Annotated in this window: 204 protein-coding genes, 2 tRNA genes and 8 pseudogenes (2 of these 214 only partly in view); 49 read left to right on the top strand and 165 right to left on the bottom strand. The window is 43.9% G+C overall.

The window, feature by feature from the left end:
• The 29 genes from rpsM to DWW60_RS05495 form a co-directional block, all read right to left on the bottom strand.
• On the bottom strand, positions 1 to 270 hold the 5' portion of the coding sequence (gene rpsM, locus DWW60_RS05635; RefSeq protein ID WP_015533798.1) for a 30S ribosomal protein S13. The gene continues 99 nt to the left of window position 1, outside the view; only the first 270 of its 369 coding nucleotides appear in the window; the start codon lies at positions 268 to 270; the stop codon falls past the left edge of the window.
• Between the two features lie 248 nt (positions 271 to 518).
• Positions 519 to 632, bottom strand: a complete 114-nt coding sequence (gene rpmJ / locus DWW60_RS05630) for a 50S ribosomal protein L36 (RefSeq protein ID WP_015533797.1) — start codon at positions 630 to 632, stop codon at positions 519 to 521.
• 89 nt (positions 633 to 721) lie between these two features.
• The gene (gene infA / locus DWW60_RS05625) at positions 722 to 940 is read right to left on the bottom strand and encodes a translation initiation factor IF-1 (RefSeq protein WP_004850160.1); all 219 of its coding nucleotides are present in this window, start codon (positions 938 to 940) and stop codon (positions 722 to 724) included.
• A gap of 99 nt (positions 941 to 1,039) precedes the next feature.
• Complete coding sequence (map, locus tag DWW60_RS05620; RefSeq protein WP_015533796.1) at positions 1,040 to 1,810, bottom strand: type I methionyl aminopeptidase; 771 nt, start codon at positions 1,808 to 1,810, stop codon at positions 1,040 to 1,042.
• A gap of 2 nt (positions 1,811 to 1,812) precedes the next feature.
• Positions 1,813 to 2,457: an adenylate kinase gene (locus DWW60_RS05615; protein WP_022216653.1), complete on the bottom strand. Its 645-nt coding sequence runs from the start codon at positions 2,455 to 2,457 to the stop codon at positions 1,813 to 1,815.
• A gap of 123 nt (positions 2,458 to 2,580) precedes the next feature.
• Entirely contained in the window at positions 2,581 to 3,894 is a 1,314-nt protein-coding gene (gene secY, locus DWW60_RS05610; protein WP_022216652.1) for a preprotein translocase subunit SecY, read from the bottom strand.
• A 1-nt stretch (position 3,895) separates the two neighbouring features.
• The gene (rplO, locus tag DWW60_RS05605) at positions 3,896 to 4,336 is read right to left on the bottom strand and encodes a 50S ribosomal protein L15 (protein WP_004850150.1); all 441 of its coding nucleotides are present in this window, start codon (positions 4,334 to 4,336) and stop codon (positions 3,896 to 3,898) included.
• A gap of 21 nt (positions 4,337 to 4,357) precedes the next feature.
• Entirely contained in the window at positions 4,358 to 4,540 is a 183-nt protein-coding gene (gene rpmD, locus DWW60_RS05600) for a 50S ribosomal protein L30 (protein WP_004850147.1), read from the bottom strand.
• A 14-nt stretch (positions 4,541 to 4,554) separates the two neighbouring features.
• Complete coding sequence (gene rpsE / locus DWW60_RS05595) at positions 4,555 to 5,064, bottom strand: 30S ribosomal protein S5 (RefSeq protein ID WP_015533792.1); 510 nt, start codon at positions 5,062 to 5,064, stop codon at positions 4,555 to 4,557.
• 19 nt (positions 5,065 to 5,083) lie between these two features.
• Positions 5,084 to 5,452 (bottom strand): 50S ribosomal protein L18, encoded by a 369-nt coding sequence (gene rplR, locus DWW60_RS05590; protein ID WP_022216651.1) that lies wholly within the window; start codon positions 5,450 to 5,452, stop codon positions 5,084 to 5,086.
• Positions 5,453 to 5,469: 17 nt separating this feature from the next.
• Complete coding sequence (rplF, locus tag DWW60_RS05585; RefSeq protein WP_022216650.1) at positions 5,470 to 6,009, bottom strand: 50S ribosomal protein L6; 540 nt, start codon at positions 6,007 to 6,009, stop codon at positions 5,470 to 5,472.
• A 15-nt stretch (positions 6,010 to 6,024) separates the two neighbouring features.
• The gene (rpsH, locus tag DWW60_RS05580; RefSeq protein ID WP_022216649.1) at positions 6,025 to 6,426 is read right to left on the bottom strand and encodes a 30S ribosomal protein S8; all 402 of its coding nucleotides are present in this window, start codon (positions 6,424 to 6,426) and stop codon (positions 6,025 to 6,027) included.
• 23 nt (positions 6,427 to 6,449) lie between these two features.
• On the bottom strand, positions 6,450 to 6,635 hold the full coding sequence (locus tag DWW60_RS05575) for a type Z 30S ribosomal protein S14 (RefSeq protein WP_004850137.1): 186 nt from the start codon (positions 6,633 to 6,635) through the stop codon (positions 6,450 to 6,452).
• A 20-nt stretch (positions 6,636 to 6,655) separates the two neighbouring features.
• Entirely contained in the window at positions 6,656 to 7,195 is a 540-nt protein-coding gene (gene rplE, locus DWW60_RS05570) for a 50S ribosomal protein L5 (RefSeq protein WP_004850134.1), read from the bottom strand.
• A gap of 20 nt (positions 7,196 to 7,215) precedes the next feature.
• Positions 7,216 to 7,533 (bottom strand): 50S ribosomal protein L24, encoded by a 318-nt coding sequence (gene rplX, locus DWW60_RS05565; RefSeq protein ID WP_004850132.1) that lies wholly within the window; start codon positions 7,531 to 7,533, stop codon positions 7,216 to 7,218.
• Between the two features lie 12 nt (positions 7,534 to 7,545).
• Positions 7,546 to 7,914, bottom strand: coding sequence for a 50S ribosomal protein L14 (rplN, locus tag DWW60_RS05560; protein ID WP_022216648.1), 369 nt, complete (start codon positions 7,912 to 7,914; stop codon positions 7,546 to 7,548).
• 13 nt (positions 7,915 to 7,927) lie between these two features.
• The gene (gene rpsQ / locus DWW60_RS05555) at positions 7,928 to 8,182 is read right to left on the bottom strand and encodes a 30S ribosomal protein S17 (protein ID WP_022058713.1); all 255 of its coding nucleotides are present in this window, start codon (positions 8,180 to 8,182) and stop codon (positions 7,928 to 7,930) included.
• A 23-nt stretch (positions 8,183 to 8,205) separates the two neighbouring features.
• On the bottom strand, positions 8,206 to 8,409 hold the full coding sequence (rpmC, locus tag DWW60_RS05550) for a 50S ribosomal protein L29 (RefSeq protein WP_004850126.1): 204 nt from the start codon (positions 8,407 to 8,409) through the stop codon (positions 8,206 to 8,208).
• Positions 8,399 to 8,836, bottom strand: a complete 438-nt coding sequence (gene rplP / locus DWW60_RS05545) for a 50S ribosomal protein L16 (protein WP_022216647.1) — start codon at positions 8,834 to 8,836, stop codon at positions 8,399 to 8,401. The genes rpmC and rplP overlap by 11 nt, the downstream gene beginning before the upstream one ends.
• Positions 8,836 to 9,501, bottom strand: coding sequence for a 30S ribosomal protein S3 (gene rpsC, locus DWW60_RS05540; RefSeq protein WP_022216646.1), 666 nt, complete (start codon positions 9,499 to 9,501; stop codon positions 8,836 to 8,838). The genes rplP and rpsC overlap by 1 nt, the downstream gene beginning before the upstream one ends.
• A gap of 10 nt (positions 9,502 to 9,511) precedes the next feature.
• Complete coding sequence (rplV, locus tag DWW60_RS05535; RefSeq protein ID WP_004850120.1) at positions 9,512 to 9,898, bottom strand: 50S ribosomal protein L22; 387 nt, start codon at positions 9,896 to 9,898, stop codon at positions 9,512 to 9,514.
• Between the two features lie 33 nt (positions 9,899 to 9,931).
• Complete coding sequence (gene rpsS / locus DWW60_RS05530; protein ID WP_022216645.1) at positions 9,932 to 10,210, bottom strand: 30S ribosomal protein S19; 279 nt, start codon at positions 10,208 to 10,210, stop codon at positions 9,932 to 9,934.
• Between the two features lie 16 nt (positions 10,211 to 10,226).
• Positions 10,227 to 11,072, bottom strand: a complete 846-nt coding sequence (gene rplB, locus DWW60_RS05525; protein ID WP_022216644.1) for a 50S ribosomal protein L2 — start codon at positions 11,070 to 11,072, stop codon at positions 10,227 to 10,229.
• Positions 11,073 to 11,170: 98 nt separating this feature from the next.
• Positions 11,171 to 11,470 (bottom strand): 50S ribosomal protein L23, encoded by a 300-nt coding sequence (rplW, locus tag DWW60_RS05520; RefSeq protein ID WP_004850114.1) that lies wholly within the window; start codon positions 11,468 to 11,470, stop codon positions 11,171 to 11,173.
• On the bottom strand, positions 11,470 to 12,090 hold the full coding sequence (gene rplD / locus DWW60_RS05515; protein WP_015533790.1) for a 50S ribosomal protein L4: 621 nt from the start codon (positions 12,088 to 12,090) through the stop codon (positions 11,470 to 11,472). Before rplD ends, rplW begins: the two co-directional genes overlap by 1 nt.
• 23 nt (positions 12,091 to 12,113) lie before the next feature.
• The gene (gene rplC, locus DWW60_RS05510) at positions 12,114 to 12,797 is read right to left on the bottom strand and encodes a 50S ribosomal protein L3 (protein WP_015533789.1); all 684 of its coding nucleotides are present in this window, start codon (positions 12,795 to 12,797) and stop codon (positions 12,114 to 12,116) included.
• Between the two features lie 160 nt (positions 12,798 to 12,957).
• Entirely contained in the window at positions 12,958 to 13,269 is a 312-nt protein-coding gene (gene rpsJ, locus DWW60_RS05505; RefSeq protein ID WP_004850108.1) for a 30S ribosomal protein S10, read from the bottom strand.
• Positions 13,270 to 13,600: 331 nt separating this feature from the next.
• A complete protein-coding gene (locus tag DWW60_RS05500) occupies positions 13,601 to 14,500 on the bottom strand; it encodes an OST-HTH/LOTUS domain-containing protein (RefSeq protein ID WP_015533788.1) in 900 nt (299 codons plus the stop codon).
• A gap of 63 nt (positions 14,501 to 14,563) precedes the next feature.
• Complete coding sequence (locus tag DWW60_RS05495) at positions 14,564 to 15,724, bottom strand: class I SAM-dependent methyltransferase (RefSeq protein ID WP_117874573.1); 1,161 nt, start codon at positions 15,722 to 15,724, stop codon at positions 14,564 to 14,566.
• Between the two features lie 151 nt (positions 15,725 to 15,875).
• Here DWW60_RS05495 and DWW60_RS05490 point away from each other — a divergent pair, with 151 nt between their 5' ends.
• On the top strand, positions 15,876 to 16,739 hold the full coding sequence (locus DWW60_RS05490; protein WP_022216641.1) for a class I SAM-dependent methyltransferase: 864 nt from the start codon (positions 15,876 to 15,878) through the stop codon (positions 16,737 to 16,739).
• Between the two features lie 150 nt (positions 16,740 to 16,889).
• On the opposite strand, the gene ybaK is transcribed toward DWW60_RS05490, so the two are convergent.
• From ybaK to DWW60_RS05425, 13 genes are all read right to left on the bottom strand, one after another.
• Positions 16,890 to 17,387, bottom strand: coding sequence for a Cys-tRNA(Pro) deacylase (ybaK, locus tag DWW60_RS05485; protein ID WP_055146749.1), 498 nt, complete (start codon positions 17,385 to 17,387; stop codon positions 16,890 to 16,892).
• 123 nt (positions 17,388 to 17,510) lie between these two features.
• On the bottom strand, positions 17,511 to 18,869 hold the full coding sequence (locus tag DWW60_RS05480) for a citrate/2-methylcitrate synthase (RefSeq protein WP_055146513.1): 1,359 nt from the start codon (positions 18,867 to 18,869) through the stop codon (positions 17,511 to 17,513).
• A 186-nt stretch (positions 18,870 to 19,055) separates the two neighbouring features.
• A complete protein-coding gene (locus tag DWW60_RS05475) occupies positions 19,056 to 19,652 on the bottom strand; it encodes a metallophosphoesterase family protein (protein ID WP_055223143.1) in 597 nt (198 codons plus the stop codon).
• A gap of 49 nt (positions 19,653 to 19,701) precedes the next feature.
• A complete protein-coding gene (locus tag DWW60_RS05470; protein ID WP_117874572.1) occupies positions 19,702 to 21,660 on the bottom strand; it encodes a BMP family ABC transporter substrate-binding protein in 1,959 nt (652 codons plus the stop codon).
• 355 nt (positions 21,661 to 22,015) lie between these two features.
• Entirely contained in the window at positions 22,016 to 23,380 is a 1,365-nt protein-coding gene (locus DWW60_RS05465) for a sensor histidine kinase (RefSeq protein WP_015533782.1), read from the bottom strand.
• 3 nt (positions 23,381 to 23,383) lie between these two features.
• Positions 23,384 to 24,058 (bottom strand): response regulator transcription factor, encoded by a 675-nt coding sequence (locus DWW60_RS05460; protein ID WP_055223141.1) that lies wholly within the window; start codon positions 24,056 to 24,058, stop codon positions 23,384 to 23,386.
• A 93-nt stretch (positions 24,059 to 24,151) separates the two neighbouring features.
• Positions 24,152 to 25,924 (bottom strand): Na/Pi cotransporter family protein, encoded by a 1,773-nt coding sequence (locus tag DWW60_RS05455; RefSeq protein ID WP_055223140.1) that lies wholly within the window; start codon positions 25,922 to 25,924, stop codon positions 24,152 to 24,154.
• A 227-nt stretch (positions 25,925 to 26,151) separates the two neighbouring features.
• A complete protein-coding gene (locus DWW60_RS05450) occupies positions 26,152 to 26,412 on the bottom strand; it encodes a hypothetical protein (protein WP_055223139.1) in 261 nt (86 codons plus the stop codon).
• A gap of 33 nt (positions 26,413 to 26,445) precedes the next feature.
• Positions 26,446 to 27,090, bottom strand: a complete 645-nt coding sequence (gene phoU / locus DWW60_RS05445; RefSeq protein ID WP_022216632.1) for a phosphate signaling complex protein PhoU — start codon at positions 27,088 to 27,090, stop codon at positions 26,446 to 26,448.
• Between the two features lie 10 nt (positions 27,091 to 27,100).
• Positions 27,101 to 27,859, bottom strand: coding sequence for a phosphate ABC transporter ATP-binding protein PstB (gene pstB, locus DWW60_RS05440; RefSeq protein WP_015533778.1), 759 nt, complete (start codon positions 27,857 to 27,859; stop codon positions 27,101 to 27,103).
• A gap of 16 nt (positions 27,860 to 27,875) precedes the next feature.
• On the bottom strand, positions 27,876 to 28,880 hold the full coding sequence (gene pstA / locus DWW60_RS05435; protein WP_243002922.1) for a phosphate ABC transporter permease PstA: 1,005 nt from the start codon (positions 28,878 to 28,880) through the stop codon (positions 27,876 to 27,878).
• A complete protein-coding gene (gene pstC, locus DWW60_RS05430; protein ID WP_015533776.1) occupies positions 28,881 to 29,732 on the bottom strand; it encodes a phosphate ABC transporter permease subunit PstC in 852 nt (283 codons plus the stop codon). It lies immediately after the preceding gene.
• A gap of 7 nt (positions 29,733 to 29,739) precedes the next feature.
• Entirely contained in the window at positions 29,740 to 30,633 is an 894-nt protein-coding gene (locus DWW60_RS05425) for a substrate-binding domain-containing protein (protein ID WP_117874571.1), read from the bottom strand.
• A 333-nt stretch (positions 30,634 to 30,966) separates the two neighbouring features.
• Between DWW60_RS05425 and tsaA the strand changes: the two genes are divergently transcribed.
• Entirely contained in the window at positions 30,967 to 31,680 is a 714-nt protein-coding gene (gene tsaA / locus DWW60_RS05420; RefSeq protein WP_117874570.1) for a tRNA (N6-threonylcarbamoyladenosine(37)-N6)-methyltransferase TrmO, read from the top strand.
• A gap of 14 nt (positions 31,681 to 31,694) precedes the next feature.
• Here the strand turns inward: tsaA and DWW60_RS14020 are convergent, their stop codons facing one another.
• From DWW60_RS14020 to dinD, 14 genes are all read right to left on the bottom strand, one after another.
• On the bottom strand, positions 31,695 to 31,958 hold the full coding sequence (locus DWW60_RS14020) for an aminotransferase class IV (protein ID WP_334294835.1): 264 nt from the start codon (positions 31,956 to 31,958) through the stop codon (positions 31,695 to 31,697).
• Positions 31,882 to 32,469, bottom strand: a complete 588-nt coding sequence (locus tag DWW60_RS05415) for an aminotransferase class IV (protein WP_330417747.1) — start codon at positions 32,467 to 32,469, stop codon at positions 31,882 to 31,884. The genes DWW60_RS14020 and DWW60_RS05415 overlap by 77 nt, the downstream gene beginning before the upstream one ends.
• A gap of 34 nt (positions 32,470 to 32,503) precedes the next feature.
• Positions 32,504 to 33,907: an aminodeoxychorismate synthase component I gene (gene pabB / locus DWW60_RS05410; RefSeq protein ID WP_117874569.1), complete on the bottom strand. Its 1,404-nt coding sequence runs from the start codon at positions 33,905 to 33,907 to the stop codon at positions 32,504 to 32,506.
• Positions 33,908 to 33,917: 10 nt separating this feature from the next.
• Positions 33,918 to 34,502: an anthranilate synthase component II gene (locus DWW60_RS05405; protein ID WP_117874568.1), complete on the bottom strand. Its 585-nt coding sequence runs from the start codon at positions 34,500 to 34,502 to the stop codon at positions 33,918 to 33,920.
• A 189-nt stretch (positions 34,503 to 34,691) separates the two neighbouring features.
• Entirely contained in the window at positions 34,692 to 35,429 is a 738-nt protein-coding gene (locus tag DWW60_RS05400) for an EAL domain-containing protein (RefSeq protein WP_055273762.1), read from the bottom strand.
• Between the two features lie 25 nt (positions 35,430 to 35,454).
• Entirely contained in the window at positions 35,455 to 37,524 is a 2,070-nt protein-coding gene (gene ppk1, locus DWW60_RS05395; RefSeq protein ID WP_117874636.1) for a polyphosphate kinase 1, read from the bottom strand.
• A gap of 188 nt (positions 37,525 to 37,712) precedes the next feature.
• Entirely contained in the window at positions 37,713 to 38,621 is a 909-nt protein-coding gene (locus tag DWW60_RS05390) for a substrate-binding domain-containing protein (protein ID WP_055273765.1), read from the bottom strand.
• Positions 38,618 to 40,351 (bottom strand): Na/Pi cotransporter family protein, encoded by a 1,734-nt coding sequence (locus DWW60_RS05385; protein WP_117874567.1) that lies wholly within the window; start codon positions 40,349 to 40,351, stop codon positions 38,618 to 38,620. Before DWW60_RS05385 ends, DWW60_RS05390 begins: the two co-directional genes overlap by 4 nt.
• A 600-nt stretch (positions 40,352 to 40,951) precedes the next feature.
• Positions 40,952 to 41,284, bottom strand: a complete 333-nt coding sequence (locus tag DWW60_RS05380) for a cupin domain-containing protein (RefSeq protein WP_004850052.1) — start codon at positions 41,282 to 41,284, stop codon at positions 40,952 to 40,954.
• Between the two features lie 65 nt (positions 41,285 to 41,349).
• A complete protein-coding gene (pdxR, locus tag DWW60_RS05375; RefSeq protein WP_117874566.1) occupies positions 41,350 to 42,813 on the bottom strand; it encodes a MocR-like pyridoxine biosynthesis transcription factor PdxR in 1,464 nt (487 codons plus the stop codon).
• A gap of 3 nt (positions 42,814 to 42,816) precedes the next feature.
• Complete coding sequence (locus tag DWW60_RS05370; protein WP_330417746.1) at positions 42,817 to 43,470, bottom strand: HAD family hydrolase; 654 nt, start codon at positions 43,468 to 43,470, stop codon at positions 42,817 to 42,819.
• Between the two features lie 161 nt (positions 43,471 to 43,631).
• Entirely contained in the window at positions 43,632 to 44,066 is a 435-nt protein-coding gene (locus DWW60_RS05365; protein WP_022215836.1) for an Hsp20/alpha crystallin family protein, read from the bottom strand.
• Between the two features lie 237 nt (positions 44,067 to 44,303).
• The gene (locus tag DWW60_RS05360) at positions 44,304 to 45,095 is read right to left on the bottom strand and encodes a metallophosphoesterase (RefSeq protein WP_117874564.1); all 792 of its coding nucleotides are present in this window, start codon (positions 45,093 to 45,095) and stop codon (positions 44,304 to 44,306) included.
• Between the two features lie 337 nt (positions 45,096 to 45,432).
• Entirely contained in the window at positions 45,433 to 46,062 is a 630-nt protein-coding gene (gene dinD / locus DWW60_RS05355) for a DNA damage-inducible protein D (protein WP_330417751.1), read from the bottom strand.
• Between the two features lie 162 nt (positions 46,063 to 46,224).
• Between dinD and DWW60_RS05350 the strand changes: the two genes are divergently transcribed.
• The gene (locus tag DWW60_RS05350) at positions 46,225 to 47,145 is read left to right on the top strand and encodes a tyrosine-type recombinase/integrase (RefSeq protein ID WP_117874563.1); all 921 of its coding nucleotides are present in this window, start codon (positions 46,225 to 46,227) and stop codon (positions 47,143 to 47,145) included.
• Between the two features lie 177 nt (positions 47,146 to 47,322).
• On the top strand, positions 47,323 to 48,408 hold the full coding sequence (locus DWW60_RS05345; RefSeq protein WP_117874562.1) for a glycosyltransferase family 2 protein: 1,086 nt from the start codon (positions 47,323 to 47,325) through the stop codon (positions 48,406 to 48,408).
• Positions 48,409 to 48,419: 11 nt separating this feature from the next.
• On the opposite strand, the gene DWW60_RS05340 is transcribed toward DWW60_RS05345, so the two are convergent.
• Positions 48,420 to 51,512 carry an ATP-binding cassette domain-containing protein gene (locus DWW60_RS05340; protein WP_055223123.1) on the bottom strand — a complete coding sequence of 1,031 codons (3,093 nt, stop codon included), beginning with the start codon at positions 51,510 to 51,512 and terminating at the stop codon, positions 48,420 to 48,422.
• A gap of 372 nt (positions 51,513 to 51,884) precedes the next feature.
• On the opposite strand from DWW60_RS05340, the gene DWW60_RS05335 reads away from it, so the two are divergent.
• On the top strand, positions 51,885 to 52,547 hold the full coding sequence (locus DWW60_RS05335; RefSeq protein WP_055223120.1) for an L-2-amino-thiazoline-4-carboxylic acid hydrolase: 663 nt from the start codon (positions 51,885 to 51,887) through the stop codon (positions 52,545 to 52,547).
• Positions 52,548 to 52,610: 63 nt separating this feature from the next.
• On the opposite strand, the gene fliB is transcribed toward DWW60_RS05335, so the two are convergent.
• From fliB to DWW60_RS05280, 11 genes are all read right to left on the bottom strand, one after another.
• Entirely contained in the window at positions 52,611 to 53,711 is a 1,101-nt protein-coding gene (gene fliB / locus DWW60_RS05330) for a flagellin lysine-N-methylase (protein ID WP_117874561.1), read from the bottom strand.
• A 37-nt stretch (positions 53,712 to 53,748) separates the two neighbouring features.
• Positions 53,749 to 54,786, bottom strand: coding sequence for a sensor histidine kinase (locus DWW60_RS05325; RefSeq protein WP_117874560.1), 1,038 nt, complete (start codon positions 54,784 to 54,786; stop codon positions 53,749 to 53,751).
• Positions 54,787 to 54,810: 24 nt separating this feature from the next.
• Complete coding sequence (locus tag DWW60_RS05320; RefSeq protein ID WP_015533759.1) at positions 54,811 to 55,497, bottom strand: response regulator transcription factor; 687 nt, start codon at positions 55,495 to 55,497, stop codon at positions 54,811 to 54,813.
• A gap of 64 nt (positions 55,498 to 55,561) precedes the next feature.
• Positions 55,562 to 58,045: an ABC transporter permease gene (locus tag DWW60_RS05315; protein WP_243002921.1), complete on the bottom strand. Its 2,484-nt coding sequence runs from the start codon at positions 58,043 to 58,045 to the stop codon at positions 55,562 to 55,564.
• A complete protein-coding gene (locus tag DWW60_RS05310) occupies positions 58,038 to 58,745 on the bottom strand; it encodes an ABC transporter ATP-binding protein (protein ID WP_117874559.1) in 708 nt (235 codons plus the stop codon). Before DWW60_RS05310 ends, DWW60_RS05315 begins: the two co-directional genes overlap by 8 nt.
• Positions 58,746 to 58,969: 224 nt before the next feature.
• Positions 58,970 to 59,773, bottom strand: coding sequence for an HAD family hydrolase (locus DWW60_RS05305; protein ID WP_117874558.1), 804 nt, complete (start codon positions 59,771 to 59,773; stop codon positions 58,970 to 58,972).
• Between the two features lie 104 nt (positions 59,774 to 59,877).
• Entirely contained in the window at positions 59,878 to 61,866 is a 1,989-nt protein-coding gene (locus DWW60_RS05300) for a glycoside hydrolase family 31 protein (protein ID WP_117874632.1), read from the bottom strand.
• Between the two features lie 10 nt (positions 61,867 to 61,876).
• A complete protein-coding gene (locus DWW60_RS05295) occupies positions 61,877 to 62,602 on the bottom strand; it encodes a sce7726 family protein (protein ID WP_117874557.1) in 726 nt (241 codons plus the stop codon).
• 148 nt (positions 62,603 to 62,750) lie between these two features.
• Entirely contained in the window at positions 62,751 to 63,674 is a 924-nt protein-coding gene (locus tag DWW60_RS05290; protein ID WP_015533746.1) for a DnaJ C-terminal domain-containing protein, read from the bottom strand.
• Between the two features lie 193 nt (positions 63,675 to 63,867).
• Entirely contained in the window at positions 63,868 to 65,169 is a 1,302-nt protein-coding gene (gene eno / locus DWW60_RS05285; RefSeq protein WP_055146761.1) for a phosphopyruvate hydratase, read from the bottom strand.
• A 173-nt stretch (positions 65,170 to 65,342) separates the two neighbouring features.
• Positions 65,343 to 66,119 carry a ZIP family metal transporter gene (locus tag DWW60_RS05280; protein ID WP_117874556.1) on the bottom strand — a complete coding sequence of 259 codons (777 nt, stop codon included), beginning with the start codon at positions 66,117 to 66,119 and terminating at the stop codon, positions 65,343 to 65,345.
• Positions 66,120 to 66,522: 403 nt separating this feature from the next.
• Between DWW60_RS05280 and DWW60_RS05275 the strand changes: the two genes are divergently transcribed.
• Positions 66,523 to 68,046, top strand: coding sequence for a Mur ligase family protein (locus DWW60_RS05275; RefSeq protein ID WP_055146592.1), 1,524 nt, complete (start codon positions 66,523 to 66,525; stop codon positions 68,044 to 68,046).
• A gap of 661 nt (positions 68,047 to 68,707) precedes the next feature.
• Here the strand turns inward: DWW60_RS05275 and DWW60_RS05270 are convergent.
• On the bottom strand, positions 68,708 to 69,610 hold the full coding sequence (locus tag DWW60_RS05270) for a deoxyribonuclease IV (protein WP_117874630.1): 903 nt from the start codon (positions 69,608 to 69,610) through the stop codon (positions 68,708 to 68,710).
• Between the two features lie 192 nt (positions 69,611 to 69,802).
• On the opposite strand from DWW60_RS05270, the gene DWW60_RS05265 reads away from it, so the two are divergent.
• The 3 genes from DWW60_RS05265 (at position 69,803) to DWW60_RS05255 (ending at position 71,446) form a co-directional block, all read left to right on the top strand.
• Entirely contained in the window at positions 69,803 to 70,162 is a 360-nt protein-coding gene (locus tag DWW60_RS05265; protein ID WP_117874555.1) for a VOC family protein, read from the top strand.
• Between the two features lie 73 nt (positions 70,163 to 70,235).
• On the top strand, positions 70,236 to 70,661 hold the full coding sequence (locus DWW60_RS05260; RefSeq protein ID WP_004850005.1) for an FKBP-type peptidyl-prolyl cis-trans isomerase: 426 nt from the start codon (positions 70,236 to 70,238) through the stop codon (positions 70,659 to 70,661).
• Positions 70,662 to 70,735: 74 nt separating this feature from the next.
• Positions 70,736 to 71,446, top strand: coding sequence for a DUF3800 domain-containing protein (locus DWW60_RS05255; RefSeq protein WP_022217312.1), 711 nt, complete (start codon positions 70,736 to 70,738; stop codon positions 71,444 to 71,446).
• A 699-nt stretch (positions 71,447 to 72,145) separates the two neighbouring features.
• Here the strand turns inward: DWW60_RS05255 and DWW60_RS05250 are convergent.
• Positions 72,146 to 73,648: a sodium-dependent transporter gene (locus tag DWW60_RS05250; protein ID WP_117874554.1), complete on the bottom strand. Its 1,503-nt coding sequence runs from the start codon at positions 73,646 to 73,648 to the stop codon at positions 72,146 to 72,148.
• Positions 73,649 to 74,235: 587 nt separating this feature from the next.
• Between DWW60_RS05250 and DWW60_RS05245 the strand changes: the two genes are divergently transcribed.
• The 5 genes from DWW60_RS05245 to DWW60_RS05225 all read left to right on the top strand — a co-directional run bounded on the left by DWW60_RS05245 (position 74,236) and on the right by DWW60_RS05225 (position 82,340).
• A complete protein-coding gene (locus DWW60_RS05245; protein ID WP_117874553.1) occupies positions 74,236 to 75,828 on the top strand; it encodes an alpha-amylase family glycosyl hydrolase in 1,593 nt (530 codons plus the stop codon).
• 241 nt (positions 75,829 to 76,069) lie between these two features.
• A complete protein-coding gene (locus tag DWW60_RS05240; RefSeq protein ID WP_117874552.1) occupies positions 76,070 to 77,380 on the top strand; it encodes a glutamate-5-semialdehyde dehydrogenase in 1,311 nt (436 codons plus the stop codon).
• 86 nt (positions 77,381 to 77,466) lie between these two features.
• Positions 77,467 to 79,608 (top strand): YhgE/Pip domain-containing protein, encoded by a 2,142-nt coding sequence (locus DWW60_RS05235; RefSeq protein WP_117874551.1) that lies wholly within the window; start codon positions 77,467 to 77,469, stop codon positions 79,606 to 79,608.
• A 21-nt stretch (positions 79,609 to 79,629) separates the two neighbouring features.
• Positions 79,630 to 80,226: a hypothetical protein gene (locus DWW60_RS05230; RefSeq protein ID WP_117874550.1), complete on the top strand. Its 597-nt coding sequence runs from the start codon at positions 79,630 to 79,632 to the stop codon at positions 80,224 to 80,226.
• Positions 80,223 to 82,340 carry a YhgE/Pip domain-containing protein gene (locus DWW60_RS05225; protein ID WP_117874549.1) on the top strand — a complete coding sequence of 706 codons (2,118 nt, stop codon included), beginning with the start codon at positions 80,223 to 80,225 and terminating at the stop codon, positions 82,338 to 82,340. Before DWW60_RS05230 ends, DWW60_RS05225 begins: the two co-directional genes overlap by 4 nt.
• Positions 82,341 to 82,686: 346 nt before the next feature.
• On the opposite strand, the gene trpS is transcribed toward DWW60_RS05225, so the two are convergent.
• The 5 genes from trpS to DWW60_RS05200 form a co-directional block, all read right to left on the bottom strand.
• Positions 82,687 to 83,748: a tryptophan--tRNA ligase gene (trpS, locus tag DWW60_RS05220; protein ID WP_015533736.1), complete on the bottom strand. Its 1,062-nt coding sequence runs from the start codon at positions 83,746 to 83,748 to the stop codon at positions 82,687 to 82,689.
• Positions 83,749 to 83,843: 95 nt separating this feature from the next.
• Positions 83,844 to 84,818, bottom strand: coding sequence for an ATP-dependent 6-phosphofructokinase (locus DWW60_RS05215; protein ID WP_022217306.1), 975 nt, complete (start codon positions 84,816 to 84,818; stop codon positions 83,844 to 83,846).
• An 11-nt stretch (positions 84,819 to 84,829) separates the two neighbouring features.
• The gene (locus DWW60_RS05210; RefSeq protein WP_004849988.1) at positions 84,830 to 85,729 is read right to left on the bottom strand and encodes a serine O-acetyltransferase; all 900 of its coding nucleotides are present in this window, start codon (positions 85,727 to 85,729) and stop codon (positions 84,830 to 84,832) included.
• A 221-nt stretch (positions 85,730 to 85,950) separates the two neighbouring features.
• Complete coding sequence (locus DWW60_RS05205) at positions 85,951 to 86,274, bottom strand: branched-chain amino acid transporter permease (protein WP_117874548.1); 324 nt, start codon at positions 86,272 to 86,274, stop codon at positions 85,951 to 85,953.
• Between the two features lie 9 nt (positions 86,275 to 86,283).
• Positions 86,284 to 86,955, bottom strand: a complete 672-nt coding sequence (locus tag DWW60_RS05200) for an AzlC family ABC transporter permease (RefSeq protein WP_243002920.1) — start codon at positions 86,953 to 86,955, stop codon at positions 86,284 to 86,286.
• 423 nt (positions 86,956 to 87,378) lie between these two features.
• On the opposite strand from DWW60_RS05200, the gene DWW60_RS05195 reads away from it, so the two are divergent.
• Positions 87,379 to 87,927 (top strand): type III toxin-antitoxin system ToxN/AbiQ family toxin, encoded by a 549-nt coding sequence (locus DWW60_RS05195; protein WP_015533732.1) that lies wholly within the window; start codon positions 87,379 to 87,381, stop codon positions 87,925 to 87,927.
• A gap of 84 nt (positions 87,928 to 88,011) precedes the next feature.
• Here the strand turns inward: DWW60_RS05195 and DWW60_RS05190 are convergent, their stop codons facing one another.
• From DWW60_RS05190 to DWW60_RS05180, 3 genes are all read right to left on the bottom strand, one after another.
• Complete coding sequence (locus DWW60_RS05190; RefSeq protein WP_117874547.1) at positions 88,012 to 89,361, bottom strand: MATE family efflux transporter; 1,350 nt, start codon at positions 89,359 to 89,361, stop codon at positions 88,012 to 88,014.
• 128 nt (positions 89,362 to 89,489) lie between these two features.
• Positions 89,490 to 91,154 carry a GGDEF domain-containing protein gene (locus DWW60_RS05185; protein ID WP_117874546.1) on the bottom strand — a complete coding sequence of 555 codons (1,665 nt, stop codon included), beginning with the start codon at positions 91,152 to 91,154 and terminating at the stop codon, positions 89,490 to 89,492.
• 126 nt (positions 91,155 to 91,280) lie between these two features.
• Complete coding sequence (locus DWW60_RS05180; protein WP_117874545.1) at positions 91,281 to 92,156, bottom strand: LysR family transcriptional regulator; 876 nt, start codon at positions 92,154 to 92,156, stop codon at positions 91,281 to 91,283.
• A gap of 254 nt (positions 92,157 to 92,410) precedes the next feature.
• Between DWW60_RS05180 and DWW60_RS05175 the strand changes: the two are divergent.
• The 14 genes and pseudogenes from DWW60_RS05175 to DWW60_RS05105 form a co-directional block, all read left to right on the top strand.
• Positions 92,411 to 92,821 (top strand): annotated as a pseudogene (locus DWW60_RS05175) (DUF6198 family protein); the annotation flags it as partial.
• Positions 92,822 to 92,874: 53 nt separating this feature from the next.
• Positions 92,875 to 93,249 carry a TnpV protein gene (locus DWW60_RS05170; protein WP_001129922.1) on the top strand — a complete coding sequence of 125 codons (375 nt, stop codon included), beginning with the start codon at positions 92,875 to 92,877 and terminating at the stop codon, positions 93,247 to 93,249.
• Positions 93,250 to 93,615: 366 nt separating this feature from the next.
• Positions 93,616 to 95,535: a tetracycline resistance ribosomal protection protein Tet(O) gene (gene tet(O) / locus DWW60_RS05165; protein ID WP_117874544.1), complete on the top strand. Its 1,920-nt coding sequence runs from the start codon at positions 93,616 to 93,618 to the stop codon at positions 95,533 to 95,535.
• 50 nt (positions 95,536 to 95,585) lie between these two features.
• Entirely contained in the window at positions 95,586 to 96,806 is a 1,221-nt protein-coding gene (gene tet(40) / locus DWW60_RS05160) for a tetracycline efflux MFS transporter Tet(40) (protein ID WP_109215034.1), read from the top strand.
• Between the two features lie 599 nt (positions 96,807 to 97,405).
• Complete coding sequence (locus DWW60_RS05150) at positions 97,406 to 97,915, top strand: sigma-70 family RNA polymerase sigma factor (RefSeq protein WP_442871947.1); 510 nt, start codon at positions 97,406 to 97,408, stop codon at positions 97,913 to 97,915.
• 94 nt (positions 97,916 to 98,009) lie between these two features.
• The gene (locus DWW60_RS05145; RefSeq protein WP_000323895.1) at positions 98,010 to 98,435 is read left to right on the top strand and encodes a sigma-70 family RNA polymerase sigma factor; all 426 of its coding nucleotides are present in this window, start codon (positions 98,010 to 98,012) and stop codon (positions 98,433 to 98,435) included.
• 83 nt (positions 98,436 to 98,518) lie between these two features.
• Positions 98,519 to 98,993: pseudogene (locus DWW60_RS05140) on the top strand (RNA polymerase sigma factor).
• Between the two features lie 154 nt (positions 98,994 to 99,147).
• Positions 99,148 to 100,180: pseudogene (locus DWW60_RS05135) on the top strand (AAA family ATPase).
• 517 nt (positions 100,181 to 100,697) lie between these two features.
• Complete coding sequence (gene mobV / locus DWW60_RS05130) at positions 100,698 to 101,663, top strand: MobV family relaxase (protein WP_001820668.1); 966 nt, start codon at positions 100,698 to 100,700, stop codon at positions 101,661 to 101,663.
• Between the two features lie 8 nt (positions 101,664 to 101,671).
• On the top strand, positions 101,672 to 102,526 hold the full coding sequence (locus tag DWW60_RS05125; protein ID WP_000743700.1) for a ParB/RepB/Spo0J family partition protein: 855 nt from the start codon (positions 101,672 to 101,674) through the stop codon (positions 102,524 to 102,526).
• Positions 102,527 to 102,571: 45 nt separating this feature from the next.
• On the top strand, positions 102,572 to 102,802 hold the full coding sequence (locus DWW60_RS05120) for a YdbC family protein (protein ID WP_001206986.1): 231 nt from the start codon (positions 102,572 to 102,574) through the stop codon (positions 102,800 to 102,802).
• 71 nt (positions 102,803 to 102,873) lie between these two features.
• A complete protein-coding gene (locus DWW60_RS05115) occupies positions 102,874 to 103,065 on the top strand; it encodes a hypothetical protein (RefSeq protein ID WP_001820669.1) in 192 nt (63 codons plus the stop codon).
• A 54-nt stretch (positions 103,066 to 103,119) separates the two neighbouring features.
• Positions 103,120 to 105,027 (top strand): recombinase family protein, encoded by a 1,908-nt coding sequence (locus DWW60_RS05110; protein ID WP_199414448.1) that lies wholly within the window; start codon positions 103,120 to 103,122, stop codon positions 105,025 to 105,027.
• Positions 104,978 to 105,283: pseudogene (locus DWW60_RS05105) on the top strand (DUF6198 family protein); the annotation flags it as partial. The gene DWW60_RS05110 and the pseudogene DWW60_RS05105, both read left to right, overlap by 50 nt.
• A 291-nt stretch (positions 105,284 to 105,574) precedes the next feature.
• Here the strand turns inward: DWW60_RS05105 and DWW60_RS05100 are convergent.
• The 7 genes from DWW60_RS05100 to DWW60_RS05070 form a co-directional block, all read right to left on the bottom strand.
• Positions 105,575 to 106,006: a flavodoxin gene (locus DWW60_RS05100; RefSeq protein ID WP_055146627.1), complete on the bottom strand. Its 432-nt coding sequence runs from the start codon at positions 106,004 to 106,006 to the stop codon at positions 105,575 to 105,577.
• Between the two features lie 89 nt (positions 106,007 to 106,095).
• Positions 106,096 to 106,770: a DUF3793 family protein gene (locus DWW60_RS05095; RefSeq protein ID WP_117874541.1), complete on the bottom strand. Its 675-nt coding sequence runs from the start codon at positions 106,768 to 106,770 to the stop codon at positions 106,096 to 106,098.
• A 142-nt stretch (positions 106,771 to 106,912) separates the two neighbouring features.
• Positions 106,913 to 107,113: a hypothetical protein gene (locus tag DWW60_RS05090; RefSeq protein ID WP_015533727.1), complete on the bottom strand. Its 201-nt coding sequence runs from the start codon at positions 107,111 to 107,113 to the stop codon at positions 106,913 to 106,915.
• Between the two features lie 23 nt (positions 107,114 to 107,136).
• Positions 107,137 to 107,907, bottom strand: a complete 771-nt coding sequence (locus tag DWW60_RS05085; protein WP_117874540.1) for an ABC transporter permease — start codon at positions 107,905 to 107,907, stop codon at positions 107,137 to 107,139.
• Positions 107,908 to 107,931: 24 nt separating this feature from the next.
• Positions 107,932 to 108,618 carry an ABC transporter ATP-binding protein gene (locus DWW60_RS05080; protein WP_117874539.1) on the bottom strand — a complete coding sequence of 229 codons (687 nt, stop codon included), beginning with the start codon at positions 108,616 to 108,618 and terminating at the stop codon, positions 107,932 to 107,934.
• A gap of 30 nt (positions 108,619 to 108,648) precedes the next feature.
• The gene (locus DWW60_RS05075) at positions 108,649 to 109,005 is read right to left on the bottom strand and encodes a GntR family transcriptional regulator (protein WP_055273124.1); all 357 of its coding nucleotides are present in this window, start codon (positions 109,003 to 109,005) and stop codon (positions 108,649 to 108,651) included.
• A 369-nt stretch (positions 109,006 to 109,374) separates the two neighbouring features.
• Entirely contained in the window at positions 109,375 to 110,547 is a 1,173-nt protein-coding gene (locus DWW60_RS05070; RefSeq protein ID WP_117874538.1) for a glycosyltransferase family 4 protein, read from the bottom strand.
• Between the two features lie 339 nt (positions 110,548 to 110,886).
• Between DWW60_RS05070 and DWW60_RS05065 the strand changes: the two genes are divergently transcribed.
• Positions 110,887 to 110,960: transfer RNA gene (locus DWW60_RS05065), tRNA-Pro, on the top strand.
• Between the two features lie 33 nt (positions 110,961 to 110,993).
• Here DWW60_RS05065 and DWW60_RS05060 read toward each other — a convergent pair.
• Positions 110,994 to 111,554: a LemA family protein gene (locus tag DWW60_RS05060; RefSeq protein WP_055146645.1), complete on the bottom strand. Its 561-nt coding sequence runs from the start codon at positions 111,552 to 111,554 to the stop codon at positions 110,994 to 110,996.
• A gap of 44 nt (positions 111,555 to 111,598) precedes the next feature.
• The gene (locus DWW60_RS05055) at positions 111,599 to 113,035 is read right to left on the bottom strand and encodes a DUF3137 domain-containing protein (protein ID WP_117874537.1); all 1,437 of its coding nucleotides are present in this window, start codon (positions 113,033 to 113,035) and stop codon (positions 111,599 to 111,601) included.
• A gap of 417 nt (positions 113,036 to 113,452) precedes the next feature.
• Here DWW60_RS05055 and hcp point away from each other — a divergent pair, with 417 nt between their 5' ends.
• On the top strand, positions 113,453 to 115,021 hold the full coding sequence (hcp, locus tag DWW60_RS05050; protein ID WP_334294837.1) for a hydroxylamine reductase: 1,569 nt from the start codon (positions 113,453 to 113,455) through the stop codon (positions 115,019 to 115,021).
• On the opposite strand, the gene DWW60_RS05045 is transcribed toward hcp, so the two are convergent.
• From DWW60_RS05045 to DWW60_RS05025, 5 genes are all read right to left on the bottom strand, one after another.
• Positions 114,978 to 115,313 (bottom strand): hypothetical protein, encoded by a 336-nt coding sequence (locus DWW60_RS05045; protein ID WP_147341849.1) that lies wholly within the window; start codon positions 115,311 to 115,313, stop codon positions 114,978 to 114,980. The two genes, hcp and DWW60_RS05045, sit on opposite strands and share 44 nt — an antisense overlap.
• Before the next feature lie 145 nt (positions 115,314 to 115,458).
• A complete protein-coding gene (locus DWW60_RS13780; RefSeq protein WP_255415657.1) occupies positions 115,459 to 115,593 on the bottom strand; it encodes a hypothetical protein in 135 nt (44 codons plus the stop codon).
• Positions 115,556 to 116,041, bottom strand: a complete 486-nt coding sequence (locus tag DWW60_RS05035; RefSeq protein WP_117874534.1) for a hypothetical protein — start codon at positions 116,039 to 116,041, stop codon at positions 115,556 to 115,558. The genes DWW60_RS13780 and DWW60_RS05035 overlap by 38 nt, the downstream gene beginning before the upstream one ends.
• A gap of 15 nt (positions 116,042 to 116,056) precedes the next feature.
• On the bottom strand, positions 116,057 to 117,763 hold the full coding sequence (locus DWW60_RS05030; RefSeq protein WP_158565879.1) for a sensor histidine kinase: 1,707 nt from the start codon (positions 117,761 to 117,763) through the stop codon (positions 116,057 to 116,059).
• A gap of 102 nt (positions 117,764 to 117,865) precedes the next feature.
• The gene (locus DWW60_RS05025) at positions 117,866 to 118,546 is read right to left on the bottom strand and encodes a response regulator transcription factor (RefSeq protein WP_117874532.1); all 681 of its coding nucleotides are present in this window, start codon (positions 118,544 to 118,546) and stop codon (positions 117,866 to 117,868) included.
• A 251-nt stretch (positions 118,547 to 118,797) separates the two neighbouring features.
• On the opposite strand from DWW60_RS05025, the gene DWW60_RS05020 reads away from it, so the two are divergent.
• Positions 118,798 to 118,998 carry a hypothetical protein gene (locus DWW60_RS05020; protein ID WP_199414447.1) on the top strand — a complete coding sequence of 67 codons (201 nt, stop codon included), beginning with the start codon at positions 118,798 to 118,800 and terminating at the stop codon, positions 118,996 to 118,998.
• Between the two features lie 52 nt (positions 118,999 to 119,050).
• Here the strand turns inward: DWW60_RS05020 and DWW60_RS05015 are convergent, their stop codons facing one another.
• The 10 genes and pseudogenes from DWW60_RS05015 to DWW60_RS14085 form a co-directional block, all read right to left on the bottom strand.
• Entirely contained in the window at positions 119,051 to 120,067 is a 1,017-nt protein-coding gene (locus tag DWW60_RS05015) for an SGNH/GDSL hydrolase family protein (protein WP_117874530.1), read from the bottom strand.
• Between the two features lie 13 nt (positions 120,068 to 120,080).
• Positions 120,081 to 121,670, bottom strand: a complete 1,590-nt coding sequence (locus DWW60_RS05010) for an MBOAT family O-acyltransferase (protein WP_117874529.1) — start codon at positions 121,668 to 121,670, stop codon at positions 120,081 to 120,083.
• Positions 121,671 to 121,739: 69 nt separating this feature from the next.
• Entirely contained in the window at positions 121,740 to 121,967 is a 228-nt protein-coding gene (locus tag DWW60_RS05005; RefSeq protein ID WP_117874528.1) for an acyl carrier protein, read from the bottom strand.
• A 118-nt stretch (positions 121,968 to 122,085) separates the two neighbouring features.
• On the bottom strand, positions 122,086 to 123,678 hold the full coding sequence (locus DWW60_RS05000; RefSeq protein WP_117874527.1) for an AMP-binding protein: 1,593 nt from the start codon (positions 123,676 to 123,678) through the stop codon (positions 122,086 to 122,088).
• Between the two features lie 457 nt (positions 123,679 to 124,135).
• Entirely contained in the window at positions 124,136 to 124,387 is a 252-nt protein-coding gene (locus DWW60_RS04995) for a hypothetical protein (protein ID WP_117874526.1), read from the bottom strand.
• Between the two features lie 66 nt (positions 124,388 to 124,453).
• On the bottom strand, positions 124,454 to 124,579 hold the full coding sequence (locus DWW60_RS13775; protein WP_255415656.1) for a hypothetical protein: 126 nt from the start codon (positions 124,577 to 124,579) through the stop codon (positions 124,454 to 124,456).
• A gap of 167 nt (positions 124,580 to 124,746) precedes the next feature.
• Positions 124,747 to 125,016 carry a hypothetical protein gene (locus tag DWW60_RS04990; protein ID WP_015533718.1) on the bottom strand — a complete coding sequence of 90 codons (270 nt, stop codon included), beginning with the start codon at positions 125,014 to 125,016 and terminating at the stop codon, positions 124,747 to 124,749.
• Positions 125,017 to 125,048: 32 nt separating this feature from the next.
• Positions 125,049 to 125,957, bottom strand: coding sequence for a hypothetical protein (locus tag DWW60_RS04985; RefSeq protein ID WP_117874525.1), 909 nt, complete (start codon positions 125,955 to 125,957; stop codon positions 125,049 to 125,051).
• A 169-nt stretch (positions 125,958 to 126,126) separates the two neighbouring features.
• Positions 126,127 to 126,492, bottom strand: a complete 366-nt coding sequence (locus tag DWW60_RS04980; RefSeq protein WP_147341848.1) for a hypothetical protein — start codon at positions 126,490 to 126,492, stop codon at positions 126,127 to 126,129.
• Between the two features lie 58 nt (positions 126,493 to 126,550).
• A pseudogene (locus DWW60_RS14085) lies at positions 126,551 to 126,715 on the bottom strand (hypothetical protein); the annotation flags it as partial.
• Here DWW60_RS14085 and DWW60_RS04970 point away from each other — a divergent pair.
• Positions 126,716 to 127,018, top strand: coding sequence for a hypothetical protein (locus DWW60_RS04970; protein WP_055223081.1), 303 nt, complete (start codon positions 126,716 to 126,718; stop codon positions 127,016 to 127,018). It begins immediately after the preceding pseudogene.
• Between the two features lie 352 nt (positions 127,019 to 127,370).
• Here the strand turns inward: DWW60_RS04970 and DWW60_RS04960 are convergent, their stop codons facing one another.
• The 4 genes from DWW60_RS04960 to DWW60_RS04945 all read right to left on the bottom strand — a co-directional run bounded on the left by DWW60_RS04960 (position 127,371) and on the right by DWW60_RS04945 (position 134,094).
• Entirely contained in the window at positions 127,371 to 128,267 is an 897-nt protein-coding gene (locus DWW60_RS04960) for a helix-turn-helix domain-containing protein (protein ID WP_015533714.1), read from the bottom strand.
• 140 nt (positions 128,268 to 128,407) lie between these two features.
• The gene (locus DWW60_RS04955) at positions 128,408 to 129,208 is read right to left on the bottom strand and encodes an AraC family transcriptional regulator (protein WP_117874523.1); all 801 of its coding nucleotides are present in this window, start codon (positions 129,206 to 129,208) and stop codon (positions 128,408 to 128,410) included.
• Between the two features lie 293 nt (positions 129,209 to 129,501).
• A complete protein-coding gene (locus tag DWW60_RS04950; protein ID WP_015533711.1) occupies positions 129,502 to 130,896 on the bottom strand; it encodes an MFS transporter in 1,395 nt (464 codons plus the stop codon).
• A 156-nt stretch (positions 130,897 to 131,052) separates the two neighbouring features.
• Positions 131,053 to 134,094, bottom strand: a complete 3,042-nt coding sequence (locus DWW60_RS04945; protein ID WP_117874522.1) for a glycoside hydrolase family 2 TIM barrel-domain containing protein — start codon at positions 134,092 to 134,094, stop codon at positions 131,053 to 131,055.
• 361 nt (positions 134,095 to 134,455) lie between these two features.
• Between DWW60_RS04945 and DWW60_RS04940 the strand changes: the two genes are divergently transcribed.
• Positions 134,456 to 135,322 carry a helix-turn-helix domain-containing protein gene (locus DWW60_RS04940; protein WP_117874521.1) on the top strand — a complete coding sequence of 289 codons (867 nt, stop codon included), beginning with the start codon at positions 134,456 to 134,458 and terminating at the stop codon, positions 135,320 to 135,322.
• Positions 135,277 to 135,552 (top strand): MATE family efflux transporter, encoded by a 276-nt coding sequence (locus DWW60_RS14015; protein ID WP_334294836.1) that lies wholly within the window; start codon positions 135,277 to 135,279, stop codon positions 135,550 to 135,552. Before DWW60_RS04940 ends, DWW60_RS14015 begins: the two co-directional genes overlap by 46 nt.
• A gap of 53 nt (positions 135,553 to 135,605) precedes the next feature.
• On the opposite strand, the gene DWW60_RS04930 is transcribed toward DWW60_RS14015, so the two are convergent.
• Complete coding sequence (locus DWW60_RS04930; RefSeq protein WP_117874519.1) at positions 135,606 to 137,417, bottom strand: ABC transporter ATP-binding protein; 1,812 nt, start codon at positions 137,415 to 137,417, stop codon at positions 135,606 to 135,608.
• A complete protein-coding gene (locus DWW60_RS04925; protein WP_117874518.1) occupies positions 137,395 to 138,351 on the bottom strand; it encodes a glycoside hydrolase family 113 in 957 nt (318 codons plus the stop codon). The genes DWW60_RS04930 and DWW60_RS04925 overlap by 23 nt, the downstream gene beginning before the upstream one ends.
• 129 nt (positions 138,352 to 138,480) lie before the next feature.
• On the opposite strand from DWW60_RS04925, the gene DWW60_RS04920 reads away from it, so the two are divergent.
• Complete coding sequence (locus DWW60_RS04920; RefSeq protein WP_055223067.1) at positions 138,481 to 139,377, top strand: AraC family transcriptional regulator; 897 nt, start codon at positions 138,481 to 138,483, stop codon at positions 139,375 to 139,377.
• Positions 139,378 to 139,695: 318 nt separating this feature from the next.
• Here the strand turns inward: DWW60_RS04920 and lysS are convergent, their stop codons facing one another.
• The 7 genes from lysS to tig form a co-directional block, all read right to left on the bottom strand.
• Positions 139,696 to 141,744 carry a lysine--tRNA ligase gene (gene lysS / locus DWW60_RS04915; protein WP_117874517.1) on the bottom strand — a complete coding sequence of 683 codons (2,049 nt, stop codon included), beginning with the start codon at positions 141,742 to 141,744 and terminating at the stop codon, positions 139,696 to 139,698.
• Positions 141,745 to 141,750: 6 nt separating this feature from the next.
• Entirely contained in the window at positions 141,751 to 142,236 is a 486-nt protein-coding gene (greA, locus tag DWW60_RS04910; RefSeq protein ID WP_015533707.1) for a transcription elongation factor GreA, read from the bottom strand.
• Between the two features lie 77 nt (positions 142,237 to 142,313).
• Positions 142,314 to 142,397, bottom strand: a tRNA-Leu gene (locus DWW60_RS04905).
• A gap of 178 nt (positions 142,398 to 142,575) precedes the next feature.
• Positions 142,576 to 144,771 carry a hypothetical protein gene (locus DWW60_RS04900; protein ID WP_117874516.1) on the bottom strand — a complete coding sequence of 732 codons (2,196 nt, stop codon included), beginning with the start codon at positions 144,769 to 144,771 and terminating at the stop codon, positions 142,576 to 142,578.
• Between the two features lie 17 nt (positions 144,772 to 144,788).
• Positions 144,789 to 146,996 (bottom strand): fibronectin type III domain-containing protein, encoded by a 2,208-nt coding sequence (locus tag DWW60_RS04895; RefSeq protein ID WP_117874515.1) that lies wholly within the window; start codon positions 146,994 to 146,996, stop codon positions 144,789 to 144,791.
• A 182-nt stretch (positions 146,997 to 147,178) separates the two neighbouring features.
• Positions 147,179 to 148,285: an FKBP-type peptidyl-prolyl cis-trans isomerase gene (locus tag DWW60_RS04890; RefSeq protein WP_117874514.1), complete on the bottom strand. Its 1,107-nt coding sequence runs from the start codon at positions 148,283 to 148,285 to the stop codon at positions 147,179 to 147,181.
• 22 nt (positions 148,286 to 148,307) lie between these two features.
• Positions 148,308 to 149,537, bottom strand: coding sequence for a trigger factor (gene tig, locus DWW60_RS04885; RefSeq protein WP_015533703.1), 1,230 nt, complete (start codon positions 149,535 to 149,537; stop codon positions 148,308 to 148,310).
• Between the two features lie 482 nt (positions 149,538 to 150,019).
• Here tig and nrdD point away from each other — a divergent pair, with 482 nt between their 5' ends.
• Positions 150,020 to 152,146, top strand: coding sequence for an anaerobic ribonucleoside-triphosphate reductase (gene nrdD / locus DWW60_RS04880; RefSeq protein WP_117874513.1), 2,127 nt, complete (start codon positions 150,020 to 150,022; stop codon positions 152,144 to 152,146).
• Between the two features lie 147 nt (positions 152,147 to 152,293).
• Positions 152,294 to 152,833 (top strand): anaerobic ribonucleoside-triphosphate reductase activating protein, encoded by a 540-nt coding sequence (nrdG, locus tag DWW60_RS04875; protein WP_055146690.1) that lies wholly within the window; start codon positions 152,294 to 152,296, stop codon positions 152,831 to 152,833.
• A gap of 53 nt (positions 152,834 to 152,886) precedes the next feature.
• On the opposite strand, the gene dut is transcribed toward nrdG, so the two are convergent.
• From dut to DWW60_RS04835, 8 genes are all read right to left on the bottom strand, one after another.
• Positions 152,887 to 153,333, bottom strand: a complete 447-nt coding sequence (dut, locus tag DWW60_RS04870; RefSeq protein ID WP_055146693.1) for a dUTP diphosphatase — start codon at positions 153,331 to 153,333, stop codon at positions 152,887 to 152,889.
• Between the two features lie 13 nt (positions 153,334 to 153,346).
• Complete coding sequence (locus tag DWW60_RS04865) at positions 153,347 to 154,375, bottom strand: SurA N-terminal domain-containing protein (protein ID WP_242849707.1); 1,029 nt, start codon at positions 154,373 to 154,375, stop codon at positions 153,347 to 153,349.
• A 57-nt stretch (positions 154,376 to 154,432) separates the two neighbouring features.
• Entirely contained in the window at positions 154,433 to 157,999 is a 3,567-nt protein-coding gene (mfd, locus tag DWW60_RS04860; protein WP_117874512.1) for a transcription-repair coupling factor, read from the bottom strand.
• Positions 158,000 to 158,011: 12 nt separating this feature from the next.
• On the bottom strand, positions 158,012 to 158,569 hold the full coding sequence (gene pth, locus DWW60_RS04855) for an aminoacyl-tRNA hydrolase (RefSeq protein ID WP_117874511.1): 558 nt from the start codon (positions 158,567 to 158,569) through the stop codon (positions 158,012 to 158,014).
• A 43-nt stretch (positions 158,570 to 158,612) separates the two neighbouring features.
• On the bottom strand, positions 158,613 to 159,347 hold the full coding sequence (locus DWW60_RS04850; RefSeq protein ID WP_022217273.1) for a sugar phosphate nucleotidyltransferase: 735 nt from the start codon (positions 159,345 to 159,347) through the stop codon (positions 158,613 to 158,615).
• 151 nt (positions 159,348 to 159,498) lie between these two features.
• Positions 159,499 to 159,759, bottom strand: coding sequence for a septation regulator SpoVG (gene spoVG / locus DWW60_RS04845; RefSeq protein WP_015533695.1), 261 nt, complete (start codon positions 159,757 to 159,759; stop codon positions 159,499 to 159,501).
• Positions 159,760 to 159,838: 79 nt separating this feature from the next.
• Entirely contained in the window at positions 159,839 to 160,963 is a 1,125-nt protein-coding gene (glgD, locus tag DWW60_RS04840) for a glucose-1-phosphate adenylyltransferase subunit GlgD (RefSeq protein ID WP_022217271.1), read from the bottom strand.
• Positions 160,964 to 160,965: 2 nt separating this feature from the next.
• A complete protein-coding gene (locus DWW60_RS04835; protein WP_022217270.1) occupies positions 160,966 to 162,234 on the bottom strand; it encodes a glucose-1-phosphate adenylyltransferase in 1,269 nt (422 codons plus the stop codon).
• Between the two features lie 319 nt (positions 162,235 to 162,553).
• Here DWW60_RS04835 and DWW60_RS04830 point away from each other — a divergent pair, with 319 nt between their 5' ends.
• Entirely contained in the window at positions 162,554 to 164,110 is a 1,557-nt protein-coding gene (locus DWW60_RS04830) for an asparaginase (RefSeq protein ID WP_055146703.1), read from the top strand.
• A gap of 111 nt (positions 164,111 to 164,221) precedes the next feature.
• Here the strand turns inward: DWW60_RS04830 and DWW60_RS04825 are convergent, their stop codons facing one another.
• From DWW60_RS04825 to DWW60_RS04790, 8 genes and pseudogenes are all read right to left on the bottom strand, one after another.
• The gene (locus DWW60_RS04825) at positions 164,222 to 164,623 is read right to left on the bottom strand and encodes a Fur family transcriptional regulator (protein ID WP_015533691.1); all 402 of its coding nucleotides are present in this window, start codon (positions 164,621 to 164,623) and stop codon (positions 164,222 to 164,224) included.
• Positions 164,624 to 164,822: 199 nt separating this feature from the next.
• On the bottom strand, positions 164,823 to 167,312 hold the full coding sequence (locus DWW60_RS04820) for an alpha-galactosidase (protein WP_117874510.1): 2,490 nt from the start codon (positions 167,310 to 167,312) through the stop codon (positions 164,823 to 164,825).
• Positions 167,313 to 167,506: 194 nt separating this feature from the next.
• On the bottom strand, positions 167,507 to 168,958 hold the full coding sequence (locus tag DWW60_RS04815) for a glycoside-pentoside-hexuronide (GPH):cation symporter (protein WP_117874509.1): 1,452 nt from the start codon (positions 168,956 to 168,958) through the stop codon (positions 167,507 to 167,509).
• Positions 168,959 to 168,977: 19 nt separating this feature from the next.
• Positions 168,978 to 169,991, bottom strand: a complete 1,014-nt coding sequence (locus tag DWW60_RS04810; RefSeq protein ID WP_055223047.1) for an alpha/beta fold hydrolase — start codon at positions 169,989 to 169,991, stop codon at positions 168,978 to 168,980.
• Between the two features lie 17 nt (positions 169,992 to 170,008).
• Positions 170,009 to 171,493, bottom strand: a pseudogene (locus tag DWW60_RS14010) (DUF6937 domain-containing protein).
• Positions 171,494 to 171,595: 102 nt separating this feature from the next.
• A complete protein-coding gene (locus tag DWW60_RS04800) occupies positions 171,596 to 172,177 on the bottom strand; it encodes a TetR/AcrR family transcriptional regulator (protein WP_070099096.1) in 582 nt (193 codons plus the stop codon).
• 383 nt (positions 172,178 to 172,560) lie between these two features.
• A complete protein-coding gene (locus DWW60_RS04795; protein WP_117874508.1) occupies positions 172,561 to 174,690 on the bottom strand; it encodes a HelD family protein in 2,130 nt (709 codons plus the stop codon).
• Between the two features lie 15 nt (positions 174,691 to 174,705).
• Positions 174,706 to 176,991: a S8 family serine peptidase gene (locus DWW60_RS04790; protein ID WP_117874507.1), complete on the bottom strand. Its 2,286-nt coding sequence runs from the start codon at positions 176,989 to 176,991 to the stop codon at positions 174,706 to 174,708.
• Between the two features lie 170 nt (positions 176,992 to 177,161).
• Between DWW60_RS04790 and DWW60_RS04785 the strand changes: the two genes are divergently transcribed.
• Entirely contained in the window at positions 177,162 to 178,016 is an 855-nt protein-coding gene (locus tag DWW60_RS04785; protein ID WP_117874506.1) for a hypothetical protein, read from the top strand.
• Positions 178,017 to 178,227: 211 nt separating this feature from the next.
• On the opposite strand, the gene DWW60_RS04780 is transcribed toward DWW60_RS04785, so the two are convergent.
• The 10 genes and pseudogenes from DWW60_RS04780 to ftsE form a co-directional block, all read right to left on the bottom strand.
• The gene (locus tag DWW60_RS04780; RefSeq protein ID WP_117874505.1) at positions 178,228 to 180,585 is read right to left on the bottom strand and encodes an ABC transporter permease; all 2,358 of its coding nucleotides are present in this window, start codon (positions 180,583 to 180,585) and stop codon (positions 178,228 to 178,230) included.
• A gap of 43 nt (positions 180,586 to 180,628) precedes the next feature.
• Positions 180,629 to 181,339: an ABC transporter ATP-binding protein gene (locus DWW60_RS04775; protein WP_055280474.1), complete on the bottom strand. Its 711-nt coding sequence runs from the start codon at positions 181,337 to 181,339 to the stop codon at positions 180,629 to 180,631.
• Between the two features lie 282 nt (positions 181,340 to 181,621).
• On the bottom strand, positions 181,622 to 182,185 hold the full coding sequence (locus DWW60_RS14005) for a histidine phosphatase family protein (RefSeq protein WP_334290611.1): 564 nt from the start codon (positions 182,183 to 182,185) through the stop codon (positions 181,622 to 181,624).
• Between the two features lie 201 nt (positions 182,186 to 182,386).
• Positions 182,387 to 183,070 (bottom strand): annotated as a pseudogene (locus tag DWW60_RS14000) (patatin-like phospholipase family protein); the annotation flags it as partial.
• A 651-nt stretch (positions 183,071 to 183,721) separates the two neighbouring features.
• Positions 183,722 to 184,600 (bottom strand): DMT family transporter, encoded by an 879-nt coding sequence (locus tag DWW60_RS04765; RefSeq protein ID WP_117874504.1) that lies wholly within the window; start codon positions 184,598 to 184,600, stop codon positions 183,722 to 183,724.
• A 52-nt stretch (positions 184,601 to 184,652) separates the two neighbouring features.
• On the bottom strand, positions 184,653 to 185,747 hold the full coding sequence (locus DWW60_RS04760) for a GDSL-type esterase/lipase family protein (RefSeq protein ID WP_117550909.1): 1,095 nt from the start codon (positions 185,745 to 185,747) through the stop codon (positions 184,653 to 184,655).
• A gap of 11 nt (positions 185,748 to 185,758) precedes the next feature.
• Positions 185,759 to 187,183: an MBOAT family O-acyltransferase gene (locus DWW60_RS04755; RefSeq protein WP_117550911.1), complete on the bottom strand. Its 1,425-nt coding sequence runs from the start codon at positions 187,181 to 187,183 to the stop codon at positions 185,759 to 185,761.
• A gap of 282 nt (positions 187,184 to 187,465) precedes the next feature.
• A complete protein-coding gene (locus tag DWW60_RS04750; RefSeq protein ID WP_022217255.1) occupies positions 187,466 to 188,758 on the bottom strand; it encodes a murein hydrolase activator EnvC family protein in 1,293 nt (430 codons plus the stop codon).
• A gap of 133 nt (positions 188,759 to 188,891) precedes the next feature.
• Entirely contained in the window at positions 188,892 to 189,800 is a 909-nt protein-coding gene (gene ftsX, locus DWW60_RS04745) for a permease-like cell division protein FtsX (RefSeq protein WP_015533677.1), read from the bottom strand.
• Positions 189,790 to 190,476 (bottom strand): cell division ATP-binding protein FtsE, encoded by a 687-nt coding sequence (ftsE, locus tag DWW60_RS04740; RefSeq protein ID WP_022216898.1) that lies wholly within the window; start codon positions 190,474 to 190,476, stop codon positions 189,790 to 189,792. Before ftsE ends, ftsX begins: the two co-directional genes overlap by 11 nt.
• A 211-nt stretch (positions 190,477 to 190,687) precedes the next feature.
• On the opposite strand from ftsE, the gene DWW60_RS04735 reads away from it, so the two are divergent.
• The 4 genes from DWW60_RS04735 (at position 190,688) to DWW60_RS04720 (ending at position 194,963) form a co-directional block, all read left to right on the top strand.
• Positions 190,688 to 192,076, top strand: a complete 1,389-nt coding sequence (locus tag DWW60_RS04735) for a uracil-xanthine permease family protein (RefSeq protein ID WP_015533676.1) — start codon at positions 190,688 to 190,690, stop codon at positions 192,074 to 192,076.
• Positions 192,077 to 192,114: 38 nt separating this feature from the next.
• A complete protein-coding gene (upp, locus tag DWW60_RS04730; protein WP_117874503.1) occupies positions 192,115 to 192,744 on the top strand; it encodes a uracil phosphoribosyltransferase in 630 nt (209 codons plus the stop codon).
• 181 nt (positions 192,745 to 192,925) lie between these two features.
• Positions 192,926 to 193,576, top strand: coding sequence for an endonuclease III domain-containing protein (locus tag DWW60_RS04725; protein ID WP_015533674.1), 651 nt, complete (start codon positions 192,926 to 192,928; stop codon positions 193,574 to 193,576).
• 40 nt (positions 193,577 to 193,616) lie between these two features.
• Entirely contained in the window at positions 193,617 to 194,963 is a 1,347-nt protein-coding gene (locus DWW60_RS04720; protein WP_055146778.1) for a citrate/2-methylcitrate synthase, read from the top strand.
• Between the two features lie 178 nt (positions 194,964 to 195,141).
• Here DWW60_RS04720 and trxA read toward each other — a convergent pair whose 3' ends face one another.
• From trxA to DWW60_RS04705, 3 genes are all read right to left on the bottom strand, one after another.
• Positions 195,142 to 195,453, bottom strand: coding sequence for a thioredoxin (gene trxA / locus DWW60_RS04715; protein WP_022217252.1), 312 nt, complete (start codon positions 195,451 to 195,453; stop codon positions 195,142 to 195,144).
• A gap of 349 nt (positions 195,454 to 195,802) precedes the next feature.
• Positions 195,803 to 197,878 carry a heavy metal translocating P-type ATPase gene (locus DWW60_RS04710; protein WP_055280450.1) on the bottom strand — a complete coding sequence of 692 codons (2,076 nt, stop codon included), beginning with the start codon at positions 197,876 to 197,878 and terminating at the stop codon, positions 195,803 to 195,805.
• Positions 197,879 to 197,915: 37 nt separating this feature from the next.
• On the bottom strand, positions 197,916 to 198,236 hold the full coding sequence (locus DWW60_RS04705; RefSeq protein WP_022217250.1) for a DUF6110 family protein: 321 nt from the start codon (positions 198,234 to 198,236) through the stop codon (positions 197,916 to 197,918).
• Positions 198,237 to 198,623: 387 nt separating this feature from the next.
• Between DWW60_RS04705 and DWW60_RS04700 the strand changes: the two genes are divergently transcribed.
• Positions 198,624 to 199,598, top strand: coding sequence for a putative ABC transporter permease (locus tag DWW60_RS04700; protein WP_055273183.1), 975 nt, complete (start codon positions 198,624 to 198,626; stop codon positions 199,596 to 199,598).
• A gap of 87 nt (positions 199,599 to 199,685) precedes the next feature.
• On the opposite strand, the gene DWW60_RS04695 is transcribed toward DWW60_RS04700, so the two are convergent.
• Both DWW60_RS04695 and DWW60_RS04690 read right to left on the bottom strand, forming a co-directional pair.
• Positions 199,686 to 201,776, bottom strand: coding sequence for a fibronectin type III domain-containing protein (locus DWW60_RS04695; protein WP_117874502.1), 2,091 nt, complete (start codon positions 201,774 to 201,776; stop codon positions 199,686 to 199,688).
• A 33-nt stretch (positions 201,777 to 201,809) separates the two neighbouring features.
• On the bottom strand, positions 201,810 to 204,959 hold the full coding sequence (locus DWW60_RS04690; RefSeq protein ID WP_117874501.1) for a transglutaminase domain-containing protein: 3,150 nt from the start codon (positions 204,957 to 204,959) through the stop codon (positions 201,810 to 201,812).
• A gap of 415 nt (positions 204,960 to 205,374) precedes the next feature.
• Between DWW60_RS04690 and DWW60_RS04685 the strand changes: the two genes are divergently transcribed.
• A complete protein-coding gene (locus DWW60_RS04685) occupies positions 205,375 to 207,411 on the top strand; it encodes a beta-galactosidase (protein WP_117874500.1) in 2,037 nt (678 codons plus the stop codon).
• A 119-nt stretch (positions 207,412 to 207,530) separates the two neighbouring features.
• Here the strand turns inward: DWW60_RS04685 and pap are convergent, their stop codons facing one another.
• The 4 genes from pap to DWW60_RS04665 all read right to left on the bottom strand — a co-directional run bounded on the left by pap (position 207,531) and on the right by DWW60_RS04665 (position 212,553).
• The gene (pap, locus tag DWW60_RS04680; RefSeq protein ID WP_117874499.1) at positions 207,531 to 209,015 is read right to left on the bottom strand and encodes a polyphosphate:AMP phosphotransferase; all 1,485 of its coding nucleotides are present in this window, start codon (positions 209,013 to 209,015) and stop codon (positions 207,531 to 207,533) included.
• Between the two features lie 598 nt (positions 209,016 to 209,613).
• A complete protein-coding gene (locus tag DWW60_RS04675) occupies positions 209,614 to 210,330 on the bottom strand; it encodes a glutamine amidotransferase (protein WP_022215872.1) in 717 nt (238 codons plus the stop codon).
• Positions 210,330 to 211,700, bottom strand: coding sequence for a Mur ligase family protein (locus tag DWW60_RS04670; RefSeq protein ID WP_117874498.1), 1,371 nt, complete (start codon positions 211,698 to 211,700; stop codon positions 210,330 to 210,332). Before DWW60_RS04670 ends, DWW60_RS04675 begins: the two co-directional genes overlap by 1 nt.
• A 91-nt stretch (positions 211,701 to 211,791) precedes the next feature.
• Entirely contained in the window at positions 211,792 to 212,553 is a 762-nt protein-coding gene (locus tag DWW60_RS04665) for a helix-turn-helix transcriptional regulator (RefSeq protein WP_015533664.1), read from the bottom strand.
• Between the two features lie 245 nt (positions 212,554 to 212,798).
• On the opposite strand from DWW60_RS04665, the gene DWW60_RS04660 reads away from it, so the two are divergent.
• Positions 212,799 to 213,830: a glycoside hydrolase family 5 protein gene (locus DWW60_RS04660; RefSeq protein ID WP_117874497.1), complete on the top strand. Its 1,032-nt coding sequence runs from the start codon at positions 212,799 to 212,801 to the stop codon at positions 213,828 to 213,830.
• An 83-nt stretch (positions 213,831 to 213,913) separates the two neighbouring features.
• Here DWW60_RS04660 and rlmD read toward each other — a convergent pair whose 3' ends face one another.
• The 5 genes and pseudogenes from rlmD to DWW60_RS13995 all read right to left on the bottom strand — a co-directional run.
• Positions 213,914 to 215,278, bottom strand: a complete 1,365-nt coding sequence (rlmD, locus tag DWW60_RS04655; protein ID WP_117874496.1) for a 23S rRNA (uracil(1939)-C(5))-methyltransferase RlmD — start codon at positions 215,276 to 215,278, stop codon at positions 213,914 to 213,916.
• 11 nt (positions 215,279 to 215,289) lie between these two features.
• The gene (locus tag DWW60_RS04650) at positions 215,290 to 215,832 is read right to left on the bottom strand and encodes a prolyl-tRNA synthetase associated domain-containing protein (protein ID WP_055147481.1); all 543 of its coding nucleotides are present in this window, start codon (positions 215,830 to 215,832) and stop codon (positions 215,290 to 215,292) included.
• A 143-nt stretch (positions 215,833 to 215,975) separates the two neighbouring features.
• A complete protein-coding gene (locus DWW60_RS04645) occupies positions 215,976 to 216,473 on the bottom strand; it encodes a low molecular weight protein-tyrosine-phosphatase (RefSeq protein ID WP_117874495.1) in 498 nt (165 codons plus the stop codon).
• A 178-nt stretch (positions 216,474 to 216,651) separates the two neighbouring features.
• Complete coding sequence (locus DWW60_RS04640; RefSeq protein WP_117874494.1) at positions 216,652 to 218,022, bottom strand: YecA family protein; 1,371 nt, start codon at positions 218,020 to 218,022, stop codon at positions 216,652 to 216,654.
• Positions 218,023 to 218,155: 133 nt separating this feature from the next.
• A pseudogene (locus tag DWW60_RS13995) lies at positions 218,156 to 218,477 on the bottom strand (tyrosine-type recombinase/integrase); the annotation flags it as partial.
• A 978-nt stretch (positions 218,478 to 219,455) separates the two neighbouring features.
• Between DWW60_RS13995 and DWW60_RS04630 the strand changes: the two are divergent.
• Complete coding sequence (locus DWW60_RS04630) at positions 219,456 to 221,621, top strand: TaqI-like C-terminal specificity domain-containing protein (RefSeq protein ID WP_117874493.1); 2,166 nt, start codon at positions 219,456 to 219,458, stop codon at positions 221,619 to 221,621.
• A 45-nt stretch (positions 221,622 to 221,666) separates the two neighbouring features.
• On the opposite strand, the gene DWW60_RS04625 is transcribed toward DWW60_RS04630, so the two are convergent.
• From DWW60_RS04625 to DWW60_RS13385, 3 genes are all read right to left on the bottom strand, one after another.
• The gene (locus DWW60_RS04625) at positions 221,667 to 222,230 is read right to left on the bottom strand and encodes a hypothetical protein (RefSeq protein ID WP_117874492.1); all 564 of its coding nucleotides are present in this window, start codon (positions 222,228 to 222,230) and stop codon (positions 221,667 to 221,669) included.
• A gap of 85 nt (positions 222,231 to 222,315) precedes the next feature.
• The gene (locus DWW60_RS04620) at positions 222,316 to 222,552 is read right to left on the bottom strand and encodes a hypothetical protein (RefSeq protein WP_117874491.1); all 237 of its coding nucleotides are present in this window, start codon (positions 222,550 to 222,552) and stop codon (positions 222,316 to 222,318) included.
• The gene (locus DWW60_RS13385) at positions 222,549 to 222,686 is read right to left on the bottom strand and encodes a hypothetical protein (protein ID WP_158565877.1); all 138 of its coding nucleotides are present in this window, start codon (positions 222,684 to 222,686) and stop codon (positions 222,549 to 222,551) included. The genes DWW60_RS04620 and DWW60_RS13385 overlap by 4 nt, the downstream gene beginning before the upstream one ends.
• A 119-nt stretch (positions 222,687 to 222,805) precedes the next feature.
• On the opposite strand from DWW60_RS13385, the gene DWW60_RS04615 reads away from it, so the two are divergent.
• Positions 222,806 to 223,642, top strand: a complete 837-nt coding sequence (locus DWW60_RS04615; protein WP_117874490.1) for a phage major capsid protein — start codon at positions 222,806 to 222,808, stop codon at positions 223,640 to 223,642.
• Positions 223,643 to 224,091: 449 nt separating this feature from the next.
• Here DWW60_RS04615 and DWW60_RS13990 read toward each other — a convergent pair whose 3' ends face one another.
• From DWW60_RS13990 to DWW60_RS04580, 7 genes are all read right to left on the bottom strand, one after another.
• Complete coding sequence (locus DWW60_RS13990) at positions 224,092 to 224,205, bottom strand: DUF6440 family protein (protein WP_243002919.1); 114 nt, start codon at positions 224,203 to 224,205, stop codon at positions 224,092 to 224,094.
• 108 nt (positions 224,206 to 224,313) lie between these two features.
• The gene (locus DWW60_RS04605; RefSeq protein ID WP_243002925.1) at positions 224,314 to 225,078 is read right to left on the bottom strand and encodes an endo alpha-1,4 polygalactosaminidase; all 765 of its coding nucleotides are present in this window, start codon (positions 225,076 to 225,078) and stop codon (positions 224,314 to 224,316) included.
• 405 nt (positions 225,079 to 225,483) lie between these two features.
• A complete protein-coding gene (locus tag DWW60_RS04600; protein WP_117874488.1) occupies positions 225,484 to 226,821 on the bottom strand; it encodes an aspartate kinase in 1,338 nt (445 codons plus the stop codon).
• A gap of 317 nt (positions 226,822 to 227,138) precedes the next feature.
• Complete coding sequence (locus DWW60_RS04595; protein ID WP_117874487.1) at positions 227,139 to 227,480, bottom strand: hypothetical protein; 342 nt, start codon at positions 227,478 to 227,480, stop codon at positions 227,139 to 227,141.
• Between the two features lie 117 nt (positions 227,481 to 227,597).
• Positions 227,598 to 228,749, bottom strand: a complete 1,152-nt coding sequence (locus DWW60_RS04590) for a sensor histidine kinase (protein ID WP_199414446.1) — start codon at positions 228,747 to 228,749, stop codon at positions 227,598 to 227,600.
• Positions 228,750 to 228,865: 116 nt separating this feature from the next.
• Positions 228,866 to 229,648 carry a LytR/AlgR family response regulator transcription factor gene (locus tag DWW60_RS04585; RefSeq protein ID WP_243002918.1) on the bottom strand — a complete coding sequence of 261 codons (783 nt, stop codon included), beginning with the start codon at positions 229,646 to 229,648 and terminating at the stop codon, positions 228,866 to 228,868.
• 67 nt (positions 229,649 to 229,715) lie between these two features.
• A protein-coding gene (locus DWW60_RS04580) for an InlB B-repeat-containing protein (RefSeq protein ID WP_243002917.1) crosses the window boundary here: on the bottom strand, positions 229,716 to 230,686 show its 3' portion. It continues 673 nt past the right edge of the window; only the last 971 of its 1,644 coding nucleotides appear in the window; the start codon falls outside the window, past its right edge — the gene reads right to left on this strand; it ends in the stop codon at positions 229,716 to 229,718.

Here is a 230,686-nt window from a genome sequence, read left to right as displayed (position 1 = left end):
CTTACCACGATAGCAAGCAATCTCCTGTAAACGCTTAATATTGAAGCCTATCTCTCTACGTAAATCTCCCTCTACTACCTGAGTTGCCTTGATAACCTCGCTGAGTCTTCTAACCTCATCGTCAGTCAGATCTGCGCAACGTGTATCAGGATTAACGTTTGCTTCCTTAAGAATACGCTGTGATGAAGGAAGTCCGATACCATAGATATAAGTAAGACCAATTTCAACACGTTTCTCTCTTGGTAAATCAACACCTGAAATACGAGCCATTATAATAACCTCCGTAAAATCTTCTTTTAAGCTGAATCCACAAATGTATCCCATAGCACACGCTATGGGGTGAAATGCATACACCGCAAACTTCAACTAAGTTGTATATTTCTATAATTGTATTGGCATATCTACGTATGCCACAGCCGCTTTTAAATAATACAGTACATTAGATATATGTACTGACGCACGAAAATAAGTATACTTCCGGATGGGCTATCATCCATATACTTCTTTTCCTTTTTTGATTAACCCTGACGCTGCTTGTGCTTTGGATTCTCGCAGATAACTCTAACGATTCCCTTTCTCTTGATAACTTTGCACTTATCGCAGATAGGTTTTACTGATGCTCTAACCTTCATTAGAAACTCTCCTTTCAAAAAAAGTCCGCTACGAATTAGCATTCTATCATTTTCATTGATAAAATGCAATAGGGAAATTCATTTTTTTATTATTTATCTCTCCAAACGATTCTTCCCTTGGTAAGATCGTATGGTGATAACTCTATTGTAACTTTGTCGCCAGGAAGAATCTTTATATAATTCATTCTCAGCTTTCCACTTATATGAGCAAGAACCTTGTGTCCATTCTCAAGTTCTACCTGAAACATGGCATTTGGAAGTTTCTCAACTACTGTTCCTTCTACTTCAATTACATCTGCTTTTGACATTTTCAAAAATCCTCCTATATATATAAATCAACTTATGAGTTCTCCATGATATAATGAATATGTCATCGTGCTTACGAACGACGACATATGATATCACATCTACAGCTCAATTCCATCGGCCCTTGAAAGTATCTCAGGCTCTCCATCTGTTATAAGTATTGTATTCTCATAATGTGCCGCCAGTGATTTGTCTGCGGTGACGACCGTCCATCCATCCGGCATCCACTTCACTTCATAATCGCCAAGTGTGATCATCGGTTCTATCGCTATCGTCATTCCTGCTTTCAGCTTCGGTCCTCTTCTTCTTGTTGCGAAGTTTGGGACCTCCGGCTCTTCATGAAGATTTTTTCCAACTCCATGTCCCACCAGATCGACAACAACTCCAAGTCCACACTCATCGGCATAGGACTCGACCGCTATTCCTATATCCCGCACATGATTTCCCGCACGGGCCGCTGACAGTCCTTCAAAGAAGCTTTGCTTCGTTGCCTCTATGAGATACTTTGCCATATCAGATATCTCGCCAACTCCATATGTTCTGGCTGAGTCTGAATGGTAACCCTTATAGATAACACCGGCATCAAGACTTACTATATCTCCATCCTGAAGCACTCTGTTCTTTGATGGAATTCCGTGTACCACCTCATCATTTACAGATACACACACCGACGCCGGATATCCCTGATAGTTCAGAAATGATGGTTCACAGTGATAACTTCTGATAACCTCTTCACCGAGCTTATCTATATCATATGTGGTCATTCCCGGCTTCAATGCTTTTCTCATCTCCTCATGAGTTATCGCCAGAATTCTTCCAGCCTCTCTCATAAGCTCAATCTCTTCCTGGGATTTTATGGAAATACCCTTCATATTTACTCACCTAATATATCAGTGATAGCAGCGAATACATCCTTCATATCTACGGTTCCGTCAACCTCTTTCAGGATGCCCTTTGCCTTGTAGTAATCGATGAGAGGCTGTGTCTGCTCATGATATACATTAAGTCTCTTCTCTACTGTCTCTGGCTTATCATCGTCTCTAAGGATGAGATCAGCTCCACATGCATCACACTTGCCCTCAACTTTTGTTGGGTTGTATACGATATGGTATGTTGCTCCACAACCTACACATGCACGTCTGCCTGACATTCTCTCGATGATATTCTCATCAGGTACCTCAACATTGATAGCGTAATCAACTGAATCGCCGATTGCTGAGAGTGCCTTGTCAAGTGCCTCTGCCTGTGGGATAGTTCTTGGGAATCCGTCAAGGATATATCCCTTTGCACAGTCATCAGCCTTGAATCTATCTATTACCAAGTCGACAACGAGCTCATCTGGTACAAGAAGTCCCTTATCCATGTACTCCTTTGCCTTTGCACCAAGCTCTGTGCCGTTCTTTATGTTCGCTCTGAATATATCTCCTGTTGAGATATGTGGTACGCCGTACTTTGCAGCGATCATCTTTGCCTGTGTTCCCTTGCCTGCGCCCGGTGCGCCTAACATGATTATCTTCATATATTCAACCTCCATTTTTTTGAACGTTTCCCATTCTTATCAAATACTATTCTCTCTATAATACACGAATAGGAAGTGTACTATACGGCACACTCCCATTCGTGTTTATTGCCACGTCATATTTTAGTCTAAAAGGAATCCCTGATAGTTCCTTACCAGCATACGTGACTCAATATTCTTAATTGTCTCTATAACAACACCTACAACGATGATAAGTGATGTTCCTCCAAATGAAACATTTGCTCCAAAGAAACCACTGAAGAACATTGGTATACATGCTACTATGATAAGTCCTACAGCACCTATAAATATGATGTAGTTTAAAATCTTATTAAGGTAATCCTGTGTTGACTGTCCAGGTCTTATACCAGGGACAAAACCGCCACTCTTCTTCATATTGTTGGCAATCTCCATTGGATTGAATGTGATCGCTGTGTAGAAATATGCGAAGAAGAACACAAGTAAAATATATACGATCAAACCGATCGATGCCCAAGGATAAGATCTGTTAAACCAGTAGCCCTGACTCATACCCTGGATTATCTTTGCTCCTACACCAGATGTCTTGATGTTGAACAGATTCACTACGATCTGTGGAACAGACAGTATGGATGATGCAAAGATGACCGGAATAACACCTGCAGTATTGACCTTAAGTGGAATATGAGAGGACTGTCCTCCCATCGTCTTTCTTCCTCTTACTGTCTTGGCATACTGTACAGGAATTCTTCTCTCTGCGCCCTGAAGTGCACATACAAATACTACTGTAATAACTACAACTGCAAGGATAATGAGCCCTACAAGTGTAAATCTTACAAAGTCTCTGCCCTTCATGAACTGTGTGTATAAATTCTTGAAGTCATTTGGCATTGTTGAAACGATGTTTATCAGAAGGATTACTGATATACCATTGCCAACACCCTTCTCTGTTGCTCTCTCGCCAAGCCACATTACTATAGCACTTCCTGCCGTAAGAATGACTACGATGCAAAGAACTGTCCAGAAGTTATAATTCTCAATGACTCCCTTGTTTCCAAATCCTACTACAAGACCAGCACTCTCAAGAATAGCAAGACCTACTGTCATATATCTTGTGATAGCGGTGATCTTCTTTCTACCATCTTCTCCGTCTTTCTGCAGTTCTTCCAAAGCCGGTATAGCAATGGTGAGAAGCTGTATGATGATGGAAGCTGTAATGTAAGGTGTTACCGACAATGCAAAGATCGACATCTGCTCGAACGATCCTCCGGTGAATGAACTGAAGATGTTCAGTGAATCACCGAGTGCATTCTGCATGTACTCTCTTATTGCATCCGCACTTATTCCCGGAACGGTAATCAGACTACCAAGTCTGACTACCACGAGAATGAAGAACGTATATAAAAGTCTTCTTCGTATATCCTGTACCTTAAATGCATTGATTAAGGTTTTGAACATATTACATCACCTCTGCTTTTCCGCCAAGAGCTTCAATTTTCTCAGCTGCTGACTTTGAAAAAGCATTAGCCTTAACATTGAGCTTTTTAGTTAACTCTCCATTTCCAAGAATCTTAACTCCATCACGAGGATTCTTAATGATACCTGCCTCTACTAATGTCTCAACAGTTACGTCTGAGCCATCCTCGAATCTCTCAAGAGCTGATACATTGATTGCAACGATCTCTTTGTGATTGATGCAATTAAAGCCTCTCTTAGGAAGACGTCTATATAATGGCATCTGTCCACCTTCGAAACCTGGTCTAGGTGATCCAGAACGTGCCTTCTGACCCTTATGTCCCTTACCTGCAGTCTTGCCATTTCCTGAACCATGTCCACGGCCTACACGGAAATTAGCACTGTGCTTTGAGCCTTCAGCCGGCTTTAATGTAGATAAATCCATGATCTGCGTATCCTCCTTCTCTTATACTTCCTCAACCTTTACCATATAACTTACCTGCTTAACCATTCCAAGTGTTGCAGCGTTATTTGGGAGCTCTACTGACTTATTAACCTTCTTAAGTCCAAGAGCCTCTACTGTCTTTCTATGCTTTGGTACAGCACCGATAGGGGACTTTACCAAAGTTACCTTTAACTTATCTGCCATCTTCTAATACCTCCTTAGTTAAGTATCTCATCAACAGATTTTCCACGAAGTCTTGCGATATCCTCTGGGTTCTTGATCTCTGTAAGGCCCTTGATTGTTGCAAGAACTACGTTCTGCTTGTTGTTTGATCCTAAGGACTTTGTACGGATGTTCTTATATCCTGCAAGCTCAAGTACGCTACGAGCAGGACCACCAGCGATGATACCAGTACCTTCTGGAGCTGTCTTCAGAAGAACTGAAGCACTGCCGAACTGTCCATTCCAGTCGTAAGGGATACTACCAACTTCATTTACAGGAACTGTAACTAAATGCTTTGCAGCATCCTCCTTACCCTTACGGATAGCTTCTGGAGTCTCAACTGCCTTGCCAACACCAACGCCAACGTGGCCATTTCTATCACCAACAACTACGAGAGCTGCAACTCTAGAATTACGTCCACCCTTAACAACCTTTGTTACACGCTTGATGGCAACAACTTTATCTTCTAACTCTAACTTACTTGCATCAATTATTTCACGCTTCATACGTTGTTCTTCCTCCTTACTAGAATTCCAGACCAGCTTCTCTCGCTGCATCTGCTAATGCCTGAACCTTACCGTGGTATACGAAACCGCCTCTATCATAGATAACAGTCTTGATACCCTTCTCAAGTGCTCTCTCAGCAATAACCTTACCAACGTAAGCTGCTGCATCAACATCATTTGTCTTCTCAAGCTCATCCTTAATAGCCTTCTCTGTTGTAGATGCTGCTACTAATGTCTTACCAACTGAATCATCAATAATCTGAGCGTACATATGATTATTACTTCTGAATACAGCTAAACGTGGTCTCTCTGTTGTTCCAGCTAAACGATTACGAACACGCATATGCTTCTTTACACGAATTGCGCTTCTTGATTCTTTATTAATCATCTTATCTCACTCCTTTATTATTTCTTACCAGTCTTACCAACTTTACGTCTGATAGTCTCATCCACATACTTGATACCCTTGCCCTTGTATGGCTCTGGTGCTCTCTTCTCTCTGATCTCAGCAGCGTACTGACCAACCTTTTCCTTGCTGATTCCGCTTACTATGATCTTGTTTCCATCAACTGATGTTTCGATACCATCTGGATCAACCATCTCAACTGGGTGTGAATAACCAAGAGCAAGAACAAGCTTATTACCCTGCTTCTGAGCTCTGTAACCTACACCGTTAACCTCAAGCTCCTTCTTGTAACCCTCTGTAACACCTACTACCATGTTGTGGATAAGTGTTCTTGTGAGTCCGTGAAGTGATTTCATCTTCTTTAAGTCGTTAGGTCTTGATACTGTGATTGTATCGCCGTCTAACTTTATATCCATTTCCGCAGGGAGAACTCTCTCAAGAGTTCCCTTTGGTCCTTTAACAGTCACTTTATTATTTTCTGCTATATCTACAGTTACGCCTGCAGGTACAGCGATAGGCATTCTTCCGATACGTGACATTTTGCCGTCCTCCTTTTACCAAATAAACGCAAGTACTTCTCCACCTACGTTCTGTTTTCTAGCTTCCTTATCTGTTAATACACCCTTGTTTGTGGAGATAATAGCAGTTCCAAGTCCACCAAGTACTCTTGGAAGCTCATCCTTGCTTGCGTATACTCGAAGACCAGGCTTTGAAATTCTCTTAAGACCTGTGATGATCTTCTCGTTCTTATCTGCACCATACTTCAATGTGATCTTGATTGTCTCGAACTTACCGTCCTCAACGATATCTACAGCCTTAACATATCCTTCTGATAAAAGTATGTCGGCAATAGCTTTCTTCATCTTTGAAGCAGGGATTTCTACTGTATCATGCTTTGCTGTATTAGCATTACGAATTCTTGTAAGCATATCTGCAATTGGATCGCTCATTGACATAATAAATTTCCTCCTTCTTACTCTTACCAGCTTGATTTCTTAACGCCAGGAATCTGTCCCTTATATGCTAACTCACGGAAGCAGATTCTACAAATTCCGTACTTCTTTAAAACTGAGTGTGGACGTCCACAAATGCTGCAACGTGTGTACTCTCTTGTTGAGAACTTCTGCTTGCGCTGCTGCTTAACTTTCATTGATGTCTTAGCCATTTCTCGAATCTCCTCCTTTATTATTTGCTATAAGGCATGCCGAACAGTGTAAGTAACTCACGAGCTTCCTCGTCAGTCTGTGCTGTTGTTACGCAAATTATATCCATACCTCTAACCTTATCTACCTTATCGTACTCGATCTCAGGGAAGATAAGCTGCTCCTTAATACCGAATGCGTAGTTACCTCTTCCATCAAATCCGTTTGGATTGATACCTCTGAAGTCACGTACACGTGGGAGTGCAAGATTTACAAGACGATCAAGGAACTCATACATCTTCTCGCCACGAAGAGTTACCTTACATCCGATAGGCATTCCCTCTCTCAGCTTGAAGTTAGCTACTGACTTCTTTGCTCTTGTTACAACTGCCTTCTGACCTGTGATTGTCTCAAGATCCTTGATAGCAGCGTCGAGAACCTTAGCGTTCTCTCTAGCTTCACCAACGCCCATATTGATAACGATCTTATCGAGCTTTGGTATCTGCATTACATTCTTATATCCAAATTTCTCAACCATGGCGCTCTTAATTTCAGCGTCATACTTTTCTTTAAGTCTACTCACCTAAGACGACCTCCTTCCAATTAATCTATCTTCTCTGTCTTGCCATCAACTTTGGCTACACGAACCTTATCCTTACCAGTTCCTTCAAAACCAACTCTAACTGGCTTGCCCTTGTAAAGATACATTACATTAGAGATGTCAAGTGGGGCTTCCATCTCGATGATTCCGCCCTGCTGGTTAGCCATGCTTGGCTTGCTATGCTTAAATACTTTGTTGATTCCTTCAACTACTACGGTACCATTCTTCTTATCTACTGAAACGACCTTTCCGCTCTTGCCCTTGTCCTTACCAGCGATAACCTGTACCATATCATCTTTCTTAATCTTCATTGTTGCCATAGTCACACCTCCTTATAATACTTCAGGTGCAAGTGATACGATCTTCATGAATTTCTTATCACGGAGCTCTCTTGCAACTGGTCCAAAGATACGTGTACCTCTTGGATTCATATCGTCTTTTATAATTACAGCAGCGTTCTCGTCAAACTTGATGTATGAACCATCCTTACGACGAGCGCCATGCTTTGTTCTAACTACAACGGCCTTAACTACATCGCCCTTCTTTACAACTCCGCCTGGTGTTGCATCCTTAACAGAGGCAACGATGATATCGCCGATATTCGCATATCTTCTAACTGATCCGCCTAACACTCTGATACAAAGTAACTCTTTTGCACCTGTGTTATCAGCAACTTTAAGTCTTGTTTCCTGCTGAACCATTTAATTTGCCTCCTTACTTTGCCTTCTCGATGATCTCAACAAGTCTCCATCTCTTATCCTTTGATAATGGTCTTGTCTCCATAACCTTTACTCTATCGCCAATCTTGCACTCGTTATTCTCGTCATGAGCCTTCAGCTTTACTGTTCTCTTTACAATCTTACCATAAAGAGGATGCTTAACATTATCTACGATAGAAACAACGATTGTCTTATCCATCTTGTCACTTGTAACTATACCAACACGTGTTTTTCTCAGATTTCTTTCCACAATAATTCCTCCTTCCAAGATAATTAAGCATTAGCCTTCTGGGCTATAACTGTCTGTATTCTTGCTATATTCTTTCTAACGTCCTTGATTCTGCTTGTGTTGTCAAGCTGATTTGTAGCATTCTGGAATCTCAGGTTGAATAATTCCTTCTTTGCAGCTACTAAATCTTTCTGGAGATCGTCAACGGACTTGCTATTTAATTCGTTCATAAAATCCTTAGTTTTCACTGCCTGCTACCTCCTCTAACTCTTCCTTTGATGCGATCTTACACTTAAGTGGAAGCTTGTGCATAGCGAGTCTGAGAGCCTCTTTAGCTACCTCCTCAGGTACGCCCTGAACCTCAAACATAACTCTGCCTGGCTTAACTACTGCTACCCAATACTCAAGTGCTCCCTTTCCAGAACCCATTCGAGTCTCAGCTGGCTTTGCTGTAACTGGCTTGTCAGGGAAAATCTTGATAAATACCTTACCACTACGCTTCATATATCTTGTCATTGCAATTCTGGCTGCCTCGATCTGGTTTGACTTGATCCAAGCTGGCTCTAATGCTACGAGACCATACTCACCGTTTGTAATCTTATTGCCTCTAAGTGCCTTACCAGCCATTGTTCCTCTGAACTGCTTACGACGCTTTACTCTCTTTGGCATTAACATTATTTATTTCCCCCTTCCTTTACTGTCTTTGTTGGAAGTACTTCACCATGGTAGATCCATGTCTTTACGCCAACCTTACCATATGTTGTATCTGCTTCAGCAAATCCGTAATCGATATCAGCACGGAGTGTCTGAAGAGGAATTGTTCCCTCGCTGTAGAACTCTGTTCTAGCCATATCAGCACCGCCAAGACGACCTGAACATGCACACTTGATACCCTGTGCGCCTGACTTCATTGTTCTACCCATGCAAGACTTCATAGCCTTTCTGAATGCGATACGATTCTCAAGCTGTGCTGCGATGTTCTCTGCAACGAGCTGAGCGTCAGCATCCGGCTTCTTGATCTCCTTAACGTCGATAAAGAGCTTCTTATCTGTTAACTTCTGAGCGTCAGCCTTGATCTTCTCGATTCCGGCTCCACCCTTTCCGATTACTACTCCAGGCTTAGCTGTGTATAATACGATCTTTACATTCTTTGCTGATCTCTCGATCTCGATCTTTGAGATGTTTGACTTGTAAAGAGTTGTCTTTAAGTATTTTCTAAGGATCTGATCTTCTGCTAAGTTCTTAGCAAACTCGTCATTTCTCTTGTCAGCATACCAGTTTGAATCCCAATCTTTGATAATGCCGACTCTTAAACCATGAGGATTAACTTTCTGTCCCATATTTTACCTCCTATTTCTCGTCAAGCACGATTGTGATGTGGCTTGTTCTCTTCTCGATTCTATATGCTCTACCCTGTGCTCTTGGATGAACTCTCTTCATTGTAGGTCCCTTGTTAGCGTAACACTCTGCTACGTAAAGGTCCTCCTTCTTCATGCCATTGTTGTTCTCAGCGTTAGCAATAGCAGACTTCAAAAGCTTCTCTATAACGCTTGAGCCATATCTTGGGTTGTATTCTACGATAGCAAGTGCTGTCTGAACATCCTTACCTCTGATAGCGTCAAGCACAAAACATGCCTTGGTTACTGATACTCTTGCGTATGAAACCTTAGCTGATGGTCTTGTATCTTTGTTCTCATTTCTGAGTCTCTTGTCATGGGATCTATGTCCTTTAGCCATTTTGAAAAGTCCTCCTTTCAAATATTCCTAATATTATCTTCTACCCTTCTTTTCGTCCTTACCATGACCTCTGTATGTTCTGGTAACTACGAACTCACCGAGCTTATGTCCTACCATATCTTCTGTTACATATACTGGTACGTGCTTTCTTCCATCATGAACGGCAAATGTGTGGCCAACGAATGATGGGAAGATTGTTGAACGTCTTGACCAGGTCTTTATAACTTCTGTCTTATTAGCAGCGTTTAAAGCATCTACCTTCTTAAGCAGATGTGCATCTGCGAATGGTCCTTTTTTTAATGAACGAGCCATATTTCTTCCTCCTTAACTATTTAACATTCTTACCGTCTCTACGTCTTACGATCAACTTATTAGACTGCTTGTTCTTCTTTCTTGTCTTGAGACCCATTGCTGGCTTGCCCCATGGAGTAGAAGGACCTGGACGACCGATAGGTGCTCTACCTTCTCCACCACCATGTGGATGGTCATTAGGGTTCATGACAGAACCACGAACTGTTGGTCTAACGCCCATATGACGCTTACGACCGGCTTTACCAATGTTAACAAGGCCATGCTCGATGTTTCCTACCTGTCCAACTGTTGCTCTACAGATAATCGGAACCATTCTCATCTCGCCTGATGGAAGTCTAAGTGTTGCATACTTTCCTTCCTTAGCCATGAGCTGTGCAGCGTTTCCTGCTGAACGAACTAACTGTCCGCCCTTACCTGGATAAAGCTCGATGTTGTGTACCTGAGTACCAACTGGAATATTCTGAAGTGGAAGACAGTTACCAACCTTGATCTCTGCCTCTGCGCCATTCATCAGCACATCGCCAACTGCAAGCTTGAAAGGAGCAAGGATGTATCTCTTCTCTCCATCTGCATAGAACAGAAGTGCAATATTTGCTGATCTGTTTGGATCATACTCGATTGCAGCTACTGTTGCTGGAATACCATCTTTGTCATTTCTCTTGAAATCTATTATTCTATACTTTCTCTTAGCACCACCACCGTGATGTCTTACTGTTATCTTACCCTGATTGTTACGACCGGCTGTCTTGCTTGTTGAAACAACGAGTGACTTCTCTGGAGTTGTCTTTGTGATCTCTGAGAAATCAAGGCCAGTCATATTTCTTCTGGAAGGTGTATATGGGTTATATGTCTTAATTCCCATTGTTGTTCTCCTTTCGGTTCAATTTATTCTCACGCTTTGATTGCGTATACAACTAATGTGATGAGCGGCTATACTGTGCAGCCACCCACGGCTATATCTTAAAGTCCCTCGAAGATCTCGATGTCCTTGCTGTCAGCTGTAAGCTGAACGATAGCCTTCTTGTACTTTGCTGTGTTACCAAGTGTCATACCACGTCTCTTGACCTTACCGTCATTGTTCATTGTGTTGACCTTTGCAACCTTTGTTCCCTCGAACATCTTCTCTACAGCTTCCTTAACCTGTGACTTGTTTGCTTCTGGATGAACAAGGAATGTATATTTCTTCTCAGCCATAGCGTTCATGCTCTTCTCTGTGATCACCGGCTTAAGTATAACGTCATAATATTTGATATCTGCCATTATGCGTACACCTCCTCAATTGCTGCAACTGCTTCCTTAGTAAGAACAAGCTTCTCATACTTGAGAATATCGTATACGCTAAGTGAATTAGCTACTGTTGTCTTAACTGTTGGAATGTTGTTTGCTGAAAGAACAACGTTATTGTTCTTATCCTTTGTTACTACAAGAGCCTTAGGAGCTGAAAGCTTTGCAAGGATCTTTGCAAATACGCTTGTCTTAGCCTCCTGAAGATCAAGCTTGTCAACTACTACCAGCTTGTTCTCAGCAACCTTTGATGAAAGTGCTGACTTCATAGCAAGCTGCTTCTCTTTCTTATTCATCTTAACTGAATAATCTCTTGGCTTTGGTGCGAATACAACTCCGCCGCCCGTCCACTGTGGAGATCTTGTTGAACCCTGTCTAGCATGACCAGTTCCCTTCTGTCTCCAAGGCTTTCTTCCACCACCAGAAACTTCTGAACGTGTCTTAGCGCTCTGTGTTCCCTGACGGTTGTTGGCTAACTGACCAACTACAGCCTTATGCATTATATGCTCATTTATTTCTACACCGAAAACTGCATCATTGAGCTCTAATGTCTCAACTTCTTTGCCTTCAATGTCATAAACCTTAACTGATGCCATTGTTGTCTCTCCTTTCCAAAGCCCTACTTACCAGACTTTACTGTATCTTTAATCATAACCAATGACTTCTTTGGTCCTGGAACAGCGCCCTTAACCAAGATTACATTGTTCTCAACATCTATTTTAACTACCTCAAGGTTCTGGATTGTAACTCTTACGCTACCCATATGTCCAGGCATCTTCTTGCCCTTGAATACTCTACCTGGAGTAGTTGCAGAACCGTTTGAACCTGCATGTCTGTGATACTTTGAACCATGTCCTGAAGGACCTGACTTAAGGCCGTGTCTCTTAAGACCGCCTGCGTATCCCTTACCCTTTGACTTAGCAGTAACATCAATCTTGTCGCCAGCAGCAAATACGTCTGCCTTGATCTCTGCGCCAAGCTCGTACTCAGCAGTGTTCTCAAGTCTGAACTCTCTATAGAAAGCCTTTGGAGTTGTTCCTGCCTTCTTAGCATGACCAACCTCTGCCTTACCAGCACCATGTGGATTTCTGATAACTTTCTTTCCTGATACGTCCTTTGTTGTTACTCTTTCCTTCTTCTCGCCGAATCCTACCTGAATTGCATCGTAACCGTCATTCTCAACTGTTTTGATCTGGGTTACAACACATGGACCAGCCTGCAATACTGTAACTGGTGTTAATACACCGTTCTCGTCGAAAATCTGTGTCATTCCGACTTTTGTAGCTAATATAGCCTTCTTCATTTCTGTTTCCTCCTAATTTAATTCACAGCGGATTGCATCTGCAATCATACTAAATTACATCCGAAAATGCATTAGGTACTGTTATTTAATTGTTTCTGCGGTTTGTTTTAAATTAGTCCGCATCTAATTGGGTTTCTTTTGAATTGCTGTCTGACTTTGATTATTTCATCTTAACATCGATGAACACGCCAGCGGACAGATCGATCTTCTGTAATGCATCAATTGTCTTCTGAGTTGGTGCTACAACATCGATAAGTCTCTTATGAGTTCTCTGCTCAAACTGCTCTCTTGAGTCCTTGTACTTATGAACTGCTCTTAAGATTGTGATCTTCTCAATCTTAGTAGGCATTGGAACTGGTCCGCTTACCTTTGCGCCAGTCTTCTTAACTGTATCAACAATCTGTGCTGCTGCCTTGTCGATAAGTTTGTGGTCATAAGCCTTAAGTGTAATTCTCATAATCTGATTTGCCATAAAAAAAGCCGCCTCCTTTTCGCACTTAATCTTAGTACAACAAGCGGTGACTGTACACTCTCCCGTGTGTGTCCTAAGTTAAAACCCAGAACCATCACGTCGTTTCTGTCCTCTTGACAGACGGTTATATTGTACAGTGACTTGTCGCCAGTTTTGTAAATTGACATTCGCTCCACGAAAAACCTGCGTCATATATGTACGCAGCAACCTCCGCTTCTCAGCTATCATGCCACAGCACGTTTGATTATATACTAGGGATTTCTTTAAATCAAGAGGTTTTTTTAATTTTTTTATGTTTTTTTGAATTTTTTTAACGGGTATTTACAGGGTATCACTCGCCAGATTCACTCAGCTTGAATGTCCTCTTCATCTTGATCCCCTTGTTCTCCCATATCTCAAACTTCGAAAAGCTTAAGATGAACCCGTAATCTGTATGGTAACCATAATTCTCCATTGCAAACCCAGGGAATCTGCTTCGAATCGCATCGAGCAGCTCTGCCATATCATCTATCTTATATCCCCTGCCTGTCATATACTCATATGCAAATGTGTCTATCTCCTCCCTGTCATCGACCAACGTCAGCTTTGTCACGCCATTCTCATCGGTATAAACCTTCACTCCACTCACATTATTCTCCACAAATGTATCAAGATGAGTATAGCCATAATTTCTGACATCAAAATCCGGGTATCTTCTCACAACGCCTTCATACACCTGTTCCATGACAGCATCTCTTCCCTGTCCTTTATAATAGGAAGAAACCGAATATATCTCCTTTGCTATATCACCTATATCCGGTATATCAGCAGTGCATTTTTCTCCGGCAAGAACATCTATATACATATATCTCTGGGCGCTGTTCACAAGGATTTTGTCTGCGTCACATGGACCGGCAACCACAACCTCTATATCCGTGAGCCTCAGCTTGTTGAGAAGCGGTACTGTCAGACTGTCCCCCGTTGCTATATATATGCGCTCTGGCTTTGAAAGCGCAGCATCCGCCATAACCTCCACGGCCAGCGCAACCATCGCCGATGACACCTTATACTCTCCGTGCATGCAGTCCTGTATTCTGAACCTCCCTGCACTCTCCATAAAGCTGTCATCGTCTTTGTCGGAATTAAACATCTTGCAGATCACAAGCTTGTCCGTTCTGATTATATCCTCATATATAACAGGCACAGCCTTTGCCTCTATGCTATCACAATCTATATACAGCGCAGCCCTCATGATATCCTCCTTAATAATATTCCACAACCATCACACACACAACAAACCACAGGTTTAATCCAATTATATCCTGCCATCCGCCTTAATCATCTCCATCAGAGTCTGTCTGAATCCAAACTCCTCACAAAGTGCTTCCGCATCCTTAAGAGCCTTCTTTCTCCTGTCCGGAGATACATTTTTCTTCACAGCTCTTATGAGCAGATTTTTAGGCGAATGTGCAATGTCTATAAATTCCATTATATCAGTCTTATATCCACACGCCTCAAGCATATGTCCACGGATGGAATCTGTTGCCAGCGCAGCTATCCTCTCCTTTATGATACCGTATCTTGTCAGCGCAGCCAGTTTATCAGAATGCATCTGTTTATTCAGCTCATGCTGGCAGCAAGGCACGGACAATATATACTGTGCGTTCCAGCAAATGGCATTGTACAGCGCATAGTCCGTGGCAACATCACACGCATGCAGCGTCATGACCATATCCACATCCACATCCGTCTTATACCCATTTATATCCCCAAGTTCGAATTTTAGTCCGGTATATCCAAACTGTTCCGCCAGCGCATTGCAGTCTTTTATCACCTGCTCCTTGAGATCCAGGCCGGTTATATGGACATCAAGCCCCTTAACCTCATGCAGATAATAATAAACTATAAATGTCAGATACGATTTGCCGCATCCAAAATCTACTATATTAATAGAAGGTTTGTTGTAGCTCTTCATGACATTGTCCACGATCTCCGCAAATCTGTTGATCTGCTTAAACTTGTCATACATGGAGTGCACGACCTTGCCATCCTTTGTAAATATGCCCAGATGGGTAAATACAGGGATATCCATTCCCTCTTCAAGTATGTATTTCTTTCTTCGGTTGTTCCCCTGAACAGTTATGAGTTTATTCTCCGTGTGCCTCTTATTCACAGCTACTTTGCCCTTCTTTGAGATCTTCACATCCCACTCCTCCCGGGCCGAGAACATGTTTATCTGTCTGAATCCATCCTGCAGATCTCCGGTCAGTGCTTCTTCAAGCTCGTCCTCATCTATATTCTGGTGGAACACCTGCTTCTCCGTATACCTTTCTATCTGAAAGCACCTTTTACCGCCTATGATTTTTCTCTCAAATACCATTTTTCTATATTCACCGCGTCCGCCACTGAGGATAATCTTGTGGGGATCACTCTGTACCATCTCTTCTATTAATTCTTTTATACTTATATCTGCCATTATTCCAACTTCTCCATTACCAACAATCTGTATCGTCATTAATCTCTGTCATCAATCTATGCACACAGCAGCCTTGACGCAGTGCTTTGATACAAGTATAATCTATAGGATATATTTTTTGAAGTTATTTTTATAAGGAAGGATTACATATATGTGGATAGCAGATGGATGGAAGGATTATGAAGTTATTGACTGCTCTGACGGAGAAAAGCTTGAGCGTTGGGACAAATACACTCTACTCAGACCAGATCCCCAGGTTCTGTGGAGCACTCCAAAGAAAAATCCTGCATGGAATAAACTGAACGGACATTATCATAGAAGCAACAAAGGCGGCGGAGAATGGGAGTTTTTCAGCCTGCCTAAGCAGTGGACGATAAATTACAGGGATCTGACTTTCAATCTGAAGCCATTCAGCTTCAAGCACACTGGTCTGTTCCCTGAGCAGGCTGCCAACTGGGACTGGTTCAGCGAACTGATAAAGAACTCACCTAAAAAGGATATTAAGGTGTTGAACCTGTTCGCATACACAGGGGGCGCAACATGCGCAGCCGCCAAAGCCGGAGCTGCAGTCACCCATGTTGATGCATCCAAGGGAATGGTTACCTGGGCAAAGGAAAACGCAGCATCATCAGGGCTCGCCGACGCACCGATCAGATGGATAGTTGACGACTGTGTGAAATTTGTCGAAAGAGAGATCAGACGAGGCAACAAATATGACGCGATCATCATGGATCCTCCTTCATACGGCAGAGGACCAAAGGGTGAGATATGGAAGATCGAAGAGAAGATCCATCCTTTCATCAAGCTCTGCAGCCAGCTTCTCTGTGACAAGCCGCTTTTCTTCCTTGTAAATTCATATACAACAGGTCTCGCGCCTGCGGTGCTCACATATATGATATCCACAGAGGTAAAGAGCAGATTTGGCGGACATGTTGTGGCAGATGAGATCGGACTTCCTGTCACAGAGACAGGTCTTGTTCTTCCTTGCGGTGCCGCCGGAAGATGGCAGAGATAACAACGGATCGGTCGAGGCAGATACATTTTGCAGATAAACTAAAAGCAGGAATATGAAACCCAGCAAACTTCGTTATAGGGGCTCATATTCCTGCTTTTTTTAATTTTTCAGCTTCTTAATTTCAGCTTTTTTGTGACGTAATTTAGTCCTTTACACAGTCACATCCACATACTCCAGACGTATGACCTTCTCCAGATCCGCAGGGGCTATCTCTATCTGATACCCAACCTTACCCGCACTCACATACATCTTATCAAGATCTTCAGCACTTGCATCTATCGTGGTCCTGAAAAACTTCTTCATACCGATAGGTGAGCAGCCGCCATGTATATATCCGGTAAGAGGGAGGAGTTCCTTTGCCTTGAGCATATCTATCGACTTCTCTCCCACAGCCTTCGCAGCTTTCTTGAGATCAAGTTCCTCCTTGACAGGAATTACAAACACGTAATTTGCGCCGGACTTCGCAACGGTCACCAGGGTCTTATACACATACGCAGGATCCTGTCCAAGTATGGCAGCAACCTTCTCTCCATTCGTCTCGCCCGTCTCCACATAACAATAATGGTTGTACTTTATCTTCTTGCTGTCAAGTATGCGCATGACATTTGTCTTTTCCTCAGTCTTTGCGTTCTTATTCTTATCTTTCATGTTCCAGGTCATCTCCTTGTCATCAAATGCACTAAGCGCCCCAACCTTGTCTATTGAAGATTGAAGCGCTGTATGCATGTCTATTGTATTCTCCGGCTTTATCTTAATCTGCCGTACATAACTTTATCTGTCTTCCATCGGCAGATACTCTCTGTGTGTTCCCACATACTTGTATGCAGGTCTGATGATCTTGCCGGCATTGACAAGCTCCTCTATTCTATGCGCTGACCATCCCGCAATACGTGCAATGGCAAATATAGGAGTAAACAGCTCGATAGGGATACCGAGCATCGTATATACAAATCCACTGTAGAAATCTACATTTGCCGATATAGGCTTGCCGCTGCGTCTTCTGGCCGCAAGCAGTCTTCCTGATATCTCCTCAACCTTCTTGTACAGCTCAAATTCCTTTGTCCTGCCCTTCTCCTGGGCAAGTCTCTCTGCATATCCCTTGAGTATCCTAGCTCTAGGATCTGAGTTGGTGTATACCGCATGCCCCATTCCATATATAAGGCCTGAATGGTCAAAGCCCTTCTTGTCAAGAAGTCCTGTGAGATATTTCTCCAGTGCAGCCTCATCATCCCAGTTCTTGACATTGCTCTTGAGGTCATCAAACATCTGCTGAACCTTGAGGTTCGCACCACCATGCTTAGGTCCCTTCAGTGATCCAAGTGAACTTGCAACTGCAGAATATGTGTCTGTTCCTGTCGACGATACTACATGAGTTGTAAATGTGGAGTTATTACCACCACCATGCTCAGCGTGTATAACCAGACATATGTCAAGCACCTGCGCCTCAAGCTCTGTATATTTCTTATCTGATCTGATAAGCCTCAGGAAATTCTCCGCAGTGGAAAGCCCCGGCTTCGGATTGTGTATTACAAGACTCATGTCGTGGAAATAGTGCTTGTAGCCCTGATAACCATATGCGGCGATCACAGGGAACTGTGCTATCAATTCCATACACTGTCTGAGAACATTCTCTATGCTTATATCATCCGGATTATCATCATATGAATAGAGTGTGAGAACACATCTCTGCAGAACGTTCATCATATTCTTGCTTGGTGCTTTGAGGATAACATCTCTTGTAAACTTTCTAGGAAGCTCCCTATAGCACTCCATCATCTCAACAAATCTCTTAAACTGCTGCTCATTTGGAAGCTTTCCAAACAACAGAAGATACATAGTCTCCTCAAATCCGAATTTACTTCCGTGAAAACCTCTCTCAAGATCCTCAACATTGTACCCCTGATAATACAGACGACCATCAGTCGGCACTCTCTCTCCATCTATTACATCATATCCTATGACATCAGATATCTCTGTGAGTCCCGTGAGTACACCTTTTCCTGTGGAATCTCTGAGGCCTCTCTTGACATCATAATTGACATAGAGGTTCTGGTCTATCTTGCCAGATTCTGTACAATAACCTGTAAGCTCATCCAGTATTCTGTTATATTCCTCGCTGTTTCTTTCCAAACCTCATGTCTCCTTCCTTTATCCAATCCCTGTTCATCATCCCGGAGCTTCTCCGGATCTTATCAATAAACTATATCAACTCACCACAGTTTATCAAAAAAACTCCATTTTCGCAAGAAAGACAGCAATAAATTTGATTTATTCCTGTCTTTTCGCCGAAATTATTTAATTTCAAAATATTTCTGCCTAAATTTCAATAATATATCTCTCATAGGCATTTATGATCGTCGTGTCCTCGTATTTTGATTCGCGGACAAAATCTCTTCCATAATTTATATGCACATGGCCATGGACAAAATACTTAGGTCTGTACTCCTCCATAAGTGTTCTGAAACACTTAAAACCTGTATGTGGGAGATCCTCGGAATCATTTATCCTGTATGCAGGCGAATGGGCAACAAGTATGTCAAAGCCCTTGTTCCTCATGATCTTAAACCTGAGTTTCCGTACTCTTCTGGCCATCGCACGCTCGGAATACTGATGATCCGCACCACCAAACTTGTATTCCATCGAACCGCCAAGTCCCAGAATTCTGACACCCTTATACACATAAAGCTTGTCGTCTATGCACTCGCAGCCCCCCGGCGGTGTATCCTTGTAGCACACGTCGTGATTGCCATGGACATAGAGAACGGGCGCATGACTGAATGTCGCAAGGAACGACAAATACTGTGGCGATAAATCGCCACAGGATATTATCAGATCTATTCCCTCGACCTTACTCTTATCAAAATAATCCCACAAATACTTGGATTCTTCATCCGCCAACAACAAAATCTTCACGTATCTATTCCCCTGTACTACAGTATACCTTCTCCGTAGGAGATTTATCTTATTTCACTTCCGGAACCGACTTGAGCTCCAGACTCTCCGGTGTGTCTATACCCTGAAGTGCAACTACCGTCTTTGCCTCATCGACAAGATCGTCCTCTGTAGGGAGCATGCCCACTACATTCTCAGCAAGCCAATCCATCTTGAGTATATCTTCATGGAGCATCGCTCCGTCATCTTCATTTCTCACTATTCCGTTCTGGGATGTAAGCTTTCCGCTGAACGGTGTGATAGCGCCCTCTCTTATGAGGTTTGTCATAACCGATATGAGCTTCTGTGTTCCGGCCGGAAGGTGCTTTGAGCATATGACGTCAACTATTCCCGCTGACATACCCCACCAGTAGCTTATCGCATTGCTGGTCTCGTTCTTCTCCTCCTGCTTCCAGTTGCCCTCCAGTATGGATCTAAGGATCCTCTCATAGAATGCACCCCAGTTGTAGAAAGGCATGGCAAGGTTGACGACCTCTCCATTCTGATCATAGTGATAAAGTCCGAAGTTTCGTGACGCATCATCCGGCATGATCATGTCTCTATCGGATATATATGTTATTCCATTTCTCTCGAAGAACTTCTGTGGATCAGCATTCTTAACCTTCGTCCACTGCAGATATATCTTTGCCCTAGGGTTGACCATCCTTGCTCCGATGGCAAATGCATTGATGTTCGCTGTTGTTCCGAATATCGGATAATCAGCTACATATCCTATCTGTCCGTCAGCACAAAGGCTTCCCGCTATCATACCGGTGAGGAACTTCACCTCGTACATTCTTGCATAATAGGTACGCACATGGCTGTTCGCAAGGCTGAGGGAACAGTTAAGTATCTTTATCTCCGGGTGGAGCACTGCAGTCTTAAGAGCCTCAGGAAGCATCTCAGGCCCTGTCGTAAATATCACATCATACTTCTCATCCACAAGTCTTCCAAGGCACTCTGTCAGCTTGGCAGGTGTATCCACATTACAGAAGGTTCTGCTGTCGACAGAATCTCCGAGTTTATTCTCCATGTCCATTCTACCCAGTTCATGGCTGTATGTCCAGACCGAGTTGGCTGGCGACTTATCATACACAAATGCCACCTTCAGGTTCGAAGGGCCTGATGGCTTTATAACCCTGTCGAGTATGGACTTCTTAGGCTCCACAGGATCGAGCTTTGGAAGAACCGTCTTATCCTTCTTCTCATTTGTGAGGACTATCTCATTCCATACCTTGTCAACACTGTCCTTCACCTGGGATGTAGTCATGTTCTTAAGAGCTTCATAGCCATACACATTGAGAAATACAAGCATGGCATCGTCCACTGTTATAGTGAGCTCCTCATTGCCCTTCTTAGCAAGATAAGCCTTCTCAAATGCGAGATGTGCCGAGTTGAAATCCAGTCTCTCATCCTCTGTGAAAACCGCATCCTTAGTGATCCCTATGAACTCCCTGAGCTTATCATATCCACCGAGCTGTGAGAAATATACATAGTTGATCCCCGTCTGCTTGTGGAAATCTATAAATTCAAAATATATCTTATTCTCAAGTGAGTCTGTCCTTCTAGGTATCTTTCTTGTAACCATGGCAGGAACTGAGTCCGCACCAAAGTATTTGAGCACACTCACTCTCTTATTTCCTTCTACTACATAGAATTTGTTCATATACTCATATACCTTTATCGGGTCATGTATACCTTCCTCTATGTGGGAATCACACAATGCGGCCCATTTCATTCCAAATTCAGTATGATAATCCAATATAGGCATAAAATTACTAGCAAACGCCGTCGTCCTTGCAGCGGTAGCGGTTCCAACCACGCGGTCAAGCGATATGGTCTGGAGACCAAGATTCACCTCACCCACAGTGTCGGATGGTGATATTATTTCATCCAAAACCGGAAGATATGGATATTCATTTTTTGCTACGGCTGCCTGATATCTCTTCTCACCAAGCTTCTGAGCCCTTAAATATTCGTTTGCTGACATACTATCACTCTCCTTATTCAAGACCATATAGTAATACTATAAAATTCAATAATCAAGAATTTGTTTCCTTCCGATCCGCCAAAATTATCTGCCTTTCAACTGCATGTTTTGTGAATTATGTATAAACCGCATTGTATGTTATGCATAATTACCACTTGATTTTTTCCGTAACATGCTGTATTATATTATTAAATTCAGAAGATTTCACATATTTTCGAACTTAATGTCGGTGTGTGTGAATACCAATATACTTAAGGAGTCTGGCTAATACACTTCCACCAGGCTCCTTTTTATTGTAGCATCTATTCTGTTCTTTTACAGCATTCCCCATCAAAATTCATTGATTTCGACTGCATCATTGTTCATCTTCCCTGTATGCGTCAAATGTAACCTTTATGTCAGTTCCCTTACCTGGTTCACTGTCCATATCAAGCTGTGCATTGTTGCGGGCAACTATATGCTTTACTATGGCCAGGCCAAGTCCTGTGCCACCTGTGGACTTCGATCTGCTCTTGTCCACCCTGTAGAATCGTTCAAATATCCTCTCCTGATGCTCCTTCGGGATTCCTATTCCCGTATCCTTCACCCTGAGTATAACCTTGCCATCCTCTGCCTTTACAGATACATCCACACTTCCATTCTTATTGTTATATCTGATGGCGTTGTCTGTGAGGTTATACACAAGCTCCTCCATCATCATCTTGTTCGCATATATATATCCGTGACTGCCATCATAGCTGAGTGTCACACTGTTCTTCTCTGCGTTTATCGCCAGCATATCCGTGGCTGTTCTGGCTATGACCGCCAGATCGATCTTCTCCATCAGTGGCGCATCCTCAGATACATCCAGCTCTGACAGTCTGATTATGTCATTGATGAGGGTGAGAAGTCTGTTGGAGTTCTTGTGGATCTCAGTTGCAAAATGATGTACATCCGCCTCGGTGGCCATACCTGTCTCGATAAGCTCCGAATACCCCGATATGGATGTGAGCGGCGTCTTGAGCTCATGTGATACATTTGCCGTGAACTCCTGTCTCATCTGTGAGCTCTTCACTATATCCGCATGCTGCTTCTGTATCATATCTATAAATGGCCGCATCTCCTTGTACGCAACTATGTGGGTATCGTCGTCCAGACTGTTTGCCATCTGCTCTATTGGTTTCAATATGTTTCTGGTCAGATAGTGTGTCACTATGATGGTGACACAGACCAGGATCGCCATCACCACCAGCATGACCGGCACAGCCGCAAGGAACATACTGATTACATTGTTGGTCTCCCTCGCTATTCTCAGCACCCTTCCAGACTTGAGCAGTATCGCATAGTAATATGTGCTCTTATTGAGGGTTTCCGACTTTCTTATAACCTGTCCATCACCATTTTCAAATGCCTCTGCTATCTCTGGTCTGTCAAGGTGGTTCTGCATGGAAGTCTCATCGGCCTGATTGTCATACAGAACACTGCCGTCAGGCGCTATAAGCGTCAGTCTGAGGTCATTGGTATCCACGCTTGCATACACACCGGTGTCATCCGCGTCGAAATCTCCGGTATTCTTAAACACCTCAGCATAGCCCTTCAGATCCCTTATGATCTCTGCCTTGTACACCTCATAGAATATGAATGTCGACAGAACCATGGTCACCGCTATGGCCACCAGTGAAAAGATGATAAACTCCAGATTGATAACCTTTTTCAGTCTTTTATCGTCTCTCTTACCCATATGCTACTCCATCTTATACCCTACATTTCTAACTGTCTTTATCATATTACCTGCTTCGCCAAGCTTCTGTCTCAAAGTCTTGATATGCATATCAAGGGTTCTGGATTCGCCCTCGTAATCCGTTCCCCACACATCCGACATGATCGTGTCTCTGTGAAGAACTATTCCTGCATTCACCATGAGAAGCTTTAAGAGTTCAAACTCCTTGAAGGTAAGCTCACACAACTCGCCGCCCACATGCACCTCGCGTCTCTCTGAATCAAGGGTTATATCCCCGAGTACCAGCTGCTTGTCATCCTGCAGCGCCCTGCTTCTTCTGAGCAGCGCCTTGACCCTGGATATGAGCTCCATCACGCCAAATGGCTTGGTGAGGTAATCATCCGCTCCTATATCCAGTCCCTTGACCTTGTCAAGCTCTGTAGTCTTGGCTGTCACAAGGATAATCGGAACTCTGACAGTATCAGGTCTGCTCCTGAGCTTCTTCACAATCTCAAGACCATCCATGTCAGGGAGCATGATATCCAAGAGTACCAGATCAGGGACCTTCTCCACAGACCTTGAGAAGAAGGATTTCGCATTCTCAAACTCCTCCACCACATATCCGCTGTTTTTCAAAGCAAACATCTCTATCTCTCTTATATTCTTATCGTCTTCTACAATATAAATATGTACTGCCATTTTGTCTCCTTTCCCTATACAATACCACTTTCATTTACATGCATATTGCATTTTATTTTTATCATTATTTTTTATATAAATGCACGCCAGATATCACTTCAGCTTGTATATCTCTCTGTAATATGTGTACATGCTCTGGAAATCTATGTTGGAATCTTTCTTCATGTTGTCCAGATATTCATGTGTATCAAAGTTGTCTGATTTTAACTGGAGCATTGCCACCGCCACGTTGGAACAGTGGTCTGCAACTCTCTCATAGTTGTTGATAAGATTCTCCAGTGATATTCCGAGCTCAATGGTACATTTGCCCTTCTGAAGTCTCTTGATATGCTGCTTCTTAACCGCGCTGTTGAGCTCATTGATGGCTTCCTCAAGCGGCTCCACATGGGATGCCTCCTGAAGGTCTTCTTTGTCGTAAGCCTCCACAGTCATGCTGACTATGTTCTGAACTGCATCCTTGTATACACCCAGCTCTGACTTTGCCTTTTCTGAGAAGGACGCGCCCGCCTCATTCATCTTCCTGCATATATCCGCTATGGTTATGGCGTGATCCGACATTCTCTCAAGATCACCTATGACATGAAGTCCGATCGATACCTTCTGGCTATCCTCATGGGAGAGCTCCTTGCTGCTGAGCTTTACCATATAAGAACCGACCTCATCCTCATAGGTATCTATGATGCCCTCAAGATCCTCAACCTTATCCCTGACCGCTTCATCATAATTATCAACCAGTGACAGTGCCATATCAACACTGTTCTTTGAAAGCTGAGCCATGTATTTTACAACCTCTATACAGTGTCCAACAGCAAATGCTGGTTTCTCAAGGAATCTGGCATCCAGACGCTTGAGCATCTCCAGCTCTGCAGGAGTATTTTTCTCCACCTCATCCTTATCTCTGACAGTGAGCGTTGCAAGCTTCTCAAGTCCGCCTGAGAACGGAAGCAGAAGAAGTGTCGCTGCAACGTTGAACACACTGTGTACAACAGCTATACCAGCTGCATTCGCTGAATCATTCAGGAACTGGAAGTGTACAAATGAATTGACCGTGTAGAACACCACCATGAACACGACTGTTCCTATGATGTTGAAGTACAGATGCACAAACGCAGCTCTCTTGGCATTCTTCTTGGTTCCTATACATGATATCAGTGCCGTTACACAGGTTCCTATGTTCTGACCCATGATGATTGGGATCGCCGTCCCAAATGACACAGCCCCGGTTGCACACAGCGCCTGGAGTATACCTACAGATGCCGAAGAACTCTGTATGATAGCTGTTATCAACATTCCCACAAGCATTCCAAGGAATGGATTGGAGAACATGGTGAGTATATTCGTAAATTCCGGTACATCCTTAAGCGGAGCAACCGCACCGCTCATCATCTCCATACCAAACATGAGCACTGTAAATCCAAGAAGGATTCCACCTATATCGTGCTTCTTCTCAGACTTGGTGAACATGAGGAATATTATTCCTGTTACTGCGAGTATAGGTGAAAAGGATGAGGGTTTCAACATATTAATAAATATATTGTCACTCTGTATTCCTGTAAGGCTGAGTATCCATGATGTTACTGTTGTTCCTATATTTGCACCCATGATGATACCCACTGCCTGTCTCAGCTTCATGATGCCTGAGTTTACAAGTCCAACCACCATAACTGTGGTCGCCGATGATGACTGGATCACTCCTGTCACCGCAGCGCCCAGCAGAACACCCTTTATAGGTGTTGATGTGAGCTTTTCCAGTATCTTCTCCAGCTTACCGCCAGCCGTCTTGGCAAGGCCATCTCCCATCACGTTCATTCCATACAGGAACATTGCAAGTCCGCCCAGAAGGGATAACACATTGAAAATATCCATATCTTTTGTCTCCTTATTACATTTCCAATTACTTCTGTATAAGGACTTGTATACACAATATCCCTTTTACAGCGTCTGTTTTATCAGAGTCTATTGTAAAAGGGATATGTAAAATGTGAGATATGTGTATGTAAAATCTGTGTAAATTTAAAATCTATGTAAAATCCTGCAAAATATTTGGCACAGTTTTGTGGTATCACATAGACCTTTTTTCTGTTTTCATCTGTTTATTTGCTTCCGAGAGGCTCATTTATGAGCAGATACACCGCACTTCCAAGCATTCCTACCAGGAACATGCCATAACCGCCACATATGAACATCAGCTTTGCGAATGATACATCTCCCAGCACAGGGAGCATGTGGAGCAGCAATGCTGCAGCACATCCCGCAAGTCCGCACACCACCATGCTGACTGTTATGAAAAGTTTCATATTGCCTATACCTGTTCTGTGTGACAGTTCATTTATCTTCGTACATACCCACTTCATAGAAATCACCTCTTTTCGTCCATGACTCAATCATCAGTCTATATGTTCTCCTGTTATCGAGAAGAGTACCCACTCTGATATATTCGTTGCGTGATCGCCAATCCTCTCAAGATACTTGGCAACCATAAGAAGGTCACAAGCCTGCTCTCCATCATCCGAATTCTCATGTATCATTGTGATGAGTTCATTCTTGACCTTGTCAAAAAGATCATCGACGACATCGTCATGCTCTATTACACTCTTTGCCTTTTTCTCATCTGCGTTGACATATGCCTCTATGCTTGATACCAGCATGACGATCGTCTCTTTTGCCATCTGCTGTATGTGCTCAAGCTTCTTTATATATGGTGTGCCAGCCATGCACAGTGTGAGTTCTGATATATCTGAGGCGTGATCTCCAATCCTCTCCATATCCGTTATCATCTTGAGTGCTGCGGATATATTTCTCATATCCCCGGCAACCGGCTGCTGGGTAAGGAACAGCTTGAGGCACAGATTCTCAATCTCTCTCTCCTGATGGTCGATGGCGTCATCCGCCTCGATCGCCTTCTTTGCGAGCTCTGTGTCCTGGGCCACGAGAGCCTTGATCGCTGTCTCGATCGCCTGCTCAATCATAGTTCCCATCTCTATCATCTCTGCGTGAAGCTTTCTAAGCTGCATCTCATATTTGTCTCTCATCGTGTCCCTCCTAACCAAATCTACCGGTGATGTAATCCTCTGTACGCTTGTCAGCCGGCTTGCTGAACATCTTTTCTGTCTCTGCGTACTCAACGACCTCTCCGAGAAGGAAGAACGCTGTGTTGTCCGCAACTCTGGTTGCCTGCTGCATGTTATGCGTAACCATGATAATGGTGTAATTGTCCTTCAGTTCAAGTACCAGGTCCTCTATCTTGGATGTCGATATAGGATCAAGGGCCGATGTAGGCTCATCCATGAGAAGTACCTCAGGCTCCACTGCCAGTGCTCTGGCTATACAGAGCCTCTGCTGCTGTCCTCCTGAAAGGCCAAGTGCTGACTTCTTCAGTCTGTCCTTAAGCTCATCCCATATGGCTGCCTGTCTGAGAGATCTCTCAACTATCTCATCAAGCTTTGCACGGTTTCTTATTCCATGGGTTCTTGGGCCATATGCTATATTGTCATACACGCTCATCGGAAATGGATTTGGCTGCTGGAATACCATTCCAACTCTTTTTCTCAAAAGGTTAATATCCATTCCGCTGTATATGTCCTCTCCATCAAGCCTCACATCACCTGTTATCTTACAGCCCTCTACCAGATCATTCATTCTGTTGAGTGACTTGAGAAATGTTGACTTTCCACAACCTGATGGTCCAATAAATGCTGTAACCTCATTTGACGGAATATCCATATCAATACCCTTAAGGGCATGGAACTTTCCATAATAGAGGTTAAGATTTTTAACGCTGAACTTAACGTTATTATTCATCTATTTTTCTCCATTCTTAATTTGCTTTATCTGCTGCAACCCTGCCTGCAATCTTGTCGGACGCAAAGTTGATAAGCACTACAAGTACAAGAAGCACTACCGCTGTTGCATAACCCTGATCCGTGTGAAGTCCTTCTTTTGACAGAAGGTACATATGAACCGCCAGAGTCCTTGTTGAATCGGTAAGCTTTGTCGCCATCTTTGCAACCGATCCTGCTGTGTATATGAGTGCTGCCGTTTCGCCCACGATACGTCCTGTCGCAAGTATGATTCCTGACAGTATTCCAGGAACGGCACTTGGAAGCACTACTTTGAATACTGTTCTGAGCTTTCCGGCTCCCAGTCCAAAACTTCCTTCTCTATAAGACTTAGGCACTGCCATAAGTGCCTCCTCTGTGGTTCTCATTATGACCGGAAGAACCATTATCGCCAGGGTTAACGCACCTGATATGAGTGATAATCTAAGTCCACACGCATTTGTGAAAAACAGCATTCCAAATAGTCCGTATACGATCGAAGGTATTCCTGTAAGTGTCTCCGCTGTGATCCTCACTACCCCCACCAGCTTATTGCCAGTCTTTGCATATTCGACAAGATATATCGCTGCAAATATTCCTATCGGACCTGCTATCAGGAGGGACAGCAGCGTCATGTAAACCGTATTTATAAGTGCCGGTACCAGCGAACAGTTGTCCGATGTATATTCCCAGCTGAATATGTCCGCATTAAGATTTGGGATTCCCTTTACCAGTACATACACCAACAGAAATCCTATGGAGAGCACAGTTATGAGCGTTGCCAGATGTACAAAGATAAACATTATGAATGATCCCGGTCTCTTTCTGTACTCAGCCCATTTCTCAGACCATGTGCTCTTGTTTATAGCCTCTATGCTGTCCACATCAACTATGGATGAAGGATCGTCCTCAGGTGCCGTCTTTTTCGTGCTGATTATTGTATTTTTTGTTCTGTCATCGCCACATGCGACAACTGTCTTTATTCCTTCTACTCTCTCTGTCATCTATGCCACCGTCTTTCTCTTTATGATGGAGAACAGGAGGTTGATAATGAGTATGAATACGAACAGTACAACGCCCGTCGCTATCAGAGCCTGTCTGTGCAGGTCCGTCGCATATCCCATCTCCATTACTATATTTGTGGTGAGTGTTCTGACACCTCTCAGTATTCCGTCAGGCATATGGACCTGATTTCCAGCAACCATGATGACCGCCATAGTCTCTCCAACTGCACGGCCAACACCAAGGATAATCGCTGCCATAACTCCTGACTTTGCTGCAGGGACAACAGTCTTGAACACGCTTCGCTCATGTGTTGCTCCAAGTGCCAGGGCTCCCTGATAATATTTGTCAGGTACCGCTCTTATTGAGGTCTCTGATACACTGATGATAGTTGGAAGTATCATCATTCCAAGAAGTACTGATGCCGTGAGCATCGTATTTCCATTTACTCCAAATATGCTTCTCACCATCGGTACAAGCACACACATTCCAAAGAATCCATATACTACCGAAGGTATTCCGGCCATCAGATTGATAAATGGCTTTATAACTTTATATAATCTGTCGGGACAAAACTTTGCCAGATATATCGCTGTCAGAAGTCCTATCGGAACTCCAATTATCAGTGCTCCGGCTGTCACATATATACTTCCTAATATGAAAGGAAGAATGCCGTAGTACCCATTTGTAGGCTTCCAGACCTCACCAAGGGTGAAATCCCCGAAGCCTATCTCTTTAATGGCCGGTATTCCATTCACAAACAGGAACACACATATGAGTGCTACTGCTGCGATGGATACCAGTGCCGCTATCAGGAATACTACATGCATAATTGTTTCTTTAAGTTTATGCATAAGCTGATTACTTTACGTCCTCCCACTTTGCTGCTGAACCTGTGAATATGTCCTTGACCTGATCTACTGTGTAGTCCTCAGCAGGGTTGTTGTTATTTACTATAACTGCAATTCCGTCCATTGCTATTACTGTTGCCTTGAGACCAAGTGCTGTCTCTGTATCCTTGAGTTCACGTGATGCCATACCTATGTCGCATGTTCCATCTGATGTTGATGTGATACCTGTTGTTGAATCGCTCTCCTGAAGCTCGATGTCAGCGTTTGTGTTGATTGCCTTGTATGCCTCGATAAGTTTTTCCATAACAGGTGTTACTGAAGATGATCCTGCAACAACAATCTTGCCCTTTGGATTTGTTGAAGTAAATGCTCCGCTGTTTGCAACCTCGATGTACTTATTTGCTGAGATGATCTTCTGTCCATCCTCGCTCATGATGTAGTTGATGAAATCCTGTGCAACATCGCTGATGCCATCCTTTGTAACGATGTTGAAAGGTCTTGAAAGTGTGTATGAACCATTGTTGATGTTCTCCTCACTTGCCTCAACTCCACCGATCTTGAGTGCCTTTACTGTATCGTTGAGTGCTCCGAGTGATATGTAACCGATTGCATAATCATCTCCTGCTACTGTTGTGAGTACGACCTCTGTGCTGTTGCATGTGATGGCATTTGTTGTTGTGTTGTCGACCTTATTGCCATCTGCATCCTTCTCCTCAACTCCTGTGAGCTCTACGAATGCTCCTCTTGTTCCTGAGCCTTCCTCTCTTGATACTACTGATATATCCTGTGCTGCATCGAATCCGCCATCTGCGCTCTTTGATGAATTATTTCCACAGCCTGCAAGACTTCCTACCATAAGTGCTGCTCCAAGTGTAACTGCTAATACTTTCTTTAATTTAATCATTTTTCTTATCTCCTTACTTTGTCCATATTCTTTTATGGCTTGTAATGCATAACAAGTTTTCTTCAAAAACTTGCTACATGTGCCGGTTATCTCTTGAACCGGTCTTTACAAATATTGTATTATTGGGACATATCATTCTTTGCTTATGTCCCGGAAAAGAACTCGCGCGCCTTTTGTTCTTTTCTTTGAACTATAATAAATGGCATAAGTAAAATACATAACCAACGCTATGTAAATTGAATGTAAAGTCGGCGTTAATCAATGCATGCTGAATGTACAGCAAATAATCTGCCATAACTTATAAATTGCAACCAGAAAGTGGGATAAATATACATGACAAATACCAGTTTAGAAGTGATAGGATATGTGAGATGCGACTACAAAGAGAAGTTCGGGATTCCAAGGCAAAGCGGTCTGACAGACTGCGCCACCGCTTTTATAGAGATGCTTCCACCGTACAATCAGGCAGAGGCGTTCAGAGGACTTGACGGATTCTCCCACATATGGCTGCTGTGGGACTTCTCCAGGGCTCACAAGAACGGTTTTACCGCAACAGTAAAACCCCCAAAGCTGGGCGGTAACCAGCGGATGGGGGTTTTTGCCACCAGATCACCATTCAGGCCGAACAACATCGGTCTGTCATCGGTGAGACTTTTGGACATTATATATAATGAAGAAAACGGCTGTGTACACGGACTTGTGGTGTCAGGAGCCGATATACTGGACGGAACACCGGTGTACGACATCAAGCCTTATCTACCATACACCGACAGCCATCCGGATGCGACCGGGGGCTGGACAGACTCCCTTGATATTCCGGAGCTGTATGTGTGTTTCTCTGACGATATCACTGCCAAACTTGAAACGATATTTTCAAATACACAGATCGAGGCCCTGAAAGAGATACTTGCGCAGGATCCAAGGCCGGGCTATCAGGATGAACCGAATAGACGCTATGGAATGCTGTACGGCGGATACGATATAAGGTTTACCATATCTGGTGACACTCTTACCATATGCGAAGTGGCTGAGCCCGGACCACAATGATACAAAAAGGCATTTTACCGGCATGAAGCTGAAAAATCATGATATTTTCTCATCATCCTGGCAGTGACACTCCTCTCCTCAAAGCTGATATTTCCCAGTAGTTTCACCGGCATGACCCCCATCAAGGAATTGGTCACAAAGCATTCCTGATATGATGACAGTTCATCAGGGAATATCACCGTCTGCGTGACCGCCTCTGATTCACAGATATACCCCCTTACTGTTCCAGGCAGAAGACCTGAGTCTATCGCGGGTGTGTATATCCTGCCATCTCTCACAAAAAAATATATTGCTCATCGTACCCTCGCATATCTGTCCCTTTGTATTCAGGAAGATCCGTTCATCCATTCCAGCTTTCCTAGACCGCCTTTTTTCAAGAATGCAGTCTCCGTAATTCATGGTTTTATGATATACGAACGGCGACGTCTCATTTCTTCTAACATTACTTATGTCCATTGCAAACCCCCGTTCGTATATATCCGTGGTGTATGGATTATCTCTCATTGAAAAAACCACATTTTTCTGAGTCAGCATGATCTTTAACGCACATCTCCTCATACGACCTGATCGATCTCTGTAATCATGCTCACTCATCCACTTTCTCAGATATTCCAGCACAGCTATCCTGTCTATGCCCCGTTCTGCTGGCATGCCAAGATCCAGGAATCTTGCAGCATCTTCCAGGCGTCTCAGATGCCTGTCAAGAAATATCAGCCTGCCGTCAACCACACTTATAGTTTCAAATGCTCCAAGACCAAATTGAAAGCAATCATCCATTTTTACATTCATTTTACATTTCTCCCATTTTCATCATTTTCAAATGCTACTGCAATGCACTGAGTATTGCTTTTGCCTTATCCCGTGTCTCTTCATACTCTGCACCAGGATCTGAATCGGCAGTAATACCGCCTCCAACGCCAAGATAATACCTGCCATTTCTGTACAATACAGTTCTTATCACTATATTAAAATCGCATTTTCCATCCAATGTAATATAACCAATAGAGCCGGTGTAAATATTTCTCTTCCCGCATTCAAGTTCATCTGTAATCTCCATAGCCCTGCGTTTCGGCGCCCCCGTAACAGAACCACCCGGAAATGCCGCAGTAAGAAGAGACATCACATCTTCCCCATCCTGCAGCATACCTTCAACATTTGCCACCTGATGGAAAACAGTCGCATACTCTTCTATCGAAAACAGTTCAGTCACTTTTACGCTTCCCGGTCTGCACACATGGTTCAGGTCATTCCTCTCAAGATCTACAATCATCAGGAGTTCACTCTTTTCCTTCTGTGATTTCTCAAGCTCCCTCCTGAGTGCCTCATCCTCCCTGTCAGTCTCTCCCCGTCTCCTCGTCCCCTTTATCGGCCGGGTGTACACACGACGATCCTTTATCTGCATAAACCGTTCAGGAGAGGCGCTCACTATCTGATAATCTCCCAGATCAAGATATCCACCAAATGGCGACGGATTGCTAACTCTCAGGTCATGGAACACGTCCAGAGGCTTTTTATCGCTGTCGACAATTATATGCCTTGTCATATTTGCAACATATACATCCCCCTCGGTTATATAATCCTTCAGTCTTCTTATAGAGTGCTCATACTCTTCCCTGCTGCATTCTTCGTACACATTCAAGTTATACTTCTTCCTCTTTTGTACATCTTCACTCGTCCTGTCAATTATATTGCCATTTTCCCGATCATCCCTGCCACAATACTTCTCTATATCATTCTCCATTACATCAATATTTGACTGTGCATCACCTGTCATCCCATTTGCCACAAGATATGTCTCTTTTTTTAGACAATCTTCAACAACGAAACAGTCATAGAAGATCATGACTGCCTCTGGAACAGACACAAGATCTTCATTGATGGAATCAAGCCCCATCCTATCCATTCCATAATCGTAGGATACATACCCTATCGCTCCTGATACGATCGGCAAATCCTCCGAACTCTTATCCATATGCTGTACAAGATACTGTCTCATATATTCTTCAAATGTTATATTCTTTTCAGAATCTCCATTAACCTCAAATGCATCCCCATTCTTAACAAGCCTGAGATACGGGCATCTCCCGATAATCGAATAGTGTCCCAGATTATTCACAAGGGATGAGTCAAGAAATGCTATTCCTGTCTCATCCTCATATATTTCAAAAACATCAGCTGCACACACATATCTGTCAAGTTTTTTTAGCACTCGCCTCATACCGCTCATATATGACTCCTTATCTGCAATTAAACTTCTCCGCCGCTATACAAAAATTATACAATACATCATGACCATACTCCGTAAGTACCGCTTCCGGGTGAAACTGCACCCCGTACAACGGCAGCCTTCTGTGTGATATTCCCATAACTGCACCATCCTCGGATATAGCATCCACCTGGTAATCATCCGGCAGACTGCTGCCATTTATTACCAATGAGTGGTACCTTGTGACATGAAAGCTTTCCGGCAGCCGCGCGAACAGACCTGTTCCACAGTTATGTATCTCTGTCACCTTTCCATGCATTGGCATCTTTCCTTTTTCAACAATGGCGCCCGCACAATACCCAAGTATCTGATGTCCAAGGCAGACTCCAAGTATCGGAATCTTTCCCTTATACATGTTCACAACATCCACACACATTTTTGCCTCCCATGGCCGCCCAGGTCCCGGTGAAAGTATTATGCCCTCCGGCTCCAGATCTTCCACATCCTGCAGAGATATCCGATCGCACCTCTTCACGGTCACACATCTTCCCATTTCCTCAAAATACGCCTTCAGGTTATATACAAACGAATCAAAATTGTCTATCATCAGATACATGCACTTCTCCTTATCCGCAATCACCATAAAACACAAAAAGGATAACAGCCGGCATGCCAAAGCATGCACAGTCGTTATCCTTTTCGGTCCGTAATCTGCACGTTATTTTTATCTTTGATTTTTACAGATTCTATCATATCTGTCCTCAGAAAGCAAATGTCCATATATATTCACTCTGAATCGTTATGATTACTCAGCAAAATGTACTCCCGGCGCATACAGATAGTAGCCCTGACCATATGCCACACCTATTCGTGCCGCGGTCTCAAGCTCTGCTTTAGTCTCTATGCCCTCTGCAACCAGCTTGATCCCTTTCTCCTCACAGAAATCTGCGAAATGTTTCACAAAGCTTCTCTGATACTCATTTGAATCTATATCCTTTATAAGTTCAATATCAAGCTTGATGTACTCCGGATGCAGCATACACACTCTGTTCATCCCTGCAAACTCAGCTCCGAAATCATCTATGGCTATATGAAATTCTTCATCCCGATAATGATTGACCGTCTCAGTGAATGTTGTCTCCTTCTTTATCCTGGTCCTCTCAGTCACCTCAAACACCACATCGTCAGGTGTCAGACCATACTTTTTCATCATATATCTTGTGGTTCCACTGCGGAACTTCGGATCAAGTATGACATTTGGATCAACATTTAAAAACAGCTTTTTCCCAGCCGGCATATACACCGCCTGCTTCAGAGCATTGCGGCGGCATACCGCCTCGAGTTCCCAGACCTTTCTGCACCTGCATGCCAGCTCAAACAGTTCACCTATTTCCATGCTGGAACCACCCAGTACTCTGGACAATGCTTCATAAGCAAATATATGTCCACTTCTAAGATCTACTATAGGCTGAAACACCGGGTATATCCGTTTATTTTTTATTATATCCTCAAGCTCCCTGATCTTTATCTTCTTATTTTTCATCATCATCCCTCACTATGTAATACATCTACTGACGTGCCCTCTCATAGGCATCTGCATACTGTATTTCCTGTGAGTTTATCTCTTCCACATCACGGTTCTGTTTCAAGTAGGTGCCATCAGGCTGCTGTATGCGTGCCTGCATGTTATCCTTCATCATAAGTCCAAACATATCTCTGATACGCTGCTTGATCTTATCATCATATATAGGTGTAGCAACCTCCACACGGCGGAGAGTGTTACGTGTCATAAAATCTGCTGAAGCTATATATATCTTGTCTCTGTCAGGGGTTCCGAACATATATATTCTTGAATGCTCAAGGAAACGTCCAACAATACTTCTTATATGTATATTCTCCGTTTCTCCGGGGATTCCCGCCAGCAGACAGCATATTCCTCTTACTATAAGTTCAACCTTAACTCCCGCCTTCGATGCCTCAACCAGCTTGTCGATGATCTTCTTGTCAGTGAGAGAATTGATCTTAACACCGATATACGCAGGCTGACCATCCTTTGCTATGGCTATCTCATCATCTATCATCTTGATGACCGGAGCCTGCAGGCATTCAGGAGCCACAAGCAGGTGATCAGCATGGCTGACTGTATTGCCGATGAGGATTGACTGGAACACTTTCATGGCATCCTTACCAATATCCTCATTTGCAGTCATAAGTGACAGATCTGTGTAGAGTCTCGATGTCTTCTCATTGTAATTGCCCGTTCCTATCTGTGTTATGTATTGGATCCTGCCTCCATCCTTTCTGGTTATAAGACAAAGCTTTGAGTGTACCTTGAGACCATCCACACCATACACAACATGACAGCCCGCGTCCTCGAGGGTACGGCTCCACTCTATGTTATTTTCCTCATCAAATCTTGCCTTGAGTTCCACAAGTACCTCAACCTGCTTACCGTTCTCAGCAGCTTCAACAAGAGCCTCCACCACCTTGGAGTTCTTTGCCAGACGGTAAAGTGTCATCCTGATTGCATTTACCTTTGGATCTCTTGCTGCCTCCTGAAGGAGATTCAGGAACGGTCTGATGCTCTCATACGGATATGAGAGAAGCACATCCTTCTCAAGTATCTGAGGTATAAGTGGCTTCATCACATCAAGATCCGGTGACTGCTGTGACACTCTCTTCTCAAAGAACAGCTCCTGTCTGTCCCTGAGCTTATCCTGTATCTGGAATACAAATGACAGATCCAGCGGAGATTTTGAATAAAATACATGTTTTTCGTCAAGCTCACAGTAATCACACACCTCGCCCACCATCTTCTGTGATATATCTCTTGTAAATTCTATTCTGACCGGAGCAAGTTTCTTTCTAAGCTTAACAACCTGCTCCATCTGATCTCTATAGTTGAGGTCTTCATCATACACCTTGCTCACGTCGATATCGGCATTTCTGGTGATCCTCATGAGGGTCTTCTCCTGAACCTTGTAGCCCTTGAAAAGCCCTGGAGCATAGTGAAGGATAAGCTCCTCCAAAAGTATATAGGTTCCCGGCACACCCGGAAGTGCGACAAGTCTTGGAAGCATTCCGCTCTCGCAAGGTATGATACCGAGTTTCTTCTTGCCCTTTCTCTCAAGTATGGCAAGGGCATATATCTCTCTGTTCTTGAGGAATGGGAATGGCTGTTTTCTTCCAACGATCATCACTGATAGCAGCGGAAGTATCTCCTGCGCAAAATAACTGTCAAGATACTTTGCGTCAGCCTTTGACAGGTCTGCATATCGTACCAGTCTAAAGCCCTCCGGCTCAACATCTTTCATGAGATTCTCATATATGTTGTCTTTGATCGCATTGAGCTTTGTGACATTCTCAAGGATCGCATCAATCTGTTCCTGTGGGCTGAGCTTTGTCTTATTCTCCCTCTGATCTCCGGTCAAAAGTTTCTGATCCTCCAGAGACCCAACTCTCACCATGAAGAATTCATCAAGATTTGACTGATATATTGCCAGAAATGACAATTTCTCGCAAAGCGGTGAATTCTCATTCTGTGCCTCCTCCAGCACACGCTCATTAAACTTGAGCCATGAAATCTCTCTGTTGACGTATACGCCCTTTATTGTACTTATATTTGTCTCCTGTGCCATCTCTTCATATTCTCCTTTTCTGTTCTTTATTATTTTTATTAATCTGATCAGCCAGTTTACCAATTGCCTGTCCTCTTTCTATCTATTTTATTCTTTACATATATAACAAGATGGATAGCCAGCATGACTATCCTCCTGTTTAAAGGAGCAGCCGCATTATATTTTCACGCAAAGCTCTCCTCATGAAATTATTTTAAATCTCCCCACTCTGTATACTTCTTGTCATATATCTTCTTCAGCATATCCACCGATATGTCAGATAGCGGATTCTCACTGTTTACGATCACAGCAATCGCATCACGTCCAAATACATATGACGTGAGCAGCTCGCTCTCGTATGGTTGAAGGCTTCTGGATGACATTCCAAGGTCACATCTGCCCTGAAGTGCATCATTGAGTCCCTGTGTCGAATCCGACTCTGTGACTACAATCTTCGCTGCCTGATTGATCTTCATATATTCCTCTGCCAGCTTAGATACAATCGGAGCTGCCGATGTGGAACCATGTATCTCCACCGTACCACCAGACTTGTCTGACAGAAATGTCTCGCTTTTCTTTACAGGAACACAATAATCCGCAACCACAGCCTGCCCTGCAGACTTCACATAAGCCATAAAGTCCTTTGCCACGGCTGACAGTTCCCCACTGTATACCAATATATAATCCCTGCACAGAGAATATTTATCCTTTTCTACGGATGCCGTATCCGGAGCTGTCCCATCGACATCCAGCACCTTTACGCCGCTGTTATTTTCTGCACTATATGCTATATAACCTATCGCATTTTTGTCAGAGGCTACTTGCGATATAACATTGTCTGTGGAATCTGCAACAGTGTTGGTTCCCGTCGCATCGGTGTCTACAAGATTGTCAAATTCCGTCTTAGTACCGGAACCTTCCTCTCTGGAAACCACGTTTATTGTACCCATGGATGACATATCCGGAACGTCCACTTTGGTGCCACATCCTGTAAGCAGCAGAGAACCCAGTGCAGCCATTGCAAGAAATCTGCCCACCATTTTCCAGTATCCAGCCCTTTTGCAGTTTCTGTCTATATGCCTGTCAATATACGTTCTTTCACATTTGTATTTTGTCATGCCTGAGCACCTGCCTTCTCAAGAGCTCCACTGTCACTATCCATATTCTCTATATCAAGTTTGTCAAATGTGAAATCGTCGATTGCCTCTTCCGCAATGGATATGCAGTTGTCCGCCATACGGTCCATGCTGTAAAGGAGTGCTGAATAATCCGCTGTCAGGCTTCTCACACATGTGTTTTTCTTGACTCTTGCGAGATGAGCCTTACCTGCCTGTCTCTGGAGCTTTCTTATCTTCTTCTTGTCTGCGGCAACCTTATCAGGAGTTTCGCTGTCCCCAGTAATTATTGCATTCATTGACTCACCGAAAAGTTTCTCTGTCATATCCATACATGCTGTCAGGTCAGCTATCGCAGCATCCGACAGCAGTTGTCCATTGTCCAGGATCTTTTTATACAGGCCATCCACCTCATCGCACCTGTCTGCTATACGCTCTATATTGTTGCTGACCACCATGAGGCCTGCCGCCTGCTCTGCCTGTTTCTCGGTAAGGTTACCACTTGATATCAGCTTTGTGATGAAATCAACTATTATATTCTGAAGCTCCTTGACCTTGTCATGCTCATCCACATATTTGTCACGGATATCTGTAATATTTCTCTTCTCTATAGCATTTTTCATAGCACCTATCATCTTACCCGCATGAACAGACAATCTTGATATTTCTTTTGCGGCCATGTAGATAGCTGCCGCCGGCTGTGACATAGCTTTATCATCGAGGTATTTGGCTACAAAGCCCTCTGAATTTTTCTTGTCCTCACCCCTGATGATGAACTTAACTATCTTCACCATAACAGGTATCAGAGGCAGCCAGATAAGTGTACATGCCACATTGAACGTGGTATGCGCATTTGCTATCTGTCTTGATATGATGTCAAGTTCATCGCCCTTCGGTGATATCCACTGCACAAATGCAGCCAGCGGTCTTATAAGGAACATGAAAAGTATGGTTCCTGTGATATTGAATGTACTGTGCGCGATGGCTGTTCTCTTGGCATTCTTGGACTGTCCTATGGATGCCAGAAGCGCTGTGATGGTTGTTCCAATGTTATCTCCAAAAAGGATAGGTATCGCCCCTGCCAGACCTATGACACTGTGTATTCCGTCAGGTCCAGGCTGTGACGCAAAGTTCTGAAGTACCGCAATGGTCGCCGAACGACTCTGTACAACCAAGGTCATGACTGCACCAAGTACAACTCCGAGAACCGGTATCTCTGACACCTTGCCCATCAGATCCACAAATATCGCACTGCTGGCAAGTGGTTTCATAACACCACCCATGACCTCAATACCTTCAAAGAGAAGTCCAAATGAGAATATGACCATACCAACATTTCTGATCTTTTCCTTCTTGAACACAAAGTTCATAATGAAGCCTATGAATATGATCGGATATATGTAATTACTGATCTTGAACGCCATAAGCTGTGCCGTCATGGTCGTTCCTATATTTGCTCCAAATATTACTGATATAGCCTGTGGCAGACTCATGAGTCCTGCACTTACAAATCCGATGACCATGACCGTGGTCGCCGAACTGCTCTGGAGAACTGCGGTTACAAGTGCCCCCGCCAAAGCTCCCATCAAAGGATTCTTGGTAAGGAATCCCAATATCCTCTTCATCTTTTCTCCTGCTGCCTTCTGGAGTGCATCGCTCATGCTGTTCATTCCATATAGGAACATGGCAAGTCCTCCCAGCAATCCAAACACTATCTTAACTCTTTCGTCCACTGTGTTTCTTTCCTCCTTATGTAAATCTCATCTTAAACAAGCATATCCACATAAGGAAAGGGCCGCTATCCACATGCAGTAAACGAAATGTAAAATCTATGTAAAAAGCAAGAAAAGCCAGCAGACACATTTCTTGTGTATCTACTGGCTTAAATTTCATCACCATAAATTTGCTATTATACTAGCATTTTGTATCGTATTTTTCAATATGCAGGCACGTAAAATTTATGTAAACTGCGATAAAACAGTCTATCCAGTGATAGTATTATAAAGTTAATACCTTTCTCCCATTTTGCTACAGCCTGACGCGAAACACCACATTTTTCCTCCAACTATATAATTCTATCGCCTACTTTTACATGATAAAACCAATTTTACTCATATTCAACCAACTTCTGGTTGCCTTGATTGCAACTCCAGGTTACATTTATCTGCAACTTTTCTAGATGTGACATGAATTAACGCATATATATCAAGTTAATCACTTGATAACAAATAAAAAAGAGGTCTCCACGTTCTGATGCGCACCCGGAATTCCAGATGTATTCCAGTTACATTGATTGGGAGAACCTCTTTTTTATTTTCTTATATTATTCTCTTCTAATTGTGCTCTGGCACTACAGCATAGAACACCAGATCCTCATCGCCGTTGTTCTTCAGACTATGGCTGTGTCCCGGTGGGCAATAATGGCAGTCGCCCGGATTGAGTATCTCCATGGTATCGTCATACTCCATGGTCCCAACTCCTGAGATGATAAATATGATCTCGCTGTTGGTGTCATGTGTGTGAAGTCCTATAGAACTTCCGGCTGGAAGTGTTGCCCTCATGATCTTGTTGTAATTGCCTACGTGCATGCGTGGCTTGAATACGCCTTCGCCGCCCTTAAAGTTCTGAATATTCTGCTCCTCAAGTGAATCAAATGATATCTTCATCCGTTGTCCTCCTTACGAAAAATTCCTGCAAACGCATGAAATGCGCTCCGCGCGGCGTCTGCATGCTATGTCGTCAAGCACACCACACTCTCAAGAAGTCTGTCACAGGCTTCCTCTATTATGTCTTCTTCTATGCCCGAATAATTGATAACCAGTGTGTGGCTGTCCTCCTGCTCTTTTCCGTGGCAGTACTGGCTGAGGCTGGATATGTTGATTCCTGCCGCGGCAGCCCTGTCCACCATCTCTCTGTCCGTGTATGACGTGTCGATCTCCATAAGGAAATGAAGACCTGCATTCTCTTCCTTTATCGTTACCTGTGGATACAGCCTGTGACTCCTGATACAACCGAGTATCCTGTCCCTGCTGTTCCTGTAAAACTTTCTCATCCTGTTGATGTGCTTTTCCAGATACCCCTCCTGGATAAACCTTGTGAGTGTATACTGATCAAAATTCGACACCGTACACGCATAAAAGCTTAGTACATGATTATACCTTACCATGAGCGGTATTGGCAATACCATGTAGCTTATTCGTATGGTTGATGACAAACTTTTTGAAAATGTATTCATGTAAATGACTTTATCAGATGCGTCTATACTCTGAAGCGCCGGGATTGGATTTCCAACCAGACGGAATTCACTGTCATATTCATCCTCTATGATATATCTGCCCTCCTGCTTTGCCGCCCAGCCCAGCAGTTCATATCTCCTGCTCGCCGGAGTGACAGTTCCCGTAGGGAAATGGTGTGACGGTGATATATGCACCACATCAGCCCCGGACCGCTCTAGCGAATCTATGTTGACACCGCTCTCATCCATGTCTATATAACAGCATTTCACTTGATATGCATCGTATATGTGCTGTATCTTCTGATATCCCGGATTCTCCACACCGTATACGCTGTCCCTGCCGAGAAGCTGTATGATAAGACCATACAGATATTCCGTTCCCGCGCCGACTATGATCTGGTTCGGGCTTACAGACATCCCCCTGAACTGATAGAGATAATCCGCAATGGCCTTTCTGAGTTCAAATATACCACCAGACGGTGATCTCTTCATAAGCTTTTCCCGGTCATCCATCATCGTCTCCCTCATGAGCTTCGTCCATGTCGAAAATGGGAAGTTCTCACTGAGGGTGGAATTGTTTACAAAGTCGGCAAAGAACCTGTTCTGGCCAGGGGATTCTGCGTGTTCCCTGATCACATGAGAATGCTCTGTCACATGGTCTTCCGATCGACTGGTATAGCAGGCATTGCGCACTCCCACAACATCCGCATCCTCGGCCTTCACGTCACACACATAGAACCCGCTCTTCGGCTTGGAATAAATATACCCCTCCGCAAGAAGCTGGCTGTAGGCATTCTCCACAGTGACCACGCTCACATTCAGATGAGCTGCAAGTGCCCTCTTTGACGGCAGCTTCTCATGGGCTTTAAGATTTCCTATCAATATGTCATTTTTTATCTCTTTGTACAAATGCTCATAGAGGAAATCCATCCCTCTGTCGTCAAATGAATATGTAAGCATCCACTACTCTCCCAATACTATATCAACGATCTTCTGTGTGTCATGTATGACAAATGGTGCGCCAAGGCTCATGATAAACTCCTCGTCTCTGAATCCCCAGCCGACCATGATGACATCCGTTCCAGAATTTCTTGCTGTGGCAAGATCCACATCAGAGTCACCTATATATACGACATCCTTCTTCTCAAGACCAAGCGTTCTGAGGCACTCCTCCACCATGTCAGGTGCCGGTTTCTTGGCTATGCCAGACTTCTCACCAAGTGCGAAATCAAACATTCCTGGGAAATAGTCAACGCACAGATCCTGAACAGCGAAATCTGCCTTGTTGGACACAACCGCAGTCTTCACACCTGCTGCCCTGAGCTTTGCTATAGCATCATGTATTCCGTCATATGGTCTGGTCTTGATTGCACTGTGCTCCTTATAATAAGAAGCAAATGTATCAAACACCTTATCTATCGTTGCCACATCAGTTCCCGCCGACACAGCTCTCTCAATGAGCTTTCGTATGCCATTCCCAACAAATCTTCTAACCTCATCTATAGTTCTCTCAGGGAATCCATGATGAGCAAGTGCATAGTTTGTACTGTCTGTCAGGTCCTCAAGAGTATTGAGTATTGTTCCATCCATATCAAATATCGCTGCCTTGTATCTCATGTCATACATCTCCTTGTCTTATTTGTAATTATGCTTATTCCCATTATAATCTGTGAGTTAAGGTTGTCAATCAACAATGACGCCACAAAAAATCCGGCACAGGAGGGAGGTTCCTGTGCCGGACTTTTATATACAAATGAAAGTAATCATCTATCGTATATTTATTCAATTGTTATATACTTTGACTTTGGCTCTTCCGGTTTCTTCTCAATCTTTGGAACTGTGAGCTTAAGCACTCCGTCCTCAAACTTGGCCTTGATATCTTCCTGAGTCAGATCCTTGCCAACATAGAAAGTTCTGCTACCTGAGCCACTGTAACGCTCCTTGCGGATATACTTTGTCTTCTTATCTTCCTCTGTGGTCTCACTCTTTGTAGAAGCGTTCACGATCAGATATCCATCCTTGAGCTCAATCTTCACATTCTCTTTCTTAACTCCTGGAAGATTCATCTCAACTGTGTAGGCATCCTCGCTCTCGGCTACATCAGCCTGCATAAATCCATTCATCTGCGTCTGCTTTGGTGCTGTATAAGTCCTCTCAGGATATCCAAAGAAATCATCTAAAAAGCTATCTCCAATAATACTAGGCATTAACATAAGTCATCTCTCCTTCCAATATCTATCCCCTCTGCCTTTATCGCATCAGGTATATACATGTTAATAATTTCGTTTCCTTTTCAAAGGATCGCTTCAAGGCTTATCGTTAATTTCTATTTAGAAGCTCTTTCCTTTGACTGATTATGTTATACCACTTCTGTTAGCACTCGTCAACACAGAGTGCTAATAAATTTTGTGAAAAATTTGTGAAGTCCACTAATTCAGGACTTCACAACCTCACACATAAAACACCTTTTCATCCTCAAGCCTGAGGCATGCCAGCCTAGCGTTCTCTTTTCCTATATATCTCATCCAGCATCCACAGTCTATGTCATAGAACAAAAAATCTCTCTCCTCATCATACTTACGAAATACCCATCCATCATTATATGCAAACTCCTCCTCTTTGATCGTTGGAGTATGCCCCGCCACTACCATGCCGTGCATGATGCCGCCATTTGTAAATCCATCACCCCTGGCATTCATATAGAACTCTTCCCTTGAGCTATACATGGCCTTAAGTTCCGGCGTATCAAGTCTCCTGATGTATCCGGCATGGACTATTATGCATGTTCTGCCAGACACTTTCGTTTCATACAGATACGGCATGTTCTTTATCCGGTCCGCCCATGCACATAACTGCGAGAAAGTATATCCGGATTCTATCAGCTCATATACCGTCTCACAGCGGTCAAACTTTACGCTGGCATCTTTTTTCGCAAGCTTTTTCATCGACTGGTACAAAGTTTTCGTGTCCTGCAGGCTATCCCTGTCAAGATCCATTTTGTAGCTGATGATCCTCATCGCCTCTATATTCTGTGCAAAGTCCTCATCATGATTGCCTCGTAGCAGAATGACATTTGGCGGAACATTCATTATCCATTCCAGCACCTCAGCGTTCTTTGGTCCCTTATCCACATAATCCCCGGCACATATCAGAGTGTCACTGTCTTCTAAATTTATCTTCTCAAGCATCCGGATCAGCTCGTCATAGCATCCGTGAATGTCCGATATTACATAACTGCCCATATTTGTCCTCCCATATCATACTTCATATCGAACATATACTAGTCTTATTTCTGTAAATGTCAACACCATCTGAAAGTAAATTCTGAGTAAATGTCTGGTCAGGACATATAATGCTTGTGCTTTCCAATATCGCCAAATAGTCCAGCGCTCATTCATCAAGCATTAGTTTTCCTTTCTTCGCCTTCAACTTTAATCGTTCCATTTGTTCTTTCTCGATCTGTTGAATACTTTTTTCTGGCGTTGGAAGATCTTCAGGCATCGTGCCACCAATCTTTTCTATTGCAGTGCGCACTTCTTTTCCAACATTATAATGAACTGATGTTGCCTTATCAGCGCCTTATATTTTGTCTTTCCTCAACTTTTCTTCTGTCTGAGATATACGAAACAAGTTGGCGATCAACTCCGTACTTCTCATATAGTCAAGTATTTTTTGCCCAACTTCTAACTGTTTTCTTGAATGGATATCGTCTACATCAAGTCCTCCATACAGACCCATATAACCTGCATTTTGGAAAAAAGCAAATTCTTCATTTGTTATTACTCCAGCATTATGAGCAGTCTCTGCCAACATCTGATTCCACTGCTTGATATCGCCCCGAACCACCAGTCTCCTATTATCCTCATCCAACTCATTAAAATGATCAGCGACTTCCTGTCTGTATGTCTGTATTGCAAAATATGTCTGACCTAAAGCTATGACTTCCTTACGTGGATCTCCATTCTGTACTACCAAATAACATGCATATCGGGATAATTCGTAATCTCTTGTTGGTTTCGACGTAACTCCTGCTTCAACGATTTTGCTGACCTCAGCAAAATCGTCAGAAACCCTATGTCCACTATTCTCACATGCAATCATCGCTCTTTTTATTACCTTTTCAAAATTTCTCCACTGTACATAATCAAGTGCCGGGCCAAGTTCTCTCGCACTCCAATATTCACTTCCATCTTCACGAACATGTTTGATATCTTCACAATTACCATAATAATTTTATCATAGTTACACCTTAAGTACTACTTGATTCCCGTATTTTTTATTATTTACGCCATATTTAGCAGTCACAATTACTTTCCTACGTTTTTTCCTGTACCATATAATTCTGACAAATACATACAAAGGAGATCAACTATGGACAACATGCAAACATTGATAAAAAATTATTTGGAATACTGTGGTAAACAGAAATGCCTTGATGAAAAAACTCTGAAAGCGTATAAGATTGATCTAAAGCAATTCTCAGACTATCTTTGCTCATCTGACTTCACCGACGTTTCCACCAGTATATTGGAGGATTACATCGGTGAACTTCATAATAAATACAAGCCCAAGACCGTAAAACGTAAAATTGCATCTGCAAAAGCATTTTTTCACTATCTTGAATACAAAGAATTACTGGATATAAATCCATTTAATAAAATGAACCTTAAGTTTCGTGAACCCGTAATATTGCCCAAAACTATACCTCTTCGCAATGTTGAATCAATTTTGTCTACCATTTATGAACAGCTTAATTGTGCAAAAACCACCTACCAGAGAAGGAATTCTCTGAGAGACGCAGCCGTTATTGAACTTTTATTTGCAACCGGCATGCGAATTTCTGAGCTTTGTTCACTGAAAATCAATGATATCAACCTATACGATGGTTGCATCCTTATATATGGCAAGGGCAATAAGGAACGGCGAATCCAGATAGGAAATACTTCAGTTATAAGTATACTGAGCAAATACAAAGATGATTTTTATTCGGAGATAGCCAATTGCAACCACTTTTTTGCTAACCAATGTGGCCGTCCCCTGACAGATCAGACTGTCCGCAGAATGATAAATAAATATACTTCCATTGCAGCAATTACTCAGCACATTACCCCCCATATGTTCAGACATACTTTTGCAACAAGTCTGCTGGAAGCTGATGTAGATATCCGCTATATTCAGGAAATGCTGGGGCACAGCTCTATCAACATCACCGAGATTTATACTCACGTTGCGCTTGCTAAACAACGAAGTATTTTGGCAACTAAACATCCGAGAAATAATTTTAATATTTAGTTATGGGAGCAAAGCATATTATCCTTCGGGGGATATGCTTTGTTTTCATTTTGCGCCTTTAATCAACCTCGGCGGAGGTGGTATTTATACGGATAATCAAGTATTATCAATATATTCTTGTATATTTCCCTTTATCTTCATTATGAAAATAAATTTTATTTAAAGGAGAAAATTTATATGAAAACGGATGTTAGTTTTATTATTTCAATAGATTCTTCTTTTGAAATGTTAAATAATTTTTTTGAACACTTATTACAAGATGAATTTGCTCTAAATTCAGAAATAATAGTTATTTTAGATGCTATTACAAACTGCAATATTATTACCTATATAAAAAATTTGAGTAAACAACCCCCTAATATAAAGGTATATATTTCTGACAAAAAATTGGGATATGGAAAAGCAAATAATTATGCAGTTAAACAAGCTCAAAACAATATCTTATACTTTATTAATACTGATGTTTTTGCTGAAAAGGAATGTTTTAGTAAAATGCTTGATGCATTAATGCTTGAAAATGTTGCTTGCGTACAACCTTTATTAATTTGGCCTCAAAATAACAGAATACAGTGTGCAGGAAGTACTTTTGGTCCTTTTTACAAGAAGCATCTTTTTGCAGGTCGCTTGTTAAATACTATAGATCTTTCTAATTACCCTCAAGAAAGGCAAGCATTAACATCAGCTTTATATGCTATGAGAAAAGCGGATTTTTATAATTACGGAATGTTTGACGAATTTTATTACAACAAATTAGAGTCCTTTGAATTATCATTAAAGTTGAGTCTGGGTGGAAAACGTTGCTTATGTGTACATGATGCAATTGCGTTTCATTCACAGGGAACTGGTAGAAATCAATATTTTTTTGATTTCTACCAGCAAGAAGCCTATTTCTGGGTAAAAATGGGTAAGGATTTCAAACCCGATATATATAAACATTATAAAAGACAAATTACAAGCAAAATGCTCAATAATACATACTATGTAGTATCAATATGCCAAATTCGAACTGTGAAGAATATTATTGAGCAGTTAGGAATTACCTATTTAGATATATATGAAATAAATGGAATATCCCCTAACAAAATAAATTTATATGAATTGTTACCATATTCATTACATCAACTTGATATACCATTGCTTTTTTTTGTGGAAAATATATTGGATTTAGGAAAAAATAAGCACTGGTTTGAAACAAGGAACCATAACTCTTCTGATCTAGTTATAGATACATATGGAAATTTGGTAAATGTATTAAAGATTTAACGGTGACACATTTACCAAATACGTGTATCTAAAATGAAGTTATCAGAGTCAAATAAAGGATTTTCACAAGCTAATATTATCTTTCCTTTTCTTTTAATTTCTGCATTATGAAATTGTATTTTCTTATAGTCCTCGCCCAATTCAGAAAATAATTGCAAGCATTTTTCTGAATATTTATTTGCTTGAATTATGTCATTATAAAAATAATATATTGCAGCTAAAACATGATATGCTATAGCCTGGTGGCGTTTTCCACTTGCTATAGCTGTGTTTTTCATAAGCATTTTATTCATTAAATTCAAAAGTTCAGTCTGTGTATATTTTTGTGATAGTAACATTATGACTATGATTTTTAAACAGTTTCTTGTATATGAATGTATATACTTTTGTTCTTTCATTTTATCACCAATATTTTGTAGCATAATTATTGAATAGTCTTTTTCCAATAGAGCTTTGGTAAAAGCTATCTCACTTAATGAATCTAATAAACGACGTGGCTCATTACTTTTTTCAAAAATGTCTTTTGCCATATTCAATAAACCAAATGCTCTATACATATCTATATTGTAAATGGATTTAGCATAATCCATATGTGCAAATCCTTCATATTCTATTAAACCAAGTTCATTTGATTTTAAAAGTGCCATTTTGTAGTCATCCTCTGTTCCTCTTCCTTGCATAAAATTACAGAACATTCTACGATTATAATAATTTAGATAACCATATTTATATGATTTAGTATTATTCTGTATATTATTGAAATTCCATAATTCAAACATTCGTTTCAATTCTTTATCTGCGTTATTTACATTTAGCATCCATATATTATTATTTATTTTTTCTGAAATTGTTTCTAGTAAAATATCATTAGGTATAGATGATGTAGATAATTGATATATCTCTATGATTTTATCAAAAATATTATTTGCAGATTCGTAGGATGTTGTGTATTTGTAACAATTACCTAATATAAACATATTTTTAATATCTGAGTAATCATAATCACGTAAATTCTTATGATTTTCCTTTTGTATTGTCTTTGCAATTTTTTCTGCCTCATAGTAATTTGCATTTCCATGTAGTTCATCCCTGAATTTTGCACAAATAGCACGATACTTCCAGAAATATTTTCCACCTAATGATACCAATTGATAATAACATTCACTATCGGTAAGATGTCCTTTGTTTTGACAAAAGAGAATAAATTCTCCAATTTTTTCTTTGTAAATATTTTTCTTCTCAAATTTAAATTCTTCCAGAAGAGTATCATGAAATGGGTATAATTTACCTGAAATTTCTTTTATTACATTTTTTTGGCATAATATAAAAATATCCTCATATATTTTTTCACCAAAAAAATCAACAAGAGCCTTAATATCAACACCACTTTCAAGTGTATAAACGAAATCAAAAATTATATTAGAATAATAATTCACAAATAAATCGTGTCTTATAAAGTTACTTTGAACTGATATTAAATCATCCATAATTTGAGATATTTTTAATGAGGTCTCAATAATATCCTGACAATTAATCTGTATAATTTTTTCTTTTAATCTACATAACAAATCATATAAATATAAAGCTGAAACATCCACATTTGTACTCTTAATTAATGAGACGACAGCTGGATAATTACCAATATTACTTTTAATAGAATATTCTACATCACTTATAGATGGCTGTTGAACTTCTTTATAATAACACGCATTTAACTTTAAAAAATCATTTAATTTCTCATTTTTAGATAATATCGGACGTGAAAAAAGAAAAAATCTTTTGCGCATGCGTTGTCCATACACCCATGCCATTATAGATTGGAATAATTCAAGGACACTTTTGGATGCCTTTTGAATATCATCTATATAAATATTTTGTTGAAGGAAATTTGCTTCTTTAGTTTCTGTTAAATTTCTATTACAGTAATCAACAATTTTATTGTAGGTTATTGGGGAACTTATCCCATTATTTATTTCATTTAGTACTTCTTTGATAGTCAAATCTAAATTTAAATATTGCAAGTCTTCTATCTTAAGTTCCCATATATTCCCAAATTGGCAGAAAATAAATAATTTGTAGCACAATAAAAAATCTTTTTCCTCGTTTCCAGAAAAATTTAAAAGAATTGAAGAAAATGGCTGTGTTACATTGTTACGAATTTGGTTTAATAAATATGTTTTTCCACTACCTGCATTACCAACAATCAAAAAGAATAAATTATTCGATGTATTTGAATTAATAAATAAATTTATATCATTTAATATTGCCATTTGAGATGAGATGAATAGTTGTGGAGTATATAGGTCTAATGTTTTTATATCTTTTATTATATAGTTTTTTACTTCTGAACAGATCTTTATTTTTATTACATATTCAGGTTTAGATATGATGACTTTAACTGGTAAAAACAATGAATTATCACCTTTTTTTACATTCCAATCAGATAGTTCTTTATATATATTCATATAACATGACGTAGATTCAAAAGCATCATCAAGTACAATACCAACATTTTGGTCTTTAGAAGATTTAAACCTAACATATATAAGATATTCATTTCGCAATTTTATAGTAGATAGTTTTAAAAATCTGTTATCTCCACAATCATATTTATCTAAGAAACATACAGTTTCTATTTTGTCTTCAATGTAATATTTCTGGGCACAATTTGTATGAAAATATTTATCTTCGATTGTAGGGTTATCTGATAACCAACTTTCTATTTCTTCCCCATTTATATAATAGATTTTTAGGTTATCTCTATTACTAGCAAAGATGTCCGCACGTCTTTTATAATCATCGCTAATATATGCATTAGTGATAAACGCAATTACAACTACATGCCCATCCAACAAACTAGAAACTAACGTTGAATCTAAATGACTCTTTGGTATACTTTTATTAGTGTTTACGGAGTATTTTGCCTCATACCAATATTTTATAGTTGTATTAAAAGGTAAATAGGAAATTACACTTTCTCCGTCTTTATTACCGTCATTTGTCATTTTTGTTTTTTCCCATCTTAAATTTGGATAATTACTTACCATATATTCAAATGCCAAATTTTCAAATTCTTTATTATTTATATTTTCCCATGTTATCATATTTGCACCTCTAATTTAGTAAAGGAATTATAAAAAATGATCGATAATACTTGATTATCCATCATTTTTTGTCTTTATCTCAATATCCACGACTACTTAATAATATAATAACAAACTATATCATATTTGCCATTAAATGTCATCACTATATTATTTGTTTTCACTATATGCAAATGTTTTTATATTGTTTTTCTATAGATATATATTTTCCCCAACTTAACAAAAATTTTCAATACATTATTGTTTGTTATCCTGAACTTTATATGATAAAATTTATCCAGTTAGTATATTCTAACCCAATAGTTAAATTAAATTTGTCAGCCACACCACTGCAGATTCTAGGCTGGCATCAGGTTATGGGAGATAAATGAGATGAAATGGGCATATTCAGTATCGAGCTATGCAAAGCTCTATGAAAAATACTGCAAAGAAAATCTTCCGTCCGAGGCGGATGATATATTCAAAAAGGCTGATGAATATTACAGGGAATTTATGCGCAGGGACATGCCGGATCTCGGCAAAAATATGATGGCGGCCAATATGTATGACTGGTTCACCATCATATCATTTTATGAGGCAAGCGATCACAGGCTTGACGGCGAGGTTCTTCTCACGATCAAACGGGAATCTACTGAGAAGATGAAATTCCTTGGAAAAATTGTCAATGGCAACAAGAGCAACTGGCCATACAAAGTATTTGAAAAAACCTATGTGAAGTTCAACAAAATGCAACAGGAACACCAGGCTAAAGGAGAATGGATGGATAGCTGGAAAGTTGAGATCAACCCAGATGGCAGGACTGAAGGGTTCTGCTTCCATCTGATCGGCTGCCCTATAGCCAAGCATGCGAAGGAGCACGGCTATGCAGATCTGCTCCCTTATCTGTGCAGAACTGACCACTACCTTGCGGAGGTCATGCACGCCCGCCTGATCCGTACACAGACCGAGGCTCTTGGCGGTGATTGCTGCGACTACTGGTATGTCGGCGACGAAAGTCCTGCACTGGAGCAGTATAAGGATCTTGAGAAAATATAACTATTCCCACACATGACAAAAAGCAAGCACCTGTTTCTGATATAACGATGCTTGCTTTTTTATTTACAGACCAAACCAATCTAGAACCTCAACCTGTTCAAGATTCTCGTCCGAATGCTCTATCTCCCTGGAATATCTGTAAGAGAGCTCTATGAGATCATCCACCGACAGAGTCTCACCATTTCTGAGCCATCTCGCCATGAGTAGCATATAGAGTTCAACCGCATGTCCGACGCATGCGTTCACCTTGCCGGATATATTGTCGTCATACACTGCGCCGAGAAGGTAGATCGATATGAAGTAGACTATGATCTGTTCAAGGAATATGTCCAATGTCATATGAGGGGCACACCCACCGTGATTTCTCCACCATGCATCAAACCTCTTCCTGTTGCCGGCAAAAGCTTCCTCACCCTGTCCAAACAAAAGCTCCTGCGACTCAATGAGCACATCCTCCCAGTCATCGTATAGAAGCTCAAGCTCTTCTATAAGGAACATGGCCTGCTTCTGAAGAAGGATATGCTCCTCATGCTCTCCATGGATCTCCGGCTTATCCCGCTCCTCACACTCATTCCACATGACAAGGTCGCCCTCATCATAGTGTCTCTGAGCCGACGCACCGATCTGAATCACCCGCTCTATTCTGCTCCGGATGTCCACGCTTCTGTCCTGAATGACATTCAGTATCTCCTCCCGTATGTCTTCCAGATTGGAATACAGGAAATAATCAAAGTCATCGAACACCTCGTCCTCGTCATCTTCCTCAGTCACAAATGTGACCTTGTCCGTGATGTTCATCAGTATCCGTGCCACCTCCGGACATGAAAGAGAAAGTGATATCTCCCTCACATTCTCAAATTCCTCTGTGTGTCTAGGATACTCTCTGCATGTAGTGCAGAGGCTGTTCTTTCCCATATGTATATACATGTCACATAGCATATCATCCCGCAGAAATGCACACTTTCCACTTCTGCCGTGTCTGAAAACGCCTTCTTTCCAATTTAACTTGCGGCGCAGCTCATCCCTGTACTCACCATTATAATCCTCATATTTTTCCAACGAATCATCGTCTATCACTATCTGCCATTTGCCGCAGCATGTGTCCGGGCATTTGTCCGCTATGCAGCTGAATTTCTTATAATAATCCGGGTATGTGTAAATCATATGTACTCCTTTATATATAATCATTCCATTATTCCATTCATCGGCTCTGCAGCACGATCACGAACTTGTTACCGTCCTTTTGGGGAATAACACTTAACATTCCGCCCTGTTTTTCTATGATCTCCCTTGACAGATAAAGACCTATTCCAACGCCATCCTTGTCACCGGAATTTCTGCCACGGTAAAACCTCTCAAATATATGTGTGCGCTCATCCTCTCCTATTGGTTCATTCTCATCTGTCACACTGATTTCAACCGTGAGCCCTAGTTTTCTGACCGACAGGACTATCTCACTTCCAGTTTTTCCGTATTTTATCGCATTATCCAAAAGATTGAAACACGCTTCCGCAGTCCATCTTCTGTCATGCTGTATATCACATTTCACCTGTTCATCATATCTGATAGTTATACCGGCATTTTTCGCACTCACATATACATCTTTCACTGCCTGCAGCACAGTGTCATTTATACTCTGGCTTTTCACATCGAGATTGATAAGTCCGCTTTCCAGTCTGGATACCTTTATCATACTCTCCGAGAGAAATGACAAGCGCTCCACCGCCAGTTCAAGGACTTGCAAGTACCTAGTACGCTCATCATCACTTATATCCGGATTTTTCAGAAAATCCGTGTACATCCTCAGGTTCGATATTGGTGTCTTCAGTTGATGGGAAAGATCCGATACCAGCCCCTTAATATTCTCATGCTCCAGCCTCTCTCTGGAATTCTGAAGTTTCAGTGCATCGATTATCTTGTCAACCTTGCTCTGCAGCCTTGATACCAGCGAGTCCTCATTTTCCGGAAATACCTGATGCCGTTTCAGCTCAGAGAGATTGTCCAGAAGATCCGACATAGCTGCCACTACCTCCGAAATAAAGTCATCATCCGACTTCTGCAGCAACTTTATGACAACATACATAACTACACCACACGCCAGTGCGCCTATGGCCGCAAGTATTTTTCCTGAACATACATACTCAAATACTGCTAAAAACACAAACAAAAGAAGTGAGCATACATACAGCATCCTCACTCTCTTCGTATATTTACCATAGTTTTCAATATATTTATCCATATTATCTCTGTTATCTACCCCTGCCTATGTCTCGCCAAATGTATATCCAATTCCAAACACCGTGATCACATACTCCGGATTGCCGGCATCCTTTTCTATCTTCTGACGCAGTCTCCTGATATGCACATTCAGCGTGTTCTCATCCACATAATTTTCATTGTCATCCCAAATCTTCTGTATGATCATATCCCTTGTGAGAACGCGCCCCTTATTTTTTATCAGCAGTTCCAGTATCCTGTATTCCGTAACGGACAGCTTTATCGGTTCATCCGATATGTACACCTGCATCCGTTCAAAGTCAACACTCATATCCCCATAATGAAAACGTTCGCGCTTTACCCCATCCAGTGCATTTTCACTTCTTCGAAGGACTGCCTCTATCCGCTGATACAGAAGTTCCACGGAAAACGGCTTCGCTATATAGTCATCGCAGCCGGCCCGGAACCCCTCTATCATATCAGCCTCCGTATCTCTTGCCGTGAGGAAGATGATCGGGACCTTTGTGCTTTTTCTCAGTTCTCTGCAGTAGTCAAGGCCCCTTCCATCGGGAAGGTTTCTGTCAAGCAATATCAGATCGAAGCCATGTTCCAGACAGCCATCCGCCTCCTTGCATGAGTACGCAGTTTCAACTTCGTATCCCCTCTTTTCAAGGAATAGCTTCACACCTCCACATATGATCACATCATCCTCCACGACCAAAATACGTTTCATACTTTCTCCTATCAATTACATACTGATTCCATATCATTTTCATGACTCCCGGTCTGCCAAATATCTATGATGCTTCTCTCAGCCGGCTTGTCACCGTATCTTTTGTCACAAGTCTGAACACCATCGCCGGAACCACAATGCATATAGCAAACAGCACAACAACGACTCCGGCAACAAGTGCATACGGATAATGAAATACTGCATAATCGGCTATATTCACACTTAGCCGGCCAGCTCCATACATCATAAGGCTTCCAAGTGTCACAATAAGTACTGTTGTTATAATACCATAAAACATGCCCTCGTACATAAGCATATTACGTATCTGCCTCTTTGTCATTCCAACGCTCTCAAGCACTGCCAGTTCCAGTTTTCTCGTATATACACCGGTGATCATGACATTGATATAATTCACCACTCCGATAAGTATCAATATGATCGACATTCCACCGCCTATCACCTCAAGCGACAGCATAGACTTCTTGAATTCCGAGCCCTCCACCGACTTGATATCACTACCGGCTATGACTGGATTTTCCTTTACGATGCGCTGTACATATGGTGTCACTTCTGATTCTTTTCCTGTCTCCGCATCCGCAATGATGCATGAGATCTCCGCATCCGGGAACAGATCATCCATCACCGCATCACTCACAAATATCGCCTCCGGAGCTCCACCAAGTGTCCAATAATACCCAGCGGTGATTGCTGACTGCTCTGTTCTCATCATGGCTGCACCAACTGTGATCTGTCTCTTCCTGCCCGTCTGGTCATTTACAAGTGTCAGAGTCTTATCCGTCATCCGCTCCGACGCTGATATGGAATCTACATAACCTATCAGACATACCTCTCCTTTTTCGAATGCATCTATATCAATCTTCTGTCTGGCAGTTTTGTTGTAGAGCTTTATCATATCTGAATTGACCGATATCAGCGGTGCCCCATACTGTGCCTCACTGTTGGTCGTTGTCTCATAAAATGTCGCAAGAGATTCCGGGTCATCCTCGGTCTCAATAAACGGTGCATAAAGTTCAGCATCAAATGGCAGTCTTACATTTGCGCTTCTGTCCACCTCTACAGTACCCATACCCGGAATGCTTTGCATCTGATCCGCGATATCTGCCATGGTCGCCTGAGGCTTAGAGTTATCTGATTCGCCGTCGCCATATAGCACATAATCATTGTGAAGATAGTGCTCTATATAACTGTCCGCATCCATGCATGATATAAATGTATTCACACACAGAAATGTAACTGAACCCATGAATATTGATGCGAACACAAGTATACTTCTCTTTTTTTCACGAAACACATTCCTCCATGCCATCTTCCAGGGCCTTCCTCCACTGGTGGACTTATATCTTGTTCCCGATATATTTCCAGCATATTTCATCGCATCGATTGCAGATATCTTCCCGGCATATTTTGCCGGTTTCCTTGCACTTATAAATACAGTTGCAAATGCAAATACCACGGAGAATACATATATTCCCGGATTGAAACTGACCGCCGATGAAAGTGCAGCTTCCCTGTCTACCGACAGCATGTTCATAGCAAGAGGAACAACGCCAAATGACACCGCCGTTCCAAGGAGTACACCTATCGGAATTCCTATACAAGCCAGATATAGTGCCTGTTTTTTCACTATCTTCTGTATCTGGGACATCGTGGCTCCGATGGTTTTCAACATTCCATAGAATCTTATATCCTTTGTAACAGATATATACATTACATTATATATAAGAAGATATCCACTAAGGAGTATCATAAGAGCTATAATGCCTATACTTATAGCTATAAAAACACGGTTTGAACCATTTTCAGACTGAACATCATATTTCACGTCAAACTTCTGGTCATGCCTCAAAGTAACATTCTTTTCAAGTTCATCTTGGAGTTTATCACCCTTGCCCTCCTTTGCGGAGATACTGACACGTCCATCTTTCTGCATATCTATTCCCTGGGAATCCACATATTTCTTTGACACCAGGCATACGCTGCTCTTGGCAAATCCTGTGTACCAGCCTGAGAGCACAAAATTTTTCCTCTCACCATCCATCACCAAAGTAACGTTCTGACCAACCTTTGGCGACGTGATACCCATATTGCCAAGTATCTGCTTTGTGAGCATTATCTCATTCTCATCCTTCGGATAACTGCCATTTATATCGGTTATGGCAGGTTTCAGATTCTCATTAAATTCCGTATCATCATCATACTGAAGCAGATAACTGTACTTGCCTGATTCCGTGCTTACCGTCTGTGCATCGATCTGTATTCCCGCCGCAAGAAGTGACGGACAGGACTTTATATCATTTATCTGACCTTCAGATGGATGCTCCATATATATAGAAGATCTTGTCCCCTGAAGTCTGAGCTGCATCTGGTTAAGATTTTTAGCTATGGAAAATCCCAATGTAAATACAGCCGTGAACATGAATGTTGTGAGAACGATCGCCAGAATAACAATTACATTTCGCACTTTATTCTGCTTCAACATTCGATGATATATCCTGCTCACCGCCGCCTGGTTATTGTTTCTAAGCATCCTTCTCACCCCCATTTGCCCCATCTGGTACTCCTGCTGAGAAGATCCTGCCATCTTCGATCCGTATCATCTGGTCTGCCATGGTTGCGATCTCTTCATTATGAGTAATCATCACTATCGTCTGTGCAAACTCTTTACCAGTCAGCTTTAACAGTGCAATGACATCCATGCTGGTCTTGCTGTCCAGATTGCCTGTCGGCTCATCAGCCAATATGATAGAAGGTTTTGCTGCCAGCGCTCTGGCTATCGCAACCCTCTGCTGCTGGCCTCCTGACAGCTGGTTAGGCATGGAAAATTTCTTTTCCGATAAGCCGAGCACATCCATAATTTTATCTACATACACAGTGTCTATCTTCGTTCCATCCAGCTCGATCGGAAGCACTATATTCTCGTACACATTTAATATCGGCACCAGATTGTAATTCTGGAAGACAAATCCTATCTTTCGTCTTCTGAATATCGTAAGTGCCTCATCGTCCATTTCAAAAATAGCTTTGCCGTCCAGTATAACATCTCCTGATGTTGGCCTGTCGAGACCTCCTAAGAGATTTAGAAGTGTTGACTTTCCGCTTCCCGAACTGCCTATGATAGATACAAATTTTCCCTCTTCAATCTCAAGTGACACATCTGTAAGCGCATGCACGACATTGTCTCCTGTTCCGTATGTCTTTGTAAGATTGTGGGTTGATAATATATTCATGATACCTCTTCCTTTTCATTCCTTTTTCATTTTCTGCCATTTCTTTGTCTGATCTACTTGATGGTTTTATTCTAACATCCACATCTTACAATCTTATTACATTTAATATTAAGATTTAGTGGTCACTGCTTACATTATCAATATATTAAAAGACCCAGCCCCTGTTAATAAGAGACTGAGTCTTTGATTCCTATCCATTATTTATGTCTGTTTCTATACTCCGCCTACAAGTTGGCTGCCAGCACCTGCTCCATAACCTGTAGCACTCCCCGTTCCTCATTGGATGGGGCGCGGAATCTTGCAAACTTCTCCATGCCAGGCTGCGCATTTGCCACGATATAGCTGTAATATACCGTCTTCAGCATCTCCGCATCGTTGAAGTTGTCGCCGAATGCCATCATCTCACTGGTATCAATACCTAAAAGTTCTCCGATCTTTCTCATGGCCATTCCCTTATTGATACCTTTATTCATGATGTCGATCCATTCTCTTCCGCCCACAGTGACTGAGAAGTTATCTCCAAAACGTGGCGTATAGATCTCTTTGTACTTCACAGCGGCATCCTTATCCGGAGCAAATATCGTAAACTTATTGGCCTCGACGTCAAGGCTTCTCATATCATCAACAAACACAAGACTACTGAGAAATGCTTTGAAAAACTTCGCATACTTCTCGTATTTTTTCAGGACATATGCTCCGGATAGAGCACACAGTACAGCAACACCATCCGTCTCGTCTTCCACAAAGCGTATCATACTCTGGTACTCTTCCACATCCATCAGGCTCTTGTATATGATCTTGCCGCAATTGGAAATAGCCGCACCGTTATCACCGATGACCACCATCTTATCCATCTTGTCTCCGAACATGTCCCTCAGGGTGTACATCGGTCTTCCGCTGGCTACAACAAAACGAATCCCTTTCTCATCCAGCCTGTCAATGTAATCAAAGAAACCATCCGGGAGTTTTCCATTCTCCATAAGCAGTGTATGATCCATGTCGGATGCTATTAATTTTACGTTCTTCATGTCTTCTCTTCCTTGTATATTCTCTAATGTTATATTCTCTGATGTCTATTAGGTAATATTATATATTAACCATGCCTCTACCAGCTTATCCCTTGCCATGCATCTTATTTAAATAAGAGCGCACAATTCTTCTCCAGATCATACTCTCTTGTATAACCGTCATCATCGTACAGCATATAACTGCTGTTCTTATAGCCGATCAGCTGCATTGTAGTCTTGTCAATATCAGCAACGCACTCCGCCACATCCACGACAGGTATACATTTGCCGTTTCTTACAAAAAGGATGACTTCATTCAAAGGTACCTCAACAAAGTGATGTCCCGCAGGCATCTCCGTCTGCTCAACTGCTCCGTCTGCCGTAAATCTTACAAGCAACATATTCTCTGGCAGATACACATATCTTCCGATGGCATTCTGCGTGTAAACTGGTGCGATCATGATCTCATTTCCAAGCATGAGCTGATCCTCAACATGAGCCGCGATCCTATCATCTGGATATTCAAATGCCAGCGGCTTGAACATCATGTCGTCCGTCAAGGCCGCCTTCATATACTCACTGTATATATATGGAAGCAATCGGTAACGGACACCGATCACATTCCTGAAATCCTCTATATGCTCAAACTGATAGCACTCCTGATCTCTTGTACCCTCACAAGAATGGTCGCGCATGAGCGGAGTGAACACGCCGAGTGCGAGCCATCTGAGAAGAAGGTCTCTGGATGTGTCGCATCCAAATCCACCGAGATCCGCGCCCGTATACAGGAAACCGCACATATTCATGGACGGAAGCATCTTGATGTTGAGCAGGATGTGTGACCACCACGATTTGTTATCGCCCATCCAGACGCCGCCATAACGATGCATACCTATATAAGACGATCTGGAGAACAAAAGTCGCCTCTCATCCGGTGAGATCTCGCGAAGCGCCTCGCCTGCCGCCCTTGTCATGTTATATCCAAAGAGGTTGTGAACCTTGTCGTGACGCACCATCTCCCCATCCACATTGTGATACATAGATGCGTAATCCTTCGGATTGTTGCCAACACCTGCCGCCATACCCGAGATGCCCCAGACATCGTCCACAGTCTCGTCCTTCTCAATGAACTTCTTCATAGCTTTCTTCAGCTCGCTCACGCCCTCCGGGGTGAAGAAGATCGCCGGCTCATTCATGTCATTCCAGAAGCCCTCTATGCCTGCATCCGTGAGGATCTTGTATTTTGCACCGAACCAGCGTCTCGCCTCAGGGTTCAGCACATCAGGGAAATGCGTATATCCCGGCCATACTGCCGCAACGAAATCACTTCCATCTGCTCTCTTGCAGAAGTAGTTATTTGCCACGCCCTCCTCATACACATCGTAACCTTCCTCGATCTTTACACCGGCATCAATGATCGGGATCAGGCGTATATTATCCTTTTTCAGATTCTCCACATACTCCGAAAAATCGCCAAAGTCGTCATTTATGGTGAAATCCTTATAGCTGTCCATGTAATCTATATCCATGTAGACCATATCGATCGGGATGTGGTTCTCTCTGTATTTCCTCGCCACCGTCTCAAAGTCCTCCGGTGTCTTGTATCCCCAGCGGCTCTGTCCAAATCCAAATGCAAACTTTGGCGGGATATAACTCCTTCCGATCATCTTCCTGAACTGCTTCGTGATATCATATGGGCTGTCACCTGTTATCACATAGATATCCAGATCTGCGCTGTCACAGAAAATGTGCAGCTCATCGCACTTCGTATATCCCACGTCAAATGTGATCGTGGATGGATAGTCAAAATACAGGCCAAATGTCTGCGCTCCTGAAACTATAATAAAGTTGTGTGATGCATACAGTGAGTATACATCCTCGTGATGATGCGGATTGTCTGCATTGTTGCTTATGTACTTGTAGCCTCTCTTGTTGATTCCTCTGTTCGCCTCGCCAAGGCCATACACTATATCACTGTCCTCAAGACCAAATGTGTACGAAAATCCGGCTGTTAAGTCTATATTGCCGTGATCTGGCTGTCCTTTTTCTGCTGCGATATCTACCACTACTGATTCTGTCTGAAATGGCTTTCCGTATGTATACTTCTTTATCATGCTGTCACCTCTATGCATCTCTCTTTTTTCTTCTGTATCTCTTTTTCTTTCTCCTGATCGTCTTGCCGCGCTTTGCCGCCTGTGCCTTTCTGAATTCCTGTATCTGCTCGATCATGGCGGCATAATCCCTCTCGAACAGGATCTCACTTATCTCATGATGCACGATCTCCGCCGGAAGTCTGTCAACTATAAGTGTCCTGACGAAATCCTTGCTCTTTCCCTTATACATCGGAAGGCTGTAGGTCTCCTGAATATGTGCAAGCTCCGGTCTCCACAATATACGTATGGTACGAAGCAGATCAGCCCGTGGATTAGGCTGCATCTCCCTGACCACATAGAAATCGATCTTGTGAGTCAGCTTGTCTGACACTCCTTCCTTCAGGCCTTCTGCATCTGGCTTGCCACCTGTATCTGACTTGATGCCTGTATCATATTCTTCAACAGATATGATCCCCCAGTAGTCTGGTACATGCTCTGCCACATGACCTGCATGTGTACTTCCCACCACCACGATATTCTGGTCAAAATATAGATCATAGTCTGCTACCTGACTCTCCAGCCGCGTGTATGTATCCGCATCACTTTTTATCTCGATTCCCACTATCTTGTCTGGAATGACCATTACCACATCCGCACGGGAGTTTCCGACGGTCTTCTCCTCAAGGATACGCACCTTGCCATATCGCTCCTCAAGGAAATCAAACAGGGGTTCTCGTATATCTTTATCTAATAACATTTTTCCTCCCGAAATCAATGGTTTGAAGTAATCCTTATATGTATTTTTGTCTGCAAAGTCAAGAAGCTCCCGCTTTAGCTGAGAAAACCAGGGCAGACCGCTCATAAAGTGAGCTTTCCGCCCTGGTTTCTATGTGAACATAATATTATCAGCCCTTGTTCACAAGCTCTGTGAACTTCTTAAGCGCATCCTTCGCCTCTGGTGAAATGTTCCTTGGAACTGCAATTCTCACGGTAACATAATGATCTCCATGGGTATTGCCGCCCCTCGCCTGGACACCCTTGCCACGAAGCCTTATCTTGCTTCCCGACTGAGTACCCGGTGCTATCTTGCACTTCACATCACCGAACATGGTGTGGACCAATATCTCTCCACCAAGAACTGCCGTGTCAAATGGCACAAGAGCCGTGGTGTATATATCCAGTCCTTTTCTCTCATAACCTGCCTTGTCTCTTACATTGACCTTCAGCAGCATATCTCCAGGCTGACCCTTGCCGGTTCCGGGATATCCCTTGCCAGCCAGTCTTATCACACCTCCGTTGTCTATACCCGCCGGAATGTGTACAGTGAACTGGGAACTTCCTCCACGTCCATCATTGAACGACAGCGTCTTGTCGCAGCCATATACTGCATCATCAAAATCTACCGTGACACTTGCCTCCATATCTCTGCCCCGCGCATTGAAGCTTCCCTGACCGAATCCGCCAAATCCACCTCTCTGTGAGCGGCCACCGCCGCCAAAGAACGAGCCAAATATATCGCCAAACATATCACCGAAGTCTCCACCCTCAAAGTGGAAGCCTCCGCCTCCGAATGGATCACCACCGGCAGCTCCACCGGAGCCATCGAATGCAGCCATTCCAAACTGATCATACATCTTCCTCTTCTCGGCATCAGACAGTACCGCGTAGGCCTCAGAGGCCTCCTTAAACTTCTCTGCAGCCGTCGCATCGCCAGGATTCGTGTCCGGGTGGTATTTCTTCGCCAGGGTTCTATATGCTCTTTTTATCTCAGCGTCTGTGGCTGTCTTTGATACGCCGAGAACTTCATAATAATCTCTTTTTGAAGCCATGATTCCTACCTCCCGATAAGCCTATGTATAGTTTAACACTATCTGTCAAGTGATTCCATATTTTTAATGTTAAAATACACACATATTATCTGGCAATTTTTAGTCATTTTTTTATTTAATTAAAGTATAAAAAAAGCACCTCCACCGATGATTCCACCAGTGAAGATGCATTCGTATGGCTAATGCTATTATCCTACTGCTTTACGTTGAAAGCTTTGATTCCAGGATATACAGCTGAGTCGCCAAGCTGCTCTTCGATTCTGAGGAGCTGGTTGTACTTTGCAACTCTCTCTGATCTTGAAGGAGCACCTGTCTTGATCTGGCATGTGTTGAGTGCTACTGCGAGATCTGCGATAGTTGTATCCGCTGTCTCACCTGATCTGTGTGATGATATTGCTGTGTATCCAGCCTTATGAGCCATCTTGATAGCCTCAAGTGTCTCTGATACTGAGCCGATCTGGTTGAGCTTGATAAGGATACAGTTTGCGCATCCCATCTCGATACCCTTTGCAAGTCTCTCTGTATTTGTAACAAACAGATCATCACCGACAAGCTGGACCTTGTCGCCAAGTCTTGCTGTGAGCTTCTGCCATCCTTCCCAATCCTCCTCATCGAGACCATCCTCGATTGAGATGATAGGATACTTCTCAACAAGCTTTGCCCAGTGCTCGATGAGCTGCTCTGCTGTATACTCTGTTCCAGCCTTTGGAAGCTTGTACCAGCCCTTGCCCTTCTCGCTCTTCCACTCTGATGAAGCAGCATCCATAGCGATCTTGAAGTCCTTACCCGGCTCATACCCAGCCTTCTTTACAGCCTCGAGAATTGTCTCGATAGCCTCCTCGTCAGACTTAAGTGCCGGGGCAAATCCACCCTCATCACCTACTGATGTAGCAAGGCCTCTCTCCTTGAGGATTCCTGCAAGTGCGTGGAATACCTCTGCACACCATCTCAGACACTCCTTGAATGATGGAGCGCCAACTGGCATGATCATGAACTCCTGAACGTCAAGTCCTGATGACAGAGCATGACATCCACCGTTTACGATGTTCATCATTGGAACTGGAAGCTTGTTTCCTGAGATTCCACCGAGGAATCTATAAAGAGGAATGTCAAGAGAGATTGATGCTGCTCTTGCTGCTGCGATTGAAACTGCAAGGACAGCATTTGCTCCAAGGTTTGACTTGTCCTTTGTTCCATCAGCCTTGATCATTGCTGCATCAACTGCATATATATCAGACGCATCCATTCCTGTAAGTACGTCATTTATAGTAGTATTTATATTCTCTACTGCCTTCTGGACGCCCTTGCCGAGGTATCTTGACTTGTCTCCGTCACGAAGCTCAAGTGCCTCGAACTCACCTGTGGAAGCTCCACTTGGCGCCGCACCACGACCTACTGTTCCATCTGCCAGATACACCTCCGCCTCAACTGTTGGATTTCCTCTTGAATCAAGGATCTCTCTTCCTATTACCTTTTCAATCTCAAGATAATTCATCATTTTTATATTTCTCCTTTCGTCGCGCGAGTATAACCCCTGCTGTCCCTCCGATTCAGCAGTTTACAGAGGGTACAGGAGCTCACATGATCTACGATGTTAGTTTAAGCTAACTTATATTTAAAATCAACATAAGTAGTTGCTCATATTTTATCATTTAGCATTTTTCGTCATTATCCGAGTGCCACATCCAGCACCATCATAAGAGCGAAGCCCACCGCCGCACCGATGGTTCCTATATTGGTATGCTCGCCCGCCTGAGACTCAGGTATCAGCTCCTCTATGACCACATAGAGCATGGCTCCCGCCGCAAATGCAAGGAAATACGGAAGAAGTGGTGTGACCTGGACAGCCAGCAGTGCCGTGAGGAAACCTCCGACCGGCTCCACAGCTCCGGACAGCGTTCCATACAGAAATGCCTTCTTCTTGCTCATGCCCTCGCCAACAAGCGGCATGGACACAATTGCACCTTCCGGGAAGTTCTGTATAGCGATTCCTATGGAAAGTGCAAATGCACCTGTGACGGACACGCCCATATTGCCCATGGCTGCGCCGGCGTACACAACGCCCACTGCCATGCCCTCGGGGATATTGTGGAGCGTGACTGCAAATATCATCATGGTCGTCTTCTGAAGCTTTGACCTGACGCCCTCCGGTTTGTCACTTTCCAGATGAAGGTGAGGTATCACCGTGTCAAGAACAAGCAGGAATATGATTCCAAGAGTAAATCCGATAAGTGCCGGCAGCCACGCTATCTTTCCCTGTGCCTCCGCCATGTCTATGGACGGAATGAGCAGTGACCATATGGACGCCGCGATCATGACCCCCGCCGCAAACCCGAGCAGAGCCTTCTCCACAAGCGGGGATATCTTATCTTTCATAAAGAAAACCATGGCCGCTCCCAGTGTTGTTCCGGCAAATGGTATAAATAATGTTATGAACTCTGACATTTCATCACCTCTTTATAATATGTATTCTGTCTATACTATATTCGTATAACCTCTTCATTAGTTCATTTTTTTTAAATTGCGACTACAATTTAATTGAACAGGCGTACTTTGTCAACACAAGTTTTTGCATATGATAGAAGTTATCAATACCGGGCCAAAATGCTTCGCATTTCGACAATTTAAGTGCTATAATATCTGAGGTTATGCTATAATAGGCATGGTTGTACCAGCTTGGATATATTTGTATGCAAATGGAGATAAATATGAAGAGAACAGAACGAATGATCTGAGTATTTTTTATTTGACATAATTATTTATAGAAAGCATAATAAGTGATACATTTAGTCGTACGGATCATAAGTCCGTACAAATACAATAAAAGACACATTCCAAGGGGAAAAGTATGAAAGAGAATTTACAATTTACAGCTTTATTGGATATTTTAAGCAGGCAGGATCTTATAACTGAATATTCGGAGGATTGCAAAGACATCACTCCTTCCCATATAACCATCAATTCCAAGGATGTGGTCCCAGGTACATTCTTCGTGTGCAAGGGTGCCTCATTTAAGGAGGATTACCTGAAATCAGCCATCGCACAGGGCGCCATCGTATATTTGTCACAGCAAAAGTACGACGACGTGGACATTCCTTATATTATTGTAAATGATATAAGAAAGGCCATGGCTCTTGCTGCCAGATGGTTCTTCGGCAATCCAGGCGATAACATGACCAAGGTCGGAATCACCGGAACAAAGGGAAAGACCACAGTTACATTTGTCATGAAGGATATACTGGACAAATACACCGACAACAGATGCTCAGCATTCTCAACCCATGAGATTGATGTTGGAACAAAGGTTTTTGAGACCACTCTCACCACACCTGAGCCTATTGAACTCCAGACATACTTCGACATGGCTGTAGATGAAGGCTGTACACACTGTATAATGGAAGTTTCTTCCCAGGCCATGAAGATGAACCGTATCTACGGAGAGCACTACAAAGTCGGAGTATTTACCAATATCGACTACGATCACATCAGCCCGACAGAGCACGCCTCCATGGAGGACTATCTCGGATGCAAGGTATCCTTCCTGAAGCAGTGCGACAACGTTGTGCTGTACAGTGACACAAGATATTTTGAGACTATATATAATGAAGTAAGAGACAAGCACGTTGTTGTATACGGAAGCAAGGAATCAATTGAAAAGCTCATGTCAAGGGATGACGATTTCTTTGAAAAGGATACTGACTTCGCCAGCATCCACAATGAAGATCTCACAGACCATAACAGCTACTTTGAGCTTATATACGGAGGAGAGAACAGAGCATACAACACCAACCTGATCGGTGATTACAATGTTGAAAATATTGTTGCCGCCATCATCTCCTCTCTTCTCATCGGCATTCCAAATGATCAGATCAGAAGCAGCATCAGAGATGTATATGTTCCGGGAAGACTACAGGTATATCACTGGAAGGATCGCACATTTATGATCGACTACGCACACAACTATATAAGCATGTACAGACTGTATGAGATGGTTAAAAAGACCATGAAGCCAAAGTCTATAACCGTTGTATTCGGCTGTGGCGGTGAGCGTTACAAGAAGCGCCGTGAGGATATGGGAAGACTTGCTGAGCAGTATGCCGACAAGGTTGTTCTCACCATGGAGGATCCGGGCTTTGAGTCCTGTGAGGAGATCTGCAAGGAGATTAAGCAGTACATCACAAAGCCTTGCTATATAATCGTTGACAGGGAGCAGGCTCTCACAAGAGCCCTCGACGAGGCTCAGCCTGGCGAGCTTGTCATCACGACTGGAAAGGGTATTGAGAGTACCCAGAGAATCAACGGAACCTTTGTGCAGTGTCACTCTGATGCGCAGGTTATTGAGCACTGGCTGACAGAGCATCCGGAGGAATGATAAACGAACGGTAATTGATCTGCTCCGTTTACAGGTATTGAAAAGGCTGGTCACTATATCTGTAATCCCATCACGTTCGACTGCTGTCGCTTCAGAATTTCCCATTTGCACTCGCTTACGACCGCGATAAGGGCGCTGCGGTCTCCAGCTCGGCAGGAAAATCCTGAAGCTCGGCAGTCTTCACTACCGATGGGATTACAGATATAGTGACCAGCCTTTAATATAGTTTGTAGACGGAGCAGACCAATTACCTGTGTTCCAACAAAATATTAGATACACATCTCTTCTATTATATTTTTTGATGCAGCTTAAGAGATGATTACCTATGTTTTGGCTAAACATTAGTGTAGCTGCTACGAAATATATAATTATTAAAGAAATATTTTCAAAGGTAAACTGCCGGTTTATTGTTTTTCTTGCAGTTCAGTTTATAATGAATAATAGAAACGGGGCGAAAGCGCTGTTATGCAGGTGACAGGAGTTGCCTATCAGACTGACGTAAACTTAATAGTCGTAGCAGGCTGTAGAGTGATGATGCGTGTGATGTTCCGGGAAACAGTGCATGGCTGAGCTTCATAAGGGTTGTTTGTTTACCAAAACCCGGATAGGCAGAGATGCCGAAAGAAAACATTCAGGGAGTTCTACTAAGTAGAACTCCTTTTTATCTGTTATCTTCCACCACTTTCTCCCTCATCTTCGGATCGAATTTTCCATTTCGGATCATTGCTATCTCCCGTTTGAACGGCTCGTAGCTTTTCTTGCCGTTTTCCGGGTCTTTGATGTATGGGGATTCCAGGATCTTTGGGACTTCCATGAAGTCCGGATGGTTCATGATGTACATGAGTGGCTCAAAGCCGATCTTGCCAAACCCAAAGTTCTCGTGTCTGTCTTTAGCCGCTCCCGGTTCGTTCTTGCTGTCGTTCATATGGAACACGACTATCTGATCTTTGCCGATGAGTCTGTCGAACTTCTCCACGACTCCGTCGAAATCATGTATGATGTCGTAGCCCGCATCGCTGGTGTGACAAGTGTCAAAGCACACACGAAGCTTGTCATTATGACTCACTCCATCATAGATTCGCGCAAGCTCCTCAAAGTTTCTTCCAATCTCACTGCCCTTTCCCGCCATGGTCTCCAGAGCTATGTGGCATGCGGTGTCCGCGGTCAGGACTTCATTCAGGCCCTTTACTATGCTTGCAATTCCCTTGTCCACGCCCTCTCCTACATGTGAGCCCGAATGAAGGACTATGGTCTGTGATCCCATCGCTGTCGCCCTGTCAATCTCCTTTGCGAGGAATTCCACTGCGATCTCATAGATTGCAGGATTCACAGTATTTGCAAGGTTGATTATATACGGCGCATGGACCACGAACTCCTCTATGCCGTTCTGAACCATGAGTTCATGTGCCTCCTGTATCCTAAGCTCCGATATATCTTTGCGTCTCGTATTCTGTGGTGCGCCTGTGTAGAGCATAAATGTATTTGCGCCAAATGCCACAGCATCCTTCACTGAGCCTAGCATCATCTCCTTGCCCGACATACCCACATGACATCCTAATTTCAACATAATTTATCTCCATTCATTCTAAACTGGTTTCAGTTTACTCTATCCTCGCCGACTGCACAATACGCTGCCGCTGCAATCAATAAATAGCTTTTTCTAATTTTACCATATATTATGTAGACTGTTCGCAAATCATTTGGTAAACTAAATACCAGAAACCAACTTATATTATACACTTGGGAGAAAACCGCTATGCAATTAAAAAATGTACTAATCGTCGTAAATGACATTGAACGATCAAAAAAATTTTACAAAGATATCTTCGGGCTTGAGGTTATCTTGGACAACGAGGGAAATGTGATCCTGACGGGAGGGCTGGTCCTTCAGGATGCAACTATTTGGGCTGAATTCATTGAAAGTCTTGTAATTCCACATAACAATGCTTCGGAGTTATATTTTGAAGAAAATAATATCGAGGAGTTTGCACAAAAACTTGATGAGTCGCCATACGACATTGAATATGTCAATCGTCTCATGACTCATTCATGGGGACAAAAAGTCATCAGATTCTATGATCCTGACGGCAATCTTATCGAGGTTGGAACGCCATAATTTTTCCTATATCCATTCCCTCTATTTCATGTTACAATTAATGACATATTACCCAATTGGAGGACAAATTTTTATGAGTAACACAGGAAGAACCTGTAAGGTTCACTACACAGGAACATTCAACGACGGAACAAAGTTCGATTCTTCATATGACAGAGGCGAGCCTATCGAGTTCGTTTGCGGTGCAGGACAGATGATTCCGGGATTTGATCAGGCAGTTGAGGGCATGAACGTTGGCGATATCATCGATGTACATCTTCGTCCTGAGGACGCATACGGAATGCCTGACCCGGAGGCCATCATCAAGGCTCCTCTTGCAGATATGCCTGGCGCTGAGAATCTTGAGGTCGGCAATCAGGTATACCTTGCCAATTCAATGGGACAGCAGTTCCTTGTAAAGGTCATTGAAAAAGATGACGAATCCATCACATTTGATGCAAACCATGAGATGGCCGGCAAAGAGCTCAACTTCAAGATAGAGCTTGTGTCAGTGGACTAATTTTTTTGAAAAGGAACCGCCAGCCTGACTACTTACATCAGCGGCGATTCAGATTATATAAGGAGGCGGGAATCGTGAACATTTACATAGACGAATCAGGTTCTATCAATAAATATGCCACAAACGATCAGTATTTCGTGGTGTCTATGATCCATGTCCTCGATCCCGTCGCCCTTGAGCGTGCTTACAAGAGATTTATTTCTTCCAACTATGAGATGCTTCTTGATCTGGACAGTGATAAGGTCGATGACATGACCGGCAAGATCACCAAGCACGGCGGGAGAATGTTCCGGGACGGCAAATTCCGTGAACTAAAAGGTGCACAGTTTGACAGAGACATGAAGCACATATTTGTGGATTACTTCTCCAGGAAGCATCACTTTGACGTGTACTATATCATGATGAAGAATGAAAATCTGCCGAACCGCTTCTTCGACAACATCTCCAGGACATTCAACTTCTCCATCAAATCTGCCCTGCTCTACTTCATACAGAATGGATATCTTCCTGACGAGGACTGCTTTCTGCAGCTTGACGAGAGGAATGAGCGGGTGGAGAACAAATCATTCCTTGAAAATTACCTGAACACTGAGCTTTCACTGTCAGGTCAGGTCGCAGGTAATTTCTCAGTGAGCTACTTTGACTCGGCCTGCAACAAATTTGTGCAGATAGCGGATGTATTTTCTAATCTGTTCTATTCTCACTTGCAGACCGGACACTATACTGATGAGCTGGAGCTTATGAGGGAACTGGGGATACTTAAAGGAGTCTATGAATTGACATAAATTAATTGTCAAATTTTCTGTTCTTACAATATATTGATTTTTTCCAGTATAAATTGTTTTCTCATTATGTATATTGTTTTTTCATTTTGCATATGATATAATTACCACAGAAATTAAAGAAGATATTTCTATCAGCTCTATACACTAAGCTGACGAAAACCCCAGAGGTTGCACCCTCTGGGGTTTTCTCCGTCTTTTGGGCAAGGCGACGTATTCCCTGGGCTGATCACCACACTACTTATCTCTATCCAGCCACTTGCAAATATAGTAAGCCACTATACCTGCCACAATAGAAATAACCAAAGAAGATATGATATCTATCATGCTCTATCCCCCTTTCTGTGCCCATCTAGGGGTGGCAACTACAACAGTATATCATATCTCAATATATGTTTCGACATACTAAACCATAATTATTGAAATTAGGGCTAAAAGTCCGTGCATACACGGACTTTGGATCGTTGTTCACATAATCAAAAAGGGATTGAACCTTGCGACCCATATCGCGGTTTCAATCCCTTTTTTGAAATATTTAAAATACCAATTGCCTCCGAGCGATGCTCACACAGAACACTTACATAGATAAACGCACTATCGAAGGACTTACTGTTGGTACTTATATATTATCACATTTTGTCTCATAAAACAATGAGTCTGCGTTAAATTCATAAATTTTTTTGAGACATTTCCAAAACGCAATTACTCTTTTGTCTGCTCTCTTCTGCTCCGTCCATGTCCAAACGCCAGATAGCCTATGAAAAGAACAAACAATGCTGCAACTCCCATCCAGATACACAGCAGTTTTGGTCCCTTCGGGGCAAATGTATCATAGTATCCCTTGAAATAGATTACCACAATTATAAGCGGCAGCACGTATGACATGTATTTTCTGAGGTACTGCGGAAACGGCTTACCGATACCGTTGTCTGCCTCAGCGACAAAGTTTTCAAATCCCCATCCATTCTTTCTTGTACAGAACAGGACAAAAAGTAATGATCCGAGTGGGAGGATATTTCCCGATACGAGAAAATCTTCCAGATCCATGATATTTGTACCCGCTCCCATCGGAGTGATTCCTGAGAGCATATTGAATCCAAGCACAGCCGGCAGGGAGAGCACTGATATACCGATCAGATTTATAATAAGTGACTTCTTTCTCTTCCATCCAAACATATCTATACTTATCGATATGATATTCTCAAACACCGCGATAACCGTGGAAAGCGCCGCAAATGACATGAATATGAAGAACAGAATTCCCCACACTCTGCCTCCCGGCATGTGGTTGAACACATTCGGCAGGGTCATAAACAGAAGTGATGGTCCCTTGTCCGGGCTGATCCCGTACGCAAAGCATGCTGGCAATATGATGACTCCGGCCATGAGTGCCACAAATGTATCAAGGTACATAACACTCTTCGCCTCGCCAGACAATTTTCTCTCCTTGCCTATATAACTTCCAAATATCTCCATGGATCCCATACCTACACTGAGTGTAAAGAACGCCTGGGTCATGGCGTCAAATAATACATTGCCCCAGCCTCTGGCATTTGCACGCTCGATACTTGGAACAAGATAGAACTTAAGTCCTTCTTCGTTGCCCGAGAGCATAAGCGAATTCACTGCCATGACTATCATCAGAACTATAAGTGCAAGCATCATGATCTTTGTCACTCTCTCCACTCCGTTCTGAAGTCCCAGTGAACATATACCTATGCAGCACACGATGACCGCAAGTGTGATTGCGACCATAAGTCCCGGTGATGCAAGCATCCCTGTAAATTTGCCTTCTATTGCTTCTACTGACCCACCATGAAGCTGTCCTGATCCCATGACGTACACATAGTATACCATCCAGCCCGCTACCATAGTATAGAACATCATCAGCAGATAGTTGCCGGCATAGGCATACCAGCTGAATTTATGCCAGTTGCCGCCCTTCGGCGCAAGCTCCTTAAGCGCTGAACCAACGCTCTTGCCACTCCCTCTGCCTATCGCAAACTCACAGGTAAGGATAGGATATCCCAGAAGCAGCAGACACAGCAGATATATCACGATAAATATCGCTCCGCCATTCTGCCCGCATATATACGGGAACTTCCATACATTTCCAAGACCAATAGCACATCCCGCCGATACGAGGATGAACCCCAGTCTGGAGGCGAACTTTTCTCTGTCGCCGTTGTTACTTTCTTTACTCATACAATCTTCTTTTGCAGATGTCTGTAAAAATGGCACCTGCCTCCTTCTATTATATATTATCAGGATTATCAGGCTGGCACTATGTGTAGATTTTCAAAACCTGATACGCCCTTTGTCTGTGTCAAACATCTACTTCAAGCCATTACATTATGTATTTTCCATCTCTGCTGACACATACCCTGTGATTGTAACATACATTACAGCATTTGTGTGTTTAAACTTTTACAGTATAAAGCAAATTTTTTTCCGTATTTGAGCCAGATAAAATACAGATATTTTTATGTTCGCTGCGCGTTTTCAACGAGTATGTTTTCCTGCAAAATAAATCTATTAATTTACATATAAAGGATTACATTTTTCCATATTATATTTTATTATAATGAGTAGAATGTTCTTAATACTATTAAGATCGTTCTCCGTATTCTGAGGCAGATTTCTGTGTGGGTTTGCAGTACCTTATACCTTAAACCACCAGCGCATAGCTGCAAGTGCGCTGCTCATATTATGGAGGAACGAATAGTAACGCATGCGCCGCGCGAAGTGCATTTATATGCGCATGCTGCATTTTTATAAGGAGGACATTTATTATGGCTACATGGCTTAAAGATGCAATTTTTTATGAAATATACCCACAGAGTTTCTACGATACCAACGGCGACGGTATCGGTGATTTCAACGGAATCACTGCAAAGCTTGACTATATCAAGTCTCTTGGATGCAACGCTATCTGGATGAATCCTTGCTTTGATTCACCATTTTCCGATGCAGGCTACGATGTAAGGGATTACAAGAAGGTTGCCGAAAGATACGGAACAATGGAGGACATAGAGAACCTCTTCGCTGAGGCTCACAAGAGGGACATGCACATTCTCCTCGACCTGGTTCCAGGCCACACATCTGAGGAGCATGCATGGTTTACCGAGAGCAAAAAAGCTGAGCAAAATGAATACTCAGATAGATATATGTGGACTGACGGATGGCTCTGTGGCGGTGCAGGTCTCAACTACATCGCAGGAGAATCACCAAGAAACGGTGCCTACATCGTCAACTTCTTCAAGTGCCAGCCGGCTCTCAACTATGGGGTGCTTAATCCAACTGAGAGATGGCACAAGAGCATGTACGATCCTGCATGTATCGCAACCAGAGAGGCTATGAAGGACGTATGCCGCTTCTGGCTCGACAAGGGCTGTGACGGCTTCCGTGTAGATATGGCAGATTCACTTGTAAAGCATGATGATGCGAACAAGAGCGGAACAGTTGCCGTATGGCAGGACATTCTCGGCGATATACACGCTGAGTACCCTGAGTCAGCATTTGTATCTGAGTGGGGAAAGGCTGAACAGTCAATCAAGGCCGGCTTCGACATGGACTTCTATCTCGACTGGATGGGCAACGGATATAACTCTCTGGTAAGAGATTACGAAGCTCACCTGAATGCATTTGCATCTCTTCCAGAGTCACTTGACGACAGCACGGAGAACAACAGCTTCTTCAAGGCTGACAGCAAAGGAACCTGCGACCACTTCATTGATGAATACATGGGAAGATACGAGCAGATAAAGGACAAGGGTGCTATAGCCCTCATCACAGGAAATCACGACACTACACGTATCAGCTACGGACTCTCGGAGGATGAGTTAAAGATTGCCTACGCATTCTTACTGACAATGCCCGGCAATCCATTCATCTACTACGGCGATGAGATCGCCATGAGCTTCAGAAGCATGGCAAGCAAGGAGGGCGGATTCACCAGAACCGGCTCAAGAACTCCTATGCAGTGGACAAGCGGTGACAACATGGGCTTCTCATCAGCGCCTGCCGACAAGCTCTATCTGCCGGTTGATCCTGCAGAAAATGCCGCAAATGTTGAGGCTTCCGAGGCAGATCAGAACTCACTGCTCAATACAGTGAAGACCCTCACTTCTCTCAGACATTCACAGGCCGATCTGCTGGACAAGAGCAACCTTGAGATCATCAGCAGAAAGCCACTTGTATATAAGAGAGGGAATCTACTCCTTGCAGTGAACCCTAAGAATACAGACACCCAGTCAAGGAAGCTTGCTGAGCTGACTGGTGACGCAAAGGTTATCTATTCTATAGCAATAAACGGCACACAGCCAGGTATCGCTGACGGAGTTATCACTCTTCCGACACAGAGCTTTGTTGTGATAAGCTGCTAATTTGGAGCAATATATAACAACTCAATAACCATATAAAAAGGTCATCACATAATATGGCAATCATACACAACGGAGATTTCATTTTCCATGTGGGTTGCTCATATTATGCGATGGCCTCTTTTTATCTTCTTCCCTGTGGTCATCTCCCCAAACTTGTGGTAATATTTAATGGATTATATGCTCATGTGCCACGACAGAATAAATGCACATGACATACCGGATTATAAAGGAGAACAATATTATGAACATGCAGGAAGCTACAAGCATCATGAAGGCTGACAGCTACAAAATGGCTGCACTTTCAGAAGATACAAGAAACAATATACTAGTACATGTAAAGGACGCACTCATCGCACATAAGGATGAGATATTTGCGGCAAATGCAAAGGACATGGCTGCTGCCGAGGAGAACGGGATCGCAGCATCAGTCAAGAAGAGACTGAAGTTCGACGAGCACAAGCTCGCTGACGTGACAAATGGAATCGATGAGCTCATAAAGCTCCCTGACCCGGTTGGACAGATCCAGCTCAAGAGAGAGCTTGACGAGGGGCTGGTCCTTCAGAGAGTCTCCTGCCCTATCGGTGTCATCGGAATCATATTCGAGGCAAGACCGGATGCGCTGGTCCAGATATCATCATTGTGCATCAAGAGCGGCAACTGCGCAGTACTCAAGGGGGGCAAGGAAACTGCCAACACCAACAAGGCTCTCTTCGATGTGATCTACAGCACAGCCGTTGCAAACGGAGCACCAGAGGGCTGCATGCTCCAGGCAAGCCAGCACAACGAGATCGATGAGCTTCTGTCATGCAACAAGTCCGTTGACCTGCTCATACCTAGAGGCTCAAATGCATTTGTGCAGTATATAATGAACAACACCAAGATCCCTGTCATGGGACACGCAGACGGAATCTGCCACACATACATAGACAGGGATGCGGATATTGAAAAGGCAATCCCTATCATCATAGACGCCAAGACACAGTACACCGCCGCCTGCAATGCAACGGAGACACTTCTCGTCCACAGAGATGTGGCAAAAGAAATGCTTCCGGTCATGGCAAAAGCACTTAAGAAACACGGTGTAAAGCTCCGCGGAACCGCCGAGGCAGCGGAGATCATCAATCAGGCTGAACGCAACATGAGCAGCCCGAACGGTATTGAGATCATGGGAGACGACGATTTCAATACCGAGTATCTTGACCTGGTGCTCTCAGTCAAGATCGTGAACGATGTGCAGGAGGCGATCTCACACATCAACCACTTTGGTTCACATCACACTGACTGTATCGTGACTGAGAATAACGAGACCGCCGCCCTCTTCATGCAGCTTGTCGATTCGGCCGGAGTATACCAGAACTGCTCCACAAGATTTGCCGATGGATTCAGATACGGATTTGGCGCAGAGGTCGGAATCAGCACAAGCAAGATCCATGCAAGAGGCCCTGTAGGACTTGAGGGACTTGTAACCTACAAATACAAGCTTTACGGACATGGACAGATAGTTAATGACTACGCAACCGGAAAGAAGCAGTTCCATTTCAAAGACCTGTAGAATAATAAACGATCATCAGCGGGGACTCTCTCATGTACATCAGTCCTCGCTGATGCATTTACTATATAAATAGGAATTACATAAAAATGAAAACAATACTGAAAATATTCAAAAACGACCTGATCGGTATCAAAAAAAGTATACTCACAATAGTTCTCGCCGTTGGACTGTGCATACTGCCTGCGCTGTATGCATGGTTCAACATATTTGCAAACTGGGATCCATATGCCAATACCGGCAATATCAATATCGCCGTCGTCAACCTGGACAAGGGCTACACAGATGCGGACGGCAACGAGATGAACATGGGCCAGTCAGTGGTCGATAAGCTGAAAAGCCAGACCAGTATCGGCTGGGTATTTCCAGAATCTGAAAAGTCCGCCATCGGCGGTGTGAAATCAGGCACCTACTATGCCGCCGTCGTCATTGATGAGGATTTCTCCTACAACATGTTCAATGCCCTGACGGACAACTTCGTAAATCCAAGCTTCACCTACTATGAAAATGAGAAGAAAAATGCCGTGGCACCTAAGATAACCGACACTGCAGTCTCAACGCTCAAGACAAGCATCAACGAAACCTACGTCAAGGCGATATCACAGAAGCTTATCACTGCCATTGACGACTCCGACACAGATCTGTCGAAGGATCTCAAGGGAACGGATTTCATCACAGCACTCAAAACCGTCGATGACAATCTCGCCGGATACCAGAAAACCATAGATTCCATAATCAAGGCAAATAACAAACTCAAGACCAGCACAAAGCTCAAGGACGCAACTGACAAGAGCAGCAAGCTTCTGTCCGATGCGGGTTCCGCCATTGATTCAAGCATGTCCGATATAGACTCAGTGGGCTCAACCTACTACACTGTCAGGAATTCTCTTCAGGATCAGATTGACAGCATCGCGCAGGACATACAGAATCTGAAAAGCTCTGCAAAGCTTATCCATATGAAGGATGATGCAGAGAACATATCTGCCGATCTTGAGAATATCAAGGCAGATGCAGACAAACTTCAGCAAAAGATCGATGCAGTCGACGAATATATCAAATCTCTTGACATAAGCAACACGAATGAGGTTTCAGATGCACTCAACAAGCTTGACAAGCTAAAAACAGAGGTTAAGAAGATTTCCTCTCTCACCGCTGACACCATCGATAGTCTGGATATATCTGCGATCACAAATGCAGAAAATGCCGTATCAGATAAGCTCGACCAGATCATCAACTCTGTCTCAGACATAGATGACACATTTACCAGCCAGGTCATTCCTGACATGGACAACATTATCCTGAACATCAAAAATGCACTGAAAAACGCTCAGGATCTGTTAAATACCCTGAATTCTACCATCAGCAGTGCAAGCTCTGTATTTGACAATTATAAGGTGACTATTGCATCAATGAACACCAGTCTCACAGACCTCTCCGATCTCATAAGTGGTATACGTGACAAGATCCAGACCGCCACAGACGAGATCAACAAGGCCGCCGACAGCGAGGTGACCGACATGATCATCGCCTTCCTCAACGGAGACTCAGAGGCGCTGGCGTCATTCCTGTCAAAGCCTGTTGCTGTCGAGGAACATTACTACTACAGCATTGCCAACTACGGCTCGTCCATGGCACCATTTTACTCAGTGCTTGCCATCTGGGTCGGAATGACAATTCTCGTCTCCCTCATGAAGGTGCATGTGAAGGATGCGGACTATCTGAAGGATGCCAGACCACACCAGTTGTTCTTTGGAAGATACCTTATTTTCTTCCTGTTGTCTCAGCTTCAGGTTCTGGTCATAGTGCTTGGAGATCTGTTCCTGCTGAAGATACAGTGTCTGCACCCATTTGCATTCTGGGCAACCGCGGCACTCACAGGGCTGACATTTTCAATATTGATATATTCACTCACCATATCATTTGGCGACATAGGCAAGGCCCTCGCTGTTGTGATCATGGTGCTGCAGATAGCGGGGAGCGGTGGAACCTACCCTATAGAGGCTCTTCCGAACTTCTTCAGACAGGTGTACATATTCTTCCCATTCCCATATGCGATAAATGCAATGCGTGAATGTATTGGCGGAATGTATCACGCAGACCTGTTCAAATATCTGCTTGAATTGTCAATTTTCATTGTGGTTGCACTGGTCATAGGACTTATAATCAGAAAACCATTTATCCATATCATGCACTTCATCGAGAAACGTATGGAAGATACGGATATGATGTAATGCAAATAAGGAGGAACACCCATGAACGAAGATACAAATTCAAATACAACCAGCACCGAGCCATCTGACATAAAGTCCCAGGTGCTTGCATTCAGAGACAATGCCCATGCAGCAAATGTAAAAAAGCTGAAGGCGGGTATTAAGTGTATATTCACTGTTCCCGCATGCTTCCTTATCCTGCTCTTTCTGACCGGCAGCTCCAAGATCATATTTCTTGTTCTGTGGATCGCCAGCCTGTTCATAATCGCGGCATATCTGATACATGTGGAATACTCGGATTACAAGGTACAGGAGATGGTAAACTCGCTTCAGGATACGGAAGATAATATTGACGGTCTCATCGACATCAACAGCATATATACAAAAGTCGCTGCACCGAAGAAGAAGCTGGACGACATAATCACAAATGTAAAAACAGACATTCAGACACAGATCACCGCCGTGCAGGACAAGGTGGCTGAGATGGCTGAGGCTGTGCAGAATGATCAGAGTGTGTCTGTGCAGTCTGATGAGCAAAACGAGACAGTTCAGACAGATGAACATGGCGACTCGGTTCAGACGGATGAACAGGATGATGCCACAGAAAACACAGAAGCTGACAAGGAGGAATTATCATGAAAAACATTTGGCGTGTATACATATCTGATCTGCGCAGGATCACCACAAATGTTGTCGCACTGTCCATAGTCATGGGTCTGTGCATAATCCCTTCCCTGTATGCGTGGTTCAACATCCTGTCAAACTGGGATCCGTATGGAGAGTCCGCCACCTCACTCATGAAGATCTCCGTCTACTCCGAGGATGAGGGAATCGAGATGAGCGGAATAAATCTGACCATCGGAGACATGGTGATCGAAAGTCTTGAAAACAACAACACTATCGACTGGACATTTGCCGATAATAAAGATGAGGCACTTGAACTCATCGCCAGCGGGGAATGTTATGCCGGAATAATCATACCAAAGGACTTCACGGCGAACATGCTCAGCATACTAAATGGCAACATCGTCAATCCCAATATCGAATACTACGAGAACAGCAAGAAGAACGCCATTGCCACCAAGATAACCGGTAAGGTCAAGACGACCGTCCAAAACGAGATAAACACAAAGATCATAAGCACGCTGACCGAGGTATTTGCAAATGCCGGAGATTTCATTTCCGGAAATAACATAGACGGTTCAGACCTCGTTGCCGGTCTTGAGAGCAAACTGGAACAGATCTCATCCACGCTGGACAATTACGTCTATATGCTGAATACATTTTCACTGCTCACAGAGTCTGCATCGGATGCCATCGATACCACTCAGCTTCTGTTTCCAAGCATAGACAGCATGGCACAGAGCGGCTCAAGCAGTCTTGGAAATCTGAGTGACAGCGCAGGCATAAGCAGCGACGTTGCAGACACCTCGATATCACTGCTGAACACAGGTCTCGACATGATCTCTGACAGACTTACAGAGCTTGGTAAAACCGTGGACAGCCTCTCAAGAACCCACGATATCGGATCAGTGTCAATCGAAACTGACCTCAATGGTTCCCTTGGCACCAATGTTCTGGACACCATAAACCGATTGATCGAAGCCCAGTCACCTATAGTATCGGATGCCAAACTTCAGTTTGAAAATCTGAACGAAGACTTAGCAAAGCTTGTATCCGACACAAGCCTGTCGGACGAAGAATTTGCATCACTGAAAAAAGCGGTATCGTCCGACATAAAGAAGTGTACAAATGACATTGCTTCAGTGAAGGATCTCATAAATAACGAACTTTCGCCTGAACTGAAATCTTCGTTAGAGAATATCCAGTCATCTCTGGCGCAGGCACAGACCGTGCTGGCAAATGTTCCGGGAAACTTCAACGATATCAGCAAGTCCCTGACCGAGTATCAGGACATTCTGAAGGACGGAACCGCAGACATCGCGGGAACGATCAAATGTCTGAAGGATCTCAAAGAAAGCATAGACAAGATCAAGGCCGACATACAGACGATCACGTCTAACAGCAGCTACCAGGATTTCATAAATGCCATCAAGGACAATCCACAGGTGATAGTGAATTTCATCTCATCACCGGTACAGATGAACACAGTTGCTGTATACGAGATATCCAACTACGGATCAGCCATGGCACCATTCTACACGGTCCTGGCACTGTGGGTCGGTGCTCTCATACTTGTGGCACTCATACACGTTAAGGTCAAGGACAATGAAGAGCTTGAGGGCGTGAAGCCTTACCAGAAGTTCTTCGGAAGATATCTTAACTTCTTCGTCATCGGACAGGTCCAGACAATCATAACCGTTATGGGCGATCTGTTCTACGTGGGAATACAGTGCAAGCATCCGATAGCATTTGCACTTGCTGCCATGATGACGAGCTTTGTATTTACATTCCTGATCTACTCTCTCACCGTGGCATTTGGCAATATCGGTGAGGCCATCGCAGTTGTCATCATGGTCATACAGGTTGCCGGAGCAGGCGGTACTTTCCCGGTGGAAGTGCTCCCATCAGTGTACCAGTACCTTTACAAATTCATGCCGTTCTCATACTGCATGAACGCCCTCAGGGAATGTGTCGCCGGAATGTATCAACACACCTACGGCAAATGTCTTGCCACCCTGCTGATATATGTTGCGATCTCAGCGGTCATCGGACTACTGCTCGCAAAGCCTTGCGCAAAGCTTCTTGACAAGCTGGAGCACAGCAAGGAGAAATCCGGATTATTTATATAGTTAACGACTCAGGTAATTAATGTTTTTGACTGTTGCAATTTACGCCCATCTGCACTGTGTAATTTCACTGACAGGACTGTATCCGTATGAAGCTGTGGTTGTGAGGATATAATATGTGATTGACAGCGTTATTTAACTCCACATTCGGGTGATATGTCACCTCCCTAGGATTTTCTTATTTTGAGATAATTTGCTCGTCATTAGCACAAAAATATCTCTAAAATGATTATTTGCATGAAAAAAGGATAAAATTCCCTTGCTTTGTCCCAAATATCACTTTTCAGGACATTTGGCGAGAATTTTATCCTTTTTACACATGTAATCATGCTAAAAGTTATAATATTTCTTACTTGAAAAGATTGTCGTTCTCAAAATAGTCAATCTTCATAGCACGGCGCACATCTGCAAGCGTCTCTGCTGCCTTTGCTCTGGCAACCTCACTGCCACTCTTTAAGATGTCGTATACATCCTGTGGTCTCTTCTCCCACATCTGACGGCGCTCTCTGATAGGCGCAAGCTCAGCCTGAAGAACATTGTTCAGGAACTTCTTGACCTTTACATCACCGAGACCACCTCTGGTGTAGTGCTCCTTGAGCTCATCCATACCACTGTAGTCTGGAAGGAACTCCTCAAAGTACTCTGGCTTGCTGAATGCATCAAGATATGTAAATACTGAATTGCCCTCGATCTGACCAGGATCCTCTACACGGATGTGGTTTGGATCTGTGTACATGGACATAACCTTCTTCTTGATATCTGCAGGATCCTCTGACAGGTAGATACAGTTTCCAAGTGACTTACTCATCTTGGCCTTACCATCTGTACCTGGAAGTCTGAGACATGCCTCATTGTCAGGAAGAACGATCTTTGGATCAACAAGTGTCTCACCGTATACCGAATTGAACTTGTGAACGATCTCCTTACACTGCTCGATCATAGGCATCTGATCCTCTCCAACAGGAACCTCTGTGGCCTTGAATGCTGTGATATCTGCAGCCTGGCTGATAGGATAACAGAAGAATCCAACAGGGATACTTGCCTCGAAGTTTCTCATCTTGATCTCTGCCTTAACGGTAGGATTTCTCTGGACTCTTGCCACTGTTACAAGGTTCATATAGTAGAATGTGAGCTCTGTGAGCTCTGGTACCATTGACTGGATGAATATAGTAGACTTCTCAGGATCTATGCCACAGGCAAGATAATCCAAAGCAACCTGCATAATATTCTGTCTGACCTTCTCAGGATGCTCTGCGTTGTCTGTAAGCGCCTGCGCATCAGCCACCATGATGTAAATCTCATCATACTTTCCTGAATTCTGAAGATCGACTCTTCTCTTAAGTGATCCTACATAATGTCCCACATGAAGACGGCCCGTAGGACGGTCGCCTGTTAATATTACCTGTTTCATAACCTTCTCCTTTATATTGTATCTTTTATACCTGTCATTTATATATCTTTTTATAATCAGTCAGCTTATTTTTTACCCACTGCCAGCCTCACCGATTACTCGGCCAGCAGCTTACTCAGCTCATACTGGAAGGAATCGATCTGATTGTTCTGTATATCAATTGCCTCTTTTATATCATAGTCTATAAGTATATCGTTCTTGATAGCTATCATACGATTTGCCTTGTCCTTCTTGAGTACATCAACGGCATACGCACCCATGAGTGAGCCATACATCCTGTCCTTTGCCGTTGGCTGTCCGCCTCTCTGTATATAGCCAAGCACCGATACCCTCGACTCTATACCAGTCTTATCAAGAATCATCTGTGCAAGCTCTGGAGCATCTGTAACACCCTCGGCCACAACCACCAGATAGCTGTTTCTTCCGTCAGCATGCTTTGCCTTTATCGTATCTATGATACTGTCATAGTCACCATCCCATTTTTCAGGAATTATGATGGCATCAGCTGATGTCGCCATGCCTGCCCAGAGCGCTATATAGCCTCTCTTTCGTCCCATGACCTCCACGACGCTGCATCGTCCGTGGGAAACCGATGAATCTCTTATCCTGTCAATGGCCTCCATGGCTGTATTCGCCGCTGTGTCAAATCCCAGCGTATACTCAGAACATGCAACATCTCTGTCTATTGTTCCAGGGATGCAGATGGTATTGATACCCTCATTCTGAAATGCTATGGCTCCACGGAGTGTTCCATCCCCACCGATGGCAACAAGCGCATCTACATCGTGATCTCGCAGATTCTTTGCCGCCTGCTCGCGGTATTTTTTCTGTAGGAATCGCTCGCTTCTGCTGGTGAAAAGTATCGTTCCACCCTGATTGTTTATGTTCCTGACGTCCGCCAGGCCGAGCGGCTGTGTCTCCCAGTCGATAAGTCCCTCGTAACCACGCATCACTCCGACTATCTCTATTCCACTGTTGATGGCCGATACAACCACAGCCCTAACAGCTGAATTCATGCCCGGAGCATCTCCTCCGCTGGTCAGAACCGCTATCTTTCGTATGTCACTCATTTGTATGTCCTCTAATTATTTTTATACTGAAGCTCCTGCTTCTTGGCAGTAACCCTTGTATCCTTCTCTACTGAGTTGGTGATAAATGTATTACCACCCACAACAACGTTGTCCTCGATGATAGTCTCGCCTCCAAGGATGGACGCGCCTGAATAGATGGTTACATTGTCACCGATGGTTGGATGCCTCTTGGCCCCCTTGAGCTTCTGACCTCCCTGTGTAGAGAGTCCTCCAAGTGTCACGCCCTGATATATCTTCACATGCTCGCCGATAATAGTCGTCTCGCCGATAACGATTCCCGTACCATGGTCAATAAAGAAATACTTTCCTATGGTGGCGCCCGGATGAATATCTATTCCGGTCACGCTGTGGGCGTGCTCAGTCATGATCCTTGGTATCATCGGCACATCCAGCAGACAAAGCTCATGTGCCATACGGTATACAGATATGGCATACAGTCCAGGGTATGAAAGTATGACCTCATCCTTGCTGCCCGCAGCAGGATCTCCGTCAAATGCCGCCTGGATATCAGTCTCAAGATAGTCTCTTATCTGAGGTATCTTATCCATGAATTCATATGTTATATCCATCGCCTTATCCTCAAGCTCAGCATCTGTGAGCTCAGGAAACTTTTTGCAATACCTGAGAACTATCATGATCTGTTTCTTCAGATGGAATATTACATCCTCTATGATAACAGACATGTTATTCTTCAGACTGTATATCTTATACAGCTTGTCGCTGTAATAACCCGGATACAGAATCTTCATGAGTTTGTCGATCACATCGATAATGGCTGTCTTATCCGGCTCGTTGCACAGATCCGTCTTGTTGATGGCTCTGTCATCGCCGAAATCATCCAATATCCTCTGCACGATTCCCTCAATTCTCTGTTTATCTGATCTATCCATTACTTATTCAGATCCTTTCTAATAATATCTCCCAATATCACCTGCCCAGACAAAATCTGCCGCGATGATATCTTCATATTATAATATGTGCTTACGTCGATAAACACACAGCTATTCTAACAAATTATGCACGTTCATTCAATAGTGGGATTCTGCGTACAAATTATCCGCAATCCGATTGCAGAGATTACTGCTAAAAACAATCAACCAAAAATGATTATCTACATTATGCGCAGCATAACCATATAGCTCACAGTCCCCAGCAGAATACTTAACAGCGTATTGTGCTTCCATTTGTACGTTCCGCCTGTCACCAGCACGCCGACAAGACTCGGTATTCCAGTTGCCACTGGAGCCGACACAGCCCCCTTCAGGCAGTACACTATGAGCACCGCCATGATGGTCGCCGGAAGCACCCTTCCAAGTTTCACCAGCATCTCCGGCATCTGTCTTTTTCCATTAAATATGACAAATGGAAGTGCCCTCAGTGCAAATGTTACAACTGCCGACACCGCAATTCCTATCAATATATATTTCGTATTCATGATATTTTCCTACTTTCTCCTCATATTCCACACCACAAGCACCGCTGACGCTATGATGAGTGACGGCAGAAGGAAATACTGCGGTCCAACAACTAGCAGACATACAACCGCTTTCACAATTCCCGCAATCGCCGGGATATGACTTTCCGCCTTCTCCCACTGATCGATAAATATGATGACAAACAGCGCCGTCATACAGAAATCAATCCCCGTCATATCAAATGGAATGATCTGCCCCAGGATTCCCCCAGCAACCGCACCGATCATCCAGTAACACCTCGACAAAAAAGCCACCCAGAACATGATGCTCTGTTTCTCCTTACCGGTGTCCGGCAAGGTGCAGTTCACGGCATAAGTCTCATCCGTCATTGTATGTATCATATATAATTTCCGCTTTCCCATGCGGTTGAATTCATCCACAAATGTCAGTGCATAGAAACTCTGCCTGCTGTTCATCAGAAATGCAGTGAGTGCCATGGTGAGTATGGATGCTCCGCTTGAAAGCAGCGTCACAAGCACAAACTGGTACGCCCCCGTGTACACCGTCAGGCTGACCAGCAGTGAATAATACCATTTGAATCCGGCATTCTCCATCATAATTCCGTATGCCATGCTGACGAACAAATAACTGCACATGATTGGGATTGATTTGATGAATGCCTTTCTGAATATATTTCCCACGATTTTTCCTCCAACAAAACAATCGTGGTTATCCTAGTGTTTTTATAGGATAACCACAACTATTCTAACATACTAAATGTTTGATGGGCAATAGCTCAATTTGTAGCTCAAATTCTCCGTTTTGTATACTTTTCTAAAGCTTTCATTAACTCTCTTTCAAGTCCCTTGAATTCCAAGCCGCTCTCATGTATTCTCAGTGACATACATCTTTTATAAAACTGTAATCCTAATAGGGAAATTGACATTTCTTTTGTATATGTTATAATCATAGTCAATCGGAGGCTCCTGCCGTTAAGTGGAATACGAAAAGCGTTAGTTCTACCGAGGTGGAACTACAATTATTGGCTATGTGCATTATGCGCATAGCCTTTTTTATTTATTAGTAAGCCCCTACATCCAAATTTTTCATTTAAAGAGGAATATATGACAAAAAATCGTTTACATCTATATCGAATAGATATGAAATACATACGAGAACTACATAAAGTTTGTGATCATGTACCATCTGTAAGCCCTCAATTAGGCAAAGATAACAGGCACTTTATTGGCATCATTGTTATGGTTAATAGTAGAATGTATGCCATTCCGATAACAAGACATGACGGCAAGCCTCAGAAAAGGAAAACACTACATAACAACGCTGGTTATACAAAAGTCATTACCGAAACCGGACGTTTTGTAAGCGGAATAAATTTTATTGATATGATTCCTGTTACAGAAAAACAACTTTTACCAATGGATGATTATTCTATAAGAAAAAATGACTCTCGTTTGGAGAAAAATAGAAAACGAGACTTAAAATTTATATCTGATTATGTAAACGAAGAGGATCACTCTAGAGAAATAGCGAATAAAGCAATAACATTATATAACCAGTATATTAGCAATGAACCTTTCAAAATAAGAAAGTATTGTTTACCTTTTAACGAATTAGAAATAGTGTGTGATAAATACAACAAAGTCACGACCTAATCTGCACTGATATCCCCGGATTCCCGGACAGATACCACTCAGCATCAACGTCGTGACTTTATTTGTATTACATCTTCAATTTATCTAAACCACTTCCCTCTGTCCTCTGACAGCCCCTCTATATATAAACGCCGCACACACCGCCGTTATAAGCTCTGCTACCCAGAACGCATTCCACACACCAGCAGGTTCGAAACCACAAAGCCTTGAAAGTATCCATGCAGCCGGGATTATGACAACCACATATCTGAGCAGTGATATGAGCAGGGACGGAGTTCCCTTTCCCAATCCCTCAAGTGCTCCCGATGCAGTTACCGACACAGCCGACACTACAAATCCGGCGCATATGATGCGCAGTGCTGTTCCACCTGCATTTATTGTAGACATATTCTCTGTGAACATACCTATAAGCCTCTCTGGGATGAGCAGGCACACAACTGTTCCAGCCAGCATGATTCCAACATTTAATGCAAGCGTTATGGTGAATATCTTCTTCACTCTTGCATGCTCTCCGGCACCATAGTTATATCCTATGATAGGGCGCATTCCCTGAATGATTCCATTTGCCGGCATATACAGGAAGGTCTGAAGCTTGTAGTACACGCCCAGGATCATGACATAAGTTGCCGAATACATGCTGAGTATGGCGTTGAGTGCGCTTGTGAGCAGAGACGGCAGTGCCATATTGAGTATAGCAGGTATGCCTATGGCATACAGCTTCTTCACCATCAGACCGCCTTCATGCAAATGCTTTATGCCGAACTTCACATTTATCGGTCTTCCAAAGTACACAATAAAATAAATGATCAGTGTAAACACCTGTCCCAGGCCAGTTGCCAGTGCAGCGCCTTCTATACCCATTTCAGGAAATGGTCCCACACCGAATATCAGCAACGGATCAAGCACTATATTCAAAATGCAGCCGCCCATCAGTCCAACCATTGTAACTATCATGCGTCCAACCGACTGGAACACCTTCTCAAATGCAAGATCAACCGAAATAATTATAGAAAATCCAAATACTATGTCTGCGTAACGACAGCCAAGGTCAAGGACGTCTCCACTTGCCTTGAAGGCTCTGAGAAATGATGGAATGATGGCAATACACACGACTGTCATCACTACCCCCTGTATAACAGCAAGAAACATCCCCCAACTAGCTGCACGATCTGCCCGCTCATTGTCCTTGGCTCCAAGATATATGGCTATCACCGCGTTTATTCCAACACCAAATCCGATCGCCACAGCATTTACAAAATTCTGCAGTGGAAATACATACGAAAGTGCTGTCATCGCATCCTCACTTATCTTAGCCACAAAGAAACTGTCAACTATATTGTACAAAGCATTCACCATCATCGATATAACCATAGGCAGTGCCATGGACATCAAAAGTGGGAACACCGGCTTTTCTTTCATAAAATTCTCGTTCATAAAACCTCCATCCCCGGATGGCATAAATAAAGCCCCACAACATTGCGGTTGTGGGGCGAAAAGATGACCTGATCCGGAAAAATCCACCAACTTGTTTTCGTTAAAATTATTATGTATGATTTTATACTTCAACCAGCATATATGTCAAGATCCTGTACGACCACAAAGTAGCCTCTGTCACCATCCTCGTCCACTGGGATAGCATGTATAAGACTTGCACCCCCATGGTTGTTTGCACAGCTGACTGACAAAACCCCTCTGAGGAAATTTTCTGTCTGATATTCCGTATTGCCGCCTGTGTAACTCTCCATGCGCTCACGGCTGAGAAAATCTCTGACTATTTTTTTTGACCGATCCGAGTCAAACCGGTTACTTATCAATCCAATTACTTCATCGTAGTTATTCGCACAAGATACAGCATTGTTCAGCTCAGAATCGCCTTTTATAACACGGTATTTATCGTTCTCATAATTAACATATATAATATCAGTATACATATATGCGATCCTTGCCTCTACCCTGGATTGAGCCTTTTTTATATCAGACTCTATCTTGTCAAGTACGGTCACTCTGTCCGTACCATCCCTGCTGATGCTGTGGATCACGCTGACATTCTTGCCCTTCTTTTTTGCTTCATACAGCGCAGTGTCCGCGACATTCATACACTCTTCTGTGCTGAATCCTGAACCATTAATCTGACATATACCAGCACTGCAATGGACATTCTGCCCTCTCTCCATTGTCTTGCGCTGAAGTTTTCTGGCAAATCTTATCACCTTTGACTCCAGAACAGATATATCCGATAAGCCCTTGTGAAGCACAACATACTCGTCTCCACCATACCTGCAGGCAACGTCCTCTTCATAGCAGTCACTCCGGATAAACTTTGCCACCTTCTCAATCCAGTAATCACCAACTGCGTGACCATATGTATCATTTACTCTCTTGAAATCATCTATATCCACAAATACAAGAGAAGCACTATCTTCGTCAGTCATGTTATCTATATACTCTCTTATCCTCTGCATTCCGGCTGTCTTGTTGTACATGCCGGTCAGAAGATCATGCTCAGCCTCGTACTTTGTACGCTCAACCTCCTGTCTGGATCTCGCAAGTGATCTGTCCATCTCGACCATATCAACTGCAAACATGATCTGTGTAGAAGCCACCACAGATATCGTCTGAAATGAAATCCCATAATAGAATATGACAACAACTGTGGATATACATGGCAGGATAAAATACAAAACACTTGACCAGAAAACTCTTTTTTCCAGTCGTTTTTTATACTGCAAAAGTATCGAAAAGCTTAGAACAAGTCCTGCTGCAGCAATAAGCTGAGACAACAGATAACAGCTGCTCCTGTGATAAAAGTTGTTATCATCTATATAATAGAACAGCTTGTCACTGAACTGGGATATAATGAGCAAGACTATCCCAGTAGCACTCAGAACTACCACGCCCCTTGCTTTCGCTGGCATCTTCGTCTCTCCTCTGTTGAGAATGACAAGAAGATAAAACGTAAACAGAGTCATATATAAATAGTTGATAAAGAACACGGCAAAATTGCTTATCTTCAGCATGTAATAGGCTGTCTGTCCTGTTTTTCCCTGATAATACCATGACAACATATCTGCAGCCAGCAGGATGATACATGCAGCCTCCATACATAGACTCACATTCTTTTTATCTCTATTATTATTCTTCTGAAGGAATATAACCACAAATGCAAACAGACAAATTAATATTCCCCACATTTCAAATGCTATATTAAATACAGCAGTCCTATCCACTAACTATGCGCCCCCTTATACTTCCTTGGCGATTCATCGTGACAATTGTACAATCTGATTTGTGCAACATTTTCTCAAATTTATAAGTTCATATGAGAACCATTCTATATATCATACCTTAATTTGTCAATTACTAGATAACACATATTTATGGAATTTTGTCGCCACAGGGGACATATATGTCCGGCTATCATGAACAACATAGTAAAGCCTGTCAACCGGCTGATGTTTTATACTAAGAACCTTCACATCAAGCCTTTTGAGCATATCCATGTAAGGGACTACCGCTATTCCAAACCCTGCTGCCACAAGTCCGGCTATGACCTCATCCTCCTCCGTTTCGCATGCTATCTCAGGAGCTTTGCCAAGTCCTTCAAACATCTCATCCACCAGACTTCTCATTCCAGATCCCTTCGAAAAATATACATGTTTATATCCCAGTGTATCCTCGAGTGTCACCGAATCCCTATCTGCCAAATAATGTCCCGACGGTGCTATGACAACAAGATCCTGTCTGCCAACTGGAATGGCGGAAAATCCCATCGTCTCAGGCGGTCTCGAACAGAAAACCATGTCATATTTTCTAGCCGCAAGATCATCAAGCAATTGCCCTGTGGTCCCTGTATGAAATGTAAACGACACATTTCTGTTTTCAGCTTTCTTCAAATACTCCGCTGCCAGACGCGGTACAAATTCCATTCCAAGAGGTCTTATTAGACCAAGCCGTATCACGCCATCCCCGGCAGCCTCCTTTTGTATGGACTCTACCCCCGCATCAAGAGTGCCAAGCGAACGCTCTGCACATGCAAGGAATTCTCTGCCAAATGCAGTGAGCTCCGTATTGCGCCCATTCTTTTCAAAAAGCATTACCCCAAGTTCTTCCTCAAGCTGGGATATTGCGTGACTGAGGCTTGGCTGCGTTATATTCAGATTTCTGGCTGCATTTGTGTAATGCTGAACATGGGCCAGTTCAACAAAATATCTAATATATGACAGGTTCACTTATAACTCCCCCTTTTCATTATTTATACATGATCCTATTCATATTTTAATACAATCCGAATATTTTTTATAGACAAAATCTATCAAACCATAAAAACTATTTATTTGTTATGTGGTGTTGTCGGTGCTACAATCAAAAACCGCAGGGATATATATATGAAGTCTTAGACAATTAAAGCTCCCCTGATGCTGGGGAAATCAAAGTATATGTTATAAAACGCATCATATATGAAAGAAATGAGGAAAAGCAGAAAATGAATACTCAATCAGGAAATGCACATCTGCATAACATGTGGGGCGAGATCGCCCTGATAACAGCAGTCACCATCAACAGTTTCGGAGTGGTTCTCATGCTCTATTCTGCAGCAGGAATATCGGCAATATCCAGCGTGCCATACGCATTCTCGCTGGTTCTTCCAAGACTGACTCTCGGAACCTGGACATACATATTTCAGGGCGTACTTATTCTCACTCTCATGATCATGCGAAGGAAATTTGTCCCCCAGTACCTGTGCAGTTTCATAGTTGGTTTCGTATTTGGCAAGATGCTGGATATCCATGAGATGTGGATCGGGGCTTTGCCAACTGCCCTCCCATGGAGAATCCTTTACTTTGTGATAAGTTACATTTTGATATGTATCGGAATCGCACTGTCCAACAGATGTAGGACGGATTTTGCGGACATTCAAAATAAAAAAGAATGTGGAGGTAACAGACAATGGCAAAATCATTATTTGAGGAACTGGGCGGCAAATACGAAAGGCAAGGGGATTATTTGATACCGTGCTTAACTGTACCCGCCGAAGAAGAACAGGCAATAGGCATCTGGGGGCAACGGCATTTAGATTATCTAAAACAGTACCGTAAAGTTACATACACCAATCTTCTTACAAGCGGCAGGCTAAACGCCTACCTTGCCGACATCAACAGACAGGCACAGGAACGCTTTGAAAGGCTCATAGAGGGTATGAAACAGGCACAGGGCATAACGGAACAGCTAAAGGCAGAAAACGCCTTAGAATGGACAGGATGCCTCAATAACATAAGGGCTTGTGCGAGGGAGATTGTGGAAAAGGAAATTATTTTTGCATAAACAGATGATTAGTGGCAGGGGGAAATCCTGCCGCTTTTTCTGCTTTAGTTTGTCAGCTTGACAAATAAAGGGTTAAGGAATATAATTAGATTCAGTATTATACAAGGAGTTAATAAATATGCGGCAAGGTATTCTTAAATAAACTGTCAATTTGATAGTGGGAACAAAAAGTAGCAGTCTCGTTTCACTTTTAATATGGGGCTTAGTTTTTTGTACCCAGTTTAAGAATACTTTTATCATGTAATTTTATATGCCCGAAAACATATAAGTGTTTTGGGGCTATTGGAGTTATTTACCCAGTGATAGGAGTATTTATCACTGGGTATTTTTATGCCCTTTTTTGGGTGTTGATAGGAGGAAAATCACATGAAAATAATTAACTTAGGCATTCTGGCTCACGTTGACGCAGGAAAGACAACATTAACGGAAAGTTTATTGTATACCAGTGGTGCAATTGCAGAACTAGGGAGCGTAGATGAAGGCACAACAAGGACAGATACAATGAATTTGGAGCGTCAAAGGGGAATCACTATCCAGACAGCAGTGACATCTTTTCAGTGGGAGGATGTAAAAGTCAACATTATAGATACGCCAGGCCATATGGATTTTTTGGCGGAAGTATACCGTTCTTTATCCGTATTAGACGGAGCAGTATTATTAGTTTCTGCAAAGGATGGCATACAGGCACAGACCCGTATACTGTTTCATGCACTACAGACAATGAAGATTCCGACAATTTTTTTCATCAATAAAATTGACCAAGAGGGGATTGATTTGCCAATGGTATATCGGGAAATGAAAGCAAAGCTTTCTTCGGAAATTATAGTGAAGCAAAAGGTTGGGCAGCATCCCCATATAAATGTAACGGACAATGACGATATGGAACAGTGGGATGCGGTAATTATGGGAAACGATGAACTATTAGAGAAATATATGTCAGGGAAACCGTTTAAAATGTCAGAACTGGAACAGGAAGAAAACAGGAGATTCCAAAACGGAACGTTATTTCCCGTTTATCACGGAAGCGCTAAAAACAATCTGGGGATTCGGCAGCTTATAGAAGTAATTGCCAGTAAATTTTATTCATCAACGCCTGAAGGTCAATCTGAACTATGCGGGCAGGTTTTTAAGATTGAATATTCAGAGAAAAGGCGGCGTTTTGTTTATGTGCGTATATATAGCGGAACATTGCATTTGAGGGATGTTATTAGAATATCTGAAAAAGAGAAAATAAAAATCACAGAGATGTGTGTTCCGACAAACGGTGAAATCGTCCCGGCTGACCATGCCTGTCCGGGAGAAATTGTTATTTTAGCTGATGATACTTTGAAACTGAACGATATCCTGGGAAATGAAAAACTCCTGCCTCACAAAACACGGATTGATAATCCCATGCCATTACTTCGGACAACGGTAGAGCCGCAAAAGCCGGAGCAAAGGGAAGCCCTGTTAAATGCCCTCGCAGAGATTGCTGATACAGACCCTCTTTTGCATTTTGACATTGATACTGTTACCCATGAGATTATGTTATCTTTTTTGGGGAATGTGCAGATGGAAGTCATTTGTGCCATCCTTGAGGAAAAATATCATGTGGAGGCAGAAATAAAAGAGCCTACTGTTATATATATGGAAAGACCGCTTAGAAAAGCAGAATATACCATCCACATAGAAGTCCCGCCAAATCCTTTCTGGGCTTCTGTCGGGTTGTCCATAGAGCCGCTCCCTATTGGAAGCGGAGTGCAGTATGAAAGCAGAGTTTCACTTGGATATTTAAATCAATCGTTCCAAAATGCGGTTATGGAGGGGGTTCTTTATGGCTGCGAGCAGGGGCTGTATGGATGGAAAGTGACAGACTGTAAAATCTGTTTTGAATATGGATTGTATTATAGTCCTGTAAGTACCCCCGCAGACTTTCGGCTGCTTTCCCCTATCGTATTGGAGCAGGCTTTAAAAAAAGCAGGGACAGAACTATTAGAGCCATATCTCCACTTTGAAATTTATGCACCGCAGGAATATCTCTCACGGGCGTATCATGATGCTCCAAGGTATTGTGCAGATATTGTAAGTACTCAGATAAAGAATGACGAGGTCATTCTGAAAGGAGAAATCCCTGCTAGATGTATTCAAGAATACAGGAACGATTTAACTTATTTCACAAATGGGCAGGGAGTCTGCTTGACAGAGTTAAAAGGATACCAGCCAGCTATTGGTAAATTTATTTGCCAACCCCGCCGCCCGAATAGCCGTATAGATAAGGTTCGGCATATGTTCCACAAGTTAGCTTAACAGCTTGCAAAAGTCATATAAAATGAGATTTGAAAGGAGAATGTAACTTCATGTTTGCTAAAAATTCAAAGGCATATTCTGTCTACCTGCTGTTCCGATTTGTCTGTTCCCTGGCGGTTTCTATGTCCACAGTGCTTTCCATCGTGTACCACCTGGAGGTGGTGCAGCTGGATGCTTTCCAGCTTGTCCTGGTAGGGACGGTTCAGGAGACCTCCTGCTTTCTGTTCGAGATGCCCACCGGTGTGGTGGCGGATTTGTATAGCCGTCGGCGCTCGGTGCTGATTGGAATGTTCCTCTACGGCCTGGGCTTTCTGATGGAGGGTGCGCTACCGTGGTTCGCGCCGGTTCTGCTGGCCCAGGTTGTCTGGGGTTGCGGTGATACCTTCATCACCGGCGCTCTGGAGGCGTGGATTGCCTCGGAGGAAGAGGACAAACCCATAGACAAGGTGTTCCTGCGGGGCAGTCAAATGGGGCAAATCGGCGGCGTTCTGGGCGTGGTGCTGGGCACACTGCTGGGAAACATAAACCTGCAAATGCCTCTCATCTTGGGGGGCAGTTTGTGCTTGTTGTTGGGGCTGGTGATGGTTCGCATCATGCCAGAAACCAACTTCTCCCCTGCTATTGAGGAACGGCAGGGCTTGCTTAAAGACTTTGTCTGCCTGTTCAAGCTCAACCTGGGCTTTGTGAAAGGCGCACCTGTGTTGCTGGCGCTCTTAGCAATCACACTATGCGGGGGACTTGCCAGTGAAGGCTTTGACCGGCTCTCCACCGCTCATTTTCTGGATGACACGGTAATACCCGTTATCGGGCCGCTGAACAGCGTCACTTGGTTCGGTGTTATCAGTCTTATCGGCAACGGCTTAGGTATTCTGGCTTCTCAGTTGCTCATCGCCCGCATGGAGAAAAAAGGGACTGTCAGCCGAACCAGTGTGGTCATGTCCACCAGCGCCGGGTATATCCTGTTCCTGGTTCTCTTCGCGGTGGGGCGGAGCTTTTGGTTCATGTTGTTGGTGTTCCTGCTGGCGGGGCTTATGCGCACCATCAAGGAGCCTGTGCTGGCCGCCTGGATGAACGACCAAGTGGATGAGAAAATGCGCGCCACAGTCTTTTCCACCAGCGGACAGCTGGACTCTTTCGGGCAGATCATCGGCGGGCCTATTGTGGGGCTGGTAGCCCAGCAGGTGTCCATACCCTGGGGGCTGGTCTGTACCGCTTTCCTGCTGTTGCCCGCGCTGTTCTTAGTGCCGGTGGCGGGAAAGAAGCGGGATTGATATGGCATAGTTAAGTTTACTGACGAGCGGGAGATTACTTCCGCTCGTCTTCATTTAGTAGCGCAAAATTTGAGGACTCTTTATTTCCTTATTCGGTATAGCGGAGGCGGCTGTCAATTCGACATAATTTTCTTGTGATACTTTACCGTACATGAGCATTTGTTTCGTATTTGAAAGAACAAACTCACCAAATAAAAAAAACGATATTCGGGTGGGTTATTTTGTTATACCCTAAATTACCCTCTGAATTTGTTTTTAAATTTGGAGGGATTTTTTTATGTCCTTTTTTCGGGCAGTTATCTATCTGCTCATACGAAGCAAAATTTATCAATACATAGCATATCAGAGAACGGCAGGAAACCAGTTAAAAAAATTTCTGCCAGTGCAACGGTACTTCTCACCTTGAAAGTAGAAGTACAATCTCCATACAATAGAATTACTATTTCCTATAACCGTAAAGGTCACAGAGCCTTTGCGGTTTTTCTTTTGTCGATTTTTGTTGGAAAGTGCCGTAGGGCTGTTTCTGATATGCGGTGTCGTTCTCCGCCTCTCCATCTGGATTTTTTACATTTCAAAAATTCAGATGGGAGGTATTTATGGTGAAATATGCACCAAGAAAGGTATATATCAGAGAAAGTGGCGGCTATGTGGAATTATCCTACACGGAGTTCTGCCGTTGCAGGGAATCCGACCAGACCTATATGGACAAGCTGTTTATCCCCATTCAAGGCTGTCTGCTTGAAGTCGTGAGGGAGCAATACACAGACTTCTACCGTGACAAGGAACGGTGGCGTTATCTGCAAAAATTAGATACAAAGAATAGACTGCTATCTCTCGACGGATTTACGGACAGCGAGGGGAATCCTCTGGACTTTATCACTGATGAAGCGGTGGACATTGCAGAAACCGTTGTCAATGCGGTCATGGTGGACAGGCTGAAAGCCGCCCTGCCTTTGCTGTCGGATAGTGAACAGGAGCTGATACAGGCAATCTTTTTTGACGGACTTTCCGAGCGTGAAGTCGGGGCGAGGTTGGGCATAACCCAGAGCGTTGTAAACAAACGCAAAGCCAGAATCCTAATAAAACTAAGAAAGATAATAGGAAATTAAAATTTAAGGCGTTCAGCCCCCTTGTTTTTTCCTTTGGGAAGATGAGGGGGCTTTTCTCTGCCCTCTCAATCAATTCTGATTGGAGGAAGTAAGAATGGCATACAACCACGGACGGGAGGACAGGAAATGGCGTATCTGGAAAGAAGCGGAGGAAAAGCTGCTGCGTGAGTGCGGCGTTGATGAAGCGACCATTGAGCAGATACGCATGGCGGACAGGGCAGACTTCAATTCCAACAGGCGGTTTTACCGATGGACGAATGACGTTGCGGAATATCTTGAGGACATGGCAGGCAGGGAGCGGCAGGCGGAAGTGGGTACGGTTGCGGAGTTACTGGAAGAGATTGAGAGCGAAAATCTCTATCAAGTATTAGTCACGGTGGACGGGCGTACCTTGAAAATCGTCCTGCTGAAAATGCAGGGGTATTCCACAAAGGAGATTGCCCCGCTTGTGCATTTGACGACTGGTGCCATCTATGCGAGGTTAGACCATCTGCGGAAGAAGCTGCGGAAAATTTTATAGCTTCTAAAACAGCCTGCCATCCTGCGGGCTACTGGGTGAGGGATGGAAATCCCCTCACTCATTTTTTGCAGGAGGACAACAGGATGGCATACAGGGTTAAGGCATACACGCTTCGGGAGGAATCCACGGAAAGCGGCACAAGGTATTTTATCAGCTTTAAGGACGGGCAGGGCAAATCCCACGAGTTGGAAGTGTCGGAACAGTTCTTTATGGAGTTTCGGCAGATGGAGCGCAGGAACAGGAATCTTTTCTAATGGGACGAGCGGCACAGGGAGTTTAACGAGGTATGGGACGAAACCCTTTACAGACGGGCGTTGCGTGTGCCTAAGAGCCTTGATGAACGCATGGTTGAGGAAGAACGGAATGAAACGCTCTATAAGGCGGTTGGGAGTCTTCCAGAGATACAAAGGCGGCGTTTCCTGCTCTACTACGAGTATGAGTTCAATTTTTACCAAATCGCCGCTATGGAGCATTGCACCGCTTCGGCAATACAGAAATCTGTTGCGATTGCAAAGGAGAAAGTAAAGGCGGAAATTGAAGAAATATCTCCAACCGTGACCGACACCGCCCGAAAAAGAAATCTGTTTTTTATTTGTGTGGGATTGGCGGCATTACATACTCTCACTTTTTTCCGTGGGAGTAAATCTATTTTTAAGGAGGTCAACGCCTATGTGCAACGAAAACAAAGACACCGCCCGAAAGGAGGAAAGCCATGCAGAAGTTACAGACAGTCAACGCCGAAACGCTCCTTTATGAACCGCTTGAGAAACCATCCTTTGTGGTGGACAGCCTTATCCCGACAGGCTTATCGCTGTTCTGCGGCTCACAGAAGATAGGCAAAAGCTGGCTCATGCTGAAGCTATGCTTATGCGTGTCGCAGGGAATCCCTTTATGGGATATGCCGACAATGGAGGGCGATGTGCTTTACCTCTGCCTTGAGGACACGTTCTGCCGCATACAGGACAGGTTATTTCGTTTGACGGACGAAGCAAGCGGGCGGCTCCACTTTGCCGTGGCAAGCTGCAAGCTGTCAGACGGTCTTATCGTGCAGCTTGAAGATTATCTGAAAGATTACCCAGACAGCAGGCTCATTGTCATTGATACCTTGCAGAAAGTCCGTACAGCTTCAAAAGACAATGCCTATGCAAGCGACTATGGGGACATCTCCCTCATCAAAGACTTTGCCGACAGGCACTCTCTGGCGGTCATTGTCGTACACCACATCCGAAAGCAGAATGACAGCGACGTGTTCAACAAGGTGTCTGGGACGACAGGATTAACGGGGAGTGCGGACGCTACCTTTGTTCTGGAAAAGGAGAAACGTGCGTCTGACACCGCCAAGCTGTATGTGACGGGCAGGGACACGCCTTATCAGGAATACACGCTGCGTTTCCGTGATTGCCGTTGGGAGCTTGTGGAGCGGAAAACGCAGGAGCAGCTTGCGAAAGAAACGATACCAGATGTCCTTTTTCGGTTGGTGGATTTTATGAGGGATAAGGAAGAATGGATAGGCACGGCAACGGAACTGTTAGCCGCTATGGGGGAAACGGAAACCATACCCACGGTGATTACGAAATGGCTGAATGAATACCGCACCACATTTTTAAGCGAGAACCGTATCTGCTACCAGTACAGCCGCAGGAAAGACGGCAGGCGGATTGCCCTTGCAAGGAGGGCGGGTGACAGCGGTGATGGTGGTGACAGCGATATTAGGATACCCCCCTGTTACTGTCATTGACGCTTAAAGCCATGTAAAGCTGGCGGCTCTGCCCTGCGGGTGACAGCAGTGACGGTGGTGACAGTGATTTTAGGATACCCTGCCGCTGTCATCCCTACGGGAGAACACCCCGTAAACGCAAAATGCAGGCGTGAGATTTACTCGCCCTTTTCGGTCGTGTAAAACCACCCCTGCGGTCAGAAAAATCATTCCGATTTTTCCGACTGCGTTTACAGGGTGTAACACACTACACTTTGCCCTGCAAAGTCGTGTGCCAGACGTTCCCTCTGGACTCCCTTAAGGCAGGGCTGTGCCCTGCTATCCTACGCCTTACGGCTTCGGATAAAAGAATGGCGGCATGACGGTGACGGCTCTTGCGAGGGGGGTATCCCAAAAACACCGTCATCATCGACATGACCGTCATGCAGGGGGTGAGGGTGACAGTTGCGGCAGTCGGCAGGGGGTATCCCAAAACTGCTGTCACCACCGTCACCGCTGTCACCCCAAAGGACGGTCACCCGCCGAAAGAAAGGAGGAATCCGCCTATGCCTTATGCAATCCTGCGTTTCCAGAAACGAAAAGCGGGCGGCGTTGCGGCTTGTGAACGCCACAACGAGCGGAAGAAAGAAGCCTACAAAAGCAACCCAGATATAGATATGGAACGCTCTAAAAACAATTACCATCTCATAGCACCACCAAAGTACACCTACAAGAAAGAGATTAACCGCATGGTAGCCGAAGCGGGGTGCAGGACAAGGAAAGACAGCGTGATGATGGTGGAAACGCTCATCACAGCTTCACCAGAATTTATGAACCAGTTACCGCCCGAAGAACAAAAAGCGTATTTCCAGACGGCTCTTGACTTCATTTCGGAGCGTGTTGGAAAGCAGAATATCCTCTCCGCTGTCGTCCATATGGACGAGAGAACGCCCCATATGCACCTCTGCTTTGTGCCGATTACGCCAGACAATAAGCTGTCAGCGAAAGCTATCTTAGGCAACCAGAAATCATTATCCGAGTGGCAGACCGCCTACCATGAGCGGATGTCCTCACGGTGGAATCAGCTTGAACGGGGGCAGTCCTCAATGGAAACCAAGCGGAAACACGTCCCCACATGGCTCTATAAATTAGGCGGCAGGCTTGATAAACAGTATGAAGAAATCGTGTCTGCCCTATCCGACATCAACGCCTTTAACGCAGGGAAGAAAAGGGATAAAGCGTTAGATTTACTCTCTGCATGGCTGCCAGACGTGGAGAAATTCTCTAAGGAAATCGGGAAACAGCAGGCGTATATCGACAGTTTGAAAGAGAGAATTGGGCAGGAATCAGACTATGCGGGGCGTATGCGTGATGAAAAGTACGAGCAGGAACTAAAGGTGCAGAAAGCGAATCAGAAGATATTTGAATTGCAGAGAACCAACGAGCAGATGGGGCGGCTGCTGTCAAAAATACCGCCCGAAGTGTTGGAAGAATTGCAGAAAAATCATAGAAGCAGAGCGAAAGAAAGGTAGATATGTGAATGAAGAAACAGGATTTTAAGGTGTTAAAGACCAAAGACTTGTACCCGTTCCCCGACAATCCGTTTCATGTGGCAGAAGATGAAACACTGTCAGAGTTAGCGGAAAGCATCAAGGAATTTGGCATTGTCACGCCGATAATCACACGCCCGAAAGAGGACGGGGACGGTTATGAAGTGATTGCAGGACAGCGGCGTGTCCGTGCTTCTGAACTTGCAGGGATAAATACCGTGCCTGCGTTTGTCCTGCCCTTAGACCGTGACCGAGCCATCATCACCCTTGTAGACAGCAATTTGCAGCGTGAGAATATCCTGCCATCGGAGCGGGCGTTTGCTTACAAGATGAAATCCGAAGCCATGAAGCGGCAGGGTTTCCGCACAGACTTAACCTCGTCACAAGTTGTGACGAAGTTGCGGACGGACGACAAGGTGGCACAGGGCTTCGGCGTGGGCAGGATGACCGTGCAGCGTTTTATCCGCCTGACGGAACTGATACCGCCGATTTTGCAGATGGTGGACGAGGGGAAAATCGCCCTCACGCCTGCGGTGGAACTGTCCTTCTTGAAGAAAGACGAGCAGGAAAACCTCTTTGCCACGATGGAGAGCGAAGAAGCAACGCCCTCACTCTCACAGGCACAGCGGATGAAACAGTTAAGCCAGAGCGGGCGGCTTGACATGGATACGATATTTGCGATTATGACGGAGGAAAAGGGCAACCAGAAAGAAACCTTGAAAATCAACACAAGCAAGCTGAAAAAATACTTTCCGAAGAACACAACGCCGAAGCAGATGGAGGAAACCATCATCAAACTTTTGGAGCGTGAGTTGCAGAGGAAACGCAACCGTGACAGCCGCTAATCTTCTTTTTTCGGGAAGTAAATACAGAGAGTTGAGGTATGGAGAATGAGAGAAATCCAGTATGAAATCGTAAAGGAAATCGCAGTATTGTCTACGGGCGACAGTGGCTACACAAAGGAAATCAATCTCATTTCATGGAATGGGAAAGAGCCGAAGTATGACATCCGCAGCTTTTCCCCGAACCGTGAAAAGTGCGGCAAGGGAATCACGCTGAACGCTGATGAAGCGGCGGCACTCCTTAAAGCATTACAGAAAGAATTAAACAGCGAGGATTAATGGTATCTGATTGGCAGGGCGGGGACATTTCCAAACTCTTCCCTGCCCTGTCTGGAAAGGAAGATTTAAGTATGGGCGAGGATAAGAAAGCAGATAAAAAGAGAAAGCGTATCGTGCCAAAAGCACCAGTGCAGATGATAATCAGCCGTGAATATGTCGGCACACAGACCGTTACAGAAGCGTTTGTCCCGATTATCTCCGAGGATATTCGGAAGAAGATTGCCGAGGGCGACACCTTCGACAATGAGGGGCTGTCCGCTTAGAATGTACGCAATGGGACATGAAAACAGATAGGACAGATACGGAGGTTTTACAGTATGGCAGGAATCAAAGAAGAAAAGAAAATCTATTTAGTCGGCATTTATTGCCGCTTATCTAAAGACGATGGTACGGATAACGAGAGTGCGAGCATTGCGACACAGAAATCCATCCTCACGGATTATGTGAAAAAGCAGGGATGGCACATAGCAAAAACGTATGTGGACGATGGTTATTCTGGTACAAATTTCCAAAGACCAAGTTTCCAGAATATGATAAAAGACATTGAAAGCGGTCTGATAAACTGCGTGATTACGAAAGATTTATCCCGTCTGGGGAGAAACTATCTTGATTGTGGGTTATATCTGGAAGTTTTCTTCCCAGAGCATAACGTGAGGTATATAGCGGTCAATGACGGCGTAGATACCTTGAATAAATCTGCTATGGACATCACGCCTTTCCGCAACATTTTAAACGAAATGTATGCCGCTGACATATCTGTTAAGATAAAATCGGCATATCGGGCGAGGTTTCAACAGGGGAAATTCATGGGAACTACCGCCCCTTATGGCTATATCAAAGACCCTGCCGACCACAACCATCTGCTGATAGATGATAAAGTGGCACATGTTGTAAAAGAGATATTCGACCTTGCATTAAAAGGGAATGGAGTTGCCAAAATTTGCAGACATCTTAATAAACAGCATATCCTACGCCCTGCCGCTTATGCGGCGGAGCGTGGCGAAACAGGCTTTGAACGTCATTTTGAGGGGAACGAGGACAAACGCTATATTTGGAGTGGGAACAGCGTGAGGAGCATTTTAAGAAGCCCGATATATGCGGGAAATCTTGTAGGCTACAAACGGATTGCCGCCAATATGAAAAGCAAGAAACGCCCCTCTAAGCTGCCCGAAGAATGGGAAGTGATACCCAATACCCATGAGGGAATAGTCACGCAGGAGGAATTTGATATTGTCCAACAGCTTATTACAAGTCGTAGGCTTCCACAGAACAAGGGAGGATTTGTAAATATTTTTGCAGGCGTTATCAAGTGTGTGGACTGCGGATGTGCTCTGCGGGCAATGAACGTACACAGGAGGAAACGCCCCGACATCATCGACTGCGTACAATATTCCTGCAATAATTATGGCAGATACGGTAATATCATGTGTACCGCACACAGCATTGAAGCGAGGGACTTGTTCAACGCTGTCCTCACCGACATCAACCGATTTGCGGATATGGCAGTCAATGATGAAAAGGCAGTGAGGGCGATTGAAAAGCGGCTCACGGAAACAGACCAGAGCAAGGCAAAGGCACTGGAAAAGGAGCAAAGAAAACTGAACAAACGCCTTGCAGAACTGGACAGGCTGTTTTCCTCACTCTATGAAGATAAGGTGATGGAGCGTATTACCGAGCGGAATTTTGAGATGATGTCGGGAAAATACCAGAAAGAACAGCTTGAAATTGAAGCAAGGCTGAAAGAGGTAACGGAAACGCTCAGCGACAGCTATGAGAAGACGCAGGGTGTCCGTGATTTCCTCTCCCTAATCCGCAACTATCAAGGCATTAAGGAACTGGACGCAACCATCATAAACGCACTTATAGACAAGATACTTGTTTCGGAACGTGAGAAACTTACAGACGGAATGGTGCGGCAGGAAATCAAGATTTATTATAAATTCATCGGCTTTGTCGGTGAATTACATATCACACCGACAAAGCGGTGGACTGCGTTAAAGCCTAAGAATTGTACGGTGTGCGGTGTTGAATATGTTCCCCGCTCTGGCATATCGAAGTATTGTCCTGCTTGTGCCAAGAAGATACAGAGGGAGAAATCAAACGAGAGCAAACGCAGGAGCAGGGAGCGAAACAGACAGGCATGTATTGAACTGTCCGCAAAAAATGACCGACTGATGTGGACTTCCAATCATCCCGACAGACCTTTTCCCAAGAGAGCTGTCTGAGATTATATCGGCAAAATATTCCAAGGTTAAGATTTCGTTTGATGTAATCTGCCTTGCAACGACAGCTGCCATGACAGGTTTTATCCTCGGTCATATCTACGGCCTGGGAATCGGAACAGTTCTTGCTGCATTCACCATGGGCAAGGGAATCGCCATAGTTGGAAATGCCATGGACAAACATGTTACAATAGCTCCATACATAACAGCACACATTAAGCGCCACGGCAGCCACAAGGCCCAGTATGCAGGACACTAAGAACAATTTCAACACAAAAAAGAACCGCCTGAGAGAATCACATTCAAATTACAGATTTTCTCAAGCGGCTCTTTTTATATCCCCACGACCAGGCACGTAGATAAAAAATAACCATATATATGCCAGTCGGTAGTGACGGCAACCGAGCTTCAACGCTTCTTGCCGCATCGGAGATCCGCAACGTCCTTATCGCGGTCGGAGATGCGTGCAGATAGAAGCAAGTTAAAGCGACAGTTGCCGAACGTGACTGCATACATATGGTTATTTTTTTTCGTCCGTGCCGTCCGTCACCTACGCATTTGCCAGCTGGCGTCCAAGCTCCTTACACTCCTCAAGGCCTTCTGCGTCAGGTGTCTCATGGCACATAAGTCCGGCGCCGCCTACGAGTTCTGCGCCTGCTGACTGCATTCTCGCCTCCCAGTCGCGCATCCACTCGCCATCTCCCCAGCCGTATGAACCGAAGAGTGCGATCTTCTTGCCTGAAGCAAATCCCTCAACCTCAGCAACAAATGGCTCCATCTCAGCCTCCTCAAGCACCTCAGCTCCCATAGCCGGGCATCCAAGTGCAAATACTGGTTCATCCTTGAGTGCATCCGGTGTGATGCTGCTTACAAATACTACCTCCGCTTCCTTTCCGGCATCTCTCACGCCATCCGCAATAGCCTCCGCCATCATCTGTGTATTTCCGCCCTGTGTCCAGAATACGATATTAATTTTGCTCATAATAATCCTCCTTATGAAATTATATGTAAAAGGGGGCTTTCCCTATACATCCTTGTAAACTGTGTTTATCTGCATCTTTCCATATACTTCTACGCCGCGTTTCTGCTCGCCGTGTACATCCCCATGATATCCCTCATATGCAGTCCATTTGAAAGAAATTGAATAAGTCTCTCTTCCGCACATTCAAATATATGAAATGTTCTCCGCTTTGATTCAGCATCCTCATATACCTTCCAATAACCGGAGCAAAGTGCATTTCTTCCGTTCTGCAGAATAAATCCCTCCACATCCTCTGGCGGGTATCCCAGCAGTAAGCCCATCTCGTGTGGGAACCACTCCTTGCCAAGAGATCCATCGCCACAAGCCTGATCTTCATGTGCCGGTTGTTTTGAGGTAAATCTTCCTCTGCTCTTTAAGTACTGCTGATATTTTTCACGGAACTCAGCGAGAATATCAGAAAGCTCCATGTCCGCATATCCCAGCTCAGACATAAGTCTTTGCACATCATCCCTCTGAACAAATGCCCTGAGCTTTGCCGCATTGTAGATAAATACATTTACCCTGCCACAGGTTGCTCCCAGTGTGTACATACATATATCACTGTCCTTCAGTATCTCCACCATCTGACGATATCCGCTGAGTTCTATGTTCAGCAGATTTGACACCTTGACACCCGTTATCACCGGTGCACATTGAAGTGCCATCTGAAGTTCCACGTCACCGAGCTCCATGCCCTTCATGATCTCCCATGTATTTTCACTCATACAAAACCTCCTTGTGACAAATAGGTTTGGTTAGCCTTGTCTAACTCTAGTGAAAATACTACATGATTCCTCCCCGAACGTCAATAACCCGGAGTGAGACATTTTCTCACTCCGGGTTATCTTGTTGATTAAAAATATACATTTATAAATTCTGCTTTATCATCGTCCTGCGTGGCTCTTTATTTCCGCCTGTTACCATATTGAGCAGCCGCCACACACCATATGCACAGATCCCACACACAGCCACAGGTACAAGGAGCACTACTATGACTCCTGTGCAGACTCCTGTAACCAGGTATCTAAACCATTTCATCACATCACCATTCCTCATATCTACTGCCATCTTAATGCATTCCTCTCATTACATTATAAACTGATCTTCTTAGACAGCAGTGTCGCACTTCCTATATAACTGCCGATCATGCATACAACATAGAGAATAAGCTGCGGTATGTTCTTATACATCGCGTCAAGCATAGTCTCCACCTGCACGTTCTTCCCAAGGTGCGGAAGCTTGTATGCTATGTAGCTCACCAGCACATAAAGAGCCACAAAAAGTATAAAGCTGACAACACCCTTTATCTTCTTGTTCTGAAGTACTGTGGAAGACAGTGACACTGCGAGGTACGCTATGGTGATCATTGTATAGAATTGAATAAGTGCTACTACTATGAACCCTGCAACATTTGCAATGACACTTCCTATTGACAACCCTCTTGTTCCCAGAATATCATCCAGCACAAGCTCAACGCCAGCTACACCGCCGTTATGTGACTTAAGCAGGTTATAATCAACAACTATAAGCAGTCCAAGAAAGGCCACAAGTGTCGCACCGGTGAGCAGGATTGAAAGCAGCTTTGCACCGATAATCTTGTAATTTGAAATTGGCGTCATAAACACCATATACCCCGTCTTGTTCTTCAGATCCTGACTGTATATTATCACACCATATATCAAGACGAACATAAACGAAGCCCAGCCTCCCATCACAAGGAAGATGATACCAAGTCCAGCTAACAAATCCTTTTCTGCAAATATTCCAATCACGAACAGCAATTCTGCTGCCGCAAGAGCCGTTATAACCACCAGAAGTGGAAATACTCCACGTCTGTATTCATATTTCATCATCTTTAACATAATATCTATCTCTCCTTCATCTAACTATGCATATATTTCCTTATACATATCAACTATCGACTTGCCCCTGTTCACTCGCAGCTCCTCTGCATCACCCTGAAGCACACAGGTGCCATTCTTGATAAAGAATGCGTGATCCACGATCCTCTCAAGTTCATCCACAAGGTGGCTTGACATGAGCACGGCTGTGTCATCCGATATATTCCGGACAATCGTGCTGATAATCTTCTCCCTAGCTATGATGTCTATTCCGTTCAGTGGCTCGTCCAGCATGACGATCCTGCTGTCTCTGGACAGAGTAACCGCTATCTTGAGCTTTGCCAGCATTCCTGAAGACATGCTCTTCGCCTTCTGATCCGGATTCAGCTCCATCTCAGCAAGCAGTCCCATGTATTTGTCATAGTCAAAGTCATCAAAGAAATCTTTGTAATACTTTCCTATGTCCTTACAGTTCATATATCCGAAGAAGAACGCCTCCGTCGGCATATAAGCTATGTCCTTCTTTGACCTGTATGTCATAGGCACTCCATCTATTGTGATAGTTCCTGAGTCCGGCTTGACCAGGCCGGCTATGATCTTCATAAGTGTTGACTTTCCACTTCCATTTGGACCGAGCAGCGCATATATGTGTCCCGGCTCTATCTCCAGCGACAGGTCGGATATCGCTGTGGTGGTGATATACTTCTTAACAAGATGTTCGCATTTTAACATTGTATCATTTCCCTTCTTTTTTATTACTTCTTACTTTCCAAAGTGTTCTTTTAGCAGTTCAAGGATCTCGTCCTGTGAAAATCCCATACCGGTGAGCTGTTCATCAAAGCTCTGTATGATTTCCTCTATTCTTTCCTTTTTCAGGTCGTCTATGACCCTGTCATCCTCCGTCACAAATGTTCCTATTCCACGTCTGGTATAGGACAACCCCATAGACTCCATCTCGCTGTAAATCCTCGCTGCAGTATTCGGATTTATCTGGTATTCTATGGCAAGTTCTCTTGATGACGGAAGCTTAGATCCCAAAGGCAGTGTGCCCGCTATGATCTTCTGCTTTATATCCTCTATGACCTGAAGATATATGGGGATATTCGTCTTAAATTCCATCACACACCTCCTCCTTGTATGTTGTCTAGCTCTTCTGTACTGCTGTACTAGTTGAATAGTACACTAGTATCATGGTGTTGTCAACTGTATTTTTAAATAAAGCATATTTTTTTAGTTTTTTGTCATCTAGATAGTAACTCATGCATCAGGTCATCTCGCCATCTTTGCTTATTACCTACATTTTATCTCATATACAATGTTTTCACTTAAAAGATAAAAAATTATCCATAAAACACATTATTCTGTGTCCTACGGATAATTTTTTAAAATTTTTTCTTTTTTAGAGCTTTTTCATCTATTTGGAGATAATTTTATATCTTTTCCCTGGTTATCCCAACAGCCACTAGAGAATTCATACAAATTAAATTTCTAACAAGCCCTCAGCACCAGTGCTTGCAGCTCGCACACATTCATATAAAGCTTCTCAACTCTGTCTGCAAATGTCGATGTGGAGAATTCATATGCCGACTGCACTGCATTTCGTCTGAGCTGATGCCTTAAAGCAGGACTCATATCAAGCCACTTCACCAGCGCAGTTTCAAATGTTTCCTCATCAGTAAATTTCCAGCCATTCTTTCCCGGATCAACCACATCTACAAGGCACGGATCCTCTCTGCACAGAAGCGGCACTCCCGCTGCCAGAGCTTCTACATATGTAAGCCCCTGAGTCTCGCTCGTGGATGCACTTACGAAGAAGTCACCAACCTGATAATACTCAGCCACCTTATCAGGCTCGATCATGCCTGTAAATATCACACTCTCTGAGATTCCAAGCGCTCTTACCTGTTCCTCTACCTCCGCCCTATATGGTCCGTCTCCAACTATCATGAGGATTGTACCATACCCGTGCACTCTCTTCTGGCATCTAAGTATCTCCTGGATATTCTTCTCCTTCGCCAATCTGCCAACATAGAGAAGAACTGTCTGGTCATCACTGAGTCCGTACTGCTCTCTGATTCTGTGTCTGCTGTCCGTTCCAATGTATTTTCCGAATTTATTCATGTCGATTCCAGAGGGGATCACCTCAACAGGACATAACACATCATACTTTTCAAGCACATCCTCTATCTTCCTGCTTGGTGCTATCATGGCATCGACCCTCGATGATAACATCCTGGTAAGTTTCTGCACAACTTTGCGTCCCCACGCTGCATTTGGCGAAAAGTAATGAGTGTAATCCTCGTATATCGTGTGGTATGTGTGCACTATCGGCGCATTTGTCTCATCTGCTATCTTCTTCGCCATGAAGAAGGTTGAGAACTCGCATTGGGAATGTATGACATCTGGTTTCCATTCTATGAGTTTGTCTATGACCGCCTTGATAACAGGCATCTTAAGCCTCGCCTCCGGATAAATCTTTCCGGCACCTACTGACGCCGCATATATCACATCTCCAACTATATATGTGTGGTGATTTCTCGAGAGTGTAAGTATCTTTACCTCATGTCCTCTTTTCTTAAGTTCATTTGACAGATTTACAACCGATGTCACAACTCCATTTATAACAGGTTCATACCAGTCCGTAGTAATAAGTATCTTCATGATCTATCGTCTCCTTCTATTTCAGGCGGCTTTCATTCTGTCCATCACCACCTGCACCTTATCCTCATATCAACTACTTTCTGGTTATTACTCTGCCATACACTTATAAATTTTCGTTGTAACAAATCTAAATATTATATAAATTGTATCTATGGGCACCCCAAAAATGTATCTACGGTCCCCCCATAAACGGATAGTTATCTGTCATTGATTGATTATCAGTTTCACAAAAGTTTCTCGGATATTCCTGGGTGAATTTCTTGACAATTTATTTAGAAAACTCCTTGCATTTTTTCCAGAATCTTCTTATACTATTATGGCAGTGTTGATAAACACACTCGGTGCGTGGCTCAGCTTGGTAGAGCGCTTCGTTCGGGACGAAGAGGTCGTGGGTTCGAATCCCGTCGCACCGATTTTTTTATGCACAAAAGCATCTGGATTCCCTGCTAAAATATCACATCTGATCTCTTATCCGCATCAGTCTTGAAATACTCCACCATATTGTGACCCGTTATGGCCGCAACCACCGAAGAAGGAAACTGGCTGCACAGATTGTTATAATTTGTCACACCTGCATTGTACAGTCTTCTTGCCGCCTGGATGTGCTCCTCCGCATTTGTGCAGCTGTTCTGAAGGACCTCTATATTCTTGCCCGCCGCCAATTCCGGATACGCCTCCACAACTGCATTTATCTGATCCGAGGCATTTTTCATAAGTTTCTCTACCCCGGTCTTCTCATCAGGTGTCATGCCTTTTCTGAGCTTTATCGCTGTTATCAGATTCTCGCTCTCATACGACATATAAGTCTTTACCATCGCATACTGTTTTGTGAGCAGATCATATCTCTTTGCAAGAGCAATATCCACATCCGAGTCCAGCTCTCTCACCTTATTTTCCGCTGCTTTCAGAGCATTTGCAGTCTTTATCGCATACGCTAAAAGTATCAAAACTATTACCACCAACACACAAAATACGAACACACCTTTGCTAAATAATATTGTAAACATACATTTCCCTCCGTGTACTTTTGCTCATTTTCACAATTTCTCTTCTATAGTAACAGAGCCGCATCCATCGTCTCCTGCAGCATGCGCAGGTATTTGTCCAGATAAGCCTCCACATCACTCATACTTTTTATATTTTTCTCCTCGTCAAATACCATGTATTTATCACTCTTGCTTATACACATGTACAATCTGTCCCCATCGAATGTCACATGGAGAGACGCCTTCTCCTTTGGATAAAGTGCCGCCAGCCTCTCCATGACATCCGGTGTAAGCATATAAAATATATTCTCCTCGTCATTGCAGTTTATAGTGAACAGCAGATTAAAGTTCTCGTTTTCTGTCTTTTCTATTCTTCCCACTGCGCCACGCTCCAGACCGCACTTCAATATATTCTTCATCTCCAGTTCGGAGTTTCCCATGACTCCCAGCAAAGCCGATGAACTTTTTCTATATGGTATCTCAACAACCAGCCCGCCAAATAATTTGTCTATTTTTTTCTCTTTATCACCATCACTGTCCTCGTGATAATACTCGTACTCCATGTATTCATAACTGCACCTGAAATGAACACCCTTGTATGTTCCCTCCACCATGTCGCGGCCGTTAACCAGCAAAGGCTTGCCATCCAGTGTAAATGGTCTGCCAGCAAAGCAGTTCAGTCTTCTCATCTGTTCATCAGGAAGTCCGCCCTGATGTCTGTATACGCTACCCTCTCCATAACGTCTCCTGATAATCTGTGGGATCAGCTCCGTGTAAATCACACTGGAATCTGAAATATTCTCTTTTTTCTTTTTGCTCTTACTCACCCATCTGAATATAAGGAAGATAACTACTCCGTATACGATCACCAGTCCGCCGGGATTTTCTGAATCTGTTCCGCCACCAGCTCCCGCACCGCCTGATGATATGTTGTCCATACCGCCAAATATCTGCTCTACCATGTCAAATATCCGCTCTGTTATACTCATGCCATTTATCAGCCCGGCCTCATTAAGTATCGTGAACGCCATGATCACCACTACTACGGTTATGAGCACTATTCGTATCCCGAGCCATTTTGTCCTTCTCTTCGCATCCGCCTGATCGCTCCTTCTCTGAAAATCACCGGGCAAGCCTCCATTCTCGTATCTTGATATAACATCCTCTGACCGATCATTCTGTCTGGCTTCCCCGTAGAGCCTCTCCTCTATCTCCTGGCGCCACATGGCATCAAGTGCTTCCCATCTCAGCTTTATCTGCTCATTTGTCATGCCCTGCTCCCGCATCTCTTTCTCTCTTTGGCTGCGGTATATTCTGGAATACATGTTGGGCGCTCCGGCATCCGGTCCAAGATACATTCGGTCTCTCTCATCTATCGGCAGATCGGCATATGCATCTCTGGACATAAGCGTCCCATCCGCATAGTTTCTGACATGATACTTGGCTGATTCATTTGCAAATTCAAGCGCGCGAGCCAGTCTATCCCCGTGTTCCTTTTTCATCCGTGATTTCTCCTTTATCCCCGTCCAGATCAACTGTTATTTGATTTACTATAAAACTTTTTCACATCTGCCCACTATCAGCGCCATGTAAAATTTCAGTCAAATGCGTGCAAGACGGCACTTATCTGCTCAATATAACCGGCGACTCCGCAGTATCAAATGAAGGTGGGGACGGAGGGGACAGGTACCTCCGTCCCCACCTCTGTCTCCATTTTTTCTCAGGGCGCCTCTATCTGAGCAACGAAAGTTTTTTATCCCCCTAAATGTTATTTCACAGATATACTTTAGCAAATTTGCGTATAAAACTCCTGTTCACTGTCCATACTCTATTTAGAAGAAAATCCACAGACTGCCAGGCAGTCACCAGTTTTTTCAGATAGATTCATAATTTCAGGAGGTATACAGTACATGTCAAATATGTTTTGTTTTCAGTGTCAGCAGACAGCGGGGGGATCCGCATGTATCAATACTGGAGTGTGCGGCAAGCAGCCATCCACATCTAATCTACAGGACGAGCTTGTGTGTGAGCTTATAAAACTTGCAGGACTCTCAAAAAATGAGAATAAACACAGCGCGGTCGCCGACAGACTTATCATAGACGGTCTTTTCACAACCCTGACAAATGTAAACTTTGACGACAATGCAATAAAAGAATTTATGGGAAGGGTTAAAAACGAGCAGAACAAGATCAGCAGACCTGAGGCTGAAAAGATACAGGTGATCGACCTATGGGATGGTGACACGGATATAGTGTCCTTGCGTTCCACCCTGCTGTTTGGACTCAAGGGTATGGCGGCATACGCCCATCACGCCATGAATCTCGGCTACACAGATAATGAGGTTCTGAAGTGGTTCTACAAGGGACTGTGCGAGGTTAACAGGGAGCACAGCGTCACCGAATGGATAGAACTCATCATGGAATTGGGCCAGGTCAATTTCAAATGCATGGAGCTGCTGGACAAAGCCAACACTGAATCATTTGGCAATCCTGTGCCTACGAGAGTAAATGTTGACATCAAAAAAGGGCCATTTATCGTGGTCTCCGGTCACGACCTGAACGACCTGTCACAGCTCCTTGAGCAGACTGAAAAGACAGGAGTAAATGTATATACCCACTGCGAGATGCTGCCTGCGCACGGCTATCCGGAGCTTAACAAATACCATAATCTGGCGGGCAATTTCGGAACCGCATGGCAGAGCCAGCAGACAGAATTCGAAAATATACCCGCGCCGGTGCTCTTTACCACCAACTGTCTCATGCCGCCAAGGCCGAGCTACAAGGACAGGATCTACACCACATCAGTCGTGGGTTATGACGGCATGGTTCACATCTCATGTACAAGAGCAGGCAAAAAGGATTTCACTCCGATCATAAAACATGCCCAGAAGCTCGGCGGCTACGAACACGACAGGAGCATGAGCGGCATAAACGGCGGTCATATGTTGACAACCGGATTTGGACACAGCGCGGTTCTGTCACAGGCTGGTAAGATCATAGACGCCATCAATGCAGGACATGTCAAGCACATTTTCCTCGTTGGAGGCTGTGACGGCGCACATCCGGGACGCAACTATTACACCGAATTCGTAAAGCAGACTCCGATGGACACCCTTGTCCTCACCCTCGCCTGCGGCAAATACCGTTTCAACGATCTCGACCTCGGCGAAATCGACGGGATTCCAAGAATACTCGACATGGGTCAGTGCAATGACTCCTACAGTGCCATCAAGGTTGCTTTGGCTCTGGCAGATGCATTTCATTGCAGCATAAACGACCTCCCACTCACCCTTGTCCTGTCATGGTATGAGCAGAAGGCTGTCTGCATACTTCTCACCCTGCTGTCACTGGGTGTGCGCAACATGTATATCGGCCCGACACTGCCTGCGTTCATGTCTGAGACCGTGATTAAATATCTGGTGGAAAATTATAAGCTAAACCCGATCACTGCTCCTGAGCAGGATATGGATGCGATACTGAAACGTTGAGTATATCACTTATACTCTCCGCCATATCCGCATTTATCCCTATAGCTCTGTTTCCAAGACTTTCCGGAATCACAGCCTGATCGAGATTTAACCTGACAAGGGTTATGTTATCGTGTTCTCGTGTCAGCTTCTCAAAAGGAAATCGGATTATGGTTGGCGTGTTAAATCCAACCCCCAGCTCAAGGAGCACAAGCTTCCTGTCCAGGGATCTGGAGACAAAATCACCGAAGCGTCGCTCTGCCTCATACCAGGCACTGTCCTGAACAAAATAACCGTCCTTACGGAGGTTCATGTCCATCGAGCCTCCGCAGACAGGACAGCGTGGATACAGTTATCGATACAATTGTGGCATGGCACATAACATCCAGTCATACCGCTGTTTGCAGCGTTTACTATGCCTTTCTCATCATTTACCTGTGTCAGGTATTCATCCTGTATCAATAGAACGGCTCAAGCACATATCTGCTGTCATCCGGGTACACACTGTTCATAGATGGATTCTCCGCAAATATCCTGTCGATCCACAGCTTCTGATCATCCAGCCTGTGCGCCTTTCCGCTTAACCTTCTCAAGCTCTGCCTTATAGTCTGCCAGATGTCTCTTCTCCTGCTTTATCCTATAAACATAATTTCTGGTATCCTGGGAAGTTCCTTTCTCCTCCTGGCGACAATGAACGTACATAGGAATCTCTTTTGCGGCACGCCTTATCACATAGGCTATGAACGAAACCACCATAGCCCCAACAAAGATAAACAAATACGTCTGTGCAACGAACCTGTACGCTATAAGCGCCGCATTTGCCGCTATATAAGCAAATATTCCCACGACAACCAGAATCAGGATCATAGTGATCTTGAAATTTTTCAGCAGCTCCGAGTATTTTAACTCACAGGCAGCTATCTTTTTCTCGGACTCAGAGATCAAATTCTCTATATCCCGGATTTTCGCCGTGAGCTGCTCCATGCGATATTCATCACCTATTTCTTCATTTAATTTTTCCTGTGATACCGACAAATGCATAAATCCCACTCCTTCTTATTTGAATATCAATCTCACTTCCACTCCCCCATCGACATTCTTCATCTCACAGTCAAATCCATGCCTGTCCATAATGGCCTTGACGATCGAGAGTCCAAGTCCGGTGCCCTTGTGTCCGTGACGGCTATTGTCCCCCTTGACAAATGGCTTCCATGCACCTTCCAGCGTGTCCTTATCAAGTGGTTCGCTGGAATTGACAAATGACACTTCTTTATCCGATAGCTTCACATCGATGTGTCCGCCATCAGTCACATACTTGACAGCGTTATCCATGATGTTGACAACAGCCTGATACATCAGAGCTTCATCCGCAGAGACCGTGCATGCCCCCGATATATCGATCTGCACGTTTTTTTCCGATATTTTCTCATTATATATCTGTGCCACAGTGTCAACTATGCCTGTCAGATCCACTTCTGTCTTTTTGAGCTTTGTATCCACGTCCTCTGCCTTAGCCATATCCAGTATAGTCGCAACCTGCGTATTCATCTGTCTGACCTCATCCAGTATGCCGTCCATATAATACTGGTTCTTCTCAGGATTTGTGCCAGCCTTGAGATTTTCAGCGTAAAGTGAGATGATCGCCAGTGGACTCTTCAGATCGTGCGCCATAGCATTTGATGTGGTACGCCTGTACTGCTCCATGTCATAGACAGATTTGTATGATCTGTACAATACATAGGCTATTGCAAGTGAGACAAGCGTGCTCAGCAGTGCTATTCCTATCCACGTGGCAATTATCACTTTTCCAAATGAAGACTTTACGAGGTCGGTGTGATAATCCATCACCAGATAATAACTATTTCCAATCGCTACCACATCGGTGTTGTGCTTTCCCTGATCACAATTCCTACTGACTCTTGATAAACTTCCAACACCGGAGTCCCCCAGATCTGCCACAAGAGGCTCTATATTTCCTTCATAATCCATATTACGGGAAGCTGCTCCCGAACCGATAAGACTGCTATTATAAAAATGGTATCCTTTGCTTGTGTCAAGCTTCACATAACCATCGGGGATCTCTGTTACTGTGACACTATTCTCATCAGATTCGCCATAGTCCATTTGAGCCTCATGAATTCCTATGACCTTAACGTCATCACCGTAGTCATAGTAACTATATTTACTTATCCAGAAACTGGTTCCCTTTACATATATCTCTTCTATCCTGGATAAAGCAGGCAAACCATCGGCACTTCCGTATCTTGGAGCCTCCGCCATCATCTTCTGATAATCCTCATATGTACATGACAATCTAAACTTTTTATTGTTATCATCTGTGACAACAAAAAACATACGGTAGTCATGCCCGGCAACCAATGTCAAAGTGCCATCTGAGTCCTTATAGTACAGACTTGCAGCAGCACCGCCATCCACTGCAATCGCACTTAGCATTTCGCACGTATATTCAACATCACTGGTGAATTTGTTATCCGCAGTCTCAAAATCATAATTGATCCCATCCACATAGGCTCCTGCCAGTGCATCTTGATATTCTGTAACTGCTTCATTTACATTTGACCTGATTCGTTCCTCAGCACTCGCTACACCGTTGTCTACACTAGTATTATATATAGATACCAACAGATAGGTCACGATCCCTCCCAGCAATGCTGCCACCAATATAAACGGCACAAATATTCTCAGAAAAAATGAGCCGAATCTTTGTTTTTTCCCATATAACATATTTTTATTTTTCTTCATATTATAAAACATCCTTTCCCTTTTAATAACCTCCGAGTCATGGGGTCTGTGTACTGACACATCCATTAATTATATCTACACTTTGCACCGTTTCACACAGTCTCAATCCATCCTGTATCCCTTTGCAAATACTGTCTTGATCTTTTTACCCGACTCTCCAAGTGCCTGTCGAAGCTTCTTGATATGATTGTCCACTACCCTGTCGCTGCCCTCATAATCATAGCCCCACAGCCTGACCAGAAGATCATCCCTTGTGATAAGCATTCCTCTGTGCTCCATAAAATACTTCAGCATGGCATATTCCTTCGGTGCAAGCCTTACCTCGTTCCCAGCGGCAAATACCTGAAGCCTGTCCGGATAGATCACGATGTCATATGCCTCTATGCTGCTCTTCTTCTCCCACAGCCCCTTGCTTCTTCTGAGGAATGACATGATCTTTGCAGAAAGCTCCGCCATGGAAAACGGCTTCACCACATAGTCATCGCAACCTATGTCATAGCCATACAGCCGATCCTCCTCCCTGCCCCTTGCAGTCAGGAAAATGACAGGCACATAACTCTTTGCCCTGATGGCCCTGCATATCTCAAATCCATCTGCCCCCGGAAGCATGACGTCCAGCAGCACCAGATCGTATTCGTTCTCATACACAAGCTCCAGTGCCTTGTCTCCATCATCAGCCCAGGTGAAACAGGTCTCATATTCTGCTTCCTTGCCGTTCATATAGTCCATTATCCCCTCTGCTATCTTCTGCTCGTCCTCGACAAGCAATATGCTATACTTCATATTCCCTCCCCGTGGCAGCTTTGATTCTGTATACCTCACAGCGCCGTGCCACTCTATGTAAATCATCGATATCTAAGATTCTGAACACAGTATACTTCAAACTTATATCCTTTTTGTATCCTTTTGCATGTTTTTTATAAACAGATTGACCTTTAATGAAAGAGAGGAGCCTATGTCTATGAGGATAAGAAAATTATTGCCAGCATTTATAATGGCTGCAGCACCGACTTTGACGATCCCTGTCTCTGTCTATGCCGCAGAGGATGATAACCGAGACCCGCAAATACGGGAAAAAGGTCACCGCGACAATGCGTGTCAATGTGACAGCCATCACATTGAAGCGCGGCAAGAGCTATCTGCTGAAACCGGTTCTCACACCTTCAAACAGCACTGAGAAAAAGACATATACTTCCGGCAATATATCTGCCAGATGCAAAGTTACAGTAAAATAAAAAATAAAGTGGACGGGGGATTCAATCCTCCGTCCACTTATATATTTTATATTTAGTTGTTAGATACCGTTCCGTCGGACTGCTGTGCCTCCAACGACACAGTCTCTCCGGACATATACTTCACATAATCCAGATAGTCATTATTCCAATCCGCATACTTTTCTGAATGTCTCTTATCCTTAAAAGAATAATTCTCTGAAATATATTTTCCAAGATAGGCGCTTACCTTCTCTGCGCCCTTACAGTTGAGATGTCTTCCGCCATCCCTCGTGTCGGTGCTCCAGTCGATCACATAATCGCCCTTGAGCGTATTCATATCGACAAAATCAATATTCTTGGCTTTAGCATACTTAACCATGGCATTGTGTCTTGCATAATTCCATGACTTCGCCGTCGGAGTCTCTATGAACATGATCTTGATTCCATTCTTCTCACACTTGTCCATCAGCTTATCGAGCAGTATCTTTGATACCTCCGGTATGTCCTCAACAGCCTTGGTTTCCACCATCTTGCTCTGGCCTGAAAACGGCTTGACCTCCATGCTGAGATACTGTCCTCTTGAGGCTGATCTGTATGTGTAGTCCCTGGCACCGAACATGTCCGAAACACTCATGCTCTTCCACCTGTTGTGGTACTGTGCAAGAGGCAGATACTTATATGCCAGATTCTTCAGGTTGTTCTCAACCTTTTTCAATGTCGTCTTGCCTGTCCAGAGCATATTCACATCAAACACCACCAGCTTTGGCTTCTGACATGTGAGCACTTCATCCAGAAGGTTGGATGCCCCGGTCACATTCTGGAACCCCTCAGCCGCCACATATGTTGGAATTCCATATTTGTTCCATATATACATCGGAGAACATGCGCTGTAGGCATTGCTGTCTCCAAGCACCAGTACGTCTATCGAATTCTTCGGTTCTCCATAAAAGCCCCTTGCATTCGAGTTGGTTATTCCGCTTCCCGGATCGCTCCGCTTCGGAGTAAATGCAGCTCCCAGCACTCCCATGATCATCACGGCCACCAGGGCAAATGCTATGGATTTTATTATATTACGTCCACTTTTCTTCATAGATAAATCACCTCTAAAACTGTGCATATATAAATCCAGCCACCTCATAGCCCTTGCCATATGCTCCGAGTATGATCACTCCAAACAGCAGCACATAGTAAACTGCCCATCTGAGGGCTATATTCTTCGTTGCAAGCTCTGCTCTTATCTGGTGTCCCTTCTCCTTGTAAAGTCCAACCAGGAACAGAATGAGCGCGCCCACTGCCAGCACTGCAAAATCTGCCATGTCAAGCTTCATTCCAAGCAAAGTTCCATTTGTCAGATCCGCAAATGTAAATCCCCTGAACATGGACACAAACATGTGTCCAAATGCTGTAAGATCATCAGCCCTGAACATGAGCATTCCCACATTCACAAAAATGAAGGTCCTGACAACCTGAAGCAGTCTGTATACCTTTCCCTGGCGGTCAACATTCATTTTCCCATACAGCTTCTTGAAAAGAGGCTCCATGAGAAGTCCGATTACCATGATAGCCCAGTAATAAAGACCATACATGACGTACTTCCAGCTTGCGCCGTGCCAAATACCCGTTCCAAACCACACTATGAACATCGCTATAGACATAGGAACAAATGTCGCGAAGAAAGTATTCATATGTTCCCTGGTCTTCTTACTCAGCTTCACAAATGGCTTGGACAGTGAAACTGAATAGAACACATAGTCCTTGAACCATGCACCGAGAGTCATATGCCACCTTCTCCAGAACTCACTGACCGTCTTTGACATAAACGGCTGATTGAAGTTCTCTGAGAGTCCTATTCCAAACATCTGGGCACTTCCCCTTACTATATCCATACAGCCTGAGAATTCCGCATAGAGCTGTAATGTGTAGAGCAGCATTCCCACTACTACCGGAAGTCCTGTGTAGCTTGCGTAATTGTCAAATATCTGGTTCACATACATATTTGCGCGATCTGCAATAACTATCTTCTTGAAGAAGCCCCACAGCATAAGCTGGAGTCCCATGGTCATGTTCTCATAACTGAACCTGTGCCCCTCATACATCTGCTCTCCAACAAGATCGAACCTGGCTATAGGTCCCTCAACAATGTGCGGGAAAAATGCAAGGAAAAGTGCAACCTTGCCAAACTTGTCCGATGCCCTGTATTTGCCTCTGTACACGTCCACTATGTAACTCACCGCAGACAGTGTGTAGAACGAGATTCCAAGCGGCATCATCCTCTGATACATCGGATTCTCTACATTTATGTGTATGAGTCCAAGCACATCTGTAAATACCTGTCCAAGGAATACCGAATATTTCAGGAATATCAGGATTCCTACATTCACAAGCACCACGCATACGCACACGCACTTTTTCTGCCATCCGATAAGTGCCTTGTACTCTTTTTTGTTTTCCTTTGGCAGAGCTTTCCTTGCCATGCTGCAGCCATCATCTATCTTGTTTATCAGCAGGCCGCCCACATATATGGTCAACGACCCGAACAGGATAAATATGATATATCTGCCTGAATTGATAAAATAAAACAGATAGCTGAATGCCAGCAGCACCTTCCATCTGTGCTTCAGCGGCACTATATTGTACACTATAAACGCTCCGAGCAATATAAATACCAGATACGATATCGACGTATATGACATATTTCTCACTCCTCCAGTATTTTTTGACGGCAGTCAGTCCCCGCCATCTTCCAATATCTATATCTGCTCTTACTCGTCTTCAAGTCTCTGGATCATATCGTATATGGTCTGGACTGTCTTGAAGTTCTCCGGTGTGATATCAACAGGAGAAATGTCTACGTCAAACTCATCGCTGAGCTGAAGCACCAGCGTAACCATCGTGATGGAATCCAGCACGCCGTGTCCTATAAGATCTGTCTCATTCTCATAATCAACTCCAGGTTTTACATCATTCAAAATCTTTAATAATTCTTCCATAATCCCATATCTCCTTATAATAAAAATTTTCTACATATTATAATTTTCACGGCAATACCGCTGCAGGTCGAAATAAGTGGAAACGACCACTGATTGGTATGTTAAGACAGTACTAATGTCACACATGCTGCGCGTATTCCGCCTTCAGCCTCTTCCTGTCTATCTTGCCATTTGCATTGTGGGGCATGCTTGTCACCCTGACAAAACGGTTCGGCTCCATGTAGTGTGGGACCCTCTCCTGAAACGCCTTAAGCAGCCCCGTCTCGTCCTTCTTCTTGCCCTCGTAGATGAACACGATCTTGTCCGCCGCATCATCATATATGCAGGCATAGCTTCTGATACCGTCTATGGCTCCCGCTGCCGCCTCGATCTCGCCGAGCTCTATGCGGTAACCCATGTGCTTAATCTGGTAATCCTTACGGCACACATAGACCAGCTCGCCGTATCTGTTGTACTTCACCAGATCACCGGTCTTGTATACCAGCTCTGGATAGTTCGGATTGAGCGGATTCTGGACAAATGCCTCTCTCGTCTTCTCCGCATTTCCGAAGTAGCCCAGCGCCACAAATGAACCTCTGGCATAGAGCTCACCCTCACGGCTGAAGCCCGTCTCAGGATCGATCTCCGGTGACACCTCCCTGCCGTTCTCATCAAGAACAAACACATCACAGTTGTTGCACGCATGTCCCATCGGCAGCGGCTCGTCATCGGCAAATACTCTGTCCACCACGTAATACGTACATATGTCGGTCGTCTCTGTTGGGCCGAACAGATTTGCATACATGGCATCCGGAAGATTCTGTATCCAGTAATTCAGCGGCTTTGTCGGCATCACCTCTCCGGCAAACAGCACCTTCTTCAGCTCGGGAAGCTGGGCGTACTGGAACAGCTTGTAATTTGCAACGATCTGCAGTGCCGATGGCACCCAGTATATCGTGTTGATCCTGTATGTATTCATGAACTCCATCAGCTTCATAGGGAAGGTGAAATACGCCTTCGGTATGATGTACAGCGTGGCACCATTTTTAAGAGTGCTGTAGAGATCTGACACCGACATGCTGAAGTAGAACGGTGTCTGGCTTCCGAATATCGTACTCTCGTCTATACCAAATGCCTCCGTGTACCAGTAGGTGTAGGATATTACATTCCTGTGTGATACCACAGCGCCCTTTGGAACTCCGGTCGAGCCCGATGTGAAAAGCGCATACACGGGATCCGTGTCTATCGCCCTGCTTCTGACCGCATCCAACACCGACTGATCTGCACTTGTGTCCAGCTCGTCAAGATTTAATATCCTGAATACCTCTTTGTTCTCGCCTTCCTGTCCCTGGCATCCATCTTCATCCACGCCATTTCTGTAAAGCTCCAGCGCCTTCTCCATATGCCCGATGTCAGTCACGACTGCAACCGGATTCAGCGTTCCGAGTATCGACTCGGCTCTAGACGCCGGCATCTCCGCATCCAGTACCACATAGAAATTGCCACTGTAGACAACTCCCATATAGGCAGCCACACTCCCAGGCTTTTTGTCCAGCAACACGGCAACAGGCTTATTCCTCACGCCATCTGTCTTCTCATATATCCATGCACCGATCTGTCTGGAAAGCCTCTCCATCTGACCATATGTGAGTCCGCCTTCCTCATCTGCAACTGCCAGCTTGTCTGGATATTTTAAAGCCGAATTCTCTATAAATTCCAATATATTTTTCAATATTTACCACCTCGTTTAACCACCTTTTTCTTTCTTCCAAAATCGAATATATTATATGCCAAGCCTTTCTGCCAGTTCAACTTAATATACATTCAACAGACTTAATTATATGTAAGAGTTATTACAATATGGTTACACTTCCTCAATCCATCAGCGTAATCCGCACTGCAGCTTCTCACTACACCTGCTGATTATAGCCGCCATCCCTTTAAGTTTCAATGAGGCGAATCTTTAAGATATCTTTAAGTAAAACAAAAAACAGCGGCAGACATGTCCATCCACGGACATATCTGTCGCTGACAAATGTATAAATATTTGTTTTCCCGGCACGGCTTACACGCCATACCTGATCCTTAGTCTCTTGACAAATCCCACAGATTTTCTCGCATTGTATAGCTTATCGGCAAATATATACAGGGTTCTGAGCTCTGCCCGGCCTTGCATCCATATAATTCCATCATAAAGAATATGGACTTTCAAGCCTGCCTCTGTCCTCCGTTATATCTCTGAATATAAAGAGATCACAGCCGTCCGTGCCATCTGGGACTACTATTATGCGGAGCCATCTGCCGTCTCTGCCTGCAACACGTGCATCAAACTCCAGATTCTCCTGTCTGTCCCAGCCCTCATATTTCTTTCTCAACTGTCTGTATACCTTCTGATCCATAAGCTGGCTTACCGCACTTATGTCCTCCCGCCGCACCAGCATATGCGCCTCATCCGTTCCGGCACATACCGCACGATCATAAAGTCCTGCTCCATCTTCTCTATTCTTCTACCTTCTTTCCCTTCTCCTTATATTAATATAAAGATTAAGTATTGCGACAAGAGCTATAAGTTCCAGTATAACTCCTGCCACAAGGCATATATTCATATATTTCATTTCAAACAATCCAAACATTAATTCTCTCCCATACGCAGTTGCCTGCAAACCAAACATCGACAAAATTCACACGACCATTCTTTTCGTTATAACAACATATTATCCTAAAGTATATGGCAAAAAGTAATTCCAGACGCACAAAAACCGCCAATATCGCTTATGATATGGCGGTTTTGTCGATATTCTTATTCCAGCTCCTCCAGAGCATCCAGATAACTCTCCATCCACTGCACCTGCTTTGCGCTTTTCGCATCTTCTTCATCCGGTTCGTCCGGATCATCCGGCCACTCATCGCCCTCGTCAAGCTCCTGCATGGTCAGCCAGTTGTCAGCCACCTCAAGCTGAAGCATCCTTCCATCATCACACTCCAGACTCACCAGCACCATAAGCGGCTCCCCGGGAAGTCTCTCCTCACAACCGAAATCGGCCTCATCTATTCTCTTTATTGTCCACATATTATCACCTCATGTTCTGTAGATGTCATAAATCACTCTACCCGTATCTTCAAAAAGTCTATGAGTGCTTCCAGCGTCAATTCCTCCTTGCGCCATATCCACTCTGTCTCTATCGTATAGAACAGCCCGCCGCCTATGTCACATGCCGCCGCAAACTTCTGTCTCTGCTTTCTGGACTTCTTATACTTGAATATATAATAGTAATAAAGTCTTCCCTCTATCACTTCATGTTTCAGATATGCCCTTGTCCGCAGTTCCTCCGGGCAGGCTTCATCCTCCACCAGCTCATCCAGCACGTAATCCTCAGCCGTCTCATCATCGATAGCCTCCTGAAGTGAACAATAGACAAGTTCCGGCTTAAGCTCCTCATTAAACCCCGCAAATGCCGGATCACTGTCATCGCCATCTATCAGTCTATACCTCTGAGGCAGGTCAAAGCTTATCTTTCTGGCACCTAAATGCAATGAATATGTATTGGTTAATTGTGCATCTCCAGTCATCCCATAGATGTCCGCATATGGCATACCGTTTTTTCCATATACATTCCTATCATTTTCCATACCTGAACCTTCATCTAACTTTATAGATGTGTCCATTGAATCATATGTATATCCGCCACCAGCATTTATCGTGCCAGAATAATCAGCATCACCATATCCTACACCATCATACTCGTTCCCACCGTTAGCTGCTCTATCCGCCTCGCTGGCCTTCTTCGCCTGAAATCCGGATACTAGGAACGACACAAAAGCCAGCAATCCGATCAGAAACATCAATCCCTGTTCCGAAATATACGACCACAGCTCTGACAGATCCGATATATTTCCATGTGACTCTTGATATATATTGTATATTCCTGCTCCCCAGAACAGCACCAGCATGGCCCCGGCCACGACAAAGCAGGCGATCGCACTCTGTAAAACATACTTTAATCTTCTCATCTACCCTTCCCCCCTGTCATTTCGCTTTTAATACACACATGCTTGCATCAACATACCGCAAGCATCTACCCCAAAGATACCGCATATTATACCCTCCAGTTCGCAGAATATCAATTACATTTGATATTCTGCGGACTGAATTTGACTTTCTGTGAAAGTGTTTTGTGAATTAACTGCGGCTTATATGCAGAAAGACGGCACTCCCAGCAAAAGCTGAGAAATGCCGTCTCTCAGTATAATAATACACGCTGTAGTAATCCGATACCGTGAAATCCGCCTTAAGATTCTCTATCGCATCCAGACTCTCCATTATCGTATTTGTCTCCTTGATATCGGGGGCATCCGCCTGCAGATCGGTGTAGTCCTCACCTTTTATCTGCGCCATCGTTCCCTTGAGTGCATCGTTGGAGCTCTTGGAATCGCTCTTCACCATGACCTTCATTACGTCCATGGACTTCACGGAAAACTTGAGCTCTGCACCATACTTACCGGACTTGTTCATGCCTGCGATCATGGATTTTGATCCGTCTCTCACACAAAAAGAGAACCCCAAATCTGAAGTGTGTACTTCTAATCTGGGGTCCTTTTTCATATATACCGCATGAATCGATTCCCATCATCTTTCTAGGTGGAAGGTTTGTTATTGCAATAAGTGTCTTGCCGACTAACTCCTCTGGCTCATAGAATGCATGGATTCCTGAGAGGATGGTTCTGTCTGTGCCTGTGCCGTCATCCAGTGTGAACTGAAGGAGCTTCTTATGGAAGCTGTTTCATTTGAGGATTATATCAATCGACTAAAAGCACAGAATATTATAATTGAAACCGGAAACTCAAAGAAATACGGAACGGTTACAAAATACCGATTTTCGGTTGAACAACGTTTTCATCGTGGCTACTCTCTCGGTTCATTCTATACCGATGACAACATAAAAAAGAGAATTTCGAGACGACAGGACTATCTGAAAACACAAAAGAAAAAAGCGGAAGAACGAAAAGAAAAGCGAAAAGCTGCTTATGATGCCATGTCGCCCGGTGAAAAAAACTGGATAAAAGTCGATTGAAAATCTCGTCCATGTGTGACTTCTCTGGTGATGTATCACGGGATACCGTTGGCTTGCAGAAATGGTAAAATGTGCAGAACGCCAGACGCATGCAGGAGATACAAAAGAACCTGCACGATAGGTACGGCATCCGGTATACCGAGAATTCCAACATCCAAATCCTACAAAAACTACTGGAACAGGCTAAACAGAACATGCATAACCTTGAAGAACAACAGCGGCAAAATGAGCGTGACCTGAAGGAGTTGCAACACTACCAGAAGGAAATTGACACCTATCTAGGGAAAAAGCATGAGGATATTTAGTCCTCATGCTTATCAGTAAAGATTTTATAGGAAGATCATCCATATTCTCATTTCGTAAACTCTACGGAGTAATAATACATATAATCATTCTCTGTATTTAGATAATCTCCGGAAATATCCTGTATCGGTAACATACTTAATCCATTTTTACCATAAACCAAAGCCGCTAGCCCCTGCTCTGTTCCAAAATCTATCGGACATATATGGTTTATGCTTGTCGCCGATCTTCCATAATATTTCCGATCTTCAACATCATTTAAAATTGGATTTTCTGTTGTGTATTTCGTATAGTTATCTGCCACAATTAGACTTGCAGAAAATTTTTCAAAATTAGGAACAACCACTATCATTCCAGTTTCGGTAGATTCTGTACCATTAAAAGATATTTCTGCAATTTTCTCATGCGATACTCTTTTTCCGGATTGATATTCAGACAAGTAAACAAAAAGGCATTTATAGTTATCCTTTGTCTTATACCGAAACATCATTACCCCATCTGCTCCAGACATCAGTTCCGCAGTTTTCATTTCCGCACTATCCGGCGATACTTCTTCTATGAAATTTCGGGGTTGTCTCATCTTCTTACACGCTATAACAGCGATTACAGTGATAAATCCTGTCAGAATAATACAAAGTGCTACAATGATTCGTCGCAGAAATTTCTGTTTATTCTTTCCTTCCTTTGACACCTGCAATAGCGTTTCATCAGACTTTTCTCTTACACTATCTTCGCTGATATCTTCACCGGCTAAAAATTCATTGACGCTGATTTCCAATATTTCACACAGTTCCATATATACTGAAACGTCTGGAAGGCAAATTCCACGTTCCCATTTTGAAACAGACTTATCACTCTTCCCGAGCTTATCTGCAAGCTGTCTCTGTGTCAGCCTAGCTCTTTTTCTTTTTTCTGCGATATATCTTCCAATCTTAGCAATATCCATAGGTCATTCCTCCTTTCATCATGACAATCTTATCTTATCACAGCAAAAAAGTACACCTCTCAAAGGTAGAATTGCCACATTTACTGCCTATATCCAATCACAGCCACAACTTTTCCATTCTCTGCCTCTATGTTTGATAGTCACGATATTATATCTGTACGGCTTGTATTTCTGTATTCGCTCGGTGTAACTTTGTATCGTTCCTTAAATACCCGATTGAATGTTCTCTGACTTTCAAATCCGCTATCATAGCATATATTTGTAATGGCATCATTGGTATTTTCCAAGCGATGGCAAGCATAATTTAGTCTTGCATCATTCAGATATTGATTGAAATTACGATGGAATGTTTTGGAGAATGTTCGTGATAAAACATACTTGCTCACTCCCAAATCTCTTGCCATATCATCTAACGAGAAATTCTTTCTAAAATTACCAGACACGTACGATACTGCCTGATAGACAAGATCTTTACTTCCCACATCTCCTTTCTCGACCAGTTTCAGCTTTCCAATGCATCTTGCAAGCAAAATCTGCAGGTATGCCTGTATAACTGCTATATCCATGTGGTCTGTATCTAAGATGGCATTAATTGCCCGGTATACTTCCGGCTCCACCATTTCTGCCTTTATGATTGGGTAATCCGGTGCCATCGTCTGTATAATATCAGCATATTTCCCAATCGCAAATGGTGGAGAAATAATGTAAACCGCCTTATTCACTCCCGAAGAGAAAACCTGATAATGATGGATAATATCAGGAAATACAAAACCAATATCTCCCTTTTCCATATGGTATAACTCTTGTCCAACTCCCAGCTCCAGTGTTCCATTTGTCACACATACGATCTCCAATGCATTATGTAAATGCGGAGCAACATGCTTCGATTTTCTTTTTAAAGCTAATATTTCTTCTTTTGTATCAACAAATGATAAATGCATTGGTTACGCCCCCTTTGCAAGATTTGTCTACTTTTTCTTTCGATTTGGCAAGCAATCACATTGTATTTATTCTATAATCAGCTTGTAAATAAGGAAAGGAGGTACGCATTATGAACAAGTTTAAGAATTATATGAACAACCTTTTAGTATTCTACGCTGATTACTTTGAACATGTATATCATGCATAAAATACTAAAAGGACTACTTTGTGAAAACTGAATACCTAGCTTGCACAAAAAGCATTGCCTTTCTCGAATGTTCAATTAGACAATGCTTTTCATTACATATAAACCTTAATACTCTGTTGCGTCTGTTACTTCATCAGACTTAATTCCCTTTTCAGCTTTCAATTTTTCATTTACAGCTTCCACGTTCATTCTGGAAAGAACAATCATAATTAACACATCAAGGATCAATGGCAACCATAAATACATAAACTGCATCATATCAAGTGCTGACTGCGGCTGTGTTGCATTTGTTCCGACATAACCACTAAGCTCTAATAACCAGCCACATACTGCAGTTCCGATTCCTCCACCAATCTTTACACCCAGTGATGTACAAGAATACATAGTTCCGTCAATTCTCTTTCCCTGTGTCAGATAAGTATACTCTGAACAAGAAGCAATCACTGCGTTCATATCTCCCTGCCATGGGCCCTGTCCAAGTGCTGCAAGGGCTGTAAATGCCAGCATAAGAGGAATACTTCCCATATATCCTGCTACAACAACCAACGCTCTACCAATAACGGCAATGATATATCCTCTGAGATTCAGCTTGTACATACCATTCCACTTGCCAACGAGTGTCGGAGTAAAGATAAGAGCTATAATAAGCGGGATATTCACCGCCCAGGCGAACTGACCAAAAAGATTCTTGTCCTTCAATACCCATGTCATGTAGTAGATACCAGCACCGATCATGGCACTATAAAGCTGCTGTAAAATATATGTTCCACAGATCATCATATAATACTTGTTCTTTACAAGAAGCTTAAATGCCTGAACCAGTCCATACTTTTCTTCATCTCCTTTTACTTCTCCATCGTTAAGCTCCTCCTCCGGAAGCTCTTTTACGGAGAGCGCTGAGATTGTATTTACAATCAGACCGATAATTGCATAGATGATTGCTACCGTTCTCCATGCTGCTGCATCTCCACCGCAGTAATCAACAAATTTTACGGTTACAGACTGGATCAAAAGGCTTGTAGAAAATGCGAAGATGAAACGATAAGATCCCATCTGCACACGCTCTTTACTGTTCTTCGTAATCAAAGAAGTAAGTGCAGAATACGCAATATTATTTGCTGTATAGAACACACCATTTAACAATGTATATGCAATAAAGAACCATGCATATTTTGCTGTATTTCCCCAGCTTGTAGGAACCGCAAAACAACATACCAGTGTAATCGCACATCCAATGTAGCCGTAAAGCATCCACGGTTTCGCCTTACCCATCTTGCTGTGTGTCTTGTCAATCATCGAGCCAAAGAAAATGTCTGTAAATCCGTCAAACAGTTTGGAAACTGCGATCAACGTACCTACTATACCTGCTGCAAGTCCGACTGAATCCGTCAGATAAATCATCACAAAGGACGTTAAAAATGCATATACTACATTTCCTGCTATATCGCCGGATCCGTATCCAACTTTGTTATACCATTTTAAATACTTTTTTTCTTCCATAGAATCACTCCTCATCTTAATCATGTTTAGAATTTCATGTGTCAAACAGTCTGATGCCTATATTATTCTAAATGCTTTTACTTTTGTTCTCTTGTATCCCGAATATCCCCGTATGTCCGGACTTATACGTCGATATTCGGGAAACGAGTTATATCATTATCCTTTCACATACGGAACCAGTGTAAACCGGAACCGGAATAATCTATCATCAAATCTGTATGCTTCTAACACGTCTGGTCCGCAGCTGTTAGAGCCTATTCCATTCTGTGCATAATCAAGACAGAATACCGTACTGTCCGATTCTATCAATTCATAGTTATGTGCCTTTTCTTCCAGCTCCTCCTGTGTATAGAAGGACGCATTGAATGAAAATGTATCTTCCTCTGCAACGGCAGTGATACCGTACTGGCTGTTGCCAAGCTCCACATAATCGCAGTCGTAGTGACTTCCGTTTTCCTGTGGGCGGATATAGTCCTCATGCATATCGGAAACCTTCAGACGATACAATCCGTGGCTTGCTGCTCTATGCTTGTCCCGGTAGCTTTCCTGCGGTCCCATACCGAAGAACCCTGCATCTGTAAGCTTCTTATCTAAGAACATCCGCACACCAAATCTTGGAAGATCCGGGAACTCCTCATCCTTTTTCACTGCGATATCCGCTCCAATTCTTCCGGCTGCGTCAATCGTCCAAGTGATTGTCACATCTATAATTTTCTGCACGGTTGCTGCCACGACCGAAGCCTGACTTGTCACAGTTACTCCGTGCTTTCCCTGAATCACCTCTGACTTGTATGCTCTTGTATAGGCTTCGTTGTAGTGGGCTTTCTTCCACTCTGCCTTGATATACATATCGTTATCCGTCGGTGCTCTCCAGATGTTCAGTTCCATCGGATGATTCATATATTCTCTGCCTGCAAATGTCAGGCTGTCAAAAAGTGCTGTCCGCTTGTTGACCGTATAGGAGAAATCCCGTCCCTTTATGATGATCTCTGTATCATTTTCCTGTACCTGAATACCGGTATTCGGCACTTCCTTTGTAAGCCAGCTTACTGCCTGCTGATTCTTTGCACCCTTACTGCTTACATCTATCTCATCAAAGCCTAAGACATACGCCTTGGAAAGAAGCGGGATGTCCTTCTTCAGCTTATAGAACAGCTTCAGATATACCTTCCCATTCTCCGGAATTGAAAGCTTTAAAGTTGTGCTTCCATCACAATGCGGTAAAATGGATACTTCGGAAAGCTTCCCCTTCCCGATTACAAGCCCATCCTGTGACAGCTCATAGGTAATCTCTGCATAATCCTTCAGATCATCAAAATCCATATAGTTGTGAAGCACTAATTCTCCACTTGCTGCATCATACGATACTACTCTTGCCGGGCGATATACATTCTTGTACTCCAAAAGTCCGGTGTGTATCCTTCTGTCCGGATATACCAGACCATCCATACAGAAGTTGCTGTCATGGATTACTTCTCCATGATCGCCGCCATAGGCATAGATCGTCTTGCCATTTTCGGCTACACCATGGGCGATTGCATGATCGCACCACTCCCATACGAAACCACCGCACATCTTATCCTCTGCCTGTATCATCTGGAAATAATCTTCAAAATCTCCGGGACCATTTCCCATACTGTGGCAGTATTCCACCAGAAGAAATGGTTTGCTGCCATCCTTTTCCAAATATTCCTCTATCTCAGTAAGTGCCGGATACATACGGCTGTATAAGTCAAGATTCCCGTAATCATAGGTTACATCGTAATTGCGGTATCTGGCACTCTCATACTGCGTGATACGTTCCGGGTCAAATCCCTTTGTCCATGCCAGTGCCTTCTCAAAGTTGCAGCCATAAGCGCTTTCATTTCCCATAGACCACATCACGATACAAAACCGGTTCTTGTCACGCTCCACCATCAGCTTCACACGGTCAACAATCGCAGCTTCCCATACCGGATCATCTGCTATCTTCTCATTCCAACGCTTAAAGCGGTTGTAATCCGTATCCTCTTTTCGATACAGCATAAATGGTCCGTGTGCTTCGATATCTGCCTCGTCAATCACCATAAATCCATAGCGGTCGCACATTTCATAGAAAAATGGTGCATTTGGATAATGGCTGGAACGAATGGCATTGAAGTTGTGCTGCTTCATCAGGGTAAGGTCTGTCTTGATCTGCTCCATGCTAATTGTAAATCCGGTGACCGGATCGGAGTCATGGCGGTTCACACCACGGAATTTAATCTTCTGTCCATTTAAGTAGATTACCTGATTCTTGATCTCAATCTTGCGGAGTGCTATATGGTCTACGATTACCTCCTGCTCCGTCTCCAGAATAATCGTATACAGATACGGATTCTCTGTATTCCAGAGTGTATAATCTACAATCTCAAAAGTCGCTTCTCCACTCTCGGAAATAACACCCTCGGAAACAACTGCTCCATTCTTATCCTCGAGCTTTACCCGAACCTCTGTCGGCTCGTAAAATGCTGCTGTAAGATTTATCCTTGCAATGTCTGAATCTAATTGTGTTGTAATGCGATAATCACGGATTCCCTTTTCCGGACGTTTTAAGAGATACACATCACGGAAGATTCCGCTCATACGGAACTTGTCCTGATCTTCAAGGTACGAACCGTCGCACCACTTCATCACAAGCACGGAAATCCGGTTCTCTCCTTCCCGCAATACGTCTGTCACATCAAACTCACTGGTCATGTGGCTCACTTGACTGTAGCCTACATAGGTGCCGTTTAACCATACATAAAAGCAGCTATCCACACCTTCAAAGTTAAGATATGCCTTTGGTGCTGCAGCATCCTTTGCATAGTCAAAGGTATGCACATAAGCTCCACATGGAATATCCTGTGGCACATATGGCGGATCAAACGGAAATGGATAACGGATATTTGTGTATTGGTGTGTATCATAACCTGCCATCTGCCATACACTCGGAACTTTGATCTCGTCAAAGCCCTCAACCAAATAACCATCCTCATAAAAGGCATCCTTCATATCATAGATGCTGTCAAAATACTGAAACTTCCATGTACCATTCAAAAGCTGCATTCTGTCTGACAGCTCTCTGTGCTCTACCAGGTCATCCATCCGCTTGGAAGCCGGCATGTAATAAGCTCTCGCCGGCATCGTATTGTCATGTAATACACTTAAGTCCTCATAGTAACGTGGCACGATCATAAATAATCCTCCTTCATTCATACAGTTTATACACTTTTTTTGTTGCTTGTACCCCTGCTAACAGTTTTCTCCTTACTGTCTGCTTTTTTTCCTTCTCGCTTTTGTTAGATTTATATTACCTTAATCCATTTCTTATGTCTATAAACTAGAATGGACAAAATATGCACAAAATGATACAATAATCCCATCAAGCAGAAAAGTGGACGAACTGCTTGCAGCATCGGACACTTTTCTATTTGATGGGTAAACAGTCATAAGCACGCAGGACGATAGTCCGGAGTGCGCATGGCTGGCACGATTTCGAGAGTTCGAAGAACGAAGAAATCGTGATTATTGTATCGAGTGAAAGGAGTGCTGCCCTATGTACATGAACACCGGTTATTTGAAACATTCACATATGGATTTTAAGGATAAAAGCCGACCACTGATTGTCGGTAGCTGCGGAATCTATCGTTTGTCTGAGCACCCAAAGATGCCAACCTATCGCCCAAGAGGACGTGTTGATTTTCAGATTATATATATTGCAGCCGGATGCGGACATTTTCATTTTGATACTGTTGATAACGAAACAATTGTTCCCGCTGGTAACATTGTCATATTCCGTCCAAAAGAGCTTCAGAAATATGAATACTATGGGGAAGATAAGACAGAAGTCTACTGGATTCATTTTACTGGAAGTGATGTAAAAAATATCCTAAGAAAATATGGTTTCCCAGATAACGAGAGAATATTCCCGGTTGGTACATCCATGGAATATGAGCGTATATTTAAGAGAATTATTATAGAATTACAACGTTGTCAGGATAACTACGAAGAAATGCTCACATTATTGCTCCGTCATCTTCTGATCATATTCCAACGTGAGCTTACCAGAGAGCAAGTTTTAAAAAATGAATATCTCGACCACGAGATGGATACCGCCATGACATATTTTAACGAAAATTATAACCGTGATATCAATATAGAAGAGTATGCGACATCCAAGGGGATGAGCGTCAGTTGGTTCATACGAAGCTTCAAGAAGTTCACGGGTTCTACTCCTATGCAGTTTATTGTTGCGCTCCGTGTCAACAACGCACAGGTCTTGCTTGAGACAACCAACTATTCCATCAATGAAATATCTAAGATTGTAGGCTACGATAACCAGCTCTATTTCAGCCGATTATTTCATAAGCTGAAGGGATTTTCTCCGAGGGAATATCGGAAAACCAGAAATTCGGAAATATAAAACTAAAGCCCATCTATAATAGGAATAACTACTATTATGGAGCTGTTGGTTCTGTAGGCATGATAAGTTTCTTATTTTTCTCATTATGTATGGGACTTTCCTCCGGCATAGGCGTAATCGTTTCTAACTGTTTTGGTGCAAAAAAAGAAGAAGAAGTGAAAACTGCGATTGCTAACTCCATATATGTGATGAGTGGAGGGTGCAGACATTTTCTTGGACTATATAAGTGACCAATCCAAGTCTATGTCTGTACTCTATAGGACTCAAATATCCTAATGATTTTTTACATTTTCTCCATCCGATAAAATGCGCCTTTTTTCTCTAGCAATTCTTCGTAAGAGCCACATTCCAGAACATTTCCTTTTTCAATCACAGCAATCCGGTCAGCATTGCGAATGGTAGACAGACGGTGGGCTACGATCAGTGTGGTACGTCCTTTCACAAGTTTCTGGATTGAATCCTGAATCTTCTTTTCAGAGATGCTGTCAAGCGCAGAAGTTGCCTCATCCAGAATCAGGATCTTCGGATTCCGTAAAAATGCACGGGCAATGGAGATGCGCTGCCGTTGTCCGCCGGAAAGATTTTCCCCATGTTCTGTGATCATCGTGTCCAGACCATCAGGCAGTTTCTGGACAACTTCTTCCAGGTTGGCTGCACGTATGACATTCCATAACTGTTCCTCGGAGATAGATTCAGATCCATAGGTGATATTCTCGCGGAGAGTTCCGGTGAAGAGAATGGACTGTTGTGGAACGACGGCAATCTGCTTTCGGTAGCTGTGCAGATCCAGTTCCATCAGGTCATTTCCATCAACCAATACCTGTCCGCTGTCAGCTTTCAGGAAACCGATGGCAAGATTGAGGATTGTTGTTTTTCCAGAGCCGGAACCACCGGCAAAGGCAACTGTTTCCCCCGGCTGAATCTTGAAGTTCAGATGACTTAATACCGGTTTTTCATTGCCTTTATAAGTAAAAGATACATCCTGAAATGTAATCTCACCTTTCAGATCAACTACTTTTTTCTTCCTACAGTTGTCCTCAATATCATTTGCACAAAGCACATCACCAATCGATTCAACGGATTCCAGGCCTTTCGCAATGATTGGCAGCAAAGTCACAATACTTGCAATCTGAGCGACGATGCTGGAAAAATAAGTCTGGTATAAGGTGATATCTCCGACACCGATGATTCCTTTCCATGCAATGTAGGCTGTAAATGCAAGACAGAATACCTGAAAGATCTGAAATGCAACCCAGCTGATTGAAGAAAAGTATGTCTGAATCATATCAAGCTGAAGCCCTTTTTCAGCAACTTTACGAAGCTGTTCACTCATTTTACGGGCTTCCTGATCTTCCAGAGCGTGAGCTTTAGTTACAGGAATCATTTCAACCATTTCCATTACTTTTGCAGAAGTTTCTTCCATTTCTTTACGGAAAGCACGGTTATGGTTTTTGATTTTTCCTTTAAAACCAACAATGATCAAAACAGAAACCGGTATCGTGCAGAGGAAGAAAAGAAATACGATCCGACTTTTGAAGATGACCACTCCGAAGGATACACCAATGTTCAGAATGATAGTCAAAAGAGAGATAAAAATCTGAGATGCAAGATTTTGTATCTGTTCTACATCTCGCATGATCTTCGACTGAAGCCTTCCGGACTGCATTTCCTTGTGATAGGTAATCGACAATTGCTGAAGCTTGCAGACTAGGGCTTCTCGCAGTTCTTTCTCTACTGTTCGTACCGTTTTAGCATAGAGCCAGGTATGGATGTAGTTGGTTGGTATGTTCTGTACCAGAAATGCAATCATAAGGATGGTATTCAGAATCAGAATTTTGGTAATATTCCCGTTGTGGTCTGTCACTGCATTGATAATATTAGCTGTGACGATTGGAAGAACCCAGGTTGGGGAATGCTTGATAATGAAAAAGAAAATGGAACCAACCAGCGCGCCATAGTGTCCCTTGAAAAGAGAAAGAAGCGTGCGCAGGTTATTTTTTCTGTTCCGGCTGAAGATGTGCATCACGGCAGCTTCTTCCTGCCAGAGATCCTGTTCTGAAGTTTGTTGTATGCTATTTTCTTGTGTCTCTCCCATAGTAGTCTTTAATAACCTCCTGTATCGGTTTGTTGCAGATTTCGTAGCTGGTATCTCTTGATGCAATACTTCTGGACGGAATAACCGGGGCCCATTCCCACATGGCAAAACCATTGACCCATGAGCGCTTTGCACAGGCCTCAAACATAGCACGATACCAGTCTGGCTGTTCCTCCAGACGTAAATCTCCCTGAATTGCCCAGTTGTTAGGCACCAGTGAGGATCCTTTTCTGGACATGCATCCTGCTTCGGCGAAGAAGAATGGTTTCTTGAATTTCTGAACGACTTTTTCAATACGGTCAAGTTCCTGTTCCCACTGATCAATCGGATAATATCCGCTGGAAGAAATCATGTCGACACAGTCCCACCAGGTTACATTTTCTTCCTGATATTTATCGGTATTATAGGAAACAGGTCCGTGGTAATAGTTTCGGATCGCAGCGATTACGTTTCTCCATTCTTCACTGCGGTGTTCCGTCATTACCATCTCACATCCTGCAATAAAAAGATCACATTGTTCGGCTTCTGCAATTTTGGCATAGTGTGTCTGGAATTCTGTGTAAGAGGCAAACCAGTTTTCCCATTTCGGTTCACATGGAACATCTTTTTCAAAGAAACTGATGTAAGCACGCCAGACACCATTTTTACAATTAACGGTAGGTTTCAAGGCAACACGGATGCGCTTGCTTTTTGCATAGCGGATCATATTGATTAATTCTTCATCTGAGAATGTGGCACTGGAAGTGTAACAGATCTCTTCTGAGTGTGCGTGGTCCTGTAGCCCTACAGGAGCAAGGATTACGAAATCAGCAGCAGTGTGTTCTATCATATAATCAAAACTGTCACGGGCAGTCTGTGTAGAAAGAGAACCACGTTTGTGAAATGGGGCAAATGTAATTCCTTTAATATATCCAAATTGATTTTGAATTTTCATTTTGGTAAAAACCTCCTGTCTTTCGAATTATATAGTTTCTATTTTCTGCTGGAAGTATATCATGTAGAAAAAAGATATGATATAATGAATCTATTATAAAATTGTAAAAATCTATGATGGAGATAATCTGTGAAACCTTATTTTGAATGTTTAGACAAATTAAACAAACCATATGAAGCCTTTTTATTTGATGCACAGACATCTGAGATGTTCCCAATTCTTCCACATTGGCATTATTTTGTGGAGATTCTTTACATGGTGGAGGGAAAGGCGTATGTAGAGGCAGGAGAAGAGAATTATGTATTGGAACCGGGAGATCTGATCGTATTTTATCCACAGATGGCACATGCAATTTATTCAACAGGACAGCTTCCAATCCGTTACTATGTCCTGAAATTCGATCCTGCACATCTGAATATATCCGGTTCGGCACTTCCATCGATTTCGAGTCTGATCGCCATGGCCGCAGTGGAGCAGAAGCTATCGGTTTATTTTTCGAAAGAGAAATTTAATCAGGAAAAAATGAAGCAGCTGATTCAGGGATCAGTGAAGACGTTAGAAGAAAAGCAATTTGGTTATGACATTATTATGCATTCGAATTATTGTCTTCTTATGGCAGAAATTCTTCGTGTCTGGAAGCAGGAAGGCTTTCAGATAAAAAAAAGGAAAAAGGAAACTGTATTAAGCGAAAAATTTACAGAGGTATCTGAGTACATTTCACAGCACTACCAGGAAGATCTCTCGGTGGCGGAGCTGGCAGAAAAATTTCATATGAGTTATTCGTATTTTGCCGCAATATTCAAGGAGTACTATGGACAGACCTGCAAGGAGATGATTCTCACGGTAAGACTGCAAAAAGCGGAGGACTTATTGCAATTCACAGATTTTGACCTAACTTATATCAGCCAGGAGACAGGATTTTGTGACTGCAGCCATTTTATCAAGGCGTTTAAACAGAAGTATGGAGTGACACCGAGGAAGTATAGGATGAAGGAGAAAAGTTTTGATTTTGTATCACGGAAGTAAAGAAATTGCAGAGGGATTATTACCTTCGTTTGCACCAAGATATACCTTAATATTCATATTTTCCCTCTTTTCAAAAATGGGCAATTCCAATTGGAATTGCCCATTCATCGTACTAATCATGCAATTTTTTCTTACTTACACCGATTTCTGCATCAAATGATGTAAATCGCTGTTTTTCATTTTTATCAAATGAAGTATGTCCCGTCTATTTGGTAAAACGGTACATCTTTACATCACGTCGACTGACGTCTCCGTGTGTTTTTCGCCTTATGTCGGTGTTCGCAAGCGCACACCGCCGCAAGGCTCAGTTTTCTCATCTTAATAGAGCTTCGCACCTGCAGGAATATGGTTGTCAACCATCAGAAGGTGAAGCTTCTCCTCGCCCTCTTCCTCATGGATAGCTGAAAGAAGCATACCGCATGAATCGATTCCCATCATCTTTCTAGGTGGAAGGTTTGTTATTGCAATAAGTGTCTTGCCGACTAACTCCTCTGGCTCATAGAATGCATGGATTCCTGAGAGGATGGTTCTGTCTGTGCCTGTGCCGTCATCCAGTGTGAACTGAAGGAGCTTCTTGCTCTTTGGCACTGCTGAACATTCCTTAACCTTTACCGCTCTGAAGTCTGATCTTGAAAATGTCTCGAAATCAACCTCATCAGCAAAAAGTGGCTCTATATCTACCTTGGAGAAATCGATCTTCTCGTTTGGTGTGAAGAATCCGTTGTTGTCACCGGCTGTCTCAGATACTGAATCAGAATCTGAACCACCCTCACTCTTCATAGTCGGGAACAGAAGAACATCTCTGATCGCCTGTGAATCTGTAAGGAGCATAACCAGTCTGTCTATACCATAACCGATACCGCCTGTTGGAGGCATACCGATCTCAAGCGCATTGAGGAAATCCTCATCTGTGTGCTCAGCCTCGTCATCTCCGGCTGCGGCATTCGCATCCTGAGCGGCAAATCTCTCACGCTGATCGATAGGATCGTTCAGCTCTGAGTATGCGTTACACATCTCCCATGTGTTGATGAAGAGCTCGAAACGCTCAACCTTTGTAGGGTCTGAAGGCTTCTTCTTCGTAAGTGGTGAGATCTCGATTGGATGATCCATGATGAATGTAGGCTGGATCAGCTTCTCCTCACAGAACTCCTCGAAGAACAGGTTCACGATGTCGCCCTTCTTGTGGCGCTCCTCGTACTCTACGTGATGCTCGTCAGCGATCTTCTTCGCCTCAGCGTCATCAGCAACCTGGTCAAAATCAACACCTGTATATTTCTTGATAGCGTCAACCATAGTCAGACGCTCAAATGGCTTGCCAAAGTCGATCTCGATTCCGTTGTATGAGATCTTGGTGCTTCCACATACCTTCTCTGCGAGGTAACGGAACATGGACTCTGTGAGCTCCATCATACCATAGTAATCTGTGTATGCCTGGTACAGCTCCATCAGAGTGAACTCAGGGTTGTGACGTGTGTCAACACCCTCGTTACGGAATACTCGTCCGATCTCGTATACTCTCTCAAGACCGCCGACGATAAGTCTCTTCAGGTAGAGCTCAAGTGATATACGGAGCTTTACATCCTCATTGAGTGCATTGTAATGTGTCTCAAATGGTCTGGCTGCGGCACCACCGGCATTGCTGACCAACATAGGTGTCTCAACCTCCATGAAGTCACGTCCTGCCAGGAAGTTACGGATCTCCTTTAATATCTGTGATCTCTTGATAAATACTTCCTTGCTGTCCTGGTTCATGATGAGATCCACATATCTCTGACGATATCTCATATCTGTATCTGTCAGTCCGTGGAACTTCTCAGGAAGGATCTGGAGTGACTTAGAGAGAAGTGTGATCTCCTCTGCATGTATGGATATCTCACCAGTCTTTGTTCTGAATGCATATCCCTTAACTCCATATATATCACCGATATCTGACTTCTTGAAGTCAGCGTATGACTCCTCACCGATCTGATCTCTTGCAACATACACCTGAATGTTGCCCTTAAGATCCTGAATGTTACAGAAAGAAGCCTTACCCATGACACGCTTGAACATCATACGTCCTGCGATGCTCACATTGATAGGTGAAGCATCCATGATGGCTCTTCTCTCATTGTAATCGTTGTTTAAAACTTCTCTCTTCTCTGCCTCTTCAAGGTCCTCAACTGAAGGTGTCTGTCTACCAGCCAGAAGCTCTGCCTCATGTGCTGTGTACATCTCCTTCACATCTGCACTGTGCTGCTGCACATCATACTTTGTTATGACAAATGGATCATTGCCTGCCGCCTGAAGGTCTGCCAGCTTCTCGCGGCGCACCATCTGCAGCTTATTAAGATCCTGATCTTTTCCCTTGTTATTCTGCTCTGCCATCTTCTCTTACAGCTCCTGTCTCTTAATATCAAGTACCCTGTACTTAAACTCTCCGTCCGGTGCCTCCACCAGAACCTCTTCGCCAACCTTTGCACCCTTGAGTGCCATTCCAACAGGTGACTCATCTGAGATCTTGTTGTTCATGATATCCGCCTGTGATGAACCAACAATATCGTACTCGATCTTCTCATCGAACTCGTAGTCATATACAACTACCTTACATCCGATACCTACAACTCCTGTATCGACCTCATCTTCGTCGACTACTTCTATATTCTTGAGCATGGCCTCGAGCTGCTCGATTCTTGCCTCGATGTCTCTCTGCTCGTCCTTGGCTGCATCGTACTCTGCATTCTCTGACAGATCTCCCTGTTCTCTGGCCTCTTTGATCTTAGCTGCGATCTCTCTACGTTTATTAACCTTCAGATTCTGAAGCTCTTCCTCTATCTTCTTGAGACCTGAATAAGTAACCACATTCTTCTTCTCTGCCATTGCCGCACATACCTCCTAAATATCATAAATTATTGACTCCACAGCTCAGCATTTCCGCATACTATGGTATAAAAAAATGCGGAAGATGGGACTTGAACCCACACGGTATTGCTACCACAGGCACCTGAAGCCTGCGCGTCTGCCAATTCCGCCACTTCCGCATGTTCACAACGAACGTTAATATAATATACTGTTTGCCTTGGTATGTCAACCACTTTTTTTGCATTTCCGCAAGCATTTTCCCATAAAAAAGGAAAAACATATATACCACATTTCAATGCATGTATATATGTTTTCCCGCAAATATATCTACTGCTTGTTATTACCTAACATATGCCATTACTTTTTGCTCTTGGCACTGGCGGTCTTGGAGTATGCTGACTGAGCAGCACATCCACCGTCGTTAACTGCCACTGCAGCGACCTTGTAATAGTATGTCTTGCCCTTTGCAGCCTTCTTGTCTGTAAAGCTGCATGATGATGTTGTACCGATCTTAGAGTACTTACCATTCTTCTTTGTTGCGCGATATACTACGTAGTTCTTCGCTCCTGTAACGCTACTCCACTTTACTGTGATCTTCTTGGCTCCGGTGTTAGATGCACCTGACATCTTTGGTGTACCTACAGCATGTGTATACACTGCCTTATACTGCTTTGCAGCTTCATAGTCAATGCTGCAGTTAACCCCGCTGACAATTGTCGATGGCTGTATAAAATATGTATACTCAAGCTTGGTCGTGAGCTTGCGGTCACTGAAGTTTGTTGACGTTGTCTGTCCCAGCCACTGGGTTGTGCCGAGAACAGGGTTCATTCTGTATACTGTGTAAGAATCTGCACCAGGCACCGCTGACCATGTAACTCTGACCTCGGATGTGGACTTTCTCACAGCCTTTACATTCTTAGCAAGAGGGATATAGTTGACGCTGACGGATGTCATCTCGCCCTGCTTCTTACCCTTGTATGGCACTACGTATGCAGAGTAATACTTAATACCCTTACTGCTGCTTCCTGTATTCTTGAACTTGTATGTATTTCTGGCTGCAGATTTGATCACTGCAACCTGCTCAAGCTTATTTGTGTAGTTATTTCTCGCAAATATCTTGTAGCCTGAAGCTCCCCAGACTCTGTTCCACTTGAGATTGGTGTATATCGTCAGGTTTTTCTTGTCTTTGCTTGCAGATACCGTGGATGAGACAGCCTCAAGCTCTCTCACGCTCTCTGTGTATCCGGTCTGGAGCCATTTGTATGTCACGTTCTCACAAATGACCTTTCCGCCTGAAACACTCTGGCTCTTAAGCTTGAATGAATACTCAGCGCCAGATGCAAGTCCCTTGATGGTGCATGATGTTCCCTTTGTCGCAACAGCTCTCTTATATCTGTCTCCCGATATATCGGATCTCATATACCAGACTTCATACATATTTGCTCCGGCTGCCTTATCCCATGTGAGCTTTACTGAGCTCTTTGTGTTCTGAACCGCTGTGAGCTCCGTGGTACCCATGAGTATCTTTACGCCGCGGACCTCACTTGCAGTTCCCTTTGAAACCGCTCTGGTAGAGGCATCATAATACTTTGGAACTACCTTGTAGTAGTATGTCTTTCCAGCCTTAACTGTTGTATCTGTATACTCCGGTGTGTATATCGTCTTTATCTTCTTAAAGCCCTTTGTCTTTGAAGTTGAACGGTACAGATCGAACTGGTTAGCAGCGCCGTAATCGCTTACCGTTATATCAGCACCCTTTGCGCCTCTATCGACTGAAAGCTCCGCTGTCCCAAGCCTGCAGTCCACCTTTGCAACGGCTGATGTCTCTACAACCCTGGATGTCTTATTGTATGAGTCAGTTCCGGTTACTATCTTCGCCATATAGTAATAGGTATTTCCTACTTTTACATTATTATCATAATACCTCACTTCAGAAGCTCCATACATGTAACCGACGCCTGACAAAATCTTCGTAAAGCCTCCTGATGGCTTTGTGGATCTGTACACCTCATACCAGATATCATTCTGTACGTAGCTGTCAAATGGGAACGACACAGATACTCCACCTAATTCTCTATATCCGGTATCTCCCGTAGAATATGATACGTATTCTGAAGGCTTCCTGCTGCGGCTGAACTTAGGTGCTTCAAAATATATCTTTCCCGACTCCTGCGACACCGTCTGTCCATTGTCATCACTGACTACCAGCTTAAACTGATATGTCGAACCGGCAACTCCTCTGAATTCCGTATCCACATGCCAGCTTCCGTCATAGTCACTGCCTGTCCACGAGTCATACCATGCTCCATTTACATAGAGAACAGCCTCTGTTCCATATCCCGCGGCACTTATATGTACAGAACCGCTGCTTACGGTATCCTGACCTCCTACACTAAAATATGTTATGGATGCTTCTTCAGCAAATGCCACCTCAGCCTGAGCGGACTGTACATCTGCACTGCCGTCTGCTGCCATTGCTGGCAATGCCTCACCAAACACCATGGTTGAAGCAAGCGCCACGCATAAAGCTTTCTTTATCAATCTATTCTTCATAGTTTACCCCTTTTCATCTATTTGCGGATCTTTATTCCCTTTGCATGTGATGCAACTGACTTGACTGTCTTTCCTCCATCATTAACTGTTGAAGCCACAACCTTGTAGTAATAGGTCGTTCCCTTCTTGAGCTTCTTGTTCATGTATGAAAGCTTTGTAGCTCCAGTCTTGCCGACCAGCTTGTATGTTCCATTCTTGCTGGTTGAACGATATACATAGTATCTGGTTGCATTTGTAACCTTCTTCCATGTTACAGTCGCTGTACCCTTGGAACCGTTTACAACCTTTGTTATGGCCGGTGATGCAAGCTTATGTGTATAGTCACTGCTATACAAATCATATCCGCTGCTGAATCCAAAGTCTGTGCCTACAACAACAGAGTATGTATACTTCATTCCGTCTGTCACGTTCACATCCGTGAAGTTAGTTGCCTTTGTCGATCCTATGTACTGGCGTACACCGAGCTCTGTAGTTCTGTATACATAGTATTCCTTTGCCCCGCTTACAGCAGACCATGTTATCTTGGTCGATGTTGTGCTCTTCTTTACAGCCTTAACACGCTTTGCACTTGGCATCTCTGAATTCCACAGAGTGTTATCCTCGCCTCTTGCCTTTCCCTTATATGGTCTCACATATATCTGAGAGTATTTGCGCTCCTTGCCCTTGGCACTTGTGTTTGTAAATGTATATGATGTCTTTTTTCCCGATTTTATCTTCTTGATGGTCTCTATCTTGCCTGTACTGCTGTTGAGGCCTGATATAACATATCCTGATGCGCCCCAGTCTCTGTACCATGTGAGAGAATATCTTACAGACAGGACATCCTTCCTGCCGTTCAGTGATGAAGATACAGCTCCCGCAGTCAGATCCTGGACTCTCTTGGTGTAACCCATGGTCCTCTCAGATGTATCTGTCGTCTCATATCTCACGGCAGCTCCTGATTTCTTGACTGTCCTTATCATCACCTTGTATGTTCCGTTCGGATCAAGCTTTGTAAGGGTGCATGAGTTTTTCTTGGTGACCACCATACGCTTGTATGCATCACCGGTTATATCGGTTCTCTTTGCCCATACCTCGTATGATACGTCTGCGGTATTGTCCGCAGCCCATGTACACTTCAGTGATCTGTTGCCTGTCTGTATAAGGCTAGGTGCACCTGCTGCATTCATGATAAACTTTACGCCGACAACACCAGATGTCTTTCCTGTTGTTATCTTTCGTGTCTGTGAGTCGTAATACTTTGGCACTACCTTGTAGTAGTATACCGTTCCACTCTTGACCGCTGTGTCCGTGAAATCAGCAGAATATATAGTCTTTATCTTTCTGTAGCCCTTGCTCTTGTTTGTTGAGCGGTACACATCGTACTGATTTGCAAAATTGCTGGTCATCCACAGGAATACTCCCGGCTTACTTATCTTTTCTGATACATTCATGCTTGAAGCATAGAGCTGATCCACCTCTGGAATGCCCACCTTTACTGAAGCTGTCTTACTTGTAGCTATGACCTTGCTCGTCTTCACATACTGATCTGAACCGCTCACGATCCTGAATCTGTAATAATATGTAGTTCCGGTCTTCGCAGTGCTGTCAAGATATGCAAGTCTTGACGTGTAAGATTCACTTCCCGTTGCAATCGTGGTAAATGGCCCACCTGACTTGGTCGCTCTCTGAACCTCATACTTGACCTCATCTGAATGCCTGCTATCAAGATATACGCTGACAGACACATAGCCTGGTTTTGCATAGCCAGTGCTTCCGACTGTATATCCTACACTAACACTAGGATCACCATCAAAGCTCACCTTGTCAGTTTTGACCGGTGAAACCTTCTGTACAGTCACCTCTCCATTTGAATCGTAGGCTCTGACCTCTGCGTTGTAGGTGGAATCAAGCAGCGCCGGGATCTCACAGTTAATACTAAAGGACTGCTGGTCCTCTCCGTTGTACTGTTCCCCGCACTTTACTCCATTGACCCAGACCTCAACTCTGTAAGCCCGGCCGCTTGCATTGATCGTTATGGTCTTTGAGTTCTTATAAGCTCCCGCATACCATATGCTGACATTGGCTGCCGCCACATCAGCCTGTTCCTCCGCCGCCACTGTGGCAGCAGTTCTTCCGTCTGCCGCATTTTCCACACTGGCTGCCATAGCCGTGCCCGCCTCACCGAGCATCATGGCTGAAGCCAGAGCAATGCACAGACATTTTCTCGCAATGTTCTTTCTCATAATATCCCCTTTCCTTTTCTATCTTTAAAATAAAGACATGTTCTCTTTTATTTTAAATTCCCGGAGCCCCTTAGTCAATGTGGATAAACCACAGATTCATTTGTCTATAGACGACAATAGAGACCGGGCATAAAACCTCGGTCTCTATCAGCTTATCCATATTCAAATATATCGCGTGCAGCTTACTCCTCTGTGGCTGCCTCAGATGCATCTGTTGCAGTTGCCTCCACCTGAACTGATCTGTTCATGAGATAGTCAAGCACGTTCTCCTCTGTGGCATAGAACATCAGGTCTGACTCTGAGTAATACTTGTCCACGTCTGAGTCATTCTCCAGATTGTTCTTGTCCATAACCTTCTGTCTGTACGCCTTTATGTCTGCGTTATCGGCGATGAGGTCATTGTCCATTGCTATGCATGACACAACGATCTTCTCCTTCATGACGTTCTCAACTGTGGTGTGAAGGTACTCAAGGAATGATGCCTCGTCCTCATATCCATAGAAATACTTCATATATGCCTCGAAGTCGATTCCGTAGTTGTCTGCGGCACTTCTCACATTTGACACCATGGACTGAACGTAGGAAGCTACCTCATCCTCAGGATACTTGTCAAATGTAACCTTCTCCTCAACAGCCTTGAGAACAGAAGTTCTGTCTGTCTCGTCCGCGGAATCGTCCTTGTCCTTCTGAACATCTTCCTTCAGATGTGCTGTGTAGTCATCGGTTGTTGTGTACTCACCATCAGTAGCCTTCTTGACCAGTGCGTCTGTGTACTCAGGCACCGTGGTAACTGATATATAATTGATCGTAACCTTGTACTCTGCTGTAAGTCCGGCAACTGTTGTGTCGCTGTAATCATCAGGATATGTCACTGTGATCGTCTTGACATCACCCGGCTTGCTTCCTATGAGCTGATCGTCACTGCCATCACCAAGAGTGTTATTTCCCATGGTCAGTGTGTAATCTGTCTTGCTGTCCTTCTCTGTTCCTGAGACAGTCTCAACATAGTCCACATTGATCTTGTCGCCATCTGCCACTGTGCTGGTCTTATCCTCTGTAGTCTCAGAATTGTCACTGCAAAAACTGCTTATCGCACTGTTTACATCGTCCTCGGACACCTCTCTCGATGCCGGAACATATTCGATATCAGTGTATGCCGCCTTGTCTATGGTCGCACACTTTGAAAACTTCTTAAACTGGCTCTTTGTGTCATTGCTGCCACAGCCTGTCATCAGGCCTGCGCACATGACTGCCACCATTCCTGCTGCAAATATCTTCTTTACTCTCATATCTTTCTCCGTACCCCTTTACTTACTCTTCAGCCTGCTCTGCGTCAGCCGCCTCTGTTGACTCTGTGGTCTCTGCAGCCTCAGTTGTTGCTCCAGTTGTCGCCTTTGCATTGTCCATAAGGAAGTTCATGACCTTCTCTGCCAGAGCGTTGTACTTTATCTCAACGTCTGTAAGATTCTGTCTGAGCGTAGACTCATCAACACTGTTCTTCGTTGCATAATCAGCTATATACTTATCAGCCTCGTCATCTGTGACACTGATATTCTCCTTCTTGGCAATGGCACATACGACCATTCTCTCCTTCTGTGATTCCTCACAAACCTGCTGTACATACTGTTCAAATGCAGCGCTGTCATCATATCCATAGTAATAGTAGATATATGTGTCATACTCTATTCCGTTTGTCTCTGCCTGAGTCTTTATGGATGTTATGATCTTGTCAGCATTCGCCTGAACATCATCTGCTGATATGTTCTCTATTGTACTGTTGTTTATAACGGCAACCATGACCTCATTCTGAGCACTTGCAAGAGCTGAATCCTCCTTGTCCTGCTTGAGCTGCTCACGTACAGATGCCTCATACTCAGCAGTTGTCTTATATGAAGTATTGTTTGCAACCAGCTCATCATTGTATGTAGCCGGTTTATCTATCTTTATATAGTTAAGTGTCGTCTCGAACTTGGCCGCCTTGCCATTTAACTCATCCTTGCCATAATTCTCAGGAAAGGTTACATTCACGGTAAATGTCTCTCCCGGCTTATGTCCAACTATCTGATCCTCAAAGTTATCTATGAATGAACCAGAACCAAGGACGAGATCATATCCGCTGCCATTGGTATTGCCTCCATCGAACTCCTCACCATCTACAGTTCCGACAAAGTCAATATTTACTGTATCTCCGTTCTTCGCCTCGCTGGTTGTGTCCTTATCAAATGTAGCAAGTCCGTTCACAAATGAATCAACCTTGGCCTGAACCTCATCATCCGTGACATCAGTGCCCTTCTCCTCATACTCCATGCCCTTGTATTCACCGAGTGTGACATCTGCCGCATACTGATCCACCATATCCTCTATAGAAGCAAATTCTTCTGATGAATTGTCAGCACTCTCTGTAGCATCAGAAGATGTTGCCTTACTCGCTGTATTATCCAGCTTTCCACTCGTACCATTACTGTCGCCACAGCCTGTCATAAATGACATGGACAGAGCGAGTGCAAGAACAACTGCACATCCCTTATTAAATTTTCGCATAATCATACCTCTTTTACTTTTTATTAGAAGTGTAACCATCTTCATGATAAACTTCAACGAGTAAACTTATACCATATTTTCCTGTAAAAATAAAGCAATTTGAAATAATTCATAGAATTCTCACAAATGATTTCACATTCCTATAACAGGCAGTTTTACATCTGTTTTTGTGATGTATTTTATCTGTCCCACATTATTCAAAGGCAAATCCACAATATGTTGTGTCTACATATTTTTTATTTTTCTATATTTTGTACTTTTTGCAAATAACCTGTAGACAAACAAAATTGGGAATGATATAATCGACCATGTTGAGACATCAGTGTGAGATTTGCGACGAGGCACCTTATTTGTCGCTAATTTTTTTGCGGCTTTTTCAGTCGGCATACCATATATTGATGTCTCCTGTATGGTAGTATACAATATTTAGGGGGCGTACTTTTTTTAACGCCCATTCACATCACACACAGGGAGAATGGGAAATGCAAGTTATCAAGAGAGACGGTCGTGCTGTTACTTACGACCGAAGCAAGATCATATTGGCTATCCAGAAGGCTAACTCGGAGGTTGAGCCTTGTGAGAAGATCTCTGACGAGAAGATCGAGGAGATCGTCGGAAGCATCGAAGCCAAGAACAGAAAGAGAATGCTCGTTGAAGATATCCAGGATATCATCGAGCAGGGGCTTATGGCCGACGGCAAGTTTGTCCTTGCCAAGACCTACATTATATACAGATACAGCCGCGAGCTCATCAGAAAGGCAAATACGACTGATGATTCTATCCTCAGTCTTATCCAGAACAGGAATAAGGATGTCATGGAGGAGAATTCCAACAAGAATGCCACCGTCGCATCCACACAGCGTGATCTTATCGCAGGAGAGGTATCGAAGGATCTTACCAAGAGAATGCTCCTCCCTGAGAAGATCTCCAAGGCTCATGAGGAGGGCGCCATCCACTTCCACGACGCAGATTATTTCCTCCAGCCTATATTCAACTGCTGCCTTATCAACATTGGGGATATGCTTGACAACGGCACAGTCATGAACGGCAAGCTCATAGAGAGCCCGAAGAGCTTCCAGGTGGCATGTACCATCGTGACTCAGATCATCGCATCTGTCGCATCCAGCCAGTACGGCGGCCAGTCAGTCGATGTCCGTCACCTTGGAAAGTACCTCAGAAAGAGCTACAACAAATATAAAAAGAGATACACCGAAGAGTTCGGCGACAAGATAGACCCTGACACACTTGAGAAGCTCATCACAGAGAGACTCAAGGACGAGCTGAAGTCAGGAGTCCAGACTATCCAGTATCAGATAAATACTCTGATGACCACCAACGGCCAGTCTCCATTTGTCACTCTCTTCCTCAACCTCAGAGAGGACGACGAATACATCAAGGAGAACGCCATGATCATCGAGGAGATCCTCAGACAGAGACTTGAGGGAATCAAGAACGAGGCAGGCGTGTATGTTACACCTGCATTCCCTAAGCTCATATATGTTCTTGACGAGCACAACTGCCTCAAGGGCGGTGAGTACGACTATATCACAGAGCTCGCCATCAAGTGTTCTGCCAAGAGAATGTACCCTGATTACATATCAGCCAAGAAGATGCGTGAGAACTACGAGGGAAATGTATTCTCATGCATGGGATGCCGTTCATTCCTCTCCCCATGGAAGGATGAGAACGGAGAATATAAATGGGAAGGCCGTTTCAACCAGGGAGTTGTCAGTCTTAATCTTCCACAGATAGCTATACTTGCAAAGGGAGACGATGACAAGTTCTGGAGTCTTCTGGATGAAAGACTGCAGCTCTGCTACGACGCACTCATGTGCCGCCACAGAGCCCTCGAGGGTGTAACCTCTGACGTCAGCCCAGTCCACTGGCAGTACGGTGCCATCGCCAGACTTAAGAAGGGCGAGGTCATCGATCCACTGCTCCACAACGGTTACTCAACCATATCACTGGGATACATCGGTGTATATGAGGCCACCAAGCTCATGCGTGGTGTGAGCCACACAGATCCTGTTGGCGAGGAATTTGCACTGAAGCTTATGCACAAGCTCCGCGCAGCCTGCGACAAATGGAAGGCAGATACGGGACTTGGCTTCGGACTCTACGGAACTCCGGCCGAGAGCCTTTGCTACAGATTTGCACGTATCGACAAAGAGCGTTTCGGAACCATAAAGGATGTCACAGACAAGGGCTACTACACCAACTCTTACCACGTTGATGTCCGTGAGAAGATCGATGCATTCAGCAAGTTCAGATTTGAGAGCCAGTTCCAGACCATATCATCAGGTGGTGCCATCTCATATGTTGAGATACCAAACATGCGCAACAACCTGGATGCTCTGGCAGAGGTCGTAAGATATATATACGACAACATACAGTATGCTGAGTTCAACACCAAGTCTGACTACTGTCATGTATGTGGATACGATGGTGAGATCCTCATCAACGATGACGGCGAATGGGAATGTCCACAGTGTGGCAACAAGGATCACAACAAGATGAATGTTACCAGAAGAACCTGCGGTTATCTGGGCGAGAACTTCTGGAACGTGGGCAAGACCAAAGAGATAAAGGCAAGAGTGCTTCATCTATAGTCTTTTATAGAAAAACACTTGATATATTCAGGCAACTGATATAAAATAACAGTATGCATTAATAATTTCAATTGTATGGTCTGCATGTCGTAGAGGGCAACGCAGGCCATACTTTTGTTTTAAGATAAATTTAGAAGGGATCACATTATGAATTACGCAGATATCAAACTATTTGATGTGGCAAACGGAACCGGCGTCAGAGTGTCTGTATTTGTATCCGGCTGCACACACCACTGCAAGAACTGTTTCAACCCTGACACATGGGATTTCGGCTACGGCAAGCCGTTCACGGATGTGGAGATCAACCACATAATAGATAGTTGCAAGGAGGACTATATAGCAGGTCTCTCCCTGCTCGGCGGAGAACCTATGGAATATGTGAACCAGCAGGGGCTTCTTCCTCTGGCAAGAAAGTTCAAGGAGACCTACCCTGACAAGACCATCTGGTGCTACACCGGTTATACATTTGAAACCGATCTCTTAGACCGCATGTGTAATGAATGGGAGTATACAAAAGAACTTCTCTCCTACATTGACGTCCTTGTGGACGGAGAATTCATAGACGAACAGAAGGATCTGTCACTGAGATTCAAGGGCTCAAGGAACCAGCGTATCATAGATGTACCAAAGTCCTTGAAGACAGGCACCACAGTCCTGTGGGATGAAAGCGGAAAGTATTTTAAATAAAAGAAAAGCGGTCTGGCACACCATTAAAATGATGATGCCCGGCCGCTTTTTTGTTACTTTCCTGTTGAACCGAATCCGCCGGCTCCTCTGACTGTATCGCTGAGCTCGTCCACCTGATGGAATGCTCCAACGATATAAGGAGCGATCACAAGCTGTGCTATTCTCTCCTCAGGCTCAACCGTCTGTGCCTGGGTTCCGTGATTGTGGAGTGCAACCATGATTTCCCCTCTGTAATCCGCATCCACAACTCCAACCTTATTGGCCGGTGCAAGCCCCTTCTTGGATGCCAGACCGCTTCTCGCATACACAAGTCCTGCAAATCCCTCAGGTATCTCCATTGCTATACCCGTGTGAACCATCACCGTCTGTCCCGGCTCTATAGTAATCGCCTCATCAAGACACGCATACAGATCCGCCCCCGCTGCGTACTCTGAACCGTATGTCGGTATGACTGCCTTTTCATCCAGCTTCTTAATATTGATATCGTATACTGTTGCCATCTTTCTTCTCCTCTTATTCGTCAAATTTTATCTTGTTGTACACATCCATATCCACACTCTTACTGTATGAATATCCGCTGTCCAGCTCATCTATCCAGTCCTTCATAAGGTTGTCATAGTATTCCGCATCAGCGGCATCCGTGAGCTTCTTCTTGTTCTCGGCCGTGGCCTTCTCATCCGTAATGCTTATCATCTGGAATATATGATAACCATACTCAGTCTCCACCACCGTGGAGACCTCGCCATCCGACATGCTGTACAGTATGTCCAGCGTATCCTGGCCATAGGTGCTCAATATATCATCCCTGCTCATCGTATGTGTTCCCGCATACTTAAGCTCCTTTGCGCTTCCAAGGAATGATATATCCATATCTGTGCCATCCGAGGCTTCCACTATGGATTCATATGCCGCATCCGCCTTTTTCTTCTGCTCATCTATCTTGTCCTGTGAGTACAGGGTGATATTTCCATAATCGTCCTCCGAGTAGCACTCAAAGAACATGTCATAAAATGTACTCATCCTGGCCTGCTCATCGGATATCTCCGTGGAGCTCTGCTTCATCACATAATCATATATCTTGTCTGCCAGTGCGCTCTCACGCAAAACTCTCTTCACCGTATCGAGTTCAAGTCCAACCTCTGCGATCTGGGCATCAGTCAATTTGTCATAGAACTCTTGCGCCGCCGTATCCTGATCCTTCTGCTCGCTTGCAGTCAGGCTTATGCCGTACTCCCCGGATTTAGTTATAAGAGTCTTGGTCTTTATGAGCTTTGATATCGCCTGGCGCCTTGCTGCATCCACGGCATCCATCTCCAGACCATCATCAGTCACTATGCTCTGTTTCCACACGTCACTGCCATACTTTGATTCGTACTCCTCCTTCACAGTCTGGGCATAAATATACACCTCGTCTATCTCTATGTTCTGCCCGTTGTATCTGAGAACTACCTCCTTGCCAGTCTCCTCAGTGGCATCACTGCCACATCCAGTCACGGCAAATGCACATATGAGCGCCAGCAGCACACACAACCATCTCTTCACCTGAACCGCACCTCCTTATCTTTGTATTCTCCTGTCTGTATATTTCTAACTCATTATCTATGCTTTGTTATCCACACTGTCTTCTTCACTGTGGGTCATTATCAACATCTGGGACATATCCGCCACGACAAATTCCGCCTTTCTGAGAAGATCATTTTTCTCCTCCCGTCCAAGCTTCAATATAAACTCAGGCTTTGCCCCCATGACAAATTTCATCCTGCCTGAATAACTCTTAACGAGCTCATCTATCCCATCTACATTTATGTCAGCCCTGTTGTACATGACAAATCTCAGGTCTCCGTCCTTGTACCATATACGGGTTATGAAGCAGATATTTGCATTTGCCCTTAACAGTGCCACATCAAGAAGATTCATTGTCTCGTCAGGGATGTCGCCAAATCTGTCAATGAGCTCATCCACTATGTCATTGTACTCATCCTCATTCTTGATGAGGGATATTCTCTTACAAAGCTCCAGCTTGACAAAGTCGTTTTTGACGTACGTCTCAGGGATGAACGAATCCACCGGAAGGTCTATCTCCGTCTCGTATTCATGGAAAACCTTCTCGCCGCGGAGCTCCCTGACCGCATCATTAAGCATCTTGCAGTAAAGGTCATAGCCCACGACCTCATAGTTGCCCGACTGACTCTCGCCCAGGACGCTTCCCGCACCTCTGATGTTGAGATCCGCCTTGGACACCTTGACTCCCGAGCCGAGATCCGTATATTCTTTTATCGCTCTAAGTCTCTTCTCAGCGACCTCGGATATCATCTTGTTGCGCCTGTAGAACATAAATGCAAATGCACTTCTGTCCGAGCGACCAACTCTTCCGCGTAACTGGTAGAGCTGTGCCAGACCAAACAGGTTAGCGTCGTGTATGATTATGGTATTTGCATTCGGTATATCAAGTCCGGTCTCTATGATGGTCGTGCACACAAGCACGTCTATCTCCTTTTTGTTGAACCGGTACATGATGTCCTCCAGCGTGCGGCCATCCATCTGTCCATGGGCAAACTCTACATTTGCATATGGCACGAGGCTTCTCACATCATCCGCAAATCTCTCTATGCCTTCGACCCTGTTGTACACATAGTATACCTGACCATGCCTTGCAAGCTCTCTGGCAATCGCCTCCCTGGCAAGCTCCCTGTCATATTCCATGACATAGGTCTGTATCGGCCTCCTGTCCACCGGAGGCTCCTCAAGCAGGCTCATGTCTCTGATTCCAACAAGACTCATATGGAGTGTTCTCGGGATAGGCGTCGCCGTCAGTGTCAGAACATCCACATTGGTCTTCATCTCTTTTATCTTCTCTTTGTGATTTACACCGAATCTCTGTTCCTCATCTATTATGAGAAGTCCCAGATTCTTGAACTCCACATCCTTTGAGAGCAGCCTGTGGGTTCCTATGACTATGTCCACCTTGCCCTCTTTCAGCTCTCTGAGTGTAGATTTTATCTCCTTCTGGGTACAGAATCTGCACAACAGTCTCACCGTCACTGGATAATCCTTCATTCGCTCTGTGAACGTCTCATAATGCTGCTCGGCAAGGATCGTGGTCGGCACAAGATACGCAACCTGTTTGCTGTCACCGACAGCCTTGAACGCAGCACGGATCGCCACCTCAGTCTTGCCAAATCCAACGTCTCCGCACACCAGTCTATCCATGATCTTATGGCTCTCCATGTCCGCCTTGACATCCTCTATGGCCTTTAACTGATCGTCAGTCTCAGTATAAGGAAATGTCTCCTCGAACTCCTTCTGCCACTCGGAATCAGGAGAATAGGCAAAGCCTTCCCTCGCCTGTCTCTCTGAGTACAGCTTTACAAGATGCTGAGCCACCTCGCTGACATGGCCCTTAACCTTGTTTCTTACCTTCTGCCACTCACTGCCACCGAGTCTGTTGATCTTCGGGGCTCGGCTCTCCTTGCTCCTGTACTTCTGGATCCTGTCCGTCTCGGAAGCCAGGACATATAATTTGCCGCCCTCAGCATACTCGATAACCAGATAGTCCTTCAAGGCGCCGTCGACCTCTATCTTCTCAAGCCCACGATAGATACCTATTCCGTACTTCTCATGGACCACATAATCGCCCACGCTCACATCCGAGAATGACTTTACTATCTCCCCGGCACGCGGCAGCTTCTTCCTCGAAGCCTGCGAATGTGATGTCTTGCTGGAGAACACATCTCCCTCACTGACCACGATGAGCTTCATCTCCGGTATCATAAAACCGGCTCTGAGCCTTCCCGGCATGACCGCCATCTCTCTGGCAGCCAGAGCTTTGTCTGGGTCGTTCAGGTAATGACATATGACGTCATTGTCCATGAGGTTATCGACCATTCTCTTCGCACCGACCGATGATGGCGATACGAACAGGACGCTGTATTTGTCCTTCTTCCATTTCTTGATATCAGTAACCAGCGCATCAAAATTGTTCCTGTAGCTGTGAACCTCCCTGCTCTCGATCTCCACGCGGTGAGCATACTTTACACGGTCATCCTCACCCACAAATGAGTCAAAGCCCACAACCTTGTAGCGTCTGCATTTTTCCAGAACATCATCATAAGTGAACAGAACCTTCATCTGCCCCGGGAGGATATATCCCCCCTCCAGCCTGTGCGTCAGGCTGCTAAGAAAACTCTTCTCACTGCCATCCGCCTTCTCCGTGACCTTCTTCGTCTCATCTATGAAAATGTACGCATCCTCCGGCAGGCAGTCCACCAGAGACACCGTGTCACTGTAGAAATAATCAACATAGCTGTCCACTCCGTATATCGCACTGAACTCCGTGAGCTGTTCCTTCAGCGTGGCTATCTCGCCCTTTATCCTGGCATACGCCTCCGTCTGAAATGAATCCTTAAGCTTCTTCGCATACGGCTTCAGCTCTGCCTCCAGCCTGTGTATACCTCTGTCGATCCTCTCCTTTGAAAGCACCATCTCTCCCGCGGGATAAATTACAAGTTCATCCACATTCTCTATGGATCTCTGGCTCTCCGCATCAAATGTCTTGATGGTATCGACTTCATCGTCCCACATGTCTATTCTGTATGGACATTCCTCAGTCAGCGGAAATATGTCCACGATACCGCCTCGTATGGCAAATTGTCCCGGCTCCTCCACACTGTCAGTTTTTTCATAACCAAGGTCCACCAACTTGCCCTTGAGCTCATCCAGATCAAGAGACTGTGCCGCATGGATATTTATCACGTATTTTTTCATATAGGACAGTGCAGGTATCTTGTCATACATTGCATCTACCGTGGCTATGATCGTACATGGTTCTCCCGTTGCCAGACGCCGAAGGACCTCCATGCGCCGTCTGGTTATGGCATTGCCGTGGACATCTGCACTGAAGAACAGAATATCCTTTGCAGGATACATATATACATCCCTTCCGTAGAACTTCATATCGCTGTACAGCTCCTCCGCACGCCTGTCGTTATATGTCAGTATCAGTCGCACCGATGCGTCATCACCGAAGCCCTGCATCATGAATACTCTGTCCGTGCCCTCGCCCGTCATACCTGTCACATTGACAAATCCATCTCCGGATGCAAGCCACTCCTTCAACTCTGTATATATATTCAGTTTTTCAAATGGCTCACCAAGTACACGTATCATTCTCCATCACTCTCAATTAAACTTATTCATAGCTGCAACTGTGCCATCCGCCAGTATGGTCTCCACCGCATCGCAGGCATTACCGCAGCTCTCTCTTATATTCGCCAGATCTTCCTTTCCAAATCTCGACAACACATAATCAGCCAGATCCATGTGATCCGGCTTTTTGCCAACACCCACTCTGATCCTGACAAATTCCTGGCTGCCAACGTGCTGTATGATATTCTTCATACCGTTATGACCGCCGGCGCTTCCCTTCTGTCTGATTCTGAGCTTGCCGACATCAAGATCTATGTCATCGTACACGACTATCAGATCTTCAACCGTGCATTTGTAGAAGTCCATTATCGCCCTTACGCTCTCTCCGCTGAGATTCATAAATGTCTGAGGCATGGCGAGTATGACCTTCTCTCCGTCTATTATACCCTTTCCTATAAGTGCCTTATGCTTTGCAGTGTCTATCCTTATATTATATCTCTCTGCCAGCTCATCCAGAACCGCAAATCCTACATTGTGTCTTGTTCCGGCATATTTCGCACCGGGATTGCCAAGTCCAACTATGATCTTCATTTGGTCTCTCCATTTTCCTCCACCCAGGTGGATCGTTCTATTGTTATCTGTTCTCCATGATCTTCTCAGCATCTGCAAGCTGCTCCAGAGTGTTGACTCCTCTTATCTGGTCAGCATCGTCCATCGGAACAGCGGAAGCCGGAAGCCCCATTTTCTTTATTATCTCTATCGCATCCGGAAGATAATACTCTCCCTGGGCGTTGTCATTTGATATCTGTGACAGTGCGTCCTGAAGTGCTGCGCAGTCAAATATATACATGCCCGAGTTAACTTCCTTCACAGCCTGCTCCGCTTCGTCAGCATCCTTCTGCTCCACGATCTTTGCCAGGCTGTCACCGTCCCTTATGATCCTTCCATATCCAAATGGATCATCAAGCATCGCCGATATTACAGTTACACCATTCCCGCTCTCCTTGTGGAAATCAAGTGCTTTTCTGAGTGTATCCCCTGTCACAAGCGGTGTATCTCCACAGAGTATGATCACATCCCCATCACGTCCAATAAAATCTGCAGCACACTTTACCGCATGGCCTGTTCCGAGCTGCTCCTCCTGAAGCGCATAGTCAACCTTCACATCGTTGACACTGGCAGCTATGGCTGACTTCACCTCGTCTGCCTTGTATCCAACGATCACACACACCTCGTCTGCACCCGCCTGGCGCGCCGCTTCTATAGAATAATATACCATCGGTTTTCCCATCACCTGATGAACTACCTTTGGCTTATCTGACTTCATTCTTGTTCCCTTGCCTGCCGCAAGTATAACTGATTTTACCATTATTATATCCTCCATATTCTATCTGGATCTAAACAGATACATTCTACTTTATACTATATTTTTTTACAAGACCATATAAAAAGAGCCAATGCTATCAGCTTGGTGACTTACGCCTCTAGCACTGGCTCTGAATGTCTATTTGAGACTGGTATTACTCTTCCAAAGATTCCTGATACTTTGAAAGAATCATACTCTGCAGACGCTCTCTTGTAGCTGTATTGATCGGATGAGCGATATCTCTATATTCTCCATCCGCTGCCTTTCTACTCGGCATCGCGATGAACATGCCCTTCTCACCCTCGATGATCTTGATGTCATGCACAACAAACTCGTCATCGATCGTAATAGAAACAACCGCCTTCATCTTGCCTTCCTTCTCAACACTTCTGATCCTGATATCAGTTATCTGCATCTGAATTACCCCCTTAACCCTGACACACATTGCGATCCCACACGCAACTGTCATTTGTACTACTTATACCGTATGCATCCTACAACGCATATCTGAAATCCTTCTCCACTATTACCTTGATGTCCTCAGGTGTTCCCTGATGTACTGTGTTCGCGCGGAGTGTATCCCTGCTCTCCACGATACAATTCTCGATGATGGAATTATCACCGATGTTGACATCGTTAAGTATGATCGAGTTCCTGATCACACAGTTATTTCCAATGTATACCTTCTTGAATATAACTGAGTTCTCAACGGTTCCGTTGATGATACAACCGCTTGCTATCAAGCTGTTATTTACCACCGCATCTGCATTGTACTTTGCTGGTGGGAGATCATCCACTCTTGAGTAGATATCCGGATGCTGTTTGAAGAAGAAGTCTCTTACGTCCTTCTTGAGGAAATCCATATTAGCTCTGTAATATGACTCCTTTGTTCCTATGTTTCTCCAGTAACTGTCCATCTTGTATCCGTAAATTCTCTTGACACCCTTATATCTCACGAGAATATCTCTTACGAAATCATTTCTTCCCTCGTTGGCACATGTCTCAAGGAGTTCGATGAGCTGTCTTCTTCTTATGACATATACACCTATGGAAACCGTGTTGGTTCCTGCCACAAGAGGCTTCTCCTCGAAGTCTATGATCCTGCCATCCTCGTTCATCTTGATAACACCAAATCTGTTGATGTCATCCTCGCCCGGTGCCATATCCTTGCATACAACCGTGATATCTGCACCATTGCTTATATGCTCCTCAAGAACCTTGTTGTAGTCGAGCTTGTAGATACCGTCTCCTGAAGCGATAACTACATATGGCTCATGGCTCTCCTTGAGGAACTTGATATTCTGATAAAGTGCATCTGCTGTTCCCTTGTACCAGTAGCTGTTAGCTGCTGTGATGGTAGGTGTGAAGATGAACAGACCTCCCTGCTTTCTTCCGAAATCCCACCACTTGCTTGAGTTCAGATGCTCATTCAGTGATCTTGTGTTGTACTGTGTGAATACCGCTACCTTCTGAATATGAGAATTAGTCATATTGGAAAGTGCGAAATCAATTGCTCTGTAGCTTCCTGTGATAGGCATGGCTGCAACGGCTCTCTTTGCTGAAAGATCTCCCAGCTTATTGCTGTTACCACCTGCCAGAATAATTCCTAATGCTCTCATGTCTACTCACCTGCCTTTATAATACTACCGCCACTCGGAAGTGTTCCGTCCGGATAATCCGAAGGATCTGTGTCACCGAATATTGCAGTGTTCTTACCTATTGTTACGCCCTCAGGTATAACTGAGTTCTCACCTATAGTAACAAGGCCAAATGCGTAGATATTAGGCTTCATCTCATTGACAGCTTCCTCACCAACTCCAAGCTTGGCATTTGCACCAACCTTGACATTCTCGGCAATGATTCCCTTTTCAACATAGGCACCAGCTTCGATCGTAACCCCATTCATTATAATCGAATCCTTAACGACCGCACCCTCTCCTATGGTTACACAAGAGCCTATAACTGAATTCTCAACGGTTCCGTATATCTCGGTTCCCTCTCCGATGATACACTTGGATACCTTTGCCGCTTCATCTATGTACTGAGGTGGTATGGCGTCTGTCTTCGTATATATCTTCCAGAATTCCTCATACAGATTGAACTCAGGAACTATGTCGACAAGCTCCATGTTGGCCTCCCAGTATGAACCGAGAGTTCCTACATCCTTCCAGTATCCCTTGAAATCGTATGCACATATCTTGTTGCCGTTCTCATGGCAGTATGGAATAATATGCTTACCGAAATCGCATCCCGGCTGATCCTTCATGGTAACAAGTGCCTCGCGGAGGATCTTCCAGTTGAATATGTATATACCCATGGAAGCCTTGTTGCTTCTTGGGTTCTCCGGCTTCTCCTCAAACTCTGAGATAATGCCGTCATCATTCGTTATAACTACTCCGAATCTGCTTGCCTCCTCCCATGGAACCTGGTATGTGGCAAGTGTCACATCCGCATTCATGGACTTGTGATAGTCAAGCATGTGTTCATAATCCATCTTGTAGATATGATCACCGGAAAGTATGAGAACATAGTCTGGATTGTAATAATCTATGAACTCTATGTTCTGGTAGATAGCGTTGGCAGTACCTGTGTACCACTCGCTGTTGTTGCTCTTCTCGTATGGTGGAAGAACTGTGACACCACCAATGTTTCTATCGAGATCCCAAGGAATACCGATTCCGATATGCTGGTTAAGTCTGAGTGGTCTGTACTGTGTAAGTACACCTACTGTGTCAATCCCCGAGTTGATACAGTTGCTCAGTGGGAAATCGATTATCTTGTATTTGCCGCCAAATGCTACCGCTGGCTTGGCAAGCTTGGATGTAAGAACCCCAAGACGGCTGCCCTGTCCACCAGCAAGGAGCATGGCGATCATTTCTTTTTTAATCATGTAAGTCACCTCTCCATGCAAAATTATAAAGACATTATACCATCCTTTTTATAATAATCAAAGTTTTTTATGCATTTTCACAAAAAAAATGCGCATTTTTCGATTTTTTTAAACATTTTTTACTCAGGGTATATATGACAAATGATGTATTTTGTCAGTATCAGGCGATATTTTTTAGTTATTACTTACTTACACTCAATTACATTTCTCATATTTTTCTTATATATTATGTAATTTTCATTTTGCAAACGGATATCTTTTTCATATAATGACTATATCGGAAGAAAATCATACAAAATACAAATGAGGTGTTGAATATATGTCAGAGATATTAGTAAAAGAATACCGTGGAAATATTGTTGAGAATGCACACCGCGGCTCCATCGCAGTTGTGTCATCCACAGGAGATACAATCGCCTACCTTGGCGACATAGAGAAACAGACTTTCATGCGTTCCGCAAGCAAGCCTATACAGGTGCTGCCTACACTGCTGGCAGGACTTCACAGAAGGTTCAACCTCACCGACGAGGATGTTGCCATGTTCAACTCTTCCCACTGGGGAAGCAACCATCATATATTTGTGCTGGAGGAGATCTCGCGCAAGACAGGATTGAATCCCGATGACATGATCATGAAGCCATGCGCTTCCACATCAGCTTCAGCGCTGGCGGCAAAGCTCACCGACAGGTCAAAGCTCCACCCAAGGCAGGGACAAAGCAAACTTCAGCACTGCTGCTCGGGAAAACATTTCAGCCTTATGTTGCTCCAGAGAGAGCTCACCGGTAAGCCGGACGGCTATCAGCTCAAGGATTCCCCTGTACAGCAGCAGATAATCAATTTCATATCCATGCTCAGCCAGACCCCTACATTCAAGATCGGGCTCGGCATAGACGGCTGTGGAGTTCCGGTATTTGCACTGCCACTTAGAAGCATCGCCATGTCCTACGCAAAGCTCATGGATCCATTCAGCCTGTCAAACGAACTCCGGGAGACTATAGACTACAACTTCTCATGCATCCACAAATATCCTGAGAAGATCAACGATTACGGAACACCTTCATATTATATCAACCAGAATCCTGACCTCATAATGAAGGACGGCTCCAGGGGTGTTATCTGTATGGCGATAAAGAGCATGAAGCTCGGTATCGCAGTAAAGCTTGAGGACGGATGGACGGATGAATATCAGGGAATGATAATCGCAAACATACTCGAACAGCTCAAGTACGAAAACACTGAACTCATCGAGAAGCTGAAAAACTGCTACACGACCAAGCTGTTCAACGACTGCGGCATTGAAGTGGGTCACTCAGAGGTCGACTTCAAGCTCGATATAGATCCTACATTTTTTGAGAAGCCTGAGGAGTATGTCGACTCCGATTCTGAATTTGGCGACACTGAATCAGATGAAAAATATGACCCTGATCTTGACAGCGCATTTGCTGATGAATACGATCCTGATCTCGACAGTGCATTTGCAGACGACGATACGGATACTTCCATCCACGCAGAACCAATAATTACAGATGCGCTGGATGACGATACGGATGATGAGCAGGAGGAAAATGACAGCAGCTTTGAGATAGACCTTTTCGGAGACGGCAATCTGGTGGATGCCGCCCCTGAGCGCACACCAGAGGAGGAAAGAGAGTTTCGCAACAAGAAGTCCATCCTCGGAATGACAGTTGTAAAGCCTTCGGCCAACAAGACATTTATCAGTAATCCACGCGTGGATCCTATAAGTGTAAACTCACATACAGTTGAGGCGCAGCCGGACACACCTGAATCTGACCAGAAAGACAATTCCGCGATTCCTGAATTTATAAAGAAGGAAATAAAATCTGCAAATATCATTTCACAGAAAAAGAGAGACTGACAGAGCAGATAAGATACAGGCTCTTGGCATTGCCTGCACATACAAAAAGGCCGGTACACATACACCGCATACAATATGCGTTTATGTGTACCGGTCTTTTGCATTTCCCCATCACAGACTTTTCAGGCTGTCCTTACAGGATGGACATATCCCGATGAATTCTAGGTTGTGTGACAGTATGACGAAATCGCTGTCCGCCTCCACGCCCATCTGTGTGATGGAATCCTGGTATGGAAGCTCACTGTCAAATATCCTGTCACATACCTTGCAGCGTATGTGATAGTGATTCTCGGTATTGCCATCAAAATGCTCCATCTTGTCCCCTGAATACACATTCATGACAATTCCCTCATCAACCGCATCAGAGAGCACCCTGTACACAGTTGATTTGCCTATCTTATATCCTCTCTTTTCCAGTTCATCTATCAGGCTCTGGACTGTAGGATGAGTCTTGAGCTCCTTTATAACAGAGTATATGACCTGTTTCTGCCATGTGTTACGCTTCTCACTCATTGTATAGTCCTCCTTCTGGTATTATTATGCAGATATTTAAAGCTGTTCTAACTAACTATTTTTCTTTTAGCATTTCAAATAGGAACAGTTCTCTATAAGAGCAAGATAACACATTTCAGATATTATTTCCACTATTTTTATAATGTACTATGTTCCAGAGCCCCAATTCTATATATACATCTGCTTGTGATCATATATATCACTGTCTGGTGAAGGTATATAACCTCAGTCCATGCTCTGTCCAGAGAGCGGTCTGGTCGTTGTAGCCAGTTCCCGCAAAGTTCGGAGCAAGGTTCACCCCAACGCGGTTAAACACTGCACCGGACGCCTTTACATATTCCTTCTCGCCCTGAAGCTTTACCACCTTGTCTATCGCACTCTGGGTCAGGGAATCAGGTTTCACATGCACCGGCGTAACAGTGTTGATGAGATCTCCCATGAGCTTTACGCTGTACTGCAGGCTTCTGCCCTCCATGACATAAACTGCATTCTCGTCAAGTCCCTTAGTCCGCATATGCTTGTAAGTGTAATTCGGTATCACCTGTCCCTCATAATAGCAGGACACCGCCTCGGAGCCATCCTGGGAAACCGTCATGAACTGGTACTCATTCCTCCGGAGATCTGACACTGTGCCATTCTCGATCCTGTGATATTCGCCGAACTGAAATGTGCGCCTGTGTCTCTTGTAGAACTCCACCTGCTCTTCTATTGCCTCCAGATCTTTCTTCTTCATATCGCACAGATTGCACTCATAGCCCAGCACGCCAAATGCCGCCACTCCGAATCTCGTCTCAAGCGGGGTGACTCTGAGTGTCTGGTGATTCGGGCATCCGGACACGTGACTGCTGACTACCGACATAGGGTAGCCATAGCTGTAACCCGTCTGTATCTCAAGCCTCTCCCTGGCATCCGTGTCATCACTCGCCCATATCTGCGGCATGTAACACAGTATACCGAGATCGAATCTGTTTCCCCCGGCGGCACATCCCTCAAACAATATCTCAGGGAAACGCTCCGTGAGTCTTCCCATGATGTCGTAGAGTCCAAGCACATACCTGTGTCCAAATTCACTCTGCCTGTCAGGCGGCAGCGTCTGGCTGTACCTGTCAGACATAATCCTGTTCATATCCCACTTAACATACGATATATTGGCAGATGAGAACACATTTGTCATGGCTTCCACTATATGGTCTCTCACATCCTTATTGGTGAGATCCAGAAGCATCTGATGACGCCCCTCGGCGTGGCTCTGTCCCGGCACTCTGACCGCCCACTCCGGGTGTGCCCTGTAGAGATCACTGTCCTCGTTCACCATCTCCGGCTCTACCCATATGCCAAAGTCAAGTCCAAGTGCATTTATCTTGTCCGCAAGCTGCTTCACTCCGCCCGGAAGCTTGCTGCGGTTCTCCTGCCAGTCTCCAAGTGAGGATGTGTCATTGTCCCTGTGTCCGAACCAGCCGTCATCCATGACGAACAGCTCTATGCCGCACCTCTTTGCTTCTTTTGCAAGCTTCAGCAGCTTTTTCTCATTTATATCAAAGTATGCGGCCTCCCAGCTATTCAGCAGAACAGGCCTCTCCCGATCCGCCCAGTGGCCTCTGACTACATGTCTTCTGACAAATGCATGCATATGACTGCTGACACCGCCAAATCCTGAATCTGAATATGTCATAACCGCCTCCGGCGACTGGAATGACTGTCCCGGCTCAAGCGCAAATGAAAATCCTTCCGGATTGATGCCGCTGAGTATACGCATACGTCCATATGAATTCTGTTCACAGCTCTCCATATGGTCTCCTGAATATATGAGATTGAAGCCGTAACACTCACCGTGTTCCTCTGAACTGCCGTGCTCAACCACCATGAAGAATGGATTGGCCCTGCTGCCCGAGGTTCCGGTCGACGATGAGACAGAAACTCTTCCCTGCCTTACAGGGTGCACCGATCTGTGCATTTCCCTCGCCCAGGCTCCTCCGAAATGTATCATGTCATATTCCTGATACATTCTCATATCAAACTGCATGGACATAAGTCTGTCCACCCGCTCCACGTCATCGCTTTCATTTGTCAGGCGGGCACTTCTGGTTATCACGTCGCAGTCATCCCATGTGACATATATTAGCTCAAGCTTCTGTCTATAGAATTTGTCCCGGAGGGTTATGGTGAGCTGTGTTACCTCGCCCGCTGTATTCTGTCGCTCATATGCTTGTATGCTCTGCAATCCACCAGCCACACCGCTTCCCACTTCTGTGCCTTGCTGCTCATTTACTGTGTTGAATCTGCCATCTGTCCCCCTATGATATTCCACCGCACACGGAAGTCCTTCAAGCTCATCCCTGCCGTTTTTTATCTCGTATGATTCGTACACAAAGTCGCAGGTCGTACTGCCATTTGCATGGGTCATACAGACAAATGGTTCGCTGACATCCCCCTTGCCGGTTGACGACAGTTCCTGCAGCAGACTTTCTAAGGTAAGTCCATCATCCAGCGCTATGGCATTGCCGGTCTCGAACAGACTGCGGTCATGTGCCACATCCCAAAGTCCCACAATATTCTGATCTCCGCAGTCCAGACTCCTGCCACCGTAGTACAGGTGCTCAAGGTGTCCATCCGGGCGCACGCACATGGCATACTGCGTCGACTTTGTCTCCAGTATGAATACCTGATGTTCTTCTATATATCTGATCATAGCGGTTCCTCCTAATAATATGTATTGCCCCTCTCGCACATGCGAGCGGGGCAGGTCGTCGGAACCGATTCCGAGTATGAACTTCATTCATAGCGGTTCCTCCTATCTAATATGTATCGCCCCTCTCGCATAAGCGAGCGGGGCAGGTCGTCGGAACCGATTCCAAGTATGAACTTCGTTCATAGCGGTTCCTCCTATCTAAGTTTCGTCATGATCTCCTGCATCCTCTCCTCGGTCAGCTTGTATTTCCTGATGAAGAATACAAGTCCTATGATGAGAAGAACTATCGGAACGACTGTCATCATCATGGAAAGTCCCATGAGAGTTCCTGTGCTCTGCTCTATGACTTCCGATGTTCCATCTGCCGGCTGGATAAGTCCGACCCATTTGATCGCAAGTCCGGCAAAGAACACTGCAACTCCCGATGCAAGCTTTACTACAAATGTCTGCATGGAGCATATGACGCTCTCATCTCTCTGCCCATTCTTGTACTCTCCGTAGTCTATGCTGTCGGCAAGGCACACAGTTATCAGCACGTTGAGAAGTCCGCTTCCCGCAAATACCAGAAGTCCCGGTATGAACAGGATGTACCAGCAAGGTACTCCGCCCACCGTCATGCGGGTAACACCAGCAAAGCTGCAGGCAAGCAGCATCACATATCCAACGATCTCATATACTACTGAATGTACGAACAGCTTTCGCTTGGACATCTTCTTTCTAAAGAGCGGGAACAGCATCATGGCAAGTATCTGCGCACCACCACCAAATGCGGAGAACAGCGCATATCCGCTCTCACTTCCTATGTCATATGTGAAGAAATATATGAGCAGGTTGCTTGTTATATAGAGTGCAGAGTTTACGAGCACGATGGTGATGACCACCGCCAGAGCCTGGTCATTTGTCACCAGCGAATGGAACATCTCACCTATGCCATGGGACTCCACTACTGTGTCACCCCTCTCCTTTACATTTGCCACGCAAATGGCCTCCGAGATGACGAACACCACTGCAACCAGAAGAGCCCACCACTTGAAGCCGATGCGGTAATCCGTGATCTTCAGCTTGTCCGCCGCCAGGGCTGCGCCGCTGATGGCTGGAACTACTATCATAGTAAGTACAGTAGGGATGGCAGAACCCACGCCCGCGCAGGATCTTGCAAGTGCAGACAGATTCTCCCTCTCCTTGCCCGGCTCAGTGATGGCCGGGATCATGGACCAGTACGGAATATCCATCAACGTGTATGTGATTCCCCACAGGAAATATGTCACTGTCAGAAACACCTTCATCCCACCAGCTCCCATGCTTTCCGGCACGGCGAACATCGCATAGAGGACAACCGCATTCAGCACGGTTCCCGAGAATATCCACGGTCTGAACCTTCCCCATCTGCTTCTGGTCTTTGCCACCACGATACCCATGATAGGATCGTTAAATGCATCAAACACTCTCGCCACCATCAGCACTGTTCCTATGAACACTGAGCTGACACCAAGCACAGAATTGTAGTAGTACAGTATATAGCTGGCTACCAGCATATACACCATGTCTTTTCCCACGGCCCCTACTCCGTAGGCTATCTTTGTCTTTTTCTGAAGGCCGCCCGCAGGTGCGCCGTTCTGTGTATTATCCTGTGAATTTTCTCCCATATATAACCTCCTTAAAGGCCTAACCTTTTATATCTGCAAGCCTTGTCTCAAGCCACTTGTCAATATCGTCAAATACCTTATCCCTGCACAGCTCATTCAGTATCTCGTGTCTGCAGTCCTCATACAGATAGCATGCCACATTGTGCGAAACTCTCTTGTGGTATAACTCGTAGAGCTTCAGAACATCCCTGCCGTAATGTCCAACAGGATCCCTGTCACCGGACACAAACAGAACCGGCACATTCTTCGGTATTTTCGCTATGTTCCTGTCCTCCTGTATATAGTGGAGTGTATTGAACAGCGTCTCGTAGCCCTTCAGGGTAAATGAGAACTGGCACAGCGGATCATCCACATATGCATCCACGCGCTTCGGGTCACGGCTCACCCAGTCTTTATTCGTCCTCTTTCTCACCTCACCGTCCACGATAGTGGTCTTCGGGATACCCCTGTTGTATGTTCCAAATGCCAACACTTCCATGAGGGTACTTCTGTATCTCTCGCCGTGCTGACTCTTCTCAAGCTCCAACACAAGTCTTCCGATCTGCAGCATATACTCAGGCATGCTTCCAGTTCCCATGCAGATAAAGCCGTCCACACTTGAACCCTCCGTGTAAGGTGACGGATATTTTGGATCCCAGCCGTAGTCGCTCATATATCGTCTCGCCATAAATGAACCCATAGAGTGTCCCATCAGGAAGAACGGTACTCCTTTGTATGCCTTCTTCAGACTTCTAGTGACTCTATGAAGATCCGCGACTATTGCCTTGCTCGCATCGTAGGCATTCATATATCCAAGCTCATCCATATTTGCCGCCGTGAGTCCATGTCCCAGATGATCATTTCCTGCCACCACAAAGCCCTTTGCTGCAAGATACCTTGCAAATTCATCATATCTGTCTATCAGCTCTATCATTCCATGGGATATCTGAAGTATCGCTCTTATCTCCCCCTGTGGCTCCCACACGATAACGTGCAGCTTGTCCTTGCCATTTGATGATGGTATAAATGTCTCTTTCTTCTTTACCTTATACATAATGTAACCCTCCATTCTCAGTTCTTCATATCCATCGCCAGTTTTACGACCTCATACGCTCCGTCGTATATTCCATCCAGTTTGTTCCGCTTTATGTTCTCACACATATCTGTGAGTATGCTGTCATCCTGCATGAACAGCTTCATCATCTGTAGAGTGTGCGGTATATCACGGCACTCCAGTGTTCCATCTCCGATCTCCGCCGAGTGTATCGCCCCCCACTGCTCATGCCCGCCAACTCTCTTGATGAACAGCTTTGGAACTGGATAAAAGGCCAGCTCAGACGGCTTCGTTATGAGTACATCACAGCTTCTCATGAGAAGGTTGGTGCAGTACACAGCCTCATATATATTCTCATGGCAAAATGCGTGTATTCCGTACACCTCTTCCTTAAGAGCCTTATCCGCAAATGCTGTGGTGTCGCTCCAGTCATCGAAATGTGTAGTGACAAGGCTCTCCATGGCGGGTATCTCTCTCACCAGCTCTTCCCACACGTTCATGTAGTCGCCCACATTTACATACAGGACCATGTTGCCCTTCTTCACGCTGGCAAGCGCCGTCCTGATGATAGCTGCAAATATATCCTTCTGTGCTCCGGCACCTCCTATGGTGAGAAGGAAACGCATCGGTGCCTTTTTCTTTCTTCTCTCTATTCTCCTGTCGCAGTCCTCCTCTATGGCTGCCACCAGCTCATGGTCTATATAGTGTCCAACGTATCTGATTGAATCACCGGGCATAGGCTTAAGCACCTCGTCGCCCTGCATTCCGTTCAGGGTTCTGTATCCGAGGTATGCCGATCTGGTCTGAACCGTGTGAAGGCTTCCCTCCGCAAGGTGGAGCGCCATAGGCCAGTTGTCAGGGATTGCATTCACCACATGTTTCATCCCTGCATGAACCGCCGCCTGGGCAGGTCACACATGTGTAGCCACAAGCGGGATATCCTTTGGAACATTCCTAAACACCGGTGTCATAAGCTCCGCATTCATCTGATCCGAGGCATTGTATGACAGCTTCCTGAAACCCTCATAGTTCATCGGCTCCCACACTGCTTTGTTGAAAACCTTGCTCTTTCCCGATATCCTGGATCCCATGGAATAGAGCTTGTTCTGCGCCTCAATAACCTTTCCTCCCGTGGTCTCACTGTAGGAATTGAGATCCATCCAGTACGGCTTGTATCCCAGATGATTCGCTGCAGACGCTATCGCCATGGATATTCTGTAATGTCCGAACCCCATCCTGATATTGCCAACTATGATTCCTTTGTCCCTGTCAAATTCCTCCCGGCCGCCATCCGGTATATCATCACAGACTCCGCCGTCGATCACAATATTGGAGACACCGAGAGTATCTCCAATATACGGATTCTTCACAACTGCAAGAGGATAATCCACGTCACTGTCATCACCGAATCTTTTTACAAATCTCTCTTTGGAGTTCTCCGCCTTTTTGACGACCTGACTGCTCATCCTGTTGCCAAATACAACCTCAGATCTCTTACCCATAACACAACCTCCTGTCTTTTATATATACCGCCCATCTCGCCCCAGTGAATGAAACCGGCCGCGGGCATCAATTCCATATAATCACTTCATTCATAGCGGTTCCTACTCCTTACAGGATATGCCATCCATAAGTACATCAAGTGTATACTGCACCGCCTCGTCAAATGTAAGTCCCGCGTCTATCAGGACTGTAGTCTCCATGTATTTCTCAAGTGTGGCCTCGAACATGGTCTTGATGACTGGAATCGGAATGTTCCTTATAACACCCTCGTCAATTCCGCGCTTCAGGAGTTCTATGGTATTATCCCACTGCTGCTCCATCATTACTCTCACCCTGGCAAATATCCGTGGATATGAATTCTCCAGTTGGTATATCTGCCTCCAGTCCAGCTCGCTGTAGCTGTCCGGCATGGCTATGAGTATCGCCTTTATCTTCTCCACAGTGGTCAGGTGGTCGTCATCCATGACCGCCTGCTCACTTCTCTTGATCTGCTCGTATATATATGTCGCCGTGTCAAAGAACAATGATTCCTTGTCCCTGACGACCTGATATATGGTTTTCTTGCTCACTCCAAGTCGTCTTGCCATATCGTCCATGGTGAATTTGAATCCTTTCTCCCGGAACTCCTCTATGGTCGCCTCATATATCCTCAATTTAAGCTGCTGCTGTGCTTCTCCGTCCATAACTCCCTCCTGTTCATCCGTGTCTGTCAGCTTCCTGTACATACTTCCCGCTCAGGAAACTCAGAAACTATTTTTAGTTTCCCCGTTTCCTTAATAATAACATTTCTTTGTAGATATTGCAACAATAAAAATGCGTTATCTCTATTTATGTATAATTTTTGCACAATCAACACAAATCTCAATTATTAGCTGGCGAATAATTTACAGAGTTCTGACACTCACAGTCGCAATTCTGCCCAGGTGCGCATCCACCATATAGCAGCACTAAAAAAACGGCATCTCCACTCAGGCGGAAATGCCGTATAGCACATCATATATTGTTCTGTTATAATCGCTGTTTTTCCGTATAATATAGCTGTTATAATATTTCTTTCTCTGTGTAACTACTGTGGCTGAACCACATCAAGCACATACAGCTCATGGAGCGCCCTTGTACAGGCGATATAATGCGCATGTCTTGTGACCATGCTGCCGTCGTAGGTTCCGTCCGTCATGACATACACCGCATCGAACTCCATTCCCTTTGCAAGGAACTTTGGAAGTACGACCACACCGCCCGCATAGACAACCGACTGATTGGTGATGAGCGTCACCTCGGTGTACTCCGAAAGCTGCTTGTACACTTCGTAGGCGTCTGCCTCGTCATTTGTCAGGATAGCTATGTTGTCGTAGGCGTCCATGTCTCCGTAGCTCAGCTTGTCATTTATGAACTCCACAGCTTCATCCAGTGACTCACACTGTATCTCCTCAGGCACCCTGCCGTGTCTCTCCACAGTGTTGCCGCCTACGCCCTCTCCGCCAAGTATACCGTTGCAGAACTCGGTGATCTCCGCCGTGGATCTGTACGACGCGAACAGCTCCTTGAGCTCATAGCCGCCCTGTCCGTTCCTCTTTGCAAATATCTTCGTCAGAACATCCACAACAGTCTCCTCAGGATCATAGAAGAGCACCTGATACCTGTCGCCGAGGATAGTCTTCCTGCAGCCAAACACCCTGTCTATCACCGCATACTGGAATATATTGTAATCCTGCATCTCATCTATGACGAGGTGCTTGATATTGTTGTAGGAATGACATCCGTAGAAATACACCTGCAGGTAAAGTATAGGAAGGATATCCTCATAGCATATCTTTCCATATTCATTTCTGTACTCCGATATACCCGGATATTTCTTCTCCATCTCCGCCAGGAATCCAACATACAGCTCAACCAGATTCCTCTCTGCAAATAAATTTACCATCTGCTTCTGTATCTGCCTTGCCAGATTACGCTTCTTCTCGTCCGGGAACTCCTTTGGTGAATTATCCTCCACCCTGTCTACTATGAAGTATGCTATGTTCTCAAATCTCTCATACACAGGTTTTCTTGCAAATCTTCCATTGAACATGGCAGCTATATCCTCGCCTGTATACTCCACCTTCTGATAGTGGAAATTTCTGAACTTTATACCTGGCACATACCTGTCCAGATACTCATTGAAACTGTCGTAGAAAGAGATGGACGACTTGACCTTGATATTTCTCATCCTCTGGTTGTCCTGATCGCCGCTGTCTATAATGAACTCCGACTGATCCAGCTTGCTCTCATATTCCTCCTCTATGAAAAGAAGCTCCTCAAGCAGACTGTCAAATTCCTTCTCAGGCACACTGTTCTCCTCGAGCTCCGGGAGAACCTCTGATATATAATCGCCAAATATACTGTTTGGAGACAGTATCATGACATTGTCACTCTCAAGTGTCTTGTAATTGTACAACAGCCACGCCAGTCTGTGCATGGCTATGACCGTCTTGCCGCTTCCGGCGCGGCCGTCCACTATAAGGTTATACGCCGTGCGGTTTCTTATGATCGCATCCTGCTCCTTCTGTATGGTAGCCACCACATTTTTCATCTTCACACCACTGTTGCCGCCAAGGGCCTCCAGCAATATGGCGTCGTTGATGTTGGAGTCAGTATCCACCGCGTCTTTAAGTCTGCCATTTGACACCAGAAACTGTTTCTTCTCCACTATGTCTCCAGAAAACTCGTCATCTTCCATGTCATCCACATGGACATTGTAGGATGCCGGTCCCTTTTCATAAGCATAATACATAGAGGATACAGGTGCTCTCCAGTCGTACACAAGCTGCTGCCCATTCATATCTGACTGATAACCGCTCATACCCACATATACCGGGAGATACTCTTCGTCATCTTTATATTTGAATACAAATTTGCCAAAGTACGGCACCTTCTTCTGGTGCTCATACACCTCCAGGCGCTTCGCAGCTCTTCTGAGGAATGCCTCATCATTGTTCACCGACTGCATGTTCTGCAGGAACTCCTCGTCGTCCATGTCTCCATGGCTATCACGCATGTACTTCTTCTGTTCCTTTATATTGTCCTTTCCAAGCTCCATGGAGCCCTCAGTTATACTGATGCTGTAGTCGAGCTCCATCTCCACATTGTCAAAATAATCCTCTTCATCCTCCATCGTGGAGATCTTGTATCCTTCCAAATTCTTATTTTCTGCCATCTTATCTGCCTTTCGCTATTTTACCTTTACGCGCTGTACACTGCTCCAGCCGCCATAAATGGTCTTGCCGCCAACTCTTCTGTAGGTTCTCATCCTCACATAATAATATTTTCCTGAGAACAGAGAGCTTATCCTGCGTCTGAGTTTTGTGGACTTATTTATCGTTGCCACCTTATATCTGTCAAATTTCGACGATGTACTGTACTGGATCTGATACCCGCTGACATACCTGACCTTGTTCCATGTTACATCCATCGTCTTTCTGGAATTTGATCTGACCGTTTTCGCCTTGCATCCCGGCATCCTGTACAACCTGACCCCCGCAGTATCATACGAGCTTGCAGAAGTACCCTTGAACGCCTTGACCGTGTATGTATAGTTTCTGTAATTAGTCACATTCTTATCGACAAATGTGAGCGTTCCCGCTGACAGCACCTTGTACTGCTTCCATCCGTTCTGCCCCGGTGCCTTGCGGTATATTTTGTATCCACTCGCGCCCTTTACTTTGTTCCAGGATACCTTCACGCCGGAATATGCATTCTTCACGTTGTACTTCGGCTGGGTAAGTCTGACCAGTGCCTTTGTAGCCGCCGGCTGTCCCTCGGCCGTGCCGTTCACGCCCCTCACCGCATATCTGTATCTGATTCCAGCCGCCGCAGTCTTGTCAGTGTATGTTCTGACTCCTGAACCTTTTATCTCAGCTATACATTTGTATGCGCTTGTCGCAGTTTTCCTGTATATCTTATACCCACTTGCATTATCCGCCGAAGTCCACGACAGTCTCAGTCCATCCTTCACATTTCCAAGACTTTCCACCGCACAGGTTCCAACCTTTGTCTCCAGATGTTTTCCGCCAAATGTATTAGCAAAATAATCCGCCATGTATGGACAACCGTAACCGTAGTATTTATCCTTTCCCGCTGTTCCCAGATCCACGGAATATGATATCAGTCTGCTCTTCAACTGACTACTGTCAAGCTCCGGCTCTGCCATCTTCACATAAGCTGCTGCAGCCGATATGTGAGGTGCCGCCATGGATGTTCCTGTACTGACATGTCCGTGATCCGTTCCGGTCTTCCACGCCGATGTTATATAAGTTCCCGGAGCAGAAAAATCCACCGCATCACCATAGTAGGAATATGCATCGTCAAACTCTACCGTATCTGCAGCAATCCTGTCTGCTGTCTCCTCCGTTCCAGCCTTCTGCATAAGCCCCGACACTGTTATCACATCACTGCTGTCCGCAGGATATGACACACCTTCCACGTCGCTGATCTCCCAGTTGTTCACAGTGCTGTTCGTATTGCCTGCTGCCACACACATGATGACGCCATCTTCTTTTGCACTTTTTAACAATTCGTCAAGCATCGACCTGGTGTTGTCACTTGCATTTTTACCATAGAAGCAGAAGCTCATATTGATCACGTCCGCACCGCTGTCAAGCGCAGCCATGATTCCCTGCTGTACCGTTGACACTGTGGTTGCTCCCCGGCTTGTGAAACATTTGATGATCGTGAGCTGGACATTGTCCGGTGTCGCATCCGCTATTATACCCGCCACATGACTTCCATGTCCCATGTTGTCTCCGTAGTCGCTCCGGTCTTCGCCCTCGCAGCAGTTCATACTTCCTTCCTCATTTATCCTGCCTTCAAACAGAGTATCCGAGGAATTAACTCCGGTATCTATGACCGCCACATTTACCTTAGCATCCAGCTTGTACTCTGACACCTCCGCCTTGAGCCTGTCCATTCCCATGTACCTTGTGCCCCAGCTTACAGCCTTATATGTCTCCGATGTGGCAAGCATGGCATCAACGTTCCGCTGTGCAGCATACGAATTTGAATCCAAATCCGCCAACACATCTTCTGAATATATGACCTGATCAAGCATACATTTGTCAGGCTCGTACTCTTCCTGAAGCTTTTCGTATGCCTGTTTCGTCGCTTCCTCGGTATCGTAGCCAAGCACATAGTAATCGTATTTGTCATAACAGATGACTGTTGTCGCGCCATAGGTCTCCGGCACTTCATCTGTATACAATATGATCCTGCGAAGACTGTATATGTCGGCTGACTCACTGCTGTACATTGCCGCTGCGTCGACATCCGCTCCTCTATCCATCACATCGGCCGAGTTTACCACATCAGCTTCGTCCATGGAATCTCTAAGCTCTGACACACTGGTTACGTATTCTACATTTTCATAATCCTGCGCGTACACCTTGGTATATGTGCCAGGCGCTGCCAGCCCACCTGCCAGCACCACACAGGCAATCAGGTACGACCACCTTTTCCTTCTCACCTATATTCCTCCTGTATATAAAAACAGCTCTTTAAACCACATAGTTATCTTTTAGTATAACATAAATGTGCCGCAGATGGTGAGTAATATCTGTAACCCAAAGCCTCCACAGCACATATTTTATATCAGAGGTATATAAACCTCTGACAACACAATACGGAGGTAAAGTAATGGCAACATTCACTAATCAGGCAACTCTGTCCTACAACGGAGGATCCACCAATTCCAATATCATAACTGGAGAAATCATTGAAGTCCTCACAGTCTCCAAGACGGCTGTGGTGGACACCTACCGAACACCGGATAAGATCACGTATGTGATAAGTCTCATCAATTCCGGAACTACCACACTCACAGGTCTGTCTCTCACAGATAATCTGGGAGCATATGCAGTGGGAAATACAACAGTATATCCTCTCACATATATTCCGGATTCCATCAGATACTACACCAATGGAACTCTGGTAGCCGCTCCGGCTGTCGGTGCTGCAGCTCCGCTGACACTCACTGGAATCTCCGTTCCAGCGGGCGGAAATGCTACTATTATATATGAGACAACAACAAATGAATTTACACCTAGAGGCAATGAGGATTCCGTGACCAACACTGTTACAGTAACCAGCGCAGGACTTACCAACGCAGTCACTGCAACTGAGTCGGTTTCCCCTGTTGCAGCTCCCGATCTCGCCATCACAAAGTCTGTGAGTCCTAGCATAGTTGCAGAGAATGGTCAGATCACTTACACCTTCCTTATAGAGAACTACGGCAACACCGAGGCATCCGCAAGTGACAACGTCATCATCACAGATACCTTCAATCCGATCCTCACCGGAATCACTGTGACATACAATGGAAATGCATGGACAGCGCCAGCCAGCTACACCTACAATGAAGCAACAGGCGAGTTCGCAACAGTTGCCGGACAGATCACTGTTCCAGCGGCAACATTCACACAGAATACAGCCACAGGAGTCATCACCACAACACCGGGAACAGCAACCGTGACTGTCACAGGAACCATCTAGCTGGCATGAGCCTGTCCGGGTCGACAACCTGACAGCTTTGGGAACATTTCCCACAAAATAGCAAAAAAAGAAAATTTTGTGCTCAAACTCCCGGATTCCCACTGAAAAGATACACAACTTCTAATCCATGTATCCTTTTCAGGGATTCGGGGGATTTACAGCACAAAATTTTCTCTTTTTTCAATATAATACCTGAACACAGCTTGACACATCACTCCACATTCTTGAGCGCCTCGTCCATAGGAATCTTCTTTATCCTCTTCATCTGCAACAGTGAGATCACCAGATAGCCGGTAAAGCTGAGCACGAACATGAGTGGGAATATCCATGGTGCCATGTATATCGGCATCCAGCCGCTTAGCATATCTATCAGCATTGCCCTGTATATCACCTTGATCGACAGGTAACTGAGCAGTATATCGAGCAGCGTCACCACCGCAACCATGACAGTTGTGGATGACAGATACAGCTTACTGATCTCCTTTGTGTCATATCCCAGTATCTTAACCATGGATATGGACACCGTGTTCTTCTCCACTATTAGTTTTGTGAGCAGATATACGAGAAGCATGAACATAACAAGTGAAAATACAACCACTATGTAGAACATACCTCCCATGGACTTGGTGAGCTGTCTGGACACCTTTATCATGTCATCCTTTGTGATCTCTGACACTACATGATCCTCTATATCGGTCAGCTTGTCATTCGAGAAATAGCCGGTAAAGTAATCCTCGTCCTTGTCAAATATTTTTCTGAAATCACCCTCTGTCACGAACACCGCAAGGGCTGACGGATACACCACAGAACCCGTCACCTTGAGATCATATGTGTCATCAGTATAGCTCTCCTTGAGCTCAAGTTTGTCGCCATCAACTATCTCATATTTGTCTGCGTAGCTGTCAGATACCAGCACATCTCCGTCGTCCAGCTTAACCGGGAAATATTTACTGTCCGAATGTATTCCATACACCATGATCTCATCATCTATATCTCCGGTCGTCCTTAGCGTCTTCATACAGTAGGTTTCCGCATTATTATTTGCCGTCTCCACCTGTGAATCCAGAACATACTGATGGTCAGCTACCATATTATCCAATATGTCATTCTGATAGTGCTTCAGCATAGGATTCAACATAAGTCCGAACATCAGCAGAACCTGTGCGAAGTAAATTCCAAGAAGCATGACCACATATCCTGGAATGTTCTGAAGTATGACACGGGTCTTGAACCTTGTCATGAACTTCCAGTGAGGCAGCTTCACCGCCTTCTTTCTCTTTGATCTGCTGAGATCATGTCTCAGGAACCTCAGTGGTGAGAGCTTCAGTTTGCTGTTTACCACTAACAGGTTCACAACGATCATGATTATAAGAGGTATGACTGTGGTAAGCACAAATGCATCGGCATTCCAATACGTCACATACTTAGTGAGGGAATAGCTTCCATAGTAAAGCTGCGCACCCATATCCTTAAACACCGAATAGCCCAGCACGTTTCCCACCACTGATGCCATAAATGTAACTATGACAGGAAGTGATATGTAGTGAATAAGCAGCTCGCCCTTCGTATATCCTGAAGCCCTCAATGTTCCAATAACCGACGCTTCCTTTGTCAGAGTGTTGCTGATGGTTACCGCAAATATAAATGCAAGTATAACTATGACGATGTATTCAAACCATTTCATCATATTTGTATCACTGCCAATATCATCCCCTGCAAAGTTGATCGCCTGGTTCTGATACCTTGGAATGTAGCTCTCCACCGTAATGCCGTTCATGACCGCCTGTGTATACACAGTCTCAAGAAGGTCATCCGCCAGCTTTTTCTCATCGTTCTCCTCATCCGGCATTCCATCATCGTACATCCATGAATACGACCAGGTCTTATTTTTCTCCGGGAGATCATCAAATTCCTCATTTGACACAACCGCAATTCCGAATATCGTGGCATCAAACATGGTATCATTGTTGTTCTGGAACATGGTACTGTAGTCGGAGAGTGCCACAAATCCGCACACGCTGTATACCTTGTCACCCGCTTTTATATCATCACCGATCTCTATATCGTTGTTCACCGCATACATTCTGTCAATGGCGATCTCATCAGTTCCTACAGGAAATTCACCATCCATCAGGCACATTTTATTTACATCGTGTCTTGGTGCGAATATCCTCAGTGTCCTTCCCCCATCATCTGCAGCATCATTTACAGAATTCACCGTATCATCTTTTGTCTCTGCATTGCCTTCCACATTACCACTATTGCCATCAGAGTCTGATCCGATCTTACTCATAGGCAGTTCATAATACGACATATCATAGAGCTTCACGCCCTCATCCTCTATATTGTCCTTCATATTGTCAGACGCCTCATCCGACAGATCAAAATGTCCATCCTCCACGTTGTATTTGTCAAATGTATTGTTGTAGGTTTTCTTCATGCTCTCACCTGCAACCATGAAGCCCGACACCATTCCCGTCGTGATGACCATGAACAGGAATATGACTATATATTTTCCAAGCTCTTCCTTCAGTTCCTTTGGAATTCTTCTCCACAATGGATTTCTCATAACAGATCCCCTTTCCTATTGAACATCTACCCTGTCTGCCCAATTACCAGTCAAGCTCTACAGCGGATATCTTGTTCTCATTTACAATGTTGCGTCTTATCATGCCGTCCCTGAGTTTCACAGTCCGGTCCGCCATATTCTTGATGGCATCATTGTGGGTGACCATGATTATTGTGTTGCCATACTTCTGGTTCACATCCTCTATGAGCTTAAGTATCTCCTTGGAAGTGTTGTAGTCAAGGGCACCTGTCGGTTCATCGCAGAGAAGTATATCAGGATTCTTCACGATTGCCCTTCCAATTGAGGTCCTCTGCTGCTGTCCACCCGACAGCTGATTTGGGAGCTTATGTCTGTGCTCATAAAGCCCCAGAGTCTTTAACAGATCATCAACATCAAAAGGATTATCACTAAGGTATGCTCCAACCTCCACATTCTCCTTTACATTGAGATTAGGTATGAGATTATACATCTGGAATACATAACCGAGATGCTTTCTCCTATATCTGGTCAGTGTCTTCTCGTCCATATCACCTGTCTTCTCTCCATCTATGGAGATATAACCGGAATCCGGGCTGTCGATCCCACCTATGATATTGAGCAGAGTTGACTTGCCAGACCCCGATGGGCCAAGCAGCACACAGAACTCGCCCTTTGCGACCTCAAAATCAATTCCTCTAAGTACCTCAGTTCGGTTCTCCCCTGAACCGAAGCTTTTCTTTATCCCACTGATCCTCAAAAAACTGTTGTCTCCCATGATTCTCTCCTTTTCCACATTTTATATTCTCCATAAACGCATCGCATAGCTCTCATGCCGTACGTTGATATTTAAACGCATGATTATATGTTCATATATTTATTAGCACATATGTAGGCTCTGTGTCAACTATATTAGTGATAAATAATATCAAGTATTCTTTTATACACATTTACAGGAGCATTTGGGGATATCCCAGAAAAAAAGAGAAAACCACATTCACATCATATTGATCTGCCTGCTGTTTTCTCTTTTTTACATCTGATACCACACATGTGGCGATCAGAATCTATATTCTCTTATCTCACAGTTCTTTATGCCAAATGCTGCGAATTCCTCATTTGTCATATCATTGAAATACGACTGTACTATTCTTGATATTCCATTGTGGGCAACCAGAAGATATGTCTTCCCGGAATCTTCCGACTCAGCCTTAAGCTCATCTAACAAATTGTACACCCTCTGACACAGATGAACCATGGTCTCTCCGCCCTCATAGTGATCCAGAAAATGCGTCTTCGCCTTGGCGAATATAGCGCCGTTTCTGGCTGTTCCCTCGTATTTGCCAAAACACTGCTCACGGAGTCTCTCCTCGGCTCTCATAGGAATTCCTGTTATCTCGGATATATGTCTTGCCGTCTCCGAAGCCCTGACCAGAGGCGAATACAGAATCTCATCTATGTGATAATCTCCATTCTTTATCATCTCACCAAGCTGCTCCGCCTGCTGATGTCCAAGCTCTGTGAGTTCAATATCCGTGGCTCCACATATCTTGTTTTCCACATTCCACACGGTCTGCCCATGGCGGGTGAAGAACAGTCTTGGGCCAAACTTCTCAACAAGCACCGCCTTTGCATCGTCATATCCCTGTGTTATCCTCTTCTCAACACCTTCAGGCGAAAAGTCAAGCATGCCATCTATGGCACCACCAAGAGGAATGGACGGATATATATGTATCATCTCTGCATCATCGTATCTGTCGGTCTTCCTCTCATCGAGATGCACCACGACAAATTTTCTGTAGCCCTCATCATAGAGAGGCTGTATTGGCACATTATCTCCCCCAAGGAAGAAGCCTCCATCATAATACTTTGTCTTGTCTATCGTCTCCATAGGGAATATGACCGGTATGGCTGAAGAAGCAAGAAGTATACGTTCTATCTCCTCCGGTTCCATGCCTGACAGCTGGAATCTCTCAGGAGTAGGCTTGCCCTCCACATTGAGACATGTAGCATAACAGCTCATGTCACTGTTCGACACACCATCAAGTACTGGTGAATTCTCCAGTATGTCCATAAGTCCTTCTCTGGAGAAGAAGCCATCCTTTATCCTCATGCCTTTTGCCACAGCATCCAGTCCTATGCACTCTATTGCACTCTGTATGACTGGATTGTCTATGGTCGTGAGCTTCTCCTTGATGGACTCAAACCATTTGTTCCTGTTGTCCTCGTCTATATCCTTGTTGGACAGTATCCTGTCGTTGGTTATGTCGTACCACATCTGTGTTGCCTTATCCAGATCACCACACGCATACAGTGCCGCGTTCAGCGCACCGACCGAGCTTCCTGACACCGCCTTTATATCGATCACATCTCTGTACTCCTCAAGAGCCTTCCACACTCCGATCTCATAGGAGCCACGGCCACCACCGCCACCGAGCACCAGACCGTATCCTTCCTTAACCGGCACATCCGGCTGCCCGTCCTGACCGCCCAGTTCCGTGTAATGCATCTGCTTCTTCTGCGATATAGTCTCCTCTATCGCCTTATGAAGCTCCCCGGCCTTTTCCTTTATCTCCTCTGTTCTCTCCTGAAGCTCCTGTATAACCTTTTCTTTATCCATATATTAATCCCCCTTACTATTCCATAATAAAGCTGCTCTATCCAATATTGTCATCTGATATATCCACCAATTATGATCATATGTGTGTTTCATTTTAACATGTCAGCAACTATACCCACAACCTTATACTCACTATATTCAGAAGCTTTACCATTTATAGAACATTTATTTACGCTTTATATATTATTTCTTTTATGAACATATTTCTTTAACATCCGATACACAGAATGTACACAGTACCATCTTATTATATATACAGATTGATGAGGACAGCAGATGTGCGACATGCCCAGGCAGCACCAGCGTATCTGCCGTCACTCAAACTAACAACAATCCAATTTATATAGATGGGAGGCCGGATACCTCACAAGTCCGGTCACAACACCTAAAACCTTCCTTTATAACTTTTATAAAAAAGACGGATATCAGACAATGAAACTTTTACCCATTTTCCATTTCTGACATCCGTCTTTTTGTATATATCAATTATTCTACAAGTATTTGTACAAGGCACTGCCACTCTCAGCCCTGCCAATCATGCTAAGTGCGGTCCTGTCTCATGGTGTACCACCATTTGAAAACTGCACTTCCAATGATGATCACATATCCTATAATGCTCAGCATGTCAGGGATCTGATCCAGGAATACAAATCCCAGTATAGCCGCAAATATGACCTGACTGTAGTCAAATACCGATATCTCCCTGGCTGGAGCCTTCTGGTATGCTGCGGTTATACTGAACTGTCCACCAGCCGCCGCAAGTCCGGCACAGAGCAGGCACACAATCTGCTGCCATGTCATAGGTGCGTGGTCCAATATGATAAATGGAAGCGTCACCAGACATGAGAATACAGAGAAACACATGACTATGACCGGTCCGCGCTCCCCCTGTTTGCCGAGCTTTCTCACGTAAGTGTAGGCGATTCCGGCTCCAAGGCCGCCCGCCACACCAACCATGGCATACAGAAAATCCATATGAAACGAAGGCTTCACAACGAACAAAGCACCTGTAAATGCCAATGCCACGGATGCCCACTCTATCTTATTTGCCTTCTCCTTGAGCACAAAGTACGATGCTATGATCGCAAAAAACGGAGACAGCTTGTTGAGGATATTTGCATCCGCTATGTTGAGCTTGTCGATTGCATAAAAATTGCAGATAAGTCCTGTCGTTCCACAAATACTTCTCGCCGCGATTCCCGGCCAGCTGCTCTTCTTTATCTTGAATTTCTCCTCAGTCCTCATGAGCATGGCAATGGCCACAACAGCGGCCACTGCATTTCTGAAAAATGCCTTCTGCATAGTTGGCAGATCTCCAGACAGTCTCACGAAGAAGGTCATCAGTGAGAAAAAGAACCCTGCCATGATTATGAACAGGATTCCCTTGTATTTATCTTTTATTACCAGTCTTTTTGCCATTTGATCAACTCCCGATAATGATAAAATGCCGCCAGGTCCCGCAGCACTTTATCTATTTAAAAGCATCATCCTTGAGCCCATGCTCATACAGATACTGCTCCCACAGACTGTAATACTGCGCCTGCAAATGTATGTCATCCCAGGTATAGTCCTTTACAAGACCACCCTTGCCATCGTCCACAACCGTATTCATATCCAGATAGAAAAGCTTTATTCCATCAGCATATGCAGCTATGGCCCCATTCTTGTCATCGATATTGTCATTGTTCACAATATCGTGGCTTGCCGAATAGTCGCTGGATACATGCATGCAGCCCATCATAAAGATCACTGCGTCCGGCTGAAGCGCCTGTATCTGGGCCACCGCATCGATATATGTGGATGCGTATGTCTCCGTATCATATCCAGCCTCATTTATACCAAGCATGATGTAGATCTTCCTGAATTGTTTGCTTTGCAGCAATTCCGTGAGTGTCTTGGTTCCATTTGCGGCTATCTTCTCCCCCATCAGTCCAAATGAAGTAAGGCCCTCCATATATGCAAATTCTGCATTGTCCAGTCCGGAATACAACGCCAGTCCTTCCACTCTGGAATCACCTATGAACAGAGCATCGTCAAAATAAGACTTGTCAACCTTTATATATGGGTACTGGGTCTCAAGAGCGATCTGTGTGAGATCTCTGTAGCAGCTATTTCTTGCCTTTCTCTTCTTAACCTTCTTGTATTGAGTCTGTCTTGTCACCGGAGCAGCCGAACCGCCTGTATCTATGGTTGCTTTTTCCGTAGTTGCCTTTTCGGTGGTCGCTTTCTCTGTAGATTTCTCTGTTGTCTTCTCCGTGGATGCATTCTCAGAAGTCTGCTTCTCCGTGGATTTCACCTCCGTTGTCTGCTCCTCTGCAGCCTCACTGCCCGTGGACTCCGACGTCAGCTCGCTCTTTCCCGGAGCATCCGTGCTTGTTGCGTCAGTTCCGGTTGCCACCCTCTCATCAAGCAGCACAGTCTGGGCCATAGGATGATGAAAGCTGACATCCCATTTGTACACGCCAAGCGCAGCTCCCACATAACCGCCTGCGGTAACTATCACGCCGGATATTATGAGTATCGAGAACAGTGGACAGCCTTTTATCATTTGCCATAATTTCTTCATCTGCCCACCTCCTAAAATCTAAAATAAAGGAATGGATTGGAGCCACCCTTTGCTATCTGATATACACAGAACCAGAACAGTGCGAGCATTATAAGCTTGCATACCCAGTTCTTGTAGAATTTCTCTATGAGCTTTCTAGGCCACGGTGTACAGAAGATCACGCAGATCAGCAGCAGCCACCAGTATGTGTGTCCCAGCATGATCAGCTTGTCCATGGCATGTGTGGTGACTGATCCCTCTATGTTCATGCCAAACATTCTCTTCAGGTACAGTCCCAGAAGCTTCAGATCAGATATGTTAAATATTGTCCATGATATCGGTATCAGGAAGAACATGTACACATGGCCAAGAACCTTCACCTTGTCAAATACCTTGCCAAGGAACAGCTTCTCCATGAGAAGGAACACGAACAGGAACAAGCCCCATATCAGGAAATTCCAGTCCGCACCATGCCACAATCCGGTAAACATCCACACAGTGAACATGGCAAGTATCATTCTGAGCTTTCCCTTTCGGTTGCCGCCCATCGGTATGTACACATACTCTCTGAACCAGCGTCCGAGTGTAACATGCCAGCGTCTCCAAAAATCTGTGAGGGAATGTGCCATATAAGGATCGACAAAGTTCTCCGGTATCCTGAAGCCAAGTATAAGGCCAATTCCTATTGCCATCACGGAATAACCCATGAAATCAAACAGGAGCTGGAATGAATATCCCCATGAACCAAGCCATGCGGTCACAGTGTTTATTCCATAAGGGCCAACCGTCTGCACATCGTTCCACAGACTGGCTATCTTATTTGCCAGAAGCACCTTGTACGCAAGTCCCAATACGAACAGTGTCGCACCGCGCTCTATATCGTCCGCCTTGACCTCTCTGTGATCCAGCTCAGGCTTCACCTCATCGTAGTTGACTATAGGGCCGGCTATGAGCTGAGGGAACATGCTCACATATGTTCCGAACTTGATTATACTCTTGTCCGCCTGATACTTGAGCCTGTACACGTCAAATATATACGATGTTATCTGGAACGTATAGAAGCTTATTCCAAGCGGCAGTGTGATCGCCACGCTATCAAATATCTTTGTTCCCGCTGCAGTGTTTATTATCTCTATAAAAAAGTTGATATATTTGAATATGAACAACATTCCAAAATCAAACACCATAGCCACCGCCAGCCAGCAGTTTCTCTCAAATGAACAGTCGATCTCCGAATATACTTCTATATCATAAAAACGCTTGATTCGTCTTGCCACCGAATAGTTAAATATAATAGAAAACATCATCAAGAACACGTATATGGGTTCGCCATACGCGTAGAACACAAGGCTGCCTAAAAGCAGTACAACATTCCTGTACTTCGGCTTTGTCACAAAATAGATAAGCAAAAATAAAGGCAGGAATCTAAATAAGAACTCCATGCTCGAAAAAACCATAATATACTCCTTAAATAAATACTCAGTCCAGTGTGAGTATAAATACTTTTACCACTTATGTCAACCGACACTAATCCTATTTTTTCTTAAAAAAACTATTGTTTTCGACATATTTTCTCACCACCACAACATATGGTACTTCGCCCATATCCACGCCCCTATTAACATAAAAAATGCGTGATCCATATTTCATGAATCACGCATTTTTTCTCTGTTCTATATATGATCATATTAAGATCTTATGATATGACACATATCCCTGTGGCATGTCTCAGCCTCATCTTACAGATAATCAAGTGGGTTGACATATGAGCCATTCAGGAATACTGAGAAATGGCAATGTGTTCCTGTTGAATATCCTGTTGAACCTGCGTACGCAATGGTCTGTCCCTGTGAAACCACATCGCCAACGCTTACTGCAAGTGATGAGTTGTGAAGGTACATCGTCACAAATCCATTACCGTGATCTATCATAACGTAGTTACCACCACTCTCGCCCCACTCGGCTACCGTTACAACACCTGCATCAGCCGCTGCGATAGGCACTCCGTATGAACATCCTATATCTATACCCATATGATTGGAGCTTGCTCCTGCTGTCGGTGACTCTCTAGGTCCGAAGTAGTCTGTGATAGGTCCTGATACAGGCCATATGAACTGACCTGAACCGGTTGTTGAACCGCCATTGTTACTTCCACTGTTGTCGCTGTCACTGCCTGAGTTATCGCTTCCACCGTTGTTATCCTGCTGCTGTTGTTCAGCTTCTCTCTGCTTACGCTCCTCCTCCAGTCTCTGCTGTTCCTGACGCGCAAGCTCTGCCAGCTTGTCATCCAGCTCTGACTCCTGCTTTGCGTATTCAGCCGCAAGAGCTTTCTGCATCTCAACATCATCACTGTACTTGTTGATCTCCGCATTCTTCTGGCTTATAACATCATCGAGGTCTGCCTGCTTGGTCTCCAGGTCTGCCTTTACCTTCTCTACATCCGCCAGATCATCCTTGAGTGTCTGCTGATACTCTGCTATGTCATTCTTAGTCTTTACCAGCTTGTTGAGCTGCTTCTGGTCATATGTGCTGAGCTGATCAACATACTCAGACTTGTTAAGACTATCCTCAAATGAAGCCGATGACATAAGTGCATCTATGTAAGCAACATCGCCCTCCTCGTAGAGGTACTGTATCCTCTTCTTCATCGCCTCATACTGATTATCCTCACTGACCTGAGCCTCTGCAAGCTTTGTCTGAGTCTCATCTATCTCATTCTGAAGATCCTCAGCCTGCTGTTTCTTCTCCACGATCTGTGTGCTTATATCTGTGGCCTGCTTATCGAGCTCATTTACAGCCGCTGTAAGCTTGTCTACCTTCTTCTGATACTTCTCTGCGTTTGCATTCGCCTCTTCCTGAGCCTGCTGAGCCTCTTCCTTCTGCTGCTCAACATCCTCCTTGGTCTCCTCAGCATGCACGCTGAACACAGGAGCCGCAAATATGGATGTAAACGACATGAGCAGTGCTCCTGTAGTAACCACTGCCACCTGCATACCTTTCTTCTTTATCTTGTATAAATCTATTCTCATCATTCATGCCTCCTAATCGCATTTCATAATGTTATTATCTTTTTGCCCTACTTATCAGCATTATAACACATATTGTTCCTAAAAAAGTAATAACAATTTGTGAATTTTTTGTGCATTGCTCTGACCGCATTTAACACTACACTCTCAGGTGCTTTCTTGTGGTAAGAATACTTCCTACCAGACCAACACCGATACCGAGCACAAGTCCGACCGGTACCATAGTCCTGAACAGATCCTGCTGGCTCACAAATGCGAACAGCGTTGTGACAACCTTGAACCTTCCGGCAACGTATGTCAGTATCTTATCGTACATGTAGTACAGAAGGACCAGAGGTATAGCCGAACCGACCGCGCCTATGATCACACCCTCTATGATGAACGGTGCCCTTACAAATACATTTGTCGCACCGATCAGCTTCATGATCCCTATCTCTTCCTTTCGCACTGTGATACCTATGGTGATCGTGTTACTTATAAGGAATATAGATACCAGCATCAGTATCACAACTATTCCTATGGATGCATATCCGACAAGGGATGACAGTGTCGTGATGCTGTCCGCAGTCACGTCAGAACTCTTTACCTTTCTGACTCCTGAAAGGCCCTGGGCAAATGCCACGAACTCCGGCTGTCTTGATACATCCTTGAGCGTGATCTCATATGACGCAGCATTCTTTAACGGGTTATCTCCGCCAAATGCATTCTTTGCAACCTGTGGATCATCGTAGTTCTGATCTGCAAACTTGTCCCATGCCTCATCGGCTGAGATGAAATCCATCGTCTCAACATAATCGACCGTTCTTATCTGTTCACCTATGAGCTGTATGGTCTCATCTGACGCATCCTCGTCGAAGAATACAGATATGGTGACTGTCTTCTCAAGCTCCTGCATACCTGACTGGAAGTTTACAACCACCGCATATATGATTCCGAAAAGGAACAGACATGATATGATGGTTCCCAGTGATGCAAGTGAGAACAGTATGTTTCTTCTTATATTCGCAAAGCCCTGTCTGAGGACATAGAAAAATGTACTAATCTTCATCTATGTAGCCTCCTTCCTTCTCATCACTGATTATAACGCCCTTCTTCAGGGTGATAACTCTCTTCTTCATCTCATTGACGATATCCTTGTTGTGGGTTACCACGACAACTGTGGTTCCTCTCTTGTTGATATCCTCAAGGAGGTTCATGATATCCAGTGAGTTCTTAGGATCAAGGTTTCCTGTAGGCTCGTCCGCCAGTATGATGTCCGGATTGTTGACCAGTGCTCTCGCCATGGCAACTCTCTGCTGCTCACCACCTGAGAGCTCCTTCGGGTATGATTTGTATTTGTCTGCAAGTCCAACCAGCGTCAGCATGGCCGGAACTCGTCTTCTGATATATCTCGCCGGGGTCTGGATGACTCTCTGTGCAAATGCGACATTCTCGTATATAGTCCTGTCCTTGAGAAGTCTGAAGTTCTGGAACACAACCCCTATCCTTCTTCTGACCTTCGGTATATCCTTCCTCTTGATCTTGCCGTAGTCGTATCCGGCAACAGTGATATTGCCCTCCGTAGGATCGAGCTCCTTGAGCAGAAGCCTGAACAGAGTGGTCTTGCCCGAACCACTGCTTCCAACGATAAATACGAACTCGCCTTTCTCTATATTAATATTGACATTCTTGAGTGCCTGATTGCCCCCAGGATATGTCATACTCACGTTCTCTAATTCAATCATAATATCTGTAGTCTCCTTCGACCTGTATCTTTATTTTTCTCCCCTTTACTCAATCCAAGCAGAATTGTAACAATTCTGTAACATTTTGTCAAGTGCTGACATATATTACATATCTTAAGTTTATTTTGGAAATTTCACTATTCAAATTGACCTTAGTGTAAATAAACTTTATAATATTTAACTAAGAAAAAATATGGGAGGATTATTACTTATGGATAATCAAAAAGAAGCCATTCGTGATGCACGTAAGCTTGGAATTCCAAAGATGCTTTTACTTGGATTCCAGCATATGTTTGCCATGTTTGGTGCAACAATTCTTGTTCCGCTTCTCGTAAACGGATACTTCGAGGGTCAGGGACTCTCAATTCAGGTAACTCTTGTATGTGCCGGTCTTGGAACACTGTTCTTCCACTTATGCACAAAGCTTAAAGTACCTGCTTTCCTCGGTTCTTCATTTGCATTTCTTGGAGGTTTCTCCACAGTTGCAGACCTTAAAACAGGCATATTCAAGGACATGCCAATGGGCGAAAAGCTTCCATATGCATGTGGCGGTATTGTGGTTGCAGGACTTCTGTATCTGATACTTGCACTGATCGTCAAGCTTGTCGGCGTGAAGCGTGTCATGAGATTCCTTCCACCAGTGGTTACCGGACCTATCATCATATGTATCGGTCTGAGCCTCGCACCATCAGCTATATCAAACGCATCCACTAACTGGCTGCTTGCATTTATCGCACTGGCTGTTGTCATTGTGTTCAACATCTGGGGCAAGGGCATGTTCAAGATCATACCTATCCTCATGGGTGTACTTATCTCATATGGCGTTGCACTCATACTTCACTTCTGTGGTATGACCAACCCTGATGGTTCAGCAATACTCAGCTTTTCTGGAGTTTCAGACGCACATTTTCTCGGTCTGCCACCTTTCCAGATCTGTAAATTTAACTTAACTGCCATACTTGTCATGGCTCCTATCGCCATCGCTTCCATGATGGAGCATATAGGTGATATATGTGCCATATCAGCAACTGTAGATCAGAATTTCCTTGAGGATCCAGGTCTCCACAGAACACTTATCGGTGATGGTCTGGCAACATCTCTCTCCGCACTCTTTGGCGGTCCTGCCAACACAACCTACGGAGAGAACACAGGAGTTCTCGAGCTCAGCCGCGTTCACGATCCAAGAGTTATACGACTGGCTGCCATTTTTGCAGTCATCCTCGGTTTCATACCTAAGGTTGCAGAAGTCATCCGCTCAATGCCTTTCGCCATCATTGGCGGCATAAGCTTCATCCTCTACGGAATGATCTCAGCCATAGGTGTAAGAAATGTGGTTGAGAACCACGTAGACTTCACGAAGTCAAGAAACCTGATCATCGCAGCCGTTATCATGGTATGTGGACTTGGTTTCAAAAATGGCCTTACATTCACGATCGGAGGCACAACTATCACTCTTACAGGACTTGCCCTCGCAGCTATATTCGGCATCCTGCTGAATGCTATACTGCCTGGTAACGACTATACATTTGGTGAGAACACCAAGGGTGATGTAAGCCGTGGACTTGGAATGAATCCACAGAACTCTGACATTGAGGCATAATAATTATCTGTATATTATTTATTAGGAGGTTACACAATATGACAGATTACACAGTTATGACACATCCACTTATTCAGCATAAGATTTCAAAGCTCAGAGATAAGAACACCGGAACTGCCGAATTCCGTGCACTTGTTGAAGAGATCGCCATGCTCATGGGATATGAGGCTCTGAAAGATCTTCCTACCGAGGATGTATGTATAGAGACTCCTATCGAGGAATGCATGACTCCGGTCATCGCAGGAAGAAATCTTGCGATCGTACCTATTCTCCGTGCAGGACTTGGAATGGTCAGTGGACTTCAGGCTCTGGTTCCTACAGCCAAGATCGGACACATCGGTCTGTACAGAGACGAGGAGACTCATGAACCTCATGAGTACTACTGCAAGCTCCCTAATCCTATCGATGAGAGACTTATAGTTGTCACGGATCCTATGCTTGCAACCGGAGGATCAGCTGTTGCTGCCGTTGATTTCATCAAGCAGCACGGCGGTAAGCATATCAAGTTCATGTCGATCATCGCTGCACCGCAGGGAATTGAGAGACTTCTCAAGGCTCATCCTGACATCCAGCTATACGTTGGTCATGTTGACCGCGAGCTGAACGAGAACGCTTACATCTGCCCAGGACTTGGCGATGCCGGCGACAGAATCTTCGGAACAAAGTAAGATCTTTCAGACATGATATTTATACCAGCATAGACATGCCGCAGCCCAGCACATATACTGGGCTGCGGCATGTCTTCTCTTCCCAACATTTTCACACTTCTAACATTTTTATTAAGAATTCTTTTTCGATATCCATTTGCAGGCCTTTCATGTTATCATATAGAGACTGGAGGTCTTTTTTATGGAATCACAGAAGAGATATACGAAAAAACAGAGAACACTGGACATTATCGAGAGGCTGAAGAAGGAATATCCTGACACAGTATGCACCCTCGATACTTCACACGCATGGCAGCTTCTTGTCAGTGTCCGCCTGGCGGCGCAGTGCACTGATGCAAGGGTGAATGTGGTAGTCCAGGATTTATTTGCCAAATATCCGGGAGTAAAAGAACTGGCTGCTGCCGATGTCAGTGACATCGAGGCCATTGTGAGACCTTGCGGACTGGGGAAGAGCAAGGCCAGAGATATTAGTGCATGTATGAATATGCTTGTTGATTCCTATGATTGCCAGGTTCCTGACAGTCTTGATGAGCTGCTTAAGCTCCCCGGCGTAGGCCGCAAGAGCGCCAACCTCATCATGGGTGATATCTACGGCAAACCTGCCATTGTAACAGATACCCACTGTATACGCCTTGTCAACCGAATGGGACTGGTTGACGGGATAAAAGATCCGAAGAAGGTTGAGATGGAACTGTGGAAGCTTGTACCTCCAGATGAGAGCAATGACTTCTGTCACAGGCTGGTGGATCACGGCAGATCCGTGTGCACAGCCAGAACGAAGCCACATTGCGACGCATGTTGTCTAAGCGACATATGCAAAAAGATCATCTGATTTATCATACAAACGGAAAGGAGTTACTTATATGGAGTATATGGAGAATCTGACAGAATACGTGGAGAAGCAGGCTTCTCTCTGTCAGCAGCATGATGTGATAGACAAAGAGCTCTATGCCAGATACGGAGTAAAAAGAGGACTGCGTGATGAGAATGGACAGGGAGTTCTGACCGGTCTTACCAATATATCACAGATCATAGCATTTAAGGATGTGGATGGCCAGAAGGTTCCGTGTGACGGACAGTTATTGTACAGAGGCTATGATGTACAGGATCTCGTAAAAGGCGGCAAAGGAAAACGCCATATATTTGAGGAAGCTGCTTATCTTCTTCTCTTCGGAGAACTGCCTACCGAGGCTCAGCTCTCAGAATTCAGCAGTGTCATCGCCGAGTCCATGAACCTGCCGACCAACTTTACCCGTGATGTCATCATGAAAGCACCTAGTGTGGATATAATGAACTCCATGACAAGAAGTGTGCTGACTCTGGCTTCATACGATAATCAGGCTACCAACCTGGATATAGACAATGTTCTCAGACAGTGTATCGGTCTCATCGGAACATTTCCTATGATGGCTGTGTATGGTTATCACGCATACAACCATTATGAGAACGACGGAAGTATGTACATTCACAGACCTGACAAGGATGCTTCCGTGGCTGAAAACATCCTCAGGATGCTCAGGCCTGACATGAAGTATACCGAGCTTGAGGCAAGAGTTCTTGACATAGCACTTCTGCTTCACATGGAGCACGGCGGTGGTAACAATTCCACATTCACCACAAGAGTTGTAACGTCATCCGGCTCTGACACATACTCTGCCATTGCCGCCGCCCTTTCATCCCTCAAGGGAAGGAAGCATGGTGGTGCCAACCTGCAGGTTATGAACATGATGGACGATATCAAGGAGCACATAAAGGATTACCATGACGAAGAGGCCATAGAGGCATATCTGGATAAGCTGCTGAACAAGCAAGCCTACGACCACAAGGGACTCATCTATGGTATGGGCCATGCCGTTTACTCACTGTCAGACCCAAGAGAAAAAGTCTTCAAGTCATTTGTCGAACAGCTTGCCGCTGCCAAGGGCAGGGACGAGGATATGACTCTGTACAACAACATTGAGAAGATCGCGCCAAAGCTCATCGCCAAGGAACGCAAGATATACAAGGGTGTCAGCCCTAACGTAGACTTCTACAGCGGATTCGTGTATGAGATGCTCGGAATTCCTAGGGAGCTCTACACACCGCTCTTTGCAGTGGCACGTATAGTTGGATGGAGCGCTCACAGAATCGAGGAGCTTGTCACTACAGACAAGATCATCAGACCGGCATATAAGAGTCTGGTTAAGTATAGAGAATATGTAGACAGAGACGCCAGATAGTCAATGTGTTTTCAATAACCTTAAAGCCCTGTCAGACTTAACATTCATATGTATCCATAATATGAGACCCATATGAATGTTAAGTCTGACAGGGCTTTATGTTTTTCCTGTTTCTAGTTTGTATCCCCACTTCAATTCAGATCCCAATTAAAATATCCGGGATACATATCACAGACAATTATTTGATCTTCTCAATGAAATCGAGAAGATCATACTTGGATATAGCTCCGACACTCCTCGATGCCTCAACACCATTCTTGTACAGTATCAATGTCGGAACACTGAACACCTTATTGGCAGCCGCAAGTCCAGGATTCTCATCCACGTCCACACTGAAGAAATCCACTTCACCATTCAGTTCATCTGCAACCGTGTGAAATACCGGTGCCATCATCTTGCATGGTCCGCACCATGTTGCTGAGAAATCCGCAACCGCCACACCGCATGCCTTTATATCTTCAAAATTATCGCCTTTTACCGTTTTTACCATACTAATCATCCTCCATTCTATTGTGATGAACACACGCATCACGCTGTGCTCCACACACATCTGTATATTTTCATTTCATAAACATTCCAGATAATATCTGCTAATATTCTGCCCTTATGTTCAGCTATCTACTCATGATTTATACGTACATTTTGTCATATTCTGTCGGCCCGGTCAACAATTCTTACAGATTATTTTTATTATTTAAAATCATCTTTTAACTACAAAACTGCCCTCCTCACTAATGTTCCGGAATCCCGGGTACTCATCACAGTGAAGAGGGCAGCTTTATTTTATATTCTATATGATTCTACGCTTCGATCATCAATATAATTCTATGCTCCGATCATCAATCCAGCAGCTTCTTCATACTGTCAAGACTTATGAGAAGCGTCGATGAATTGTGAAGCAGTGCTGATGTGGTTGGCTGGATAACTCCCATCACGCCCAGGATGATAAGTCCTGTGTTGATGGTCACTATCTTGCGATAGTTCCTGTTGATCCTGCTCATCAGCTTATTACTGAGTTCCTTAAGTGTTACGAGCTCGTACAGATTGTCCGCACTGACAGTTATATCTGCGATCTCTCTGGCAATCTCCGCGCCATCACTTACGGCAATTCCAGCATCGGATGCCGACAGTGCAGGTGAGTCATTGATTCCATCTCCCACCATGATGACCTTTCGACCCGCAGTCTTCTCAGCCTCGACAAACTTTGCCTTGTCCTCAGGAAGGACCTCTGAGTAATACTCATCCACCCCTACCTGCTCTGCAATAGCCTTGGCCGTTCTGTCACTGTCTCCTGTCATCATGACAACCTTCTTGATTCCCAGCTTCTTGAGCCTTGAAACAACCTCGGCCGACTCAGGTCTGACCGGATCCTTGATGGATATGACTGCTGCCAGCCTGCCATCGATTCCCATGAACAGATGTGAATGAGTCTTGGACAACGACTCGTACAGCTCTATCTTATCCTCAGGTATCACACAGCCCTCATCCTCAAATACGAAATGATAGCTTCCTATGACAACCTTCTTGCCGTCTATGCTTGATGAGATACCATGAGCCACAACATACTCAACCTTGGAGTGCATCTCCTCATGCTCCAGCCCCTTGGCTGCAGCTCCTGCCACAACCGCTCTTGCCATGGAATGAGGGAAATGCTCCTCCAGACATGCAGCTATCCTGAGCAGTTCATCAGGATCTCTTCCGTCAAATGATACGACGCGTACAAGCGTAGGTGATGCCTTTGTAAGTGTTCCTGTCTTGTCAAATACTATCGTGTCTGCATCAGCTACAGCCTCCAAGAATTTGCCGCCCTTGACTGTGAGGTGATGCTTGTTTGCCTCCTGTATAGCAGACAATACCGCTATAGGCATGGACATCTTCAGTGCACATGAATAGTCGACCATGAGCACCGCAAGTGTCTTGGTGATATTCCTTGTTAAAAGGTATGTGAGGATAGTTCCACCGAGAGTCCATGGCACAAGACCATCTGCAAGATGCTCTGCCTTGCTCTCAAGTCCTGACTTAAGCTTCTCAGACTCCTCTATCATCGCAACAACTTTATCATATCTGCTGGTCTTACCAGTCTTTACAACTCTGACTACCAGCTCACCTTCCTCAACAACTGTACCTGCATATGCACTGTCTCCGTGTCCCTTGTGGACCGGTACTGACTCTCCGGTGAGGGATGCCTGATTGACCATGCCCTCGCCCTGATCCACAACACCGTCAAATGGAATGACATTGCCCATATGAACCACTACCAGATCATCCTTTGCGATCTTCGCACTGTCCATAAGTACATCACAATCATCCACACGCACCCATACCTTATTGATATTGAGTGACATGCTTCTTGCCAGTCCATCCACCGACTTCTTATGTGTCCACTCCTCAAGGATCTCACCGATCTCCAGAAGGAACATGACTGATCCCGCTGTCGCGAAATCATTTGTCAGAATGGATGCTGTTATGGCTGTTGCATCGAGAACCGGCACCTCAAGCTTCCTGTTCGCAAGACACTTGAGCCCCTTGCCTATATACTTGAGAGCTTTGACGGATGTCAGACAATACCGAAGCGGCATTGGCATGATCCATTTCTTGGTCATGTACCAGGCGGTCTTCCAAAACAGCTTGTCCTCATACTGTCTGTTCATGACTCTGCCTGATGTCTCTGTGAGATCCGCCGGAACCTCCACCCTGTCATATCCAAACTGTCTCAGCGCATCTATCACCGCTGCACGGTCACCATCATATATGATGATCGCGTCACAGGTTCTGTCGTGCACCTTGACCTCTTCCACTGCCTCACAGTTCTCCAGATAATACTGAAGTATGTCGGCCTGTGCCATGGTCATGCGGCTCTGTGCCATGTGTATACGCAGACGATTCTTTGTTTCATTTAAAATAGAAAACTTCAAGATCTTCGCCTCTTTCTTATGTTTTGTCTTATACTGATTACTCTTCTACAGTCTCTGCTGCATCAGCGCTCTCAGCCTCTGTGCACTCAGTATCCTCAAAGTCAGCCTCTGCTGCCTTCTGTGCTCTTGCCTCGTTGATATCCTTTGCTCCTGCGTAGATATCACCACAGTTCTCCTGGATAGTATTTGCTGTCTTCATGACACAGTCCTTTGCTCTAAGAACACCAGCTGTACAATGTGTATATACGTTCTTTGCATCCTTGCTTGAGAGAACCTTGATACCAGCTGTTCCAAATAATACTCCACCTGCAAATATTCCAAGCTTCTTCCAGTTTACCTTCTTTAATGCCTTCATCATGATTTTGTCCTCCTTGATTATATATTTATTCTGATTAATGATATGACCACTTATACGCATGGTAGATTATATGACAGGCTTCGCCGTGATTCGATTTTTCTAATCACGGTTTGTTCAATCAAACTCTCCTTAACGTAAAAAATGCATTCTCGATCTTCGTACTGTAGAAAGAGTCTGCATCTGTTTCGTGGCTTTTTATTTGCTGTAAGTATAGCACTGCCCCCGGCGTTAGTCCAATATAACATTCGCAATTTAAATGACTTTTTTTCTCAATAAGTATCAACAAGCTATCTTACACTTGTGACATTTTGTAAGGTTGCTTTTTTTCCTTCTATATACTATCTTATTACTATTGGCAAAGTCATATATACAAAGGAGATTCCATGTATGGATAATTTCAATATCAAAAGTATTCTGGTAATATTATTTTTATTTTTCATAGGATGCGTCATGGGCTGGTGCATTGAAGTCATATTCAGAAAGTTCTTATCCAAGAGCAACCCAAGCCACAAATGGATCAACCCGGGATTCCTCATCGGACCTTACCTGCCTCTCTACGGTTCAGGCCTGGTGGTGCTGTATCTCCTGTCCCTGATCCATATAGATGCTGTTGACGCCCATCCTGTTTTGCAAAAGGTTCTGGTGGTACTGATCATGGCCATCGCCATGACCGTTGTGGAATACATTGCCGGACGTATATTTATAATAGGAATGAACATCAAGCTGTGGGACTACTCAGATGAGTGGGGCAATATACAGGGCATCATATGTCCGCTGTTCTCATTCTTCTGGGGTGTGATCGCGGCACTGTACTATTTCTTCCTCCATCCACACATACTGAACGCTGTGTACTGGCTGGCGGATCACCTGACATTCTCCTTCTTCATCGGTTTCTTCTACGGGGTATTCGTGATCGACTGTGTTGTATCATTCAACCTGATGAGCAAGGTGAAGAAATTTGCGAAAGAGAATGATCTTATTGTCCGTGTTGAGGAACTCAAGTCCCGACTGGCTCTGGATCGTGAGAAGTTCAAGGAGAAGCCAAGCTTCCTTCTCTCTCTTCACGATACAGCATCGATCAAACGAGCATTTGAGAATAACCCTGAAAGCTTCTCCATAACAAAGAAGATCAAACTGAAGGCTGAGGAGCTTACAGAGAACGTAAAGGAAAAAAGCGCTGTGATAAGTGAAAATCTCAAGGAAAAGAGCGAGGTGATCACCGAGGGTATCAAGGCTGCCGGAACTGAGGCAAAGGCCCGCATAGGCGAGACGCTGAATCGAAATGATTCATCAGATGTGGCCGACACAGATCTGTTCGACAATTCCCACAGGGACATAACAGAACACAAGAATGAAAAATAATATCATTCTAAGCATATAACAAAAGCAAAAATACCATGTACAGGCGAAATGCTGTACATGGTATTTTTTACGCGCTCTATTTACTTTTTATCTGTACTTGACACTAGCCTTCTTGTAGGTTCCTGCCGTCTTTCCTTTGTATGGTTTTACAAAGTATGTGTACTTTGTTCCTGACTTCACACGGCGGTCAAGATATGTTCTGGTCTTTGCTTTCACAACCTTCACACATTTAAATCTGCCGCTGCCTGTCTTTTTGTATATCTTATAGCCGGCGGCTCCCTTTGTCTTCTTCCAGGAGACTCTTACTCCCTGTGAGGTATTCTTTGCTCTTGCGGTCGTGCAACCTATATAATACTGGCTCTTTGCCTTGGAGCCGCCCTTTGTATAGCTGTTGTATGCCGATACTCTGTATGTGTAGGTCTTTCCTCCTACAACAGATCTGTCTACCATTGATCTCACAGAGCTTCCCTTCACTGTCTTTATAAGTCTGTATGCACCCTTGCCTATGCGTCTGTATACCTTATAACCGGTGGCTCTTGAATCGGTATTCCAGGTGAGGCTTATTCCCTTACCTGTATTCTTCGTTTTGACCGTCACCGTCGCAAGCTTCAATTTGTCAAGTGTGACATTCTTGGTATATCCGCAGTTGCTGCATTTGTACTTCTGCGATCCCTGGGATGTGAATGTCGGCTGTTTTGTAACCTCTCCCGCCTGCCATTTGTGGCTCATACATGCTCCGAGATAATAAGCGTCCTTTCTTGTACAGGATGGAGTGTCGGAAACCCAGATCACAACATCATTTCCGTAATATCCCATTCCATATATGTTTACACCTGATACATACTTCTGTCTTATGTCATATATAGCCCACGCCTTGCGCTCATTTACCTCAAGATCTATCCATGCAACATATCTCGATGTGCAGAAATAGAGCTTTTCCTGTGCAAGGAACAGTGTTCCATACTGTTTGTTAAGTGCCGTACCATCTGTATCCAGCCATTCATCCTGCCCGGTAAATATCGTTGTATTTACACCGTTGGTGAAGCTGTACTTGTTTATCTGATAGTATGATGACTGGCTGCCCTGCTTTATGCTGTACCAGTAGCCCTTTCTATAAAAGATTACCTTCTCAACGCCATTCCAGAACTGGCCTTTTTCATATCGCTTATCCGTGGCATTGCTGTATGTTCCCTTCCATACATTTCCCACCTTTGTGTCATATCTGCCAAGATAATAATCGCTGCTGGCGGCCTTAGTCTTACTGTTCAGGGTGTCAAAGCTTACAAGGAAATAATCATGCATCGACCTTCCCGGTATATCACTTGCGGGATCATCCCAGGTTGCGTCAACGTGATACCACTTTCCACCTATATTTACAACATTCCACGCATGGTTTACATACTGGCTTGTGGCAACTCCACACGGAACCCCGGCTTTCCTGAGGAAATACCACATGGTCTCCGCATATCCCTGACACACGCTGCTCCTCTTAACCAATACACCATACATATCATACATGTGGTCTCTTCCGGTTGTTGAATCAAATTCCTTAGCCCCGCTGGTGTCATATGCAACTGTGGATGTCAGGAACTCATGATATGCAAGCACGATCTCTGCCGGCTTCATGTTCTTTGTATTTATCTGCTTGTTCACTTCCGCTATGGCTGCATCCAACTGCTTCTTTTCGGTTCGGGCATTTGGCTTGTATGAGAACTTCAGATACACGACCTTTCCTGTGGTCTGGTCATACAGATAACTGTATCTTGCCACATACACGACCTCGGGATGCGCATTCATTGCGGTTGTGACTACATTTGCAACATTTCGTGTGGTCAATCCCCAGCTCTTTACATTGAGTCTCGGTGAAAATTTCTCCACAGCGCCGACAATGGCACTCTCATATTTCTTTGAATTTGCCGCTGCCAGTGACGCTTCCGATGAATCCGATGCTTCATCTTCTATTATCTGTCCGCCAAATTGCAGGATACCTGAAGTATCGCCCTCCTGCTCAAGCAACTGACCATAGCTGCTCTGTGATGAGTCATACTGTTCCTGAGTATCTTCCGCAAATGCTGGTATTTTTCCGCCGTACAGCACACACGCAGCGATGACGCCCACCACAAATATCATCCTGATACGCCGCACAGCTTCTGTGAGTCTTACATTTTCATATTTCATTCTTTTTCTCCCTTATAATTACGCAGTAAGCATCTACCTTTTTATTCTCTTCTGCGGTGACGCTGCACTGTATGTCTTATTATTCACTGCCTTCACAATGTAATAATAAGTCTGACCCTTCTTTGCCGTTTTGTCTGTCCAACTGAGAGTTTTCGCTGTTACAGTCTTGACTGCCCTGTATTTGCCTGTTGGTGTCTTTCTATACACAATGTATTTTTTTGCACCGGCAGACTTTTTCCAGGAAAGTTTCACTCCCTGTGCTGACTTCCTGACCGTGACAACCGGAGCCTTGATGTAGAGAATACTTGCCTCTGTATATCCACTGAGTACATTTCCATTATATGCCTTTACACAGTAGTAATACCTGTTTCCTGACTTGACTGTCTTGTCTACATAGCTTGTCGTTCCCGACTTGACTGTCTTGATACATACATATCTTCCCTTGGCGGTTCTCCTGTATAGCTTGTAACCAGATGCCCCTGACGCTTTATTCCAGGTAAGCTTTATCGCGCCGGCCTGCTGTGCAGACTTTACGGTTACCTTCGCAAGCTTCAGCCTTGCAATTGTGACCTGCTTTGCTGCGCCACATGTCTTGCACGTATATTTCCTGACTCCTGTAGCTGTATATGTAGCTTTCTTAGTAACCGTTCCATTATCCCATGCATGGGTCGTACATACAAGCTTGGCTATAGTCTCGGTCTTTGTCTCGCCACAGTTTGTACAGGTGTACTTTCTGGTTCCCTCTGTCTTGTATGTTGGCTGTTTTGTCATTACTCCGGCATCCCATGCATGCTCGGTGCACACCAGTTTGTCCACAAGCTCTGTCTTTGTCTCGCCACAGTTTGTACAGGTGTACTTCCTGGTTCCCTCTGTCTTGTATGTTGGCTGTTTTGTCACTACTCCGGCATCCCATGCTTGATTTGTACATACAAGCCTGGCTATAGTCTCAGTCTTTGTCTCGCCACAGTTCTCACATGTATATTTCTTTGTACCTGTGTTTGTATACGTAGGTGCTGTTACAATTACTCCGGCATCCCATGCATGGTTTGTGCAACCAATTTTCCCGATTATGTCTGTCTTTGTCTCGCCACAGTTCTCACATGTATATTTCTTTGTACCTGTGCTTGTATACGTAGGTGCTGTAACTACTACTCCGGCATCCCATGCATGATTTGTACATACAAGCTTGGCTATAGTCTCGGTCTTTGTCTCGCCACAGTTTGTACAGGTGTACTTCTTGGTTCCCTCTGTCTTGTATGTTGGCTGTTTTATCACTACTCCGGCATCCCATGCATGATCTGTACATACAAGCTTAGCTATAGTCTCGGTCTTTGTCTCGCCACAGTTTGTACAGGTGTACTTTCTTGTTCCCTCTGTCTTGTATGTTGGCTGTATTGTCACTACTCCGGCATCCCATGCATGCTTTGTACATACCAGCTTGGCTATCGTTTCGGTCTTGGTTGTTCCGCAATTCTTACACGTATACTTTTTGGTTCCCTCTGTCTTGTATGTCGGCGCTGTCACAACCTTGCCGCTATCCCACACGTGGCTCGTACATACAAGTTTGGCTATCGTTTCGATCTTGGTCTCACCGCAGTTTGTACAGGTGTACTTCTTGGTTCCTGTACTTGTGTAGGTCGGCTCCTTTGTCACCACTCCAGCATCCCACTTGTGGCTTATGCACATCTCGAATGTATACTCGGCATACTCCTTGTTATACTTGCTTGAATTGCTTGAATCCTTAGTTTTCTTTATATTAGGAGAATCTGTAATAAAATACACCAGCTTACCATACTGTTCTCCAAACGCATATAAATTATTTCCTGTTGAACTATTATACTGTGTTCGTATATTTATAAGCTCTGTAGGAATTACATTTGTCGATGTTATATCTATCTTGTTCAAGCTATCCGGAGTAGTAAAATATAAATTATCACCTCGGAGATATATTGAACTATAAACACCAGGATAATACCCACCACTCGGAGTTGTCCATTTTGCAGTGCCCGAATACAAAACCTTGTTTATGTTAGTCGAATACTGGTACTTATTTATGTTAAATGATGTTTTCGAACTGCCCTCACTTATGCTGTACCAATAACCGTCTTTATAAAAAATAGCTTTCTCAATACCATTCCAGAACTTACCACTCTCATAAGTGGTGTCCACCGCTGTCGTATATGTATCTCCCCACTGTGCACTGACAACCATATCCGTTCTGTCCTTAGTATGGTTGATGAGTGTATTCTTATTCATTGTATCAAAGCTGACAAGGAAATAATCATGATATGATCTTCCAGGCATATCCCACACCGGATCGTCCCAAGTTGCATCTATGTGATACCATTTTCCATGTATCTTAACTATGTTCCACGCGTGATTGATATTTTCACTTGATGCGATTGCACATGAAAGACCAGCCTCTCTTAGCAGATAAAACATAGTCTCGGCATATCCCTGACACACACAACTATGTTTAACCAAAGCTCCATACATATCGTACCCGTGATTTGCAGCAATCGTTCCATTGAAATAATCCTCATATGCATATGCAACTGTGGATGTGAGATACTCATGATATGCAAGTACTATCTCTTCATCGCTCATTCCACTGGTATCTATCTTACTCTTGACTTCCTGAAGTGCAGCATCAAGCTCCTGCTGCTCCTCCTTTGCATTTGTCAAATATGTAAATGCTATTTTGGTGATTGAAGAGCCAGAAGTCCAATATGTATAGCCTCCCGATAGACTGATAAACTCGGGATGAGAATTGATAATAGATCTTACTGCCCCGTTATTAATATCGTCTCTCGTAAGGCCAAGTTCCGATACATCTATACTCGTCTGCCATGCCTTGATTCCTTCAACAATAAGCTTCTCAAGTGCTGTTGCATCATATGTAGATGCCAGTGAAGCCGCACCATCCTGCTGCTCAACGACAACGCCAAGTCCGCCTTTCTGCAAAGTGTCGTCCAGATCATCATACCCTACCGTAACCTGACTCTCATCTGAACTTACCCGTGTCTGATCAGATGCATATGCTCCCACTTTACCGCCTGGCAATAGCACAACCGCCGCTGAAAATGCCAAGGCACCGATACAGATTTTTCTGCTCAGCTCCCTTAACAACTCAGACCTTATACTGCCTGCCACCACTCTATATGATTTCCTCTTTTTTATCATAAAACTCCTCCTTAAACGATACGTTCCAACCTTATATTTCCGTTCATCCCTCAATACTTTTATTATATAGATTTTTGACACTGTTCGATAGCTTTTTACCTCACTTTTGTACATCTTGTAGGAATTGACAAATTGCGCAACTTTGAGCAATTCATGATATCTTAATCATAAGCAACTATATCTCTTATTTCAAGCCGTTTTTCTTAATTATATACAATATTGTCCTGATGAATGGCAGTGTATATATTTTGTATATTTTGCACAAATTGAAATGTATTGTCAAATTACAATTGAATTATTTGTCTATTTGTGCTACCTTTAAATAGCAAGCTGTGCAACCGTTTGCGCATATATTCTACACTAAAAACAGATCACATAGAGCACATTACCTTTATTTATAGGAGATGACAGATAAATGAACAAAAACAAGCTTTTTCCACAGATAAACGGAATACTACACGGCGGTGATTACAATGCTGAACAGTGGCTTGACCGCCCTGATATTCTGGCAAAGGATATCGAGATGATGAAGGAGGCAGGAATGACTTCCGCTACTCTTGGTGTATTTTCATGGTCAGCATATGAGCCTGTTGAGGGCGAATACCATTTTGACTGGCTGAAGGATGTTATGGACAACCTGTATAATGCAGGCATTTACACCGTTCTTGCCACGCCATCGGGCGGCAAACCGGCATGGATGGCACAGAAGTATCCTGAGATCAGGCGTGTGGATTCATATGACGTCAGGGAACATCAGGGCGTCCGTGAGAACCACTGCATGAGCTCACCTGTATACAGAGAAAAAGTTGCCAATATCATCCGTCAGCTCCACGCCCATGTGGGAAACCATCCGGGACTCATCATGTGGCATGTGTCAAATGAGCTTGGTGGCGAGTGCTACTGCCGTCTCTGTGTGAAAAGATTTCAGAATTACCTCGCAGAGAAGTTCGACCACGACATAAACAAGCTGAACAAAGCATGGTGGACCACCTTCTGGAGTCACTCATACAACAGCTTCTCACAGATTGAGCCGCCATACAAAAATGGTGATTTCAGTATCATGGGGCTGAACCTCGAATGGAAGAGATTTACCACATGGAACATGAACGATTACATGAAATCAGAGATAACGCTCCTCCGTGAACTCACCCCTGAAATACCTATAACAACCAACTTTATGCAGCTCTACGATGGTCTTGACTACAGACCAATGGCAAAGGAACTTGATGTGATCTCATGGGATTCATACCCTAGATTCCACAACGACTATGAAAGCCTTGCGGATGTCATGGGGCAGAACACATTTGACCACGCAGTCATGAGATCCATGAAGAAGGATAAGCCTTTCATGCTTATGGAGAGTGCTCCGGGGCTTGTAAATTGGCATCCATATAACAAACTCAAAAGACCGGGCATCCACAAGCTGTTCTCATACAACGCTATAGCCTGCGGTTCTGACACTGTTCAGTACTTCCAGTGGCGAAAGGGCAGGGGCTCATTTGAACAGTATCATGGTGCCGTTGTTGACCATCTCGGAACAAATGACACCAGAATATTCAAGGAGGTTGCCGCCCTCGGCGCAGAGCTTGATGGGCTCTCCGAGATAACCGGCACACTCATCAGATCAAAGGTTGCACTGCTGTTCGACTGGGACAATATGTGGGCCATAGATGATGTCAAGGCTCTGGGGCAGAAATCAAAAAAATATCCTGAGACCTGTATGTCTGTATACAAAGAGCTGACAAAGCGCGGCGTTGACGTGGACGTCATTGCATCCGATGAACCACTCGACGATTACGATGTGGTTGTTGCACCTATGCTCTACATGCTGAGAGATGGCGCAGCCGAGTCTCTTGCCGCATTTGTAAAGAGGGGCGGACAGCTTCTATCCACTTACTTTACGGGCTATGTAGACAAGGATCAGCTCTGTATACTCGGTGGATTCCCGGGAAATGGACTTGCAGATGTATTTGGAATCATCAGTGAAGAGATAGACACCCTGTATCCATCTGACAGAAACAGCGTGAGCTTCACAGATGGCAGTTCATGCGAACTCCGTGACTATGCTGAGATCCTGAGAGTCGGAACGGCAGATGTACTTGGAACCTACGATTCTGATTTCTACGCCGGAAATGCAGCAGTGACAGTGAACAGCTACGGCGAGGGCAAGGCCTACTACGTGGCTGCAAGAATAGATTACAGTAAACTCGGTGAGATCATGGAGCAGATGATGGTGAACGCCGGTATCGCCATAAAAGATCTCCCTGACGGAGTTCAGTATCACTGCAGATATGCAGATGACGGAACTGCATATGGATTTTACCTGAACAACACCAACGAACCTCAGACAATATCTGAAGTTCACGGAACCGACATTCAGACGAAGAATATATTTGATGGCAAAATGGAATTGGCTCCGTTTGGAGTATCCATCATCAAGGAAAATAATTAAATCTGATAATAACTTTTTCCTTCCTTAAACCTTTTTGAAAAAGGCGGTGATACTTCTGTTGTGTATCACCGCCTTATGTGTTCTATTTCCAGCATGGACTCTCAGTCCTATATGCATTTTTAATTCTTTTCAACCTGCTCCAGCTTATCCTCTATCGCCTTGATAACGATCTTGAGGGCTTTTATTCTGGCATACTTCTTGTCATTTGACTCCAATATGTGCCAAGGTGCAAAGCTTGTGTTGGTCTTTTCCAGCATCTCATCCACCGCCACCTCGTAGCTATCCCATTTGTCACGGTTACGCCAATCCTCATCTGTGATCTTCCAGCGTTTCTCAGGCGTGTTCTGCCTGAGTGTGAATCTCTCAAGCTGCGTGTCTTTGTCGATCTGAACCCAAAATTTGATGACTACAGCTCCCCAGTCGTGCAGTTCCTTCTCAAATTCATTTATCTCATTGTACGCCCGCTGCCAATCATTCTCCGAGCAGAAACCCTCAAGTCGCTCAACCATGACTCTGCCATACCATGTTCTGTCAAATATAGCCACATGCCCAGACTTTGGAAGTCTTGTCCAAAATCTCCACAGAAAATGCCTTGCCTTCTCGTGTGGCTCCGGACTTGCTATAGGATTTACCACATAACCTCTCGCATCAAGTGCCTCCGCTATCCTTTTGATATTTCCACCTTTACCTGCCGCATCCCAACCTTCGTAGCCTATGATAACAGGTATCCTCTTCTGGTAAAGCTCATTGTGCAGTCTGCCGAGTTTCTTCTGCAGCTTGTCAAGTTCCTCCTTGTACTCCTCATCCGTCAGTTTCTTGTCGAGAGACACCTCGGAAAGTTTCGGGATCTTCTTGAGCGCAAATGTATTCTGCAGTATAGGTACAGCATGCCCCTGATTGAGCAGCGCAGTCTCTATTCCCTGATTGATGATATCGAGTATCTGAAGTTCTGCCCATTTTCTCTCCTTTGCATCTATCATGTACCACGGTGCATTTGACAGATTGGTGTCATACATAAAGCTGTCAAATGCCTCAAGATACTCGTCATACTTTTTGTTCTGCTTCAGATCATGCTTAGACACTCTCCAGTTTGTCGTATCATCTGCCAAAAGTGTTTCAAGCCTCTTCTTCTGCTCGTGCTTGTCTATCTGGAAGAAAAATTTCATGACCAGATATCCGTTGTCCGCCAGAGTCCTCTCAAATCTCTTGGTGCTGTCAACTCTCTTCCGGTATTCCTTATCTGACAGCTCCCCGGACATCTTGCCACCTACTATGTCCCTCATCCAGCCACCATCCAGAAATGCAAACTCCCCCTGTTCCGGTATTCTCGTAAAATACTTGTACAGGAATGGTCTGCGTTTTTCCTCGTCTGTGGAATATTTCACTGACTCAACGTTGAAAAATCTCGGATCCATATTCTTGATGATCCTTCCGACAAGACTTCCCTTACCTGCAGCACCCCAGCCTTCAAATATGACAAATACAGGTATCTTGCCTTCCTTTACCTTGATCTGATTGCGTGTCAGATTCTCTCTGGCAATCTTTAACCGAGTGTCTATCTCCTCATCCGATGGACGCTCCGGCTTGTTCCAGTCCTTTAACATGTAACCCACTGCTCCTTTCACATTGTCTCTTCATTTGTTTTTATGAATAATATACCCCGATTTACAGAAACTAATGCCGCTTCGCATTTACTAATACAAATGCCGCTTCGCGTCGTGCTTTTTCCTTCTTGCGATATCATTATACTACTTTCTTTTGAGTTGATACATCTGAAAAAACATTAAGATATGTGAGGAAAATGAATGTTGCGAAGGTAAAATTCATATGATATAATGTCAGCAACAATGAAACAAGAAATTCTGACATATGCTTTCCCAAAAGCATAACGAAAACCCCAGTAGTTGGCGCTACTGGGGTTTTCTCCGTCTTTTAAAGGCGACGTACTCCTTGGGCTGATTACCACTTACTTATCTCCGTTCTGTCACTGCGCTCCCCCCTTTCCTAGCCTGTCTAGGGGTGGCAACATCTGTATTGTGACATATTATCTTTTTCTTTTCAATAGGTTTACATAACTATACAAAATGTATAGTTTTATACATTACTACATATAAAATCCCCGACAGCATACTGACATGTGTCCTGGATTTCAGGTACATATCAAAGGCCACCGGGGCTTAATTATCACTATAATTCTCTATATTATGACAGCTCCAGATCAGGCTTGCCATACTCAGCAAGCTTCACATCATATGCCTTGCGCATAGCTGCCTCAAATGGTATCTCTTTCATAGGAGCATCCAGTTTTTCCAACAGATAATGTACAAAATCAGGATTCTGAATGAGCAGTGGTCCATGAATGTATGTCGCAATTACTCTGTTCTTGCAGATTCCCTCATTCATGGTATCAGGATTGCTGCCCTGTCCGATCTCCACCTTGCAGAATGTCATATCATCAGGTATTCCGTAAGTGTGGGCAAATCGGCTTGTGTATCCGATGAGTGTCATATCGTTGAACTTCGCCTTGATGAGCGTGTTGAAACGATTCGGAGTCTGGCGGACTGAGTACATGCCCGGAACAACGCCAAGTCCTGTAACTCTGGTTCCATCCTCTCTCTTGATATAATCACCAAGGAGTTCCATGGAATTGCCAACCAGAAGGAAAAGCGCCTTTCCATCCTTCATGCATGCTGCGATCTCGTCCTTGTACTGCATCAGTCTGTCAAGCACGAGCTCCTGGCTCTTCTCGCTCATGGAACACATATACACCATGTCTATATTCTCTTTGAGGAAGAGTGGCTTCTCATTAAGTCCTGTTGTCACAAATTCCGCATCCGGCAGACATTTCTGCAGGTACATTGTATTTCCTTTGTCACCGTAGAGTGTACATATTTCCGGATATAAAATCTCAATCTTCATTATTTGTCACCCTCCAGTCTCTTGATTATCTTCTTCTTCATCTCACATGACATTCCGTAATTCTCACAGTCGTACAGGATATATATTCTGTCAACACCATCTATAGTCACATCGTCTGCCGCAGCGACCTCGCTGAGATTTGTGAGTATCTTCTCCTCAGGGATACCAGCCAGTAAGCATCTCACCTTGTGGTCGTAGCATCTAGGTCCTGTGCAGACGACCTGTACAACATCATCCCTGTTGAACTGCTCATACTCCAGATCGTATATCCAGCCTGAGAACTCTATACTCTTCTGTCTGTCCTCAAGATCGTCCATCGCAAGGAGGATAGCCTTCTTGCCCTCCTCATTTGCCACATACTCAAATGTTCTGGATGAAGAAACCGCACTCTGTCCCTTTGAGAGCGCCTGGATTACTGTAACACCATTCACTGTAGTCTCGTTGTGGCGGGAATCCGGTATATGGATCTGACCCATGAGTTCCTTGATTCTCTCAGCCGAGAGACCGATCTCGCGCAGTGCCGAGATAACTGTAACTTCATTATATATATTGAAGAGAGCTGTATGGATCAGCGGATAAACTGTCTTCTTGTCTCCCTCCTGTATAGTAATTGTCATCTTCTCTCTGTCTATGTCGGTTGCCAGATACTTCTTGTCTGGTGAGTGAAGTCCACACTTCGGGCATACCACATCGCCGATGTGATGATATCTGAGGTAATTGTACTTCAGCTTCTCGCCGCAGTTAGGGCAGATCTGGTAATCCGCGATAAGGTTGTATGGCTCGGTCTTGTCATCAGGCTGCTTGCCGATTCCATAGAACACTCTGTAGCTGTCTTTCTTCAACATGCTTGAGCAAAGCTCGTCCGCATTCAGGATAACCTTTGCAGAATCAGGGCAGTAGGTATCTATGACACTGAAAATATAGTCAGGGTGAGCATTTCTCTTGAGTGAATCTCTGAAAAGTCCTGTTACAACAAGATAATCCGGCTTCACATATGGAAGTATCAGCCTTGAAGCACGCTCGTCCACCTCAAATACAGTGGCATCCACTCTGACCTTTCCCGTAAATGTAAGGCTGTTGATGACATTTGTCGTACAGCCAGGGACGATATTGGAACCTGTTCTGTTGCTGACAACTCTTCTTCCATCCTTCTCCAAAACATCAGTTATCAGGTTACTACAGGTGGTCTTACCATTTGTTCCTGTGACACATATCGTAAGCGGTGCTTTGGGCGCCTGTGCCAGGAAATCCGGACATATCTTCAGGGCGATAACTCCAGGTGTATGCGTACCGTTCCTACCCAGGAGCTGGATGAGTCCCTTGCTCAGTTTTGCGGCTGCGAGAGCCACATGAAATCTAAAAGATGACATAGCTATTCATTCTCCTTATATATACAAATAAAACTCATGTAATTCTACAACCTTTGACAGATGTTGTCAATTATACCAGCACATAACAAGACTATGATTTCGCCTCTTTCCAGTGTTTCCTGTAATTTATCCTGCGATATGAATTCGGAGTCGATCCATATTTTGTCTTGAAGCATTTTGCAAAATAGCTTCCGCTGGCAAATGCCAGATATTGCGATATCTCCGTACAGGAAAAATCTGAATACAGAAGCATATTTCTGGCAGTCTGAAGCTTCTTCTCCATGATGTAATCTGAGATTGTCTGACCGACCTCCTTATGAAATAGTTTGCTCAGATAAGAGCGTTCCACTCCCACAAATTCTGAGATCTCTGTAATTTCTATTCTTTCATGCAGATGATCATACACATAGTCCATCGCCCTTACACAATGAGGTGATATAGCAGCTTTCTTTTTCACCTTTTTCATCCGCCTGGCATAGTCCATAATCAGTTGGTTATGTACATCTATGATCTGCCGTTCTGTCTGCGCCTTGTCCAGCTTATTAATATAGAAGTCACTGAGATTGTAACTCTCCATCTCCTCCATCCCCTCTTCTATGCAAAATCTGGAAATCATTGCCACTAGCACTATCTCGTGATATCTCCTATTGCGAACCTTGTCATCTGACAATATTCCTCTTGCAGCAAGAACAGCCTCATCCTCATCGCCTGTCAGCAACATTCCAGACAAAGCTTTCACATCACCGCTGCTCACAAGCTGATAAAAATCAAGCTCATTGTCGTATGTGGAATGTGCCAGTCCGTATTCCCTCTGGACAAACTGCTGTTTTACTATCTCATTCGATATCTTCATTGTCTTTCTGCCTTTCCTCTGTGATATTCATGTTCCTTCATCGCACATTTTTATCATATACTTTCATTTGCGATTTACATTTTTGTAATTTGTTGTCCTAACTACATTGCTACAACACATTTATTATATAATTGACACATTTATTATATTCTCTTATCAACGCAAATGCTACTATAAACTCACAGAAAACGAAACAGACAATGAGTGCAATATATATTTTACTATTTCACAGGAGGTTAAAGATTATGAGAACTTTAGACGGATTCAAAAAAGGTATAAACTTAGGCGGATGGCTTTCACAGGGACCACTTGACAAGGAGCATCTTGACACATTTATCACAGAAAAAGATATTGCAAGAATAGCATCATGGGGACTTGACCACGTTCGTCTTCCTATTGATTACGACAATTTTGAAAACGAGGATGGAACTGACAAGGAAGGCGGCTATGCTTACATCGACTCTTGTATAGAGTGGTGCAGAAAATACAACCTCAATATGGTTCTTGATCTGCACAAGACATATGGATATATATTTGACGACGAGGCTCATCTTCTTGAATTCTTCCATGAGAAACCTCTTCAGGAAAGATTCTATGGAATATGGAGAAAGCTCATAGACAGATATGCAAAGGATGCAGACATAATGATGTTCGAGCCGCTGAACGAGGTCGTAAGTCCGACCGTTGTAAACGAGTGGAACGAAATATCAAGCAAATGCATCGAGATCATCCGTGCGAAAGCACCTACTGCCAAGATCCTGCTCGGTGGGGTTGGCTACAATGCTGTTACATCTATAAAGCTTCTCCCTCATCACAACGATGAGAACATAGTTTACAATTTCCACTGTTACGAGCCAATGGTATTTACCCACCAGTCTGCTTACTGGGTAACAGGTATGCCTTCAGATTTTCATATCGAATATCCGGGGGATTTCAATGACTACATGGAGAAATCCCGCCAGATCGAAGGGTGTATGCATGGGGCCATCACCGAGAGTAGCCTTGGACTTAATTCCATCGGACCTGATTTGTTCGAAAAAATGTTTCTCGACGGCATCAAGGCTGTTGAAGAAAGAGACGGATTTATGTACTGCGGCGAATATGGTGTTATAGATCAGGCACCACTTGACGGAACTCTGAACTGGTACAAAGATATCCATTCTGTATTTGAAAAGTACGGAATAGGCCGCGCCGCATGGAACTACAAAGAAAAAGACTATGGTCTTGAAGGCGAACACTACGCTCCTATCATCGATGAGCTTGTCAAATATATGTAACGTGATTTAATTTACGATAAAACCTTCCATTTTATATAAACGGAGCCGGTTCTCACTCATAGAGAACCGGCTTTTTGTTAATTTTATCCACGATGTACCGCACCCGTCCTTGTGAGGAGCACCACGGTCTCTACCCCTCGGGTGAGCGGGAACATGTCCACAGGGGTCATCTTTATTACCTGATAGCCGTGCTTTGTCATATATTTCAGATCCCGGGCAAGACTCTCCGGTCCGCAGGATATATACACAACCCTTTTAGGTCCAAGTGTGATGACCGATGACATGAACTCCTCTGTACTTCCAGATCTCGGAGGATCCATGAATACCACATCTATGCTGTCACCCTCCTCAGCGACATCGACCATAAATCTGCCGGCGTCGTTGCTGTAAATATCAACATTCTGTATCTTGTTCATCTTCACATTCACCCGGGCATCGTGCACAGCGGCTTCATTCAACTCCACGCCTATGACCTTCTTTGCACGGTCGCTTGCAGCTATGCCTATGGTTCCTATACCGCAGTAGGCATCGATCACGGTCTCCTTCTTCTTAAGATCCGCGTACTTGATGGCTTTGCCATAGAGGACCTCCGTCTGCTCCGGATTCACCTGATAGAAACTGCCCGATGATATACGGAAACGCTTTCCGCACAGAATATCCTCTATATGCCCCTTGCCGTAAATGACCTGGTTCCTGTCTCCAATGACCATGCTCGTGTCCTTCATGTTGATATTCTGGACAACCGTTGTGATCTCCGGATGAGCTGTCACAAGTGCATTTGCAAGATTCTTCTTGGACGGAAATACCGGCGATGCGGTGACTATGATCACCATGATCTGTCCGGTCTTTCTTCCGACTCTTATCTGCAAATGCCTGATAAGTCCGGTTCCTGTATCCTCGTTGTATATCTGGAGCTTGAACGACTTTATCAGTCCGGCAAATGTTCTGATGATGGCCGCAGCCTTCTCATCCTCCACATAACAGTTCTCGACTGGCAGTATATTGTGTGTTCCCTCCTCGTACACCCCGGAAATTATTTCTCCGCTCTTCATTCTCCTGAATGCCGCAGTGACCTTATTCCTGTAGTGATACGGATTCTCCATGCCTATTATCTTGTCCACAGGACCAAATACGCTGAGCAGGTCATCTATATACTTCTGTTTCTCGGCGAGCTGCTGCTCATATGGCATATCCACATACTGACAGCCACCGCACAGATGGGATATAGGGCATTTGCTGTTTGGGTTGGGCTTATATTGTGATGAGTGTGCCTGCCGCGGTTTTCCCTGTACATTTTTACCTTTGCTTCCTGTTTTTATTTGTTTCTCTCCACCTGTTACATCGTACTTTCTGCTATGTGTCTGTCTTTTTCTTTCGTTTACGCTGCCACTCGTTTTATTGTTTTCTTCTCTGCGAGGCTTGCCCCCGTTTCTTCGCTCTGCCATCATTTTTACCACTCCTATTCTCCAGTGAGCGTCACCTTGATCATATCGTGGTGAACCGCCTCAAGAAACTTTCCAAATATATCCTCCGTCCTGACCTTCATACTTGATGTGTTCACACACGGATGGCATCCAAGATACTCGCCCTTCATAACATCCTCGTCAACAAGCAGCTGCACATGATTCTCATGGTCATTCATGAGACCCATGACGCTGACCGCCCCCGGCCTGATATCCAGATACTTCTCCATATCCTCCGGCGATGCAAATGAAAGTCTTGCGCTGCCTATCTGCGATGTGATCTCCTTTGTCTTGAACGGCTTGTCGCCCGGCATCATGAGCAGATAAAACTGCGTCTTCTGCCTGTTGCACAGAAACAGATTCTTACAAATGGTTGCCCCAAGCACCGCATCTATCTCGCTGCAAACTTCCATTGTGTCTGCTGGAGCATGATCTGTGCGCCAATACTCTATTCCGTGATCATCAAGGAAATCATAAACTCTGATCTCCCTCTCAAGTCGTCCTTCATTTGTATCCGGTCTGCCTTTGTATAATTCCATTTGTGTGCCCTCCGTTGGTGGTTTACATATTTTCTCTCATGCATTTACGCGTAAATCATATCACGTTTCTTGTGGTGTTGCCATATAAAACAAGCAATATAAAATCAATATAAAACCATGCCTTCGAGAGTGTGAACACATATCTACAACCTATTGCCTTGCCTGAGATAATCAAGAAAGCCCTCACATCCCTGACACACATCCCTGTATGTCTCATCAAATCGTCCCGTATACCACGGATCCGCTATAGATTGTCCATATCTTCCCGCATAATCGAGCAGCAAATGTATCTTGTCCTGGTAGTCCGGACCGGTTATGCGCATTGTGTTCCTCACATTTGCTGTATCTGCACAGAGCAGGTAATCATAATATTCATAATCCCGCCTTGTAACCTGTCTTGCCCGCTTGCCACTAAAGTCTGTATAAGCCGTCTTACCTATGCCATGCGCCCTCAGCACTTCCTGCGCCGGCGGATATATCGGATTGCCTTTTCCGCCCCAGATCTCCTCAGTGCTGGTGGCCGCAGAAGCTATCTCAAATTTATCTGCTATGCCGAGCTTTTCTACCATGTCCTTGAGGACGAACTCGGAGATGGGGGAACGGCATATATTGCCGTGGCAGATGAATAATATTTTTATCATTGTTTTGTTTCTCCTTGTTTTGCCCCGGAATGCCCTTGTTTGGCAAGGGTTTCTAGGGTTATTGTGATATGCTCTGAAATTACAGATTGTGGTGAATTAGTGCAAAATGGAGCATATTGTTACTACCTGTTAGTAGTAAAATTGGTAGTAAAAAATAAAAGATTACTACTAAGGATTTTTAGAGTCTTCCATGACATTTTTTATATTTCAGTCCACTGCCACATGGACACTTTTCATTAGGATAAATCTTTTTCTTTTTTCTTTCCTTTATAGGAAATTCAACCGGCAAAGGCACTACCCCTTTAGCAAGCAATTCTAATTCTCTTAACCTATAAAGGTATTCTGAAATAACCAAAATTGCTTGAAACATACTTAATGCTTCAATTTCAAATTCAAGCAGATATTCAGACAGTTTCTTTTCTCTCTTTTTAGGATCTGGAATATATATTATTTTTTGAGTTGATGTTTCATACTCAACATCATTATGTCCTATTGCATTCCGAAGTTTTTGATTATACTTTACATCTATCGTACGCATATAGAGTTCATTCTTGTTATATAAATGAAATCTATTAGCTTTTGTCGCAGCTATAAATTTATCCAAAGAAACAATTCCTGCATTGTTCGCAATAAAACCGTTCGCATCACCTCTATTTTTTATATTATCAATTGCCGCTGGAATAATCAAAAGATTTCCTAACGTCTCATATGCATCTAAATAAAACTGCTTTACATCTTCATACGTACTTGTTGTAGTTCCCTCCACTTCAAGATCTACACTTCCTTCATCACAAAATTGTAACGACAAAGCCGGAATCAAATAAGGATAAGCCACTATAAACTCGCCTAATAGAGTATTAATCTGTTCCTGCATCTGTTTTAACGAATATCCATCGTGTGTATTAAGATATCCTATAAGGCAATTCATTTTTTCTTTATCTAATTTCAGAATATCAGATCCAATTTGTGGAAAATCCAATATGACTGGTTTTAGCGGTGACAGGAATCCATGAACTTCAATCATGCGAACTGCTCTCATTATTTCAAGTTCATTTCTACACATAATATATTCTTCTGGAAATAGTTTCTTTATCTCTTGTTTAAGATATTCTTGATTTCCATCTTTATACAATTGTAAAACACGTTTATATTGAGGCCATATACTAGCCGTTTGTTTTAGCGTATTCACACTATTTCCAAAACTCTTATAATTATCAAAATCACCACTTTTCTGCTGATATCTTATAAATGGTGTAATAAAATTTTCCTGTAGGCACCATCCATCACACATCTTAATTGTTGTGAATTCTCCTGAACACTCTACTACGTAATCTGGAATAGTTGTTGGAGCGGCATTAACTCTTTCAGCATTTTCAAATTCAAATTTAAGCCCCAAGGTATCTTGTCCAATCTTTACTTTTCCTTTTAATGATATACCACATTTTCCGCAAGTTACAGCAATAGGATGCTCATCAAGCCATCCAACCTGCAATCTAATTCTTGTTATACATCCGCAGACTTCACACCTAATAAATTCGTTATATACCAAGCTTTTCACTCCAATCTTTTATATTATTTCCCTAAAATCGCAGAAAACCACCAGTTTCATTATATATGTATAAGCAATTTTTTCCACTCAAAAAACGCCCCAGCCTAAGCCAGAGCGTTTCCTATCTTCCATATCAAACCACCTTAAACATCTTCTGTGACATCGGTTTCTCTTTCTTCTGCTTAACCTCCGCCTGTGCCTTTCTGAACTCTTCCATCCTCTTCAATTCTTCCTCAGCGTCATCAAATCCAATATGCGTGTACACATTCATTGTGACTGATATATCCGAATGCCCCATGAGGTACTGTAATGTCTTTGGATTCATTCCCGATTTTGCCATATTGGAGCAATAGGTGTCTGCATACATGAGGCGTAATGTTTGGCATCTGCACCCGATAAATGTCATTGTATCTGCCGACCATATGATTAAAGCGGTGTTGCCAATGCATTGCAATAAAACCAAGTCTGAGCAGAAAACAGCAGAAAGCGTATTTGTCATTGTCCGTTTCAGTCGGCTTTGATGATACCCTTTTTGCATCTCTTGCCATATCACACAGCCTTGAGATAAATTGTGTGTAGGCTGCAATCTCATCGCTATCCGTTGTGTATGGAAACCATGTGAAGTTTATTTTTTCCTCAGCAATCTCTATTTCTGTGCTGTCCATCCGAAATGCACATTGAAAAAGTGTCTGCTTATTTACTATAATCTTCTGTAAATTTTCCAATGCCGTATCCGTAAGGCTCTCTTTCGGAATTGCTATTGTCAGCTTATCCTGTTGCACTGGCACTTCTTCCGTTATTTCCATATCGTCCTGAAACCCATGTTCCCGTAACTGCCGAATCAGGTCTTCCACTATTTCTTTTTCTGTCCCATCCGGGATATGCAATACACCCTCTTTGTCCAGTCGGTATCCTGCGATATCATATGCACAGCTTGGTACCCGTTCATAATGCGGTGCTGTCCCAAGTATGTTTCCAATCTCCTGTGCTAGTTTTGGTCTCTGCTTTGATTCCAATGTGAATCTGATTTCATTCTTCATAATATGTACCCGCCTTTCTTTATTTGGTAGTACATATATCACTCTGACGGCACAGAATAGCAAAACAATTCTGATTATATTTCTGCCAAAATGTACGCAAAAAAACTGTGATTTTTATACTGTTGTTTACACGTTTTTTCTGCGTATTTCGTTACTATCCGGCAAAACAAAATCAGCTAAAGTGATGACATTCAGCGGATATTTTCACATCAACCGACCTTGGCGGGTATCCCCCCTGTTTAATTCTGCGAAAATTCGCACGAAGGGGGGCATCGGTCTTCAGTATCAATTGCTTTAGAGATTCATATCCCCCTAGCATACATTTTTATATTAATATTGTTTTTATTCGCATCTGCGTATATACTATTTATTATAAAACATTTGGAGGTAATCATGGATTATATATCAGTAAAAGAAGCCGCCGAGAAATTTGAATTATCTGAGCGTCGTGTACAGAAGCTCTGTGAAACAAATAGAATCGAGGGGTGCAACATGGTAAGCGGAGTTTGGCTAATTCCTTCTGATGCCACTAAACCAGTTGATGAAAGGTTATCAGGTATTCCTGATTCTGATGAACATTTAACGTTAAAAGAGTTATGTGATGAATTATCTATTTCAACCGCTACAGGTAGAAATTGGATTAAATTAGGCAAACTCACCCCTGAATATACAAAAAAAAGGGTTACTTATTTTTCAAAAAAATATGTGGCAAATCTGCGTGCCGAACTTCAATCTGGCGAAAACAAAGCCTTAAAAAGCAGAAGAAACAAAAAGTTTGTATCCGGGAACTCACTATACAATTCTTATGTTTCAGAACATTGTAAAAATATACCAACTCTGCAAAAACTTTTGACTTTAGCATCAGATAACAACATTGTTTTAGATATTCCAACGATTCAGCTATTAGTTGCAGACAGTGCACTACATTTATTCATGTCGAAGAATAATACACTAGTAAATGAGCGCAATAATCTTCTATTAAGATTTCTTTCAAACGAAATTTCAATAGACGAATATGATTGTTTAATTTACGACTTAATTGATGATACTAATTTAGCTAAAAACTTTTGTAAAGAAAATCCTTTACTATTTAATATGGAATATGTATATGAATCTAACGAAGATGTACTAGGTCTTATATATATATCCTGCAAAAATATCGGAAACAGAAAAGCTACCGGTTCCTACTATACATCTACAAAAGTTGTTAAAACCCTCATTAGCAAACTTCCTTTTCAAGAACAAGAAAAGGTACTAGACCCATGTTGTGGAACTGGCAATTTCCTATTACAATTGCCCGATCATCTTCCATTTGATTCAATTTATGGAAATGATATAGATGCAGCTAGCGTAAAAATCACTAGGCTTAATATGGCATTAAAATATAATGTTCCTGTTGCAAACATTTACGAACATATAACCGAACAAGATTATTTAACTGATTACGCAAGAAAGGGTTTTCAGTACATTATCGGCAATCCGCCTTGGGGGTATGATTTCTCAGAAGAAGATAAATCTAAGCTAAGAACTTTGTATAAGTCTACTACAGGTAAAAATATTGAATCTTACGATGTGTTTATTGAGCAAGCCATCAATCATCTTGCAGATAATGGTCACCTAGCATATGTGCTCCCAGAAGCAATTTTAAATGTTAAGGCGCATACAGATATTCGTAAGATAATCATAGATAATTGCTCAATAAAGAATTTAGATTTTCTTGGCAATGCATTTGACGGTGTACAATGCCCATGTATTATACTAGATTTGCAATGTACACATTCTGCTCTATCAACATTAGGTATGAATGTTAATACTGGTACTGAATCTTTCACTATTAACACAGAGCGAAAAGTAAATTCTGAGTATTTTAGCTTTACTACAACAGATACTGAATACAACATAATGAGCAAAATCAGGAACACACAGAACGCAGCTTATTTATTGGAAAATGCAGATTTTGCATTAGGAATTGTTACTGGCAATAACAAAGAGTACATTTCTGGCACAAAGACCGAAAATAATGAGATGATATTAAAAGGGGCAGATATCAGTAAATACCATATCAATCCAACCAACAATTACATTGTCTTTAAGCCAGAAAGTTTCCAACAAATAGCGCCAACTGAAATGTATCGTGCTCCCGAAAAATTGTTATATCGATTCATAAGCAGTCAATTAGTATTTGCCTATGACGATAAACAAACTCTTTCGCTTAACAGTTGTAATATTGTCATTCCTAGAATACCGGGACTAAAAATGAGATATGTCCTCGCAATACTCAATTCTAGGATTGCTCAATTCATTTACAAAAAAGAATTCAATTCAGTAAAGGTATTGCGCTCACATATCGAGAATATTCCTATCCCGACAGTAGATGAATCAATACAAGATGAAATTATAGTCCTTACAGACAAGCTCATTTCTGGGCTTAAATTAGAGGAAACAGAAAAAGTATACGATGAACTGGACATTCTTGTTTCCAAAGTATTTAATCTAGATTCAAACGAAATCGAAATCATAAAGAAAGTTGTCGATGGAGATAATAAGTTCCTAGCTTAATCTCAAAAGAGAGCCAATGTCATAAACCCGGCATTGGCTCCCTTTCTATCCTTCTAATAAATTATAAAGATCTGCATATGTTAATACTCGCTCCAAAAAATTACGTCTGTGATATTCTATATTACTTTCATTTAAATGAAATTGCCCCTCTCCTTCATTCCCTCTATGCTGTTTATCTGAATACCCCGGACAATCTAGTACTTCATCACTCGTCATTTTATACACTTCAATTTTGTCAGCAAAAAATAAACCATAATATAGTAAATCAAATTCTTTTCTTTTTACCTGCTGAATATTGCAGTCAAAACTATATCTGTTGGTCTCAGAAGATTTCATTGCACGATTTGCCAAATTTGCTTTTCTACACTGATCAATAACGTTATCATCACGAATCTTATCATCATTCTCTTTCATAACAGTGGAAAATTTCACTTCTATCCTCTCGTTTGAATGTCTATCTTTTTTGTCAAATGCTAATGAACCTGATTCATCCAAATCGTATAATCTTTTAACCATAATTTCTGCAACAGTTCCGAATCTTCGAGTCCTTAATGCAAAAATACCGTCTCTAAATTCCTCTATAAGTTCATCTCCTACCATGTAATCCATAAATTTACCTCCTCATATAATCAAGTGTTTTCTATTGAAAATTCAAGGTTTCTCAACCTTTTATATCTCAGCGAACAAACCATAGCTATGAACATTTCGATGTATCAGGTACTGAAATAGTGGTTTTTAGGTATACGAAATAAAACGTCATTGTTTTTCGTTTTACTGGTCTTGTGTATACCCATCCCTCTATGGCAGCTAACCTCCTATATCCACCAGGATCAACTCTGTCTCCAGAGGTCCTAACTTCCTTCGTCCTGCCTCCTATATATTCTGGTGTTTTGCTTTTTTCAACCACATTTGTATTAGCAGACCTAATCATCGCATATCTCCGTTTGAAACACATTCGAGAATTGCCTTTTCCTGTGCATAAGATGTATGTATCCGTTCATTTTCTGCATTTTCCAACATTTCATGTGTGAGTGAAAAATTGATGTCTGACTTCATTTTATACATAGGTAATTTCTCCTGTCAAAAACACGATAAATTGACATAAAACACGATAAATCAATATAATTATATGCCGGAAATAGATAAAATGCAATTAAGAGATTAAAAGAGAGGAGATAGATGCTATGAAACGAAAAGAAGTAATTTTTTTACTGGCAATGTTGTTAGTTGGAACTTCTGTTGGTAGTTTTGCATATCCAAGTAATTGTTATGCAGCAACAGAAAGTTCTTCGGAACAAAGTATTTATTCACTGGCCAACCATTATTTTAAAATCAAGTCTATCAGTAATGGGAAATACTTGCTTGGAAATAAAGCTGGATATGAAACGCAGGCAGATACAGCCGATAGTGGAATGACATTCTACTTTAAAGCATCTGACTTGGGAGAATATATTCTTTTTGATCAGGATAGCAAGTATCTCACATATAACACTTACAGTATGCCGATTGTTGCAGCCGGAAAGGTTATGAATGAAATTGAAAAGGAATCTGATTTCAGAAAGATAGCGACAGTTATTCGTGCATATAAAAATGGTTATAGAATCTTTGCGAAGGATTGTAAGGATAAAGCGGAATTTGTAGCGGAGGGAGCTGCAATTCCAGTATATGAAAGTGCCGGAGATTTCAATAAAAAAACGATTGAAAGCTATAAGCTGGCATCTATCGTTACATTGTATGAGGATTTCGTAAATGATGCAAGATTTGATATTGAAAAGTATCTGACACAAAAGCTTGGAAAGTCATTTGGAAAAGCTGAGGATAATGCATTTATTAATGGAACCGGAGCAGATGAACCTACTGGTATTCTTCATAATACAGATGGAGCTAAAACAGCACTGGCAGTAGAAACACTGACTTATGATGATGTGATTTCTTTATATTTTAGTGTTGATAAAGAATATAGAAGAAATGGTATCTGGCCTACGAATGATAAAAAACAGCACTTGTACTCAGAAAACTGAAGGATAAAGAATAAAATAAGAATATCGATAATTAAACGTTACTATCGCCAGAACTTTTCTCATCTTGGAGATAAAAGAAAGCTACCAGTTTTTCCTCTGATAGCTTTCCATTCATTCTTATTCTGTTGGGAACACCGCTGCTTCCAACTTATTCATCTCTGTATCCGAAAGACCATATTTTCCTGAATTATCTTTTTCCACTGATACTTTTACAGTAACAGTTTTTCCATAAGTCAACAGTGGATAGCCACTTTAGCGGCGCAAGGGGGTGTAGCCACCTTGACGGAACGAAGTGACGAAACATTCACGGTCGGGCAGTTTTCTTCTGCCGACCGGGAGTGAAGCTCCGCAGGACGCACATACTCCCGATAGTAGAGTATAGAAGTGCGCCCTTTCGTTCCTAAAGGGCTTTCGACAAACTGGCATCAGACAAAGGCGCGTTTGAAGCACTATTGACTTACTACTGGTTTGCCGTCTTTATCAAGTAACGGCGTAAATCCTGACGCTGTTCCCTTTCTGTGTAAAACATGATTTGTGCCTATTTGTTTTAAATAATCTTTCAATCCTTTCCATAAAATGTCATTGACTGTCTCTGTCAGATTCTTCTCTGCTAGTATTCATAGGTCGAACTTTTTTAATTTGCTCATCTTTTTCGTATTTCTCAACACTCATTATCTAAGTTCAAGGGAACTGGAAATATAAAAATGGAAATCTTGCTCCTTGCAGTATTCTTTTATTTTTTTAATCAGTTTTTGATTAGTTGTATATTCCAACAGATACACTTCCACCCCATCCGCCTTGCACGTTTCCAAATATTTGCAGAAATAATCTCTCGTCTCGCTCGTTTGTTCACCAAAAGTTCCGCTATCAAAATCAATACTGCTCCATACTGATTCCTGATTTACACCTGTCATAATCTGATCAATCGCCCCATAGCGTTCCCTATATTCCGCCACATAAGTATCTCCACCGTTGATGATGACCGCTTTTCCAAACGTCATTATGTTTTGTAGAATCGCTGTAATGCCTTCAAAAATACTCTCGTGCGGATCGTAATAATATACATCACAATTATCTATAAAGAATCCGTCAACACCTTTTTCATATAGTTCCTGAGAAAGCTGTCCTATAAACTTCTGCCAGTCTGGGTTTGCTACATCTACCCATTCTTCTTCCTCCCAGTGCTCATACTCACCGATTGCCAGTTCCGCATAGGTTGTATAGTACTCCCTAAAGTTTTCAATCGATCCAATATTTAGATATGTATATACGACTGTTCCATTTTGATGGAGCAATTCAACATCCCTTTTTGTAAAATACTGTGCATCAATTACAATCGTTTCATACATTTTAAATCGTTCCAAAGATGAGGCGTCCGCATTTAAAAACACCCCATAATCGTTTTTCTCAAATTCCTTTGCTTGATTGGCTTTCACCAAAAAACATACACCAATAAACATTAGAACAAACAATACAGCCAAGGCTACTGGTTGTTTGGTCCTCTTCCTGCACAATGCCTCCCACACCCTTTCGGTAATTCTCGTTTTTTCCTCATGACTATCACATTTTACACATTGATGATTATGTTTTCCCAGATTTGTTGCTCAATTTGCATTCAAATTATACCCTAAAACTTGTGAACAGTTCTACCGTCATTTCTCTCATTGCTACTTTTTGTGGGCTGTTTTTTCTTATTGCCATAAAAATAACCTCCAAACTGAGTAATTTTATCTTCCATCAGTTTGGAGGTTTTCCGCCATATTCTGCCCTGTGTTGCCCCATTCTGCAAAGGTATGCATTATCAATACGTGCCCACCCCTACGATGCTTAGCAATCTGTTATTACTTGTCCGTTATAAATGTGTTATATATTGCCTTTATAGCTGTATCAAAATCACTGTTCTTTACTCCGATTATGATATTCAGCTCTGATGAACCCTGGTCTATCATCTTTATGTTGATGCCTTCCTTTGCAAGTGCGCTGAACAACTTGCCTGCTGTGCCACTTGCTGACTTCATTCCACGGCCTACAACAGCTATAAGTGCAAGTCCCGACTCAATCTCAACTGAATCCGGCTCTGCAAGTCTATGGATAGCAGATATAACTCTCTGCTCCTTGTGTACGAATTCATCAGCATGAACTACGATAGTCATCGTGTCAATACCTGATGGCATATGCTCAAATGAGATATCATTCTCCTCAAATGCCTGAAGCACCTTCCTTCCAAATCCTATCTCTGAATTCATCATAGCCTTCGTAATAAATATTGTACAGAAATCCTTCTTACCTGCAATACCTGTTACAACATAATCCTGCTTCTGGCAGGTACTCTCAACTATCCAGGTTCCTGCGTCCTCAGGCGCATTTGTGTTGCGGATATTGATCGGGATACCACAATGGCGTACAGGGAATATCGCATCCTCATGGAGAACTGATGCACCCATGTATGAAAGCTCACGAAGCTCTCTGTAAGTAATATATTTGATCGGTTTTGGATCTGAAACAATACGTGGGTCAGCTACAAGGAAGCCTGAGACATCTGTCCAGTTCTCATATACATCGGCTCTGCTTGCCTGTGCGACTATCGAGCCCGTTACATCTGAACCGCCTCTGGAAAATGTCTTTACCTTGCCATCCTTGCCAAGTCCATAGAATCCTGGAACAACCGCATGCTGTGTCTTGGCAAGTCTCTCACCAAGTACCTTCTCCGTCTTATAGCTATTGAGATTGCCCTCTGCATTGAAAAAGATAACCTCTGCAGCATCTATAAACTCAAAGCCAAGATATGCAGCCATAATCTTACCATTGAGGAACTCTCCTCTTGATGCCACATAGTCCAGTGTGCACATTGGGTCCGGATTGGTAAGATCCTCCAACTGCTTTGTAATCTCCTCAAAATCCTTATCAAGTGAAAAATCCTTAATCTCAAGGCCTGTGATGATCTCATCATATCTGGCCTTGATCGCCTTCACTTCCTCTGTGAAATCATTCCCTGCCTTCGCAGTTTCATACACATGAAGGAGCATATCTGTTACCTTTGTATCATCTGAAAATCTCTTTCCAGGTGCAGAAGGAACAACGTATACACGGCTCTCATCTGATTTGATGATTGCTCCAACCTTTTTAAACTGCTCTGCACTTGCCAATGAACTTCCGCCAAATTTTACTACCTTTTTCATAATTCCACTATTTTCCTTTGCCATATTCTTATTTGAATGTCGTTCTTCTTAAGATTCGCTGGCGAATCTTGCCGCAAACTGCCAGTCAGCTCTGCTGACATATATCATATCAGCGGCTCAGCAATCCTCACGGAGTGTATATCTCTGTCGAAAATAGAGTCCAGACTGAGATATAAAACATAAAAATACACATGCATTTTATACGTCTTTTGGCAATATATCAAGAGAATTTTAATTTTTGCTATTAAAAAAGGGCAGGCACTCCAATGCGCCCGCCCCTCTGGTATGCAGTCTTCACCACATGATCTAATAATAAACTATTTTGAAATTTCTTCCTTAACCTGAGCAACCCACTCATCAACCGTACCATACCAGTCGATCATTTCCTGAAGCTTTTCTTCCTCAACATCATCATCGCTCTCTAAGATCTGTTTATGCTCATTGAGCACACCGGCCATGTCGATCATTGTATCAACCAAATCCTGATCATAAGCCTGTGGATTTTCGTTGATAATGTTTGCAACCTCGTTAAAAGATGTACTTGTCTTATTGAACGCATCAATAGCAGGCTGCTTATCTGCGCCGCCACACGCCACCAGCGACATTCCCATCATCATGGTCATTATGAGAACCATCAGTTTTTTCATTGTCTTTTTCATAATAATTTCCTCCTCTTTATTGCAATCACATAATCTGAGTATATTTTATTATGTATTTGCAATCAGTGAGGTCTAAATGCACGAATCGTACCAAAAATGTATCGAATCGACACTCTTTTACAATGACAGTCTGAGTGTAAACTTTCCATCCTTTTCCGCAAAGCTGAAAACCCCGCCGTAACGCTGCACGATCGCGCATATGCTCCGAACACCTATACCATGTCCTTCCATATCAGACACAGGTATTCCATTTTGAAACTTTATGGGAGCTTTACAGTCATTTACCACCTGTAAAAAAAGGTGTTTATTTCTTTCATAAAAATTCACATCAATCTCGCATGATCTTCCCTCTGCAGCCAAAGGCACACATGCATGCAAGGCATTTTCCAAGGCATTAGACAAGAGCACACACAGATCACTTTCCGACACAGTAAGATCTGCGGGAATTGCACATTGTATCTTTATTTCAATTTCTTTCTTCCTGGCTCTACCCGCAAATGAAGATAGGATCAGATTCACTGCCTCATTTTCACAGTATATTTGGACCTTCTGCGCCTCAATCTCCTTACATATTCCCGATATATAAGCCTGCGCCTGTTCAACTTCACCATTTTCTATACATGTAGACACATACTGCAGGTGATGACGCATATCATGGCGATACTGTCTGGTCAATGTCTGCGACTCACGCAGACTGCTGATTTCCCTCACCGCCTGACTTAACTGCAGATCCAGATTATTCCGGATCAGCTTCATCTCATTCTGCATCTGTTCCTTTTTGGAGTTATATAAGAGAAAGGCCAGATATGCAACACAGCATACAAAAGGCATAAATTCCGCTACAACGTAACTGCCACTCAAAAGAAGGTTCGTATACACTATTGTAAAATAGTCAAATACATAATATAGCGCCGGTATGATTCCAAACTGCCATTGCTCCCTGAGACTTTTATCTGACAATCCTCTGACTGCAGGTGACACAAAATGAAGCAGAAGCAGCAATGCAGGGATTGTAACCACAAGTTCTGTAATATCCTGCATCATCTGCCTTCCCGAAAATGCAGCAACTGTGGCAAGTGCAACCCATCTTCTAAGTTCGCAGCACAAGTATGCCGCCTGTACAGAAAAAACAGACCACAGCAATTTTCCTGTCAACATCCAGAGAACAATGACCAATGGAAGATGCACCGCCAACGGATAAATATGTCTTACAAAATCAGCGCCCTTGCTGAAATATAATATGCTCTGTATCAGCGGGAGTAAAACCATGCATCCTATGAAAATGAGTTTTCTTTTCCTAGTGGACAGCGCATTACAAAAAGACGCTGATAATATTCCCCCAAAAAAGCTCACAGCCATATTGTTAAGGAGCGAAATATATAGGCTCATATCATTACCTGCCTGTTCTGGAACGCATATTCAAGGAATGCATCCTTTACTTCATTGTATTTTCCCCGTGGAACCGGTATTTCTGCAAGACTAGACATGGTAATCCCCCTAAATGTTATGTTTTGCACATATTCCAGATTTACCAGATAAGAACGGTGAGGTCTGTGAAAAAAAGGATACGTGGAAAGCTGCTTTACAAGCTCATCCATGCTGCCGGCGCTTTCCAGTACTTTTCCTGTATTCAGGTGAAATATAAGGGTGCGATGAATGACTTCGCAATATTCCAGGGCTTTTATATCTATACGGGTGATTCCACTCTTACATCGCAGAATGAGGCTGGTCTCCGCCTCCTTTTTACAGGCTGCAAGCACAGAATCAAGCAAACGGAAAAAGCTCTCTGCCCAGATGGGCTTTAATTGATAATAGTATGCACCTATAACGTAAGACTGCACCGCAAACTCAGAGGACGAAGTGACAAATATGATCTTGACGTTTTTATCGTATTTTCGTATCTCCGTTGCCGCTTCAATTCCATTCTCTCCCGGCATCAAGACATCCATAAACAGGATATCATATCTGTTTCCCTTCTCTATTTCCGCCACCAGGTCAAAAGGATGATTAAAAATACTGTATTCTATTTTGCAGTCTCTCTCCGCACAATACTGTTCCATAAGCCTTTGCATCTCAGCAAGCACAGAAACATCATCATCACAAAACGCAATCTTTGCCATAATCCCCTTTATGCCTCCTTGGCGCCAAATATTTTCTCCAGCACTCATTATCGCATATTTTTCACAATTCGACAACAAAGGGGCTATTCTTCGTTTTGCATCGATTTATACGAATTTATTTTCTCACCCACCTGGCATAGAGTTTCCTGCTGCCGGTGCTGCCGGCTGCAATCTTCGTAACCTTTTTCTTGAATTTTGGATCGCTGTACCACCCCTTGAATGTATAACCCTTTCTGACCGGCTTCTTCAAGACTATAGTCCTAGATCTGACGGTATAACCGGCTGGATTGGACCGGCTGTTTGTCCCCTTGCCAAGCCTGTACTGGATCTTATACTTTACCAGCTTCCATCTTGCGTATAATGTCTGATTCCTGGTGGTCCTCACAACCGAGCTGCTGCCGATCCTGCTGCCGCCACTCTTTGCTGTGTACCAGCCTGCAAATGTATATCCCCTTCTGGTCGGTGCCGGCAGTGCTCCGTAAGTTTTTCCACAAATGACTGTCTTACTTCCAGAACTCACACGCCCTCCATTTGGAGCAAATGCTATTCTCACGCGCTTTACTGTGTCCGTATATTTTGCAGTAAAAGAAAGCTTGGTGGATGCTCCCGCCACACGCAATGTAACTTTTTTACTTCCCGCCTTCCACGTCATCTGATTTAAGGCATATGCGATAATCCCATTTTGAATACCCGAAATGCTCGGCGGATATGACGCATTGTCAGTGCTAACTTCGAATTTGGTTTTACCTGCATTGAGATTTTTCTGAATCCTGTCAGCGTAGGCCCGCGCCCACTTTGCGGCATCTCCGTTTCTGACAAAGTAGTTGTCTGCCAGGCTTGTAGAACGTGTACCATAACCGCTTGCCATATAAATCTTATTATGACCGTTGTGTGCCAACGCCATGAGTTCATCCGTCAGTCCAAAATACAAATGCGTAGGATCAAAGTTATAATAATTGTCTTTTGTATCATCCCATGTACAGTCCACCTGATACCATTTGCCATCCAGCTTCATGGCATTCCAGGTATGTCCATCATAGGTATCCCTTGTCTCAGCATTTGTTATGCCGGCTGCAGTAAGCAGTT

The organism is Coprococcus sp. AF16-22 (assembly GCF_003461545.1).
Taxonomy (GTDB): Bacteria; Bacillota; Clostridia; order Lachnospirales; family Lachnospiraceae; genus Coprococcus; species Coprococcus aceti.
The sequence above is the reverse complement of the archived record's forward strand: the minus strand, read 5'-3'. Positions and strand labels throughout refer to the sequence as shown.

Bases quoted from the DNA above. Each gene is read 5' to 3' on its own strand.
- DWW60_RS05235 (WP_117874551.1), top strand. From the start codon at position 77,467: ATGAAAACAATACTGAAAATATTCAAAAACGACCTGATCGGTATCAAA.
- DWW60_RS05095 (WP_117874541.1), bottom strand. From the start codon at position 106,770: ATGAGTGAAAATACATGGGAGATCATGAAGGGCATGGAGCTCGGTGAC.
- DWW60_RS04785 (WP_117874506.1), top strand. From the start codon at position 177,162: ATGGCAACATTCACTAATCAGGCAACTCTGTCCTACAACGGAGGATCC.
- DWW60_RS04800 (WP_070099096.1), bottom strand. From the start codon at position 172,177: ATGGACGGAGAAGCACAGCAGCAGCTTAAATTGAGGATATATGAGGCG.
- DWW60_RS05295 (WP_117874557.1), bottom strand. From the start codon at position 62,602: ATGTTATTAGATAAAGATATACGAGAACCCCTGTTTGATTTCCTTGAG.
- pstC (WP_015533776.1), bottom strand. From the start codon at position 29,732: ATGCATAAACTTAAAGAAACAATTATGCATGTAGTATTCCTGATAGCG.
- DWW60_RS05490 (WP_022216641.1), top strand. From the start codon at position 15,876: ATGTGGATAGCAGATGGATGGAAGGATTATGAAGTTATTGACTGCTCT.
- DWW60_RS04835 (WP_022217270.1), bottom strand. From the start codon at position 162,234: ATGATTAAAAAAGAAATGATCGCCATGCTCCTTGCTGGTGGACAGGGC.
- DWW60_RS04775 (WP_055280474.1), bottom strand. From the start codon at position 181,339: ATGGGAGACAACAGTTTTTTGAGGATCAGTGGGATAAAGAAAAGCTTC.
- DWW60_RS05190 (WP_117874547.1), bottom strand. From the start codon at position 89,361: ATGAACGAGAATTTTATGAAAGAAAAGCCGGTGTTCCCACTTTTGATG.
- pap (WP_117874499.1), bottom strand. From the start codon at position 209,015: ATGTTAAAGGACTGGAACAAGCCGGAGCGTCCATCGGATGAGGAGATA.
- rpsE (WP_015533792.1), bottom strand. From the start codon at position 5,064: ATGAAGCGTGAAATAATTGATGCAAGTAAGTTAGAGTTAGAAGATAAA.
- rplC (WP_015533789.1), bottom strand. From the start codon at position 12,797: ATGAAGAAGGCTATATTAGCTACAAAAGTCGGAATGACACAGATTTTC.
- DWW60_RS05500 (WP_015533788.1), bottom strand. From the start codon at position 14,500: ATGAGGGCTGCGCTGTATATAGATTGTGATAGCATAGAGGCAAAGGCT.
- rplR (WP_022216651.1), bottom strand. From the start codon at position 5,452: ATGATTAATAAAGAATCAAGAAGCGCAATTCGTGTAAAGAAGCATATG.
- DWW60_RS13385 (WP_158565877.1), bottom strand. From the start codon at position 222,686: ATGTATAAAATGAAGTCAGACATCAATTTTTCACTCACACATGAAATG.
- rplW (WP_004850114.1), bottom strand. From the start codon at position 11,470: ATGGCAGATATCAAATATTATGACGTTATACTTAAGCCGGTGATCACA.
- DWW60_RS04585 (WP_243002918.1), bottom strand. From the start codon at position 229,648: ATGAGTGCTGGAGAAAATATTTGGCGCCAAGGAGGCATAAAGGGGATT.
- DWW60_RS05340 (WP_055223123.1), bottom strand. From the start codon at position 51,512: ATGATAACATGGGAAAATATAAATAATAAAGAATTTGAAAATTTGGCA.
- rplX (WP_004850132.1), bottom strand. From the start codon at position 7,533: ATGGCAACAATGAAGATTAAGAAAGATGATATGGTACAGGTTATCGCT.
- DWW60_RS05400 (WP_055273762.1), bottom strand. From the start codon at position 35,429: ATGAAAAATAAGAAGATAAAGATCAGGGAGCTTGAGGATATAATAAAA.
- DWW60_RS05370 (WP_330417746.1), bottom strand. From the start codon at position 43,470: ATGAGATACAAGGCAGCGATATTTGATATGGATGGAACAATACTCAAT.
- DWW60_RS05310 (WP_117874559.1), bottom strand. From the start codon at position 58,745: ATGAATATATTATCAACCCACAATCTTACAAAGACATACGGAACAGGA.
- DWW60_RS04925 (WP_117874518.1), bottom strand. From the start codon at position 138,351: ATGAAAATTCAAAATCAATTTGGATATATTAAAGGAATTACATTTGCC.
- DWW60_RS04945 (WP_117874522.1), bottom strand. From the start codon at position 134,094: ATGATCGTGCCACGTTACTATGAGGACTTAAGTGTATTACATGACAAT.
- DWW60_RS05075 (WP_055273124.1), bottom strand. From the start codon at position 109,005: ATGGAATTTAAGACGAATATCCCCATATATCTTCAGGTCATAGAGGAT.
- DWW60_RS05360 (WP_117874564.1), bottom strand. From the start codon at position 45,095: ATGGGCAGTTATGTAATATCGGACATTCACGGATGCTATGACGAGCTG.
- DWW60_RS05260 (WP_004850005.1), top strand. From the start codon at position 70,236: ATGAGTAACACAGGAAGAACCTGTAAGGTTCACTACACAGGAACATTC.
- rplO (WP_004850150.1), bottom strand. From the start codon at position 4,336: ATGGATTTATCTACATTAAAGCCGGCTGAAGGCTCAAAGCACAGTGCT.
- ybaK (WP_055146749.1), bottom strand. From the start codon at position 17,387: ATGAAAGATAAGAATAAGAACGCAAAGACTGAGGAAAAGACAAATGTC.
- DWW60_RS05575 (WP_004850137.1), bottom strand. From the start codon at position 6,635: ATGGCTAAGACATCAATGAAAGTTAAGCAGCAGCGCAAGCAGAAGTTC.
- DWW60_RS05320 (WP_015533759.1), bottom strand. From the start codon at position 55,497: ATGAAACGTATTTTGGTCGTGGAGGATGATGTGATCATATGTGGAGGT.
- DWW60_RS05060 (WP_055146645.1), bottom strand. From the start codon at position 111,554: ATGTTTACAATATTATTTAGCAAAGGTGTGTTCGTATTTTGTGTGTTG.
- DWW60_RS05290 (WP_015533746.1), bottom strand. From the start codon at position 63,674: ATGGCTTCAAAAAGAGATTATTATGAAGTTCTCGGCGTATCAAAGACA.
- DWW60_RS04615 (WP_117874490.1), top strand. From the start codon at position 222,806: ATGAAACGAAAAGAAGTAATTTTTTTACTGGCAATGTTGTTAGTTGGA.
- DWW60_RS05280 (WP_117874556.1), bottom strand. From the start codon at position 66,119: ATGTCAGAGTTCATAACATTATTTATACCATTTGCCGGAACAACACTG.
- DWW60_RS05450 (WP_055223139.1), bottom strand. From the start codon at position 26,412: ATGAAGTGGGTATGTACGAAGATAAATGAACTGTCACACAGAACAGGT.
- DWW60_RS04890 (WP_117874514.1), bottom strand. From the start codon at position 148,285: ATGAGAGTAAAGAAGATATTTGCAGCAGGAATGGTGGCAGTCATGTGC.
- DWW60_RS04600 (WP_117874488.1), bottom strand. From the start codon at position 226,821: ATGAAAAAGGTAGTAAAATTTGGCGGAAGTTCATTGGCAAGTGCAGAG.
- spoVG (WP_015533695.1), bottom strand. From the start codon at position 159,759: ATGCAGATAACTGATATCAGGATCAGAAGTGTTGAGAAGGAAGGCAAG.
- DWW60_RS05005 (WP_117874528.1), bottom strand. From the start codon at position 121,967: ATGGAAGAATTATTAAAGATTTTGAATGATGTAAAACCTGGAGTTGAT.
- rlmD (WP_117874496.1), bottom strand. From the start codon at position 215,278: ATGATGGCAGAGCGAAGAAACGGGGGCAAGCCTCGCAGAGAAGAAAAC.
- DWW60_RS04940 (WP_117874521.1), top strand. From the start codon at position 134,456: ATGTACATGAACACCGGTTATTTGAAACATTCACATATGGATTTTAAG.
- DWW60_RS04930 (WP_117874519.1), bottom strand. From the start codon at position 137,417: ATGGGAGAGACACAAGAAAATAGCATACAACAAACTTCAGAACAGGAT.
- pth (WP_117874511.1), bottom strand. From the start codon at position 158,569: ATGAAGATCATAGTTGGACTTGGCAATCCCGGTGCGAAATATGCCGGA.
- fliB (WP_117874561.1), bottom strand. From the start codon at position 53,711: ATGATTTACACATACCCGGATTATTATAAGAAATTCAGCTGCATAGCG.
- DWW60_RS05170 (WP_001129922.1), top strand. From the start codon at position 92,875: ATGGCAAAATCATTATTTGAGGAACTGGGCGGCAAATACGAAAGGCAA.
- rplP (WP_022216647.1), bottom strand. From the start codon at position 8,836: ATGTTAATGCCAAAGAGAGTAAAGCGTCGTAAGCAGTTCAGAGGAACA.
- mobV (WP_001820668.1), top strand. From the start codon at position 100,698: ATGCCTTATGCAATCCTGCGTTTCCAGAAACGAAAAGCGGGCGGCGTT.
- mfd (WP_117874512.1), bottom strand. From the start codon at position 157,999: ATGATACGTGTACTTGGTGAGCCATTTGAAAAACTGAATATATATACA.
- rplV (WP_004850120.1), bottom strand. From the start codon at position 9,898: ATGGCTAAAGGACATAGATCCCATGACAAGAGACTCAGAAATGAGAAC.
- DWW60_RS04755 (WP_117550911.1), bottom strand. From the start codon at position 187,183: ATGGTTTTTTCGAGCATGGAGTTCTTATTTAGATTCCTGCCTTTATTT.
- DWW60_RS04960 (WP_015533714.1), bottom strand. From the start codon at position 128,267: ATGGATATTGCTAAGATTGGAAGATATATCGCAGAAAAAAGAAAAAGA.
- DWW60_RS04895 (WP_117874515.1), bottom strand. From the start codon at position 146,996: ATGAGAAAGAACATTGCGAGAAAATGTCTGTGCATTGCTCTGGCTTCA.
- DWW60_RS04665 (WP_015533664.1), bottom strand. From the start codon at position 212,553: ATGAAGATATCGAATGAGATAGTAAAACAGCAGTTTGTCCAGAGGGAA.
- DWW60_RS04990 (WP_015533718.1), bottom strand. From the start codon at position 125,016: ATGTGGACAATAAAGAGAATAGATGAGGCCGATTTCGGTTGTGAGGAG.
- DWW60_RS04690 (WP_117874501.1), bottom strand. From the start codon at position 204,959: ATGATAAAAAAGAGGAAATCATATAGAGTGGTGGCAGGCAGTATAAGG.
- ftsX (WP_015533677.1), bottom strand. From the start codon at position 189,800: ATGAAGATTAGTACATTTTTCTATGTCCTCAGACAGGGCTTTGCGAAT.
- DWW60_RS05380 (WP_004850052.1), bottom strand. From the start codon at position 41,284: ATGAAGATATCATTTGATTCACTTGAGGAGCAGAATATTCAGAACTTT.
- DWW60_RS05250 (WP_117874554.1), bottom strand. From the start codon at position 73,648: ATGAGTAAAGAAAGTAACAACGGCGACAGAGAAAAGTTCGCCTCCAGA.
- DWW60_RS04670 (WP_117874498.1), bottom strand. From the start codon at position 211,700: ATGTCATCTTTTAGATTTCATGTGGCTCTCGCAGCCGCAAAACTGAGC.
- DWW60_RS04830 (WP_055146703.1), top strand. From the start codon at position 162,554: ATGTCAGAGATATTAGTAAAAGAATACCGTGGAAATATTGTTGAGAAT.
- DWW60_RS04765 (WP_117874504.1), bottom strand. From the start codon at position 184,600: ATGGCAAAAAGACTGGTAATAAAAGATAAATACAAGGGAATCCTGTTC.
- trpS (WP_015533736.1), bottom strand. From the start codon at position 83,748: ATGAAACAGGTAATATTAACAGGCGACCGTCCTACGGGCCGTCTTCAT.
- DWW60_RS05100 (WP_055146627.1), bottom strand. From the start codon at position 106,006: ATGAGCAAAATTAATATCGTATTCTGGACACAGGGCGGAAATACACAG.
- DWW60_RS04825 (WP_015533691.1), bottom strand. From the start codon at position 164,623: ATGAGTGAGAAGCGTAACACATGGCAGAAACAGGTCATATACTCTGTT.
- secY (WP_022216652.1), bottom strand. From the start codon at position 3,894: ATGTTCAAAACCTTAATCAATGCATTTAAGGTACAGGATATACGAAGA.
- eno (WP_055146761.1), bottom strand. From the start codon at position 65,169: ATGAATTATCTTGAGATTGAAAAGGTAATAGGAAGAGAGATCCTTGAT.
- rpsC (WP_022216646.1), bottom strand. From the start codon at position 9,501: ATGGGACAGAAAGTTAATCCTCATGGTTTAAGAGTCGGCATTATCAAA.
- DWW60_RS05090 (WP_015533727.1), bottom strand. From the start codon at position 107,113: ATGGCAGTAGATATGAGGAATGGTGATGTGATGAAATGGTTTAGATAC.
- rpsJ (WP_004850108.1), bottom strand. From the start codon at position 13,269: ATGGCAAATCAGATTATGAGAATTACACTTAAGGCTTATGACCACAAA.
- DWW60_RS04815 (WP_117874509.1), bottom strand. From the start codon at position 168,958: ATGGGAGAAAATTCACAGGATAATACACAGAACGGCGCACCTGCGGGC.
- DWW60_RS04850 (WP_022217273.1), bottom strand. From the start codon at position 159,347: ATGGTAAAATCAGTTATACTTGCGGCAGGCAAGGGAACAAGAATGAAG.
- DWW60_RS04735 (WP_015533676.1), top strand. From the start codon at position 190,688: ATGGATAATCAAAAAGAAGCCATTCGTGATGCACGTAAGCTTGGAATT.
- DWW60_RS05315 (WP_243002921.1), bottom strand. From the start codon at position 58,045: ATGCTTAGAAACAATAACCAGGCGGCGGTGAGCAGGATATATCATCGA.
- DWW60_RS05110 (WP_199414448.1), top strand. From the start codon at position 103,120: ATGGCAGGAATCAAAGAAGAAAAGAAAATCTATTTAGTCGGCATTTAT.
- DWW60_RS05020 (WP_199414447.1), top strand. From the start codon at position 118,798: ATGCCGCAGAGGATGATAACCGAGACCCGCAAATACGGGAAAAAGGTC.
- DWW60_RS05115 (WP_001820669.1), top strand. From the start codon at position 102,874: ATGGGCGAGGATAAGAAAGCAGATAAAAAGAGAAAGCGTATCGTGCCA.
- DWW60_RS05465 (WP_015533782.1), bottom strand. From the start codon at position 23,380: ATGGGTAAGAGAGACGATAAAAGACTGAAAAAGGTTATCAATCTGGAG.
- DWW60_RS05030 (WP_158565879.1), bottom strand. From the start codon at position 117,763: ATGAAGAAAAATAAAAATATGTTATATGGGAAAAAACAAAGATTCGGC.
- DWW60_RS05245 (WP_117874553.1), top strand. From the start codon at position 74,236: ATGGCTACATGGCTTAAAGATGCAATTTTTTATGAAATATACCCACAG.
- DWW60_RS05120 (WP_001206986.1), top strand. From the start codon at position 102,572: ATGAGAGAAATCCAGTATGAAATCGTAAAGGAAATCGCAGTATTGTCT.
- DWW60_RS04995 (WP_117874526.1), bottom strand. From the start codon at position 124,387: ATGCTGGTGCGGCGGGAGGACATAAGTGCGGTAAGCCAGCTTATGGAT.
- DWW60_RS04810 (WP_055223047.1), bottom strand. From the start codon at position 169,991: ATGTATAAGGTAAAGAAGAAAGAGACATTTATACCATCATCAAATGGC.
- phoU (WP_022216632.1), bottom strand. From the start codon at position 27,090: ATGAGAGACAAATATGAGATGCAGCTTAGAAAGCTTCACGCAGAGATG.
- DWW60_RS04705 (WP_022217250.1), bottom strand. From the start codon at position 198,236: ATGATGAAGGCATTAAAGAAGGTAAACTGGAAGAAGCTTGGAATATTT.
- DWW60_RS05325 (WP_117874560.1), bottom strand. From the start codon at position 54,786: ATGGATAAATATATTGAAAACTATGGTAAATATACGAAGAGAGTGAGG.
- upp (WP_117874503.1), top strand. From the start codon at position 192,115: ATGACAGATTACACAGTTATGACACATCCACTTATTCAGCATAAGATT.
- rplF (WP_022216650.1), bottom strand. From the start codon at position 6,009: ATGTCACGTATCGGAAGAATGCCTATCGCTGTACCTGCAGGCGTAACT.
- pabB (WP_117874569.1), bottom strand. From the start codon at position 33,907: ATGAGCGGTATGAGGCGAGTGCTAAAAAAACTTGACAGATATGTGTGT.
- DWW60_RS05125 (WP_000743700.1), top strand. From the start codon at position 101,672: ATGAAGAAACAGGATTTTAAGGTGTTAAAGACCAAAGACTTGTACCCG.
- DWW60_RS05415 (WP_330417747.1), bottom strand. From the start codon at position 32,469: ATGAATGTAAAAATGGATGATTGCTTTCAATTTGGTCTTGGAGCATTT.
- DWW60_RS04760 (WP_117550909.1), bottom strand. From the start codon at position 185,747: ATGAAGAAATTATGGCAAATGATAAAAGGCTGTCCACTGTTCTCGATA.
- DWW60_RS04795 (WP_117874508.1), bottom strand. From the start codon at position 174,690: ATGGCAGAAAATAAGAATTTGGAAGGATACAAGATCTCCACGATGGAG.
- rplB (WP_022216644.1), bottom strand. From the start codon at position 11,072: ATGGGAATTAAGACATATAACCCATATACACCTTCCAGAAGAAATATG.
- hcp (WP_334294837.1), top strand. From the start codon at position 113,453: ATGTTTTGTTTTCAGTGTCAGCAGACAGCGGGGGGATCCGCATGTATC.
- DWW60_RS05390 (WP_055273765.1), bottom strand. From the start codon at position 38,621: ATGACAAAATACAAATGTGAAAGAACGTATATTGACAGGCATATAGAC.
- DWW60_RS05265 (WP_117874555.1), top strand. From the start codon at position 69,803: ATGCAATTAAAAAATGTACTAATCGTCGTAAATGACATTGAACGATCA.
- DWW60_RS05055 (WP_117874537.1), bottom strand. From the start codon at position 113,035: ATGAAAAAGGAACACGGGGATAGACTGGCTCGCGCGCTTGAATTTGCA.
- DWW60_RS04645 (WP_117874495.1), bottom strand. From the start codon at position 216,473: ATGATAAAAATATTATTCATCTGCCACGGCAATATATGCCGTTCCCCC.
- DWW60_RS05470 (WP_117874572.1), bottom strand. From the start codon at position 21,660: ATGTCAGCAAACGAATATTTAAGGGCTCAGAAGCTTGGTGAGAAGAGA.
- DWW60_RS04780 (WP_117874505.1), bottom strand. From the start codon at position 180,585: ATGAGAAATCCATTGTGGAGAAGAATTCCAAAGGAACTGAAGGAAGAG.
- DWW60_RS04725 (WP_015533674.1), top strand. From the start codon at position 192,926: ATGGAATCACAGAAGAGATATACGAAAAAACAGAGAACACTGGACATT.
- DWW60_RS05240 (WP_117874552.1), top strand. From the start codon at position 76,070: ATGAACATGCAGGAAGCTACAAGCATCATGAAGGCTGACAGCTACAAA.
- DWW60_RS04630 (WP_117874493.1), top strand. From the start codon at position 219,456: ATGGATTATATATCAGTAAAAGAAGCCGCCGAGAAATTTGAATTATCT.
- DWW60_RS05195 (WP_015533732.1), top strand. From the start codon at position 87,379: ATGACAAAAAATCGTTTACATCTATATCGAATAGATATGAAATACATA.
- DWW60_RS05215 (WP_022217306.1), bottom strand. From the start codon at position 84,818: ATGAGTGACATACGAAAGATAGCGGTTCTGACCAGCGGAGGAGATGCT.
- tsaA (WP_117874570.1), top strand. From the start codon at position 30,967: ATGACAAATACCAGTTTAGAAGTGATAGGATATGTGAGATGCGACTAC.
- DWW60_RS05015 (WP_117874530.1), bottom strand. From the start codon at position 120,067: ATGAAGAAAAGTGGACGTAATATAATAAAATCCATAGCATTTGCCCTG.
- DWW60_RS05045 (WP_147341849.1), bottom strand. From the start codon at position 115,313: ATGAACCTCCGTAAGGACGGTTATTTTGTTCAGGACAGTGCCTGGTAT.
- ftsE (WP_022216898.1), bottom strand. From the start codon at position 190,476: ATGATTGAATTAGAGAACGTGAGTATGACATATCCTGGGGGCAATCAG.
- DWW60_RS05080 (WP_117874539.1), bottom strand. From the start codon at position 108,618: ATGTTAAAATGCGAACATCTTGTTAAGAAGTATATCACCACCACAGCG.
- DWW60_RS05070 (WP_117874538.1), bottom strand. From the start codon at position 110,547: ATGAAGATACTTATTACTACGGACTGGTATGAACCTGTTATAAATGGA.
- DWW60_RS05455 (WP_055223140.1), bottom strand. From the start codon at position 25,924: ATGGATATTTTCAATGTGTTATCCCTTCTGGGCGGACTTGCAATGTTC.
- DWW60_RS04970 (WP_055223081.1), top strand. From the start codon at position 126,716: ATGGAAGCTGTTTCATTTGAGGATTATATCAATCGACTAAAAGCACAG.
- DWW60_RS04660 (WP_117874497.1), top strand. From the start codon at position 212,799: ATGAGAACTTTAGACGGATTCAAAAAAGGTATAAACTTAGGCGGATGG.
- DWW60_RS05365 (WP_022215836.1), bottom strand. From the start codon at position 44,066: ATGTTAATGCCTAGTATTATTGGAGATAGCTTTTTAGATGATTTCTTT.
- dut (WP_055146693.1), bottom strand. From the start codon at position 153,333: ATGGCAACAGTATACGATATCAATATTAAGAAGCTGGATGAAAAGGCA.
- DWW60_RS05225 (WP_117874549.1), top strand. From the start codon at position 80,223: ATGAAAAACATTTGGCGTGTATACATATCTGATCTGCGCAGGATCACC.
- rplD (WP_015533790.1), bottom strand. From the start codon at position 12,090: ATGGCATCAGTTAAGGTTTATGACATTGAAGGCAAAGAAGTTGAGACA.
- DWW60_RS04675 (WP_022215872.1), bottom strand. From the start codon at position 210,330: ATGAAGATTGAGATTTTATATCCGGAAATATGTACACTCTACGGTGAC.
- DWW60_RS05425 (WP_117874571.1), bottom strand. From the start codon at position 30,633: ATGATTAAATTAAAGAAAGTATTAGCAGTTACACTTGGAGCAGCACTT.
- DWW60_RS05460 (WP_055223141.1), bottom strand. From the start codon at position 24,058: ATGGCAGTACATATTTATATTGTAGAAGACGATAAGAATATAAGAGAG.
- rpsH (WP_022216649.1), bottom strand. From the start codon at position 6,426: ATGTCAATGAGCGATCCAATTGCAGATATGCTTACAAGAATTCGTAAT.
- DWW60_RS13775 (WP_255415656.1), bottom strand. From the start codon at position 124,579: ATGTTTGGATTGTTTGAAATGAAATATATGAATATATGCCTTGTGGCA.
- tig (WP_015533703.1), bottom strand. From the start codon at position 149,537: ATGCGAAAATTTAATAAGGGATGTGCAGTTGTTCTTGCACTCGCTCTG.
- DWW60_RS04695 (WP_117874502.1), bottom strand. From the start codon at position 201,776: ATGAAATATGAAAATGTAAGACTCACAGAAGCTGTGCGGCGTATCAGG.
- rpmD (WP_004850147.1), bottom strand. From the start codon at position 4,540: ATGGCAGATAAGTTAAAGGTAACTTTGGTAAAGTCCCCTATCGGTGCT.
- DWW60_RS05035 (WP_117874534.1), bottom strand. From the start codon at position 116,041: ATGCATTTGTCGGTATCACAGGAAAAATTAAATGAAGAAATAGGTGAT.
- DWW60_RS05350 (WP_117874563.1), top strand. From the start codon at position 46,225: ATGGACAACATGCAAACATTGATAAAAAATTATTTGGAATACTGTGGT.
- DWW60_RS04900 (WP_117874516.1), bottom strand. From the start codon at position 144,771: ATGAAGAATAGATTGATAAAGAAAGCTTTATGCGTGGCGCTTGCTTCA.
- DWW60_RS04985 (WP_117874525.1), bottom strand. From the start codon at position 125,957: ATGAGAAGATTAAAGTATGTTTTACAGAGTGCGATCGCCTGCTTTGTC.
- DWW60_RS04625 (WP_117874492.1), bottom strand. From the start codon at position 222,230: ATGGATTACATGGTAGGAGATGAACTTATAGAGGAATTTAGAGACGGT.
- DWW60_RS04685 (WP_117874500.1), top strand. From the start codon at position 205,375: ATGAACAAAAACAAGCTTTTTCCACAGATAAACGGAATACTACACGGC.
- infA (WP_004850160.1), bottom strand. From the start codon at position 940: ATGTCAAAAGCAGATGTAATTGAAGTAGAAGGAACAGTAGTTGAGAAA.
- nrdG (WP_055146690.1), top strand. From the start codon at position 152,294: ATGAATTACGCAGATATCAAACTATTTGATGTGGCAAACGGAACCGGC.
- DWW60_RS04820 (WP_117874510.1), bottom strand. From the start codon at position 167,312: ATGATCAGATATATAGAAGAACATCAGGTATTCATACTGGAGACAAAG.
- nrdD (WP_117874513.1), top strand. From the start codon at position 150,020: ATGCAAGTTATCAAGAGAGACGGTCGTGCTGTTACTTACGACCGAAGC.
- DWW60_RS05025 (WP_117874532.1), bottom strand. From the start codon at position 118,546: ATGAAGTATAGCATATTGCTTGTCGAGGACGAGCAGAAGATAGCAGAG.
- greA (WP_015533707.1), bottom strand. From the start codon at position 142,236: ATGGCAGAGAAGAAGAATGTGGTTACTTATTCAGGTCTCAAGAAGATA.
- DWW60_RS05085 (WP_117874540.1), bottom strand. From the start codon at position 107,907: ATGTTAAAGATGATGAAATATGAATACAGACGTGGAGTATTTCCACTT.
- DWW60_RS05275 (WP_055146592.1), top strand. From the start codon at position 66,523: ATGAAAGAGAATTTACAATTTACAGCTTTATTGGATATTTTAAGCAGG.
- rpsS (WP_022216645.1), bottom strand. From the start codon at position 10,210: ATGGCTCGTTCATTAAAAAAAGGACCATTCGCAGATGCACATCTGCTT.
- glgD (WP_022217271.1), bottom strand. From the start codon at position 160,963: ATGAGAGCATTAGGAATTATTCTGGCAGGTGGTAACAGCAATAAGCTG.
- map (WP_015533796.1), bottom strand. From the start codon at position 1,810: ATGAAGGGTATTTCCATAAAATCCCAGGAAGAGATTGAGCTTATGAGA.
- DWW60_RS04650 (WP_055147481.1), bottom strand. From the start codon at position 215,832: ATGGAATTATACAAAGGCAGACCGGATACAAATGAAGGACGACTTGAG.
- DWW60_RS04700 (WP_055273183.1), top strand. From the start codon at position 198,624: ATGGATAATTTCAATATCAAAAGTATTCTGGTAATATTATTTTTATTT.
- DWW60_RS05230 (WP_117874550.1), top strand. From the start codon at position 79,630: ATGAACGAAGATACAAATTCAAATACAACCAGCACCGAGCCATCTGAC.
- DWW60_RS05495 (WP_117874573.1), bottom strand. From the start codon at position 15,724: ATGGCAGATATAAGTATAAAAGAATTAATAGAAGAGATGGTACAGAGT.
- pstA (WP_243002922.1), bottom strand. From the start codon at position 28,880: ATGACAGAGAGAGTAGAAGGAATAAAGACAGTTGTCGCATGTGGCGAT.
- DWW60_RS04750 (WP_022217255.1), bottom strand. From the start codon at position 188,758: ATGATGAGAATAGATTTATACAAGATAAAGAAGAAAGGTATGCAGGTG.
- DWW60_RS05345 (WP_117874562.1), top strand. From the start codon at position 47,323: ATGAAAACGGATGTTAGTTTTATTATTTCAATAGATTCTTCTTTTGAA.
- DWW60_RS04720 (WP_055146778.1), top strand. From the start codon at position 193,617: ATGGAGAATCTGACAGAATACGTGGAGAAGCAGGCTTCTCTCTGTCAG.
- DWW60_RS05205 (WP_117874548.1), bottom strand. From the start codon at position 86,274: ATGAATACGAAATATATATTGATAGGAATTGCGGTGTCGGCAGTTGTA.
- DWW60_RS05305 (WP_117874558.1), bottom strand. From the start codon at position 59,773: ATGAAGAACGTAAAATTAATAGCATCCGACATGGATCATACACTGCTT.
- DWW60_RS05300 (WP_117874632.1), bottom strand. From the start codon at position 61,866: ATGATAAAGAAGTATACATACGGAAAGCCATTTCAGACAGAATCAGTA.
- lysS (WP_117874517.1), bottom strand. From the start codon at position 141,744: ATGGCAGAGCAGAATAACAAGGGAAAAGATCAGGATCTTAATAAGCTG.
- DWW60_RS05210 (WP_004849988.1), bottom strand. From the start codon at position 85,729: ATGGATAGATCAGATAAACAGAGAATTGAGGGAATCGTGCAGAGGATA.
- DWW60_RS04950 (WP_015533711.1), bottom strand. From the start codon at position 130,896: ATGGAAGAAAAAAAGTATTTAAAATGGTATAACAAAGTTGGATACGGA.
- DWW60_RS04590 (WP_199414446.1), bottom strand. From the start codon at position 228,749: ATGGTTTTACTCCCGCTGATACAGAGCATATTATATTTCAGCAAGGGC.
- DWW60_RS04620 (WP_117874491.1), bottom strand. From the start codon at position 222,552: ATGATTAGGTCTGCTAATACAAATGTGGTTGAAAAAAGCAAAACACCA.
- trxA (WP_022217252.1), bottom strand. From the start codon at position 195,453: ATGGTAAAAACGGTAAAAGGCGATAATTTTGAAGATATAAAGGCATGC.
- DWW60_RS04955 (WP_117874523.1), bottom strand. From the start codon at position 129,208: ATGCATTTATCATTTGTTGATACAAAAGAAGAAATATTAGCTTTAAAA.
- DWW60_RS05010 (WP_117874529.1), bottom strand. From the start codon at position 121,670: ATGTCATATACGTCGATATCGTATCTGGTATTTATATTGCTCGGAGCG.
- DWW60_RS05615 (WP_022216653.1), bottom strand. From the start codon at position 2,457: ATGAAGATAATCATGTTAGGCGCACCGGGCGCAGGCAAGGGAACACAG.
- rplN (WP_022216648.1), bottom strand. From the start codon at position 7,914: ATGGTTCAGCAGGAAACAAGACTTAAAGTTGCTGATAACACAGGTGCA.
- ppk1 (WP_117874636.1), bottom strand. From the start codon at position 37,524: ATGGCACAGGAGACAAATATAAGTACAATAAAGGGCGTATACGTCAAC.
- pstB (WP_015533778.1), bottom strand. From the start codon at position 27,859: ATGAATAATAACGTTAAGTTCAGCGTTAAAAATCTTAACCTCTATTAT.
- DWW60_RS05405 (WP_117874568.1), bottom strand. From the start codon at position 34,502: ATGTATCTGATGATAGACAATTTTGATTCGTTTGTATATAACCTGAAG.
- DWW60_RS05145 (WP_000323895.1), top strand. From the start codon at position 98,010: ATGGCATACAACCACGGACGGGAGGACAGGAAATGGCGTATCTGGAAA.
- rpmJ (WP_015533797.1), bottom strand. From the start codon at position 632: ATGAAGGTTAGAGCATCAGTAAAACCTATCTGCGATAAGTGCAAAGTT.
- pdxR (WP_117874566.1), bottom strand. From the start codon at position 42,813: ATGCTTACATATTCATTTGACGACAGAGGGATGGATTTCCTCTATGAG.
- DWW60_RS04595 (WP_117874487.1), bottom strand. From the start codon at position 227,480: ATGAAAAAGACAATGAAAAAACTGATGGTTCTCATAATGACCATGATG.
- DWW60_RS05335 (WP_055223120.1), top strand. From the start codon at position 51,885: ATGAAATGGGCATATTCAGTATCGAGCTATGCAAAGCTCTATGAAAAA.